Source organism: Brachybacterium fresconis (genome assembly GCF_017876515.1).
GTDB classification, from domain to species: domain Bacteria; phylum Actinomycetota; class Actinomycetes; order Actinomycetales; family Dermabacteraceae; genus Brachybacterium; species Brachybacterium fresconis.
On record NZ_JAGIOC010000001.1, the window covers coordinates 4281898 to 4508982 of the forward strand.

202 protein-coding genes, 1 pseudogene and 1 riboswitch (2 of these 204 cut by a window edge) are annotated in these 227085 nt (G+C 70.6%); of the genes and pseudogenes, 93 read left to right on the top strand and 110 right to left on the bottom strand.

Translation table 11 applies throughout. The features are described from left to right. A protein-coding gene (locus JOF44_RS18980) for an ATP-dependent DNA helicase UvrD2 (protein ID WP_209895130.1) crosses the window boundary here: on the top strand, window positions 1–1805 show its 3' portion. 325 nt of this gene lie to the left of the window's left edge; 1805 of the gene's 2130 nt are visible here — the last part of the coding sequence; its start codon lies beyond the left edge, outside the window; its stop codon occupies window positions 1803–1805. Between the two features lie 329 nt (window positions 1806–2134). Next, window positions 2135–2428, top strand: coding sequence for a WhiB family transcriptional regulator (locus tag JOF44_RS18985; RefSeq protein ID WP_209895132.1), 294 nt, complete (start codon window positions 2135–2137; stop codon window positions 2426–2428). Between the two features lie 259 nt (window positions 2429–2687). Here JOF44_RS18985 and JOF44_RS18990 read toward each other — a convergent pair whose 3' ends face one another. Beyond that, window positions 2688–2846: a DUF5679 domain-containing protein gene (locus tag JOF44_RS18990; protein WP_010551122.1), complete on the bottom strand. Its 159-nt coding sequence runs from the start codon at window positions 2844–2846 to the stop codon at window positions 2688–2690. Window positions 2847–3379: 533 nt separating this feature from the next. Between JOF44_RS18990 and JOF44_RS18995 the strand changes: the two genes are divergently transcribed. After that, on the top strand, window positions 3380–4066 hold the full coding sequence (locus tag JOF44_RS18995; protein ID WP_209895134.1) for a M48 metallopeptidase family protein: 687 nt from the start codon (window positions 3380–3382) through the stop codon (window positions 4064–4066). On the opposite strand, the gene JOF44_RS19000 is transcribed toward JOF44_RS18995, so the two are convergent. Both JOF44_RS19000 and JOF44_RS19005 read right to left on the bottom strand, forming a co-directional pair. After that, a complete protein-coding gene (locus tag JOF44_RS19000; protein WP_245349018.1) occupies window positions 4054–4668 on the bottom strand; it encodes an NUDIX hydrolase in 615 nt (204 codons plus the stop codon). The two genes, JOF44_RS18995 and JOF44_RS19000, sit on opposite strands and share 13 nt — an antisense overlap. Then, entirely contained in the window at window positions 4646–6232 is a 1587-nt protein-coding gene (locus JOF44_RS19005; RefSeq protein ID WP_245349019.1) for a zinc-dependent metalloprotease, read from the bottom strand. Before JOF44_RS19005 ends, JOF44_RS19000 begins: the two co-directional genes overlap by 23 nt. Between JOF44_RS19005 and JOF44_RS19010 the strand changes: the two genes are divergently transcribed. From JOF44_RS19010 to ettA, 3 genes are all read left to right on the top strand, one after another. Next, window positions 6231–7472: a YlbL family protein gene (locus JOF44_RS19010; RefSeq protein ID WP_245349020.1), complete on the top strand. Its 1242-nt coding sequence runs from the start codon at window positions 6231–6233 to the stop codon at window positions 7470–7472. The genes JOF44_RS19005 and JOF44_RS19010 overlap by 2 nt on opposite strands. After that, window positions 7469–8158 carry an HAD family hydrolase gene (locus JOF44_RS19015; RefSeq protein ID WP_209895138.1) on the top strand — a complete coding sequence of 230 codons (690 nt, stop codon included), beginning with the start codon at window positions 7469–7471 and terminating at the stop codon, window positions 8156–8158. The genes JOF44_RS19010 and JOF44_RS19015 overlap by 4 nt, the downstream gene beginning before the upstream one ends. Window positions 8159–8328: 170 nt before the next feature. Next, window positions 8329–10011, top strand: a complete 1683-nt coding sequence (gene ettA / locus JOF44_RS19020) for an energy-dependent translational throttle protein EttA (RefSeq protein WP_209895140.1) — start codon at window positions 8329–8331, stop codon at window positions 10009–10011. Window positions 10012–10094: 83 nt separating this feature from the next. On the opposite strand, the gene JOF44_RS19025 is transcribed toward ettA, so the two are convergent. Next, window positions 10095–11618: a hypothetical protein gene (locus JOF44_RS19025; RefSeq protein ID WP_245349021.1), complete on the bottom strand. Its 1524-nt coding sequence runs from the start codon at window positions 11616–11618 to the stop codon at window positions 10095–10097. 155 nt (window positions 11619–11773) lie between these two features. Here JOF44_RS19025 and glgP point away from each other — a divergent pair, with 155 nt between their 5' ends. Beyond that, window positions 11774–14344, top strand: a complete 2571-nt coding sequence (gene glgP / locus JOF44_RS19030) for an alpha-glucan family phosphorylase (RefSeq protein ID WP_209895144.1) — start codon at window positions 11774–11776, stop codon at window positions 14342–14344. 35 nt (window positions 14345–14379) lie between these two features. Beyond that, complete coding sequence (locus tag JOF44_RS19035) at window positions 14380–15702, top strand: ABC transporter substrate-binding protein (RefSeq protein ID WP_342591852.1); 1323 nt, start codon at window positions 14380–14382, stop codon at window positions 15700–15702. Between the two features lie 83 nt (window positions 15703–15785). Here the strand turns inward: JOF44_RS19035 and JOF44_RS19040 are convergent, their stop codons facing one another. After that, complete coding sequence (locus JOF44_RS19040; RefSeq protein ID WP_209896234.1) at window positions 15786–16721, bottom strand: acyl-CoA thioesterase; 936 nt, start codon at window positions 16719–16721, stop codon at window positions 15786–15788. Window positions 16722–16763: 42 nt separating this feature from the next. Here JOF44_RS19040 and JOF44_RS19045 point away from each other — a divergent pair, with 42 nt between their 5' ends. Next, window positions 16764–17255, top strand: a complete 492-nt coding sequence (locus tag JOF44_RS19045; RefSeq protein ID WP_245349022.1) for an acyl-CoA thioesterase — start codon at window positions 16764–16766, stop codon at window positions 17253–17255. Window positions 17256–17289: 34 nt separating this feature from the next. On the opposite strand, the gene JOF44_RS19050 is transcribed toward JOF44_RS19045, so the two are convergent. Genes JOF44_RS19050 through JOF44_RS19065 form a run of 4 tightly spaced genes read right to left on the bottom strand, consistent with a single transcriptional unit; the run spans window position 17290 to window position 20774 of the window. Then, window positions 17290–17727 (bottom strand): globin, encoded by a 438-nt coding sequence (locus tag JOF44_RS19050; protein WP_209895148.1) that lies wholly within the window; start codon window positions 17725–17727, stop codon window positions 17290–17292. Window positions 17728–17741: 14 nt separating this feature from the next. Beyond that, complete coding sequence (locus JOF44_RS19055; RefSeq protein ID WP_209895150.1) at window positions 17742–18692, bottom strand: mechanosensitive ion channel family protein; 951 nt, start codon at window positions 18690–18692, stop codon at window positions 17742–17744. Then, a complete protein-coding gene (locus JOF44_RS19060; RefSeq protein WP_209895152.1) occupies window positions 18685–19755 on the bottom strand; it encodes a FecCD family ABC transporter permease in 1071 nt (356 codons plus the stop codon). The genes JOF44_RS19055 and JOF44_RS19060 overlap by 8 nt, the downstream gene beginning before the upstream one ends. Further along, entirely contained in the window at window positions 19752–20774 is a 1023-nt protein-coding gene (locus JOF44_RS19065) for a FecCD family ABC transporter permease (protein WP_209895154.1), read from the bottom strand. Before JOF44_RS19065 ends, JOF44_RS19060 begins: the two co-directional genes overlap by 4 nt. A 192-nt stretch (window positions 20775–20966) precedes the next feature. Here JOF44_RS19065 and JOF44_RS19070 point away from each other — a divergent pair, with 192 nt between their 5' ends. Further along, window positions 20967–21971, top strand: coding sequence for an iron-siderophore ABC transporter substrate-binding protein (locus JOF44_RS19070; RefSeq protein WP_209895157.1), 1005 nt, complete (start codon window positions 20967–20969; stop codon window positions 21969–21971). 95 nt (window positions 21972–22066) lie between these two features. Here the strand turns inward: JOF44_RS19070 and pepN are convergent, their stop codons facing one another. Next, the gene (pepN, locus tag JOF44_RS19075) at window positions 22067–24616 is read right to left on the bottom strand and encodes an aminopeptidase N (RefSeq protein WP_209895159.1); all 2550 of its coding nucleotides are present in this window, start codon (window positions 24614–24616) and stop codon (window positions 22067–22069) included. Between the two features lie 104 nt (window positions 24617–24720). Here pepN and JOF44_RS19080 point away from each other — a divergent pair, with 104 nt between their 5' ends. Beyond that, window positions 24721–26493 (top strand): ATP-binding cassette domain-containing protein, encoded by a 1773-nt coding sequence (locus JOF44_RS19080; RefSeq protein WP_209895161.1) that lies wholly within the window; start codon window positions 24721–24723, stop codon window positions 26491–26493. 6 nt (window positions 26494–26499) lie between these two features. On the opposite strand, the gene JOF44_RS19085 is transcribed toward JOF44_RS19080, so the two are convergent. The 3 genes from JOF44_RS19085 to JOF44_RS19095 all read right to left on the bottom strand — a co-directional run bounded on the left by JOF44_RS19085 (window position 26500) and on the right by JOF44_RS19095 (window position 30340). Beyond that, on the bottom strand, window positions 26500–27153 hold the full coding sequence (locus JOF44_RS19085) for a ribonuclease FAU-1 family protein (protein WP_209895163.1): 654 nt from the start codon (window positions 27151–27153) through the stop codon (window positions 26500–26502). 247 nt (window positions 27154–27400) lie between these two features. After that, entirely contained in the window at window positions 27401–28489 is a 1089-nt protein-coding gene (locus JOF44_RS19090) for a fatty acid desaturase family protein (RefSeq protein WP_209895165.1), read from the bottom strand. 63 nt (window positions 28490–28552) lie between these two features. After that, entirely contained in the window at window positions 28553–30340 is a 1788-nt protein-coding gene (locus JOF44_RS19095; protein WP_342591853.1) for a sensor histidine kinase, read from the bottom strand. A gap of 65 nt (window positions 30341–30405) precedes the next feature. On the opposite strand from JOF44_RS19095, the gene JOF44_RS19100 reads away from it, so the two are divergent. Further along, window positions 30406–31086, top strand: coding sequence for a response regulator (locus JOF44_RS19100; RefSeq protein WP_209895168.1), 681 nt, complete (start codon window positions 30406–30408; stop codon window positions 31084–31086). Between the two features lie 58 nt (window positions 31087–31144). On the opposite strand, the gene JOF44_RS19105 is transcribed toward JOF44_RS19100, so the two are convergent. Together JOF44_RS19105 and JOF44_RS19110 are read right to left on the bottom strand one after the other, a co-directional pair. After that, entirely contained in the window at window positions 31145–32980 is a 1836-nt protein-coding gene (locus JOF44_RS19105) for an ABC transporter ATP-binding protein (protein ID WP_209895169.1), read from the bottom strand. Beyond that, window positions 32977–34779, bottom strand: coding sequence for an ABC transporter transmembrane domain-containing protein (locus JOF44_RS19110; protein ID WP_342591854.1), 1803 nt, complete (start codon window positions 34777–34779; stop codon window positions 32977–32979). The genes JOF44_RS19105 and JOF44_RS19110 overlap by 4 nt, the downstream gene beginning before the upstream one ends. Before the next feature lie 113 nt (window positions 34780–34892). On the opposite strand from JOF44_RS19110, the gene JOF44_RS19115 reads away from it, so the two are divergent. From JOF44_RS19115 to JOF44_RS19135, 5 genes are all read left to right on the top strand, one after another. After that, window positions 34893–35513 (top strand): mycothiol-dependent nitroreductase Rv2466c family protein, encoded by a 621-nt coding sequence (locus JOF44_RS19115; protein WP_209895171.1) that lies wholly within the window; start codon window positions 34893–34895, stop codon window positions 35511–35513. A 64-nt stretch (window positions 35514–35577) separates the two neighbouring features. Beyond that, window positions 35578–36060 (top strand): ribose-5-phosphate isomerase, encoded by a 483-nt coding sequence (locus JOF44_RS19120; RefSeq protein ID WP_209895174.1) that lies wholly within the window; start codon window positions 35578–35580, stop codon window positions 36058–36060. After that, window positions 36060–37106 (top strand): Fpg/Nei family DNA glycosylase, encoded by a 1047-nt coding sequence (locus tag JOF44_RS19125; protein WP_209895176.1) that lies wholly within the window; start codon window positions 36060–36062, stop codon window positions 37104–37106. Before JOF44_RS19120 ends, JOF44_RS19125 begins: the two co-directional genes overlap by 1 nt. 12 nt (window positions 37107–37118) lie before the next feature. Then, window positions 37119–38183, top strand: coding sequence for an alpha/beta fold hydrolase (locus JOF44_RS19130; protein ID WP_209895178.1), 1065 nt, complete (start codon window positions 37119–37121; stop codon window positions 38181–38183). Continuing rightward, a complete protein-coding gene (locus tag JOF44_RS19135; protein ID WP_209895180.1) occupies window positions 38176–38685 on the top strand; it encodes a GNAT family N-acetyltransferase in 510 nt (169 codons plus the stop codon). The genes JOF44_RS19130 and JOF44_RS19135 overlap by 8 nt, the downstream gene beginning before the upstream one ends. 22 nt (window positions 38686–38707) lie before the next feature. Here JOF44_RS19135 and JOF44_RS19140 read toward each other — a convergent pair whose 3' ends face one another. The 6 genes from JOF44_RS19140 to JOF44_RS19165 all read right to left on the bottom strand — a co-directional run bounded on the left by JOF44_RS19140 (window position 38708) and on the right by JOF44_RS19165 (window position 45555). Further along, entirely contained in the window at window positions 38708–39139 is a 432-nt protein-coding gene (locus tag JOF44_RS19140; protein ID WP_342591855.1) for an ankyrin repeat domain-containing protein, read from the bottom strand. Between the two features lie 47 nt (window positions 39140–39186). Further along, window positions 39187–41283 carry an ATP-binding cassette domain-containing protein gene (locus JOF44_RS19145; protein ID WP_209895182.1) on the bottom strand — a complete coding sequence of 699 codons (2097 nt, stop codon included), beginning with the start codon at window positions 41281–41283 and terminating at the stop codon, window positions 39187–39189. Next, window positions 41261–41842, bottom strand: a complete 582-nt coding sequence (locus tag JOF44_RS19150; protein ID WP_209895184.1) for an ECF transporter S component — start codon at window positions 41840–41842, stop codon at window positions 41261–41263. Before JOF44_RS19150 ends, JOF44_RS19145 begins: the two co-directional genes overlap by 23 nt. 46 nt (window positions 41843–41888) lie before the next feature. Next, a riboswitch (TPP riboswitch) is annotated at window positions 41889–41996 on the bottom strand. A 22-nt stretch (window positions 41997–42018) separates the two neighbouring features. Continuing rightward, complete coding sequence (locus JOF44_RS19155; RefSeq protein WP_209895186.1) at window positions 42019–42591, bottom strand: hypothetical protein; 573 nt, start codon at window positions 42589–42591, stop codon at window positions 42019–42021. Then, window positions 42588–44609 carry a M13 family metallopeptidase gene (locus JOF44_RS19160; RefSeq protein ID WP_209895188.1) on the bottom strand — a complete coding sequence of 674 codons (2022 nt, stop codon included), beginning with the start codon at window positions 44607–44609 and terminating at the stop codon, window positions 42588–42590. The genes JOF44_RS19155 and JOF44_RS19160 overlap by 4 nt, the downstream gene beginning before the upstream one ends. 61 nt (window positions 44610–44670) lie before the next feature. After that, complete coding sequence (locus tag JOF44_RS19165) at window positions 44671–45555, bottom strand: hypothetical protein (protein ID WP_245349023.1); 885 nt, start codon at window positions 45553–45555, stop codon at window positions 44671–44673. Window positions 45556–45627: 72 nt separating this feature from the next. Here JOF44_RS19165 and JOF44_RS19170 point away from each other — a divergent pair, with 72 nt between their 5' ends. Continuing rightward, window positions 45628–46686: an ADP-ribosylglycohydrolase family protein gene (locus tag JOF44_RS19170; RefSeq protein ID WP_342591856.1), complete on the top strand. Its 1059-nt coding sequence runs from the start codon at window positions 45628–45630 to the stop codon at window positions 46684–46686. A 5-nt stretch (window positions 46687–46691) separates the two neighbouring features. Beyond that, complete coding sequence (locus JOF44_RS19175; RefSeq protein WP_209895190.1) at window positions 46692–47411, top strand: endonuclease/exonuclease/phosphatase family protein; 720 nt, start codon at window positions 46692–46694, stop codon at window positions 47409–47411. 39 nt (window positions 47412–47450) lie between these two features. Here the strand turns inward: JOF44_RS19175 and JOF44_RS19180 are convergent, their stop codons facing one another. Both JOF44_RS19180 and JOF44_RS19185 read right to left on the bottom strand, forming a co-directional pair. Beyond that, window positions 47451–48230, bottom strand: a complete 780-nt coding sequence (locus JOF44_RS19180; protein WP_209895191.1) for a PIG-L family deacetylase — start codon at window positions 48228–48230, stop codon at window positions 47451–47453. Beyond that, window positions 48227–49450 carry a glycosyltransferase gene (locus JOF44_RS19185; RefSeq protein ID WP_209895193.1) on the bottom strand — a complete coding sequence of 408 codons (1224 nt, stop codon included), beginning with the start codon at window positions 49448–49450 and terminating at the stop codon, window positions 48227–48229. The genes JOF44_RS19180 and JOF44_RS19185 overlap by 4 nt, the downstream gene beginning before the upstream one ends. 139 nt (window positions 49451–49589) lie before the next feature. On the opposite strand from JOF44_RS19185, the gene JOF44_RS19190 reads away from it, so the two are divergent. Beyond that, on the top strand, window positions 49590–50189 hold the full coding sequence (locus JOF44_RS19190) for a class I SAM-dependent methyltransferase (protein WP_209895195.1): 600 nt from the start codon (window positions 49590–49592) through the stop codon (window positions 50187–50189). A gap of 58 nt (window positions 50190–50247) precedes the next feature. On the opposite strand, the gene JOF44_RS19195 is transcribed toward JOF44_RS19190, so the two are convergent. The 8 genes from JOF44_RS19195 to JOF44_RS19230 form a co-directional block, all read right to left on the bottom strand. Beyond that, the gene (locus JOF44_RS19195; RefSeq protein WP_209896288.1) at window positions 50248–50937 is read right to left on the bottom strand and encodes an FAD-dependent monooxygenase; all 690 of its coding nucleotides are present in this window, start codon (window positions 50935–50937) and stop codon (window positions 50248–50250) included. Further along, a complete protein-coding gene (locus tag JOF44_RS19200; protein WP_209895197.1) occupies window positions 50921–53242 on the bottom strand; it encodes an HNH endonuclease in 2322 nt (773 codons plus the stop codon). Before JOF44_RS19200 ends, JOF44_RS19195 begins: the two co-directional genes overlap by 17 nt. A gap of 385 nt (window positions 53243–53627) precedes the next feature. After that, on the bottom strand, window positions 53628–54269 hold the full coding sequence (locus JOF44_RS19205) for a response regulator transcription factor (protein ID WP_209895199.1): 642 nt from the start codon (window positions 54267–54269) through the stop codon (window positions 53628–53630). Next, on the bottom strand, window positions 54257–55576 hold the full coding sequence (locus JOF44_RS19210) for a sensor histidine kinase (protein ID WP_209895201.1): 1320 nt from the start codon (window positions 55574–55576) through the stop codon (window positions 54257–54259). Before JOF44_RS19210 ends, JOF44_RS19205 begins: the two co-directional genes overlap by 13 nt. Window positions 55577–55660: 84 nt before the next feature. Then, window positions 55661–56377 (bottom strand): DUF899 family protein, encoded by a 717-nt coding sequence (locus JOF44_RS19215; RefSeq protein ID WP_209895203.1) that lies wholly within the window; start codon window positions 56375–56377, stop codon window positions 55661–55663. Window positions 56378–56419: 42 nt separating this feature from the next. Next, window positions 56420–57082: a GrpB family protein gene (locus JOF44_RS19220; RefSeq protein ID WP_209895205.1), complete on the bottom strand. Its 663-nt coding sequence runs from the start codon at window positions 57080–57082 to the stop codon at window positions 56420–56422. Between the two features lie 70 nt (window positions 57083–57152). Continuing rightward, complete coding sequence (locus JOF44_RS19225) at window positions 57153–57587, bottom strand: SRPBCC family protein (RefSeq protein WP_209895206.1); 435 nt, start codon at window positions 57585–57587, stop codon at window positions 57153–57155. Beyond that, window positions 57584–58576, bottom strand: coding sequence for an NAD-dependent epimerase/dehydratase family protein (locus JOF44_RS19230; protein ID WP_209895208.1), 993 nt, complete (start codon window positions 58574–58576; stop codon window positions 57584–57586). Before JOF44_RS19230 ends, JOF44_RS19225 begins: the two co-directional genes overlap by 4 nt. A 107-nt stretch (window positions 58577–58683) precedes the next feature. On the opposite strand from JOF44_RS19230, the gene JOF44_RS19235 reads away from it, so the two are divergent. Further along, window positions 58684–59508 carry a TetR/AcrR family transcriptional regulator gene (locus JOF44_RS19235; RefSeq protein WP_209895210.1) on the top strand — a complete coding sequence of 275 codons (825 nt, stop codon included), beginning with the start codon at window positions 58684–58686 and terminating at the stop codon, window positions 59506–59508. Here JOF44_RS19235 and JOF44_RS19240 read toward each other — a convergent pair. Next, entirely contained in the window at window positions 59495–59872 is a 378-nt protein-coding gene (locus JOF44_RS19240) for a hypothetical protein (RefSeq protein WP_209895212.1), read from the bottom strand. The two genes, JOF44_RS19235 and JOF44_RS19240, sit on opposite strands and share 14 nt — an antisense overlap. A 128-nt stretch (window positions 59873–60000) precedes the next feature. Between JOF44_RS19240 and JOF44_RS19245 the strand changes: the two genes are divergently transcribed. Further along, window positions 60001–60288 carry an FmdB family zinc ribbon protein gene (locus JOF44_RS19245; RefSeq protein WP_209895214.1) on the top strand — a complete coding sequence of 96 codons (288 nt, stop codon included), beginning with the start codon at window positions 60001–60003 and terminating at the stop codon, window positions 60286–60288. Window positions 60289–60345: 57 nt separating this feature from the next. Next, window positions 60346–61602, top strand: coding sequence for a formamidase (gene fmdA / locus JOF44_RS19250; protein WP_209895216.1), 1257 nt, complete (start codon window positions 60346–60348; stop codon window positions 61600–61602). 16 nt (window positions 61603–61618) lie between these two features. Here fmdA and JOF44_RS19255 read toward each other — a convergent pair whose 3' ends face one another. After that, a complete protein-coding gene (locus JOF44_RS19255; protein ID WP_209895219.1) occupies window positions 61619–62392 on the bottom strand; it encodes a phosphotransferase in 774 nt (257 codons plus the stop codon). A gap of 124 nt (window positions 62393–62516) precedes the next feature. Between JOF44_RS19255 and JOF44_RS19260 the strand changes: the two genes are divergently transcribed. Then, on the top strand, window positions 62517–63293 hold the full coding sequence (locus tag JOF44_RS19260) for a class I SAM-dependent methyltransferase (protein WP_209895221.1): 777 nt from the start codon (window positions 62517–62519) through the stop codon (window positions 63291–63293). A gap of 1 nt (window position 63294) precedes the next feature. Then, window positions 63295–63852, top strand: coding sequence for an AAA family ATPase (locus JOF44_RS19265; protein WP_209895223.1), 558 nt, complete (start codon window positions 63295–63297; stop codon window positions 63850–63852). Between the two features lie 19 nt (window positions 63853–63871). Here JOF44_RS19265 and ilvD read toward each other — a convergent pair whose 3' ends face one another. The 4 genes from ilvD to JOF44_RS19285 form a co-directional block, all read right to left on the bottom strand. Next, window positions 63872–65596, bottom strand: a complete 1725-nt coding sequence (gene ilvD / locus JOF44_RS19270) for a dihydroxy-acid dehydratase (protein ID WP_209895225.1) — start codon at window positions 65594–65596, stop codon at window positions 63872–63874. Window positions 65597–65744: 148 nt separating this feature from the next. Further along, window positions 65745–66365 (bottom strand): DinB family protein, encoded by a 621-nt coding sequence (locus JOF44_RS19275; RefSeq protein WP_209895227.1) that lies wholly within the window; start codon window positions 66363–66365, stop codon window positions 65745–65747. Between the two features lie 151 nt (window positions 66366–66516). Next, entirely contained in the window at window positions 66517–67773 is a 1257-nt protein-coding gene (locus JOF44_RS19280; RefSeq protein ID WP_209895229.1) for an alpha-hydroxy acid oxidase, read from the bottom strand. Window positions 67774–67839: 66 nt separating this feature from the next. Continuing rightward, complete coding sequence (locus tag JOF44_RS19285) at window positions 67840–69534, bottom strand: L-lactate permease (RefSeq protein WP_209895231.1); 1695 nt, start codon at window positions 69532–69534, stop codon at window positions 67840–67842. A gap of 188 nt (window positions 69535–69722) precedes the next feature. On the opposite strand from JOF44_RS19285, the gene JOF44_RS19290 reads away from it, so the two are divergent. Continuing rightward, entirely contained in the window at window positions 69723–70508 is a 786-nt protein-coding gene (locus tag JOF44_RS19290) for a FadR/GntR family transcriptional regulator (protein ID WP_209895233.1), read from the top strand. Between the two features lie 27 nt (window positions 70509–70535). Here the strand turns inward: JOF44_RS19290 and JOF44_RS19295 are convergent, their stop codons facing one another. From JOF44_RS19295 to JOF44_RS19310, 4 genes are all read right to left on the bottom strand, one after another. Further along, the gene (locus JOF44_RS19295; RefSeq protein WP_209895235.1) at window positions 70536–71693 is read right to left on the bottom strand and encodes a bifunctional 2-methylcitrate synthase/citrate synthase; all 1158 of its coding nucleotides are present in this window, start codon (window positions 71691–71693) and stop codon (window positions 70536–70538) included. After that, complete coding sequence (prpB, locus tag JOF44_RS19300) at window positions 71690–72643, bottom strand: methylisocitrate lyase (protein ID WP_209895237.1); 954 nt, start codon at window positions 72641–72643, stop codon at window positions 71690–71692. Before prpB ends, JOF44_RS19295 begins: the two co-directional genes overlap by 4 nt. Further along, window positions 72643–74160, bottom strand: coding sequence for an MmgE/PrpD family protein (locus JOF44_RS19305; protein ID WP_209895239.1), 1518 nt, complete (start codon window positions 74158–74160; stop codon window positions 72643–72645). The genes prpB and JOF44_RS19305 overlap by 1 nt, the downstream gene beginning before the upstream one ends. A 133-nt stretch (window positions 74161–74293) precedes the next feature. Further along, window positions 74294–75133, bottom strand: a complete 840-nt coding sequence (locus JOF44_RS19310; protein ID WP_209895240.1) for a spermidine synthase — start codon at window positions 75131–75133, stop codon at window positions 74294–74296. Window positions 75134–75229: 96 nt separating this feature from the next. Here JOF44_RS19310 and JOF44_RS19315 point away from each other — a divergent pair, with 96 nt between their 5' ends. Then, window positions 75230–75703, top strand: a complete 474-nt coding sequence (locus JOF44_RS19315) for a GNAT family N-acetyltransferase (RefSeq protein WP_209895243.1) — start codon at window positions 75230–75232, stop codon at window positions 75701–75703. A 65-nt stretch (window positions 75704–75768) separates the two neighbouring features. Here JOF44_RS19315 and JOF44_RS19320 read toward each other — a convergent pair whose 3' ends face one another. Beyond that, the gene (locus tag JOF44_RS19320) at window positions 75769–76125 is read right to left on the bottom strand and encodes an HIT domain-containing protein (RefSeq protein ID WP_209895245.1); all 357 of its coding nucleotides are present in this window, start codon (window positions 76123–76125) and stop codon (window positions 75769–75771) included. Between the two features lie 153 nt (window positions 76126–76278). Between JOF44_RS19320 and JOF44_RS19325 the strand changes: the two genes are divergently transcribed. After that, entirely contained in the window at window positions 76279–77709 is a 1431-nt protein-coding gene (locus JOF44_RS19325; protein WP_209895246.1) for a YfcC family protein, read from the top strand. Window positions 77710–77797: 88 nt separating this feature from the next. Here JOF44_RS19325 and JOF44_RS19330 read toward each other — a convergent pair whose 3' ends face one another. After that, window positions 77798–78463, bottom strand: a complete 666-nt coding sequence (locus JOF44_RS19330) for a LysE family translocator (protein WP_301473051.1) — start codon at window positions 78461–78463, stop codon at window positions 77798–77800. A gap of 91 nt (window positions 78464–78554) precedes the next feature. On the opposite strand from JOF44_RS19330, the gene JOF44_RS19335 reads away from it, so the two are divergent. Then, window positions 78555–79253 carry a DNA alkylation repair protein gene (locus JOF44_RS19335; RefSeq protein WP_245349024.1) on the top strand — a complete coding sequence of 233 codons (699 nt, stop codon included), beginning with the start codon at window positions 78555–78557 and terminating at the stop codon, window positions 79251–79253. Window positions 79254–79267: 14 nt separating this feature from the next. Here JOF44_RS19335 and JOF44_RS19340 read toward each other — a convergent pair whose 3' ends face one another. From JOF44_RS19340 to JOF44_RS19350, 3 genes are all read right to left on the bottom strand, one after another. Continuing rightward, window positions 79268–80254, bottom strand: coding sequence for an endonuclease/exonuclease/phosphatase family protein (locus JOF44_RS19340; RefSeq protein ID WP_209895250.1), 987 nt, complete (start codon window positions 80252–80254; stop codon window positions 79268–79270). 10 nt (window positions 80255–80264) lie between these two features. After that, window positions 80265–80666, bottom strand: coding sequence for an MmcQ/YjbR family DNA-binding protein (locus JOF44_RS19345; protein ID WP_209895252.1), 402 nt, complete (start codon window positions 80664–80666; stop codon window positions 80265–80267). A 66-nt stretch (window positions 80667–80732) separates the two neighbouring features. After that, window positions 80733–81422: a TetR/AcrR family transcriptional regulator gene (locus JOF44_RS19350; protein WP_245349025.1), complete on the bottom strand. Its 690-nt coding sequence runs from the start codon at window positions 81420–81422 to the stop codon at window positions 80733–80735. Between the two features lie 125 nt (window positions 81423–81547). Between JOF44_RS19350 and JOF44_RS19355 the strand changes: the two genes are divergently transcribed. After that, the gene (locus JOF44_RS19355) at window positions 81548–82201 is read left to right on the top strand and encodes a hypothetical protein (protein ID WP_209895254.1); all 654 of its coding nucleotides are present in this window, start codon (window positions 81548–81550) and stop codon (window positions 82199–82201) included. Window positions 82202–82268: 67 nt separating this feature from the next. On the opposite strand, the gene JOF44_RS19360 is transcribed toward JOF44_RS19355, so the two are convergent. Then, window positions 82269–82802 (bottom strand): P-loop nucleotide/nucleoside kinase family protein, encoded by a 534-nt coding sequence (locus JOF44_RS19360; RefSeq protein WP_209895255.1) that lies wholly within the window; start codon window positions 82800–82802, stop codon window positions 82269–82271. A gap of 147 nt (window positions 82803–82949) precedes the next feature. Here JOF44_RS19360 and JOF44_RS21205 point away from each other — a divergent pair, with 147 nt between their 5' ends. The 3 genes from JOF44_RS21205 (at window position 82950) to JOF44_RS19370 (ending at window position 84303) form a co-directional block, all read left to right on the top strand. Beyond that, a complete protein-coding gene (locus tag JOF44_RS21205; protein WP_342591857.1) occupies window positions 82950–83231 on the top strand; it encodes a methyltransferase domain-containing protein in 282 nt (93 codons plus the stop codon). Beyond that, window positions 83147–83410 (top strand): hypothetical protein, encoded by a 264-nt coding sequence (locus JOF44_RS20895; RefSeq protein ID WP_245349026.1) that lies wholly within the window; start codon window positions 83147–83149, stop codon window positions 83408–83410. The genes JOF44_RS21205 and JOF44_RS20895 overlap by 85 nt, the downstream gene beginning before the upstream one ends. An 89-nt stretch (window positions 83411–83499) precedes the next feature. After that, window positions 83500–84303, top strand: coding sequence for a GNAT family N-acetyltransferase (locus JOF44_RS19370; protein ID WP_209895257.1), 804 nt, complete (start codon window positions 83500–83502; stop codon window positions 84301–84303). Between the two features lie 456 nt (window positions 84304–84759). Here the strand turns inward: JOF44_RS19370 and JOF44_RS19375 are convergent, their stop codons facing one another. The 12 genes from JOF44_RS19375 to JOF44_RS19430 all read right to left on the bottom strand — a co-directional run bounded on the left by JOF44_RS19375 (window position 84760) and on the right by JOF44_RS19430 (window position 95677). Continuing rightward, a complete protein-coding gene (locus tag JOF44_RS19375) occupies window positions 84760–85446 on the bottom strand; it encodes a hypothetical protein (protein WP_209895259.1) in 687 nt (228 codons plus the stop codon). A 112-nt stretch (window positions 85447–85558) separates the two neighbouring features. Continuing rightward, entirely contained in the window at window positions 85559–86572 is a 1014-nt protein-coding gene (locus JOF44_RS19380) for an IS481 family transposase (RefSeq protein WP_209895261.1), read from the bottom strand. Window positions 86573–86668: 96 nt separating this feature from the next. After that, on the bottom strand, window positions 86669–87199 hold the full coding sequence (locus JOF44_RS19385) for a hypothetical protein (protein WP_209895263.1): 531 nt from the start codon (window positions 87197–87199) through the stop codon (window positions 86669–86671). A 113-nt stretch (window positions 87200–87312) separates the two neighbouring features. Beyond that, on the bottom strand, window positions 87313–87747 hold the full coding sequence (locus JOF44_RS19390; protein ID WP_209895265.1) for a hypothetical protein: 435 nt from the start codon (window positions 87745–87747) through the stop codon (window positions 87313–87315). Between the two features lie 407 nt (window positions 87748–88154). Continuing rightward, the gene (locus JOF44_RS19395) at window positions 88155–89567 is read right to left on the bottom strand and encodes an IS1380 family transposase (RefSeq protein WP_417281547.1); all 1413 of its coding nucleotides are present in this window, start codon (window positions 89565–89567) and stop codon (window positions 88155–88157) included. A 59-nt stretch (window positions 89568–89626) separates the two neighbouring features. Next, the gene (locus JOF44_RS19400; protein WP_209895267.1) at window positions 89627–91627 is read right to left on the bottom strand and encodes a helix-turn-helix domain-containing protein; all 2001 of its coding nucleotides are present in this window, start codon (window positions 91625–91627) and stop codon (window positions 89627–89629) included. After that, window positions 91624–92352, bottom strand: coding sequence for a TnsA-like heteromeric transposase endonuclease subunit (locus tag JOF44_RS19405; protein WP_209895269.1), 729 nt, complete (start codon window positions 92350–92352; stop codon window positions 91624–91626). The genes JOF44_RS19400 and JOF44_RS19405 overlap by 4 nt, the downstream gene beginning before the upstream one ends. 248 nt (window positions 92353–92600) lie before the next feature. Continuing rightward, entirely contained in the window at window positions 92601–93173 is a 573-nt protein-coding gene (locus tag JOF44_RS19410) for a class I SAM-dependent methyltransferase (RefSeq protein WP_342591893.1), read from the bottom strand. Between the two features lie 12 nt (window positions 93174–93185). After that, complete coding sequence (locus tag JOF44_RS19415; RefSeq protein WP_209895273.1) at window positions 93186–93371, bottom strand: hypothetical protein; 186 nt, start codon at window positions 93369–93371, stop codon at window positions 93186–93188. 261 nt (window positions 93372–93632) lie between these two features. Then, the gene (locus JOF44_RS19420) at window positions 93633–94049 is read right to left on the bottom strand and encodes a hypothetical protein (RefSeq protein ID WP_209895275.1); all 417 of its coding nucleotides are present in this window, start codon (window positions 94047–94049) and stop codon (window positions 93633–93635) included. Between the two features lie 140 nt (window positions 94050–94189). Further along, window positions 94190–94621 carry a universal stress protein gene (locus JOF44_RS19425; protein WP_209895277.1) on the bottom strand — a complete coding sequence of 144 codons (432 nt, stop codon included), beginning with the start codon at window positions 94619–94621 and terminating at the stop codon, window positions 94190–94192. A 72-nt stretch (window positions 94622–94693) separates the two neighbouring features. Next, a complete protein-coding gene (locus JOF44_RS19430; RefSeq protein ID WP_342591858.1) occupies window positions 94694–95677 on the bottom strand; it encodes a YeiH family protein in 984 nt (327 codons plus the stop codon). A gap of 129 nt (window positions 95678–95806) precedes the next feature. Between JOF44_RS19430 and JOF44_RS19435 the strand changes: the two genes are divergently transcribed. Beyond that, the gene (locus JOF44_RS19435) at window positions 95807–96709 is read left to right on the top strand and encodes a LysR family transcriptional regulator (protein WP_209895281.1); all 903 of its coding nucleotides are present in this window, start codon (window positions 95807–95809) and stop codon (window positions 96707–96709) included. Between the two features lie 79 nt (window positions 96710–96788). Here the strand turns inward: JOF44_RS19435 and JOF44_RS19440 are convergent, their stop codons facing one another. The 8 genes and pseudogenes from JOF44_RS19440 to JOF44_RS21050 form a co-directional block, all read right to left on the bottom strand. Further along, entirely contained in the window at window positions 96789–97160 is a 372-nt protein-coding gene (locus JOF44_RS19440; RefSeq protein WP_209895282.1) for a hypothetical protein, read from the bottom strand. 73 nt (window positions 97161–97233) lie between these two features. Next, window positions 97234–98399, bottom strand: a protein-coding gene (locus JOF44_RS19445) for an IS3 family transposase (RefSeq protein WP_209895284.1) whose coding sequence is annotated in 2 segments (ribosomal slippage) — window positions 97234–98123 and window positions 98123–98399 — 1167 coding nt in all. Because the reading frame shifts where the segments join, the coding sequence is not laid out codon by codon here. Between the two features lie 569 nt (window positions 98400–98968). Beyond that, window positions 98969–100654: a TniQ family protein gene (locus JOF44_RS19450; RefSeq protein WP_209895286.1), complete on the bottom strand. Its 1686-nt coding sequence runs from the start codon at window positions 100652–100654 to the stop codon at window positions 98969–98971. Between the two features lie 151 nt (window positions 100655–100805). After that, the gene (locus JOF44_RS19455) at window positions 100806–102092 is read right to left on the bottom strand and encodes an ISL3 family transposase (protein WP_209895288.1); all 1287 of its coding nucleotides are present in this window, start codon (window positions 102090–102092) and stop codon (window positions 100806–100808) included. A 303-nt stretch (window positions 102093–102395) separates the two neighbouring features. After that, window positions 102396–103700, bottom strand: coding sequence for a DUF6414 family protein (locus tag JOF44_RS19460; protein WP_209895290.1), 1305 nt, complete (start codon window positions 103698–103700; stop codon window positions 102396–102398). Then, on the bottom strand, window positions 103700–104929 hold the full coding sequence (locus JOF44_RS19465) for an ATP-binding protein (protein WP_209895292.1): 1230 nt from the start codon (window positions 104927–104929) through the stop codon (window positions 103700–103702). The genes JOF44_RS19460 and JOF44_RS19465 overlap by 1 nt, the downstream gene beginning before the upstream one ends. Window positions 104930–104951: 22 nt before the next feature. Then, window positions 104952–105707: a hypothetical protein gene (locus JOF44_RS19470; RefSeq protein ID WP_209895295.1), complete on the bottom strand. Its 756-nt coding sequence runs from the start codon at window positions 105705–105707 to the stop codon at window positions 104952–104954. Between the two features lie 125 nt (window positions 105708–105832). Beyond that, a pseudogene (locus JOF44_RS21050) lies at window positions 105833–107419 on the bottom strand (AAA family ATPase); the annotation flags it as partial. Between the two features lie 365 nt (window positions 107420–107784). Between JOF44_RS21050 and JOF44_RS19480 the strand changes: the two are divergent. The 5 genes from JOF44_RS19480 to JOF44_RS19500 are packed head-to-tail and all read left to right on the top strand — an operon-like array spanning window position 107785 to window position 111834. Further along, entirely contained in the window at window positions 107785–108597 is an 813-nt protein-coding gene (locus JOF44_RS19480) for a zinc-dependent alcohol dehydrogenase (protein ID WP_096146768.1), read from the top strand. Further along, entirely contained in the window at window positions 108598–108981 is a 384-nt protein-coding gene (locus JOF44_RS19485) for a 6-pyruvoyl trahydropterin synthase family protein (protein ID WP_092102483.1), read from the top strand. Next, entirely contained in the window at window positions 108978–109970 is a 993-nt protein-coding gene (locus JOF44_RS20910) for a glycosyltransferase family 4 protein (RefSeq protein ID WP_209895298.1), read from the top strand. The genes JOF44_RS19485 and JOF44_RS20910 overlap by 4 nt, the downstream gene beginning before the upstream one ends. 32 nt (window positions 109971–110002) lie before the next feature. After that, window positions 110003–110965 (top strand): class I SAM-dependent methyltransferase, encoded by a 963-nt coding sequence (locus JOF44_RS19495; protein WP_209895300.1) that lies wholly within the window; start codon window positions 110003–110005, stop codon window positions 110963–110965. Between the two features lie 11 nt (window positions 110966–110976). After that, window positions 110977–111834, top strand: coding sequence for a lysylphosphatidylglycerol synthase domain-containing protein (locus JOF44_RS19500; protein WP_165770801.1), 858 nt, complete (start codon window positions 110977–110979; stop codon window positions 111832–111834). Here the strand turns inward: JOF44_RS19500 and ribA are convergent. Next, a complete protein-coding gene (gene ribA, locus JOF44_RS19505; protein WP_209895307.1) occupies window positions 111764–113203 on the bottom strand; it encodes a GTP cyclohydrolase II RibA in 1440 nt (479 codons plus the stop codon). The genes JOF44_RS19500 and ribA overlap by 71 nt on opposite strands. After that, window positions 113200–114021 (bottom strand): CDP-alcohol phosphatidyltransferase family protein, encoded by an 822-nt coding sequence (locus tag JOF44_RS19510; RefSeq protein WP_209895309.1) that lies wholly within the window; start codon window positions 114019–114021, stop codon window positions 113200–113202. The genes ribA and JOF44_RS19510 overlap by 4 nt, the downstream gene beginning before the upstream one ends. Window positions 114022–114653: 632 nt before the next feature. On the opposite strand from JOF44_RS19510, the gene mobF reads away from it, so the two are divergent. After that, a complete protein-coding gene (mobF, locus tag JOF44_RS19515) occupies window positions 114654–118097 on the top strand; it encodes a MobF family relaxase (RefSeq protein WP_209895311.1) in 3444 nt (1147 codons plus the stop codon). Window positions 118098–118142: 45 nt separating this feature from the next. Here the strand turns inward: mobF and JOF44_RS19520 are convergent, their stop codons facing one another. From JOF44_RS19520 to JOF44_RS19535, 4 genes are read right to left on the bottom strand one after another with little or no spacing between them, the layout of a single operon-like run. After that, entirely contained in the window at window positions 118143–119429 is a 1287-nt protein-coding gene (locus tag JOF44_RS19520; RefSeq protein WP_209895313.1) for an ISL3 family transposase, read from the bottom strand. Between the two features lie 43 nt (window positions 119430–119472). Beyond that, window positions 119473–120552, bottom strand: coding sequence for an AAA family ATPase (locus JOF44_RS19525; protein WP_209895315.1), 1080 nt, complete (start codon window positions 120550–120552; stop codon window positions 119473–119475). Further along, a complete protein-coding gene (locus tag JOF44_RS19530) occupies window positions 120549–122528 on the bottom strand; it encodes a DDE-type integrase/transposase/recombinase (protein ID WP_209895318.1) in 1980 nt (659 codons plus the stop codon). Before JOF44_RS19530 ends, JOF44_RS19525 begins: the two co-directional genes overlap by 4 nt. Next, on the bottom strand, window positions 122525–123262 hold the full coding sequence (locus tag JOF44_RS19535; protein WP_209895320.1) for a TnsA-like heteromeric transposase endonuclease subunit: 738 nt from the start codon (window positions 123260–123262) through the stop codon (window positions 122525–122527). The genes JOF44_RS19530 and JOF44_RS19535 overlap by 4 nt, the downstream gene beginning before the upstream one ends. A 306-nt stretch (window positions 123263–123568) precedes the next feature. On the opposite strand from JOF44_RS19535, the gene dnaK reads away from it, so the two are divergent. The 4 genes from dnaK to JOF44_RS19555 all read left to right on the top strand — a co-directional run bounded on the left by dnaK (window position 123569) and on the right by JOF44_RS19555 (window position 127961). After that, the gene (gene dnaK, locus JOF44_RS19540; RefSeq protein ID WP_209895322.1) at window positions 123569–125443 is read left to right on the top strand and encodes a molecular chaperone DnaK; all 1875 of its coding nucleotides are present in this window, start codon (window positions 123569–123571) and stop codon (window positions 125441–125443) included. After that, window positions 125443–126105: a nucleotide exchange factor GrpE gene (locus tag JOF44_RS19545; RefSeq protein WP_209895324.1), complete on the top strand. Its 663-nt coding sequence runs from the start codon at window positions 125443–125445 to the stop codon at window positions 126103–126105. Before dnaK ends, JOF44_RS19545 begins: the two co-directional genes overlap by 1 nt. Before the next feature lie 238 nt (window positions 126106–126343). Further along, window positions 126344–127384 (top strand): DnaJ C-terminal domain-containing protein, encoded by a 1041-nt coding sequence (locus JOF44_RS19550; protein WP_209895326.1) that lies wholly within the window; start codon window positions 126344–126346, stop codon window positions 127382–127384. Between the two features lie 139 nt (window positions 127385–127523). Then, the gene (locus JOF44_RS19555; protein ID WP_209895327.1) at window positions 127524–127961 is read left to right on the top strand and encodes a heat shock protein transcriptional repressor HspR; all 438 of its coding nucleotides are present in this window, start codon (window positions 127524–127526) and stop codon (window positions 127959–127961) included. Here JOF44_RS19555 and JOF44_RS19560 read toward each other — a convergent pair. The 9 genes from JOF44_RS19560 to JOF44_RS19600 form a co-directional block, all read right to left on the bottom strand. Continuing rightward, window positions 127879–129144 carry a glycosyltransferase gene (locus JOF44_RS19560; RefSeq protein ID WP_245349027.1) on the bottom strand — a complete coding sequence of 422 codons (1266 nt, stop codon included), beginning with the start codon at window positions 129142–129144 and terminating at the stop codon, window positions 127879–127881. The genes JOF44_RS19555 and JOF44_RS19560 overlap by 83 nt on opposite strands. 13 nt (window positions 129145–129157) lie before the next feature. Further along, complete coding sequence (locus JOF44_RS19565) at window positions 129158–129841, bottom strand: TVP38/TMEM64 family protein (protein ID WP_209895329.1); 684 nt, start codon at window positions 129839–129841, stop codon at window positions 129158–129160. After that, on the bottom strand, window positions 129838–131088 hold the full coding sequence (locus JOF44_RS19570) for a glycosyltransferase (RefSeq protein WP_342591860.1): 1251 nt from the start codon (window positions 131086–131088) through the stop codon (window positions 129838–129840). The genes JOF44_RS19565 and JOF44_RS19570 overlap by 4 nt, the downstream gene beginning before the upstream one ends. A 239-nt stretch (window positions 131089–131327) precedes the next feature. Further along, window positions 131328–132602, bottom strand: coding sequence for a carboxylate--amine ligase (locus JOF44_RS19575; RefSeq protein ID WP_209895331.1), 1275 nt, complete (start codon window positions 132600–132602; stop codon window positions 131328–131330). A 22-nt stretch (window positions 132603–132624) separates the two neighbouring features. After that, a complete protein-coding gene (locus tag JOF44_RS19580; RefSeq protein WP_209895333.1) occupies window positions 132625–133893 on the bottom strand; it encodes a carboxylate--amine ligase in 1269 nt (422 codons plus the stop codon). Between the two features lie 80 nt (window positions 133894–133973). After that, on the bottom strand, window positions 133974–135701 hold the full coding sequence (locus JOF44_RS19585; RefSeq protein WP_209895335.1) for a glycoside hydrolase family 13 protein: 1728 nt from the start codon (window positions 135699–135701) through the stop codon (window positions 133974–133976). 154 nt (window positions 135702–135855) lie between these two features. Continuing rightward, entirely contained in the window at window positions 135856–136755 is a 900-nt protein-coding gene (locus tag JOF44_RS19590) for a sugar ABC transporter permease (RefSeq protein WP_209895337.1), read from the bottom strand. 20 nt (window positions 136756–136775) lie between these two features. Next, complete coding sequence (locus JOF44_RS19595) at window positions 136776–138353, bottom strand: ABC transporter permease subunit (RefSeq protein ID WP_209895339.1); 1578 nt, start codon at window positions 138351–138353, stop codon at window positions 136776–136778. Between the two features lie 122 nt (window positions 138354–138475). After that, on the bottom strand, window positions 138476–139750 hold the full coding sequence (locus tag JOF44_RS19600) for a sugar ABC transporter substrate-binding protein (RefSeq protein WP_209895341.1): 1275 nt from the start codon (window positions 139748–139750) through the stop codon (window positions 138476–138478). A 157-nt stretch (window positions 139751–139907) separates the two neighbouring features. Here JOF44_RS19600 and JOF44_RS19605 point away from each other — a divergent pair, with 157 nt between their 5' ends. Then, window positions 139908–140948, top strand: a complete 1041-nt coding sequence (locus tag JOF44_RS19605) for a LacI family DNA-binding transcriptional regulator (protein ID WP_209895343.1) — start codon at window positions 139908–139910, stop codon at window positions 140946–140948. A gap of 28 nt (window positions 140949–140976) precedes the next feature. Continuing rightward, window positions 140977–142053 (top strand): tryptophan--tRNA ligase, encoded by a 1077-nt coding sequence (gene trpS / locus JOF44_RS19610; RefSeq protein WP_209895345.1) that lies wholly within the window; start codon window positions 140977–140979, stop codon window positions 142051–142053. A gap of 150 nt (window positions 142054–142203) precedes the next feature. Here the strand turns inward: trpS and JOF44_RS19615 are convergent, their stop codons facing one another. Continuing rightward, window positions 142204–143751, bottom strand: a complete 1548-nt coding sequence (locus JOF44_RS19615) for a DUF5129 domain-containing protein (RefSeq protein WP_209895346.1) — start codon at window positions 143749–143751, stop codon at window positions 142204–142206. 192 nt (window positions 143752–143943) lie between these two features. On the opposite strand from JOF44_RS19615, the gene cysK reads away from it, so the two are divergent. Beyond that, window positions 143944–144873 carry a cysteine synthase A gene (gene cysK / locus JOF44_RS19620; RefSeq protein ID WP_209895348.1) on the top strand — a complete coding sequence of 310 codons (930 nt, stop codon included), beginning with the start codon at window positions 143944–143946 and terminating at the stop codon, window positions 144871–144873. Between the two features lie 8 nt (window positions 144874–144881). After that, the gene (gene epsC / locus JOF44_RS19625; protein ID WP_209895350.1) at window positions 144882–145481 is read left to right on the top strand and encodes a serine O-acetyltransferase EpsC; all 600 of its coding nucleotides are present in this window, start codon (window positions 144882–144884) and stop codon (window positions 145479–145481) included. A gap of 62 nt (window positions 145482–145543) precedes the next feature. Here the strand turns inward: epsC and JOF44_RS19630 are convergent, their stop codons facing one another. Further along, window positions 145544–146323: an SIR2 family NAD-dependent protein deacylase gene (locus JOF44_RS19630; RefSeq protein WP_209895352.1), complete on the bottom strand. Its 780-nt coding sequence runs from the start codon at window positions 146321–146323 to the stop codon at window positions 145544–145546. Next, window positions 146320–147189 (bottom strand): aldo/keto reductase, encoded by an 870-nt coding sequence (locus JOF44_RS19635; RefSeq protein ID WP_209895354.1) that lies wholly within the window; start codon window positions 147187–147189, stop codon window positions 146320–146322. Before JOF44_RS19635 ends, JOF44_RS19630 begins: the two co-directional genes overlap by 4 nt. A 116-nt stretch (window positions 147190–147305) precedes the next feature. Between JOF44_RS19635 and JOF44_RS19640 the strand changes: the two genes are divergently transcribed. Next, the gene (locus JOF44_RS19640) at window positions 147306–148538 is read left to right on the top strand and encodes an arginine deiminase (protein ID WP_209895355.1); all 1233 of its coding nucleotides are present in this window, start codon (window positions 147306–147308) and stop codon (window positions 148536–148538) included. 119 nt (window positions 148539–148657) lie between these two features. Here JOF44_RS19640 and JOF44_RS19645 read toward each other — a convergent pair whose 3' ends face one another. Beyond that, on the bottom strand, window positions 148658–149251 hold the full coding sequence (locus JOF44_RS19645; protein ID WP_342591861.1) for a GNAT family N-acetyltransferase: 594 nt from the start codon (window positions 149249–149251) through the stop codon (window positions 148658–148660). Between the two features lie 226 nt (window positions 149252–149477). Between JOF44_RS19645 and gcvT the strand changes: the two genes are divergently transcribed. From gcvT to JOF44_RS19685, 8 genes are all read left to right on the top strand, one after another. Then, the gene (gene gcvT, locus JOF44_RS19650; RefSeq protein WP_209895358.1) at window positions 149478–150608 is read left to right on the top strand and encodes a glycine cleavage system aminomethyltransferase GcvT; all 1131 of its coding nucleotides are present in this window, start codon (window positions 149478–149480) and stop codon (window positions 150606–150608) included. Window positions 150609–150673: 65 nt separating this feature from the next. Next, window positions 150674–151045, top strand: a complete 372-nt coding sequence (gcvH, locus tag JOF44_RS19655; protein WP_209895359.1) for a glycine cleavage system protein GcvH — start codon at window positions 150674–150676, stop codon at window positions 151043–151045. A 115-nt stretch (window positions 151046–151160) separates the two neighbouring features. Beyond that, window positions 151161–154103 (top strand): aminomethyl-transferring glycine dehydrogenase, encoded by a 2943-nt coding sequence (gene gcvP / locus JOF44_RS19660; RefSeq protein ID WP_209895361.1) that lies wholly within the window; start codon window positions 151161–151163, stop codon window positions 154101–154103. Between the two features lie 111 nt (window positions 154104–154214). Next, the gene (locus tag JOF44_RS19665) at window positions 154215–155426 is read left to right on the top strand and encodes a cobalamin-independent methionine synthase II family protein (protein WP_209895363.1); all 1212 of its coding nucleotides are present in this window, start codon (window positions 154215–154217) and stop codon (window positions 155424–155426) included. A gap of 173 nt (window positions 155427–155599) precedes the next feature. Next, window positions 155600–156745 (top strand): glycosyltransferase family 4 protein, encoded by a 1146-nt coding sequence (locus tag JOF44_RS19670; RefSeq protein ID WP_209895365.1) that lies wholly within the window; start codon window positions 155600–155602, stop codon window positions 156743–156745. A gap of 260 nt (window positions 156746–157005) precedes the next feature. After that, complete coding sequence (locus tag JOF44_RS19675) at window positions 157006–157752, top strand: gamma-glutamyl-gamma-aminobutyrate hydrolase family protein (RefSeq protein ID WP_209895367.1); 747 nt, start codon at window positions 157006–157008, stop codon at window positions 157750–157752. Between the two features lie 79 nt (window positions 157753–157831). Then, complete coding sequence (locus JOF44_RS19680; RefSeq protein ID WP_209895369.1) at window positions 157832–158071, top strand: hypothetical protein; 240 nt, start codon at window positions 157832–157834, stop codon at window positions 158069–158071. A 143-nt stretch (window positions 158072–158214) separates the two neighbouring features. Next, window positions 158215–159507 carry an MFS transporter gene (locus tag JOF44_RS19685; protein ID WP_209895371.1) on the top strand — a complete coding sequence of 431 codons (1293 nt, stop codon included), beginning with the start codon at window positions 158215–158217 and terminating at the stop codon, window positions 159505–159507. 62 nt (window positions 159508–159569) lie between these two features. Here JOF44_RS19685 and JOF44_RS19690 read toward each other — a convergent pair whose 3' ends face one another. Continuing rightward, window positions 159570–160205 (bottom strand): L-threonylcarbamoyladenylate synthase, encoded by a 636-nt coding sequence (locus JOF44_RS19690; protein WP_209895373.1) that lies wholly within the window; start codon window positions 160203–160205, stop codon window positions 159570–159572. 114 nt (window positions 160206–160319) lie between these two features. Continuing rightward, window positions 160320–160685, bottom strand: coding sequence for a DUF952 domain-containing protein (locus JOF44_RS19695; RefSeq protein WP_209895375.1), 366 nt, complete (start codon window positions 160683–160685; stop codon window positions 160320–160322). Between the two features lie 24 nt (window positions 160686–160709). Between JOF44_RS19695 and JOF44_RS19700 the strand changes: the two genes are divergently transcribed. From JOF44_RS19700 to JOF44_RS19715, 4 genes are read left to right on the top strand one after another with little or no spacing between them, the layout of a single operon-like run. Beyond that, a complete protein-coding gene (locus JOF44_RS19700) occupies window positions 160710–161057 on the top strand; it encodes a GNAT family N-acetyltransferase (RefSeq protein ID WP_209895377.1) in 348 nt (115 codons plus the stop codon). Next, window positions 161057–161563 carry a low molecular weight protein-tyrosine-phosphatase gene (locus JOF44_RS19705; RefSeq protein WP_209895379.1) on the top strand — a complete coding sequence of 169 codons (507 nt, stop codon included), beginning with the start codon at window positions 161057–161059 and terminating at the stop codon, window positions 161561–161563. The genes JOF44_RS19700 and JOF44_RS19705 overlap by 1 nt, the downstream gene beginning before the upstream one ends. Further along, on the top strand, window positions 161560–163020 hold the full coding sequence (locus JOF44_RS19710) for an amidase (RefSeq protein WP_209895381.1): 1461 nt from the start codon (window positions 161560–161562) through the stop codon (window positions 163018–163020). Before JOF44_RS19705 ends, JOF44_RS19710 begins: the two co-directional genes overlap by 4 nt. Next, window positions 163017–163403 carry an RNA-binding S4 domain-containing protein gene (locus JOF44_RS19715; RefSeq protein ID WP_209895383.1) on the top strand — a complete coding sequence of 129 codons (387 nt, stop codon included), beginning with the start codon at window positions 163017–163019 and terminating at the stop codon, window positions 163401–163403. Before JOF44_RS19710 ends, JOF44_RS19715 begins: the two co-directional genes overlap by 4 nt. Before the next feature lie 123 nt (window positions 163404–163526). On the opposite strand, the gene JOF44_RS19720 is transcribed toward JOF44_RS19715, so the two are convergent. Next, a complete protein-coding gene (locus JOF44_RS19720; RefSeq protein WP_209895385.1) occupies window positions 163527–164927 on the bottom strand; it encodes a PrsW family intramembrane metalloprotease in 1401 nt (466 codons plus the stop codon). Between the two features lie 250 nt (window positions 164928–165177). Here JOF44_RS19720 and JOF44_RS19725 point away from each other — a divergent pair, with 250 nt between their 5' ends. Beyond that, a complete protein-coding gene (locus JOF44_RS19725) occupies window positions 165178–167907 on the top strand; it encodes an ATP-dependent Clp protease ATP-binding subunit (protein WP_209895387.1) in 2730 nt (909 codons plus the stop codon). A gap of 59 nt (window positions 167908–167966) precedes the next feature. Here JOF44_RS19725 and JOF44_RS19730 read toward each other — a convergent pair whose 3' ends face one another. The 5 genes from JOF44_RS19730 to JOF44_RS19750 form a co-directional block, all read right to left on the bottom strand. After that, window positions 167967–169115: a hypothetical protein gene (locus JOF44_RS19730; protein ID WP_209895389.1), complete on the bottom strand. Its 1149-nt coding sequence runs from the start codon at window positions 169113–169115 to the stop codon at window positions 167967–167969. 174 nt (window positions 169116–169289) lie between these two features. Further along, a complete protein-coding gene (gene leuS / locus JOF44_RS19735) occupies window positions 169290–172274 on the bottom strand; it encodes a leucine--tRNA ligase (protein WP_209895391.1) in 2985 nt (994 codons plus the stop codon). 268 nt (window positions 172275–172542) lie between these two features. Beyond that, window positions 172543–173955, bottom strand: coding sequence for an extracellular solute-binding protein (locus JOF44_RS19740; protein WP_209895393.1), 1413 nt, complete (start codon window positions 173953–173955; stop codon window positions 172543–172545). Then, window positions 173952–174875, bottom strand: coding sequence for a carbohydrate ABC transporter permease (locus JOF44_RS19745; protein WP_209895395.1), 924 nt, complete (start codon window positions 174873–174875; stop codon window positions 173952–173954). Before JOF44_RS19745 ends, JOF44_RS19740 begins: the two co-directional genes overlap by 4 nt. Window positions 174876–174893: 18 nt before the next feature. Continuing rightward, window positions 174894–175913 (bottom strand): carbohydrate ABC transporter permease, encoded by a 1020-nt coding sequence (locus JOF44_RS19750; RefSeq protein ID WP_209895398.1) that lies wholly within the window; start codon window positions 175911–175913, stop codon window positions 174894–174896. Window positions 175914–176098: 185 nt separating this feature from the next. On the opposite strand from JOF44_RS19750, the gene JOF44_RS19755 reads away from it, so the two are divergent. Then, window positions 176099–177334 carry an ROK family transcriptional regulator gene (locus JOF44_RS19755; RefSeq protein ID WP_342591864.1) on the top strand — a complete coding sequence of 412 codons (1236 nt, stop codon included), beginning with the start codon at window positions 176099–176101 and terminating at the stop codon, window positions 177332–177334. Window positions 177335–177347: 13 nt separating this feature from the next. Here the strand turns inward: JOF44_RS19755 and JOF44_RS21210 are convergent, their stop codons facing one another. After that, the gene (locus JOF44_RS21210; protein WP_209895400.1) at window positions 177348–178274 is read right to left on the bottom strand and encodes an AEC family transporter; all 927 of its coding nucleotides are present in this window, start codon (window positions 178272–178274) and stop codon (window positions 177348–177350) included. A 115-nt stretch (window positions 178275–178389) separates the two neighbouring features. Continuing rightward, a complete protein-coding gene (gene panD, locus JOF44_RS19765) occupies window positions 178390–178815 on the bottom strand; it encodes an aspartate 1-decarboxylase (protein ID WP_209895402.1) in 426 nt (141 codons plus the stop codon). A gap of 70 nt (window positions 178816–178885) precedes the next feature. On the opposite strand from panD, the gene JOF44_RS19770 reads away from it, so the two are divergent. Together JOF44_RS19770 and JOF44_RS19775 are read left to right on the top strand one after the other, a co-directional pair. Further along, window positions 178886–180541, top strand: coding sequence for a DEAD/DEAH box helicase (locus tag JOF44_RS19770; protein WP_209895404.1), 1656 nt, complete (start codon window positions 178886–178888; stop codon window positions 180539–180541). Continuing rightward, complete coding sequence (locus JOF44_RS19775) at window positions 180538–181932, top strand: L-serine ammonia-lyase (protein WP_209895406.1); 1395 nt, start codon at window positions 180538–180540, stop codon at window positions 181930–181932. The genes JOF44_RS19770 and JOF44_RS19775 overlap by 4 nt, the downstream gene beginning before the upstream one ends. Here the strand turns inward: JOF44_RS19775 and JOF44_RS19780 are convergent. Next, the gene (locus JOF44_RS19780; protein WP_342591865.1) at window positions 181913–183034 is read right to left on the bottom strand and encodes an AMP-binding protein; all 1122 of its coding nucleotides are present in this window, start codon (window positions 183032–183034) and stop codon (window positions 181913–181915) included. The genes JOF44_RS19775 and JOF44_RS19780 overlap by 20 nt on opposite strands. Before the next feature lie 359 nt (window positions 183035–183393). Here JOF44_RS19780 and acs point away from each other — a divergent pair, with 359 nt between their 5' ends. Beyond that, window positions 183394–185373 (top strand): acetate--CoA ligase, encoded by a 1980-nt coding sequence (acs, locus tag JOF44_RS19785; RefSeq protein WP_209895408.1) that lies wholly within the window; start codon window positions 183394–183396, stop codon window positions 185371–185373. Between the two features lie 148 nt (window positions 185374–185521). Here acs and JOF44_RS19790 read toward each other — a convergent pair whose 3' ends face one another. Genes JOF44_RS19790 through JOF44_RS19800 form a run of 3 tightly spaced genes read right to left on the bottom strand, consistent with a single transcriptional unit; the run spans window position 185522 to window position 188441 of the window. Next, entirely contained in the window at window positions 185522–186436 is a 915-nt protein-coding gene (locus JOF44_RS19790; protein WP_209895410.1) for a DUF4097 family beta strand repeat-containing protein, read from the bottom strand. Beyond that, entirely contained in the window at window positions 186433–187089 is a 657-nt protein-coding gene (locus JOF44_RS19795) for a response regulator (RefSeq protein WP_209895412.1), read from the bottom strand. Before JOF44_RS19795 ends, JOF44_RS19790 begins: the two co-directional genes overlap by 4 nt. Continuing rightward, complete coding sequence (locus JOF44_RS19800) at window positions 187086–188441, bottom strand: sensor histidine kinase (RefSeq protein WP_209895414.1); 1356 nt, start codon at window positions 188439–188441, stop codon at window positions 187086–187088. Before JOF44_RS19800 ends, JOF44_RS19795 begins: the two co-directional genes overlap by 4 nt. A gap of 159 nt (window positions 188442–188600) precedes the next feature. Between JOF44_RS19800 and JOF44_RS19805 the strand changes: the two genes are divergently transcribed. The 4 genes from JOF44_RS19805 to rlmB all read left to right on the top strand — a co-directional run bounded on the left by JOF44_RS19805 (window position 188601) and on the right by rlmB (window position 192892). Further along, window positions 188601–189791, top strand: coding sequence for a LacI family DNA-binding transcriptional regulator (locus JOF44_RS19805; protein WP_209895416.1), 1191 nt, complete (start codon window positions 188601–188603; stop codon window positions 189789–189791). A gap of 118 nt (window positions 189792–189909) precedes the next feature. Next, window positions 189910–190392, top strand: a complete 483-nt coding sequence (locus JOF44_RS19810; protein ID WP_209895418.1) for a phage holin family protein — start codon at window positions 189910–189912, stop codon at window positions 190390–190392. A gap of 60 nt (window positions 190393–190452) precedes the next feature. After that, window positions 190453–191895 (top strand): cysteine--tRNA ligase, encoded by a 1443-nt coding sequence (cysS, locus tag JOF44_RS19815; protein WP_209895420.1) that lies wholly within the window; start codon window positions 190453–190455, stop codon window positions 191893–191895. A 34-nt stretch (window positions 191896–191929) separates the two neighbouring features. Then, window positions 191930–192892, top strand: coding sequence for a 23S rRNA (guanosine(2251)-2'-O)-methyltransferase RlmB (rlmB, locus tag JOF44_RS19820; RefSeq protein WP_209895422.1), 963 nt, complete (start codon window positions 191930–191932; stop codon window positions 192890–192892). Window positions 192893–192904: 12 nt separating this feature from the next. On the opposite strand, the gene yczE is transcribed toward rlmB, so the two are convergent. The 3 genes from yczE to JOF44_RS19835 form a co-directional block, all read right to left on the bottom strand. Continuing rightward, window positions 192905–193609, bottom strand: a complete 705-nt coding sequence (yczE, locus tag JOF44_RS19825) for a membrane protein YczE (protein WP_209895423.1) — start codon at window positions 193607–193609, stop codon at window positions 192905–192907. 15 nt (window positions 193610–193624) lie between these two features. After that, a complete protein-coding gene (locus tag JOF44_RS19830; RefSeq protein WP_209895424.1) occupies window positions 193625–194866 on the bottom strand; it encodes a DUF4032 domain-containing protein in 1242 nt (413 codons plus the stop codon). 190 nt (window positions 194867–195056) lie between these two features. After that, entirely contained in the window at window positions 195057–196142 is a 1086-nt protein-coding gene (locus tag JOF44_RS19835) for an ABC transporter ATP-binding protein (RefSeq protein WP_209895425.1), read from the bottom strand. 209 nt (window positions 196143–196351) lie between these two features. Between JOF44_RS19835 and JOF44_RS19840 the strand changes: the two genes are divergently transcribed. The 3 genes from JOF44_RS19840 to JOF44_RS19850 all read left to right on the top strand — a co-directional run bounded on the left by JOF44_RS19840 (window position 196352) and on the right by JOF44_RS19850 (window position 199186). Continuing rightward, a complete protein-coding gene (locus JOF44_RS19840) occupies window positions 196352–197035 on the top strand; it encodes a peptide deformylase (RefSeq protein WP_209895426.1) in 684 nt (227 codons plus the stop codon). Between the two features lie 100 nt (window positions 197036–197135). Beyond that, entirely contained in the window at window positions 197136–197876 is a 741-nt protein-coding gene (locus JOF44_RS19845) for a hypothetical protein (protein WP_245349029.1), read from the top strand. 257 nt (window positions 197877–198133) lie between these two features. Beyond that, a complete protein-coding gene (locus tag JOF44_RS19850; protein WP_209889350.1) occupies window positions 198134–199186 on the top strand; it encodes an IS110 family RNA-guided transposase in 1053 nt (350 codons plus the stop codon). A 161-nt stretch (window positions 199187–199347) separates the two neighbouring features. Here the strand turns inward: JOF44_RS19850 and JOF44_RS19855 are convergent, their stop codons facing one another. Next, window positions 199348–199860 (bottom strand): inorganic diphosphatase, encoded by a 513-nt coding sequence (locus JOF44_RS19855; protein WP_209895427.1) that lies wholly within the window; start codon window positions 199858–199860, stop codon window positions 199348–199350. An 82-nt stretch (window positions 199861–199942) separates the two neighbouring features. On the opposite strand from JOF44_RS19855, the gene JOF44_RS19860 reads away from it, so the two are divergent. The 15 genes from JOF44_RS19860 (at window position 199943) to JOF44_RS19930 (ending at window position 214550) form a co-directional block, all read left to right on the top strand. Beyond that, window positions 199943–201352: a D-alanyl-D-alanine carboxypeptidase/D-alanyl-D-alanine-endopeptidase gene (locus JOF44_RS19860; RefSeq protein WP_209895428.1), complete on the top strand. Its 1410-nt coding sequence runs from the start codon at window positions 199943–199945 to the stop codon at window positions 201350–201352. Next, window positions 201352–202446 carry a tRNA lysidine(34) synthetase TilS gene (tilS, locus tag JOF44_RS19865; protein ID WP_209895429.1) on the top strand — a complete coding sequence of 365 codons (1095 nt, stop codon included), beginning with the start codon at window positions 201352–201354 and terminating at the stop codon, window positions 202444–202446. The genes JOF44_RS19860 and tilS overlap by 1 nt, the downstream gene beginning before the upstream one ends. A 45-nt stretch (window positions 202447–202491) precedes the next feature. Then, window positions 202492–203046, top strand: coding sequence for a hypoxanthine phosphoribosyltransferase (hpt, locus tag JOF44_RS19870; RefSeq protein WP_209895430.1), 555 nt, complete (start codon window positions 202492–202494; stop codon window positions 203044–203046). A 1-nt stretch (window position 203047) separates the two neighbouring features. Beyond that, window positions 203048–205246: an ATP-dependent zinc metalloprotease FtsH gene (gene ftsH, locus JOF44_RS19875; RefSeq protein WP_209895431.1), complete on the top strand. Its 2199-nt coding sequence runs from the start codon at window positions 203048–203050 to the stop codon at window positions 205244–205246. A gap of 1 nt (window position 205247) precedes the next feature. Beyond that, entirely contained in the window at window positions 205248–205814 is a 567-nt protein-coding gene (gene folE / locus JOF44_RS19880; RefSeq protein ID WP_209895432.1) for a GTP cyclohydrolase I FolE, read from the top strand. Window positions 205815–205818: 4 nt separating this feature from the next. Further along, window positions 205819–206682: a dihydropteroate synthase gene (gene folP, locus JOF44_RS19885; protein ID WP_342591867.1), complete on the top strand. Its 864-nt coding sequence runs from the start codon at window positions 205819–205821 to the stop codon at window positions 206680–206682. After that, window positions 206679–207626, top strand: coding sequence for a 2-amino-4-hydroxy-6-hydroxymethyldihydropteridine diphosphokinase (folK, locus tag JOF44_RS19890; RefSeq protein WP_342591868.1), 948 nt, complete (start codon window positions 206679–206681; stop codon window positions 207624–207626). The genes folP and folK overlap by 4 nt, the downstream gene beginning before the upstream one ends. After that, a complete protein-coding gene (locus JOF44_RS19895; RefSeq protein WP_209895433.1) occupies window positions 207623–208132 on the top strand; it encodes a DUF3180 domain-containing protein in 510 nt (169 codons plus the stop codon). Before folK ends, JOF44_RS19895 begins: the two co-directional genes overlap by 4 nt. Before the next feature lie 86 nt (window positions 208133–208218). Next, window positions 208219–208788, top strand: coding sequence for a PH domain-containing protein (locus JOF44_RS19900; RefSeq protein ID WP_209895434.1), 570 nt, complete (start codon window positions 208219–208221; stop codon window positions 208786–208788). After that, complete coding sequence (locus JOF44_RS19905) at window positions 208785–210539, top strand: PH domain-containing protein (protein ID WP_209895435.1); 1755 nt, start codon at window positions 208785–208787, stop codon at window positions 210537–210539. Before JOF44_RS19900 ends, JOF44_RS19905 begins: the two co-directional genes overlap by 4 nt. After that, window positions 210536–211435: a Rossmann-like and DUF2520 domain-containing protein gene (locus tag JOF44_RS19910; RefSeq protein WP_209895436.1), complete on the top strand. Its 900-nt coding sequence runs from the start codon at window positions 210536–210538 to the stop codon at window positions 211433–211435. The genes JOF44_RS19905 and JOF44_RS19910 overlap by 4 nt, the downstream gene beginning before the upstream one ends. A 16-nt stretch (window positions 211436–211451) precedes the next feature. Beyond that, a complete protein-coding gene (gene panC, locus JOF44_RS19915; protein WP_209895437.1) occupies window positions 211452–212369 on the top strand; it encodes a pantoate--beta-alanine ligase in 918 nt (305 codons plus the stop codon). Window positions 212370–212412: 43 nt separating this feature from the next. Then, window positions 212413–213921 (top strand): lysine--tRNA ligase, encoded by a 1509-nt coding sequence (gene lysS, locus JOF44_RS19920; RefSeq protein WP_209895439.1) that lies wholly within the window; start codon window positions 212413–212415, stop codon window positions 213919–213921. A gap of 1 nt (window position 213922) precedes the next feature. After that, window positions 213923–214090, top strand: a complete 168-nt coding sequence (locus tag JOF44_RS19925) for a hypothetical protein (RefSeq protein WP_209895441.1) — start codon at window positions 213923–213925, stop codon at window positions 214088–214090. A gap of 130 nt (window positions 214091–214220) precedes the next feature. Beyond that, window positions 214221–214550 (top strand): histone-like nucleoid-structuring protein Lsr2, encoded by a 330-nt coding sequence (locus JOF44_RS19930; protein WP_209895443.1) that lies wholly within the window; start codon window positions 214221–214223, stop codon window positions 214548–214550. 162 nt (window positions 214551–214712) lie between these two features. On the opposite strand, the gene JOF44_RS19935 is transcribed toward JOF44_RS19930, so the two are convergent. From JOF44_RS19935 to JOF44_RS19960, 6 genes are all read right to left on the bottom strand, one after another. Further along, the gene (locus JOF44_RS19935; RefSeq protein ID WP_209895445.1) at window positions 214713–215669 is read right to left on the bottom strand and encodes an aldose 1-epimerase family protein; all 957 of its coding nucleotides are present in this window, start codon (window positions 215667–215669) and stop codon (window positions 214713–214715) included. Next, a complete protein-coding gene (locus JOF44_RS19940) occupies window positions 215666–216475 on the bottom strand; it encodes a LutC/YkgG family protein (protein ID WP_209895447.1) in 810 nt (269 codons plus the stop codon). The genes JOF44_RS19935 and JOF44_RS19940 overlap by 4 nt, the downstream gene beginning before the upstream one ends. Continuing rightward, entirely contained in the window at window positions 216472–218025 is a 1554-nt protein-coding gene (locus JOF44_RS19945; RefSeq protein WP_209895449.1) for a lactate utilization protein B, read from the bottom strand. Before JOF44_RS19945 ends, JOF44_RS19940 begins: the two co-directional genes overlap by 4 nt. A 124-nt stretch (window positions 218026–218149) precedes the next feature. Next, on the bottom strand, window positions 218150–218935 hold the full coding sequence (locus JOF44_RS19950; RefSeq protein ID WP_209895451.1) for a (Fe-S)-binding protein: 786 nt from the start codon (window positions 218933–218935) through the stop codon (window positions 218150–218152). Window positions 218936–219012: 77 nt separating this feature from the next. Next, window positions 219013–220497 (bottom strand): malate:quinone oxidoreductase, encoded by a 1485-nt coding sequence (locus tag JOF44_RS19955; RefSeq protein ID WP_209895453.1) that lies wholly within the window; start codon window positions 220495–220497, stop codon window positions 219013–219015. Window positions 220498–220638: 141 nt separating this feature from the next. Next, window positions 220639–221316: a DUF624 domain-containing protein gene (locus JOF44_RS19960; RefSeq protein ID WP_209895455.1), complete on the bottom strand. Its 678-nt coding sequence runs from the start codon at window positions 221314–221316 to the stop codon at window positions 220639–220641. A 163-nt stretch (window positions 221317–221479) separates the two neighbouring features. Here JOF44_RS19960 and JOF44_RS19965 point away from each other — a divergent pair, with 163 nt between their 5' ends. The 5 genes from JOF44_RS19965 to JOF44_RS19985 all read left to right on the top strand — a co-directional run. Beyond that, window positions 221480–222793: an alpha-L-fucosidase gene (locus JOF44_RS19965; RefSeq protein WP_209895456.1), complete on the top strand. Its 1314-nt coding sequence runs from the start codon at window positions 221480–221482 to the stop codon at window positions 222791–222793. Between the two features lie 191 nt (window positions 222794–222984). After that, complete coding sequence (locus JOF44_RS19970; protein WP_342591871.1) at window positions 222985–224298, top strand: enolase C-terminal domain-like protein; 1314 nt, start codon at window positions 222985–222987, stop codon at window positions 224296–224298. After that, the gene (locus JOF44_RS19975) at window positions 224282–225712 is read left to right on the top strand and encodes an alpha-L-fucosidase (RefSeq protein WP_209895458.1); all 1431 of its coding nucleotides are present in this window, start codon (window positions 224282–224284) and stop codon (window positions 225710–225712) included. Before JOF44_RS19970 ends, JOF44_RS19975 begins: the two co-directional genes overlap by 17 nt. A gap of 4 nt (window positions 225713–225716) precedes the next feature. Next, window positions 225717–226763 carry an aldo/keto reductase gene (locus JOF44_RS19980; RefSeq protein WP_209895460.1) on the top strand — a complete coding sequence of 349 codons (1047 nt, stop codon included), beginning with the start codon at window positions 225717–225719 and terminating at the stop codon, window positions 226761–226763. After that, window positions 226756–227085, top strand: partial view of an amidohydrolase family protein gene (locus tag JOF44_RS19985; RefSeq protein ID WP_209895462.1) — the beginning only. Its footprint extends 540 nt past the window's final position; only the first 330 of its 870 coding nucleotides appear in the window; it begins with the start codon at window positions 226756–226758; its stop codon lies beyond the right edge, outside the window. The genes JOF44_RS19980 and JOF44_RS19985 overlap by 8 nt, the downstream gene beginning before the upstream one ends.

Sequence of the window (227085 nt, forward strand, 5' to 3'; positions counted from 1 at the left end):
ACTTCTGGCCCCGCGTGGTCGGCGGGGCCATGCCCGACATCATGCCGAACAAGTTCCCGGGCGTCGGGGAGGCGTGCCAGCGTCTGCACCTGAGCGTGGACCGTGCGGCGCTGCGCGACATCGTCGCCGAGGTCGACTGGTCGCGGGTGACGATGCTGACCCCGGAGTCCTACCCGGAGGCGGCCGAGAAGGCGCGCCGCCCCGGCGTCGCCGGCTTCGACGCCCGCTCCATCTCCCGCATCCTCACCCAGTACGAGGAGGTCAAGAAGGAGCGCGGCGTCATCGACTTCGAGGACGTGCTGCTGCACCTGGTGGGCTTCCTCACCGAGCGACCCGACGTCGCCCGCGAGGTGCGCGGTCAGTACAAGCACTTCGTCGTCGACGAGTACCAGGACGTCTCCGCCCTCCAGCACTCGTTGCTGCGGCTGTGGCTGGGCACCTCCGACGACGTCTGCGTGGTCGGCGACGCCGCCCAGACCATCTACACCTTCGCCGGCGCCCGCGCCTCCTATCTGCTCGACTTCCGCCAGGAGTTCAAGCGCGCCCGCACCATCCGCCTCGAGCGCAACTACCGCTCCACCCCCCAGATCGTGCGGATGGCCAACACCGTCCTGGACGGCGCCCGCGGCCGCACGAAGGCCAGCCGCCTCACCCTGGTCTCCCAGCGCGAGGACGGGCCCCCGCCGCTGGTGGAGTCCTTCCCCGACGACCCCGCCGAGGCCGACGGCATCGCCGACCGCATCCAGCACCTGGTCGCCGAGGGACGCCCGGCCGCCGAGGTGGCGATCCTGTTCCGCACCAACAGCCAGTCCGAGGCCTTCGAGCAGGCGCTGACCGCCCGGGGGATCGGCTACCTGGTGCGCGGGGGCGACCGCTTCTTCGACCGCCAGGAGGTGCGCCGGGCGATGGTCTCGCTGCGGGCGGCGACCCGCGTCGAGCAGCTCGACCCGGCCCGGGCGGTCCGCGACATCCTCGCCCAGCAGGGCTGGTCCGAGAAGCCGCCGGAGACCACCGGGTCGATCCGGGACCGCTGGGACTCGCTGAACGCCCTGGTGGGACTGGCCGACACGGTCACCTCCCGGCCGGGGGCCACCATGGTCGACCTGGTGCGCGAGCTGGAGGAGCGGGCCGAGGCGCAGTCCGCCCCGGTGGTCGACGGCGTCACCCTCGCCTCCGTGCACGCCGCCAAGGGCCTCGAATGGCCGGTGGTGTTCGTGGCGGGGGCCAGCGACGGCCTGCTGCCGATCTCCATGGCCTCCACCGCCGCCGAGGTCGAGGAGGAGCGACGGCTGCTCTACGTCGCGCTCACCCGCGCCCGGGACCTGCTCACCGTGAGCTGGTCCGCCGCCCGCACCCCGGGCGCCCGGGGGAGCCGGAAGGCCTCCCGCTTCCTCGACGGCGTGCTCGAGCACCCCGACTCCCCGGCGTCCCGACCGGGTGCCGGGCCGCGGCGCACCGGCCGGCGCAGCGCCACCGTGTACGCCGAGTGCCGCCGGTGCGGCCAGGGCCTGGTCTCTCCGCGGGATCAGCGACGAGGGCGCCACGAGGGCTGCCCACCGCTGGCCGACGGGACGTTGATCGAGGCGCTGCGCTCCTGGCGTCGGGAGCGGTCCGCAGTCAACGGCGCCCCCGCCTACGCCGTGCTCACCGACGCCGCTCTCGAAGCGGTCGCTGAACGCGCCCCCCGCACCGAGCAGGAGCTGCTCGCGGTCCCGGGCATCGGCCCCGGCAAGGCTGAGCGGTTCGGCCCGGCCCTGCTCGCCCTCCTCGCCGAGCATCGCCTCGAGCAGCGGACCGAGCCGTGATCTGAGCGGTGAAACCGCAGGTCAAAAAATAGATGTGCGATATGTCGAAGGTGTGTAGACTCATCTCGTCAATCGTCCACGTCGTGGACCGGGCAACCGGGACGCGCGCTTCAGAAAGGGGGTGGCCTCAGTGATCATTATCAACAATCTCGCAGGAGCAGGCCTGCGCCCCCTCGGCGCGCCCTCCCTTCTGCCGCGCGAACGGGGCCACGCCCCCGCGGTGCTCAACCTGAGCTGACGAGGACCACCTCGCTGCTGGTGCGGCACCGCTGCCGCACCTCCGCCCGTACGGGCTCGTCCCCACCGACGATCTTCGAAGCAGCGAGACGATGACTTCTCTACTCACCACTTTCCTCAGCCCCGCCGAGACCGCGGGTCACATGCTCCCCTGCCACGACATCGGCGTGGCCGATCTGTTCTTCTCCGAGCGCCCCGCCGATCTGGAGCAGGCCAAGGCGCTGTGCGCCGACTGCCCCCTGATCCAGGAGTGCCGCCAGGGTGCCCTCGACCGCGAGGAGCCCTGGGGCGTCTGGGGCGGGGCGATCTTCGAGTCCGGCCGCATCATCGCCGTCAAGCGCGGTCGCGGCCGGCCCCGGAAGAACCGCGACCTGGACGCGGCATGAGCAGCGGGTCGAGCCCCGGCTCGACCCGCTGCCCCTGTCCCCGCCCCGGCGCGTGCGCCCCGCCCGCCCCGGCGAGCCCGCTCCGCGAGCTCACGCATCGAGTGCGACGTGCGGCACTCCTCCATCGCCCGGAGGGGTACCGGATGTCGCACTCGTGGCACGCCAGCCGTGAAGAAGGCCCCGAACCGTGTGGTCCGGGGCCTTCTTCACGCTGCGGGACGCAGAGCGTCCGCGGGGAGCAGGTGCGTCGTGGAGCTCGTCAGGCCTTCCCGAGGATCCGGTTCAGCTTGGTGCCGCACTCCGGGCACACGGCCTTCGCCATGCGGCGACCGTTGGAGACGACGACGTTGCCCTCGGCCTCCCGCTTCTCGCGGCACTTGACGCAGTAGAACTCTCCGGCATAGGTCTCGTCGGCCATATCCGCTCCTTGTAGGAATCGACGGTGGTGATCGGTTCCCCGGACGCGCAGCTGCTGCCGCGAGGCCGGGACCGTGCCACTGTAGCGGGGCGCGGCGGCCGTGCCGAATCAGGATCGATGCTCCGCTCGGGCGGCCCGTCGCGCGCTTCGGGAACATGAGGCTCCGTGAGGAGCCGAGGAAGTGCGCACGACGAGCCGACATCGGAGGCCCAGCAGGCGTCGTCAGGCCGTGGAGGGCCGTGGGACCCCGGGGGCGCTCAGCACCACGCGCACCTTCCCCGTGTGCGTCCTGCTAGTTATCCCGGGGTCCCACGTTCTAGGGAAACCTAGCGCCTGCGCACCGGGCCGGTCAAAGGGCGATCGGGGACCGGCTGTGGACAACCCGTCCCTGGGTGTGGACAGGTTCGGGATGCGGGTTCGCACACTGTGGAGGACGGTCCATCACCGCAGGTCACGATGATGTGACGGGGGCGGTGGGGGTCTGGTGCTGTGGATGAAGATTTTTCTGCTCGGATCGTGCCAGGCTGGCTTCCATGACAGATCTGGTCCTCCACGAGAACGTCTCCGGACCCCGGGGCGAGCGGGTGCTGGTGCGGCGGTCCGCCCGTCGGCGTCGCACGGTGTCGATCACCCGGCGCGAGGGAGACCTGGTGATCGCGATCCCCGCCACGTTCAGCGGCCGCCAGGAGCGTGACTGGGTGGGCAGGATGGTCGACCAACTGGTCGCCAAGGAGGCGAAGAACTCACCGCGGCGCCGCAGCGACGGGGCGCTGGAGGAGATGGCGCGCGAGGTCAGCCGGAAGCATCTGGACGGCCGTGCTCGCCCTGCCTCCGTGACCTGGTCCACGCGGCAGAACCAGCGCTGGGGGTCCTGCACACCGGCCGACGGCACGATCCGCCTCTCGCACCAGCTGCAGGACATGCCCGACTACGTGGTGCGTGCGGTGATGATGCACGAGCTGGCCCATCTGCTGGTGCCCGGTCACGGGCCGGAGTTCCAGGCGCTGATGGCCCGCTATCCGCACGCGGAGCAGGCGCAGGGCTTCCTCGACGGCGTCTCCTTCGCGAAGAACCTGCCCAGCGGTGGGATCGACGAGGACCCGGCGGAGCAGGACGACCTGAAGGATCCGCCGGACCCCCCGGATCCGGCGGATCAGGCCGATCGAGCGGGTCAGACGGGTCGAGCGGGGCGGGCGGATCAGCCGGGTCAGGCGCCGTAGCGCGCGAGGTACGGGGCCAGGGCGTCGAGCTTTCCCGGCATGTCGGCCACGGTGCCCTCCGGGAGGGCATCGGTCGAGCGCTGCACGCTCGCCCCGCGGCGAGGCCACGGCACCCACCGCACCTCGGGCGACTCCTCGCTGGCGCGCAGCGGCAGGGTGGAGGCCGGGCCGCCCGCACGCAGCAGGTACTGCACGTCCCAGTGCTCGGAGCACGCCCCGAAGGCGGCATCCAGCTGATGGCGGTGCAGAACGGCGGGGCCTGGTCCGACGCGCTCCAGAGAGGTCAGGCCGATCTCCTCGGCCACCTCCCGGCGGGCGGCGCGTTCGAAGCTGGTCTCGCCCTGCTCGAGATGCCCGCCCGGCTGCACCCAGAAGCGGCCCTTGCGATGCCAGAGCAGGGCGATGTGCTCCGCCGGGTCATCGATCACCACGGCGCTGGCGGTGAGATGCCGCGGCCCGCCGTCGCGGTACAGGACGCCGGGGGAGCGCAGCAGCAGGCCGCGGTAGTCCGCGGCGGCCTCCGGCCCGGACGCGGCGTCGGACGCCGCCTCCAGCTCCCTCAGCGCCGGGTCCGGTCCCTCAGCGAGCACCGGTCCCGCCATCGTCCGGGCCGTCCTTCCGGTCATCGTCGGTGCCGCTGTCGGCGTCGCCCGTGCCGCCTTCCTCAGCGGCCTCGTCCTCGCTGCCGCTGCCGTCGCCCGTGCCGTCGCCCGTGCCGTGGCCGGTCCGATCCTCGGTGCCGGCACCGCTGAGCAGCCGCTCCAGCTCGGCATCGAAGTCCGTGGGGATCTCGACGTCGGCCAGGGCATCGGAGGAATCCTCCGCGGCGCTCTGCGGAGCCTGCGGACGACCGGAGAGGACCTCCGTCGTCGGCAGCAGGTCCGGGTGCTCCCACTTCGCCTCGCGGCCCTGCTCCCCCTCGGTGGCCAGCACGCTGTCCCACCAGGCGAGGGCTTCGCGCACCCGGCGCGGACGCAGCTCGATGCCGACGGTGCGGGCGAGCATCTGCTCGGCCGGCCCGCCGGAGGCGCGGCGACGTCGCAGCACCTCGCGCATCGCCTCGAGCTCGGGGAGCTTGCCCTGCAGCGCCTGCGTGGTGACGTGATCGACCCACGACTCGATCAGCGCCAGGGTCGTGGCCAGCTCCTCGAGGGCGCGCTCCTGCGCGGCCCGCCGGGTGAACACGAACATCTCCTCCGGCCGACGCGCCTGCAGCGCCTCCGGATCCGAGAGGTCCAGGCCGCGCACCATCTCGTCGAGCGCATCGAGATCCAAGGTGATGCCGCGGGCATAGTCCTCGATGGCGGAGAACAGGGCCTTGCCCAGCCACGGGGCGGCGCTGAACAGGGCGGTGTGCGCGAGCTCGCGGGCCGACAGGAAGATGCGGGCGGCACCGGGATCCAGCGAATGGTCGGCGATCAGATCCTCGACGTTGGCGGCGACCAGGGCGGGTTCCCCGTCGCGGCCCAGCGGCAGCGACAGATCCGTGGTGCCGGAGGCCTCGCGCGCCAGCGAACCGATCGCATGCCCGAACTGCACGCCGAACATGGTCCCGCCGATCCGCTCCATCATCGCGGCCGGATCGCCCGCCATGCCCATCGCGTCCTGGTCCATCCCGCTGAGCTCACCCATCTGCGAAGTGATCGCCTCGCCGATGGCGCCGGACATGTACTTCGCGACCGGCTCGACGATCGTCTTCCAGTGCGGCAACGTGCGGTGCAGCCAGGTGCCGCGGCCGAACACGCCCAGCTCCGCGCTCGGCACGTCGATCGCGATCACCGGGTCGAGCCACAGACGCGCCACCTGGGCGGCCTGGCGCAGCTCCTCCACCTGGGCGTTCGTCGGGCCCGGGTCCCCGGGGCTGCCGCTCGGCTCCGGGGCGCCGGGGATGGCCGCGCCGGCGGCCGTGCGGCGGGCGATGTCCTCCGCCATGTCCCAGTTCACGGGGTTGTCGCCCTGGGCGGCGAACATGTTCTGCATCTGCGCGGCCGCAGCGCGCAGCTGCGCCGGGTCCTGCGGCAGGTTCGCCTGCTCGGCGAGCGCGGACAGGTCCAGCCCGTCCAGCGCGCCTTCGGGGAGCGCGTCCCCGAAGGTCTCCTGCAGGAAGCGCTTGAGCGCCTCTTCATCCATGTCACCGGGTCCGCCCGGGATCGGATCTTGGGTCATGGCCACCTCCAGCGGTCCGTGGGTGTTCCAGCGTACCGAGCGCGGCTGGATGGAGGGAGGGCCGGGGCATCTGGGGCACAATGTCGGGGTGATAGACGAGCAGTCCCACCCCACCCGTGCGCGGCGAGCCCGCACGGCGATCCGGCGGACGGTGGACGACGCGCAGCTCGCCCGACCCGGACTCGCGCTGGGCTCCATGGTGCTGCTGTGCCTGATGATCCTGGGCGGCTCGCTGATGCCGGTGCCGTACGTCATCGAACGGCCCGGGCCCGCGATCGACGTGCTCGGTGAGTACGAGGACGAGAAGATCCTGGTGATCGACGGCGCCGAGACCCACCCCACCGACGGCGAGCTCATGATGACCACGGTCTCGGTCGACGGCGGGCCCGGCTACCGGGTCACCCCGGTCGAGGTGGTCGCCTCCTGGTTCGACCGCGGCCAGGCCGTCCTGCCCCGGGAGGCCGTCTTCCCCGCCGGGCAGACCCGCGAGGAGACCGTGCTGACCAACTCCGTGGCGATGAGCACCTCCCAGCAGGGAGCGGTGGCGGTGGCCCTGGATGAGCTCGGCATCGAGTACGAGCCCGTGGTGATGGTCGGCGGCGTCGAGCAGGGCGCTCCGGCCGATGGCGTCCTCGAGGGCGGCGACGTGATCCTGTCCGTGAACGGGTCCGGCGCCGAGACTGTCGACGGCGTCCGGGAGCTGGTGCGCACCACCGCGGAGGGCGAGGACGTGCAGATGCAGGTGCGGCGCGGCGAGGAGGTGCTCGACCTCGAGGTGCCCACCGAACAGGTCGACGGTGCTCCCCGGATGGGGATCGTGCCGACGGCCGGATACGACTTCCCGATGGACGTGCAGATCTCCGTCGGCGAGATCGGCGGCCCCAGCGCCGGCATGATGTTCTCGCTGTCCGTGTACGACGAGCTGACCCCCGGGGCGCTGACCGGCGGCCACCAGATCGCCGGCACCGGGACCATGTCCGCCGACGGCGACGTCGGCCCCATCGGCGGGATCCGCCAGAAGATGGTCGGGGCGCACGAATCCGACGCGGAGTTCTTCCTCGCCCCGAGCGAGAACTGCGACGAGGTCGTCGACTACGAGCCCGAGGGCCTGGACGTGGTCGCCGTATCGGACTTCGAGGACGCCGTCGCGGCGAGCGAGACCATCGCCGACAGCGGCGACACCGAGGGCCTGCCCACCTGCGAAGACATCATGTCCCAGAACGGGGAGGAGACCCGATGAGCAAGCGCCGTTCCCGCCGTACCCCGCCGCGGCCCACCGTGGCCCTCGACTTCGGCGGAGTGCTCAGCGCCGGGCACGATCCGGTCCCGGACATCCGCGAGCTGCTCGGCGGCGAACCCGAGGTCCTCGCCGAGGCCCTGTGGGCGCAGCGGCCCGCCTACGACGCGGGCACGGTCACCGCGGCGGAGTACTGGGGCGCCGTCGCCGCCGCCGTCGGCGTCGACCAGCTCAGCGAGACCGAGGTCGATGAGCTCCAGGAGGCCGACAATCGCTACTTCCTGCGCCTGGATCCCGCCGCCCGCGCCCTGATCCACGACCTCGCCCGCCACCGCGTGCGCCTGGTGCTGCTGTCCAACGCCTCGGTCGCCTTCGGCGAGGCTGTGCGCCGGGCCGACTGGTTCGAGGCCTTCTCCTTCGCCGTGATCTCCGGGGAGGAGCAGATCCTCAAACCCGATGCGGAGATCTACGAGATCCTGCTGAGCGCCCTGGCCCATGAGACCGGGGGAGTGTCGATCCCCTCGGCCGTGCTCTTCTTCGACGACCGCGAGGACAACGTCGCGGCGGCGCGGGCGCTGGGCATCGACGCGCACCTCTGGCCGCGCAACGGCGAGCCGTCCGAGGGCGCGGAGCACGGTGCTGACATCGCCCGCCGGGTGCTCGCCGAGCGGGGCGTCGACCTGGTCTGAGGGCGCCCGGCCCCCACCACGGTGCGACCTGGAGCGCTGCCGCGCCGAACCTGCTGGGGGCCGAGCCCGCCCCGGCGGGGTAGAGTCGGTCACTGCGACACATCCCGTGCAGCGCCGTGCCCCGGCGCGCCGGTGAGAATCCCAGACCCCTCTCCGAACAGGAACACGAGTTGGCAGAGTTCATTTACACGATGTACAAGGCCCGCAAGGCCGTGGGAGACAAGGTCATCCTCGATGACGTCACCATGAGCTTCTACCCGGGCGCGAAGATCGGCATGGTCGGCCCCAACGGCGCCGGCAAGTCGACGATCCTGAAGATCATGGCCGGGCTGGACCAGCCCAGCAACGGCGAGGCCCGCCTCAGCCCCGGCTACAGCGTCGGCATCCTGCTGCAGGAGCCGCCGCTGGATGAGTCCAAGACCGTCCTGGAGAACGTCCAGGAGGGTATGGGCGAGCTCTTCCAGAAGGTCCAGCGCTTCAACGCCATCGGCGAGGAGATGGCCGAACCCGATGCCGACTTCGACGCGCTGATGGCGGAGATGGGCTCGCTCCAGACCGATATCGACGCCGCGAACGGCTGGGATCTCGACTCCCAGCTCGAGCAGGCGATGGACGCCCTGCGCTGCCCGCCCGGGGACGAGATGGTCACCCACCTCTCCGGCGGTGAGAAGCGTCGCGTGGCGCTGTGCAAGCTGCTGCTGGAGAAGCCCGACCTGCTGCTGCTGGACGAGCCCACCAACCACCTCGACGCCGAGAGCGTGCTCTGGCTCGAGCAGCACCTCCAGCAGTACGAGGGCGCCGTCATCGCCGTCACCCACGACCGCTACTTCCTCGACCACGTCGCCGAGTGGATCGCCGAGGTCGACCGTGGTCATCTCATCGGCTACGAGGGCAACTACTCCACCTACCTGGAGAAGAAGGAGGAGCGCCTGGCCGTCCAGGGCAAGAAGGACGTTAAGCTCGCCAAGCGCCTCAAGGAGGAGCTGGAGTGGGTCCGCTCCAACGCCAAGGGCCGCCAGGCGAAGTCCAAGTCGCGCCTGAACCGCTACGAGGAGATGGCCGCCGAGGCCGAGCGCACCCGCAAGCTCGACTTCGAGGAGATCACCATCCCGCCGGGTCCGCGGCTGGGCAACCAGGTCATCGAGGCCGACGACATCCGCAAGGGCTTCGGCGAGCGGATCCTCATCGACGGGCTCTCCTTCTCCCTGCCCCCGAACGGCATCGTCGGCGTCATCGGTCCCAACGGCGTCGGCAAGACCACGCTGTTCAAGACCATCGTCGGCCTCGAGCCGCTCGACGACGGCGAGCTGAAGGTCGGCCAGAGCGTCAAGATCAGCTACGTGGACCAGAACCGCGAGAACATCGACCCGGACAAGAATCTCTGGGAGGTCGTCTCCGACGGCAACGACTTCATCCAGGTCGGCAAGGTCGAGATCCCCTCGCGCGCCTATGTCAGCCAGTTCGGGTTCAAGGGCCCGGACCAGCAGAAGAAGGCCGGGGTGCTCTCCGGTGGTGAGCGCAACCGGCTGAACCTGGCGCTCACCCTCAAGCAGGGCGGCAACCTGCTGCTGCTGGACGAGCCGACCAACGACCTGGACGTCCAGACCCTCGGCTCCCTGGAGAACGCTCTGCTGGAGTTCCCGGGCTGCGCCGTGGTCGTCTCCCACGACCGCTGGTTCCTCGACCGCGTGGCCACGCACATCCTGGCCTACGAGGGGACCGAGGAGGACCCGGCGAACTGGTACTGGTTCGAGGGCAACTTCGAGGCCTACCAGGAGAACAAGGTCTCGCGCCTGGGCGCCGAGGCCGCGCGCCCGCATCGGGTGACCTACCGTCGCCTCACCCGCGACTGAGCAGGCGCGACCCCGAGAACCGCCCCACGACCGTCCATCGGTCGTGGGGCGGTTCTCGTGCGGCGGTGCCCGGACCGACCGGGTCAGCCGGTCGAGTCAGGGGTCGGCAGCTGCGGGGACAGGCTCGCCACGATGCGGGTCGACGGGGTGCCGGACATGTTCTGCGGTGCCATCTCGCGGGTGACGACCAGGGAATCGGCCGTCCCCGGCGAAGAGAAGCGGATCAGGCCGTCCTCGGAGATTTCCAGCACGCCGAGGTCCTCCTGGACCCCGTCCGTGGTGCCCCACAGCTGCAGGACCTCGCCCTCGTAACCGCTGACGCCCTCGGCGCGCACCGCGAGACCGTCCGCCGTGATCACCGCGGACCAATCGCCGTTGTCGCTGCGCCCGGACACGAGCCGGGCGTCGGGTTCGAGGCTGTACTGCGTCCAGGTGCTCGCGAACGTCTCCGTCAGGCTCTGTTCCCGCCGTGCGTCGATCAGGAGCCCGCCGAGGACCAGCGCCGTGACCAGGGCCAGGGCAGCGACCGTGCGGGAGATCCACGGGCGGTGGCCGGCCACCGTCTGCTTCGCGCGCGCCTTCTCGCGACGGCGGCCGCGTCGTGAGCTGCGCACCTCGTCGGCCGCCCGGAAGGCGAAGGCCGGCGCGGGGGCCGGGGAGGGGTCGGCCTCCGGGACGTCGCCGCCCGGGGTGGCGGAGGGGTCAGCGGTGGCCGAGGTGCTGTGCACCGCTCCGGCCACGGCGGGCGGGCCCACCGCCCGGCGTTGGGAGTCCGTGCCCAGGACCGGGGTGGCGTAGCTGCCGCGGTAGGCGGCTTCGGGGCCGGGGCCGGGGCCGGGGCCGGAATCGGAGTCGGGGGCCGGGCGAGGAGCTGCCCCGAAGCCCTCGAGCACCGCCCGGTGCAGATCGTGCGAGGGCCGGACGGCGGTGAGCAGGGTGAGGGAGGCCGCGGCCTCGATGGCGCGGCGATGGATGCCTGCCGTCTCGGAGTCGTCGATGAGGTCGCGCAGGCGACGGCGCTCCGACTCCTCGGCCAGGGCCAGGGCATCCAGGGCGGCGAGGGCACGGAGCTCTGAGGATCCCGTCCCGCCGAGCGGCACCAGCTCATCGAGCATGTGGGCGAGGACCCCGGCTGCCTCCCTGCGGTCGGGACCGGTGATCTCGAACCGTCCCTGGGCGGCGGACTCGACGAGGGCGCGCTGCGCGGGCGGCAGCTCCAGCAGGGCGCGCATCACGTCCATCTCCCGTCGATCGCGAGTGCGGTCCTCGGCGGCATCGGGGGCGACCAGGGAGCGCACGTCCCCGCGGGGACGCGTGGCGACGGCCGCGCGACGAGCCCGGTCCAGCACCGCGGCCTCTCCGGGCAGGGCGCTCGCGGCGAGATCCGCCGCGTCGCGCAGGCAGCCTCGCAGCACGGACACGGTCAGCCGGCCACCTGTCGCCGACGACCCGGTGACGTGCACGGCGAGGCCGTGGATCCGTGGACCGAGCACGTCGACCAGGGCACTCGCCGCCCGGCGATCGGCCGCGGCGCTGCGACGCAGCAGGGTACGGATGGGATCGAGCCGGTATCCGAGGTCGACGGTGTCCTCCTCGGTCACGGGCATCCCCCCGGTTCGTACCTCGCTGCCCATCGGACGCCCTCCCGTGCGTGCTGTGCTGGTCTCGTGGCGCCGCGCCCCCACGCGCCGGGGACCATTGTCGCAGGCGGACGCCGGTGGTGCGGGCCGTCCACCGCGGTGGGTCCGGGTACCGTACTGGCATGAAGCCGACCTCCACGATCACGGTGTCCTCCGTCCTCCCCGGTGCCCTCGAGCCCCTGCGCGAGCTGGCGCTGAACCTGCGATGGACCTGGCGCCGTCAGTGCGTCGACCTGTTCCGCTCGGTGGACCCCGAGGTCTTCGCCGACGTCGGGGAGAACCCCATCGCGATGCTCCCGCGGATCAGCGCCGGGCGCCTGGCGGAGGCCGCGCGCGATGAGTCCTTCCTGGCCCGGATGCGGGACGAGGTCGGCGATCTGCGCACCTATCTCGACTCCGGCCGCTGGTTCCAGCGCACCGTGCCCGAAGGCATGGGAACCGGTGCCGGGACGTCTCCGTCGATCGCTTACTTCTCCATGGAGTTCGGGATCACCCCGACCCTCCCCATCTACTCGGGGGGCCTGGGCATCCTGGCCGGTGACCATCTGAAGTCCGCCTCGGACCTCGGGGTGCCGATGGTCGCGATCGGCCTGCTCTACCAGGACGGATACTTCTCCCAGTCGCTGGACCGCTCCGGCTGGCAGCAGGAGTCCTACCGGCACAACGACCCCGAGCAGCTCCCGGTCCAGCCGCTGCGCGGCGCCGACGGCGAGCAGCTGACCGTCGCGATCACCCTGCCCGGCGGCCGCGAGGTCGACATCGCGATCTGGCGGGCCCAGGTGGGCCGGGTGCCGCTGCTGCTGCTGGACACGAACCTCGCCTCCAACGACGAGGGAGCTCGGCAGATCACCGACCGCCTCTACGGCGGCGACCACGAGCACCGCATCCTCCAGGAGCTCGTCCTCGGCATCGGCGGTGTGCGGGCCGTTCAGGCCCACACGGCGGTCGCCGGCGTCCCCGCCCCGAGCGTCTTCCACCTCAACGAGGGTCACGCCGGCTTCTCCGGGCTCGAGCGGGTGGGGCGGCTGATGCAGGCCGGCTCCTCCTTCGCCGAGGCCGTCGCGGAGGTCCGCGCCGGGACCGTGTTCACCACCCACACCCCGGTGCCCGCCGGCATCGACCGCTTCGAGGCGGACCAGCTGCGGGGATACCTCGACGCGGACGAGTCGGGGCTGTCCCGGCTGATCCCTGCGCTCCCGGTCGAGGCCGCCCTGGCCCTCGGCATCGAGGAGGGCGGGGACGTCTTCAACATGGCCCAGCTCGGCTTCCGCATCGCCCAGCGCTCCAACGGTGTCGCCCGGCTCCACGGCGCCGTCTCCCGCGCGATGTTCCAGGACCTCTACCCGGGCTTCGACGTGCCGGAGGTGCCGATCGGCTCGGTCACCAACGGCGTCCACCGCCGCACGTGGACCTCGCCGGCGATGGACGACCTGGTCACCAAGGCCATGGGCGCCGTGGACGTCTCCGCGCTCAGCGACTGGAGCGCGCTGGCCACCCTCACCGACCACGAGCTCACCGAGACCCGGGACACCCTGCGCGCGGATCTGGTCGAGATGGCCCGCACCCAGGTCAAGGAGTCCTGGCTGCGCCGCGGCGCCGACCAGGCCGAGCTCGCCTGGACCGGGACGATCCTGGACCCGCACGCGCTGACCATCGGCTTCGCCCGACGGGTCTCGACCTACAAGCGGCTCACCCTGATGCTCTCGGATCCCGATCGGCTGCGGCGCATCCTCCAGGACGAGGAGCGCCCCGTCCAGATCGTCATCGCCGGGAAATCCCATCCCGCGGATCGTCCCGGCAAGGAGTTCCTCCAGCAGCTGGTCCGGTTCGCCGACGATCACGGAGTCCGCCACCGCATCGCTTTCCTGCCCGACTACGACATCCGCATGGCCTCCGTGCTGATCGCCGGGGCCGACGTGTGGATGAACAACCCCATCCGCCCCGAGGAGGCCTCCGGCACCTCCGGGATGAAGGCCGTGCTCAACGGCGGCCTCACCTTCTCCGTCTCCGACGGCTGGTGGGACGAGATGAAGGACGACGACGCGGGCTGGACGATCCCCACGGCCGCCGTCGATGACCAGGGCGAGCGCGATCGGCTCGAGGCCGACGCCCTGTACGAGATCCTCGAGAGCCGGATCGTGCCGCTGTTCTACGAGCGCGACGCCCGCGGCATGCAGCGCGGCTGGATGACCAAGGTCCGCTCCTCGCTGGTGACGATCGCCCCCCGGATCACCGCCGCCCGCATGGTCCGCGACTATGTGAGTGATCTCTACCTGCCCGCGGCCCGCGCCGCCGCGGCGTTCACGGCGGAGCCGGCCCTGGCCGGTGCCTTCACCTCCTGGAAGGAGGACGTCCAGGCGGCCTGGCCTGCGGTCTCGGTCTCCTCCATGATGCTGGAGGGCACCGAGGAGGGTCGCGCCGCGACCGGCAGCGAGGTCACCGTGGTGGCCGAGGTGCAGCTGGGTGGTCTGAGCGAGGAGGACGTGCTCGTCGAGGCGGTGGTGGGCCCGCTCGCAGATGATGATGAGATCATCGAGCCTCATCTGATCCCCCTGCAGCGGGAGCAGGACGGCCGCTGGGTCGCCCGGGTCGCGCTGCCGTTCCCCGGCGAGATCGGCTGCACCGTGCGGGTCACCCCGCAGCATCCGGTGCTCGCCCATCGCGCCGAGCTCGGGCTGGTCGCCGCCGCCTGAGCCGCCCGCAGCACCCCGCCCGGAAGGTCCCGCCCGTGCCGACCCGTCGTCAGATCCTGCTGTCCACCGCCGCGATGGGCCTGGCCGGGGCCGGAACCCTCGCCGGGTGCACCCGGGAGAGTCCCGCCGATGCTGCTGCCCCCGGCACCCTGCGGATGCGGGTCTGGGACGATGCGGCGGCCTCCGCCTACGAGGCCTCTCTGGAGGCCTTCACCCGGAAGACCGGGATCGCCGTCGAGGTCGAGGTGATGGTCTGGGACGACTACTGGAAGCAGCTGCCCCTGGACGTCGCCGACGAGGCGCTGCCGGACGTGCTGTGGATGAACACGGCGAACCTCGCCGGCATCCAGGCAGGTGGGCAGCTCCTCGAGCTCGGGGGGATCGTCGGGGACCAGGCCTCGCAGTGGGAGGAGACCGCCACCGATCTCTATCGGATCGATGACGCGCTGTGGGGAGTGCCCCAGATCTGGGACCAGAGCATCCTGCTGGCCCATCACGACCTGGTCGCCGGTGCCGACGGCGACGCCTCGGCGCTCACCTTCGACCCCGGCGCCCCGAGCGATCCGCTGCGGGAGCTCGCCCGGAAGATCACGGTGGACGGCGAGGGCCTCCATCCCGGGGACGAGGGCTTCGACGCCGCGTCCCGGGCCGTCTTCGGTTTCGGCTCCCATCCCGACCGCACGGCGGTGCTGGGCCCCTTCATCGCCGCGCAGGGAGGCACCTGGCAGGACGAGGAGGGCCATTTCGCCTTCGCCTCGTCGGAGGGCGTCAGCGCCGTGCAGTACCTCGCGGATCTCGCCGCCGATCACCTCGCGCCGGCGGGCGCGGAGACGGTGGCCGACGAGCAGCTGTGCCAGAGCCTGTTCCTCGAGGGCAAGCTCGGCCTGCTGCAGACGGGGACCTACGACCTGCACACGGTCCGCGAGGGGATCGCCGACTCCTTCGACTGGAGCGTCCACCCGGTGGTCGCCGGCTCCGAAGGCCCGCGCCCGCTAGTGCACGCGGTCGCGGCGCTCGGGGTCGACCCGGGCGACGAGGACCGCGCGGCCGACATCGAGAAGCTGCTGGCCTGGCTGGGCAGCGCCGACGGGCAGCGACCGCTCGCGGAGAACCTCCTCGGGATCCCCGCCCACCGCGAGCTGCACGGCACCTGGCAGAAGGCCTGGGAGGCCGCGGGCGTGGACGTCTCCGCTCTCGCCACGGTCCCCGACGAGCCCGCGCTGCCGGAGCGGGGCAACCGCTCCGCGGAGGGCACCGGGGCCGCGCTGGCGATCATCGGGCAGATCTTCCAGGGCAAGGAGTCCGCGGAGGAGGCCCTGCCGACGGCGCAGCAGAAGGCCCGCGCAGCGCGGCACTGAGCGGCACTGAGCGGCACTGAGCGGCACTGAGCGGCACTGAGCGGCACTGAGCGGCACTGAGCGGCGGAGCGTCCCCGCCGGGGTCAGCTCTCGCGCTTGACCCGGATCATGCCCTCCTGGGTGACGGTCGCGACCAGGTCACCGGAACGGTCGAACATCTGACCATGGGTGAGACCGCGCCCCCCGGAGGCGGAGGGGGAGCGCTGGACGTACAGCAGCCACTCGTTGGCGTCCACGTGCCGGTGCCACCAGATCGCATGGTCGATCGTGGCCATCCGCAGCCCGGGCGTGATCCAGCTCAGCCCCTGTCGGCGCAGGATCGGCTCGAAGGGCGTGTAGTCGCTGGCGAAGGAGAGGATCGCGTCGTGCAGCAGCGGATCGGCCTGGACCGGGGCGAGGGTGCGCATCCACACCATCTGCGTATCGGCCACCTCGGAGGCCGGATCCGGCTGCAGGTAGATCGGATCGGTGACGTGCCGGATGTCGATCGGACGCTGGGTGGCCCAGTAGCGGGCCACGGGGTGCTCGATCCCCTGGAGCACCTCGGCGGTGGTCGGCAGCCCTTCGGGGTCCGGGGCCTCGGGCGCCCGCTCCTGATGCTCGAGACCGTCCTGCTGCTCCTGGAACGACGCGGTCATCGCCAGGATCGTGCGATCGGCCTCGTCGGCCGAGCGGGACGGCTGGGTGGCCAGCACGCGCCGCACCGAGAAGGAGCCCCCGTCGCGCAGCGCATCGACCTGGAAGCGGATCGGGTGCGCCGGATCGCCGGGAGCGAGGAAATAGGAGTACATCGAGTGGATGCGGCGTCCCTCGGGAACGGTGCGGCCCACCGCGGTGACGGCCTGGCCCATCACCTGCCCGCCGAACACGTGCCCACCCGGCTGCGGGGAGGAGTCCCCCTCGTACGCGGCGACGGTGGCGGGGGTCGCGAAGTCCGCGGAGATCTCGATCTCGCGCAGGTCGAGCAGGTCGATCAGACCGGCCGCGATCTCCGACGGGTCAGGGCTGGAGGGCGTCATGACGTCGATCGTACTGGTCATGGGGGTCTTAGGATGGCCGGCATGGATCATCCGCATCACCTCGACATCGACGTGCCGGTCCGCTGGACCGACCTGGACGCCTACGGGCACGTGAACAACGCCGCCATGGTGCGGCTGCTGGAGGAGGCCCGCATCGGCGCCTTCTGGACGGCCCCCGAGGAGCAGCTCGCCCTCGGCGCCACCGCGCCTGCCGCGGCACTGCCGGGCGGCGGGACCGACTCACCGATCTCCACCGTGATCGCCTCGCAGCGCATCGAGTACGCGCGCTCGATGGGGCACCGCCGGGACGGGGCCGTGGTGCGGCTGTGGATCTCCCGACTCGGGGGAGCCAGCCTGAGCGTGGACTACCTGGTGCTCACCCGCGACGACCCCGCGGGCGAGGCCCCCTACGCCCGGGCCCGCACCGTGGTGGTGATGGTCGAGGCCGCCACCGGCGCCCCGGTGCGGCTGGACGCCGAGACCCGCGAGATCCTGGGCCGCTTCACCGGCGAGGGCCTCAGCTTCCGCGACTGAGGCGTCCGCGCCGGAGACGGTCGGGCGCGGTGGATCAGGTCAGGTGGTCCGGGACGGTCCGTCCGGCCGCCGGGGCCTCGCCGCCGTCGACCGTGTTGACCATCGAGTGCGCCGCCCGGTCCAGGTAGTCGCTCAGGGCTTCGGCGTACATCGGTGCCAGGTCGAGGGAGTCCACGGCGTCCTGCATGTGCTGCAGCCAGGCATCGCGGGCGGCCGGGGAGACCGGGAAGACCGCGTGGCGCATCCGCAGCCGCGGGTGCCCGCGGGTCTCCCCGTAGGTCTTGGGTCCGCCCCAGTACTGCTCCAGGAAGGTGCGCAGACGCTCCTTGGCCCCGGTGAGGTCCTCCTCCGGGTACATGGGGCGCAGCAGCGGGTCCTCGGCGACGCCGTCGTAGAAGCGGTCCACGAGCGTCGCGAAGGTCGCGTGGCCGCCGACGGCCTCGAAGAAGGAGATTTGTTCGCTGGGGGACATCGGATTTCCTCCGGTCAGGACGTCAGGGACTCGCCGAAGCGGGGCAGCGCGAAGGAGATGTCGGTCTCGGCGAAGGCATCGCGGACGCGGCCGCGCAGCTCCCGCTCGAGGCCCCACTGCTCGCCCGGGGAGGTCTGGATGATCACGCGGCGCTGGTAGCGGTTGGCGTCGACGTCCAGCATGCCGCTGATGTCCGCCGGGGACTGGATGATCTCCGACCAGTGGGGGTCCTTCGCGAGGTCGAGGGTGACCGCGTGGAGCGCCTTGGAGACCAGGGTGTCGTCGGCCGAGGCGTCGATGTCCAGGACCACCACGGCGTTGGAGTATCCGCGGGAGTAGTTGCCCACGCGGATGATCTCGCCGTTGCGGACGGTCCACAGCACGCCGTCGATCCCGCGGACCTGCGCCACGCGCAGGTTGATGCCCACCACGGTGCCCTCGGCGTACTCGAGGTCGACGTAGTCGCCGACGGCGACGATGTCCTCGAAGAGCATGACGATGCCGGCGACGACGTCCTTGATGATGGTCTGCGCGCCGATGCCGGCGGCCAGGCCGATCACGCCGAGGGAGGCGATCACCGGGGCGATGTTCACCCCGATCTTGTCGAGGATCATCACCGCGGCCACAGCCCAGATCAGCATGTGCGCCACGTTGCGGGCGACGTTGGAGAGGGTCTCGGCGCGCTGCTCCCGACGGACCTGCGCGGCCTTCTGGGAGCGGGCGTCGCGCTTGACGACGGCACCGGCCACGCTGGAGAGCTTGGTGCCGGATTCGGCCATGGTGCGGAAGAAGCGTCGCAGCAGCCAGCTGGCCACCAGCGTCGCGACGGTGGCGGCCAGCAGGATCACGACGATCATCAGGCCGTCCGTGGTCAGCCAGCGGACCAGGGCCTCCATCAGGCTCAGCGCCTGATCGGTGCCGGGGTCGGCGAGCAGGGTTCCGGGGTCGAAGGAGTCCTCAGGCATGTTCTCGACCATAACGCCCACCGGTGTGCAGTCGCTGGAGAGCGGGGGCCAGCAGGAGGCCGACGAGATACACCCCACCGAGCACGATCGTGACCACCCCGACGGGCAGCGCCGTCGGCAGGACGTGCTGGGCGACCAGGTCGGCCCCGCCCAGCAGCACCGCCCCCGTGGCGGCGCTCGCCCCGAGCGGGATGCCGGTGCCGGCGACCAGGCGTTTGGCCAGCTGCGGCGCCGAGAGCGCGACGAAGGCGATCGGCCCGGACAGCGCGGTCACGGCCGCGACCAGCACCACGGCCAGCAGCAGGATCCGCCGCCGGGTGCGTTCCACGGCGACGCCGTGCACCGCGGCGACGTCGTCGCCGAGCTCGAGCTGGCGCATCAGGGGCACGCAGACCAGCATGGCGGGCACCGCCAGCACCAGCAGGACCAGCACCGGCAGCATCCCTGCCCAGTCGATGAGCGACAGCGTCCCCGCGCCCCACATGCTCGCCGCCATCGCGACCTCTTCCTGGGCCTGCAGCAGGATCCACACGTTGACGGCATGGAGCATCGCCGCGACCGCGATCCCCACGACGATCAGACGGAACCCCTGGACCCCGTCGCGCCGCGCCAGCAGATACACGACCACGGCGGTGCCCAGACCGCCGGCCAGCGCCCCGATCGCGGTGGCGGCGCCGCCGAGCGTCCCGGCCAGCGCCGGCGGGGCCACCAGGGTCAGCAGCAGCACGCCGGTATAGGCGCCGGTGGAGAAGCCGAGCACGTCGGGCGAGCCCAGCGGGTTGCGGGTCAGGGTCTGGAAGATCGCGCCCGAGAGGGCGAGCGCCGCCCCGAACACCACCGCGGCCACGGCGCGCGGCAGCCGCCATTGCAGCACGATGGTGCTGGTGAACTCACCGCGCCCCGCCAGGGCCTGCAGCAGCTGGCCGGGCCCCATCGGGAAGTCGCCGCGGGAGAGGGAGATCAGGGTCAGGGCCACGGCGGCCAGTACCAGGGCGGTGACGACGAGGCGGCCGCGGAGGCGCCGGGTGCGCCGCACGTCGCGGTCGGTGGTGGCGGCGCTCATATCCCGCTCGCCCGTCGCCGGCGCACCAGGATGATCAGCACCGGCGCGCCCAGCAGGGCGCTGATGATGCCCACGGGCACCTCGCCGGGCCACATCACCAGGCGGGCGAGGACGTCGGCCGCCACCATGATCACCGCCGACAGCAGAGCGGCCAGCGGCAGCAGCCGCGTCTGATCGGGGCCGACGATCCAGCGGGCCACGTGCGGGGCCATCAGTCCGAGGAAGACGATCGGACCGGCCAGCGCCGTGGCGGAGCCGGCCAGCAGCGTGATGGCCAGCACCAGGGCGAAGCGGGTGCGCTGGACGTGCGCCCCGAGTGCGGCGGCCATGTCCTCCCCGAGCGTCAGAGCGTTCATGGGCCCGGCGAGCGCCAGCGCGAGCACCACGCCGACGGCGGCCACCGGCAGGGCGGGCAGCGCCGTCTCCCAGCCGCGCTGGGAGAGATCGCCGCTCTCCCAGATCAGCAGGATCGAGTACTCCCGCGGGTTCGACAGCCGCAGGGCGGAGGTGATCCCGGCCAGCACCGCGCCGAGCGCGACCCCGGCCAGGGTGAGGCGCTCGGGGGTGATCACCCCTGCCCCCAGGGTGCCGATGAGGAACACGGCGCCGGTGGCGAGGAACGCTCCCACCAGGCAGGCCGCGACGAACACGGCGGGGGAGGAGGCCCCCAGCAGCACGATCGCCAGCACGACGGCGAAGGCCGCACCCGCATTGACCCCGAGCAGCCCCGGCTCGGCCAGGGGATTGCGGGTCAGGACCTGCATCAGCGCCCCGGCCAGCCCCAGCGCGGCCCCCGCCGCGAGGGCGATCACCGTGCGCGGCAGGCGCAGGGCGATCACCGCCGAGTAGTCCTGCGTCGTGATCGAGAGGGCCTCGGCCCGCTGCTGCGGCCCCTGTCCGGAGCCCGCAGAGGTGGCGGCGTCGAACAGGATGCGGCTGACGGTCGCCGGAGCCACCGGGCGGGAGCCGAGGTAGAGGCTCGCCGCGGTCAGCAGCGCCAGGGCGGCCAGGGCGACCATGATCGCGACCACCGCACGCGGGCGCGGTCGGGCACGCCCGGTGCGCGGGCGGCTCGAGGTCGGCGAGTGACCGGTCACAATCTGCTTCCGACGTGGTGGTGGGCTCTTCTCGCCCCGTGCGAGGTAAGGGTAACCTTGCCTGCGGTCCCTCCGGGACCGGCATGTCCGACCCGCATCCCACGGAGCCCCTCCATGATCTCTCGTCGCAGCCTCCTCGCCGTCCTCGCCGCCGGCTCCACCGCTCTCGCGCTCACCGCGTGCAGCGATCCCGAGGGCGCGGGAACGGGGGGCTCGGACGGGGGCGGGGCGAGCGGCGGCGGTTCCTTCCCGGTCGAGATCGCCACCGCCTTCGGCCCCGTCACGGTCGAGTCCGCGCCCGCTCGGGTCGTCGCCCTGGGCTGGGGGGATGCGGAGACCGCGCTGGCCCTGGGCGTCCAGCCCGTCGGCGCCTCGGACTGGATCGGCTTCGGCGGGGAGGGCGTCGGCCCGTGGGCCGAGGGCCTGTACGACGAGCCGCCGACGATCATCGAGACCCTCGAACCCTCCTACGAGGCGATCGCGGCGCTGCAGCCGGACCTGATCCTGGACGTCAAGAGCTCCGGGGAGCAGGAGCGCTACGACCGGCTCAGCCAGATCGCCCCCACGATCGGGGTGCCCGAGGGTGGGGAGAACTATCTCACCACTCCCGACCAGCAGCTGGAGATGATCGCCCGGGCGCTCGGGGCGAGCGAGGGGGCCGCGGCGCTGCAGCGGGAGATCGACGGTCTGTTCACCCAGGCCGCGTCCGCCCACGGCGCATGGGAGGGGAAGAGCGTCGCCGCCGCGACCCGCACCTCCGAGGGGTGGGGCGCCTACGTCGACGGCACGGAGCGGGTCGAGTTCCTCGAGCGGCTCGGCTTCACCCAGTCCCCGCAGATCGCCGAGCTGGAGGAGTCCGCCTCCGGCTTCTCCGTGGACATCTCCGCCGAGCAGCTCGACCTGCTCGATGCGGACCTCATCGTCGCCTTCCCGATCTTCCTGGAGACCAGCGAGATCACCGAGGACCCGCAGTGGCGGCAGATCCCCGCGGTCGCCGACGGCAGAGCAGTGGTCATCGACGGGGACCTCGCCTCGGCGTACTCGCTGGGCTCGGTGCTGTCGACCAAGTACGCCGTGGAGAAGCTGGTGCCGCTGATCGAGGGCGCGCTCGGCGCCTGACGCCGCACGAGCCCGCAGTTGCACCCGGCAGCGGCCGCGCCCCGGCGGCGCCCCGGCAGGGGGCGCGCCTCGGCAGACGACGCGGCCGCGCCCGGTCAGTCGATATCTGCGGCGCGGACGCGCTCCTGGCGCGCCACGGTGGCGCGCCCCTCGATGATGATGCGGCGCAGACCGAAGGGAGCCTCCTCCGCATCGGCGAGCCAGGCATCGGCGTCGTCCAGCACGCTCTGCCCGCCGTAGGACGAGGGGAAGTAGCCGGCCACCAGGCGATTGGCGATCTCGTTCGACCGCTCGGCCCACACCTGCGAGATCGCCGCGAAGTACCGCTGGCGGTACGGGGCGATCAGCGCGTCGTCCACCACGCGGCGGAAGCCCTGGACCACCGCGGTGATCGATTCGTTGGCCAGGGTGTCCTTCTCCATCGTGCGCCGCCAGGCCTTCGCCTTGGACACCTCGGTGGGCAGGGCGGCCTTCGCGGTCAGGGCGTGCTTGCGCCCGGACTGGGTGTCGTCGGAGGCCAGCTGCTCGTCGATGCCGGCGACGTCGATCCCGCCCAGGACGGCCAGGGAGATCACGAGCTTCCAGCGCAGATCGGTGTCGATCGAGCGCCCGGGAAGCGTCACCGAGCCGCCCAGCAGTCCCTCGATCCTCTGCAGGTGCGCCTCGGTGCGGGCCAGCCGGGCGAACGCCTCGGTCAGCTGCAGCTGGGCGTCGGATCCCGCCGCGGCGGACTCGGCGAGCTCCCAGACCGCGTCGGCCGCGGCCTCGGTGCGCGCCAGGCGCTGGTCCGGATCCGCGTAGGGGCCGGCGACGGTCTCCAGCTGCTGCAGCAGGGCGCGCAGCACCGAGGAGGAGTCCTCCCCGGTGAGGTTGGCCAGCAGCAGCTGCTGATAGCGGCGGCTGGGCAGCTCGCCGTCGCGCACCATGTCCCAGGCCGAGGACCACAGCAGGGTGCGGGCCAGGGAATCGTCGAGGTGGCGCAGATGCTTCATCGCGACGGCGAGCGACTGCTCGTCCAGGCGCACCTTCGTGTAGGTGAGGTCGCCGTCGTTGATCAGCCACAGGTCGGCTCGCGTGCCGGTCAGCGCCGGCACCTCGGTCAGCGCGTCGTCGACGTCGATCTCCACCGACTCGGTGCGCACCAGCTGTCCGCCGCGCAGGGTGAAGCCGCCCACCTGCAGCCGGTGCGGGCGCAGGGTGGGGTGCTCCTGCGGCGCTGTCTGCTCGATGGCGAAGCGGGCCACGGTGCCGTCGGCGTCGCGCTCGATCAGCGGGCGCAGTGTGTTCACGCCGGCGGTTCGCAGCCACTGCTGCGCCCAGGTACCCAGATCGCGGCCGCTGGTGGCCTCGAGCTCGACCAGCAGGTCGCTCAGCTCCGTGTTGGACCAGGCGTGCCGGGCGAAGTAGGCGCGGACCCCGGCGAAGAACTCCTCCCGGCCGACGTAGGCGACCAGCTGGCGCAGCACGGAGGCGCCCTTGGCATAGGTGATGCCGTCGAAGTTCGTCTCGACCGCTTCGAAATCGACCATGTCGGCGACGATCGGGTGCGTCGAGGGCAGCTGATCCTGCTGGTATGCCCACCCCTTCTCCGACAGCGCGAAGGTGGTCCAGGCGTCGCTCCAGCGGGTGACCTCGGCGCTGGCGAGCGTGGAGGCGTACTCGGCGAAGGACTCGTTCAGCCACAGGTCGTCCCACCAGCGCATGGTGACCAGGTCCCCGAACCACATGTGGGCCAGCTCGTGCAGGATCGTCAGGTCGCGGCGCTCACGGATCGCATCGGAGACCTCCGAGCGGAACACGTAGGTCTCCACGTAGGTGATGGCGCCGGGGTTCTCCATCGCGCCCATGTTGTACTCCGGCACGAACACCTGGTCGTACTTGGGGAACGGGAAGTCCCGGTCGAAGGCGTCCTCGTAGAAGTCGATGCCGGTTGCGGTGATGTCGATGACGTTCTGGGCGTCGACGTGCTCGGCCAGCGACGCGCGGGCGAAGACGCCCATGGGGATCGTGCGGCCGTCGCGGGTGGTGATCTCCCCGGTGCCGCCCTGGTAGTTCCCCGCGATCAGCGCGACGAGGTAGGTGGAGATGCGCTCCGTGGGCTCGAAGGCCCAGGTGGCCGTGCCCTCGTCGGCGGCGGTCGGGGCCGGGGTGGGGGCGTTGGAGATGACCCGCCAGTGCTCGGGCGCGGTGACGGTGAGGCGGAAGGTGGCCTTGAGGTCGGGCTGCTCGAAGCAGGCGAACATGCGCCGCGCGTCGGAGACCTCGAACTGGCTGTAGAGGTACACCTCCTCGTCGACCGGGTCGACGAAGCGGTGCAGTCCCTCACCGGTGTTCATGTAGACCCCGTCGGCGAGGATGCGCACGACGTTCTCGCCCTCGACCAGGGCGGGCAGGCGCACCCGGGCGCCGTCGAAGCGGGAGGCGGGGTCGGCGAGCAGCTCGCCGTTGAGCTCGATCTCGCTCACCGCCTTCGCGATGAGGTCGACGAAGGTCTCCTGCGCGGAGCTCGAGGAGAAGCGGATCGTGGTCTCGGTGCGGAACGTCTCCGGGCCCGTCGTGAGGTCCAGACGGATGTCGTAGGAGTCGGTGGTCAGGAACGAGGCGCGGCGTCGCGCTTCGTCGCGAGTGAGATTCTCGGATGCCATGAGCTCCATCCTGCCACCGGAGACGGCCGTGGTCCGACGGGACGCCGGATGCGGTGCTCGGAAAGGACGCGACAGGCAGGTGTCCCCCCCGATAAGGTCCGATCATGCCGACCTCGAGCCGCGAGACTGCCGCGCCGCGCGTCGTCGGCCCCCGCCGGGTGCTGGCCGGCGTGCGCTGGTCACTGGCGCTGGCGGCGCGTCGTGCCCCGGCCTGGTTCCTGCTGACGGTGGTCACCTCCGTCGTGCTCGCGCTGGTTCCCGCCGCGCAGGTGCGGGCGGTCGCGTGGTTGGTCGCCACCTCCGAGCACGACGGGTTCCGGGCCGCACTGATACCGCTGGTACTGCTCACCGCACTGGTCGGGCTCGGACAGGTGATCACCAGCGCCGAGAACCTGATCGGTCAGCGCATCTCCCTGCGTCTGATGCGGGACCTGAACGCGCGCCTCGCCGAGGTCGCGGCGGCGCTGGACCCGCGCCGGGTCACGGACGCCCAGGTCCATGCCCTGCTCGACGGGGCCCGCACCAGCACGTTCCAGCTCTCTCGCAGTCCCGGCGCGGTGATCAGCGCGCTGTCGGCGCTGCTCGCGGCCCTCGCCCTCGGCACGGCGATCTGGCCCTTCTCCCCGCTCGCGGCCGGCCTGGTGGTGCTCGCCCTGGTGCCGAACCTGGTGATCTTCGCCTGGTCGGCCGGTTTCCAGGACGCCCGCTTCGAGGAGGCGGCCACGCACGGCGCCCGGTTCCGGTACCTGCTCGACCAGCTCGTCGGCGGCCGCACCGCCACCGAGCTGGCTGCCCTCGGCGCCGGGCCGCGGATCGCCCGGGACGCCGGCCACGCCCACACCCGGATGTCGCAGATCCAGGATCGGCTCTACGCTCTGCTGCTGCGCGGCGATCTCATCGGAGGGCTGGCCTCCGCCGCGCTGCTCGGCGGGGCGCTGATCGCGGTCCTCGCCGAGGGTGGGGGAGCGGCCGGACTGAGCGCGGGGGTGCTCGGCGTCATCGCCGGGCTGCAGGCGACCCGCGGAGCCGGGTTCGCCGTCGGCGACGTCATCTCCGCCGGTCCCGTGATCGCCCGCTTCCGGCAGGTCCAGGCATTCGAAGAGAGACCGGCGCACCAGCGGGTCGTCTCCGACGTCCGTCGGCTCGAGGTCCGCGACCTCACCGTCAGCTATCCCGGCACCCCGACCCCTGCCCTGCACGAGGCGAGCCTGACGGCGACGCGCGGTGAGATGGTCGCCCTGGTCGGCGTCAACGGCGCCGGGAAGACCACGCTCGTCCACGCCGTGATGGGCATCGTGGACCGCGACGAGGGCCAGGTGCTGCTGGACGGTGCCGAGGCCGATGAGCTGACCACCGCCGAACGGTTCTCCCGTTTCGGTCTGGTGACCCAGGAATTCGGGCGCTATGAGATGACCGTGCGCGAGGCCGTGGCGCTGGGGAGCCCGCGAGAGGACGTGGAGGATGCGGAGATCTGGGCGGCCCTGGCGGCGGCGCGGGCGCGGACGCTGGTCGAGCGCCTTCCCCACGGGCTGGATACCCAGCTCGGTCCCCAGTTCGGCGGCGTCGGGCTCTCCGGCGGGCAGTGGCAGCGCATCGCTCTCGCGCGCATCCATCTGCGGGGCGCGGGGATCCGGATCCTCGACGAGCCGACCTCGGCGATCGACGCGGAGGCCGAGCAGGAGGTCTTCGCCCAGCTGCGGGAGACCGCCGACCAGCACGTGACGATCGTGGTCTCCCACCGGGCCTGGACCCTGCGCGATATGGACCGTATCCACGTGCTCGAGGAGGGGCGGGTCGTCGAGGCGGGGACCTTCGCGGAGCTCATGGCCCCGGGGTCCCGATTCTCAGCGATCTTCGCCGAGCAGCTCACGGGCTGATCCCGCTCACCGCCGCGTGAGGTCCAGGTCCCAGCCGTAGTGCTCGGGCAGGGACGGCAACGGCCACGTGGGGTCCGGGAAGAAGTACTCGTAGCCGGCCGAGAAGGGATAGGTCCACCGATCGATGTGCTGCTCGGCCTCCCGGCCCGCCGCCCGGATCGAGTCGATCTCCTCGGGGGAGAAGTAGCCGGTGCGCTCAGCACCCTCGAGCTCGTCCTCGTCCTTGTAGTGCCAGTCGCGGCGCGGCAGCACCACCAGGTCCAGCACCAGGTCCCGGGTGGCCACTCCCTCCTCGGTGCGCTCGTAGGGCGTCTCGAGGTTGATGTAGTAGCAGCCCAGCGAGCCGTCGTCCTTGTAGAACAGCCACACCGAGTACGGCTTGTCCGGCAGCGCGATCATGAGGATGCCGTTGCCGGTCCACAGCTGCTTGGACTGGATGCGGGGTGCGGTGAACATGCCCTCGTCCCCGGCGCGGCGCAGAGCCGCACCGGAGGCGAGGACGGGCAGCAGCACCTCGGTGCCGGGCGCGATCCAGACCACCACGCCGCGCTCGTCATCCAGCACGACGGTGCCGGGGCGAACGGTGCGGGTGGGGTGCTGCTGCGTGTAGTAGGTCCAGGTCACCTGGTCGCCGGGCGACCAGCGCGGGGTGGAAGACATGGTGGTGATCCCGGCCGGATCGGCCTCCACGGACGCCCCGTACCGTCCGGCCACCGGGCCGGGGCTGCACTGCCCGTGAGGGGGTAGGCGTATGGGGCGACCATACCGCCTCCCCCCTCCTCGCGCTGGCGGCGCGCCGGGCTCCGAGGCGCCGCGGAAGCGCAGCCGATGCGAGCGCCGTGAGGGCCCGGCGCGCCGCCCGGGGCGCCGCGACGGCTCCGGCGTTCAGGGCCTCCGAGCGGACCCCTCAGACGACCGGGGCGCCGCGCAGCTGGGCGGCGAGCGGGCAGTCCATGGGATCCGCATGGCCCAGGCCCACCCGGTTCAGGTACCGGATGATGATCCCGTAGGAGGAGATCAGGTCGGTCTCGGTGTAGGTGATCCCGCGCTCGGCGCAGAACTCCTGCACGATCGGCCGCACCTTGCGCAGGTTCCCCGAGGGCATCCGCGGGAACAGATGGTGCTCGATCTGCAGGTCCAGCCCACCCATCGCCCAGTTCATGAGCCGACCGCCGGTGATATTGCGGCTGGTGAGCACCTGGCGGCGCAGGAAGTCCACCTCGAGGTCCTTCGGGATCAGCGGCATGCCCTTGTGGTTGGGGGCGAAGGACCCGCCCATGTAGATGCCGAAGACCGCCAGCTGCACCGCGAGGAACGCCGCGCCCATGCCGAGGCCGAGGGTGGCGAACACGATCACCGGGAAGCCGATGATGCGGATCAGCACCAGGATCGCCTCGGCGCGGCGGTGCTTGACCCGGCCCTTCGCGAAGACGGCGGCGATCGCCTCGTAGTGCAGCACGAACGCGAACAGGCTCAGCATCGGGACGAACGCCCAGCCCTGGCGCTTGGCCAGCCATCCCATGAAACCGGTGCGACCCTTCACGTCGTCGGGGTCGAAGACCAGCACGCCGCCGGCGATGTCGCCGTCGCGGCCGATGGTGTTGGGGTTGCCGTGGTGCTTGTTGTGCTTGCGGGTCCACCAGGCGATGCTCAGCCCCACCACCAGGTTCCCCACGATGCGCGCGAACCAGTTGTTGCGGCGGCCGGAGGCGAAGATCTGCTGGTGCGCGGCGTCGTGGCCGAGGAATGCGGCCTGGGTGAACAGGATCCCGAACAGGGCGGCAACGGCCAGCTGCCACCAGGTGCTGCCCAGGGTCAGCAGCAGCACGAACGCGCCGACGAAGGCGAGCGCGAGCAGGACGGTGCGCACCATGTAGGTCCGCACGTCGCGGCCCATGAGGCCGGCTGCTTTCACCCGCTTCGAGAGCTCGAAGTAGTCCCTGGTCTGTGCGGCTGCCCTGGGCCGGGCAGGGGGTCGCTCTGCAGTGGTCGTCATGACTAGGACGCTAGGTCGCGCGGATGCGTCGCCACATCACCCCCGGGAGCGAAACCGGACCCCCTACCGGGGTAGGGGGTCGGCGATCGGGATCCGAGCGATGACGGCGAAGCCGCCGTCGGATGTCGGGCCGACCTCGACGGCACCGCCGAGGGCCGTGACCCGCTCCCGGGTGCCCGACAGGCCGAGACCGGAACCCGGGATCGGCTCCTGGGCCGTGGTGGGGGCCGCATTGGTGACGTCGACCAGCAGGGACCCTCCCACCGCGGCGACCCGCACCTCGATCGCGGCGCCGCCCGCGTGGCGCAGGGCGTTGCTCAGCGCCTCCTGCACCACGCGGTAGGCGGTCAGCCCCACCGTGGGCGGCACCTGGACCTCGCTGAGATCAGCGGTGATGACGGCGCCCGAGGCGCGGCTGGTGGCGACGAGCTCCTCGATGTCGGCCAGGGCGGGCATGGGCATCTCGTCGAGGGAGTCGTCGGTGCGCAGGGTCGCCAGCAGCGCCCGCATCTCCCCGAGGGCCTGCCGGGAGGAGGCGGCGATGTCCTCGAACTCCTGTGCGGTGCGGGTGTCCAGATCCGGCAGACGGAACGTCGCGGTGCTGGCCTGCACGGTGATCACGGACATCGAGTGGGCCACGACGTCGTGCAGCTCGCGTGCGATGCGGCTGCGCTCCTCGAGCTCGTAGCGCCGCCGCACCTGATCGGCGCTGAGCGTCTGCGCGCGCTCCACCTGCCCGCTGACCAGCAGCCACTGGTGCACCGTCAGGCCCATCAGCACCACGCCGCCGCTGATCGCGACCAGCACCACGCCGTTGGTCGTGACCGCGCGCAGGGAGTCGTCGGCCCGAGCGGACGGCTCGGCGACCACCAGGGTCACCAGCGTCAGCAGCGCGCCACCGGACCAGGCGGACACCGCCCAGTACCAGCGGTGCAGGACCGCCAGCACCGTGAGGGTCAGGCAGTGGGCGAGCAGCGTGGTGACCGGCCACGGCCAGGGGGCCAGGGCGTGGGCCGGCATCGTCACCAGCATCGTGGCGAGGCCGGCGAGGACGGTCAGCGTCAATCCCGCCCAGGGCCAGCGCACCGCCAGCAGACCGGCGACGGCGGCGGCGATGGACACGGTCATGGCCGGCGCCGGATGCACCTCGTACAGCGAGGTCGTCACGGGCCAGCCCACGACCACCAGCACGAAGCCCACGAAGGCGACGCTCATCCGCACCCAGGCGTTCTCGCGCAGCCGCGCGTCGACCGTCGAGGACACCGTCGGCACGTGGCGGGAGGCGCGCCGCGATCCCGGCACCGCACCGCCCAGCAGCGGCACGGTCACCACCGCGTCCAGCAGCGCGAGCGCACGGACCATGGCGGGCAGGGAGAGGGTCAGCGCCAGGCCGACGACCAGCGCCAGCGACCACTGACCGGGCACCAGCGCATCCTCCGGCGGGAGCAGATGGTCCCAGGACCAGTACGTCAGCCCGCCGAGTCCGAGGCCCGCCCAGGCGAGGGTCACCGCGACCGTGAGCACCCGCACCGGCAGCGCGAGCAGCCCCTCGAAGGCGAGATCGAGCCACCGTCGGGCATCGGCGACCCGGCGCAGCAGGCCGAGGGGGCCGGAGCCGCGGGCCCGGTAGACCGGCTGATTGATCTCGACCCCCCAGCGGCGGAGCCGGGCGCGGTCCAGCCGCGCGCACACCGAGGCCAGGGTGAGCGTCACCGGGAACAGCAGCACCCCCACCCAGGCGACCGCGAGCACCGCCGAGACGGCGGCGAGGGGCAGCAGCACGGCCGAGGCGAGCATCGTCAGACCCAGCCCCGGCAGCAGCAGGGCGAGGTCGCGGCCGAGGCGGCGCACGCTGTGACGGTCAGGGACGAGGAACACTGAGGGAACCTCTCGGGAAGCGGGGATACGGTGACGGCATGGTTCTCCCGCCGCAGGCCGACATCCGCGTGCTGATCGTCGACGACCAGTCGATGATCCGCGGCGGCTTCGAAGCGCTGCTGGACGCCCAGGACGGGATCGACGTGGTCGGCACCGCGGCCGACGGGGCCGGGGTCACGGAGATCGTGCGACGTCTGCGCCCCGACGTGGTGCTCATGGACATCCGCATGCCGCAGGTGGGCGGTCTCGAGGCGACGGAGGCGGTTCTGGCGATGCCCGGCACACCTCCGAGGATCATCATGCTGACCACCTTCGATGCCGATGAGTACGTGTTCGCCGCCCTGCGCGCCGGGGCGAGCGGCTTCCTGCTCAAGGATTCCACACCTCAGGAGCTGATCCAGGCCGTGCGGGTGGTCGCCGGCGGGGACGCGCTGCTGGCCCCGCGGGTGACCCGCGCCCTGATCTCCGACTTCGTCGCCCGTCCCGAGCGGTCACGACGACCCGACGCCTACCTGAGCGCGCTGACCGATCGCGAGCTGGAAGTGCTGCGCCTGGTGGCTCAGGGCCTGGCGAACCGGGAGATCGCCGCAGAGCTGGTGATGGCCGAGCAGACCGTGAAATCCCATGTCTCCCGCATGCTCACCAAGCTGTCGCTGCGCGACCGCACCCAGCTGGTGGTGGCCGCCTACGAATCGGGTCTGGTGCGCGCCGGGCAGTGAGCCGTGGCGAGCTCGCGCTCAGCCGCCCTCAACCGCCCTCAACCGCTTTCAACCGCTTTCAACCGCTCCATGCTTCCCACAGCCGGGCGTAGTCACCGCCGCGGGCCACCAGCTGGTCGTGGGTGCCCTCCTCGACCACGCGACCGTCGGCCATCACCAGGATGCGGTCGGCGATCATCGCCTGCGAGAGCCGATGGGCGACGATGATCGTGGTGCGGCCGCGGGCGACCTCGAGCGCGGCCCGCTCGAGCACGCGGGCGCCGGAGGAGCCCTCGTCGGCGGTGGCCTCGTCGAGGATCAGCACCGCCGGGTCCCGCAGCGCGATGCGGGCGAGCGCCAGCTGCTGGGACTGCTCGGCGGTGAGCCGTTCGCCCTTCTCCCCGACCTCGGTGTCCAGACCGCGCGGGAGGCGCTCGGCCCAGGCCGCGGCGTCGACCCGGCGCAGTGCCGCCCACAGCTGATCGTCGGTGGCCAGGGGCCCGGCCAGGAGCAGGTCCTCGCGCAGGGTGCCGCGGAAGACGTGGACGTCCTGGCTGACGATCGAGGCGTGCGCCCGGATCGCCTCGATGTCCGCCGCCGCGAGGTCGACGTCGCCGTGCAGCACCCGCCCGTGGCGGGGCAGCAGGGTCCCGGCGAGGATCGCGGCGAGCGTCGACTTGCCGGCACCCGAGGCCCCCACCAGGGAGACCACCTCGCCCGCGGCGATGTCCAGGTCCAACGGCTCCAGCACGGTCCGCTCCACGCCGTCCGCGTCGGTGCCGTAGGCGTGGGAGACGCCCGCCAGGCGGATCGAGGCATCTGCGGGACGCCCGTCGCCGGGGGAGGCCGCCGGGTCGATCCAGGTGATCACCCCGACCATGCGGGAGACGCTGGCGACCGCCGACTGCACCTCGTCGAGGTTGAAGATGACCGCCATCATCGGCCAGAACAGGCTGACCAGATAGATGCCCGCCGCGGTGACCACGCCGATCGGCGCGCCGGCCACGTGCACCATCACGAAGCCGAGCACCAGCACCAGCGCCAGCGCCAGGTTCTCGGGGATGTTGATCAGCCCGACGAGGCGACCCACCAGGTACATCACCCGCATGTTCAGCACCGAGGCGGTCTCCGAGAGGACCGCGACGTGCCGGGTCTCGCGCCGCTCGATGCCATAGGCGTGGACGGTGGGGATGCCGTGGATCGCCGACAGCAGGCCCTGGGCGCGCGCCCCCATCGCGATCCGCTCGCGGCGGTACAGGGGCGCCGTGCGGCGCAGGTACCAGACGGTCGCGATCACGTACAGCGGCACCACGGCGCCCACCAGGATCAGCAGCCACGGCGACAGCGTCGCCATCCCGATCATCGTCACCAGGACGTAGAAGCCCATCTGGATCAGCGAGGGCACCAGGTTGTTCACCGCCCGGGCGGCCACGTCCACGTCGTCGGCCACGCGCGAGAGGGCGTCACCGATGCCGGTGCGCTCCATGGTCTGCGCGGGCAGGTCCAGGGCGCGGTCGATGACGTCCTCGCGCATGCCCGCCAGGATCCGCTGGCCGAGGGCGGAGACCATCGACCAGCCGGCCGCGGCGAGCACCGCCTGCACGAGGCCGACGCCCAGGATCTGACCGCCCAGCCGCCACGCGTCCGCGGCGGTGCCGCCGCCGGAGGCCACCACGTCGACCGCCGCTCCGATCAGCCGGGGCAGGATCGCCGCCGCGACCGCACCGCCGATGGTGACCAGCGCGGTCGCCGTCGCGGCGACCCAGTGCTCGCGGAGCTTGCCGGCCATGAAGCGGAGGCTGGGGCCGGCGCCGGCGATGGGCAGCAGCTGGGCGTGCTCGGCGAGCTGGCGCCGAGCGGTGGCGTCCTCGCCGAGGACGTCCTCGAGCGGCCGCTTCCAGTCGAGATCGCTCATCGCTGCACCATCTCCCGGTAGTCGCCGTGCTCCATGAGGTCCAGATGGCTGCCCTCGGCGACGATCCGACTCCCGCGCAGATGCACGACGTGGCCGGCGGCCCGCAGCAGGGCGGGGGAGCGGGTGATCACGAGGGTCGCCCGGTCGGTGCGGCTCCGGGCCGCGACCAGCGCCTCGGCGATGTGCTGCTCGGTCACCGCGTCCACGGCGGTGGTCGGGTCCTGCAGCACCAGCACCGGGGTGTCCGCCGCGACGGCGCGGGCCAGCGCGATGCGCTGCCGCTGGCCGCCGGAGAGGTTGGAGCCTCGATCCAGGATGCGCGAGTCGTAGCCCTCGGGCAGGATCCGCAGCATGTCCTCCGCGCCCGCGGCGCGCAGGGCGGCATCCGCCCAGCCGTCGTCGCTGCCGTCGGTCGCCGTGCCGTCGGGGACCCGGGTGGCCAGCTGCTCGCGCAGGGTGCCGTCGAAGAGATCCACCACGTGCGGCTCGACCAGCAGGTCGGAGCGCAGACCCGCGCGCTCGGCCGGGGAGATCGCGGTCTCGCCCACGCGGGCACCGGCGTCGATCCGCCCGCTGACGGCGTCGACGATAGCATCGCCGTCGCGCACGTCCGAGCAGGCCACAGCGACGAAGGCGCCGTCGGGCACGCTCAGGTCGTAGACGGGCAGGTGCAGGCCGCCGGCCCCGCTCCGACGCTGCTGGGCGGCACCGGCCCCGTCGCCGCGATCATCGCGCGCGGTGGACAGCGCGTCGAGGGTGAGTGCGGGGTCGTCCACCCCGCGCCCGAGGTCGGCGAACAGGTCGCGCACGCGCCGGGCCGAGGTGGACATGCTCGCCCACCACACGGGCATGTTCGCCAGACCCTGCAGCGAGCCCATCACCTGACGGGCGACGCCGACCACGGCGATCAGCGCCCCGATGCCGAGCTCGCCCTGCAGCCCGCGGATCGTCGCGATCAGCACTACGGCGGCGAGCATCGCCCCGGTCACCAGCGTGGTCAGGCCCGAGGAGATGCCGGAGTAGCGGGCGTTGACCAGCGCCGCCTCGAGAGCCACCCGCGAGCGACGGCGGTAGAGGGCGCGGGCCCGGGTCTGCACCCCGAGCCCCTGCAGCACGCGCAGCCCGTGCACCAGGTCGGTGGCGGTGGCGGCGGCCTCGGCGGCCTCGCTCTGCTGGTCGTCGTAGCGCCGGGACAGGGTGGGGGTGATCACCCGGACCACGAGCACCATCACCGCGATGCCGATCCCCATCGCGGCCCCTAGCGAGAGGTCCTGCCACGCCATCCAGACCGTCGCGCCCACGATCACCAGGCCCGAGGGGACCACCCACGGCATCATGTCCAGCACGTCGGAGGCCTTGTCGGCGTCGGAGGTGGCGATCGACAGCACCTCGCCGGCCGGCCTGCGGATCCGGCGCGAGCGGGGGTCGAGCACGGCACCGGTGAGACCGACCCGCAGCCGGTGGCGCTGATACATGCAGGCCTTCTGGCTCTCGACGAAGGTGTAGATCCACAGCAGCATCCCCACCAGGCGCATCCCGATGAGGATCGCCGCACCGATCAGCGTGACCGCGAGGTCCCCGGCGACGATCCCGCGGTCGATGATGATGCCCAGCAGGATCGGCAGGGCCATCTCGGCGGCCTCGGAGACCACCGCCAGGGGCAGCACGATCGCGAGCATCCGCGGGTGACCGCGCAGGATCGAGGCCAGCACCCCGCGGCGCTTCGCGGCGGAGGTGCTGGGCTCGGGGGCAGGGGCGGCTGCCGTGGATTCCTCCACGAGCATCGAGGTGTCGGACACCTGATAGATCCAACCCCGGCGCGAGCTCCGGTGCAACGTGTTTTGCTCCCCGATCCGCACGCGGCGTGCGGGTGAGAGGATGAAGGGACCGATCCCCGAGCCCAGGAGCTGCCATGAGCGCGCGTCCCGTCGAGCTGTTCGTCGACCCCGTCTGCCCCTATGCCTGGATGGCGAGCCGCTGGCTGCTGCACGCCGCGGCCGTCCGCGACATCGCCCCGACCTTCTCGGTGATGTCCCTGTCCGTGCTCAACGAGGGCCGCGAGGTCGACGCGGGCTACCGCCGGATGCTGGACGACTCCTGGGGCCCGGCGCGGCTGGCGATCGCCATCCACCGCCGCGAGGGCGCAGAGGCCTTCTCCCGCTGGTACACCGCGTGGGGCGAGCGCTACCACGTGGGTGATCAGCAGGATGACCGTCGGGCCGTCGCCGTCGCCGCCCTCGAGGCCGTCGAGCTGCCCGCCGAGCTGATCGGGGCCTACGAGCCCGTCGCCGGCGACCACATCGACGAGGCGCTGCGCGCCTCCCATCACGGAGCGATCTCCCGCGTCGGCGAGGACGTCGGAACCCCCGTCATCTCCTTCGGCGAGGGCACCGCGTACTTCGGCCCCGTCGTCTCCCCGGCTCCGCGGGGCGAGGAGGCCGGGCTGCTGCTCGATGCGCTGAGGACCATGTCCGGGATCGACGGCTTCTACGAGCTCAAGCGCACCCGCACCGGCGGCGTCGACTTCCGCTGAGCGCTCGCCGCCGCTCGGTTCCTCCACCCTCCCCGCTCGCCCCACAGAAAGAGACATCCCTGACATGCGCGTGTACATCGGCACCGACCACGCCGGCTTCGAGCTGAAGAACCGCCTGGTCACGGCATTGCAGAACAAGGGCCACGAGGTCACCGACCACGGTGCCCACAACTATGACGCCCTCGACGACTACCCGCCGTTCTGCACCGATGTGGGCGAGGCCGTGGTGGCCTCCCCGGGCTCCTTCGGCGTGGTGATCGGCGGCTCCGGCAACGGCGAGCAGATCGCGGCGAACAAGGTGACGGGCGTGCGCGCCGCCCTGGTGTGGAACGAGGACACCGCTCGCCTCGCCCGCCGGCACAACGACGCCAACGTGATCTCCGTCGGCGCCCGCCAGCACTCCGAGGACGAGCTGGAGAACCTCATCGACCTGTTCCTGGCCGAGCCCTTCACCGGCGAGGAGCGCCACCAGCGCCGAATCGACCTGATGGCGCGATATGAGCAGACCGGCGGCTACGGCGACCCCGCCTCGCCCACCGCGCCGTAATGCCCGAGGGTCATACCGTCCACCGGCTCGCCGCGGCCTTCGAACGCGGCTTCGGCGGACAGCGGGTGGCCACCTCGAGCCCTCAGGGCCGCTTCTCCGACGCCGCCGCGCTGGAGGGGATGGTGCTGCTGGGCGCCGAGGCGGTCGGCAAGCATCTCTTCCTGCAGCTCGCCCCGTCGGCCGACGTCGATCCCGGCTCCCCGGTGGTGCGGCACGTCCACATCCACCTCGGCCTGTACGGCTCCTGGACCTTCGCCGGCGATCCCGGCTTCGCCGAAGCGCATGCGATCGGGGCCCCGCGCCTGCGCGTGGGCGAGACGGAGGAATCCCTGGCGACCGACGAGGCGGTCGGCACCGCGCACTGGCGCCGTCTGGTGCCGCGGCCGACGGTGCGACTGCGGATCGCCGGGCCGTGCGGGCTGGCCGACCTGACCGGGCCCGCCACCTGCGAGGTGCTCGACGCCCCCGGCCGCCAGGCGGTGCTGGACCGGCTGGGCCCGGACCCGCTGCGCCCCGACCCGGACGGGACCGGGCGACGACGCTTCGTCGACCGGGTGCGGCGCTCCCGCACCGCGATCGGCGTGCAGCTGATGAACCAGCAGGTGATCGCCGGGATCGGGAACATCTACCGGGCCGAAGCCCTGTTCCGCGCCCGGCTGGACCCTTTCGTGCCCGGCGTCGACCTCAGCAGGCCCCTGCTGGAGGACCTGTGGGAGGACCTGGTCGCGCTGCTGGCCTACGGCGCCCGCACCGGACGGATCGTGACCACCGAGCCCGAGCACCGCGACCTCGAGGCGCGGATCATCGAGCGCTCCCGCGGCACCCGCCAGAACGGCGACGGGGATGCCGACGTCGTCCCGCGGGAGAAGTCCTTCTACGTCTACCACCGCCAGAGCCTGCCCTGCCGTCTCTGCGGCGCCGCCGTGCGCTCGCAGGACCTGGCCGCCCGCGCCGTGTTCTGGTGCCCCGCCTGCCAGCGGGTGCGCAGCCGACGGGCGAGCTGGACCCGCGAGCACCCCGCCGCCGCCTGGGCGCTGACCCCGTGAGACCGTAGGACGATGCGCACAGAGCCCGAGCCGCCGGCCGCCACCGCCTGCGGCCTGCTCGCCGTCGGCGACGGCCACGAGATCTTCTGGGAGGAGAGCGGCGCCGCCGACGGCGTGCCCGTGGTGTACCTCCATGGCGGCCCCGGCAGCCCGCTGACCCCCGGGTACCGCCGCAGCGTCCCGACGGATCGCAGCCGGCTCCTCGGCCTGTCCCAGCGCGGGGCCGGGCGCTCCGCCCCGTCGGCCGGGAGTCCCGGGGAGGTGGATCTCTCGGCGAACACCACGGCGCACCTGGTCGCCGACCTCGAACGGCTCCGCGAGCACCGGGGGATCGAGGCGTGGATCGTCCAGGGCGTCTCCTGGGGCAGCACCCTGGCACTCGCCTACGCCCAGGCGCATCCCGAGCGGGTGCTCGGTGTGCTGCTGTTCGCCGTGACCAGCACCTCCCGTCGCGAGGTCGACTGGATCACCGAAGGGGTCGGAGCGCTGTATCCCGAGGCCTGGGACGCCTTCGCCCGCCTCGCCGAGGACCACGGCGGCTACGACCGCCACGACCGGTCGCCGGAGCGGCTGCGCCTGGTGGAGTCCTACCGGCGGATGATCACCTCCGGAGATCGGGACCTGGAGGACGCCGCCGTACGGGTCTGGATGACCTGGGAGGACGCGCACATCGGCATCGGCGGCGGAGGCCCCTCCGGCCCGCACGCCGGAGCCGCAGGAGACCCGGTCACGGAGTACGAGCGGGGCGTCGCCCGACTGGTCACCCACTACTGGGCCCACGACGGCTTCGTCGCCGACTGGGCCGCGCCGTGGGGCGCCGCGCCCGGCAGCGGGCTGCTCGGCGGGATGGATCGCCTCGCCGGGATCCCCGGGGCCCTGATCCACGGTCGGCGCGACGTCTCCGGGCCGGCGCTGACCGCCTGGGAGCTGCATCGAGCCTGGCCGGGCAGCGAGCTGATGATCATCGAGGACGAGGGCCACGGCGGCCCGGCCATGGTCGAGGAATGGCGGAGATCGCTGGCGCGGATGGTCGACGCGGCCACCGCGTCCGATCGGTACCCTGACCCTCATGCCTGAGCCCGTGACCGACTCCGACGAGGTGCTGCGACGCGCCCCCGTCGCCGAGATCGACCCCCGCACCCTGTACCTGCTCGCCAAGCTCCGCCAGGACGTCTTCGCGCTCGAGCAGGGCGCCACCGACCCGGATCTGGACGGGCGCGACCTCGACCCGACCACCACGCTGGTGTGGTTCGAGGTGCCCGGCGCGGAGGCCACGGCCGCGGGTCTTCAGCGCGAACCCGCCGCCCACACGCGGGTGCTGCGCGAGGCCGACGGCACCGTGCGCATCGGCCGGGTCGCCGTGCGCGCGGCGGACCGCCGACGGGGCCTGGGCGGGCGCGTGATGCGGGCGAGCATCGATCTGGCCCGCGCGCTCGATGAGCAGGCGGAGATCCACGTCGACGCCCAGGCCTACCTCGAGCAGTGGTACCAGGGGCTCGGCTTCGAGACGGTGGGCGCGCCGTTCGACGAGGCCGGGATCGAGCACGTGCCGATGCTGCTGCGCCCCGGGCGAGGCTGAGCGACCCTCCGGCGCCGGATCCTCAGCCCTCGGCGGGCGGCGTCTGCTCGAGCAGGGCGATGATCTCCGTACGCTCGAAGTACCGCGCGGTCTCCAGGGCGCTCGGGGTCCCCCGGTGCGGGTCGGCGCCCGCGGCGAGCAGGGTGCGGGCGACCTCCACGGTGCCCTTGAAGGCGACCCCCGCCAGCGGGGACTGCCCGCGGTCATTGGCCAGGTCCACGTCACCGCCGCGGGCGGCGAGCTCGCGCACCAGCTCCGAGTGCCCGTGATAGGCGGCGAGCATGAGCGCCGAGTTGCCGCCGCCGTCGCGCAGATTCACCGGGGCGCCCTGGTCGACGAGCGACAGCAGGGTCGCCGCATCGCCGCTGCGAGCCGCCTCGAGCATCGTGGTCGCCAGCGCGATGACGGCCTCGTCCTCGGCGGCGGTGGGCTGGGGCTGGGTGTCCTCGTTCACCGCTCCAGGCTACGGCGTCCCGGAGCGCCGTGCACTCGTGGGACACCTCACCCCACCAGTGCTTCCGCCACGGCGGGCCACACCAGCAGCACCAGGGCGAGCAGCGCCCCCAGCACGTCGGCGCGCCCGAACTCGCTGGGCTCGGCCCAGGTGCGGTCCGTGGCGCCGGAGAAGCCGCGGGCGTCCATGGCCAGGGCCTGCTGCTCGGCGCCGCGCAGGGTGTCGACCAGGAGGGCCAGGGTCGCGCTCGCCAGCAGCTGCGGCGAGCGGGCCGAGCCCAGGCCGCGCTGGATCCGGGTGCGGGTGATGATCTCCCACTGCCGGCCCAGATGCCCCACCCGCACCAGGGCGAGGACCCCGGCGGCGACGGGGCGCGCCGGCAGATGCAGCCGTCCGCCGAGGGCATCCCCGAGGGGCGTCGGAGCCACGCTGCCCAGGGCCAGCACCCCGGGGGCGACGAAGACGCCGATCCGGGCCGCCTCCTTCAGCCCCAGCAGCCAGGCCTGACCGGACAGCGCCGGGGCCTCGCCCAGCAGCGCCGTGGTCCAGGCGAGAGAGGCGGCCGACAGCGCGATCGGCACCAGGCGCAGCAGGCCGCCGCGCAGCGAGCGGACGGCGAGCGGACCGAGCAGCACCAGCGGCACCAGCGCGAGCAGTCCGCCCTGCCAGGTCTGGACGGCGAAGGATCCGATCGCTGCGAGGATCCCGATCAGGCACAGCGTCAGCGGGTTCAGGGCGTCGGCCGGGATCCGGCGGCGCGGGCGGGACCGAGGCACCGCCTCGGGGTCGGGCGCCGCCAGGTCGAACCGGTCTCCGGCGCGGGCGATCAGGGACGGATCGTGGGAGGCGGCCAGCACCGCGCAGCCGCGGGCGGCGGCGTCCTCGAGCAGACCCAGGACGGCCTCGCGCCGGCGGGCATCGAGGCCGACGGTGGGCTCGTCGAGCACCAGCAGATCGGGCTTCTGGGCCAGCGCGGCGGCGATCGCGACACGTCGCTGCTCGCCGCCGGAGAGACGGTGGGGGTTGGCGCGGGCGAGGTGGACGAGATCGGCGCGTTCGAGCAGCTGATCGGCCAGTTGCTCGTCGTCGGCCCAGGGGGAGGCGCGCAGCTCCTCGGCCACGGTGGCGGCGACGAAGGAGTGCTCGGGATCCTGCGGCACGGTCGCGAGGCGGGAGGGGGCAGGACGCTGCGCGGTGCCGAGGGCGGGCGGGCCTGCCGCGGTCAGCACGCGCAGCAGCGTGGTCTTGCCGGCCCCGCTGGGACCGGTCAGGACGCCCAGGGATCCCGCACGGACCGTGAGGTCGACAGGGCGCGTGAGCCCCCGTGCAGGGACCGTGACGCCGTGCAGCGCCGCGACCACGGCGGCCTCCGGGGCGACCATCCGCGGCGCGGGGCCGTCCGCGGCGTCCTGGCCCTCCAGCATCCCCGCCGCCACCAGGGCGTTCCGGTGCTCGGTCAGGGCGGTGGCGGCGTCGACGTCCAGCAGGATGCGGGCCTGCGGACCCAGCACGACGAGCCGGTCGACGTGGGGCAGCCACGGCTCGATCCGGTGCTCGGCGAGCACCAGGGTGCGATCCCCGGCGGCGGTGAGGATCGCCGAGCGCACCTGCTCGGCCGTCGCCGCGTCGAGCATGCTCGTCGGCTCGTCCAGCAGCAGCACGTCCGGCCTCAGCGCGAGAGCTCCGGCCAGGGCGATGCGCTGCTGCTGGCCGCCGCTGGTCTCGAGCGGGGCCCGCTCGAGGTCGAGCTCCACCCGCGCCGCCGGCAGGGCATCGGCCACTCGCTGCCCGATCGCGGGACGGGACAGGGCCGCGTTCTCGGGACCGAAGGCGACATCCCGCCGGATCGTCGCCGCGACCAGGGCGTCGGCGGGATTCTGCAGCAGCAGGCCACGCTCCCCGGGCCGATCGGGCGGGCCCGGAACCCCTGTGCCCTGGCCGGTCTCCGGGTCGAGCAGGCCGGCCAGGGCCCGCAGCACGGTCGACTTCCCGCTGCCGCTGGCGCCCGCCAGCAGCACCCGCTCGCCGGCCGGGATCGCCAGGTCCAGCCCGGCGATCGTCGGCTCGGCGCGGGTGAGGGGGCGCCAGGTGAGGCCGGAGAGCGCGAGCTCCCCGGTCGTCTCAGGCCTCGGTGGCGCGGACATGCTCACGTCCCGCCGGCAGCGAGTCGACGGCACCGGTGGCCGCCAGCGCGCGGGAGGCGGCCCAGCCCAGGCCCCCGGCCAGCACAGCACCGGAGAGGAGGAAGAACGCCAGCATCGTCAGCGAGTACGGCCAGCTCATCTCCGGGTAGTAGGCGATCTTCTCCCACCCCCATTCCAGCAGGGCGGAGGCCATGCCGCCGAGGACCGCGACGGGCAGGGTGAAACGGCGGTAGCGGGTCAGCAGGAAGACCAGCTCGACCCCGCCGCCCTGCATCAGCCCGGAGACGGCGGTGCCCCAGCCCCATTGGCTGCCCAGCAGCATCGAGACGACCGCGGCGATCATCTCGGCGAGCAGGGCGGCACCCGGCTTGCGGACGATCAGGGCCGCCAGCACGGCCGGCAGGAACCAGATCCCGGCGAGCAGGCCCTCGGCGGGCTTGAACGCCGCCGTCAGCGGCCCGATCAGGGTGTACAGCTGCCCGTAGCCCAGGAACGCGACCCCGAAGGCCGCTCCGATCAGCACGGTGACCAGCAGGTCGAGAGTGCGAAAGCGTGTCATCACGTCTCCTTCCACGAGCGGAAGGGGCGCGGGACGCCGTCGGCGCCTCGCGGAAATCCCGACTCCCTACGCCGGTGCGAGCCGGATCAGGTTCGAGGGTCTGCGCTGGAACGCGCACTCTCAGCACCCTGGTGGTGCTCCCCTGTCAGTCGATGACCGTGAGCCAGTCTAGCCCCTCAGCGCCGCGAACGGATCGCCTGGTCGATCGCCTCGGCCGTGCCCTCGACGTCCTCGGGGGACAGCAGGTAGTTCGTGCCGGAGCGGCCGATGATCTCCACCATGGTGCCGGCGCGGGTGACCATCATCCGGTGCGGCTGCTGGGTCTGTCCGGTGGTGAAGATCTTGCGATCGCCGACGGGCGTCAGCTCGGCGCGGGTCGAGGAGGTCGCCTTGCCACGGCGCCAGCCGTAGCCGCCGAGGGTCACGCCCACCGTGTTCGCCGCCAGCGTGCGGTACTGCACGGTGCGGAAGTCCTCCACGGGCCAGCTGGCCCGCGGCAGGAAGCCGCCGAGGCTCACGGTCACCCCGCGCTCGTCGACCAGGAAGCGGGAGTGCTGGCCCATCCAGGTCCACAGCGTCAGCAGGGCGAACAGGCCCGCGATCACCGCGGCGGCCAGCACCGAGCTGCGGCTGGCCATCAGCAGGGTGACGATCACGCCGGCCAGTGCGGTCAGGCCGATGCGGGTCCACCCGACCCCGGACGGACGGGTGGTGCCGACATAGAAGGGGGCGTCCGGCCGCCCGCTCACCAGATCGTCACGCGCTGCTCGGGGGCGCGGTACATCCCGTCGCCCTCGCGCACGTCGAAGGCCAGATGGAACGCCTCGAGATTCGAGACCACCGTGTTGCAGCGGAACTCCATCGGCGCATGCGGGTCCACGGCGAGGCGGCGGATCGCCTCCTGGGGACGGTTCTTGCCGCGCCACACCGTCGCCCAGGACAGGAACACCCGCTGCAGCCCGGTGAAGCCGTCCAGGACGGCGTCGACCTCGCGCGCCGAGCGGCTGCCGCGGTAGGCCGCCAGCGCGATCGAGAGCCCGCCGAGGTCACCGATGTTCTCACCGATGGTGAGGGCGCCGTTGACGCGGTGGACGTCGTCGAGCTCGCGGGGGGAGAGCTCGGAGTACTGGGCGATGAGGGTCGCGGCACGGGCGTCGAAGGCCTCGCGGTCCTCGTCGGTCCACCAGGAGGCGAGGTTGCCGTCCCCGTCGTACTTGGAGCCCTGGTCGTCGAAGCCGTGGCCGACCTCGTGTCCGATGACCGCCCCGATGCCGCCGAAGTTCACGGCGTCCTCGGCCTCGGCGTCGAAGAACGGCGGCTGGAGGATCGCGGCGGGGAAGACGATCTCGTTGGCGCCGGGGTTGTAGTAGGCGTTGACCGTCTGCGGGGTCATGTGCCATTCGGTCTCGTCGATCGGACCGCCCACCTTGGCGTACTCGAAGTCGGCGTCGAAGCGGCGGGAGGCCCGCACCGTGGCGACCAGGTCGCCGGGAACGATCTCGAGGCCGTCGTAGGTGCGCCAGCGCTCGGGATAGCCGATCTTCGCGGTGAACTTCTCGAGCTTGGCCAGCGCCTTCTCGCGGGTGGCCGGGGTCATCCACGGAAGCGAGGTGATCGAGTCGCGGTAGGCGTCCATCAGTGCGTCGACCAGGACGGTCATGCGCTCCTTGTGGGCCGGCGGGAAATGGAGGGCGACGTACTCGCGGCCGACGGCGAAGCCCACGGCGCCCTCGACGAAGGCGACCGCGCGCTTCCAGCGCTCCCGCAGCTCCTCGGCGCCGGAGAGCACCCTGCCGGAGAAGGCGAAGTCCTCCTCGACCAGATCCGCATGCAGGTACGGGGCGTAGGCGCCGACGGTGTGCAGCGCCAGCCAGGTGCGCAGCACGGCGAGGTCCTCGCCGGCCAGCAGCTCGGCGGCGGCGGAGACGAACTCGGGCTGGCCGATCGAGACCACCTCGACGGCGGCGGCCGGTGCCCCGGAGCCCTCGAGATAGGCGTCCCAGCAGAATTCTGGGGCGAGCTCGCGGCGCTGGGCGTCGTCCATCGGGTTGTAGGACTTCTCGCGGTCGCGCAGGCGGACCACGTCGACGTGGCAGGCGGCCAGGCGGGTCTCGAAGTCCATCACCGCACGGGCGAGGTCCTCGGCCTCCCCGGCGAGCAGACCCTCCCGGCCCGGCAGGTGGGCGATGCGCGCGAGTTCGGCGAGGTGAGCCGTGTAGGCCTCCCGGATCTCGGCGTAGTGCTCCTCGCGGTAGTAGGACTCATCGGGCAGGCCGAGACCGCCCTGGTGGAGCTTCACCTGGTAGCTGGAGGAGTCGTGGTCGTCGGTCCAGACGTAGGCCAGCAGCGCGCTGGTCCCCGAGTCGGGCGCGGCCATGGTGCGGGTGAGGGCCGGCAGGTCCGCGCTCCCGGTCACGGTGGCCAGGAGGTCCTCGAGCGGGGCGATCCCGGCGCGCTCGATCGACTCGGTGTCCATGAACATGCGGTACAGGGCGCCGACGCGACCGTGGTCGGTGGTGGGGGCGACGGCGGGTTCCGCGGCGTCGACCTCCTCGGCCGCGTCCTCGATGATCTCCCGCACCCGTTGCTCGGAGAGGTCCCGCAGCTGGTGGAAGGCTCCGTCGCTCGACCGGTCCGCCGGGATCTCGTGGGCGGCGAGCCAGCGGCCGTTGACGTGGCCGAAGAGGTCGTCCTGGAGGCGGACATCGGGATCGACCTCGGTCAGCGCGAGGCCGGAGCGGGCGGTGGAGGTGGGGGCAGCGGTCATCATCGGCTCCTGCGGGATCGTGGGGTGGGAAGAGTCAGGCGGGTCAGCGGTGCTGCGCGGGTCAGAGCCCGATCAGCCCGAGCGAGGCGAGGGCCAGGGTCAGCAGTCCGATCCCCAGCGGGGCGTAGGCCCAGGGGGTCCGCGAGCGCTCTGCGGGGGCGCGGCGCTGCAGCACGAGCGTGGACAGGCCGGAGCCGATGGACAGCACCGCGGTCCCGATCACCAGGACCGGGGAGAGGATCACCAGGACGGTCGCCCCGACCTGGAAGGTGAGGGTGCCCACGATGTCCAGCAGGCGCATCAGCACGGCACCGCGGGCACCGACGCGCTCGGCCAGCAGCGTGGCCACGGCGTCCTGGGACCACTCCGAGGGACGAGCGATCCGGCGCCGGGTGGAGACGGTCTGCGCGGTCGCCAGGGCCAGCCACACCAGGGCGGCCCCGGCACCGACCCACACGCCGAGCTCGGCGCGGATGTCGGCGGGCCACAGCAGCAGCGCCAGCAGCACCGCAGCGACGCGCAGCACCTCCTCCAGGGCGCTGCGCACGGCGACCAGCCCCGGGTTCACCGCCAGCTGCTTGCGCGTGCGGGCGACGAACATGCTGGTCGCCACGAGGGCGACGAGATGCGCGGCGCCCAGACCGACGCCCAGCATCAGCACCAGGGGACTGGTGGGAGCCAGCGGCAGGATCGCCAGCAGCAGGACCACGCCGAGGACGGGCAGGACGAGCGTGAGGACCGACAGGCCCTTGACCAGGTCCTGGACCAGGTCCGCCCCCGTCGGCGGATGATCGTGGTCGCTGTGGTCGTGCGGGTCTCCGTCGTGCGGGCCCCCGCCGTGGGGGTCGTTCTGGCCGTGGGGGTCGTTCTCGGGCGCGGCACCCGCCGGGACGTCGGGGGGGACGTCGGCAGGCTGGTCCGTGGACCTGCCGGGGATCTCGGTCATGGGGCTCCTTCGAAGTCCCTTCCAGGGTACTGGGGTCAGGGAGCGCAGACGCCGGTGTGGAACGATGATCACGTGAGCACACATGCGGCGATGACGACGGATACCGGGCTGACCCCTGAGCAGCGCAGGCGCGCGGCCGGATCGGTGGTCGCGGCGGCGACCGGTGATGCGCTCGGTGCTCCCTACGAGTTCCAGGCCCCCGTGGTCGCATCCGAGGACATCGACATGATCGGCGGCGGGGTCCTCGGCTGGCAGGTCGGGGAGTGGACCGACGACACCTCCATGGCGATCGTGGTGCTGGAGGCCGCGATCTCCACGTCCAACCGCCATGACCTGCGGATGGAGTCCGCGCAGGACCAGATCGCCCGGGAGTGGTACTCCTGGTCGCTGGGCACCCCGGACATCGGAACGCTCACCTCGCTGGTGATCCGCCACGCCTCGGAGCTCGCGCGCGAGAGCGGCCACTACGCCCCGCGGGCGGCCGATTTCCGGGCGGCGGCGATCGCCGCGCACGAGGAGCTCCCGGCCAACGCCGGCAACGGCTCGCTCATGCGCACCCACGCGGCCGTGCTGCCCTACCTGGTGTCCTCGGACGACGACGCGGCCGAGGGCATCGACGTGGTGTGCCGTCTGACACATGTGCACCCCGACACCACCGAGGCCTGCCTGCTGTGGGGCTTCGCGGTGCGCCACGCGATCCTCACCGGCGAGATCGATGTGCGCTGCGGCCTGTCGCGGCTGTCCGAGGACCGCCGCGCGCTGTGGACCGAGCGGATCGTGGAGGCAGAGACCGCGACCCCCGCGCAGTTCCGCCGCAACGGGTGGGTGGTCGGCGCCTTCCAGGCCGCCTGGGCCGCGGTGGCGGGCGTCTGCCCGATCCCGGACGAGAAGTTCGCCCAGCGTGACACGCTGGTGGCCGCCCTCGAGGCCGCGGCCCGCGCCGGATACGACACCGACACCGTCGCCTGCATCACCGGCTCCCTGATCGGCGCCGTGCTCGGCCCCAAGGCCGTGCCGCCGGAATGGCGGCGGGTGCTGTTCGGCTGGCCGGGCTACGAGGTGGAGGAGCTGTGGGGACTGGTGGACCGGCTGCTCGACCCGATGGCGGCCGTCGAGGACGAGGGGCGCTGAACACGATGAGCGAACGGGAGCCCTGGTCGCTGCGGATCATCGCCTGGAACCTGTGGGAGCTGCGGGGCGACCTGCACGCCCTCGTCGAGACGCTCCAGGATCTCCGACCCGACATCGTCCTGGTGCAGGAGGCGCCCCGCTTCGTGCTGCCGACGACGCGACTGTCCTGGCTGGCCCGGCAGATCGACCGGCGGGTGCTCCTCGGCGGCCTCGGCGGGCGCGGACTGGCGATCCTCGCCACCGACGACGTCGCCGCGCAGGTGATCCGGCGGGGACTGCAGCCGGTGCCGCAGCGGATCACGGATCTGGACTCGACCTACCCGCGCGGGATCGCCGCGGTGCGGCTCTCGATCCCCGGCGGCGGCGCGGTGATGGTCTCCTCGACCCACCTGGCGCTGCAGGAGGAGAACCGGCTGACCCACGCGGCGCAGCTGGCCGAGCTCGTCGAGGGCGCGGGAGCGCCGGCGATCGTCGGCGGGGACCTGAACGAGACGGCCGACGGGGCGGCCCGTCAGGCGCTCGAGCCGCTGCTGAGCGACCCGGCCGCGCAGACCGAGCACACCTTCCCGGCGGCGGATCCGGGACGACGCATCGACGCCGTGCTGACCACGACGGGGGTGCAGGTGCGGGCCGCGCACGCGGTCACCTCGACGACGCGGGTGCCGACCGAGCGCCTGGCGGGGGCGTCGGACCACCTGCCGACCCTGCTGGACGTCACGCTCTGAGGGACGCCCGGTTCCGAGAGACCTCGGACTCGACGGGCCTCAGGCGCCGACGCGCAGCCCCGTCCGCAGCGCCACGACGTCGTCCTGCCCGCCGACGTGGCGGATCCGGATCCCTTCCGCATCGGTGCCCAGGACGGTCAACTGCGTGCGATACGAGTCCACCGCGGCGCGCACGGCCTCGCCGGTGGCGGGGTGCTCGCGCCAGCTGAAGCCGCCCGAGGTCGAGATCGACCCCTGGGGGGCGCTGGAGACCTCGAGCCGGACGGTGGCGGTGCGGGCGCAGGCCGCGGCGGTGACGTGATGGGCCCGGACATGGTCGGGGTGACCGTAGGTGCCCTCGTCGTCGTAGCCGATCACGACGTCGGGGCGCACGTGGTCGATCAGTGCGACCAGGTCGTCGATCGCGTCCTCGAGCGGTCGGTGGGTGAAGCTGTCGGATCCGGCGCTCGGGGAGGGGCCGGCGAGGCCCTCGCGGATCCACTCCATGCCGGAGTCGCGGTAGCGGCGGGGCGAGGCGCCGGGCGCGAGGGCGGGCGCGGTGCCGAGCAGGTGGCGCGCGGCGATGCCGAGGTGCGCGCCGGCGGCGTCGACCTCGCGCTCGCGGATCAGGTCCAGCGGGCGGTCCTCGTCGGCGGCGATGGCACCGGGGACGACCTCGCCCTCCTCGCCGCGGGTGGCGGTGACCAGCTCGATCCGGATGCCGGCGGCGCTGAGCGAGGCGAGCAGCGCGCCGGTGGAGAGGGATTCGTCGTCGGGGTGGGCGTGGACGACCAGCACCGTGGCGGCGTCCTCGAGCAGCTGCCAGGGGTCGTGGCTCACGGGCGAGCTCCTTCGTGGGACTCGAGAACACGGGTGTACAGCGCTGCCAGGGACTGCGCGGCGGACTCCCAGGTGCGGGTGGCGGCAAAGGCACGGGCGGAGCGCACCGCGGCGTCGTACTGCGCGGCATCGCCGAGCAGGGACTGCACCGCCTCGGCCCAGACGTCGGGATCGCGGCTGGTCAGCACCACGCCATGGTCCGGATCGACGGCCTCCTGCACCCCGCCTGCACAGCGCCAGGCCACGACGGGCGTGCCGCTGGCCTGCGCCTCGAGGGCCACCAGGCCGAAGGTCTCGGACCAGCTGGTCAGCACCAGCACCCCGGCGCAGCGCATCGCCTCGGCGAGCTCGTCCCGTCCCAGCGATCCGACGAACTCGACCCGATCGGCGACCTCGAGCTCCTCGGTGCGGTCCCGCATCTCGGCGAGATACTCGGTGAAGTCCTGCGAGACGCCGCCGGCGAGGACCAGGCGCGCCTCGAGGGCGGGGTCGAGGTGGGCGAGGACCTCCAGGGCGAGGTCAGGGGCCTTCAGCGGCTGCAGCCGTGCGGTGAACAGGAGGGTCGGTCGCTGCCGCCGGGCGCCGACGTCGGTGCAGGGGCGGAAGCGGTCCACGTCCACCCCGGGACGCACCACGCTGAGCCGGTCGCCGGGGACGCCGTAGCGCTCGGCGACCGTGGCGGCCTCCGCCTCGGAGACGGCGACGATCAGATCGGAGCCGGTGGCGACGAACTGCTCGCCGGGGATGCGACCGGAGGACTCCGCGGGCTCTCCGGCATGGAGGCCCTCGGCGCCGTCGGGGGCAGCGACGGAGTGGAAGGACTGCAGGTGGGGCAGGTGCAGTTCGCGGGCGACGGGGAGCGCGGCGACGCCGCTGAACCAGTGGTGGGAGTGGATGAGATCATAGGAACCCGCGGCCAGGAGCGGATGCAGCGCCTGCCGGAACGGAGCGATGGCCTGCTCCATGTCGCTCTTGGCGAGCGGCCGGGGCGGACCGGCGTCGACGTGATGGAGGCGGAGCCGCTCGGCGACCTCGACGACGGCGGGGGAGTCGGGATCGCGGCGCCGGGTGAACAGATCCACCTCATGGCCCAGCCGGGTCAGCGCCAGGGACTGCTCCAGGACCACGACGTTCATGCCGCCGGCATCGGCGCCGCCGGGCTCCTCGACGGGCGAGGTGTGCAGGGAGATCGCGGCGATGCGCAGAGCGTCGGCAGGCATGCCCTCCATCCTAGGCGGGTGGTCCCCGGGGCGGGTATCCGGCCGCCAGGAGGTCGGATGTTCGCCCGTGACGAAAATGAAGGCGTCCTGGATCACGGGAAGTTGAAAAGGTGCACGGGTGTCATAGAGCCTGACTTGCATGGATACGGCGGAGAAGGTGGATTGGGCAACGTTGAACGCCCATGCGGCGGGCCGCCCTGCCCGCCGTCTCGTGGGGAAGGCGATCGCGGCCGCCGGTGGTGATCGCCACCCGGGTGTGGTCCTGGACGTCGGCGCTGGTGCCGGTGCCGATTCCCTGCAGTTCGCGCGACGCGGCTGGACCGTGCACGCCTACGACAGCGACGACACCCTGGCCGCCCGCCTCGTCGAGAACGAGCGGATGCCCGGTGCGGTGCAGTTCCACCACGTCGACATCGCCGAGGTCGAGGAATTCCCGGCGGCGCAGATCGTGTACTCGACCTACACGCTGGGACTGCTCGGGCCGGACGCCTTGCGTGACACCTGGACGAAGCTGGTCGCCGCCCTGCCGCGCGGCGGGGTGATGGCCGTGGACCTGTTCGGCACCAATGACACCTGGGCCGAGCGAGCGGACGTGGCGACGCTCCCGCTCCATGAGATCGACGAGATGTTCCGGGGCTTCCAGGTCATCGACCGCACGGTGCGGGACGAGGACGGCCGCTTCCTGGCGGACAAGAAGCACTGGCACGTGATCACGACCCTGGCGCGCAAGCTGCGCTGACGGGTCCGGGCGGACGCGGATTCCTCGCGCGACGGCGCAGGCGAGGGAGTCTTCTTCCTCAGAGGGGGCCGAGGCTCGCGATCCGGCGGAGCGCACGATCTCGCAGGCCCGCCCGCGACTGCATCATCGCCATCTGCAGCATGACCGCCGAGCCGAGCCGCCACGCCTGATCCACGGCGGCACGTCGCAGGGCGTAGTCGCGCAATGCGGCGGGGATGCTGCTGCGCTCCCGCAGGGCGGCCGCGAGCGCGTCGGCGTCCTCCAGAGCTGTGTTCGCCCCGTGTCCGAGATTGGGCGCCATCGCGTGGGCGGCGTCGCCGAGCAGAGCGACGTTCTGTCGCACCGGCGCGATCGCAGGGACGGTGTGGATGCCGTGGACGAGGGTGGTCTCCGGTCGGATCGCATCCAGGAGAGTCTCGATCGGTGCTCGGCGGCCGCCGACGACATCGCGCAGGTGGGCGAGATCCTCCGCCACCGAGGGGGTGCGATGCTCCGGGAGGCAGGCGAACCAGTTCGTGCCGGCCGGAGCTGTACCGGTCCGGGTGGCTCCGGCCAACGGCGTGATGCCCACCAGCCAGCCGCCGCCCCACGTCTCGGCCACTTCGGGTGGATCGATGTCGGCGGTCCCGCGCAGCACGGTCACCCCGTGGCTGCGCGCTGCCGCCCCGGGCCAGCCGGAGCGGCGCACGAGGGAGTGCGTGCCATCGGCTCCGAGCAGGAGATCCGCCTCGTCACGCAGCGGGCGCACGTCCTCGATCCGTCGTCGAGTGATCCGAACCGTGTCGGGCACTGCCGCCTGGAGGATCCGCACCAGATCGGAGCGGGCCACGAGCAGAGCGTCCCCGGCGGGGACCGTGAGGAGAACGCGCGAATCCGCGCCGATGAGAGAGCCCTGTCGCGGGGAGGCCGAGACCTCCTGCACCGCTTCCAGCACCCCGAGTCGACTCAGCACCCGCTGGGCGGAGCCGAACATCCCCAGGGATGTCTCCACGGCGGGGACGTCGAAGTTCTCGTCGATCAGCTCGACGTCGTGCCCGTCGTGGGCGAGGGCGATCGAGGCCGCGAGTCCGGCCACGCCCGCGCCCAGGACGCGGATCCTCCTGCGCTGCGTCATGGGACGTGATGCCTTCCTCGTCGGGAATGGTCGGAGGACGTGATGCCGTCGGTGATCCCGTCGGTGGTTCCGGCGATGATCCCGGCCCGTCCGACCCTACTGCCGGGTCCGGAGCCCCGGGTGTCTGCCCGGAGTCGTCGGGATCAGGTGAGCCGTCGGGATCGGCAGGGTCCTGGGGCTCGTCTCCGGGGACCGTGGAGCCGGGGTCCGGCTCCTGGGGGTCCGGGCCGTGCCGGGCAGCACCCGTCAGTGCCGAACCCAGCAGGCGCGGGGTGGCGGAGATGCCCTGTGCACCGTGGGGACTGGTCCAGGCCCAGCCATGTGACGGCGAGGAGCCGGCGGTTCCCGACTTGTTCTCGTCCGTGGTGGCCCAGACCGTGCCGCGCTGGGCGGTGTCGTGCTGGGCGGTGTCGTCCCTTCCGGGCCCGACCCCGGCCGTCGTCGGCCCGGCCGAGTCGAGATCGCCCGGGCCCAGCGGTGTGAGCACCCAGAGGCCGAGCTCCTTGAGCAGATTGCAGCGCACGCACAGGCCCTGGCCGTTGTCGAAGCTGGTCGGGCCGCCGCGGTGGTGAGGCGTCACATGGTCGATCTGTCGGATGGTCGCATTGCACCAGGGGGTGCGGCAGGTGGCGTCGCGCCAGCGGATCATCCGGGCGAGGCCGGCAGGGAAGGCTCGTGCCCGGGACTCCATGCCGACCAGCTCGCCGGTGCTGGGCCGCATGTACAGCCTCCGGTAGAACGCCGACACCATCTCGTCGGGATGGGGCTCCTCGGGGTAGGCCTCCTCGGACCCGGCCAGGTATCCCGGCGGGGTGCCCCGCAAGGTGTCGGTGACGATGTGGGCGGGCAGTGCGCCGTACCCCTCGAGCCGGGCGCATTCGGTGTCGTCGCCGCGTCCCAGCAGAGCCGTGTCGGAGATGACGATGCCGACGTCGAGGCCGGGTGTGGTGCGCGGACGCTTCGGCGCGCTCTCGTACGGCGCCCTGCCCTCCCGTGCGTCACCGTCCGGTGCACTGTCCTCCGGTGCATCGGCCTCCGGCGCGCCGCTGTGCAGGGCGGCGTCCACGAGCAGATCCGCCTCCAGAGCCGGGACGGACTCCTTCGCCCCGGCCGCCCGCAGGGACTCGGCTCGGCGGTGGAGGGTCTTCATCATCCCGGCCGCATCGATCCCGCGCAGCACGGCACTGACCTGGGCCATGCCGTCGGCCAGCGGCGTCATCGTCACGTGCCGGGAACGGGCGGCGCGCTCGGCCCGCTCGCGGGACCTCCCGGGCTCGAACTCCTGGATCAGCATCTGCACCTCGGAGCGCAGCTTCCGCTCTCCGGCGCCCGCCAGCGCCAGCGGGTTCGCGCCGACCAGCTCATCGATGCGGGCGATGGTGTCCGGGTCCGCCGCGGACAGAGCGCGGGACAGCGTCGACGCCTTCCGCTGCGGCATGCGCCCCGATAAGAGCGCGGCATGGACGTCCGGCATCTGATTCACGAGACGCCGGGCGGAGGCGAGGGAGAAGGAGGAGGACGCGGGGGAGATGCGGCGGGCATGTCCGATCTCGTGGGCGGCGCCCTTGCCCTGCTCCGGTCTGCGCATGCTCCGGGCCTCATCGTCCTCCCTGATCCGTCGTTCGGCACGGACCTGCCAGATGGCATCGATCGCTGCCACGGACGACGTCAGCTGTTCCAGACCGCCCAGGACGGCCAGTGATTCCTCGGCCGTTCCCGCAGCGGTGCTCGGCAGCGGGTCCCGCACCGAACTCGTCATCGTGAAGGCCTGCAGCGTGACGGCCAGGATCTCGGCGAGCGCGACCCGCGCCTCGGGGCTGCCGTCGAACGCGGCGAGCCGGTCGGTGACCGCGGTCAGCGGGTCGTGACCGCCCGAGGAGGCGGTGCCGGTGACCGGCTCCTCCTCGTCGGGGCGATCCCCGCTGCGCGTCGTGTCCATGCATCTCAGTGTACGTGTGTTCGAAATCAGACGAAAGGTCTCCGGAGAAACCTGGGATAACTCCGACAATGTGGATGAGATGGTGGACAAGGTGGGTGTGTGGAGGAAGGTCGACCGGCGTGCGCCGACGTGAGGACCAGCCCTCCCATGGGGCGCACGGCACGACGGAAATTCCCTCTCACCTGTGTGTGCGCGATCGGGTGCCCACGATGTCCGCAGGGTTCCCGCGTGCGCTCGCCCGCCTCCTCGTGGGGTCATTCAGAATGACGCATGTCAAGCGGTCGATGCGTATTGTGGAAAGCCGACGATGGGGGAGGGAAACGGGACGATGGGCGGCGACGACGAGAATGTCCGGCGCCCCACCTGTCTCGGCGTCCCGTCGGTCTCAGCGCCCCAGCAGCGTCAGCACCGCCGTCACCCGGCGGTGGACGCTCGCATCCTCGCTGAGCCCCAGCTTCGCGAACAGGCGCTGGGTGTGCTTCTCCACCGCGCCGCCGCTGATGAACAGCCGCTGCGAGATCCCGGTGTTGGTCAGGCCCTCGCCCATCAGCTCCAGCACCTCCCGCTCGCGCGGGGTCAGCTCGTCCAGCGGGGTCCGACGCCGCGAGGCGATCACCTGGCCGACCACGTCGGGGTCGATGGCCACCCCGCCGTCGGCCACCCGCTGGACCGACTCCAGGAACGCCTGGATGTCGAACACGCGGTCCTTCAGCAGGTAGCCCGTCGAGCGCTCGCCGGATTCGATGAGCTCGGTCGCATAGCCGACGACGACGTACTGGCTCAGCAGCACGATCGGGGCCTCGGGCCAGGAGCGGCGGATCTCCTGGGCGGCCCGCAGGCCCTCGTCGGTGTGGCTCGGCGGCATGCGGATGTCGGAGACCACGAGGTCGGGGCGCAGCTCCAGGGCGCGCACCACCAGCTCGGTGCCGGAAGCCGCCGTGCCGGCCACGGTGTGACCGGCGTCCTCGAACAGGAGTCGCAGGCCCTCCCGCAGCAGGGCGGAGTCATCAGCGATCAGGACCCGCACGGGATCACCGCCTCCACTCGGGTGCCTTCCCCCGCAGGGGAGTGCACGGCCAGTCGCCCCTCCAGGGAGGCGACGCGCCCGGCGAGACCGGCGAGCCCGCCGCCGGTGCGCATCTCGGCGCCGCCGCGCCCGTCGTCCTGGATCCTCACCCGGGCATCATCCCCGATCCGGACGACCTCGACCTGTACCGACTCGGCCCGGGCGTGCTTGGCGGCATTGGTCAGGGACTCCGAGACCACGTAGTAGATGCCGATCTCGACGTGCTCGGGCAGGTCCAGGTCCGCACTCTGCACGGTGGTGGGGACGGGGGAGATCGCGGCCAGCTCCGTCAGCGCCGCGGCCAGCCCGCGGTCGACGAGGATCGGCGGCGCGATCCCTCGCGAGAGCCGACGCAGATCATCGAGGGTCAGCCCGAGCTGCTCCCGGGTCTCGCGCAGCACGGTCTGGGCCTTCTCCGGGTCGTTCGCGGCCAGCGCCTCGACCCGCGCGAGATCCATCGAGGCCCGCACCAGGCGCTGCTGCGGTCCGTCGTGCAGGTCCCGCTCGAGCCGGCGCAGCGCCGTGGACTCCGCGCTGCGGCCCGCAGCGCGGGACTCCTGGGTGCGCCGCAGGCGCTGCTGGTCCTCGTAGCGGGAGCTGAGCAGCCCGCGGGCGACGCCCCGGTGCAGCGCCGACAGGCCCCGCACCAGCGGTCCGACCGTCAGCAGGAAGAACAGCCCGCCGGCGACCTGCAGCCCGATGTCGACGATCATCGCGAACGAGCCGCTGAAGCCCAGCAGCTCGCCCAGCCCGTTCATCTCGGCCTCCGGCAGCACCTGCGCGAGGATCACGGAGGCCAACGGTCCGCCGACGGTCCCGATCGCCCCGGCGGTCCAGGCGACGGTCAGGGGGAACGTGATCAGCACCAGCAGGAAGTTCACCAGCACCCACAGAGCATCGAGCCAGCGCTGCGGATCGGTCAGAGGTACGAGCAGGCGCCGCATCCAGCCGGCTCCCTCCGGAGCGCGTTTCGCGCCCGGCGTCGGCAGCGTGCCACCGAGGAGCACGGGCTGGAGGGCGCGCTCGGCGGCGGCGAAGCCGCGGGCGACGAGGACGCCGACCACCAGGATCGGCAGCCCGACCCAGACGACGACCGTGGAGACCCCGGCGGTGAGAAGGGCGAGAGTCAGGGAGAAGCCGACGACGCCGAGCAGCAGCGCGATCAGCCCATAGGCGAGGAAACGGCCGATCCGAGCGGCCCAGCGGCCGACGGACCAGCGCTGTGAGGTGGAGATCGGTGCCGTCTCGGGCATGGTCATCGTGGTCATGTCCCCTACTGTGGCGCGATCTGCTCGTCGGCCCCATCCTGCCACCGGGCCGGGCGCTGTCGGGCTGGCCCGACAATGCGCCTCCTACCCGTAGGTCGGGTACTGCGGCCACCCCTCGGGGGAGTCCTCCCAATCCTGCTGGCGCCCGTAGACGGTGCGGTCCATGATCTGGGCGACGGGCAGGATCGCCTCCGTGCCGCGCGCCGTCGTGGCATAGGTGAGGAACACGCGTCCCTCGTGCAGCAGATAGTACGAGTAACCGGGGATCGGGCCCGAGTGTCCGCCGTCCTCGCTGCGGAGGGTCCAGCCCCAGTCGTCGTGGTAGCTGGTCCCGCCCGAGGAGACCCAGGTGTGCGGCCAGCCGCGGTGCAGGCGCCAGGCGCGGAGCTTCTCGATCGGGGCCTGGGAGATCATGGCGAAGGCGATGCCCTCCTCCTCCAGACGGCCACCCTGGGTGGGCAGATTGTCGACCGCCCAGGTGCAGCTGGGGCAGCCTTCCTCCCAGTCAGGGCCGAACATGACGTTCTGGACCAGCAGCAGGTAGTCCTCGCCGAACAGCTCCGAGAGTCGGACGGGGCCGTCCTCACCGGTGAACTCGTAGTCGGGCACCTCCACCATCGGCAGTCGCCTGCGGGCGGCCGCCGCGCGATCGCCGGCGCGGGTGACCTCCTTGTCGAGGACGATCTGCTGGGCGAGGGCGTGCTCGAAATCCTCCCGATCGACGACCGGTGGTGCGGCGACGGGCTGCTGGCTCTTGGGGGAGAGGGGTCGGTCCGGGGTCTGCGGCGTCACATCGGACATGGCGGCTTCCTTCGTCGGGGCGGCTCGGCCTGGTCGGCAACGCTATCCCTGCGGGGAGCGGAGCACCAGGGGTCCGTCGGGCCATGCCGGGTGGGACGAGGGCTCGACGGCGAACACTCGCGTGTAGATATCGTCGATGACCTCGTTCTTGGCGAGGTTGTAGTCCACCGGACTCTCGGCGGTGCTCGCGGCGAGGCCCCGTTTTGCGCGCGCATACAGATCGCGGTCCGCCGGGTGCGTCCGCAGCCAGTCGCGGAACAGCAGGTGCCGCAGGGGCTCGGGAGCATCGGTCGGAAAGACGTGCACGTTGGCGGCGCCACCTGGCGTGATGAACATGCGGTGCCCGTTCCACCAGGGCTCCCGGATGACCAGCGTCGCCCCGACCTGTTCGAGAGCGGGCACGTAGGTCTCCTCGCCATCCGTGTCCTGAACGTGCACGTCGACGTCGATGATCGGTTTCGCGGGCAGTCCGACCACGGACGTGGAGCCGACATGCTCGATCCGGCGGGCGACCGCGCCGAGCGCGTCCTCGAGGCGCACGCGCAGCTGCTCGAAGCGGGCGGGCCACGTCGGATCGGGGTCGACGATCTCGATCGGCGTGGTCGGCGGCCAGTCGTCCCGGACGAAGGCAGCGCGTCCGACGCCGTCCTCGTCGACGTGGCGGCGGGTGAGCTCGGCGGGGTAGTCGGGGTGGGGGAGCATCATCGGGGCCTCCTCGGCGGGCGAGCAAAGCTCTTCAGCATAGAGGCGGAGTCGCGGCCGCACCACCGATTTCTCAGCCCTCCTCGCACCGCTCCTTCAGCGTGGCGAGATCCTCGGCGACGGCCGCCGCGTCCTCGGCGAACTCCGACTCGCTCATGGTGCCGCGTCGCAGGGTGAACACCACCTCGCAGCGCCCCTCCTCCAGCTCCATCACCCGCACCGGGTTCAGCACCGACTCACCCGTGGGGAGGGTGACGGTGTGGTCGAGCACCCCATAGGGGTTCTCCGGGACGAAGCTGACCAGCACACGCCCCATCGGCGAGTTCATCGACCACTGCGACACCTCCCGCTGGACCTCGCTGCCGGCCAGCCCCGCGGCCCAGCGGGGAAGATTCCGCGGGTCGGCCGCGTAGTCGTACACCTCGCGCCAAGGGCGCTCGATGACGACGTCGAGGTGGCGGGAGGTGCCGCTGCCGGCGGCCCCCGGGGCGTTCGCGGTCTCACTCATGACTGGACGCTAACAGGCGCGGCCTCCGATCCACGCGGCGCGTCCTCGTCCCGGGTGGAGCGCGCCTGCTCGACGGTCTGGTGCACCGCGTCCTCCCAGCTGGTCGGCTCCAGCCCTTCCTCGAGGGTGAGGATCCCCGGCCGCAGCACGCTCGGCCGGTACCAGAGTCCGGAGATCCCCGCGAGCTCCCGGGCGAAGGTGTTCACGCCCGCCAGGGCGCGCAGCGCGACCTGGGGGATCTGCCACGGCCGACGGGGCTTCCTCCCGGTCAGCGCGAAGACCTCCGCGAGCAGAGCGGTCTGCGGTCGGGCCGGGGCCGACGGCGCATGGAGCACGACGTCGCCGGCACCGCCGGTCAGACGCTCGGCGTGACGGGCCGCATGGAGCATCGCCGCGGCGAGGTCCGGGATGTGCGTCAGCGTGTGCGGCGCCGTCGGATCGCCGAAGATGATCGGCCGGGACCCGGCGACGATCCGCTCGATGATCATGGCGCTGGCGACCGCGGCGCCGGTGCCCACGGCGGTGGGGCCGACGAGGTCCGAGGCGACCACGCTCACGGTGCGCGCCGGATGCGCCCGGCGCTGGGCGAGCAGATCGACGCGCACCTCGCCCTTCGCGTCCCGCGGCGACGGCCCGGCGCCCTCGACGAGATCGGAGGCCTCGCCCTGGAAGGCGTACATCGACTCGGGGAAGACGACGGGAAGCCCGCGCTCCGCGGCCGCGTCGAGCACCGCCTTCTCCCGCGGGGGCAGCTCGCGCCGCCAGACCCGGGCGTCGTAGACCGCGTGGAAGCTCGCGTGGATCGCCTCGGCTCCCTCGAACGCCTCGGCGAGCACGTGCGGATCGAGGAGGTCGCCGGTGACGCGGCGGATGCCCGGGGAGGGCTCTCGCGGCGAGCGGCGCAGCACGGTGACGGTATCGCCGTCGGCGAGGGCGCGGTCGATGATGGCGCGCCCGATCTGTCCTTCTCCGATGACCAGATGATGCATGATGACCTCCACAATAATGAGAGCAGTGCTCTCGGTTGTGGGAACAGTGAACACCGCTCTCGGCCCCACGTCAAGAGCAGTGCTCTCGGTTGTGGGAGAATGGGGTCATGAACACCTCGCAGACGACGACGGAGCAGAAGCCCTCGACCCCACGGACCTCGCGCGCTCTGGCACGTGAGCGCACCCTGGATCGCATCGTCGAGCTCGGGAACGCCCAGCTCGCCGAGTGCGGCGCGGCGGAGCTCAGCGTCCGCGAGATCGCCCGGGGGCTGGGGATGGTCTCCTCGGCGATCTACCGCTACGTGAGCTGCCGCGAAGAGCTGCTCACCCTGCTGATCGTCGATGCCTACGGCGATCTCGCCGACACCGTGGACGAGGCGGTCGAGCAGGCGGGCCGCGATCCGCGGACGCGCTTCCTCGCGCTGGCGCGGGCGATGGTGGCCTGGGCGATCGCGCACCCCGAGCGCTGGACCCTCCTGTACGGCACGCCTGTGAGCGACTACGACGCCCCGGCCGAGGCCACCAACGCCGACGGCACCCGGGTGATGGCCGCCGTGCTCGCCATCGCGGCCGACGCGGCGGGCGTGGCGGGCGCGGCGGGCGCCGCGGGATCTGTGGGCTCGGACGGCTCGGCCGAGTCGGTCGGAGCGGATGGCTCGGACGGATCGGACGGAGCGGCGGAATCCGCCGGAGGGCGCCCCGCCGTGCAGGTCACCCCGGAGGTGCAGTCCCTGCTGGAGACCCACCTCGCCGAATTCGCCGTGCAGGCCGACGCCGTCGTCGCCCTGCGCGCCGTGACCGCCTGGAGCAGTCTCGTGGGGGTCGTCAGCGCCCACGTGTTCGGACAGCTCGGGGCCGACGCCGTCGCGGTCGGCGAGCAGATGCTCGACAGTCAGGTGGAGATGCTCGCGGAGCTCGTCATCGGGAGCTGAACCGCTCCGCCTCGTCGCGGTCTCCGCGGCCCCCCTGGTTCTCGCGGCACCGTCGGCCGCCGCGCTCCCAAGCGGCCAGGGCGATGTGTGCCGCGGACGACAGGGACCTCGGTTCGCGCAGCCGTGCCCCGTCGGCCTCCGGGGAGACGACCACCCAGCGGGCCCGTCCTCGCCGGCGCATCCGCCCGATCTCGATCGCCCGTCCCGCGGGCAGCGGGAGGAGCAGGGCGCCGCTCGGCCCGAACTCAATCACGGTGGCGAGCTCGGGTCGCAGGTCCAGCAGGTGGGCGCGGATCTGTTCCCGCTCGTCCGGGATGGCGCCGCCGCCCGGCGGGTGTGCGAGGACCGATCCTCTCGTGGTCATGCGACGACCCTAGGGAGGGGGTCCGACACGCGAACGGCACCCCGGGTCCCGTCGGCGCGCGCTGGCTCTTTCCGAGGGCGGATCCTACGATGGCGGCAGTATGTGAACTGAGTCACCAGGAGGTCGGCGTGCCGCTGTACGAATTCCGCTGCGAGAACTCCCATCTGCACGAGCTGATGATGCCGCTGGCCGCCGCGGACCGCAGCGCGGCCTGCCCCGAGTGCGGATCATCGGCCTCGCGGCTGATCAGCTCGCCCGCTCTCTCCCGCCTCGGGTCGCAGCGCGCCCGGCTGATCGAGAGCACTGCATCGAGCGCGCAGGCCCCGACCGTCGTCGACCATGTGCCCGGTGCCGGGTCCGCCCGTCCTGCCCGCACCACGCACGACCCGCGCCACGCGCGCCTGCCGCGCCCCTGAGGCCGGCCCCGGACCTGACGGCGCCGCCCTCGGCCCGTCGCTGTGGAAGGAGAGATCATGCCCGAGAACGTCTTCCCGCTGGATTCCACCACCCCCTTCACCGAGCAGAAGATCCTGGGACACAACCGGTGGCACCCCGACATCCCGCCCGCGGTGAGCGTGCGCCCGGGGGACACCTTCCGCGTCGACTGCCGCGAGTGGTTCGACGGCTACATCAAGGACGACGACTCCGCCGAGGACATCGCGACCGCGCCCCTGCACACGGTGCACACCCTCTCCGGGCCGTTCCGCATCGAGGGGGCGAAGCCCGGGGACCTGCTGGTCGTCGACATCCTCGACGTCGGACCCATCCCGCAGGAGGACTCCGGGCCGCTGGCCGGGCAGGGCTGGGGCTACACCGGCATCTTCGCCAAGCGCAACGGCGGCAGCTTCCTGACCGACGAGTTCCCCGACGCCTACAAGGCGGTGTGGGACTTCCACGGCGACCGCGCGACCTCCCGGCACGTCCCCGGGGTGGAGTTCACCGGGATGATCCACCCGGGACTGATGGGCACCGCGCCGTCGCCCGAGCTGCTGAAGCGCTGGAACGACCGCGAGGCCGCGCTGATCGCGACCGACCCGGACCGCGTCCCCGCCCTCGCCCTGCCTCCGGAGCCCGACGGCGCGATCCTCGGCGCGGTGGGCGATGCCGACCACGCTCGGGTAGCAGGGGAAGGTGCCCGCACCGCCCCGCCGCGGGAGAACGGCGGCAACCAGGACATCAAGAACCTCACCAAGGGCACCCGGATCTTCTATCCCGTGTTCGTCGACGGCGCGAACTTCTCCGTCGGGGACCTGCACTTCTCCCAGGGCGACGGCGAGATCACCTTCTGCGGCGGCATCGAGATGGGCGGCTTCCTCGATCTCCACGTCGACGTCATCGACGGCGGCATGGAGAAGTACGGCGTCAGCGAGAACGCGATCTTCATGCCCGGCAACACGGCGCCGCAGCACAGCCAGTGGCTGTCCTTCTCCGGCACCTCGGTCACCCTCGACGGCGAGCAGCGCTACCTCGACTCGCATCTGGCCTACCAGCGGGCGTGCCTGCACGCGATCGAGTACCTGTCGATGTTCGGCTGGTCGAAGGAGCAGGCCTACCTGCTGCTCGGCGCGGCCCCGATCGAGGGCAGGTTCTCCGGCGTCGTGGACATCCCCAACGCCTGCGCGACGGTGTACCTGCCGCTGGACATCTTCGACATCGACATCCGCCCCGGGACGGGCGAGGTCCCGCAGATCGATCCCGGGATCGGGGCGCCCCGCGCGAGCGTGGGCTGAGACCACGGGCGGCGGGCTACGGAGCGACGGAGCCGCTCAGCGCCCGGGCCCACATCGCCTCGTGCGCGGCGACGAAGCCGGCCGCCCTGCGCCAGTGCTCACCGTGACCCTCGACGAACATCGACCCCCACGGCTCGCGGCCGGTGGCGTGCGAGGTCCGCAGCAGTTCATGCATCGCCTCGGTGCGCTCGACCATCGCGCGGGGGAGCCTTGCGCGGAGTTCGGCATCGGCCCCGTAGCCGTCCACGAGGGCCGCGAGACTCGCTGCAGACTCCTCGGGCGCGGCGGAGGCGTCGTTCACCGTGAAGGCCTGCGCCGAGCAGGCGAGGTCCCACAGCCGGGTGCTCGGGGACGCCCCGTCCCAGTCGATGAACATCCAGCGCTCGCCGAGGAGCAGGTTCCACGGGGTGAGGTCCCCGTGGCAGAGAAGATCCGCCGTCCCGTCAGGCACTGGGAGCAGTGGTTCCCACGGCGCCGGGGCCGACGGCACGAAGCCCTCGCAGGCATCGTGGATCGAGCGGATCAGCTGCCCGACGCGCCCGAGCTCGGCGAGCGACAGGGGAGGGGAGTGCAGGGCGAGGCTTCCGGGCACGAACTCCAGGATCTGGCGCCCCCGCTCGTCGCGCCCCCGCGGTTCGGGCACGTCGACCCCCGCTGCGGCCACAGTGCGCATGAGCTCGTGGACGGCGGGGGTCGTCGGCTCCCAGGGTTTGCGCACGGTGTCGCCGAGGCGCACGACGCCGGCGGTGGCGTTGCCGCCCTCGAGCGGCTGCTCGCAGTGCTCGGTCATCGCCCTACTGTAGGGCCACGTATCCCGATGGACAGGCCGGAAGGACACGACCGATGACGTCGCACCCCATCCCGAGCTCTCCCGGGCGCTGACGCCGGGGGCCCGGGTGGCTACTGTGACGGGTATGGGCACCAGAGCGACGGACGGCAGCGCGGGAGATGCGGACTACGGCACGATCGGCGCCTCGTATGCGGGGTACCGACGGCCGGACCCCCGGATCGCCGCGGTGATCACGAAAGCGCTCGGGGACTCCCGCACGGTGCTGAACCTCGGAGCGGGCGCCGGATCCTACGAACCGGCCGACCGAGAGGTGACGGCGGTCGAGCCCTCGGCCCAGATGCGCTCACAGCGCCCGGAGCACCTGCCGCGCGCCGTCGACGCGACCGCGGAGCAGCTTCCCTTCGCCGATGGCACCTTCGACGCCGCGATGACCACCTTCAGCGTCCACCAGTGGCGCGATCCCGAGGCCGGACTGCGCGAGATGCGCCGGGTGACCCGGGGTCCGGTCGTGATCCTGACCTGCGACCCGACGCTCGTGGACCAGTTCTGGCTCACCGATTACGCCCCCGAGGTGACCGCCACCGAGGCCCGCCGCTACCCGAGCCTCGAGACCCTCGCGGGCGCTCTGGGCGGGCGGACCCGCAGCACGGGCGTCCCGATCCCGCTGGACTGCACCGACGGTTTCCACGAGGCGTACTACGGCCGGCCCGAGAAGCTGCTGGATGCACAGGCGCGGCTCGCGTGCTCGGCCTGGAGCTTCGTGGCCGACGAGGTCCGTGAGCGATTCGTCCGGGAGCTGGCCTCAGACCTCGACAGCGGCGCCTGGGACGAGAAGCACGGCCAGCTGCGCACCCGCCCCGAGTACACCGGCTCGCTCGTCCTCGTGGTCTCGGAGCCCTGAGATGGATCGGCGGCCGTCGGCCCCGACCCTGATGCTGCTCAACGGTGCCCCCGGCAGCGGGAAATCCACGCTGGCCGCGTTGCTCGCAGCGGAGCGTCCGCTCGCCCTGGCGCTGGACATCGACTCGATCAAGCACTCCCTCGGCGGGTGGGACCAGGACCTGCAGACGTCCGGTCTGCAGGCTCGGCGCCTCGCCGTCGTCATGATCCGCCGGCACCTCGCCGACGGGCACGACGTCGTCCTCGGCCAGTATCTTGCGCGCACCCCGTTCCTCGAGGAGCTCGAGCAGCTCGCCGCGGACTGCGGGGCGAGGTTCGTCGAGGTGGCGCTGATGCTCGACGAGCGGAGCCTCGCCCGCCGTCTCCGCGGACGACTCGCAGCGCCCGACCGCGCCGAACAGGCGGCCAACGACCGGTTCGTCGACCCCGAGGACGCTCCGCAGCTGGTCGCCTCGATCGAGCGGGTGCTCACGCAGCGCCCGCGGGCGCTGCGGGTCGACGCGGCGGGGAGCACGGAGGAGACGCTCTCGCTGGTGGACGCGCTGCTCGGATCCGACTGAGCTCGATGGCGCCGCTGGATCAGTCCCCGAGGACCGCGCCGCGGGAGGCGGACTTCACGAGCTTGACGTACTTGCCCAGCACGCCCTTGGTGAACTTCGGGGGCAGCGGGGTCCAGCCCTCACGCCGCGCGGCCAGCTCCTCCTCGTCGACCAGCAGGTCCAGGGTGCCGGAGCTCACGTCGAGCCGGATCCGGTCGCCGTCGCGCACGAAGGCGATCGGGCCGCCGTCGACCGCCTCGGGGGCGATGTGGCCGACGCACAGCCCGGTGGTGCCGCCGGAGAAGCGGCCGTCGGTCATCAGCAGCACGTCCTTGCCCAGTCCCGCGCCCTTGATCGCGCCGGTGATGGAGAGCATCTCGCGCATGCCGGGGCCGCCCTTGGGGCCTTCGTAGCGGATCACGACCACGTCGCCGTGGGTGATGGTGCCGTCGTTGAGCGCATCCATCGCGTGCTGCTCGCGCTCGAACACGCGGGCGGTGCCCTCGAAGACGTCCTCCTCGAAGCCGGCGGACTTCACCACCGCCCCGTCAGGGGCCAGGGACCCGTGCAGGATCGTGATCCCGCCGGTCGGGGCGATCGGCGCGGTGGCCGGCCGCAGCACCGACCCGTCGGCCGGGCGCGGCGCGAGCACCTCGAGGTTCTCGGCGATCGTGCGGCCGGTGACGGTCAGGCAGTCCCCGTCCAGCAGCCCCTCGTCCAGCAGCGTCTTCATGACCACCTGGATGCCGCCGACGTGGTCGACGTCGTTCATGACGTACCGGCCGTAGGGCTTGAGATCGGCGAGGTGGGGGACCTTCGCGCCGATGCGTGCGAAGTCGTCGAGGGTGAGGTCGACGTCGGCCTCGTGGGCGATGGCCAGCAGGTGGAGGACGGCATTGGTGGAGCCGCCGAAGGCCTGGACGACGGCGATCGCGTTCTCGAAGGCCGCCTTGGTCATGATGTCTCTGGTGGTGTGGCCGCGGCGCAGCATCCCGACGACCTCCTCGCCGGCCCGGCGGGCGTCGGCGTCGCGGCGGCGGTCGGCCGACGGGGGAGTGGCCGATCCCGGGACCGACATCCCCATGGCCTCCGCAACGGTCGACATGGTGTTGGCGGTGAAGTAGCCGCCGCAGGCGCCCTCGCCCGGACAGATGGAGCGCTCGATGCGCCCGACGTCCTCGCGGCTCATCAGCCCGCGGGCGCAGGCGCCGACGGCCTCGAAGCCGTCGATCAGTGTGACGTCCTTCTCCGAGCCGTCGGTGAGCGTGACCCGGCCCGGCATGATCGTGCCGGCGTAGACGAACACGCTGGCCAGGTCCAGGCGGGCGGCGGCCATGAGCATGCCGGGCAGCGACTTGTCGCAGCCGGCCAGCAGCACCGACCCGTCGAGCCGCTCGGCCTGCATGACGGTCTCGACGCTGTCGGCGATCACATCGCGGGAGACCAGCGAGTAGTGCATGCCGTCATGGCCCATCGAGATGCCGTCGGAGACCGAGATCGTCCCGAACTGCAACGGGTAGCCGCCGCCGGAATGGACACCGTCCTTGGCCGCCTGGGCCAGCCGGTCCAGCGAGAGGTTGCACGGGGTGATCTCGTTCCACGAGCTGGCGATCCCGATCTGGGGCTTGCCCCAGTCGCCGTCGCCCATGCCCACCGCGCGCAGCATGCCGCGGGAGGCGGTGGCCGCGAGGCCGTCGGTGACCTGACGGCTGCGGGGCTTGATGTCGGGTCCGGAAGCGGGGGCGGAAGCGTCGTCGGTGGTCATGGCACGACCCTAGTCCTCGATCTTGAGTGCGGGGAAGGGACTCGCGCGCAGGGAACAACGCGCAGGGAGCGGGGAAGGGACCAGCGGACCGCAGCGCCGTGCGGCGGCGTGCCGTGCGAGGTCCGGCGGCTCAGGCTCCGTCGGCGACTCAGGCTCGGTCGGCGATCGCGCGCAGGCCGGCGCTGTGCTCCGCCCACTGCTGCTGCGTCAGCTGCGGAAGATTGCTGGCGTCTGCTCTCATCCCGATGGAGCCGTCGAGCCCTTCGCGGATGATGTCGGCGTGCCCCGCGTGACGAGCCGTCTCCGCGAGGAGGTGGACCAGGAGGGTATGCAGCGTGGGCCGACGCCGCGCCTCGTGCCACCAGGGGACGTGGCCCGTGGCAGACAGCGGCAGCGAGAAGATGGCGGCATCGCCGTGCGCCCAGGCTCGTCGGTAGCCGTCCACGATGTCCGCGGACGATTCGTCGGCGTGGACCCACAGGTCCGCGAGCGCCCCCTCAGGATCCAGGTCCGAGGCGGAGTCCTGCGCGGCCTCGTCGGCTTCCCACGGCCATGGGTCGTCCAGGGAGCGGTCGAGGCATTCGCCGAGGTAGCCCAGCTCGGTCCAGGTCAGGTGTTTGACCAGCCCCAGCAACGACGTGCCGGTCGGTGTGGCGGGCCATCGCAGCTGTCGCTCGTCCAGCCCCTCGAGCTTGAACAGCATCACGTCCCGCTGCTCCTGCAGGTAGCGGTGCAGGGTCGCCCGTTCGGCCTCGTCGTCGTCGCTCATCTCGTGAGCGTAGTGACGCGGCTGCGGGGTCCGCGAGCGAATATCCGGGGCGCCGGGCCCGGGGCGCTGCGGCCCCGGTCAGAGCGCCGGTGTCGGTCGGCCCGGACGGTGCTCGCGCCGAGCCCGGGCCGGCCGATGGGATCCTGTCCGCTCAGCTGCGGTGCGCGGGACCCTCCTGGTGCAGGCTCGTGAAGCGGCTGAGCTGGGTGACGTGCTCCGGCGTGAGGTCCTTCAGGGTCGGGACCTGCAGCAGCTTCATGGTCCGCTCCACCTGCTCCGAGAGGATCTCGATCGCCCGATCGACCCCGTCCTGGCCGCCGGCCATCAGCCCGTAGAGGTACGCGCGACCGATCAGGGTGAAGTCGGCGCCCAGGGCGATCGCCGCGACGATGTCGGCCCCGTTGCGGATGCCGGTGTCGACGATGAGCTCGACGTCCTGGCCCACTTCGCGCGCCACCTCCGGCAGCAGCTGGAAGGGCACCGGGGCCCGGTCGAGCTGGCGCCCGCCGTGATTGGACAGCGCGATCGCGTCGACCCCGAGGTCGGCGAGCTTCTTCGCGTCCTCGACGGTCTGGACGCCCTTGACGGCGAACTTCCCGGGCCACATCGCGCGGATCTCGGCGAGGTCCTCGAAGTCGATCGTGGGGTCCATCGCCGAATCCAGCAGCTCGCCGACGGTGCCGCCGGTCTCGGTCAGCGAGGCGAACTCGAGCTTCGCAGTGGTCAGGAAGTCCCACCACCACCAGGGCCTCGGGATGGCGTTGAGCACGGTGCTGGGCGTGAGCTGCGGCGGGATCGAGAAGCCGTTGCGGGTGTCGCGCAGGCGGGCCCCGGCCACCGGGGCGTCGACGGTGAAGAACAGCGTGTCGTAGCCGGCCTTCGCCGCACGCTCCACCAGGGCATAGGAGGTCTCGCGCTCCTTCATGACATAGAGCTGGAACCAGTTGCGCCCCAGCGGGTTGGCGTCCCGTACGTGCTCGATCGAGGTGGTGCCCAGCGTCGAGAGGGTGAAGGGGATCCCGGCGGCCCCGGCGGCACCGGCACCCGCGACCTCACCCTCGGTCTGCATCAGCCGGGTGAAGCCGGTCGGGGCGATCCCGAAGGGCTGGGCGGAGCTGGCTCCGAGGATCTGCGTGGTGGTGTCGACCTGGGAGACGTCATGGAGGATCGAGGGGTGGAACTCGATGTCCTCGAAGGCCTCGATCGACCGGGCCATCGAGATCTCTCCCTCGGCGGCGCCGTCGGTGTAGTCGAAGGCTGCCGCGGGGGTTCGGCGCTTCGCGATCGACCGCAGGTCCTCGATGGTCAGCGCCGAGGCGAGACGGCGACGCTTCGGATCGAGGTCGATCTTCTTGAACTTCATGAGCTCGAGGAGCTCGGCGGGCTGGGGGATCTGTCGCTTGACCATGGAATTCTCCTTCGTGGTGAGGACCTGATGGATCGTGGGTGGGCAGGGTGGGCGCGGGCGCTCGGGTCAGAGCGTGGGGATCATCCAGGACAGCACGGTGGACTGCAGGCCGACGAGGAGGCACAGCGCCGCGAGCATGCCGAGGCTCCACCAGATCACCTTGCGGAAGATGGCCGACTCCTGACCGAGCAGCCCGACCGCGGTGGCCGCGATCGTGAGGTTCTGCGGACTGATCATCTTGCCGACCACGCCGCCGGAGGTGTTCGCCGCCACCAGCAGGGCGGGATTCAGCCCGGCCTCCTCGCCCGCCGTCTGCTGCAGCGTCGCGAACAGGGCGTTCGCACTGGTGTCGGAGCCGGTCACCGCTGTGCCCAGCCAGCCGAGGATCGGGGAGAGGAAGGCGAAGGCCGCGCCGGTCCCGGCGATCCAGGTGCCGATGGTGATGGTCTGCCCCGACAGGTTCATGACGTAGGCCAGGGCCAGGACCGCGGCGACGGTGAGGATCGAGTAGCGGAGCTTGACGAGCTGGGTGAGGTAGACGCTCGCCGCGTCCCGCAGCGACATCCGGTACACGATCGCGACGATGATGCCGGTGATCAGCAGCAGGGTGCCGGGGGAGGACAGCCACTGGAAGGAGTAGACGGTGCTGCCGGCGAGCTCGCCCTCCGCGGTGAAGACGTTGCCGTCGAGACCGGGCCAGGGGATCTTGACGTCGGTGGCGGCGAGGAAGGAGCTCAGAGGCGGCACCAGCTTGGAGGCCGAGAAGATCACGATCACCAGCAGGTAGGGGAACAGGGCCATGAACACGCGACCGGGGGTGAGGCGGACATCGGTGCGCGGGGGCGTGGCGACGGCGACGGCTCCGGCGTCCGCGGCGGAGGAGTCCGTGTTCTCGGCGCTCTCCCGCTCACGCTCGCGGCCCATGTTCTCCAGGGCGTCCCGGCCGCCGACGGGCTTCCAGAACTGCAGCATGATCACGGCGGCGGCGAGGCCGGCCAGCGAGGCGATGATGTCGGTGAGCTCGACGGAGATGAAGTTCGAGGAGACGAACTGGCTGATCCCGAAGACGACGCCGACCACGAGGGCCAGCGGCCACAGCTGCTTCACGCCGCGCTTCCCGTCGACCAGGAAGACCAGGAACAGCGGGACGACGGCGGCGAAGAACGGGGTCTGGTGTCCGATGATGGCGCCGATGTGCTCGTAGGGGATCCCCGTGAGGTTGCCGGCGGTGATGATCGGGATGGCGATGGCGCCGAAGGCCACGGGCGCCGTGTTGGCGATCAGCACGACGGTCGCGGCGCGCATCGCGGTGAAGCCGATGGCCATGAGCATCACGCCGGTGATCGCCACCGGCGCCCCGAAGCCGGCGAGCGCCTCGAGCAGGCCGCCGAAGCAGAAGGCGATGATGATCGCCTGCACGCGCGGGTCGTCCGAGATCCGGTCGATCACCCGGCGCAGGTCCTCGAAGCGGCCGCTGCGGACGGTCAGCTCATACAGCCAGATCGCGTTCAGCACGATCCACATGATGGGGAACAGGCCGAAGGCGAGACCTTCGGTGGCCGAGAGGCCGACGAGACCCACGGGCATGCCGTAGGCGAGTGCGGCGACCAGCATCGAGACGACCAGGGCGGCCAGGCCCGCCCAGTGCGCCTTCCAGCGCAGCACGCCCAGGGTGACGAAGATGGTCACCAGGGGCAGGAGGGCGACGAGCGAGGACCACAGCAGGCTGCCGGCCAGCGGTGCGAGTTCAGGGGTGTACATGGGGACCTCCGACACACATCAGCTGCGGTGCGTGCACTGCATCGCCGTCGATGTCGTGCCTCGTGAGTCGGTGAGGACAGGGGTGGAAGACCATATAGTGGTCTGACCACAGAACCGATAGTAGGGGGTCGGGGCGCGGCGGGCAAGACCCTATCGATCGCGACGGGTCGTTGTGCTAGAACGGGGCGATGGTCGACAACACGGACAGTGATGAGGTCGGACCGCAGGGGACGCGATCTCCCGGGGCGGACGCGACCTGGCGCCCGGTGACGCGCGCCAGCACGCATGAGCTGGTCATCGAGGCGATCGAGGACCAGATCATGACCGGCGCGCTCGTCGTCGGCGACCTGCTGCCTCCGGAGCGCGAGCTCGCCTCTCGGTTGAGCGTCAGCCGCGCCGGGGTGCGCGAGGCGATCCGGGTCCTGGAGGGCCATGGCGTGCTGCGCTCCGACGTCGGCTCTGGACGAGGAGCCGGCACCTTCGTCGCCTCCCTGCCCAGTGCCGCGCTGGCGAGGTTCCTCCGCCTCCATGTCGCCCTGGCGAACTTCCGCATCCAGGAGGTCGTCGAGGCGCGCATCATCCTCGAGCAGGCCAGCGCGTCGCTGGCGGCCGAACGGGCCAATGCCGACGCGTTGGCGGAGCTGGAGCGGCTGGTGGCCATCATGGACGAGCCGGGCGTGAGCCGCGAGGAGTTCAACGACGCCGACACCGCATTCCACGTCGCCATCGCCGAAGCCGGCGGCAACACCCTGTTCTCCGACATGACCGGCGCGATCCGCGCCTCCCTGCGCGCACCCATCCTGGAGGCCTTCACCAAGGTCACCGACTGGGACGCGATGGCGAGCATGCTGCGCAGCCAGCACCACGGCATCCTCGAGGCGATCGCGCAGGGACAGGGCGCGCGGGCCGGGGAGCTGACCGCCACGCACATCCGCGAAGCGGCCGCCGCGCTTCCGGAGCTGCCCGAGGCGTAGCGCCGGCAGCCCCTCCTCCGGTGGCTCTCAGGCCCCCGGGACCGACCGTTCGTCGGGCCCGTCGTACTGCGACAGCGGGCGGATCAGGGCGTTGTCGGCGCGCTGCTCCATGATGTGCGCACTCCAGCCCGTGATGCGGGCGGCGATGAACAGCGGGGTGAACATCTCGGTGTCGAAGCCCATCAGGTGATAGGTGGGCCCGGCCGGGTAGTCGAGATTCGGCTTGATGCCCTTGGCCTCGTCCATCGACTGCTCCAGGCCGTTGTACAGGCCCAGGATCTCGGGACGGTCGAAGTATTCGATCATGCCGTCCATCGCGTCCTTCATGGTCGGCACGCGGGAGTCGCCGTGCTTGTAGACGCGGTGGCCGAAGCCCATCACCTTCTTCTTCTGGGCCAGGGCGTCGTCCATCCAGGCCTTCGCGCGCGCCTTGGCCTCGTCCTCGCTCTCCTCGGGGCGGATGCCGATCTCGTCGAAGGTGTGCATCACGGCTTCGTTCGCCCCGCCGTGCAGGGAGCCCTTCAGTGCGCCGATCGCGCCGGTGACGGCGGAGTGCAGGTCCGCCTGGGTCGAGGTGATCACCCGGGCGGTGAAGGTGGAGGCGTTGAAGGAGTGCTCGGCGTACAGCACCATCGAGACGCGGAAGGCCTCGACCACCTCGTCGGCCGCCTCCTCGCCGAAGGTCATCCACAGGAAGTTGCGGGAGTAGTCGAGGTCCTCGCGCGGGGCGATCGGCTCGGTGGGGCCGCCGGCGCGTCGGCGGCGCTGCTCGTAGGCGACCACCGCCGGCAGCTGGGCGAACAGGCGCCGGGCCTTGCTCAGCTCGGCCTCCGGCGAGGAGTCCTCCGCGGAAGGGTCCCGTGCCCCGAGCAGCGAGACGGCCGTGCGCACGGAGTCCATCGGGTGGCAGGTGGTCGGCAGCGAGTCCATCGCCGCCTTGACCGTCGGGTCCAGCGCCCGGTCGGAGCGCTCCTGGGCGACGGCCGTCTCCAGCTCCTGGTGGCTCGGCAGCTCGCCGGTCAGCAGCAGGTGCGCCACCGCCTCGACGGGCTGGGTGGCGGCCAGCTCGGGGACCGGGTAGCCGCGGTAGAGCAGGGAGTTGGTCTCCGGATTGACCTTGGAGATGGCGGTGACGTCGGCGACGACCCCGTTCAGTCCCTTGTGGATCTCGCTGGTCTCGGTCATGAGTTCCTCCTGGGATCGACGGCGGTGCCGGACGGGGTGTCGGTGCGGTGGGCGGCGGGCACCTCGAAGTCGAAGACCGAGGTGTCGAAGCGGGCGTACCCCTCATAGTCCACCAGCTCGTAGAGCCGGGCGCGAGTGAGCATCTCATCGACCCGGGGGGCCTGGGTACCCTCCGAAAGGATCGTCTCCAGCACCCGCTCGGCCGCGCCCATCGCGCTGCGCAGCAGCGTGACCGGGTAGATCACCATCGCCACACCCGCCTCGGCCAGCTGGGCGCGGGTCAGCAGCTCGGACTTGCCGAATTCGGTCATGTTCGCCAGCACCGGCACGTCCAGCGCCTGGCAGACCTGCTCGAACTCGCCCAGGTCCGCGAGCGCCTCGGGGAAGATCGCGTCCGCCCCGGCGTCGACCAGGGCCTTCATCCGGTCGATCGCCGCGTCGAGCCCGGAGGTGGCGCGCAGGTCGGTGCGGGCCATGACCAGGAAGTCCGCATCGCGGCGCCCGTCGGCCGCGGCGCGGATCCGCTGGGTGGCGGTGTCCAGATCGACCATGGTCTTGCCGTCGAGGTGGCCGCAGCGCTTGGGGTTGACCTGGTCCTCGATGTGGCAGCCGGCGAGCCCGGCGTCCTCGAGCTCCTGGATCGTGCGGGCGACGTTCATCGGTTCGCCGAAGCCGGTGTCCGCGTCGATCAGGCAGGGCAGGTCGGTGGCCCGCGCGATCTGCGCGCCGCGGGCGGCGACCTCGCTGAGGGTGGTCAGGCCGACGTCGGGCAGCCCCAGCTCGTTCGCGATCACCGCCCCGGAGATGTAGACGCCGGGGAAGGACTTCTCCTCGATGAGCTTCGCCGACAGCGGGGTGAAGGCGCCCGGGAAGGGCTGGGCGGCGCCGGGGGTGAGCAGAGCGCGCAGATCCTGACGCTTCTGCGGGGGAGTGCGCGGGGAGTGCAGCATCAGAACAGTCCCTTCGGTCCGGCGGTGGGATCGACGACGCCGGCGGCGGCGCGGAGGTTCAGTGCTCCCAGCTCCCCGGTGGGGAGGTCGGCGAGGTGTGCGGCGGTCTCCAGGAAGCGGTCGATCTCGACCTCGTCCACGAGCCCTGCGGCGAGCGAGCGGAACTTGTCCTCGTACTGCTGCCGGGCGAAGGGGCGGGCGCCTTGGGGGTGGGCATCGGCCACGGCGATCTCGTCCTCGATCACCGTGCCGTCCTTCAAGGTGATGGTGATGGCGCCGCCGAAGGCCTTCTCGGTCAGGTCCGGCGAGTGGTAGCGGCGCGTCCACTCCGGGTCCTCCGCGGTGGTGATCGTGTGCCACAGCGCCACCGTGTCGGCACGGCCCGCCCGCTCAGGGGCGTAGGAGCGCTCGTGGTGCCAGGTGCCGTCCTGCAGGGCGACGGCGACGATGTAGGGGATCGAATGGTCCAGCGTCTCCCGCGATGCGGTCGGGTCGTACTTCTGCGGGTCGTTCGCGCCGGAGCCGATGACGACGTGGGTGTGGTGCGAGGTGCGGATCAGGATCGAGTCGACCTGCTCGGGATCGGCGGCCTCGGGGTGCTCGGTGTGCAGCCTGCGGGCCAGGTCGATCCACGCCTGGGCCTGGTACTCGGCCGAGTGCTCCTTGGTGTAGGTCTCCAGGATGGCGCGCTTGGCCTCGCCGATCTCCGGCAGCGGCACGGTGTAGTGGGCGTCGGGGCCGTCCAGCAGCCGGGCGATCACGCCGTCCTCGCCCTCGTAGATCGGCACCGGAGAGGTCTGCCCGCGCATCGCCCGGTCCACGGCCTCGATCGCCATCTTCCCGGCGAAGGCGGGGGCGTGGGCCTTCCAGGTGGAGATCTCGCCCTTGCGGGACTGGCGGGTGGCCGTGGTGGTGTGCAGCGCCTGCCCGATGGCCTGGAAGATCGTCTCTGCGTCCAGCCCCAGCAGGGTGCCGATGCCGGCGGCGGCCGACGGGCCCAGGTGGGCGACGTGGTCGATCTTGTGCTGGTGCAGCGAGATCGCGCGCACCAGATCGACCTGCAGCTCGTAGCCGGTGGCGATGCCGCGGATCAGGTCCGCTCCGGAGCGGCCGGTGTGCTCGCCGACGGCGAGGATCGGCGGGATGTTGTCCCCGGGGTGGGAGTACTCGGCGGCCAGAAAGGTGTCGTGGAAGTCGAGCTCGCGCACGGCCACGCCGTTGGCCCAGGCCGCCCATTCGGGAGAGGTCTTCTGCCCGATCCCGGTGAGGGACGCCCCGGAGCCGCCGGTGGAGACCGGGTGGCTGAGCGCCTGGGCGCGGGCCGAGACGATGGGGGAACGGTTCAGGGAGGCGACCGCCACCGAGGCGTTGTCGATGATCCGATTGATGATCATCTCCTGGACCGCGGGCTGGACGGCGACCGGGTCGGTGGCCACCTCGGCCATCGCCCAGGCGAGCTGGTCGGTGCGGGCCAGGTCGTCCCCGGACGGGTGGACGCGGACGTCGAGCTCTCTCATGCAGGTCTCCTTCGATGACGAGGCGTTCGCGGTGTGCCACCGGGTGGGCCCGGCCCGGCCGCATCGGTCGCTCACGCGTATCCGGCCAGGGTATCGGGGACGGGAGATCCGCCGGTGCGCGAGGGCGCCCCGATCATCGCAACGGCTTCCGACCGATCTCCTCGAACGCCTCGAGCGTCTCGGCGGGGTCCAGCACCGCGGCCGGATGCGGACCCTCCCGCTTCCACGCCGCGCGCCACGCCTCGACCCCGGGGGAGGACAGAGCGCCACCGGCCAGCAGCACCATGTTCCCGTCGGCCGGGCGGGTCAGCAGCGAGGCGTGGGTCAGCGTCCACACTCCCGTGAGGCCCTCCGCCGCGGAGGCGTCCTCCAGCTCGCGGACCTGCCGGGTGAGGAATCGCTGCCCTGCGTCGTCGCCGACGTTGATCAGCAGCAGCCCGTCGGCCTCCAGGTGGCCCAGCGCCTCACGGTAGAAGTCCTGGGTGGCCAGGTGCGCGGGGGAGGCCTCGCCGGAGAACACGTCGAGCACGATCGCATCGAACCGTCGGGAGCCCATCGCGGCGAGCTCCTCGCGGGCATCGCCGATCACCACCTCGAGATCGGTCCCGGCCGGCAGCGGCAGCGCCGTGGTGACCAGTGTGGGCAGCTCCCGCTCGATCTCGATCACCAGCTGGGCCGAGCCGGGCCGCGTGGCCTGCACGTAGCGGGCCAGGGTGAGCGCCCCGGCGCCCAGGTGCGCGATCCGGATCGGCCGGCCTCGCGGCCACACCTCGTCCAGGACGTTCGCCATCCGTCGCAGGTACTCGTGGGCGATGTGCGTGGGGTCGGCGAGATCCACATGCGACTGCTCGACGCCTCCGATCTGCAGCACCCACCCGCCGACGACCTCGTCCTGGACGATCCAGGCACTCTGGTCGCAGCGGCGCAGCTGCGCGCTGCGGGGGGCTCTGCCGGGGGAGGGGGTAGGGGGCATGGAGGCATTGTCGTCGACGATGCGGAGCCAGGGGCGGCGGGCCCAGCAGCGGGATCGCGAGGATGCCGACCGGCGACGTGCGGGATACTCCCGTCCATGGACACTCTCGAGATCGCCGACCGCAGCTTCCGCGTGACCCGGGCTCGTGCGAGCGACGTCCCGGTGCTGGTCGCGCTGCTGGCCGACGACGTGCTGGGGCGGGGCCGCGAGAGTGATGTGCTGGAGCCCTATCTCGGGGCGTTCGAGCAGATCGACGCCGACCCCCACCAGCTCCTGGTCGCCGTGCGGGACGAGGCCGAGCAGATCGTCGCCACCGTGCAGCTCACGCTGCTTCCGGGTCTGTCCCGCGGCGGTGCCACCCGGCTGCAGATCGAGGCGGTGCGCGTCGGCGCCTCGGCGCGCGGGACCGGCCTGGGCAGCGCCCTTCTGGCGTGGGCGCACGACTGGGGCCGCGAGCACGGGGCGGTCCTCGCGCAGCTGACCACCGACGGGTCGCGGACGGATGCTCATCGTTTCTACGAGCGGCTCGGCTACGAGCCCAGCCACGTGGGGTTCAAGCGGCCGCTGTGAGCGGAGCAGCCCGGCTGATCCCGCGTGCGGGGCCCGGTCGGCACTCGCTCCGTCGGCCGACCCGGTCAGCGCCGGGGACCGGAGTGGATGTGCACGTGCAGGTGCTTCGAGTCCTGATAATCGCCGAGATTCGTGAGCACCGCGGCGGCGCCGTGCTTGCACTCCACCTCCGCCGCCACCTGCTGGATCACGCGGATCAGGGCGCGGAGATCGGCCTCGTCCTCGCGCCCGGCCGCGGTGAGCGAGGCGATGTGCCGCCGCGGCACCACCACGAGATGGACCTGCCAGAACGGGCGCGTGTGGTGGAAGGCGAGCACCCGCTCGTCGAGATGGACCACCTCGAGCGCCCCCGGGTCCGGGATCGCGACGTCGCAGTAGAAGTCGGTGCCGGAGTAGGCCGGGGGCGGCGTCGAGGGGGTCATGCTCCCAGTATCCCGGTCGGGGGCGGGGGAGGTCCGAACAGACCTCCCACGGCACCGCTGCTTGTGTGAGCATATAGGAGAGCTTATGGGTGGGATGGGGGCCTCTCCTCGAGAGATCCCGCGCCCGCCGACCCCGACCCCGACCGGAGGACCATGTCCACCCCCGCTGCCGACGCGCCCGCGACCGATGAGACCGCGCCGAGGGACCGCTTCCCGCACGTCTACGTCATCCTCGTCCTGTTCGCCCTGCTCGCCGCGGTGGCGAGCTGGATCGTCCCGGCGGGCATGTATGAACGCATCCCCGGCCCGAACGACCGTGAGGTGGTCGACCCCGACAGCTTCTCCTTCATCGAGCAGTCGCCCGTCACGGCCCTGGAGCTGCTCACGGCGATCCCGCGCGGGCTGGTCGATGCCGGGGCGATCGTCTTCTTCGTCTTCACCATCGGCGGCATGTTCGAGGTGGTGCGGCGCACCGGCCTGATCGACGTCGCGCTCGCCGCCATCGCGCGCCTCTTCGCCGGCCGCGGGGTCGCCGTCATCCCCGTGCTGATGATCATCTTCTCCCTGATCGCGAGCTTCATCGGGGTCCCGGAGCTGTCGCTGGTCTACATCCCGGCGATCCTCCCGCTGATCCTCAGCCTCGGGTACGACCGGGTGGTGGCGGCCGCCGTCGCCCTGCTCGGCACCGGGGCCGGCTTCGCCGCCGGCTTCCTGAACCCGATCAACACGGGGCTCGGCCAGCAGATCGCCGGGCTCGAGCCGTTCTCCGGCATCGGCCTGCGCATCGCGCTGTACATCGCCTACCTCGCCACCGCGATCGGCTACATCATCTGGTACGCGAGGCGGGTCGCCGCCGACCCGACCCGCTCCGTCCTGCACGGCCACGCGGACACCACGGTGCGTGAGCGGGACAAGCTCGACCTCGACGCGATCCCGAGCTTCACCGGCCGCCAGAAGGCCGCCGGGATCGCCCTGCTGCTGCTCGCGGCGCTGCTGGTGTGGGGCATCATCACCCAGGGCTGGTTCTTCCCCGAATTCGCGGGCATGTTCATCCTGATCGCCATCGTCGTCGGGCTGGTCGCGGGGATGAGGACCAAGGACATGGCCGAGGCCTTCGATCAGGGGCTGCGCGACGTCCTCGCCGGGGCGATCATCGTCGGCGTCGCCCGCGGCGTCGCGATCGTCCTCGAGGACGGCAACATCCTCGACACCATCGTGTTCGGACTCGGAGAATCGGTCGGCTTCCTGCCGCCGGTGCTCTTCGTGGTCGGGATGTTCCTGGTCCAGGCCGTGTTCAACCTGATCGTCCCCTCCGGCTCCGGACAGGCCCTGGTGACCCTACCGGTGCTGGCGCCGCTGTCCGACCTGCTGGGCGTGACTCGCCAGAGCGCCGTGCTCGCCTACCAGACCGGCGACGGCATGACGAACCTGATCTACCCCACGTCCGGCTACTTCATGGCCGCGCTCGCCGTGGGTCGCGTGCCGTGGAACCGCTGGGTGCGCTTCTACGCGCCGCTGCTGGGGATCTGGGTGCTGATCTCGATCGGATTCCTGGTGTTCGCGCAGCTGACCGGGTGGAGCTGAGGGCGACGGAGCCTCCGGGATCCGAGTGCCCCTGTGACGAGCTCCGTCATCCGGGACGAGATCGGGGCGGACGGGACGGGCAGATGCGTCACGGCCGGGTGCCGGAGACCGCCACGGAGGCGCCGACGCCGATGATCGCCAGTCCGCCCGCTCGTCCGATGGCCGCCATCCGCCGCGGTGAGGAGCCGAGCCAGGTCCGGGCCTTCCCGGCCGCCAGCGCCCATGTCGTGTCGGTCATCAGCCCGATGAGGATGGGGACGATCCCCAGCAGCAGGATCTGCCGGGTTGCGCCGCCGGCTGCGGGATCGACGAACTGAGGGACCAGCGCCGTGAAGAGGATCAGGGCCTTCGGATTGGTGGCGCCGACGATCACGCCGGTGCGGGCCGCCGCCCACGGGGTCTCGGTCGTCCGCGTCGTGGAGCCGTCGGCCTCGCCCGCTCCGTCGCCCTGCGTCGCCGGGACGGGACGAGCGCTGCGGAAGGTCCTGACGCCCAGCCACAGCAGATAGAGGATCCCGGCCCACTTGATGACCTGGAACAGCAGCTCGGAGCGCTCGAGCAGCGGGCCCAGACCGAGGGCGACGGCGAGTCCGACGAGGTAGCAGCCGATCGCGTTGCCGATCACGCTCGCCAGGGCCGCCGGACGTCCTCGACTGAGCGCTCGGCCCACCACGAACATCACGCTGGGGCCGGGGACCGCGATCAGCAGCACGCAGGCCAGGGCGAGCGCTCCGGCGTGGGACAGGGTGATCACCGTCAGGAGTGTAGTGGTGGGCATCCCGGTGCAGGCATCGCGGCTGACGCACCGTAATCTGGGCCCACGACCACGCAGGCGAGGAGGCGACATGATGCAGGTGGGGACGGGCAGTTCCGCTCTCGAGGCGGAGGTGGACGAGGTGCGGGCAGAGCTGGCCGAACTCGCGGACCCGAGGATCCTCGCGGTCAACGCCAAGCGCGGCGACGACCACGCCGTGAACCTGACCGCGCTCCGCGCGATCGCGAAGCGCCTGGGGAAGCGGCCCGATCTCGCCCGGGAGCTCTGGGCCACCGGTGCGAGCGCCGAGAAGCTGGTGGCGATCCTGGCCTCGAAGCCCGCGCAGCACGGGCCCGGCGAGCTCGACGCCATGCTGCGCGAAGCCGGTACCCCGAAGGTGCACGACTGGCTGGTGAGCAACCTCGTGATGAAGAGCCGCCACCGTGAGCAGCTGCGTCTCGCCTGGCTCGCCGACGCCGATCCCGTCGTCGCGAGCGCCGGCTGGGCCCTGACCAGCGACCGGGTGGTCAAGAAGCCAGAGGGGATCGACCAGCCCGCTCTGCTGGACGTGATCGAGGCCGAGATGCCCGGCGCGCCCGAGCGCCTGCAGTGGGCGATGAACACCTGCCTGGCCCAGATCGGGATCACGAATCCCGCACTGCGGGAGCGGGCCCGGGGCATCGGCGAGCGGCTCGGGGTGCTCCGGGACTACCCGACGCCCCCGAACTGCACCTCACCGTTCGTGCCGACCTGGATCGACGAGATGGTGGCTCGCGCCGACGGGCGCTGAGCTGCGCGGTCCCCTCAGCGGGGAGAGGCGACCTCGACGATCAGCGCCGTGTGATCGCTGCCGTCGACGGTCTCGTACTGGGGCGCGCCGCCGAGCACGCCGGCGCCGACCAGGGCGTGATCGATGCGGGCGAAGGGCGGGATCCACGTGCCCGTCGGCCAGGTGGGATGCCACTGCGGGCCGCCGGTGCCCGCGCTCGGGCGGGCGAGATCGTCCAGCGCGCTGTCCGCGGTGAGCTCACGCATCGTGTGATGCTGCGCGATCGCGTTGAAATCCCCGACCAGCAGCAGGTTCTCCTCGTGGAACGGCTCGGCGAGACGGTCGATGGCGGCGGCGTCCTCGGTCCAGGCGTCGGCACCCATCTGCGGGGGCGCGGAGTGGATCACCCCGATGTGCCACAGCTCGCCGTCGATCGTGGTGGTCGCGATCAGATTCTCGAAACGGGTGCTCTCGGCCCGGGCGGCGAGCTCGACCGGGGTGCGGGACAGGACCATCGAGCCGCTCGCGGAGGTCTCGCTCGTCCCCACCTGGTGCGGGAACTCCTCGAGCAGACCGGCGGCCGTGAGCTCCTGCTCGAAGCTCGGGGTGTACTCCTGGAAGGCGAGCGCATCCACGTCGGGGGTGATGAGCTGCGCGATCTCCTCGACGTCGGCCCGGCCGTACTGGAGGTTCAAGGAGAGCACCGTGAGGGTGCTGTCGACGGCGACGGGTGTGTCCGACACCGCCGTGCGGGGGAGCAGCGGCCAAGCGAAGAGAGCTGTCGAGGCGACCAGGAGGGCGGCCCCGAGCAGACGCCACCGGGCGCGCAGCACCAGGATCAGCCCGAGGCAGGAGATCAGGACGGGGATCCACAGCAGCGGGATGACGGAGGCCGCGGCGATGACGACGGGGTGCCAGGTGTGCAGCGAGGTGAACACTCGCAGGATCAGCAGTGCCGATGCCGCGAGCGTCCCCGGCACCAGCAGGCCCCACCCCAGGACCGATACCCCCGTACGGATCATGCGGGGGAGTCTACGGGGCTGGTGAATCGCGGGGACGGCTGACGAACGAGGCCGGGTCCACCGGGCGCTTCGCCCGCGGCAGACGCTCGACGACGAGCAGGTAGGACTCGGTGACGAGCTCCCGGATCATCTCCTCGTCCAGGTCCCCGCCCGGCTCGAGCGTGATCCAGTGCCGCTTGTTCATGTGATAGCCCGGAGTGATGTCCGGGTGCGCCTGTCGCAGCGCCTCGGAGTCACGCGGATCCGCCTTGAGAACCACGATCGGTCTCCCGCGGACTTCGGTGAGCAGGAGGAACATCCTGCCCACGACCTTGAACACCCCGTACTCCGGGCCGAAGGGATGGGTCATCTCCGCTGCCGGGAGCTCCTCGGCGCGGATGCCGGCCGTCTCCTGCAGGGTCTCGCCGTCCATGTCGTCCTCTCGGGGTATCGGCCGCGGATGTTCTGGGGTCCTCGTGTCCCTGTGCGCGCGGCGGGTTCACGGCGGGGACGATGCGCCGCGCCCGTCGGAGGTCGTCGCTGCGCCCGTCGAGAGCACGGCGTCGGCCGCAGCGTACAGCGACTCGGACTCGACCTGGACGAGCGAGTCCTCGGCAGGCAGAGCCCGCTCCAGCGCGAGGCCGTTCAGCACGGTGCCCAGGAAGCGCGCGCGGCGCGGAATGTCCTGCTCGGGCACGGAGACCTCCTCGGCCAGCACCCGCAGCCACCCCTCCATCCGCCGCTGCCCGTCCCGCTGCGTCGCGAGATAGGCCTCGCGGACGGGCTCTGTGTGCTCTGCCGCGATGAAGGAGCCGGTCATCTGAAGGATCGACTCGCGTGCCCGAGGTCCTGTGCCTCCCATGTCCAGCACCTCCCGCAGGCTGCGGACCAGCCGGTCCCGCGCGGGGACCGTGGTGTCGCTGATGCTGCTCTCGGGCATCACCCAGTCGAAGATCCGGCGCATCACCTCGTCCCGCAGGCCCTGCTGGGTGGGGAAGTGGTGTCGCAGGGAGCCCGAGCTCACCTCGGCCCGGGCGGCGACCGCGCGCACGCTCAGCCGTGCGGCGACCCCGTCCTCGCCGATGATCGCGGCGGCCGCCGCGAGGATCCGCTCGCGGGTGGGCATCTCCTGCTGGTGGTTCTCCTGCTGGTCGACGAGTCGCTTGTCGCCTGTCCGTGGCTCGTTCATCCGCTCCTCGTTCATCCATACCCCGACTTTCCTCCGATACAGCGTACTAGAACGGCGTGCTAGCGTGCAGACTGCTCGACCAGCACAGTGTGTTGGTTCGACGTCCGAGTGCCGAGGAGGCCCCGATGTTCCAGCAGTGGCGTCGCCGTCGTGCGGTGAAGCGCATCGAGCCCGGTGATGGCAGTTCCCTACGGCGGTTCCGCTGGTGGCAGCTGCTCGGCCGGTCCATGTTCCATCGTGATCTTCCCGTTCCCGTCGAGGGTCCTGTGCGGTACACCGTGGATGTACGGCAGTGGAAGACCGACGAGAACGGGTACGTGAAGGTGCATCTCTATCGCGACGGGCTCCAGCACGCCGTCGCGCGGGCTCCGGCGCTGTTCCCCGTCGAACGCGGCACGATCGAGGTGGCCGCCAGCAGCTTCGGGCTGAAGCGCTGCCACTACGTCGCCGACGACGGCACGGAGCACCAGCTCACCCCTGATCCTTGGTCCGCGGAAGGCCGCCGAGCCCGCTTCGAGGAGCGCCGGCCCGTGCTGAGCCGCGTGGTGGGCGCCGTCTCGATCGTGGCCCTGCTGGTGGGCGTGGTGCTTCTGCTCCAGGAGATCGCCGTGCCGATCCTGCAGATTCCGCCGATCGCGGAGCGGATCGGGACCGTCGAGCCTCTGATCCGCCTGCCGCTGTGGCTGACCATCACCCTCGCCCTCGCGGCCGCGCTCGCCAGCACGGAGCGGGCTCTGCGTCTGCGCTACCACTGGCTGCTCGATGCGGCCGGGAACTGACCGGGCTCCCACTCCTCGCCGCTCAGCGACCTCTGTGTCCGGTCACGTCGAGAAGGGCTGTGGCCGCTCACGCGGGATCTGCACATCGACCGGAGGCGAGCTCCCGGGCGACTGCTCTGACGCATTCCGGATCATCCGTGCTTCTCGCATCGACGACGATCGCGTCCTCGCCGGTGGGAGGCTCGAAGCTCGCGGCATGCTCGTGAAGCACGGCGTCGGTGACGTCGGCGCGCCCCTGCGATTCTCTGTTCGCACGGACACGTCCGCGCTGCAGGTCGAGGGTGATCTGCACCCAGATGAGCGCGAAGGGCGCGCCCGCGGCCTGCGCCGTGGTGCGCCAGGCGTCCCGAACGAAGCGGGGCGAGCCGGTGTCATCGATGACGACATGATGACCGGCCTCGAGGAATGCGCGTGCCCGCTCATGAGCTATCCGATTCGTCCTCGCCCATTCCTCCGACGGGATGCCCTGTCCGCCATCCAGGCCACGCTCCGCATTGATGAGATCGAGGCTCATCAGGTGCGCCGGCAGCTCCCGGGCAAGGCGCGCTGCCAGCGTGCTCTTGCCGGAGAAGGACAGACCGCACATCAGCGTCAGTGCCATGTCCTGACAGTACTGCCCGTGAGTCCCGGATACGGTGACGTCCCGGCGATTCCACACCCCAGGTCGGAGAGTGACGAGCATGTCCGACGACGACGCTCTTGCGCGGGCCTGCTAGGCGGCGGACGAGACGAACTTCCTCAACGCCTGGTGCGAGCGACCGGCGATGGTCGACCTCGCCGGGGACGTCGAGGGCGACGCGTCCTGGACGCCCGGTGCGGAGCGGGGCCCCTGACCGCCGCTCTGCGCGAGAAGGGCGCGATCGTGAGCGGCTTCGACCTCAGTCCCAGCATGATCGACCTGGCGCGTGAGCGTCTGGGCGTAGACGCGGATCTGCCGGTGGCTGCTTGGTCACCTACCCGGGGCACGATTACTTCGCCGTCACCCGGTATTCCGAAGAGTCCGAGTTCGACGGGCAGAGCGCGGTCCTGACCTCCTGGCATCGTCCGCTGCATGCCGTGATTGATGCGTTCCTCGGGGCCGGTCTTCGGATCGCGGTCGTGAGCGAGCCACCGTGGTCGCCCGACACTCCTGCCGAGCTGCTCCCGACCGACATGGGCGCGTGCACCGCGTTCGTGTGCTTCCTCTTCGTCGCCCTCGACGCTCCCTGATCCGCATCCTCATCCCACCCGGCTCCCGAGCGCCTCGACGCCCACAAAATGCATTGCCAGAGCCTGGTGGCCGGAACAGCATGGTGCCGATGACGAAACCCGCGCAGTACCTCACCGCCTACGACGAACAGCTGCGCACGGACGCGGAGGCCCCGAGCGCGACCGGCGTGAGGCGGCTCGGCCCGCTGCATCTGGTGACGTTCGCGGGCGGCCGGGGCTTCATCACCTACCGCGACCTCGCTGAACTGGACGCGCAGGCGATCCGCGATCTCGTCGCCAGTGCGCTGGAGCACTATCAGGCGGATCCGAGCATCACGCGCGTGGAATGGAAGACCCGAGGCCACGACCTCGCCCCCGGTCTGCACGAGGCACTGATCGCTCACGGTTTCGAGCGCGGTGAGACCGAATCGATCATGATCGGCCCGCTCGAAGCACTCTGCCAGGACGTCGACGGGCCCGAGGGGGTCACGATACGACGCGTGACCTCCGAGGCCGAGGTCCGCGCCATGAGCGCGATGGTCGACGAAGCATTCGGCGTCGACCCGGACCCGAGCAGCGGCGATGCGCTCCTGGCGCGACCGGCGCTGGGCGACGGCATGGAGCTCTGGGTCGCGGAGACCGAGGGCCGCATGGTCTGCGGCGGCCGACTGGAGCCGGTCACCGGGACGGACTTCGTCGGCATCTGGGGTGGAGCCACGCTGAAGGCGTACCGGGGCCGGGGCATCTATCGAGCGCTCACGGCCGCGAGGGCTCGCTCCGCTCTGCGCCAGGGCAAGTCGCTCGTCCACAGCGACTCGACCGAGTTCTCCCGACCGATCCTCGAGCGCGCCGGAATGATCAAGGTATCGACCACCACGCCGTACACCTGCCGCCCCGTGCGTGAATCGGCATGAGCCGGCCTCGGCGCGTTAGCACCCGCTCAGCGCCGCTCATCGACGAGCCGACTGCTGATCCGGCGCTGCTGAGGACACGTGCCGCCGCCGGCCTGCCGGAGACCGGGCGCTTTCGTCCGAAGGCCGGCTGGGTCAGCCGCGCGTGGGTCGGCGACGATTCCACGAAGCCGCGGTCGCCGAGTTGCTCGCCGGAAGCGAGGTCCCGCACGCCCGGTGCATCGCCCACGTCCCCCATCGTTGCCAACTGACTGATCGATGAGACTGCTGCCAACTTGCCGAGAACATCCAACAACGTTGTAGGTTCTCGCGCGATCTGTCAGAAGTGCGGTGCTGTGACCTGCGGTGTGACGAGACCGGTACGCGGCTGGATTCTCACGAAGTGTCGGATTCCTCAGAATTTCGTCGAGGCAATCGTGGCAGCCAGAAGCGACGGGCAAGGACACCGGGACCTCTATTTCACGGGCGAGTAATGGTTCGCTGAACCAGCTCGAGCGCGTCTATGGCGTCCGCAGTCGTGACGAAAATTTTGCCTTCGGTGACATCGTCGGAGCCCTCTTCCGTCAGTGACCAAGTCACCTGCACCCCCTGGGCTCGCGGGTCCCGCGCAACAACGACGAGCTCGTCATGGTCGATCGACCATGCCTTCTGCGGTCGGAAAGAGTCGGGGGATAGCTCAATCTCGACGTCTTCCCCGACATTGCGCCAATGGACCTCGCGCTCGCGGCTGATCAGAGGGAGCTCTTCGAACTCATCCGTCAGGGCGGTCGCGAACCCTTGAGTAGGGACGATGCTCTTAACCACCATTCCAAACGTCAAGCCATCCACCTCGCGCCAGTCTGCTGCCTCGCAACCTTGGAAGACCATTGTGAGCCGGGGCTGGGACACGTACCTGTCGCAGACTACGGAGAGCAACGTCGCGGGTAGAGCTGCACCGAGCAGGCGTGTCTTGCCGGTCGCCACTCTGTCGGACCTTCCGCTCCGCCAGAGGTCGAGGCGGGCCTCTTGCTGTTCTGTGGAGAGCGACTCGGGTCCTGCGTGGAACTGCAAGGATGCGGGAAGCCGCGGCGCTGCCGAATCCTTTGTTGGAGAATCCAGAAACGTCTGCTCCTCGTGGTCGTAAAGCATCTCCATGAGCTCGTCCATCCGCTCGACGCGAGAGACGGGGCCCGGAGCCCCGAGCTCGACATTCACCGGCGACCGCCCCGACCCCCGTGCGATGAGCGCCATGAGCTCGGCGGCCTTCGCCGGGCGTGTGCTAGATGTAGTTGGTCATGACGTTGTCGACGCCCGTGTGGAGGCGTGAGGCCGGGGGCTGGTCGCCGCAGGCGGTGTGGGGCCGATGGTAGTTGTAGTGATGGACCCAGACCGCGATCGCTTCGCGCCGCTCGGCCTCGGAGGCGTAGGGACGGGCGTAGAGGCACTCGTCGGCGAGGATCCTCTGGTAGCGCTCGATCTTGCCGTTGTGCCGGGGTGTGTAGACCCTGGTCCGCTGGTGCCTGCTGATGAACGCGCAGGTCGAGCGGCTAAACGCCGAGGCGGTGTAGTTCGGGCCGTTGTCGGTGACCAGGCGCGTGATCCGCGTGATGCCGTGCTCGGCGAAGAACACCCTCGCGCGGTGGAAGAACCCGATCGTCGTGGTGGCCTTCTCGTCCTCGAGCGGTTCGGTGTAGGACAGGCGGGAGAAGCCGTCTTCGATGGAGTGGAGGTAGGTGTAGCCGACCTTCTCCTGCTTGCGTGCACGCTTGCCGGCGAGGACCTGCTCGCTGCCGCGCCCGTGGACCCGCCAACCCCCGCCGTCGGGGATCTGTCCGACCTTCTTGACGTCCATGTGGACCATGTGTCCTGGGTAGCGGGCAGTGATCTTTCCTGGTGAGCGCAGGTTCTCGCCGTCGGGGGTAATGTCGCGCAGGCGGTTGAGCCCGAGGCGGTCCAGCCACCGGGTCACTGTGCGCACGGCGCAGGCGAACCCGTGCGCGTCGGCGAGCTCGCGGGCGATCCGGCGCGCGGACCACTTGTGCTTGCGTCGCCAGTGCTCGACCTTCTCCAGCACCCAGACCGGCAGCCGTGACGGGCGGTTCGCCGGCGCGCTGGAGTGGTCCTTGAGGCCGGCATCGCCGTGCTCGCGGTAGCGGGCGACCCATTTCGACAGGGTCGTCCGCGCAATGCGGAACTCGGAGGCGACATGGGCGATCGGGCGGCCGGAGTCGATGACCTGATCGACTGCTCGCTGTCTTCCGACCGGGGTCAGTGGCGCATTACGGTGGTGCATGGAACGGGTCTCCTCCTGCTCGACGTTTGGCTTCAGCACCACCCATCGTGCAGCCCAGGGGCCCGTTCCTTCATCCCCTACGCGGCGTCCACAACGTCATGACCCGCAACAGCTAGAGCCATCGCGTATGTACACCGCCCCGTCTCGAAGGTTGTTCTTCTCCTTGGTCCTGCGGTCTTTGGCCTCGCTCTGGTAGCTGGTCCAACACGGAAAGACTGGCTGCCCTGCCGTCGGCGGAGGTGCGAGGACGAAGAGTACCTCGCGGTCGTTCTGGTCGGCGGGGAGACGCTCAAACATGAACTGCGGGAAGCCCTGGCCCAGATATTTCTCGATCCGATCACGAAGCTGATGGGGCTCTGTACCCGCGGGGACGCCTGGAACGGCATCCTTCTGCGCGCCAATCACCAGTACCGCATAGCCGCCGAAGTTGCGGGCAGCATCCTGCGGCTTTCGGTTTGAGACGCCGAGTAGGAACTTCGCAACTTTCGAGAAACCCTCGGGCTTCGTCAGATCCAGGGGCCCCTTGATCTCAAGAAAGTCCGTCTCCGCAGCGTCGCCGTTCTCGCAGATGCTAGTAAGAATCTGCCTCCGAGCGTCCTCGCCGAAAGGCGGAAGTTGGGTGTCCATGGGGCATGCTCCTGGATTCGTTGCGGGGATAATATGCCTGGACAGGGCAGGTCGGGCAGGACTGATGCACGTTCAGGTGAGTCGGGGTTAGGACGCCAGAGGGACGTTCTGGGTCATGATGGTCTCGTACTCGAAGGGCGGTGATCTCCCGTGCGGAGCGGCCAGTGTTCCTCGTGAACGTATGGGACGGCGACGACCTGCACGGCATCGTCGTAGACGATGCGGCCGGGGCGCTCGGTGCGGAGCTCGACCCAGGGCACCTCGTACTTGTTGAGGAGGACGGTGTAGCGACGGGCCATCTGCAAGAGGGCCAAGGCGTCGTCCTTGAACCAGGACCGTGCGCCGGGGTTGACCGTCGTGCTGTAGCACTCTGCGGCGACGGTGCTCGGATCGGTGTAGGCGCGGTTGCCATGGGCGTTCTGGCGACGTACCCACTCAGCGTCGTCTTCAGTGAGCAGACCGGAGTCGCGAAGGCCGTTCGTCATCGCGAAGATTCCAGGGTAAGTACCGCGGCTGTTCGGTACCGCACTCTGGAATCGCAGGAACATCGGTCCAGACTAGACGGAGCGGCGCGAGCTTTTGGCCGGGGCGCGCCCTACGGCGCCACAGCGATCTCTTTGCGCATACCTTGGGAGCGAGATGAGGGCGTGCGAACGTCGCTATCGTCCGTCACGTCATAGCGAGGAGGCCCTCGAGTGGAAGCTGTCGAACGACCCAAGGTGGTGTGTCTTTGCGGCTCGCTGCGCTTCGAGAATCTGTTTCGGTCGGAGCGACGGCGACTAACCTCGAAATTTCATGACGCCCGTGAGTGGGGTGGGCCGGCGTCGTTGCCGGTGTTCAGCTGCTGATTCTGGCATCTGGGTGTGACGATCTGTCGCAGTGTCCGTTGCGGGCGGTCGGGTTCCACGCCCGAGGTCGTGCAGCTGGAGATCGTAGGGACGGCTGAGTCGTCTGGTCAGGTCTGGGCGACGGCGGTGCGGAGCCGGTTGACGCCGGTCAGGACGGTGGAGGCTTCCGGGGCGTGCCGGGCGAGGTGGAGGACCTTGTGTCGGCAGCGCCGCACGAGCGTCGCGGGGATCTCGAACAACCGCGCGCGGAGTCGTTTGGGCTCCCATCTCCTTGCGTCGCCGCTGGTGAAGGCGATGGTCTGCATCCAGGCGACAAGCTCAGAGGCGAGCTGGACGATCTGGCACCAGATCTGGTTCTGCGCGAATCCCTGCAGCGGGAACTTCTCAAGGCCCATGTCCTTCGCGTTGCGAATCCGGTCCTCGCAGCGCGCGCGGCGACGGTGACGCAGCTCGAGAACGGGGAGCTGTCCGCGGCTGGTGTTGGTCGCGAACGCGGTGATCCGCATCCCGTCGTGGTCAGTGATTCGCAGCTGTGCCCCGGGGTGCGGTCGTTCTTTCCGCACGATGACGCGCATCCCGTCGGGCCAGCCTGCGAGGTCCAGCAGCCCGGTGAGGTCTGCGACCCAGGCCCCGTCTCGAATCCCGTCATCGTCGCTGTCATAGGCCGGCGTCCACGCGTCTGCTTCGTCAACTCGTTTCAGCAGGTCAGGAGTATGTGCGGGGAGGGTGAACCCGACCGAGTAGGCCAGACGCCGCGTGGTCAGCCACTGGATGTAGTCCTTGGTGCCGCCGGCTCCGTCGGTGCGGATCAGGATCTTCTTCGACCCCCGCCCGCCCCGGCCCAGCAGGGCTGGCGGGAGCTGGGCGAGAGCCTCGCGCGTGACGGCGATGTGATCGGCGGCGGTGTTCGATCCCGCGTTGCCCGGGCGCAGGGCGATGGCGAGGGGTTCCCCGGTGCCGGCCTGTCCGTGATCGAGGAACGCGCATAGAGGGTGATAGCCGAACCCGCGTTTGAACGTCGGTGAGGCCTGCTCCTTCTCACTGTGAACGTTGATCAGTGTGGCATCAAGGTCGATGACCAGCGGGTTCTTCGCGCTGACCCCGTGGCCAGGGGCGTGGTCACCGGCCATGGTCCAGGCTCGTTCGCGCGCGGCACGGCGAGCCCTCGAGATCGCCTCGACCACCGCCGGGGCGTCCTGGGCCAAGGTAGTGAGTGTGCGGGAGATCGTCGGCGCAGAGGCGACGGACCCGAACAGTCCCGGCTCGCACCGCAGCAGGTCAGTGTCGCGGGCGACTTCCCCGCCGATCGCGAGAGTCATCGCGAGGTCCAGCAGGACTTTCGCGGCGTGATGCTCGGCCAGCGGTTTCGTCCAGGGACCCAGCGCTTCGCGCAGCGAAGCGGCCAGGCCAGTGGCATGGAGCGTGTCGGTCAGCAGCACCGCACCCGCCTGCGAGACCGCCGGGACCTCAGCGATGTCCACGCGCGGACGGGGGTAGAAGAACAAGGTAGGCTGGGACACCTGAAAGGTGCTCCTTCCGGTGGATCGATACGAGCTTCAACACCCCGTATCATTCCAGGTCAGGAGCACCTTTCTCCATGCCGTCCGCCGGTCGGGACCACGCCCCCATGAAATCCCGAGGCTAGTAGATCGATCACCCCGGGCATCGAGGCTGCCTCGCGTGGCATCTGCTCGTCGCGGGACGTAGCGTCCTCGCGGGCACGGGTGGCACTCAGTCGCCGCGCCAGCGACTTCCCACGCCGGGTGGTAACGGCGTCCTGGCTCCAGGCATCCAAGAGGTCTTGGACGGCCTGCCTCGGGTCCACGTGGCGCTGGGATTGCAGAGCCAGGCGCTTGGTGTACTCCGCTGCTTCTTGGGAGAACGGTTGGTCCAGCGCGGGGGCGTGCTCCCACTCCAGCGGCTCGAAGCCCTTGGTGTCGGGGTCCTGGAACCAGACCCGGCGCACATCATGGTGATCGACGAAGATCGGCCACTTGCCTGCATGGGCGCCCTGATGCGGCGACTTGTGGTTTCGATGCAGGTTCAGCGCGGGACCGTCGTAGCGGCGCCCGTTGATCTCGACGCCGTAGTGCTGGACCGTGCGCCAGGCGACGTCGAGGAAGGAGAAGGCCAGATCCACAGAGCTTGACAGCAGAAGGCCGCCGGACTTGGCCAGGCCGATCTCGAACATCTCCCCGGGCGAGAACTCCGCGCCCGGCACCTCTGGAACACACAGTCCCTGGTGCGCGGTCTGGTGGTGGACCTGACCGACCCATTCGCGGATGATCTGCTCGAGTTCCGTGACGTAGTAGAAAGCCTGGTCCTCGATGTCCTGGCCGCGGTTGTAGACATCGGGGCCCTTGTAGCCGGGCAGATGTTGAAGCAGGCCCTCGCGCAGCGTCTTGAAGAACCGCTCGATGGTGGGCTTGTCGGTAGGTTTGTGCGGGATCGCCGGCTGGATCGTGATCCCCAGCCGGGCACAAGCCGAGGTCACGTGGGCGGAGAGGTAGACCTTGCCGTGGTCGACCACGATCGCCTCGGGTAGGCATGCTGGCAAGCCGCCCGCTCGCTCCTGTGAGATCCCATCAGGTTCCTCCGTGCCGATCAGCACGTTACGCGGGACCTCATGGAAGGGCCACGCGCCGTCATCGTCGCCGTCCGGCTGCGGAGTCACGCACTGGTAGAGCACGTTCGCCACGTCCGCAGCTGTCGTCGAAACCGGGGTCAGGCGTAGGCCGAGGATGCAGCGGGTGAACAGGTCCTGGGCCACGGTGAGCTCGACCGGTACCCATCTCAGCGTCACTGGCTCCATCGCGAATACATCCAGCGGCGTCGTATCCAGCACCACGTACTCACCCGGCCGCGTGGCCCGCAGCCGCCCGTACGGACCTTGAGGACGACCAGCGACCGAGCGGCGCTGCTTCGCGCTGCCGAACGCGTGCCGCCCCTTTGAGAGCGCCTTCAGGCGCCGATACGCCGTCGTGTGGGGTGGGCAGATCACCGCGCCCGAGCCGTGCTCATCCTCGACGCGGTGACGGATCCGGTCGAGCACGACGTTCATCGTCGGCGTGGAAGCCCCGGTGTATTCATCAAGCACCGCGAGACAGGCCGCGTCCCATCGCGGATCCACTCCCGGAGAGCGCAGCCCCAGCAATCGACTGTCGGCCAGGCCCGCGATACCGGCCTCCCGGTAGCTCGTGAGCCAGCGCTGGACGGTGCGTTTGGACACACTCAGCTCTGTTGCGGCCGCAGCGAGCCGGTCAGCGCGCTCCGTGGCCAGCCGGGCGTCCGGGTTCTCGATCGCTAGAAGCGCCTCGGCGCGGCGTTCGAGCTGTGTACGTTGCTGCTGGGTGAGGCTTGAGAGCACGACATTGCCCAGCTCCAGGCCGGCATCCCGGTCCGGCTGGGCGGTGGACTCTTCGGTGACGACCCGAGCGGAAGCGGCCAGGTGATTGAGCAGGACTCGCCTCATTGTCGAGCCACTGCTCACAGTCGCGGTGCGCGCGCTGAGATCAACGATCTGCCACAGCTCGCCTTCGAACCACACCCGGCTCCCCACGTTCATCTCGATCACGCTCATGACGCCTCCCGGATCCCGGTGATCTGGGTCGCGAGGCCGAGGGGCACGCTGAGGTCGACGGTCCAATGTCCCGTCCACAGCAAAGTCATCGCCGCGGCCATCTGCGCCGGGCGGGGACCTTGCCCCAGAGCCGCGCCCAGTGTCATCTCGACCTTGCCCACTGCCCGGAGTCGGGCAAGGTCGTCAGGGTCCACGTGCCCCGGCCGTCGGCCGAGTGCAAGCGTCCGAATGTTCGCCAAGCGGACCGGATCGGCGCCCGACCACACCTGATAGCGCCACCCCCGCGTCTCGCACACGCGCGCGGTCCAGTCGAAGACGCTGGCCACCTTCGGGCGTCGGGCAAGAACGCGAGGTTTGACATCGACCATCTCAAGGCTGTGATCGGCCAGCGTGAGCAGGAGATCCGGGGCATGCCGCCGGATCACTGCACCATCGTGGCCCCGCAGCCACATGGGCTGTGCCGCGATCCAGGTCACTGTCGGGTCGAAGTCGGCCAGCCACAGTCGATCCAGTTCCAGGCGGCTCTCGTAGGCCACGTGTCCGCCGGTGGTCGCCGACCAGAACATTCCGGAGTAGTGCCGCTGCCCCGCGTAAGAGCCCACGCGCCGCACCGGTCGGGCGGTGCTCAAAGACGTCGCCACCGCATCGCGGACAGACGTCGTCACCTCGCGACCGTCGTCGGCGACGTAGCGAAGTTCGGTGTCCAGCAAGGTGGACCGCGCCATGGATCAAGGGTGCGCCGCGCGACACGTAAATGGGACGCGCGACACGCGTGTGCCAACTAAGTGGAACAGCGACAGATCAAACGGAAACCTACACAGTTGTAGGTTCTCGCGCGATCTGTCACAAGCGCAGCGCACTGACCTGCGATGCGACAGCCGGGCACGTGCGCAGATTCTCGCTAAGTTGTCAGATTCCTCGAGCTGGCCACGGCGGGCGCAGTTGCTTGTCCTCCAGGTCGGCGGATGCCTGTTCAGTCCGGCCGGATTCGACGGGTGAGGTATAGGTCGGTGCGATACGGGATCGCGATCTCTTCCTGCGCTTCGATAAGCGCCGCTACTTCGTCGAGGACGACTTGCCTCTCTGTCTCCTCGAGGTTCGCGATCCAGCTCCACGACGCCACCCGCGCGAGAAGATCGCGCGGGCTCATGATCTGCGTGTGGCTGAATTCAGTGTGCTCGAGGTCTTCGAACTCGTGCGAGTGCTCGAACTCGTCGCGCCACCTGCCCTGGCCGCTGGGGTATTCGCCAGCTTCCGCTTTGTGGTGGGCAACGACCCGCTGGAAGTCACGGAGCCATTGCGTGGTCTCGATCGTCCACGTCGAGGTGTTCCACAGCATTGCGAGCCCGCCACCAGGCCGAAGGACGCGGGCGATCTCCGTGAGAGCCACAGAGGGGTCGAACCAATGAAATGTTTCTCCGACGACGACCGCGTCCACCTCGCCATCGCGGAGCGGGATCACCTCCGCGACTCCGTCCAAGACGTCGACGTCCGGAAGGTCGGCAGCGATCCTCGCTCGCATCGCTGGCGCCGGTTCGACCGCGATCGTGCGACCTACTCACGTGCGCACCAGGGCGGACAGCTGTCCTGTGCCGGCGGCAAGATCCAGCACGGTGCTCTCGTCATTGAGCCCGAAAGTCGATGTGAAGTGGTCGATTGCCTCACCGGGATAGCTCGGACGGCCCTGTGCGTACGCGTCTGCTGTCCCTGCGAACCCCGACATGGCACGTGGATCAACGCTCATGTCGGGACTGTACCTGCCCGAGGGTGGGGACAACCTCGCTTCGAGACGCCCGCTCCACCGGTGAGGACCCGGCGGCTTCTAGGCACCGCAAACGGTCGGTGGTGGGTCGAGTCGAGCACCCTTTACGTTTGACAGCGTCAGGGTGTCGAGTACCCGTGAGCTGGTCGTACGAGAGGTGCCTATCCATCCACACTAGCCGCGTACGAGACCTCGGCCTGTGCCGTAAACGGTCGGCTTCGATGCGGAGGCGAGTGGTGGGCGCTACAGACTGCGATGCGGCGCGCGGAGTGGCCAGTGCTCCTCGTGAACGAATGGGACCGCGACGACTTGCACGGCATCGTCGTAGACGATTCGGCCGGGGCGCTCGGTGCGGAGCTCGACCCAGGGCACCTCGTACCTGTCGAGGAGGACGGTGTAGCGACGGGCCATCTGTAGGAGGGACAAGGCGTCGTCCTTGAACCCGGACCGTGCGCCGGGGTTGACCGTCGTGCTGTAGCACTCTGCGGCGACAGTGCTCGGATCGGTGTAGGCGCGGTTGCCATGGGCGTTATGGCGACGTACCCACTCAGCGTCGTCGTCAGTGAGTAAACCGGAGTCGCGCAGGCCGTTCGTCATCGCGAAGATTCCGGGGTAGGCACCGCGGCTGTTCGGTACCGCACTCTGGAATCGCAGGAACATTGATCCAGGCTAGACGGAGCGGCGCGAGCCTTTGGCCGGGGGAGGAGGACGCGATCTCTGCGTCCTGACGCATAAGGTCCAAGGGGCCGCAGCGAGCCACGCTGCGGCCCCTTGAGGCTAGGCGACTGACAGCGAGGATCTCACTGCGCACGCACGGTCAGCACGGGGCAATGGGCGTGGGTGATGCACTCCAGGCTGACCGACCCGAGGATCAGCGCCGCGAACTCACCGTGACCCCGGGTGCCGAGCACGAGCAGCTGGGCGTGCTCGGAGGCAGCGATCAGCGCGGGAGCCGGGCGACCGTGGGTGAGGCGGCGTGTGGCGGTGACCGGGCAGCCACCGGGGAACGCCCGCTCGATCGCTGCCTCCTGCTGCTGTGCGGCTTCGGTCCGGAAGATCTCGGCGTCACCGGCGATGGTCCCGGTGTAGAAGTCCGGGGCCTTCCAGCAGGTGATGGTGAGCAGCTCGGCCTGCAGCGTTGCGGCGTACTCGGCGGCCTTGCGCAGCGCCACTATGGACGAATCGGAGCCGTCCACAGCGGCGATCACGGGGGCAGGTGGGGTAGAGATCATAGGAGTGTCCTTGCGTCTGTCGTGGCGGTCTGGTGGGGGTCGGGGCGGTGCTCCGGACTGAGCGCGGTGTTCTCAGGCGAGGAGGCTGCTGATCTGGACGCCGGCGAGGGCGATCCCGGCGACCAGGACCGTCGAGGCGGAGGCCAGGATGAACGGTCGGGCCCCGACGTGCACCAGGTTGCGGATCTTCACTCCGCAGCCGAGGCCGAACATCGCCGCGGACAGCAGCGCCGTCTGCAGCAGGTGGCCGACGTCGAGCACGACGGTGGGCAGGGGGAGGGTGGAGCGCAGGATGACCATGAGCAGGAAGCCGATGATGAATACGGGCACCAGCGGCGGCTTCTTGCCGTCGGCCGAGGAATGCCCGAGGCGGCGCTGGCGGAGGCTGAGGATCGCGACGACCGGGGCCAGCATGAGCACGCGGGCGAGCTTCACGATGACCGCGAGTCCCAGTGCGCCGCTGCCGATGATGCCGCCGGCGGCGACCACCTGGGCGATCTCATGGATCGAACCGCCCGCCCACATGCCGCTCATCTCGGGGGTCAGGCCGAGCATCTGGCTGGCGAAGGGGATGAGTGGGATCATCAGCGTCCCGAAGATCACCACCAGCGCGACCGCGGTGACCACGTCCTCCTCGTCGGATTCGGTGACCCCTTCGACGCCGGCGACCGCGGCGGCCCCGCAGATCGAGAAACCGCAGGCGATGAGCAGCGCCTGCCCGGAGCGCATCTTCAGCAGCCGGCCCATCGCGACCGTGCCGAGCAGGCCGCCGCCGACGATGCACACGATGACCACGAGCATCGGCGCGCCAAGCGAGAGGATGTCGGAGATCACCAGCTGCAGGCCGAGGAAGACGATGCCCAGGCGCAGCAGCTTCTTGGAGGCCAGCGTGATCCCGGGGGCGGTCGATTCGGGCAGTCGGACCACGTTCGTCAGCGCGATCCCGGCGACGATCGCGACGATGAGCGGACTCACGCCAGGCAGGAAGACGTTGACGGTCATCGCGATGAGGACCGCGCCGAAGCAGAGCAGGAGGCCGGGGAAGTACTTCTGCACCCTCCCGATGCGAACGGGCGCGGCAGTGGAAGGTGGGGCAGGTGTGCGCTGGAGCATGCGAACAGTCTGACAGCGCCCACACCGCGGGCGACAGTTGCCAATCATCATGCCGGGGCATACGGTTTCGATATGGGAGTGCCGAAGGGCTGGTGGCCGAACCTCCGCACCCTCGCGCTGTTCGTCGCGGTGGTGGAGGAGGGCAGCGTCGGCGCCGGGGCGCGCCGGGTGGGCATGGCGCAGTCAAATGCGAGCCGGGCCGTGGCGGAGCTCGAGGAGTCCATCGGGCTCGCCCTGCTCGAACGACGCCCCGCAGGAGCGGTGCCCACGCCGCCCGGTCGTGCGCTCGTCGGGCACGCGCGTGAGGTGCTCGAGTCGGTAGACGGATTGCGGGACTGGGCGATCCAGACCGGCGACGCGCCGCCCACGCGGCTGCAGGTGGGGGCCAGCATGACGATCGCGGAAACCCTGCTGCCCGCGTGGCTCGCGGCCGTTCGTGCGCGGGTGCCGGGTGCGCGGATCGACGTCTCGGTGCTGAACTCGGCTCAGGTCATCGACGAGGTGCAACAGGGCCGCCTGCAACTCGGCTTCGTCGAGACGCCGCACGTGCCCGTTCGGCTGCACGTGCGGGTGGTGCAGGAGGACGAGCTGCTCGTCGCCATCGGCCCGCACCATGAGTGGGCCTCGCGCACGGGCCAGATCTCTCTGCGCGAGCTGGCCGCGACGCCGTTGGTGGTGCGGGAGCCGGGCTCGGGGACCCGGGAGGCGCTGCAGGAGCTGCTCGCCGATCACGTGCCTGTCGAGCCGGCGCAGGTGCTCAGCAGCAATGCCGCGGTGCGGGTTGCGGTGGCGGCGGGGGTGGGCCCGGCGGTGCTGAGCGAGCTGGCCCTGCGTGATCATCTCGCGCGGGGGCATCTGTTGCGTGTGCCTTTCGAAGGTCGCGGCATCACGCGGCCATTGACCGCGGTGTGGTCCGGGCCGCGCCGGCTGACGGGTCTCGCCGGGGAGCTGGTCGCGGTCGCCGCCGCGACCTGAGCGGGCAGCGAGGGCGTACGGCAGCCACGGCACGCTCCGTGCGTTGTGATGTGCCCTGGCGGCGCTGGCTTCCCGCCGGTCAGTTGCACAGGCGATCGACGAGCGGAAGTGCGTACTGCCAGTCATCGCCATCCGGATCGGTGAGGCTCGCATCCTCAAGCCACGTCGCGTCGGCTTCCGGATGAGGACCAATCAAGCCGACGCTCCCTAGCCCGAAGGAGTAGCACGCCGCGGCGATGTCGCCCGTCTCGTAGTAGGCATACGCTTCAGCGCCCTCCGCGGGGAGCCGCGCGCCCTCCTGAAAGTAGGTCCACCGCACAGTGTCACCCCACGTGATCGCCACAAACTGATCGGAACTGTCTGTCGCGGGAAAGCCCGGAACATCCACTTCTCCTTCGATGGAGCGATCCAGAAAACCGAAGCCATCGCTCCCGGCGAGGTAGGCACCCATACAGACGCCGGGACTGGTGCACTATCAGGTGACAGTTTGACCTGACCTATGGCCTGGTTTCCACTCTTGGTCGCTAGCTTCCGGTGGTGGTGAGTGCCCGCGGGGTGCGGGCGAGGTCGTAGTCGTGGGGTGTCGCGTACTCGAGTGAGGAGTGCCGGCGACGACGGTTGTAGAACACCTCGATGTACTCGAAGATCGCGTTCGCGAGTTCGATCCGGGTCTTCCACTTCTTCCGGTTCAGCAGCTCGATCTGCATGCTCGACCAGAACGATTCCATCATCGCATTGTCCAGGCCGTCTCCCACGGTCCCGAACGAGGGCAGCAGGCCCGCGGAGCGGATCTTCTGAGTGAAGACCCAGGAGGTGAACTGGACTCCGTGGTCTGCGTGCACGATCCCTCCAGGATCTGGCTGGCGTGCTCGAATGGCCATGTCCAGGGCGTTGACGACCAGGGTGGAGTCCTGTTTGGAGTCGATAGCCCAGCCGATGATCTTGCGGCTACAAGCATCCAGCACGGCGGCGCAGTAGACCTTGCCTTCGCGGGTGGGATGCTCGGTGATGTCCGTGACCCACAGCTCGTTCAGCGCGAGACGGTGGAACTTGCGGTTGACCAGGTCGTCTGCGGTGGCGACCCCCTTGAGGCGCTTGATTCTGGCTGGGCCTGGAAGGCCACCGATTCCGGCGCGGGTCATGAGGACCCAGACGAGTCGGCTCGAGCAGGGAATGTTCATGCCCATGGTGAGCTCTGCGTGGATCCGGCGGTAGCCGTAGGTGCCGCGGGAGGCGATGTGGATCTCGCGGATCAGTCCAGTCAGCCAGCGTCGGCGGAGCTCGGTGGCGCTGGTGGGACGCTTTCGGTACCGGTAGTAGCCCTGGCGAGAGACGCCCAGAAGGCGGCAGCAGGTGTGCACTGGAGCTCCGGCGTCGACGAGTCGGTCGATCACCGGGTGCGCCCTTTTGGGGCGACTCCTCCCTCCTCGTCGAGCCACGTCGCGGCCCGGCGGAGGATCGCGATCTCCTGCTCGAGTTGCCGGACGCGGCCGCGCGCCGCGCGGAGCTCGGCAGACTCGCGACTGCTTCGTCCCGGCCGACGGCCGTGGTCGATGTCGTCCTGTCGGAGCCAGGTGTGGAGGGTGACCTCGTGGATGCCCAGGTCCTGCGCGGTCTGCTTGACCTGTCGGCCTTCGCGGACCAGAGCGATGGCCCGGGCACGGAACTCTGGAGGGTACGGGCGGGGCATGCGATGAGCCTTCCATGAAGACCATCGGCTAGCGACGTCAACTGGAAACCGATCCATAGGTCAGGTCAGTTAAAGATTGGCCATCATGTCGCAGCTAGGATTCCAGACTGTCTTGTACTCGATGGGGCGATTTGCTCAGGTGAGGTCGTCGACGTCGGTGGGGCGTGCGATAGGTCGATCGTCGAATCAGGGGATCGAGGTGGGGTCGGGATGTTGTCGGGACCCGCGAGGTGCCAGCGCTCCAGGGTCTGCGCGAAGTCGTGGTGGAGGAAAGAATGGCGAGCACCCGTGGCCAAAGGTGCATCGCCTCTGAACGTTGAATGTCTGCAACGTGCAGTCGGTCGAAGGAGCTGAATCACGCCTTGAACGTCGTGGAGCCACTGCTCTCCATCGATCTCTCGGTACGGGTAGCCGTGCTCCGCAACACGTTCCCTTACCCAGCCCAGGTTCGGGAGGATCCCGAGGTCGGCCGATTGAAGGGCGATTCGTCGCAGGACCTCCAACTCCGACTGTTGCCGGGACGTGGACTGTTCTGGGAGCTTCGGGGAGTGGGATCCCGTGCCTGGTAGTCAAGGGGGCCGCCACTCCAGCGGCCCGTGATCGGGCTGCCCAGTCAGGTGATGTAGTTCTGCGGCTGCGCGCTCGATCAGGCCGGTGACCAGTGCGGCCTCATATCTGCTCAAAGGGGCCGGGGTCTCGGAGGACGGGTCGGTGCCGTAGTCGGGGTGGTAGCGGGCGTCGCCTCCCGTGTAGGTCTGCCAGAGCAGCACCGCCAGCTGATTACGGTCGACCGTGATCCCGGGCGTCGCGTCGATCTCGATACCCTGTACGGCCTGCTCGATGAGTGCCGGCTCGGCGGCCCAGCGCCGTGCGGAATAGTCGATCGGTGGAGGGGAATCGGCGAGTCTGGTCGCGAGGTTCTCGAGTACTTTCAGGAGTGCCTGCCAAGTGCCGTTACGGCGCATCCGGGTGACCAGTGCGCCGGGGGTCGTGGCGAAGCTGGCGGGAAGTCCCAGGTCGAGAGCGATCAAGGACCAGGGTCGGGTGCTGCCGATCTTGGCGAGCAACATCGCGGACGCGGCGCGGGCGGGAATGTCGTCGTCCTGGATCCAGGGTGTGAGGGTCCCGGGCCAGAGAACCTGTGGAATCATCTCCAGCGGGACTTGTCCGGGCCAAGACTGGATCTCCTCTGTCTGACACCGGGGGATTGATTCGGGATAGCGGGGCATGGAGGAGGCGAGGCGGAAGGTCAGTTGCGTCGTCGGCGACAACACGTCCTCCAGAGACCGCAGGCGAACGGCTGCCAGCAGGGGATTGTGCGGCCGGCGCCGTGCTCTCGTGTCGGTCACGATCGGTGTGTGCCGGCCGTTGGGATCGAGCAGGCCGTGACGGTCCGCGATGTCTGCTGCGGCGTGGGCCGTCGGCTGATTGAGGACCTCGAAGGCCAGCCGCGCCGACGACGACAGGCGATCGTGCCCAGTGGCATCAGGCGTGAGGACCTGCGTGAGGTCCGAGTCCTCGTCGATCAGCTCGAGGATCGCATCCAGATGATCGCGAGCAGTCACGCCGAACCCCGCGACGTCCACCGGTTCCAGAGAATGCGCAGCGGCAGCCTCAGCGGAAGTGTGCAGCCTGTCCAACGCGTCAGCCTCCAGGGCGCCCAGCGGGGCGGTAGGCGCCTGACGAAGGTCGTAGCCGCAGCGGTTCCGGCGTCGTCGCGACGGCGGCTGCTCGCCGGCTAGTTGAGGGCAGATCCAGGGCGGAGTCGCTGCGGTCATCCAGAGCGATCTGCTGAACGGCACGGCGCCGCACTCAGGACATCGCACGAGCAGCTGTACTTCGTGGGTTGGGCAGGCAGCGGGCGTGCGCCGGCGCCATGACCGGAGCCAAGCTCCTCCGCTCTCGGCCAGGCACTGCGGACAGAACCTGATGGTCGCCGCCGGTAGCCGGCCGATCCGATAGTTCACCGCATACCGCTCGAGCTCAACCTCGAGTGCCTCATTGCGCGACAACGCTTCATCGTAGGAGTAGGGCTGAGTGCCGAGAGCTGCTGCGAGGGCGTCCGCATGCTGGCGGAGGTAGGTCTCCAGCCGGGGGACGGATGCGTTGACCTGGGGCAGGCCGAGCGCCGCCAGCGTGGCGGCGGGGGTTATGCCGTAGCGGTTGGCCACCCGCCACAGCCACGAGACTGGAAGCTCGTCCGGCAATGGGGCGACCATGATCGGCCATCGGCTGATGTCGTAGCCGCCAGCCATACCCCGCAAGGGCGTTGCCGTGGTCCGGCGCCGATCAGACCGGGAGGTCGGCGAGGCGTTGGGCTGCATTATCCGTCAGTGCCGCAGTGACCACTGCGGGGGTAATGGGCTCTTCGCGGTTCGTGGTGAATGACCCTGTTGGGGCGGGTATTCACGCTACGGTTTTCGCGGCGCTGGCCAGCAGGATACGGGTCCGGTAGTTCTCCGCGTTTCGGAAGCCGCGGCCGGTGCGTTTGATGTTCTTGATGCCGGTGTTCGCGGCCTCGACTCGGGCGGTGGTCGCGCCGGTGACGATGAGGACCTCGATCGCGTCCCACCAGGTCACGATGGTGTCGTAGAGCTTGGTCGCCTCGGGCATATTCGCGATCTGGGAGAAGTAGCCCATCCGCATCCGTTCGTCCCAGGCCTGGGCGAGGGTGTCGGTATCCAGGAGGCGGCGGAGCTGCTCTTTGATGCCCCAAGCGGCGGAGAGCTCGTCGGTGGGATCATCGGTGCGGAACACCGTCTCCAACCGCTCCCAGGCACGCGGGCTCAGGGTGTCAGCGCCGCGCAGCAACAGCATCCGGTGCGCCCAAGCCGGGTCATCCTTCCGGCCCCGACGACCGCGATGAGTGCGAGCCAGGCGCTGACGGACGGTGGTGACCATGTCATTTCCGAGCTTCACGAGGTGGAACTTGTCAACCGAGACCGCAGCACGGGGCAGGTAGGTCCGCAGTGCCTTGCGGAACGCGGCCGACGGGTCGATCGCAACGATCTCGATCCGCTCCTGCCAGGCGTCCGAACGCTGGGCCAGCCAGTCCCCGACGGCGGTGGAGTCCCGGCCGTCGACGACGCCGAGGACCTGCCCGGTGGTCAGGTCGACCAGGGTCGTCATCCATGGCTCGAACCGTCTCCAGGCACCTTCATCGGTGCGGAACCAGCGCACCGAACGGTAGCGGTGCTCATCGATGCCCAGGCGCGTCACGGGCACGTCCTCGGCGGTGGGCAGGACCACTGCGGCAGCGGCCAGCGCTGCCTGGACCAGCCACCACGAGACGCCATGGGCCCGGGCCACTTCTGAGGCTGCCCGACCCGAGGTGATCACTGCGGAGACGATCTGGTTTCGCAGCCGGATCGTCGATCGCGCGCGGTGGGGGACCTGATCGGTGGCTTCCCAGAACGTGCGCCGGGCGCAGGCCGGCTCGAGACAGAACCAGCGCCGCTTGGCCCACACCACCTCCACAGCCCCGGCCACGGGCACGTCCCGGACGTGCTGGGACCGGCGGGAGTGGACCTTGGTCGCGAGCACCCCGCAGGACGGACATCCGGGCGGGACGGTCGAGGCGATCACCACTCGACGGCCTCCGTCGGGCAGGTCGATCGCGTCGACGACGTGGTAGTCGGGCAGGTTGAAGATCGTGCTCGCAGCATCTCGCTGCGAACCAGTATTCTCGTGCACAGGCTCGTGGTCCTCTGAGGTGTGGATGTCTTGACAACACCCATCACAGCAGGACCACGGGCCGTTCTACGCCAGCGACGCGACGCTCTCCTTCACCACGAGCCGCGAAGAGCCCCTGTAGCGGTTCTCGGGGCACTCACCTGCTGGCGCGCAAGGCAATCTGTGTCGACGGTCATCAGATGTCAGGTATCCATATCTGATCTCGCCCCACTCGTCAGTCAAGTCCTAAGTGGACACGCGCTGAGCGTAAGGGATTACAGCGCGCGTGGAAGATGAAGATGGCGTGTCCGCCTGGTTGGTTGCTCACCAGTACAGTGCGACGAACCCGACTTCGAGCTGAACTGGTGGCGCGTAAGGTTCGGGCTGTTGAAGAGGAGCCGTAGAGGTGTTCGGCGCGGACGTGGGGAGTCGATTGATCCAGTCATTTCTGATTGTCAGCAGTAGGTCTCGGTTGACGTTCTCGCCTGCTACAGCCTGGGCGACAGGTTCAAAGGCGCGACGCCGCTCCTCAATGGTCGTTGCAGAAGCGAGTGCCGGAATGGTAGTTTCGACGGCCCTATTGACCGAAGCGGCATCAGGGCTTGCGCCCGAGGCCGCTTGGAGCGCAGCGGCGAAGTTGTTTAGTTGAAACTGAGCGGTGGCCCCTGCCTCGGGAGTCTCGATCAGCTGGGTGTTGCCGAGGTTAAGCTGTTGTAGTGGGAGCACTACCTCATCACGGAGATCAGGTGACAGGGATTCGAGGAGGTCCGCGATTTTGATCGGGGACCATGGTGAAGTGAGCGTAGGTCCTTCGGCCCGGGCGTAGACGGTGAAGGTGGAAGCTGAGAACAGTGTCCGACGGAGGTCGCGCCAGAAGGAGTTGGCTTCAGCGAAGCCGACCAGTTCGAGAGGTCTTGCGCCTCCCTGCACTTCGTTGCCTAGAAGCTCTGTTGCGATTGCGACCTGCTCACCGGCCACCTCGATGACGCTGTGGCTCGTGGCTACCCCCCGCATGGGAACGAGTCCAACGAGAAGCTCCTTAAGTACCTCGATCATTGGTGCGACCTCACGAACGTCCGCAGCCGAGACGCCAAACAGGTCCTCTCGACCGTTCATGAGATCGAGGAATGTGGTACCCACCGTGATCATCTTGAAGAACTGATCGGCTTCTACCTTAATGTCCATCTCCACGATGTCGCCGCGGTGGATGTTGCCCAGGGGGACGGCCAGTTTCGCCTTCTTTAAACGTGGAAGTGCATTTTCAAGATCGCGGTACGAGTGGATCGGCTTGCGAAGCCTACGCTTGATCCCCGAGATGTCGTGAAGGAGAACCCCGACGTCGCGTCGCCAGAGGTCCCGGAACGTGCTTTGGATGACCGCACGTCGGACAACTTCGTTGGTCGAGCTCCGCGATGTGCCAAGGCGTGACTCCACGCTGGCACCGGCCTTCGCCGCGCCGAGGGTCCCTCCTAAACTGTGGTCTTCTGTACGCGAGAGGGTATCGGTGACGGCGTCCTTAATCTCGCCTTGAAGGCCGGCGAGAAGGCTGACAACACTCACTTCGTCCAGATAGATGAACTCGCGGTGGCGGTCACGGATTTCATTGCGCTTGCGGTTCCAGATAGCCATCACTCTGCCTTCACTTGGGTTCTTCGGTCGCGGTCAACCGCCTCAACACCGATGAGGATGTCTTCCCAAGCGATGGATTTCCTATGGTCGAGGGTCGCGGCAAGACCGGCCTCGGTCCAGATCGCAGCGAGGTCGGCCGCTGTCCAGCCGTCCGTGAGTTGGGCCAGCGCTGACAGGTCTGGCGCCTCTCGGAATGTCACCTTGCGACTCGATGCCGTGAGAATCTGAACTCTGTCATCCTCGGACGGCAAGGAGAAGACGAGCTTGTGCCCCAGTCGTCCAGGGCGCAGGAGCGCGTCATCAAGCGCTCCGGGAAGGTTTGTCGTCGCAATGATGAGCACTCGGTCGTACGCCACGAAGCCGTCAAGGAGCGACAGGAACTGTCCAACGAGCCGGTTGGTTGCCTCGTGGTTGTGTTCGCCCCGTTGCGTGTACAAGCTATCGATCTCGTCGAAGAAGAGAATCGCGGGACCGTTGACTTGCGCATGCTCGAAGATTTCGCGGAGCCGACGCTCAGTCTGGCCGACGAATTTGTCGACAATCATAGGCCCGCCGACGTTGTAGAAAGAAGCATCGAGCTTGGCAGCGAGAGCCCGAGCAAGGAATGTTTTTCCCGTGCCAGAGGGGCCGCTGAAGAGCATGCCTTTGATCGGGTTTACTCCCATCGTCCGCAATGGATCGTCGGGCGAAAGCGCCACGGTCGCGAGGTCGAGAGTGCGGCGGACGAGCGTCGTGTTGCCGCCGAAATCCTCGAGGGACGTGGTGTTATCTTCTTTTCGGACGACGAGGGACTCCGGGTCGAAGTCATCGTCGCGGAGGATGCTGAGGTCGTCAATGGGTTCGTCTGCAATCACGGCGATCGGTTGGCCATCTGGTCCGAGCCGAACCGTTTGCCCCTTCTTGAAGGGATCGTCGGCTCGCTGCCGGAAGCTATAGGTAGAGCCAGCTGACTTCACGACGATATCGGTGTTCCCAGCCCACACGACGGTTCCAGTGCGATCACCAGCCGGCCATGACTCAGCGGGGAGTTGCTCGACCCGACCGTCCGCAAGCAGGAAGACGTCTCCGGGCTGCAAACCAGCCAGGCCCGAGCCGTTGGCGCGGGCCGTGTTGCCGTTCCGCAACTCAAGCAAGACTGAGCCATCGACATTGGTTAGGACCCGGAACAGTTGCCCTTCGATGATGTCGGGCTCTTCATCCTCAAACTCACCTGGCAGCAGAGTCGTCATCTGAAGTCTCTCGTGCGGATCGTCACGCCTGAGCCTCGCAGTTCGGCAGCGCTCGGACAGGCAACGCATCATCGGGGAGCGCAGAAGCCCCGATAACTCGCCAATCTTCACCGAGTACGCCGTGGAAGCCACACAAACAGACGATGGAAACCCAGCGTTTGATGGAGTCGGCAACTTCCGCGCGCAGTTCGCGTTCGAATGGCGCGAAGCCCGCGCCCTCCGTCGTTCGCTGGTGATGGGCGGCGAGAGAAGATGAGCTGGCGATGGCCGCCCGCTCTGCCTCGTCCCACATCTCGCTCGATGATCGCGAGCTAACCTCTTTGCCAGCCACCTGGTCGAGATGGTGGTAGCGGCCCGCGTCTGCGTAGTTTCTCAGGGTGCGCACCACCGCCGCCCAGACGGGGTCGTTGTCTAGGGTGCAAATCCAGCTGCGCAGCATCTGTTTCCGCTCCCAGTCGCCAGACTCGACTGCCTCGCGGAGTTCGGAGCGTAACCGCTCGTCCATCTCATCCAAGGCATGGCCCCAGCCCTCACGGGTGAAGCCCATTTTCGTTGGCCAGCCTTCTCCTCTGGAGACGGCTGCGGTGCCAAGCGCGAGCTTCATGAGTCGTTCGACACCGATCGAGTAAGTCGCTAGGACAGCATCGAGGTCACGTTCGAGGGCTCCGTCTTGCCGCAGGAGGCGATCGGCGGACGCGAGTACGCTCCGGGCGGAATTCACCTCGGGCAGCAGCCCACTGAGCCACTGCTGGCTGGTAAACGCTGACCCCTCGTGCATGTCTCAAGGATATCGACAGCAACAGGGCTGACGAGATAGACCGCGCCGTCGAGCGACGGCGGAGTAGGCTGGAAGCGCGCACACGCGCACGAACACAGGTGAGTGTGTTTGGGGCACCTCGGCTAGCCGAGGTCGACGTGCTCGGCCACATAGGGCGCCGGGAGAATGATCGAGCCGCCGAACCGACGTCCAGTGGGGCGGACCGTGATTGAGCCGTCGTCGCGGACGTCTTTGATGGTCCAGGTGTCGCCGTTGCGCACCCAGTCCTTGGCGTTGCGCAGTCGCCGGTCGTTGCGGCGGGTGATGATCGTGTCCCCCACCCCGGCAGTGGTGCCGTCGTTCAGTTCGACCTCCCGACCAGGCTTCAACGTGCCATCGAGAATCAGATCGGCACGAGCACGCTGGTTGAGGACGCTCACGTCGTCGCGGGTCTCAGCGATCAGCACCGACACCAAGCCTTCGTTCCGGTCGGCACGCCACGCGGTGTAGGCGGCGTCGGTCATTGCCTCGGCCTCGCCTTCGTGGATGCGGTGGTGGTCGAGGTAGGTGTCGATCACCTGCGTGCGCCCGTGCCGCAGGGCGAGGGAGGCGGTCTTCTCCCACTCGTGGGTGAAGCGGTGCACGTCGACCAGTTCGGGCGCCTCGTTCCGATCTCCGACGAGGAGCCCGAAGGCGCCGCCGGCATCCACGGATTGGAGCTGGCCGTAGTCGCCGACCAGCAGCGCCTTCGCCCCGACTCGTTCGGCCAGGTGGGTGATCCGGTCCAACGAGAGGGTTCCGGCGAGGGAGGCTTCGTCGATGATGACGAGCTGACCGGCCTCGAAGTCGGTGCCGTGGATGAGGTGGTTCTGCCACCACTTCGCGGTGTTCTCGCATCTGATCCCGAGGTCGTCAGCGAGCACCTGCGCCGCGACAGCGGACGGCGCCAACCCGACCACGGAGCCACTGCCGTGTTCCTTCTCCCACGCCCGTCGCAGGGCCGACATTGCCGTCGTCTTGCCCAGGCCGCCGGGACCGACGATCGTGACGAGCCTGGCAGAGGAAAGGAGACCGGTGACCTGTTCGAGGTCGTCGTCGCGTCCGAGCAGGCTCGTCGCCGCATACCGCACACCGGAGCGGACCGGTTCGTCCATGGCGAGGAGTTCCTGGTGGACGGCCTGCAGTGCGGGTCCCGAACTCGAACCGAGGTCCTCGGCCAGGCGAGTCTGCACGTCGGCGTAGGCCTGGAGAGCTGCAGGCGTCCCCTTCGCACCGGCGAGGGCACGGAGGAATTCGGCGGTGAGCTTCTCGTCGAAGGGGTTGGCCTCATGGAGTCGGGTGAGTTCGGGCAGAGCTTCACGGTGCCGGCCCTGCTTCGCCGTCGCCACAGCGATGACGCGAACGGCACGGGAATCCTCGCCGAGATCGATGGCAGTGCGAGCCAGCTCCAGCGCTCGGGGGATGTCCCCGACGGTCAGGGCAGCCTCGGCGTCCGTGGTCAGGATGTCGAGAGCCCAGAGGTCGATGTCCGCAGTCTGCAGTGCCAATCGGTAGCCGGTCGTGGTGCGTTCGATGGCCTCGGCGGTGGTCTGGGTTCGGGTCCGGGAGACGAGGACCTGCAGTGCCTTGCTCGGGTGTTCGGGCGGATCATCGGCCCAGATGGCGTCGATGAGGGCCTCGGCGGACAGGCCCCGGGGACCTGCCTCGGCGAGGGTGCGCAGCAGCGTCCGCATGCGCTCGCCCGGGATGGGGCGCGAACGCCAGGAGACGGTGCTCAGAAGTTTCAGCCGAGGATCCACGAGTCCCAGTCTACGAAAGCTTGAGTGAATCGGTGATCTGTGGGCGCTGTCGAACGCCCCTACCCGAGCTTCCTACCCGAGCTCACCTGCGCTGTTAGGATGCTCGTATGGCTTGGCAGTACTGGACCGATGCCCACCGACAGGGATGTTGGAGGGAGGTGATGACTCCTCATGCAGGTACCGACGCGGGTACCGGTGGGGAGCAGATGATGCGGGTGCGCACGACCGCCTCGGCGGTGTCGAAGGGGACTGAAACCCTCGTCCATACCGGCCGAGTGCCACCACGAGTCGCGGAGCTCATGGCCGCCCCGCATCAACTGGGTGATTTCCCCCATCCCGTCTCCTACGGGTATCTCGCCGTCGGCATCGTCGATGAAGGCCCGGCCGCATGGATCGGAACGCGCGTCTTCGGACTGCTGCCCCACCACAGCCATCACCTGGTGGTTCCGGACGATGTCCATCCGATACCCGAGGGCATCTCCGACCATCGGGCGCTGCTGGCCGGAGCCGCTGAAACCGGGCTCAACATCCTGTGGCAGTCACCCCCGCACTACGGGGACCGAGTGGCGATCATCGGTGGGGGCATGATCGGTGCCGCCACCGCTCTGTTGGCCTCGCATCTTCCGCTCGAGCGCCTCGAAATCATCGAGACCAACCCTGACCGACGTGCCCTCCTGACCAGCCTGGGCCTGACTGCGCTCGCTCCCGAGGACGCCGGTGATGACTGCGATATCGTCATCCATACCTCCGGGAGCGAAGCCGGGCTGGCCCGTGCCCTCGAGATCGCCGGCGATGACGGGACCGTCGTCGAAGCCTCGTGGTACGGGGACACGGAGCCCCAGGTGGCACTCGGTGCCGATTTCCACGCCCGACGCCTCTCGATCGTCGCCAGCCAAGTGGGCCAGGTCCCGGCCGGACACCGCGCGCGGAGGACCCGCAGCGAGAGACTGGGTGCCGCACTGAGCGCACTCCACGACGACCGCTTCGACGCCCTCATCACCGGAACTTCGGGGTGGCAGGACCTGCCATGGCTGATGGACGAACTCAGCAGCGACACTGCGCTCGCGACAGCCACCCTGTGCCATGTGCTCGACTACGAAGAAGGATCCTGAATGTTCAGCCTCAGCGTCAACGACCACGTTATGATCGCCCACAGTCTGCCGCACGAATTCTTCGGGCCCGCGCAGGCTCTCCACGGTGCCACCCTCGCCGTCGAGGTGACGTTCACCCGGGAGGAACTCGACGAACATCGTGTCGTCCTTGACATCGGTGAGGCTCTGGCGCTGCTCGACGAGGCCCTGACACCGCTGCGGTACACGAACCTCGATGAGCATCCCGATTTCGCGGGCCGTCTGTCGACGAGCGAGGCGATCGCCGAATACATCGGCACCGACCTCTCCACTTCTCTCGCAGACCGTCCCGAGATCGGGATCACGGTCCATCTGCGCGAGAACCCGCGCGCTGCGGTGTCCTATACCGTTGCGAATCGGCCGTGACCTACACCCTCATCGAACCGGACCTCGGCCGCACCAGCGGGGGACTGCGCTTCAACTCCGAACTCGCCGCCGCGGCCGAGGGGCGGATCGAGCGCATCACCGGGCCTGGGACCTGGCCCGAGCCCTCGGACGAGGACGTGGCCAGGTTGCGCCAGCTGGTTGCACGATGTCAGGAAGCCGGCGATGCTGCGGCTGGGCGCGACCGCCCGGTCCTCATCGACGGGCTCATCGGATGCAGCCTCCCCACACCCCTGCAGGGTCCGATCGTGATGCTCCAGCATTCGCTGGCACAGACACCTGCCGCTGCCCGTCGTGAAGCCGACTGTCTGCGGTCCGCATCCGCTGTGGTGACGACGAGTGCATTCGCCGCCGCCGAGGTGGCCCGGAAGTACGGCATCACCGCCGAGGTGGCCCTGCCCGGAACGCATCCACGTCCCGTGACGCAGCCCGGTTCGCCAGCCCACCTCATCTGCCTCGCAGCGATGGAGGACAACAAGAACCAGCTGTTCCTCGCACACGTCTTCCAGGAACTGAGACGACGCGGCATCACCGATTGGCGTTGCACCCTCGCCGGGCCCATCACCGACATCGACTATGCCGCGGACGTGTGTGATGCACTGGGTGGACTGAGTTCGGTGGATTGTGTGGGCGAACTCGACGGTGCCGCCGTCGATGAGCTCTACCGGCACGCGGACCTGCTTCTCCTGCCTTCGAAGGCCGAGACCTTCGGGATGGTCGTGCGCGAGGCCGCCGCCGCAGCTATTCCTTCGCTCGTGAGCGCGGGCACCGGGGCACAGGAAGCCCTGGTTGCCGGGCACGTACTGGAACTGGACGTCCCCACATGGGCAGATGCCCTGGAACGGTGGATGAGACACGCGACCTACCGAACCGAACTCGCAGCCACGGCGCTCGAAGCTAGGGAATCCTCTGTGCACGGGTGGGACGAGACGGCGCGCACCATGCTCTCCGTCTTGGAGAGCGTCTCATGAACGCCGCAGAACCGGACTGGCTGGATCTGCGGGTGCCCTTCGATGATGCTGCACGACAGTATGCACTTCCGCTCCTTGACAAGGCGGCCCGCGCGCTGAGCCTCGACACGGAACGACAAGTCGGCACAGAACGACAAGTAGGCACAGAACGACCGCTGGTCGTCATCGACCTCGGCGCCGGAACCGGCAACTCCATGCGCTTCTTCGACCGCTGCCTCGCTCAACGACTGCCGGAGCGTCCTCTGCACTGGGTGCTCGTCGATGCCGATGAGTCCGCACTCGAGATCGCGGCCGACAGATTTGGTACAACGGTGCGCACGGTCGCGGCCCCGATCTCCTCCCTGCCGGCCATCGCTGCCGAAGTGCTGGGTGAGGTGGCCACGGAGGTGGGCACAGCCAGCCTGACGGAGGTGGGCACAGCCAAGCCAAGGGGCGAGCGACGAACAGCAGCCGCCGCGTCGCCAGATTCGTGTGATCTCCTCATCACCGGCAGTGCCCTGCTCGACGTGCTCACACGCGAGGACTTGGCGACCATCGTCGAGACGCTGCATCGCTTCTCCGGGGTCGGGCTGTTCCTGCTCAGCATCTCCGGGCAGTGGCGTCTGACCCCCTCACATCCAGATGACGGTGTCCTCGACGAGGCATTCGCCCACCACCAGCTCCGCGAATCACGCCTGGGCACCCACGCAGCGACGGTGCTGGAGACGACGGCGCGCAACACAGGTGCACAAGTGGAGACATCCGCCAGCCCCTGGCACCTCGAAGCACCACGGGACTCGGAGTTCCTCACCCGATTCCTCACCGAACGCGTCGATGCCGCCATCGAGGAGGAACCCCGTCTGCAGGCGAGGGGCCGGGCATGGTTGGAAGACCGGTGGGCCCAGTCTGGGCTCACCGTCGTCGTCGACCACACCGATGTGCTCATCGACGCCACGGTCCAACACGACACGAGGACAGCTCAGCTCGGCACGAGGAGAGGCGAACCGAAGCGATGAGGAGGCTGTGGGTGCGACGGGCGCTCATGCTGCTCATCACCATCGGCTTGCTCGTCCTCACCGTGCGCATCGTCGGGGTCCAGGCTCTGCTCGAAGGCGGACAGGTAGTCACGCCGATGACGGTCCTCGCGGCGCTGGTCCTTGGTCTGCTCGCCACGACCGCCCAAGCCATGCGGTTCTCTCTGCTGCTGAAGCAGACCGGAACACAGGTGACTCGGCGCCGAGCCCTTGCCGACTGCTACTCGGCCGGTCTGCTCAACACCCTCCTGCCCGGTGGACTGAGCGGAGACCTGGCTCGTGTCGCCGCCTACCGCAATACCGGGCCACGCCGGTGGCTGTCTCCGCTGACCGTCGTCGGTGCCGAACGGCTGAGCGCAACCACGCTGCTCTTCATCACGGCCACGCTCGCTCTCATCCCCGTGGCCCCGGCCTTCGCCTGGATCGCCGCAGCGGTCGCCGTGGTCACCGGGGTTCTCTCAATTGTGGGCATGCGGGGGATGAGAGCAGCAACCATCGGGCTCGTGTGGCTGATGGCGGCGGTGACCATCGGATCCTTCCTCGCCCTCTACCTCATCGCGATGCTCGCCCTCGGAGGTCCCGTCATCCCGGCGCTCGCCGTCGTCGGCTTGGCAGCGATGAGCATCCCGCTTGGCGTCGGCGGCTGGGGAGTGCGCGAGGTCAGCGTGAGCATCCTTGCCGGCAGTCTCGCGAGCTCGGTCGAATGGGCGGTCACCACATCGGCGGGCTACGGTCTCCTGGCCGCTATCTCAACGTTGCCGGGCGCGATCACCCTCATGCTCAGGCTGTGGAGGCGTCACCAGGAGAGCGATCAGCATTCTCCGTCGACCCGCCGCTCGCCGACTTGCTGAGCAGGTATTCGGTGCACATGTCCTCACCGAACCGGTAGCGGCGGAACGGGCGACGCAGCGCTTCAGCCATGACCTCAGTGCCCTCGAAGCGGATGCCTGGGACCCCATTGCCGATGAGTACGGGCGCCGAGGTGAGGAACAGTCGGTCGAGCACGCCGGCTGAGAGGAACGATGACACCGTCCGTCCGCCGCCCTCGACCAGGATCGATCCCGAGACATGCTCGCGAATGAGCGAGATGATGGTGGCGGGAGAGATCTCACTGTCCGCCGTCGCTGGCAGCCGAACCATATGGACGTGGTCGCCGATGTCCTTTGGGGGGACAACCTCGGCGCCGGTGAGCCACAGCGTGGGAGCCTCGGGCGAGGTGAGGACGGTCGCTGTGGCGGGGATCCGACCGTGGGGGTCGAGGATGACGCGGACGGGATTCTTCCCGGGGACGGCGCGCACCGTCAGTTGGGGATCGTCGGCCACGACCGTGCCGCAGCCGACGAGGACGGCACCGACAGACGCCCGGATCCGATGGAGATGGGCGCGGTCGATCTGCCCGGAGACGAACTGTGCGTCACCATTGGACGTCGCGATGAAGCCGTCCTCGCTCTGGGCCAGCTGTGCGACGACCTCGTCGCCACCGGCGATCGTGTCGTAGACGGCCAGCGTGTCCTCTTCGCCGACTGTGCTGATTGTGCCGACTGTGCTCGCGGTGTCCCCGGTGCCCTCGGTGTTCGCCTCCGTGGTGTCGACGTGTGGGTGCTCGGCAGGGGCGATATGGTCCATAAGGCGGCGTTTGGCCTCGAGGTATCCTGCGTTCTCCGGCCGGTCCGGCACCTGGAGGCTGAGGCGGTCGGCCACCGTGATGCCCATGCCCTCAAGGGCGGTGACCTTGCTCGGGTTCGAGGACAGCAGAGTGATTCGCGGGCAGTCGAGATCGTTGAGGATCGCTGCCGCCGCTGTGTAGTCGCGTGCATCATCGGGCAGGTCGAGAGCACGGTTCGCGGCGACGGTGTCGAGACCGGCGTCCTGGAGGGCGTAGGCGCGCAGCTTGTTCTCAAGTCCGATCCCGCGGCCCTCATGCCCGCGCAGATAGATGAGAATACCGGTGCCGGCGTGAGCAATGGCGGCGAGCGAAGCCGAGAGCTGGTCACCGCAGTCACAGCGATGCGAGCCGAGGGCATCGCCGGTAAGACATTCGCTGTGGACTCGCACGAGGGGAGCATCCACAGCAGCCGGGTCGCCGATCGACATCACTGCGTGGGCCGTTCCATCGTGAGTGTAGGTGCGGAGCGTGAAGAGCCCGTGGACGGTGGGCAGCTTGCTCGGAGGCCCGCCGACCAGGACGGTTGAGTCCGTGCTTCTGTGCAAGGCAGTCATGGTCCAAGTCTACGTACAGGCAGGCGTTCTGAGTCTTCTGCATTCCCCGAAACAGCTTCTGCCTTCTGCGAAGCAGGCTGGAGCCGGGCGAAGTCATCTGCATATCTGTTGGAACCGCCCGGAATCTGGGGTCCGGCATGCCGCTCGAGCCACAGGATGTCGCGGCCGAAGGAGAAGATGAGCGCAGCGAGGGCGATCACTGCGCTCATGATGCCGAGACTCGGATTTGCCAGAGCCACTGGTGACCCAGCGATGAGGAGGAGGATTCCTTGGCTTGCCGCGATCGTTTTGCGCAGGACCGACGGCGGCAGCTGCTGCTGTCTCCAGGCGGGCCGCAGCAGAGCTGCCCCGCGGAAGAGATAGTAGAAGGTGCCTGGCAGAACAACCCACCATCCCCAGATGGGGACGAGTGCGACGGAGAGGACGAGCACAACGAGAGCATCGACGGATTCGTCGAAGTCGGCCCCCGCCGAGGTGGCCCTGGTTCGCCGTGCCACGTAGCCGTCGCAGGCGTCGAGGATGAGCGCCAGCCCACCGACGACGATCGCCGTCCACGAGAAGCCATCATCGCGGATGATGAGGGCGGTGAAGACCATGATGAGTCCGAGCCGTACGGTTGTCACGTCGTCGGCCGGCCGCCACCTCTCGGCGCGGAACAGACTCCGGCCGGCGCCGAGGCCGAAGAGGGCGAGCATGATGAGAACCGTTGACCACTGCGGCTGGAGCACCGCAGAGATCAGAGTGGCAGCGCCGAGCAGGGCCAGCGGCGTGAGGAGTCGGAGGCCGGGTGACTTTCCGGATGAGTGGGAAGTGCGCATGCTTCCGTTCTACCACAGTTGACGAGGTTGTCAGTCGACGACAGCCCAGCCTGTGGCTATCACCGTCATACCTGTGACTATCACTGTCATGAAGCAATAGGATGCGAAGGTATCTTTCTGCCGATCGAATCGAGGTGTGCACGTGAGTGTGGCACTCCAGCTCCAGGACCAGCTCGTCGCTTGGCGACGGGACTTCCACCAGTTCGCCGAGCCGGGATGGACGGAATTCCGGACCACCTCGGCGATCATCACAGTCCTGCGTGATCTGGGCTGGGACACGGTCTACGGACCCGAACTCCACGACGCCGATGCTCGCTTGGGTGTGCCCGGGGCAGACGTACTCGGTGCCGAACGCGAACGTGCAGTGTCGCAGGGAGCCGATCCGGAGCTTGTCGAGGCGATGGGCGACGGTTTCACCGGTGTTCTGGGCGTGCTCGAAACCGGACGCCCCGGGCCGGTCGTGTGCTTCCGCTTCGACATCGACTCGAACGACCTGGTCGAACTCGCCGATGACAGCCACCGCCCCTTTCTCGAGGGATTCACCTCGGTCAACGAGGGCGCCATGCACGTATGCCACGGCGGGGCCGTGGTGCACACCTCCCTCATGAGACGACTCATGAGAGGAGGCCCAGATGAAGGGCGGCGTGATCCTGTTCCGCGGCAGCGGTGCTGCCGCGCGCCGCTATGTCGAGGCCGACCGCTCCCGCGCCGACGAGTACTATCTTGGCGCGGACAACGCCGTCGCCGAGTACGCGGTGCTCGACGCCCACGGCGAGGTCACGGTTACCCATTCCCTGACCGCCGAGGAGTATGAGGGGTGGGTGGACTGGACAGACCCGATCGCGGGCGAGTTGATGGGCACCCCACGCAAGCCCGGCGAGGGGTCGAAGGGGTCGCCGTTGTTTGCGGAGATGACGATCAACGCGCCCAAGAGCTTGTCGGTTGCCGCCGCCCTCCACCCCGAAGTCTCCGCCGCTCTCGATCAGGCTCAGCAGGACGCTCTGGCGGAGATTCGGCGGTGGCTCGGCCAGCACTCCGTCACGAGAGTCGGGCCGCGCGACGCGCGAGAAGTCATCCCTATCGAGCAGATGCAGGTCGTCGGCATCCGGCACAGGACATCGCGGGCGGGCGATCCTCACCGGCATATCCATATGCAGATCGGTACTCGGGTGTGGGCGGCTGGGAAATGGCGGGCGCTCGATACTGCGGCGTTGTTCAAGCAGCAGGGCGCGATCCGCGCCCTCGGCACCGCGGTCATCGCCGCACACCCGCACCTCACACAGACCCTCGCGGAGCATGGCCTGACCCTCGATCCCGTCTCCGGTGAGGTGGCGGAGTTGCAGCCGTTCAATGGGGTGATGTCGAAGCGGTCGGCGCAGATCAGGCGCAACCTTGACCGTCTCGAAGCCGAATGGGAAGCGGCGCATCCCGGCGAAGTGCTCGGCCCGGTGATGACGGCCAGGTTGCAGGGCATCGCCTGGACGCACCAGCGGCCCGGGAAGAAGCCCGCTGATCTGAAGAACGAGCAGTGGTGGGTGCAGGAACTCACCGACGCCGGATACGACCCCGCTGCACCTCGACGCAGCACCGTGCAGCGCCCGGTGCGGGTGGATGATCTTGCGGTGCAGGAGGTTGCATCGCGGGCGCTGGATCGCTGCGCCGCCGCATCATCGGCATGGACGACACACACGGTGCAGGAGCATGTCACCCGCATCACCACCGAACACGGCGTGCAAGCAACCCCCGCTGAGTTGCGCGAGTTCATCGCGATAGCGACCGACCTTGCGGTCGCGGATTGCTTCTCCGTGCTCCTGCCGGAGGCCGCAACGCCGGAGCATGTCGCGCACCTGACCAGCCTCACCGTGGTCGCCGCCGAGACCGCGCTCCGCGACCGCCTGGCCGCGGCTGTGCCGGAGCATCCGGACGTGATCGAGGCTGCGCTCAGGGCGGGGCTGGATGAGGGGCAGACGGTGGCTGCGGCGGCGGTGGCATCGGCCGATCCGTTGGTGATCGTGGAGGGCGCTGCGGGGAGCGGGAAGACGACGATGCTGCGCACCGCCATCGACGTCGCCGCCGAGCACGGGCGTGCGTCGCGGGTGGTTGCACCCACGCTACGCGCGGCGCAGGTCGCACACGAAGAACTCGGCGTTCCCGCCACGAGTGTTGCAGCGCTCGTGCACGCGCACGGATGGCGCTGGAACTCCGATGGCCTTTGGGTGCGCCTCGCACCCGGCGACACCGACCCCGACACCGGGAGCACCTTCACCGGCCCCGCTCGCGATGCTGTGCTGTCGTGGGGTGAGCGGGTGATTGTGGACGAGGCCGGGATGCTCGACCAAGACACCGCCCAAGCACTCCTCACAATCACCGCCGAGGCAGGCGCAACCATCGCGTTCGTCGGCGACCGCGCACAACTCCCCGCCGTCGGCCGGGGCGGGGTGCTCGACATGGCCGCGCAGATCAGGGGCCGCACCTACGACATGACCGAACTCCACCGGTTCACTGACGCAGAGTACGCGGCACTCACGTTGACGATGCGCGACCGGGAGAACCCCGGCGAAGTGTTCGACCGACTCACCGCCATGGGGCTCGTGATACTGCACGCTGATGATGAGCGGGTTCGCGAGCACATCACCGACAACGCCCACCAGGGCGAGGCGATCACCGTGGCGACCAACCATGAAGCCACCGCGTTGAACGAGCGCATCCGCGCCGGACGTGTCGAGGCGGGCGAGGTTGACGACATTGTGACGGCGACCGGCAGCGACGGGCTGAGCATCGGAGCGGGTGACCTCATCCAGACCCGCCGCAACGACAGCGATGTGGGGGTGGCGAACCGGCAGCAGTGGATCGTCCAACACGTCGAGAACGACGGCACCGTCTATGCCCGTGAGGTCGGCACCGGGCGCAAGAACCCCCGCACCGTCACCCTACCTGCCGAGTATGTGGGTGAGCACGCGCACCTGTCCTACGCCGCAACTGCCTACGGCGTCCAAGGCGCAACCGTGGATGGTTCGCACACGATGCTGTCGGAGGCGACGAGCGCGGCAGGGGTCTACGTCGGCATGACCCGAGGCCGTCAGACCAACCGGCTCCACCTCGTTGCCGAGGACATGGCCGACGCCAGGGCGCAGTTCATCGAGGCGATGGAACGCGACCCCGCAGACCAGGGCCTCGACCACGCCATCCGCGCCGCGAGAGAGGCGGTGCGCGGATTCGTCACAGACGGCCCCGTGAGACTGGTCACCGAAGAACTCGCCCGCCTCAACCACGAAGCCGAACGAGCGGAGCGGGCAGCGGAACGGTGGGAGCAGATCGCCGCCAGGTTCGGCGCTCAACGTTCGACCCATCGAGCCGAAGACAACTGGAGCGCTGGTGTGCTCCGCAAGGCCGAAGACGCCGCCGAGCAGGTGCGTGCTGAGGTCACCCAGCCACTGACGGTGCAGGCTGAGCGCGATGGTGCCGCGTACCTCGATGCGGTCGTAGACGAGGCCGCCGCCCGTCGTCGCCTCGCTACCGTAGGTAGGTTCGGCAGACGCAAAGCCCGTACCGAGCACCAGGCCGCGACCGAGCGCACCCGGACGTTGCGCGGGCAGGTCAGAACCGAGTGGGGCACCACACCGGCGAACCCTGATCGTCTCCCAGAATGGGCAAGCAAGGTCGCCGCGAACCGCGCCGAGGCAGACCCCCGCGTGGCTGAGGCCGCGGAGACCGTCGATGCCGCCACCGCCGACCGCGAAACGATGCGGAAGCGGCACCGGCAGGAACGCACGGCGTTGCTCGTCAGCGAGTACGGGATCGACCACGCCCGCCGCGCTCAGTTCGGTATGAGCACGATCAGCCCGCAACGCAACGTTCAAGACGCCCGCGCGAGAGCCGCCCTGGCCCGGGCTGAGGCCAACGAACTGCGCATGCTGCCCGTGAACGCCGCCGCCCGACAGATTGAGACGAAACGCGCCGAGCGGGAGAACCAGCGACAGCAGGTGCTGGAGCGACAGCGGCAGATCAGTGACCCTATCGAGCACGACCGTCACCGCAGCGGGGCACGCCGGGACGGGCCAACACGCGGCCTGTAGCGGCTCTTCGCGGTTCGTGGTGAATGACCCTGTTGGGGCGGGTATTCACGCTACGGTTTTCGCGGCGCTGGCCAGCAGGATACGGGTCCGGTAGTTCTCCGCGTTTCGGAAGCCGCGGCCGGTGCGTTTGATGTTCTTGATGCCGGTGTTCGCGGCCTCGACTCGGGCGGTGGTCGCGCCGGTGACGATGAGGACCTCGATCGCGTCCCACCAGGTCACGATGGTGTCGTAGAGCTTGGTCGCCTCGGGCATATTCGCGATCTGGGAGAAGTAGCCCATCCGCATCCGTTCGTCCCAGGCCTGGGCGAGGGTGTCGGTATCCAGGAGGCGGCGGAGCTGCTCTTTGATGCCCCAAGCGGCGGAGAGCTCGTCGGTGGGATCATCGGTGCGGAACACCGTCTCCAACCGCTCCCAGGCACGCGGGCTCAGGGTGTCAGCGCCGCGCAGCAACAGCATCCGGTGCGCCCAAGCCGGGTCATCCTTCCGGCCCCGACGACCGCGATGAGTGCGAGCCAGGCGCTGACGGACGGTGGTGACCATGTCATTTCCGAGCTTCACGAGGTGGAACTTGTCAACCGAGACCGCAGCACGGGGCAGGTAGGTCCGCAGTGCCTTGCGGAACGCGGCCGACGGGTCGATCGCAACGATCTCGATCCGCTCCCGCCAGGCGTCCGAACGCTGGGCCAGCCAGTCCCCGACGGCGGTGGAGTCCCGGCCGTCGACGACGCCGAGGACCTGCCCGGTGGTCAGGTCGACCAGGGTCGTCATCCATGGCTCGAACCGTCTCCAGGCACCTTCATCGGTGCGGAACCAGCGCACCGAACGGTAGCGGTGCTCATCGATGCCCAGGCGCGTCACGGGCACGTCCTCGGCGGTGGGCAGGACCACTGCGGCAGCGGCCAGCGCTGCCTGGACCAGCCACCACGAGACGCCATGGGCCCGGGCCACTTCTGAGGCTGCCCGACCCGAGGTGATCACTGCGGAGACGATCTGGTTTCGCAGCCGGATCGTCGATCGCGCGCGGTGGGGGACCTGATCGGTGGCTTCCCAGAACGTGCGCCGGGCGCAGGCCGGCTCGAGACAGAACCAGCGCCGCTTGGCCCACACCACCTCCACAGCCCCGGCCACGGGCACGTCCCGGACGTGCTGGGACCGGCGGGAGTGGACCTTGGTCGCGAGCACCCCGCAGGACGGACATCCGGGCGGGACGGTCGAGGCGATCACCACTCGACGGCCTCCGTCGGGCAGGTCGATCGCGTCGACGACGTGGTAGTCGGGCAGGTTGAAGATCGTGCTCGCAGCATCTCGCTGCGAACCAGTATTCTCGTGCACAGGCTCGTGGTCCTCTGAGGTGTGGATGTCTTGACAACACCCATCACAGCAGGACCACGGGCCGTTCTACGCCAGCGACGCGACGCTCTCCTTCACCACGAGCCGCGAAGAGCCGGGTAATGGCCTCGACGCCGGTGGTGATCGCAAGGTAGGCGGCGCGGTCGATCAGGTTCATCAACGACGCGATCCGCCCCTGTGTGCGCCGATGCAACTCCCGCGCCTGACTGGTCAGCATGCCGGGCTCTGCGTCGGCGAGAATCAGATGCCGCTCCAATGTCACCAGAAGATCCGTCCACGCTCGGGCGCTGTGACCGTCGCCGAAACTGAATGGCGCGACGGGGCACCGCGTGGTGCGCCGACTCGTCTGCGCATACGCCGCGTCCTCCCCCAGAAGGCCCTCGTCGAAGAACTTCTTCGCTTCCAGGTTCACCCCCACGAACAGGAACGTTGCCGGCAGCACGTTGGCCAGTCCCTTGAGGTGGTTGGAGACTTCCAGCCCGTTCCGATGCCGGAAGTCCACGAAGTGCAGATCATCGATGACTATCAGCTTCGTCTCGCAGGTGGTCACACAGTCCATGGCCAAGGACGTCAGCTGGGTGCGGGTCGACCTCGAGGCCGCGGGATGACCGTAGAACTTCAGCAGCTGTTGGTTCAGGCCCTTCAGCGTCACCCCCGCGTTCAGGGGCACGAAAGCCACAGGCAGTCGCTGGCTGCCGTCCGCCGTTTCGGGGGAGTGGCGACGGTACTCGCGGCGGTGGACTTCCCGCGCGAACCGCGTCGCGATCGTGGTCTTGCCCAGCCCTGGCTCGGCATCGATCACCGCCGCTCCTCGCAGCTTGTCGCCATCGCGCCGATTCGAGGCCATGACCTGGTCCAGCACATCGAATGCCCGGGATAGCTGCTGCGTCTTGATCGTCGCCGGGTTCGCGTTCCACACGCACCGCGCCTCGTTGTAGTCCGCCAATGCGTCCGCGTGCAGCGCGCGCATCTCCGCGCGGTTAAGCACCTCGAACTGCGGCCGGGTGCCTGCGTTGACGAACGCATCCCAGCCCTCCTTACGCGATAGCTGGTAGGGCACCGTGTCGTACCGGTGCAGCCACTGCGCCCACGGATTCTCGCTCACTCGTCGAACACCTCCAGCCCGTCCGCATCCGGGTGCTGCGCGTAGTACTGCTCAAACACATCGAGATCGTCAGCGACCTGAGCCTGTGCCCGGCGACGCTCGAGATGGGCGGACAGGTCGATCACCGCCGGCACGTCACCGGCAGCCGGCGCGGCGTTGTCCCTGGCTGGTTGTGCGGCAAGGCGGCGGGCGAGATTCTTCTCGCGGCGGCCGGTGACTGCCCCCTTGCTGTATCGTGCCAACAGGTCATCGAGCGCGGCCCCGGCATCGACGTGCCGGTTGGTCTGCTGGCTGAGCTTTCGGGTGAAGGTGGCGGCTTCGGCGCTGAGCGGTGCGTCTAGGCCGGGCGCGTGCTCCCACTCCAGGTCGTGCCAGGTCCGGGTGTCGGGGTCCTGGAAGTAGACGGTGCGCACGTCGTCGCGGTCGACCATGATCGGCCACTTGCCCGCATGCGCGCCTCCATGGGGTGATCGGGCTCCGCGGTGGAGGTTGAGAGCCAGCCCATCGTAGCGGCGCCCGTCGATCTCGACGCCGTAGTGCTGGATCGACCGCCAGGCGACGTCCAGGAACTCCATCCGCAAATCATCGCTGGCCGGGAGCCGCAGCACCCCGGCGGTGGCCATGCCGCGAGCGAACATCTCCGCCGGCGACAGCTCCACCCACGGCAGCAGCGGGTCACACAGACCCCGGTGCGGGGTGTGGTGGTAGATCCGCACCCATTCGCGGAGGATCGCTTCGAGCTCGGGCACGTAGTAGAACGCCTGGCCCTCGATGTTCTTGCCGCGGGAGTAGATGTCCGGACCCTTGTAAGCGGCCAGGTGCTCGAGCAGCTGCTGACGCAAGGTGCGGAAGAACCGCTCGATCGCGGGCTTGTCCGTCGGCTTATGAGGGATCGCGGGCTGGATGTTGATCCCCAGCCGCTGGCACACCGCTCGAGTGCGCAGGGAGAGATAAACCTTGCCATGATCGACCACGATCGTGTCCGGCAACGCGCCACTCTCCTGCGCCAACAGGGTCTCCGGCACCCCGACGTACGGCGCCGGGACGTCTTCATCACTCGGCGGGCCCCAGGCCTGCGGGGTGACCACCTGGAACAACACTGCCGCGACGTCTTGCGCGGTGGTCGAGATCGGGCGGAGGATCAAGCCGAGAATGCACCGCGAGTACAAGTCCATCGCCACCGTCAGCTCGGTATTGATCCACCGGCCCGTGACCGGTTCCATCGCGAACACGTCCAGCGGGGTGGTGTCGAGAACGACGTACTGGCCCGGCCGATCCGCTCGCATCCGACCCAGCACACCCCCAGGGCGTTCCGCCACCGAGCGCCTCTGCTTCGCCGCCCCGAACGTGTACCGACCCTTGTCCAACTCACGCAAGCGTTCATAGGCGACGGATTGCGACGGGACCGGAGCTCCGGGGTTCTGCTCCAGGTAGAGCGCGTTCGTCCTGCGAAGTACGGTGCGCATCGTGGGGTTCGATCGGTCCGTGTAGGAGTCGAGCACTTCGCGGCAGGTCTGGTCCCATTCCGGGGCGACCGCGCGGTGGGAAGGCTGGAGCAAGCGCGAATCGACCAGGCCGGCCAGACCTCGCTCGACATACCGGGTCGCGCGGCGCCGAGCGGAGCGCGGCGAGATCTTCAGCTTCACAGCCGCCTGCTCGTAGCGCTGCTCAAGCGGCACGTCGCTGAGGGCCAGCACGAGCTGGTTGTAGATCTCGGCTTCGACCTCGATGCGAGCTCGTTGAGCACTCGTCAGGCCGGCGAGGATGACCGCATCAAGCTCGGCATGCGGGCCTCCCTCGTGCGGGGGGTCGTCCAACGGTCGAGCCGCGCCCACCAGAGCGGGCGCATGGACGCGCAAGAACCGATCGACGGAGCGCAACAAGACGGTGGACCCATCGAGCTGTACGACTGTCCAGGCCGCGCCCTCGTACCAGAGCCGCGCACCCACCGACGTATCCAAGCTCTCCGTGCTCACGCCAGCACCCCGGCGGTGCGTCGGAGGAGCGTCTCGGCGTTCACGGGTTGACGGAGATCGAACGTGAACTCGCCAACCCACACGAGAGCGAAGACCGCCACTCGCCACAAGCTCTCTTCGTAGCTCACGGGCCTGAGGGCAAGCATCTTGCCCAGCGTGCTTTCGGCCTCGTCCAACCTTGCCCGCGCTTCTGCCAGGTACTCATCAGGCAATCGGTCGGGGCGTCGACCGACCGCCAGCAGCTTGAGATTACGCAGGACCGTGGGGTTGCCGCCGCTGAAGATCTCGTAACGCCATCCCTTGCTGCGGCACAACGCGCGCGTCCAGTCGAACTGGGCTCGGACTCGTGGCTTCTCGAGGAACGCTGCGGGCTTTACGTCGACGAGGGTGACCGTCCGATCCGAGTGGACAAGCAGCAGATCAGGCACGTGCGCACGCCGACTGTCACCGTCGCGCCCCGTGATCTGGAATGGCTGCGTACAGATTCCCTCGACGCTCGGGTCGTGGTCCGCCAGCCACAGTCTGTCAAGCTCCAGCAAGCTCTCGTAGACCAGCGTCCGATCGTTGGTCGCGGCCCAGAACAGGCCCGGGTAGCTCCGTTGGCCTCGGTAGGTCGGTGGCACCCGGATGGGCAAGCCCTCGACGATCAGATCGGCACGTGCTTCCTCCCACGTCGTCGCGACCTCGTCGCCGGCGACGGTGCAGTACCGGAGGAACACCTCGCGTCCGCCCACAAGATCATCCTGCCCGTCTGACAGGTGAGCCGGAAATCTGACACGCGCTGGCCAAGAAACCCGGAAATGGCCAACTTGTCCCGGAACCTACAACAGTGATCCGCCCCACGTCGGCTCGTGCCTGGAATACTCGCAGCCCCGCCAAAGTTGAGTGTGGTGTACTCAAGTTCAGTGCACGTCGGCTTGACAGGCCTGGAGCGAGGTTCTCTACTTGAGTGCGTACAGCTCAAGTCTTGCCGTCGGCCTCCGGGTCGGCGCATCGCAGGAAGACCATGCGGCGCATCCGTCGCAGAAAGGCAGGCACCCATGTCCCGTGTCGTCGGAATCGACCTCGGTACCACCAACTCCGCCGTCTCCGTCCTCGAGGGCGGCCAGCCCACGGTGATCGCCAACGCCGAGGGCTCCCGCACCACCCCGTCGGTCGTCGCCTTCTCCAAGCAGGGTGAGGTCCTGGTCGGTGAGGTCGCCAAGCGTCAGGCCGTCACCAACGTCGATCGCACCATCGCCTCCGTCAAGCGCCACATGGGCACGGAGTGGAGCACGGAGATCGACGACAAGAAGTACACCGCGCAGGAGATCTCCGCCCGCGTGCTCGGCAAGCTCAAGAAGGACGCCGAGTCCTACCTGGGCGAGGACGTGACCGACGCGGTCGTCACCGTCCCCGCGTACTTCTCCGACTCCGAGCGTCAGGCCACGAAGGATGCCGGCACCATCGCCGGCCTCAACGTCCTGCGCATCATCAACGAGCCCACCGCCGCGGCTCTCGCCTACGGCCTGGAGAAGGGCAAGGACGACGAGCAGATCCTGGTCTTCGACCTCGGCGGCGGCACCTTCGACGTCTCCCTGCTCGAGGTGGGCAAGGACGACGAGGGTTCGACCATCCAGGTCCAGGCCACCGCGGGCGACAACCGCCTGGGCGGCGACGACTGGGACCAGAAGGTCGTCGACTGGCTGATCTCCCAGGTCAAGAACAAGGAGGGCGTGGACCTCTCCAAGGACAAGATCGCGCTGCAGCGCCTCAAGGAGGCCGCCGAGCAGGCCAAGAAGGAGCTGAGCTCCTCCACCTCCACCTCCATCTCGCTGCAGTACCTGTCGATGACGGAGAACGGTCCGCTGCACCTGGACGAGAAGCTCTCCCGCGCCCAGTTCGAGGACATGACCTCGGACCTGCTCGAGCGCACCAAGTCCCCGTTCCACCAGGTGATCAAGGATGCCGGGATCAAGGTCTCCGACATCGACCACGTGGTGCTCGTCGGCGGCTCCACCCGCATGCCGGCCGTCACCGAGGCCGTCAAGAACCTCACCGACGGCAAGGAGCCCAACAAGTCGGTCAACCCCGACGAGGTCGTCGCCGTCGGCGCCGCCCTGCAGGCCGCCGTCATCAAGGGCGAGCGCAAGGATGTCCTGCTCATGGACGTCACCCCGCTGTCCCTCGGCATCGAGACCAAGGGCGGCGTGATGACCAAGCTCATCGAGCGCAACGCGGCCATCCCGACCAAGACCTCCGAGGTCTTCTCCACGGCCGAGGACAACCAGCCCTCCGTGGCGATCCAGGTGTTCCAGGGCGAGCGTCAGTTCACCCGGGACAACAAGATGCTCGGCACCTTCGAGCTGACCGGCATCGCCCCGGCGCCCCGCGGGATCCCGCAGGTCGAGGTCACCTTCGACATCGACTCCAACGGCATCGTGCACGTGACCGCGAAGGACCGCGGCACCGGCAACGAGCAGTCCATCCAGATCACCGGCGGCTCCGCCCTGTCCGACGAGGACATCGACCGCATGGTGAAGGACGCCGAGGCCCACGCCGCCGAGGACGAGGAGCGTCGCAAGAACGCCGACACCCGCAACTCCGTCGAGCAGCTCGTTTACCAGGGCGAGAAGCTGCTCAAGGACAACGAGGACAAGATCGCCGACGCCGACAAGACCAAGGCCGAGGACGCCATCAAGGAGGCCAAGGACGAGCTGGCCAAGGAGGACGCCTCCACGGAGGACCTCGAGGCCAAGAGCGAAAGCCTGAACGAGGCCCTGCAGGCCGTCGGCACCGCGATCTACTCGCAGGCCGAGGGTGCTGAGGGCGCCGAGGGCGCCGAGGGTGCTGCCGAGAGCGGCGCCGAGGCATCGTCCGACGATGATGACGTGGTCGACGCGGAGGTCGTGGACGAGGACGAGGAGAAGAAGTGATGACCGAGGACCGGAGCACCCCCGACGACGCTGAGCGCCCGGAGGGCGAGCCGAGGTTCTCCTTCACCGACAAGCGGAAGGTGAACCCGGAGGACGGCAGCATCCGTCCCGACGGGGACACCCAGGCCGATCCGGCACAGCCGGTGGATCCGATCGACGCCGAGGCCGCGACGCTCTACGAGCAGGCGGCCGAGGGCGGGCAGGAGTCCGCCCCGGCCGATGCCGGGTACGTCGCCGAGCTGGAGGGCAAGGTCGCCGAGCTCTCCGAGGAGCTCAAGCGCGAGCAGGCCGAGTACGTCAACTCGCGCCGACGCATCGAGGCCCAGGCCGAAGCGGGCAAGGAGGCGGCCGTCGGCCGTGTCCTGACCTCGCTGATCGGGGTCCTGGACGATGTGGAGGCGGGGCGCCAGCACGGTGACATCGCCGAGGGCACCCCCTTACACGCGATCGCCCAGAAGCTCGAGGACACCCTCGCCACCCACGGGCTGACGCGCTTCGGCGCGGTCGGGGAGGAGTTCGACCCGACCATCCACGAGGCCCTCATGCACGAGGACGCCGAGGATGTCGAGACCGCGACCATCTCGCTGGTGATCCAGCCGGGATACTCGATGAACGACCGGGTGCTGCGCCCGGCGCGCGTCGGGACCCGTGGTCCCGCCTGATCGACGTGCTGTGAGCTTGCGAACGGCAGGAGATCAGGCAGATGATCCCGCCTGATCGACGTGCTGTGAGCTTGCGAGCGGCAGGAGATCAGGCAGACGAGCCCGCCTGATCGGCTCAGCCTGACGGATCCACCTCACGGCGGTGCGGGGCCTGCCGGCCGATGACCGGTCGGCAGGCCCCGCACCCGTTCCACCCCGCACCCCACGAAGTACCTGACGCTCTCGGAAGGAGACGCACATGTCCTCCCAGGACTGGCTCGACAAGGACTTCTACGCGGTCCTCGGCGTCTCGAAGGACGCGAGCGCGCAGGAGATCAAGAAGGCCTACCGCTCCCAGGCCCGGAAGTACCACCCCGATCACCATCCCGGGGACGCCAAGGCCGAGGAGAAGTTCAAGGAGATCGGCGAGGCCTACTCGGTGCTCAATGATCCCGAGCAGCGCGAGCAGTACGACGCGATCCGCGCCATGGGCTCCGGCGGCGCACGCTTCTCCGCAGGCCAGGGCGGGCCCGGAGGAGCCGGCTTCGAGGACGTCTTCTCCTCCATGTTCGGCGGCGGCCAGGGCGGCGGCTTCCCCGGTGCCGGAGGACCCGGCGCCGGCGGCGCGCGCACGGCCGGAGGTGCAGGCAATCCGGACCTCGACGACATCCTGCGCATGTTCGGCCAGGGCGGCGGTGCATCCGGCTTCAGCGGCGGGGGAGGGTTCCCCGGCAGCGCCGGCGGCGCCCCCGCGAAGGGTGCCGACCTCTCCGCCCGCACCCGCATCAGCTTCCGCGACGCGGCGCTGGGCACCGAGATCCGGCTCAGCGTCGACGGCCGCTCGCTGACCACCCGCATCCCCGCCGGCGTGCACGACGGGCAGAAGATCCGCCTGCGCGGCAAGGGCCGGCCCGGACCCGGCGGCGCCCCCGCCGGAGACCTGCTGCTGACCCTCGACGTCGACGAGCATCCCGTCTTCCACAGCGAGGGCACGAACCTGCACCTGACCCTGCCGGTCTCCTTCGACGAGGCCGTGCTCGGCACCAAGGTCTCCGTGCCCCTGCTCGACGGCGGCTCCGTGACCCTCAAGATCCCGGCCGGCACCCCGTCGGGCCGCACCCTGCGGGTGCGCGGCAAGGGCATCGCCACGAAGAAGACCACCGGCGACCTCATGGTCACCGTGGAGATCGCCGTCCCCACCCATGTCGAGGGGGCCGCCAAGAAGGCGGTCGAGGACCTGCGCGAGGCCCTGGCCGACGAGGACCCGCGCGCCGGGCTCGCCGAGGCCGCCGCGCGCTGACCGTCCTCGGGACCGCGGTCGGATCGGCGGCCGCGTCCCCGATGCCCTGCTCGCGCCGCACGGCGTGGGACAGTGGAGGCCACGGCATCGGCATCGGCCGTGATGGGACGACCGTCCCGCAGGAAGGAGGATCACCGACATGGCAGCCCAGCACCGCATCGACGAGCGGGCCCCCGTGTTCGTGATCTCCGTGGCGGCCGAGCTCTCCGGCATGCACCCCCAGACCCTGCGCCAGTACGACCGGCTCGGGCTGGTCTCCCCGCAGCGCACCCTCGGCCGCGGGCGGCGCTACAGCGCCCGCGACGTGGCCAAGCTCCGCGAGGTCCAGCGCCTCTCCCAGGAGCAGGGCATCAACCTCGCCGGCATCAAGCGGATCCTCGAGCTGCAGGACGAGGTCACCGACCTCGTCGATCAGCTCGAGAGCGTCCAGGAATCCCTCGACTCCCTCACCCCGGCCCAGCGGCGCGTGTTCGCCGCGGACCGGGACGGGGAGATCAGCGCCCTGCGCCGGGGGCAGCGCCCCCAGCGGCGCGAGTCGGGAGCGCTCGTGCTGTGGCGTCCCCCGCGTCGCCGCTGACCAAGCGCCGGCGCCGGTGCGGGCGCGCGCCGGTGACGTCGTAGATCTGCTGCAGGTCGCGGGCGACCTGGCCGAGGTCGACCTCCTCGGCCGCCGTTCGGCCCGCCGCGGTGAGATCAGCCAGCCGGCCTCCCAGCAGCTCCGACAGATGCACGGCGACGTCGCCGGCGAATTCCGGGCCGTCCCCGGCGACCTGGTGCGTGAGCACCCCGTCGGGCATCCGCTCGCGATACAGCGGGATCGCCCGCACCAGCGCGGGGATCTCGCAGGCCAGCGCCTCCCACAGCACGATCCCCTCGGTCTCCTCCTTGCTCAGGAAGCAGAAGGCGTCGGCGCCGCAGTAGGACTCGCGCAGCGTCTCCGCACTGACGTACCCGGGGAACAGAGCATTGGCGGGGGCGGTGGCCAGGGCGCGGCGCACGTCGGCCGTCAGCAGACGCTCATCGGTGGTGCCGTACCAGATGAAGGTCACCCCGGGCAGGCGCCGGGCGACCTCCACCCAGTCCAGGATCCCCTTGCGCACCAGATGCATCCCCACGCTGATCACGATCGTCGCGTCGTCCGCGAGGCCGAGGGAGGCCCGCAGCCGCTCCCGCGCGCTCGGATCGGGACGGAAGAACGTGGTGTCCACGCCGTTGGAGAGCACGTGCACCGGGGCGGTCAGGCCGTACTTCGGAGCCGAGATCAGCGCCCGGGAGTACTCGCTGGGGGTGACCACGGCGTCGCCGCGGCGGTACAGATGCGCGATCCAGCGGCGAAAGAGCGGGGCCACGGCATTGGCGCCGGGGAACGAGTCGCGGAAGTCGTCCTCCGTGGAGTGCGCCCACATCAGCACCGGTCGCCGCCACAGGTGCGCCCACCGGGCGATCAGGGGCGTGTCGGGGAACGGGGTGTTCAGGTGCACCACGTCGAAGGGACGCAGCGGATTGGTGACCACCTGGTGGCCGAGGGAGCGCACCGCCATCTCCTGGTGGCGCATGGCGGCGCCGATGCCGGATTGGCCGGCCAGCCCCGCCAGCCCGCGGGGCATCAGCACCCGCAGCGGCTGATCGGAACGGACGTCGCCCCGGGGTTGACGGCCGGGCAGCGCGGAGCGCACGGCGCGCAGGGCCGTGCGCACGCGATGCGCGGCGCGGTCCCCGGTGCGGCGGGGGCGCCGCACGGCACGGGTCCTCATGTACATGGCAGGTCTCCGTTCACCAGGGCAGGAAGCGCAGGACGACGGTGCTGACGCCGAGGCCGTAGGCGATCATGGCCCACGGCTTGCACAGCAGGATGATCGCCACGTAGGTGCGCCAGCGCATGCGGGTGGTCCCCGCGATGTAGCACAGCAGGTCATCGGGAGCGATGGGCAGCGCGATCGCGAGCGCGAAGGCCCGGGTGAAGTTCGCGTGCCGGGTCCAGCCCAGGAACTTCTCGACGGTCCGGGCCGGGAAGATCCGCTCGATCAGAGCGAGACCGACGTGGCGGGCGATGAGGAAGTTCAGCATCGAGCCCGCGCTGACGGCGAGATAGTTGTACACCGTCCCCTCGACTGCTCCGAACAGCACGGGGCCGGCGATCACCAGCAGGCCGCCGGGCACGATGGGGAACACCACCGAGGCGGCGGAGACGACGAGGAAGACCACCGGGCCCCAGGCGCCGAGCGAGTCGATGAACGCCTGGAGGTTCTCCAGCGACTGCAGCACCCCGGTCTGCAGCCCCACCACCACCAGAGCGATGCTCACGGCGAGGCCGACCAGCGGTGCCAGGCGTGCGGCGAGGCGCAGCGGATCCCGCCGGGCGCCGGGGGCCGCGGCCGCGGGTCGGGCGACCCGGACGGGGGCCGCGGTGCGGGGCGATGCGGTGACCACGGGGACGGAGTCCGTCACGGTGCTCATGCGGCCACCGCCTGCGGGGCGATGATCAGCGGGCTCCGGCGACGCTGCACCTGCTGGTACACCTCGAGCACAGCCTGGCCGAACTCCTGCGCACCGCAGGTGGCCCGGGCGTGCTCGACCGCGGCGCGGGACATCTCCCGGCGCAGCGCACCATCGTCCAGCAGCTCATCGAGCCGGCTCGAGAACTCCGCGGCGGTCTCGTACTGCCATCCCGTGCGTCCGGCGATCACGACGCTGTCCAGCGACGGATCCCGACGGCACAGCAGCGGAAGACCGCTGGCCTGGGCCTCGATGAACGTCAGCCCCTGGGTCTCGCTGCGCGAGGCGCTGACGAAGGCGTCCCCGATGCGATACCAGCGCTGGACCTCGGCCGGATCGACCACTCCGGTGAAGCGGACCCGGTCCGCGATCCCCAGGGCGGCGGCGCGGGCTTCGAGCTCGGCGCGGTAGGGCCCTTCGCCGACCAGCACCAGCACGGTGTCCTCGCGTCCGGTCCCGGCCACCAGGTCCAGCACCTCGTCGAGGTTCTTCTCCTTGGCCAGGCGGCTCACGGAGACCAGCACCTTCTGCCCGGCGGTGATGCCGAGGTCTTCGCGCAGGGCGCTGACATCGCTCTGCTCGGCCACGGTGCGGGCGGGACGGAATCGATGCAGGTCCAGGCCGGTGGGGACCACGTGGACCGGCCGGTGCACGCCATAGCCGCCCAGCAGTCGTGCCACCTTCGCCGTCGGGGCGATGACGGCGTCGGTCCCCGCCAGCACGCCGCGCGAGAAGGTCGCCACGACCTTCCGGCCGACGGTGCGGCTGGGGGAGTAGTAGTGCGTGTAGTCCTCGTAGATGGTGTGATACGTGTGCACCAGCGGCACCCCGAGGGACTTCGCGATGCGGCGGGCCCACATGTGGGTGGAGAGCTCGCAGTGGGAGTGGACGACGTCCGGTCCCCAATGCAGGATCTCGCGCAGCACCCGACGTCCGGCCGGCATCCCGAGGCGTGCCCGGTCGTAGAACAGTCCGGCCGAGACGGAGCCGATCCGGTAGACGCCCTCCTCGCTGCGGGTGCGCATCCCCGGTGACAGGGTCAGCACGCGGACGTCGCAGCCGAGCGCGAGCAGCTCCCGACGCAGCGTCGCCACCGAGGCGACGACGCCGTTGACGACGGGCTCCCACCAGTCGGTGGTCAGCAGCACCCGCAGCGGGCGCTGCGCGGTGCCGGTTCGGTCGGCGGGGCGCATCCTGGTCAGTTCCACCCCTGCAGACTCGCACCCGCCGGCGCCGGTGGCGTCCCCCGAGCGGATGAACGGGGTCAGACTCTGGTCTGATCCTCGCTCTGTGCGCTCCGTGCGGCATGTCGTCGACCTCATGGTTCGAGACTACGGTCGCAGGTCGTGGCCGACGACGGGGCGCGCCCGACACGTCGCGGGGTGTTCCCCCCTGGTGTTTCTTCCCGTCACCTGGTAACGGGCTGTGAACGCGTCGGAGGCCGGCCTCAGAAGCCGTCGGCGGAAGGACGCGGGTAGTGCTGGAGGAACTTCTTGACCTGATTGGCCTGCGCGGCGAGCACGTAGGCGCGGCGCTTGATCCCCTCGACGGAGTAGGCCAGCGGGTGCACGGTGCGGCGAGAACCGATCGCCCGCACCCTGGTACGCAGGTCCGGATCGACGAGATACCGACGCAGCAGCAGCCACGGCACGATCGAGTACAGGATCTCCTCGTGCGGGACCAGCCGCGTCAGCGCACGGTCCTCGACGAGATCGGCGACCACGGGCTCGGCGACGTTCGCCCCGGCCGCCGTCATGTAGTAGTTGTTGCGGCCGATGCGGGGATTGACCTCGAAGAACTTCGCCACTCCGTCGCGCGGGTCGATCTTCACGTCGAAGTTCGCGTACCCGCGATATCCGGTGTGCTTCAGGAAGCGCACCGACTGCTCGAAGACCTCGGGCAGGTCGGTGGTGAACATGGCGGCGGGGTTCCCGAGCGCGCCGGGGGTGTGCTCCTCCAGCAGCACCTGCGCCCCGCCCAGCAGGGTCACCTCTGCGCGGGTGTCGACATAGGCGGTCACCGACAGCATCGCGGTGTCGTCCCCCGGGATCATCTCCTGGAGCACGAAGCGGTCGCGGTATCCGGCCGTCGTCAGCCGCTGGACCAGGTCCAGCAGCTGGGGGCGATCCGCGATCTCGAAGACCTTGCGCTTGCCGGGGAAGGAGATCGCGTTGTACGCGGAGGACCGGGAGGCCTTCGCCACCAGCGGCCAGCCCAGGTCCAGCTCCGGGACCTCCGGGGCGGTGCCGTCCGTGAAATCGAGGACGACGGTGCGCGGGGTGGACACGTCGATCTCGGCGCACACCGCGGAGAAGGTCGCCTTGTCGGCGACGGCGTCCAGCACGTCATCGTCCAGCAGCGGCAGGTGGAAGTACGCGCTGAGCCGCTCTCGGTGCGTGGCCAGCAGGGCGACCAGGAAATCGGCGTTGGCCAGCAGCACCGGGCGCGCGCCGCCGGGCCGGGAGGCCTTGTCGTTGCCGACCTTCACCAGCGCCTCGATCATCTCCTCCTCGCTCGCGGCCATGCCGAGCTCGATGGTGCGCAGGATCGAGGAGTCGGCGACGGGCCCGGCGACCTCGCGGGTGACGACCGTGGCGGTGGTGCCGTACTTCTCGTGGAAGGCGCGGGCGAGGGCGTAGATCCCGATGTCCCCGCCGAGCAGCACCAGGTCGACCCCCGGGGTGGGGGCGGCGGCGACGGGGCGGGCGGGGGTGTCGGGCATCAGGGGAGGGTCCTTCCCGGGATCAGAAGCCGGTGTCGGTGGGGCGGGGGTAGACGGCGCGATACTTGCGCACGAAGTTCAGTCCGGAGACGACGGAGTAGGCGCGCATCCACCAGCCCTCCGGACGGTACCGGAACGGATTGCGCAGCCCGGTGCGCGCCATGCGGCGGACCTTCTCGCGCAGGCCGGGATCGCGCAGGTAGCGCAGCACCAGGCGCACCGGGAGGATCGAGTAGAGGATCTCGCGGGTGACGACGACCCGGTGGATGTCCTGGTCGTGGACGCGATCGGCGACGACGTGGCGGGCCACGCTCTCCCCGGCCGCGGTCACGTAGTAGTTGTTGCGGCCGATGCGCGGGTTGATCTCGAAGAAGCACTCGGCGCCGGTGCGCGGGTCGATCTTCACGTCGAAGTTCGCGAAGCCGACGTAGTCCACGGCGTCCAGGAAGCGCTCCGCGGCTGCGGTCAGGCTCGGGTGCTCGCCGGTGATCATGGCGGCGGGGCGGCCCAGGGCCTCGGGGGTGTGCTCGCCCAGGAGCACCTGGGCGGCGCACAGCAGGGTGACCTTCCCGCGGGATGAGCGGTAGGCGGTGATGGAGCGCTGGGCGGTGTCATCGCCCGGGATCAGCTCCTGGAACAGGAATCGTCCGGAGAAACCGGCCTCGCGCAGACGGCGGACCAGGTCGAGATGCTCCTCGGGGCTCTCGAGGAAGAAGACCTTGCGCTTGCCGGGGAAGTCGACGTGGTGGTACTCGGCGGTGTTCGCGGCCTTGCCGACCACCGGATAGGACCAGGGCAGCTCACGGGTCCCGTTCCAGTCCGCCTCACCGGCCCGGGCGAAGTCGACGATGACGGTGGGCACCGTGCCGATGCCGAGCTCCTCGCAGATCTGTGCGAACTCCGCCTTGTCGGCCAGGCGGGACAGGAGCTCGCCGCCGACCTGCGCGAGCAGGTAGTGCTCCTCGAGCTCGGGGCGGAAGCGGTCGATGAACTCGATCAGGGAGTCGGCGTTGGTCAGCAGCAGGGCCGGGCGCCCGGCGGGCCGCACGGCGGCCAGGTCCAGCAGCGCGTCGCGCATCCGCTCGTCGGTGGCGTCGGCCCCGAGCACCAGCTGATCGCTGGTGACCGTGTGCTCGTTCATCGCCACAGGCACCCGCACCACCGTGGTGCACCGCATGCCGTACTGGCGGTGGAAGGCGATGGTGAGGTTCAGCGAGTTCAGTCCGGCCCCGAGCACGACGACGTCGAACCCTGGATCGACGGGTGTGACCGGTGAGGAGGGCGAGCGCATGACCGCGATCCTAGCGGCGCCGGCCCGCCGGGCCGTGGAGACCCTCGGGGCTCCGCGGTCCGGCGTGACCGGTCCGACTCTCAGGAGGCCTGCTCGGGGGCGGGCCCTCGGGTCGACAGCCACACCGCCGCGTCGGCCGGGATCGTGCCCGGCCGGCCGGGAGCGGAGGCGACCAGCAGCTCGGCCGCCGCGAGGTCCGCGGAGCCTGCGCCTCGGGGCAGATCGACCGCGGCGTCAGTGGTGTTGACCAGCACGGTGACATCCCCGCGGTCGACGCCGAGCACGCCGGGAGGCAGATCCTCGAGGAACTCGACGCCGCCGTCGGGGCGGCCGAGGCCGAGCTCGCTGCGCAGGTGCAGTGCGGTGCGGTACATCTCGAGCGTCGAGCCCGCGACGCCGTCCTGGGCGTCGACGGCCAGCTCGCCGAAGACCTCCGGCTGCGGCAGCCAGCTCTTCCCGGTGGGCGAGAAGCCGAAGGCCGGAGCGTCCCGGCGCCAGGGCAGCGGCACCCGGCAGCCGTCGCGCCCGGGCACGCCCGCGCGCAGGTGCGAGGGGTCCTCGCGCAGCTCGTCGGGGATCTCGCGGACCTCCGGCAGGCCCAGCTCCTCGCCCTGGTAGAGGTAGGCGGCACCGGGCAGGGACAGCATGAGCACGGTGGCGGCGCGCGCCCGGCGCAGTCCCAGCTCCGCATCGGGCACCTCGTCCCGGCGCAGCCCCTCGCCGAAGCGGTGGTCGGGGGCGAACCCGTACCGGGAGGCGTGGCGGATCACGTCATGGTTGGAGAGCACCCAGGTGGTGGGCGAGCCCACGGCATCGGCCAGCTCCAGCGGCTTCTCGATCGCGGCGCGCATCGTCGCAACGCCCCAGCGGGCCTGGAGGAACCCGAAGTTGAAGGACTGGTGGGCCTTGTCCTCCCCGATGTACAGCGGGAGACGGTGCTCGGGGATCCATGCCTCCAGCACCAGCATGCGGTCGCCCTCGTAGGAGTCCAGGATCGGCCGCCACCGACGGTAGATGTCCAGCACGCCGTCGTTGTCGAAGTAGATCGGCACCTCGCCCTCGGGGATGTCGATGAGGCCCTCGGCGTTCACGGAGGCATCCGGCAGACCGTCGGGCTTGACCATCCCGTGGGCGACGTCCACGCGGAAGCCGTCGGCGCCGCGGTCCAGCCAGAAGCGCAGCACGTCCTCGAACAGCTGGTGGACACGGGGGTCGTTCCAGTTCCAATCGGGCTGGGTGGTGTCGAAGATGTGCAGGTACCACGGGCCGGGGGTGCCGTCCGCCTCGGTGATCCGGGTCCAGGCGGGCCCGTGGAAGATCGAGGTCCAGTTGTTCGGGGGCAGCTCGCCCTCCTCGCCGGTGCCCTCGGCGAAGACGTACAGGTCGCGCTCGGGGGAGCCGGGCTCGGCGGCCAGGGCCTGCTGGAACAGCTCGTGCTGATCGGAGGAGTGGTTCGGGACGATGTCGACGATCACCCTCAGGCCCAGCTCGTGGGCGCGGGCGATGAGCTCGTCCGCGTCGGTCAGGGTGCCGAAGCGCGGATCGACGTCCGTGTAGTCGGCGACGTCGTAGCCGCCGTCGTGCTGCGGGGAGGTGTAGAACGGCGAGAGCCAGATCGCGTCGACGCCGAGGTCGCGCAGGTAGGGCAGGCGTGCGGTGACGCCGGGAAGGTCGCCCATGCCGTCACCGTCGGAATCGGCGAAGGAGCGGGGGTAGACCTGGTAGACGACGGCGTCGCGCCACCACTGCTGGGTCGGGACGCTCGCCTGGTCGGAGGTCAGCGAAGCGGTGAGGGGCGAAGTGGTCATGGGGGTCCTTCCGGGAGCGCGGGGTGGTGCGGGCGCCGCCTGCTGCCGGCCCGCGTCGGCGGGTCGGGAGGGATCGGCGAGGTTCCGAGAGTGGGGTGCGTGATGCGGGTCATCGTCGTGCGGGTGCTGACTGACCGCCGGGGCAGGACGTCGATCAGCCCTTCACGGCACCGGCGGTCGAACCGCCGACGATGTACCGCTGCAGGAACTGATAGAGCACGATCACCGGGATCATGACCATCACCGATCCCGCGGCGAAGACTCCCAGGTTGTTCGAGCGGTCGGAGGAGAACATCCCGTACATGCCCACGGCAAGAGTCTTCTTCGAATCGTCGGTGAGGAAGATCGAGCCGATCAGGAACTCGCTCATGGAGCCGACCAGCGCCAGCAGCAGCGTCGTGGCCAGGATCGGGGTCATGGACGGCACCAGGATCTTGCAGAATGTCTGCCAGTGGGTCGCCCCGTCGATGATCGCGGCCTCGTCCAGCGACTTCGGGATCGTGTCGAAGAAGCCCTTGAGCAGCCACACCTGGCCGAAGGCGCCGCCCATGAGCACCGCGATGTACCCGGCCAGGGTGTTCAGGCCGAGCATCGGCACCGCGTCGCCGAGACCGGCGATCATCGTGTACACCGCGATCATCGAGAGGATGGCGGGGAACATCATGATCAGCAGGACCGCGAGCATGCCGCCGCGTCGGCCGCGGAAGCGCAGGCGGCTGAAGGCGTAGGCGGCCAGCAGCGAGAGGAAGACCTGGCCGGTGGCGACGACGCCGCACACGATGATCGTGTTGAGGTACCAGCGCAGGAAGTTCGCCCGCTCGCCGCTGAGCATCGCGGCGTAGTGCTCGAGGGTGACTCCTTCCGTGGGGAGCAGGCCGGCGGCGGCGATCGAACCGCTCTCGTTCAGCGACGCCGAGATCACGAACATGATCGGGAAGATGGCGAAGGCGATCGCCAGCACGCCGACGACGTGGCGCCAGCCGAGTTCGGCGAACCAGCGGCTGAAGGGCATGCGGTGCTTCTCGCCGCGCTGCGGAGCTGTGGTGGAGCTCATGGTGGACCCCTTCCGCGGGCTCAGTTGACGTCCTCGAGGACGTTGGTGAATCGGAACTGGATGGCGGCCAGGACACCGGTGAGGACGAACAGGCACACCGAGACCGCGGAGGCGAAGCCGAAGTCGGCTCCGGAGCCGCCGAAGGCGATGCGGTAGACCATCGAGATCAGGATGTCCGTGGCACCGCGGCCGGAGCCGTCAGGGAACGGGCCGCCCTCGGTGAGCAGCTCGATCGCGTTGAAGTTGTTGAAGTTGAAGGCGAAGGACGCGACCAGCAGTGGTGCCACGGCCACCAGCAGCAGCGGCAGCACGATCTTCCTGGTGGCCTGCAGGGGCGAGGCGCCGTCCATCCGGGCGGCCTCCGTCAGCTCGTCCGGGATCGCCTGCAGCGCGCCGGTGGAGACGATGAACATGTAGGGGAAGCCCATCCACAGATTCGTCAGCAGCACCGCGACCTTCGCGAGGTTCGGATCCCCGAACCAGTCCAGGTCCAGGCCGAGCATCTCGTTGATCAGACCGAAGTCGCGGTTGTAGAAGTTCGACCACACCAGCAGCGAGATGAAGCCGGGGATCGCGTACGGCATGATCAGCACGGAACGGTAGAACCGGCGACCCTTCAGACGCTGATCGTTGAGGACCACGGCGAGGGTGAAGCCCAGGGCGAAGGTCAGCAGCACGGAGCCGGCCGCGAACACCAGGGTCCACACGAAAGCCGAGAAGAACTGCCCGGCGACGGCTGAGTTGGTCAGCAGCCGCTCGTAGTTGGACAGTCCCACGCTCTGCAGCCAGCCCTGCGAGAACGCCCGCTCGCCCGAGGAGTCCACGAAGTATCGGGAGTCCCCGATCTCGCCGACGGTGTACTCCTCGCCGGTCGAGGTGTCCGTGATGGTGTCGGTCGCTTCGTCGTACTGCAGGACGGTGGTGCCGACGAAGGCCTGGTTCACGCCGAGGGGGCGGACGGCCGAGGACTCGTCGACCGGGACCGCGAGCTCCATCAGCTCGTCGTAGATCGTGTTCACCTGGCCGGCGTCGAGCACGGTGAGGCCCTGGACCTCGGTGACCCGGCCGTCGGCCACGGTGACGTCGCCGGGGGCGACCTCCTCCAGCGGCGTCTCGGCGTCACCGTGGTGGACCGTGCCGTCGGTGGGATCGACCAGGTAGAGCTCGAACGGCCCCTCGATGGGGGAGCCGGAGGTCGCCACCGTCATCGTGTACCTCGGCGAGTCGGCCGTCTGCTGGACGGAGCTGGCGACGATCGAGCCGACCGCCTGCTCCTTGGTCCCGCGGGTGCCGTCGCCGTAGTTCGTGAACGAGTACCCGATCGTCAGCACGATCGGGAGGATCAGGAACACGGACAGGAAGAAGGTGCCGGGGAAGAGGTACTTCCCCGGCACGAAGTGCTTCGTGGAGTACAGGACGAAGATGCCGACGGCGGAGAGCACCAGCACAGCCAGCCACATCCAGGACTGCTGGGCGATCAGCACCGGCGCGATGAAGACCGTCACCGCGAGGGTGATGCCGAGCACCGCGATGCGGGTGACCACGGCCGGGACCGAGGTGGACCGGGCTCGGTGCGCGGGGGCGTGCGTCGAGGTCATGAGACGACTCAGCCTTTCGAGGAGCAGGAGGGGAGCCGGAGGCGGCAGGCTCCGGGGCGAGCAGGGCAACGATCCGTCGCACCGGCCGCAGGAGCAGCGGGGCGACGGATCGTTCGGGCGGATCAGCCGATCGCGGCGGCGATCTCCTCGCCCGCGGACTCCATGGTCGGGTGCGGGTCCGCACCGCCGACGATGTTGGCCTGGGCGATGCCCAGCGGCTCCCAGATCGCGGACATCGCCGGGATGGCGGGCATCGGATCGGCGGTTTCGGCGGCCTCGGCGAAGATCATCAGGTGCTCGTCCGAGGTCGCGATCTCCTCACGGAGCTGGAGGTTCACCGGGGGCAGCGGGTTGGCCTCGTACATGGCCTGGGCGACGTCGGGGGAGGTGGCGACATCGGTCATGAACTGCTGGGCGAAGCCGGCGTTGGCCGCATTCGAGGCCACATAGAAGGAGTTCACGCCGGCGAACGGCGCCGCCGGCTCCATGCCCTCGAAGCCGGGGACCGGGGAGACGGTGAAGTCGATGCCCGAGTCGCGCACGTCGGCCAGGGCCCACGGGCCGGAGATCAGGTACGCGGCCTTGCCCTCGGCGAACAGGGAGATCGAGTTGTCGCCGGTGATGGAGTTCTTCAGCACGCCCTGCTCCCCGAGCTCGGAGATCTTGTCCGCCGCAGCGAGCGAGCCCTCCTTGCCGACACCCAGGTCGGAGGGGTCGAGGTTGCCCTCGGAGTCCTTGCCGAACAGGTAGCCGCCGGCCGAGGTGTAGATCGGCTGCATGTGGTACGGGTCCCCGGACTCGCCGATCGGGAGCGAGAGGATGTTCTCGGCTCCGCCGGCCTCGCCGGCGGAGATGAGCTCCTCGAGGGTGCCGGGCTCCGCGACGTCGGTGAGCTCGTTGTTGGCGAACAGCGCGAGGGTCTCCACCGCGTAGGGCACTCCGTAGGTCTGGCTGTCGTAGGTGATGGCGTCGATGCCGACCGGGGCGATGGTGTCCGCCACGTCGGAGGGCAGCTGCACGGGCGAGATCGCGCCGTTCTGCACCAGGTTGCCGATCCAGTCATGAGCGCCCATGGTGACGTCCGGACCGTTGCCGGCCTGGTTCGCGGTGATGAAGTTGGCCTGCAGCTCGTCACCGGGGACGACCTCGACGACGACCTCGATGCCGTTCTCCTCGCCCCAGGTCTTCGCGGAGGGCTCCAGCGCGGGAGCCTTCTCCTCGTCGGCCCAGATGACCAGGCGCCCGGCCGAGGCGCCGCCGCCCGCACCGCCGCCGTCGGAGGGATCGCTGCCGGTGCCACCACCGGTGTCCGAGTTCGAGCCGCCGCAGGCGGCGAGCAGCGTGGTCCCGGCGGCGAGGCCACCGAGGGCGAGGAAGCTCTTTCGACGAATCTGCACGTCTTCTCCTTTGAATCGTGGAGCGGCCGCCTCCCGTGGCGGTGCTCGATGGCGCAACACTAGAACACGGAGCCTCTTCCGTGCAAGAATACGCAAGAACTTGCAGATATCGATTCGGCCACGGGCGACGACGCACGAGGTCTGGAAGGATGAGGCCATGGCTCGACTCATCGACATCGCCCACGCCGCCGGGGTCAGCGAGGCGACGGTCTCCCGCGTGCTCAACGGGAAGGTCGGCGTCAACGAGGCGACCCGCGTGTCCGTGCTGGACGTCGCGCGGCGGCTGGGGAGGGATGTGGGGCCGGAGGCGGTCGGCTCGGGCCCGCTGGTCGGCGTGCTGGTGCCGGACCTGGACAACCAGGTCTTCGCCGCCTGGGCCGAGCGCATCGAGGCCGAGCTCTTCGAGCGCGGCGCCGCCACCCTGGTGGCGATGCGGGCCCGCACGGTGGAGCGCGAGAGAGAGATCTTGCACCGGTTCTTGCATTGCGGGGTCGAGGCGATCATCGTCGTCTCCGGCCACCACGCCCAGCATCGCGGCCCCGTCGAGCACTACCGCGAGGTCATCGCCGGGGGCACCCCGCTGGTGCTCGTCAACGGCGTGCGGGACGACCTCGATGCGGCCTTCCTCTCCACGGATGACGAGCATGCGATGCGACTGACCCTCACCCACCTCCAGGACCTCGGCCATCGTCGGATCGGTCTCGCGGTGGGCGATGAGCACACCTGGCCGGTGCGCGAGAAGCTCGCGGTGTTCGACGAGGTCGCCGCCACCCATCCCGCCGGGGCCTGGCCCACCGCCTTCACCGACTTCTCCTACGCGGGCGGGTACGAGGCCGCCCGCGACCTGGTCTCCCGTGAGGTGACCGCCATCGTGTGCGGCTCGGACGTGATGGCCGCGGGCGCGCTGGAAGCCATCCGCGCCCTGGGTCTGCGCGTGCCCGAGGACGTGTCCGTGGTCGGTTACGACGACGTGTTCTGGGCGGCGGTGACGAACCCGCCGCTGACCACGGTGCGGCAGGCCGTGCCCTCGTTGGCCCGCGCCGCCGTGCGCACCGCGCTCAGCGGCGGTCAGGACTCCCGTCGGCCGCCGCGCACGGAGGTCGTGGTGCGCCCGCAGCTGATCGTGCGAGGCTCGACCGCGGCCGCCCCGGGGACCTCGGCCCCGGGCCCGGCTGCCCTGGACGCCGCGGACGGATGAGGGCCGCCGGGCCCGTTAGCATGGACGGGTGAGCGAACCGATCATCTCCCGCAGCAGCTACGACACCGCCAAGACCCGCAGCGACGAGCTCTGGGCGAGGATCGCCTCCGACCCCTCGGGCCTGCGGATGCTGACCGGCGACCGTCCCACCGGGGCGCTGCACATCGGGCACTACTTCGGCTCGCTGGCCAACCGGGTCCGGCTCCAGGACGCCGGCATCGAGACCTGGGTGCTGGTGGCCGACTACCAGGTGATCACCGACCGCGACGTGATCGGTGACATCCACGGGTCGGTGCGCGAGCTGCTGACCGATCACCTCGCCATCGGGCTGGACCCCGAGCGCTCCACCTTCTTCGCCCATTCGGCGGTGCCGGCACTGAACCAGCTGATGCTGCCGTTCCTCTCGCTGGTCACCCAGCCCGAGCTGGAGCGCAATCCCACGGTGAAGGCGGAGCTCGCCGCCGCGGGGAAGTCCGCCATGGGCGGGCTGCTGCTGACCTACCCCGTCCATCAGGCGGCGGACATCCTGTTCTGCGGCGGCAATGTGGTGCCCGTGGGCCGGGACCAGCTGCCCCACATCGAGCAGACCCGCGTCATCGCGCGCCGCTTCAACGAGCGCTACGCGGGTGGCGAGCAGGTCTTCACCGAGCCGGACGCGCTGCTGTCCGAGGCACCGACCATCCTCGGGCTGGACGGTGACCACAAGATGAGCAAGTCCCGGGGCAACACCGTGATGCTGCGGATGGACGAGGCGGAGACCGCCAAGAAGATCAAGAAGGCCAAGACCGACTCCGAGCGGGTGATCACCTACGACCCGGACGGCCGCCCGGAGGTCGCGAACCTGCTGACCATCGCCGCGCAGTGCACCGGCCGCTCTCCCGAGCAGATCGCCGAGGAGATCGGCGACAAGGGCTCCGGCACGCTGAAGGTGATGACCGCCGAGGTGCTCAACGAGCATCTGGCGCCGATCCGGGCACGTCGCCGGGAGCTCGAGCAGGACCCCGGCTACCTGTTCTCCGTGCTCCGGGCGGGCAACGAGCGGGCCAACGAGGTCGCCGAGGCCACCCTCGCGCGGGTGCGCGAAGTGATGGGGATGGTCTACTGAGCCACCGCGCGAGGTCCGACGCCGATTGACCGTTCCGACCTCGTCTGACCGTTCCGTCGCCGTCTGACCGTTCCGACGTCGTCTGACCGTTCCGACGTCGCCTGACGGCGGGGAGCGACGGGCGGCGAGGAGCGACCGGCGCCGGAGAGCTCAGAGGCGGCTCGAGCTGCCGGCCTCCGAGAACCCGTCGGCGGCGGGGGAGTCGCCGGCGGTGCGCGAGGCCCCGGTGCCCGCGGACCGGCGGTGGCTCTCCAGCGCCGACGCGGACCGTGAGGTCCAGCTCGAGTACCACAGCAGCGGACTGAGGGTCCAGAACACGTCCCCGACCTGCGACGCATCGCGCTCCAGCGCGTGCCGACGGCCGCGCACCGAGCGGTATCCGCGCTCCTGGACGTCTCCCGCGGATCGCCGCAGCACCTCGCGTTCCTCCTCGTCCGCCGCGAGGCGGTCGATGCGTCCCTCCTGGAGGCGGGCGACGGCGGCCGAGAGCTCCCGGGTCAGGGTGTCGAGGCGTTCGAGGGCGGAGTCGGGGTCGATCCGCTCCGCCTCCAGATCGGCCGTCAGGGTGTCGAGCTCGACGGCGATGTCCCCGCCCAGCTCCCGCACGTCGGCCGAGGCGGCCGCCTCCTGCTCGGACCGGTCGGACTCCTCGGGCAGGGCGCTGCCCAGAGCGCTGAGCGAATCGCGCAGCGGCCGCAGCTCGCGCTCCCAGGCCGTGCGCCAGACCCCCTCCCGGCGCAGCAGGTCGCTGGTGGCGAGCAGATCGTCGTCGGCCTCGTCGAGGTGGCGCACGGCGGTCCCGAAGCTGCGTGCCAGCGATCGCTCCGATCCGGTCAGACCCCAGGTCCAGCTCCGCTCCCGGGGCGCCGGGAGGCGCTCGTGCAGCTGCTCGGCCGCCTCCAGGCGTCGTCGGAAGTCCTCCTGGGCGGCCAGGGCCGCCCGAGCGTAGGGGGAGGACGACGGCAGGGTCCGGGCCGCCTCCTCGGTGCGGGCGCGCCCCTGCTGCACCTCGCGGTAGCGGGGCAGCGCCGCCTCCACCCGGCGACGAGCGGTGCGCCGGCCGACCAGGGCGGCGGCTGCCAGGATCACCAGGGCGACGACGACGATCGCGGCGGCCGCTCCGAGGGCCGGGTGCTGCCACCACGAGCGGTCCAGCAGTCCGCCGTACTTCTGCGTGCCGGCCTCGAGGGCGTCAGCCCATCGTCCGTCCTCCGCATCCGGCTCCATCGCGTCCCGGACCGCCTCGGTGCCGCTCTCGTCGAGCGCCACCTCGCCACCGGCGAAGGTGCCGAAGAGCTCGTGCGCGGGGTCCAGGGCGAGGATCACGGTGCCCTCGGCGACCTGCTCGCCGTCCTCGGACAGCAGCTCCGGGTCGGCGTCGCGCGCATGGGTCACCACGGCATCGTTCAGGGCGGTGGCCTCGGCGGGGTCCGAGCCGTACTCGGTGACGTCGAGCACCACGACCGCCAGATCCACCTCCGTGCGGAAGTCCGTCTCCTTCAGGCGGGCCTGCAGCAGCTCGGGGTCCACCTCGCCGGTGGTGTCGGTGACGCTCACCGAGTGCGGTGGGGCGGCCTGGGCCGGCTGGGGCGCCAGGAGCAGCGACATCACCAGCGCCAGGGTCAGGACGAGCATCACGCCGGCCCGCCGGAGGAATCGGCGGGGCGGCAGCGGGCTGGTCACGGTCGGGGACGACATACCCCGAGACTAGGGCGGAGGTGGCCCGATGCCCGGGCGACCTTCGTCGAGAAGTCCTCGGCGTGTCGTCGGATCGACCCGCGATCCGCCCGGTGCTCTCCGCCTGGACGCCCGAGCGACCGGGGCGGTTATGATGATTCCAAGCGCACCTTTGGGTCACGTCCCGAGTGGCCCGTTCATCGAGGAGGAAGCATGCCTGTCTACGAGAACGTCTCCGAACTGGTCGGACGAACCCCGCTGGTCAAGCTCAACCACCTGGGCGATGACGTCCGGGCCACCGTGCTCGCGAAGCTCGAGTTCTACAACCCCGCCAACTCCGTCAAGGACCGCATCGGCGTGTCCATGATCGACGCCGCGGAGAAGTCCGGCCAGCTGCAGCCGGGAGGCACGATCGTCGAGGCCACGAGCGGCAACACCGGCATCGCCCTGGCCATGATCGGCAGCTCGCGCGGGTACAAGGTCGTCCTGGCGATGCCGTCGTCGATGTCGAAGGAGCGTCGCATGCTGCTGCGCGCCTTCGGTGCCGAGCTGGTCCTGACCGAGCCCTCCGGGGGCATGAAGGGCGCGGTCGAGAAGGCCGAGGAGATCGCCGCCGAGACCGGCGCGGTCCAGGTCAAGCAGTTCGACAACCCCGCCAACGCCGAGATCCACCGCCGCACGACCGCCGAGGAGATCTGGAGCGACACCGAGGGCGACGTCGACGCCGTGGTCTCCGGCATCGGCACCGGCGGCACGATCACCGGTGTCGGCCAGGTGCTCAAGGAGCGCAAGCCCGCGGTGAAGATCATCGCCGTCGAGCCCGAGGAATCCGCGATCCTCAGCGGCGGTGCCGCCGGACCGCACAAGATCCAGGGCCTGGGCGCGAACTTCGTGCCGACCGTGCTGGACACCGAGATCTACGACGAGGTCGTCGACATCGACGCCGAGACATCGATGGAGCGCGCCCGGACCGTGGCACGCACCGAGGGCCTGCTGGTGGGCATCTCCTCGGGTGCCGCGATCGAGGCCGCTGCCCGCGTCGGCGCCCGGGAAGAATACGCCGGCAAGACCATCGTGGTGGTGCTGCCGGACTTCGGCGAGCGCTACCTCTCGACCCCGCTGTTCGCCGAGTACGCGGACTGAGTGCGACCATGGTCGGCTCTCTGACCGGCGGCCTCGCCGACCGGGTGCTGGGTACCGTCGCGACGCTCCGGGAGGACGTCGCGGCGGCGCGGCGGCGCGACCCCGCCGCCACGGACGATCTCGCGCTGCTGCTGACGTCCCCGGGACTGCATGCGATCTGGACCCACCGCCTCGCCCACCGGCTCTGGTCGCGCGGGGCGAGGCTCCCGGCCCTGGTCATCGCGCAGGGGGCCCGCTCGATCACGGGGGTCGAGATCCATCCCGGCGCCACCATCGGGCGGCGCTTCTTCATCGACCACGGGATGGGTGTGGTGATCGGCGAGACCTCCGAGGTCGGTGACGACGTCATGCTCTACCACGGCGTCACCCTCGGGGGCCGCTCCATGGAGCGCGCCAAGCGCCACCCCACGGTCGGGGACGGCTCGACCATCGGGGCGGGGGCGCGCGTGATCGGCCCCGTCGTCATCGGGCACGGGGCCCAGATCGGTGCCAACGCGGTGGTCGTGGGGGACGTCCCGGCGCTGGCCACCGCCGTCGGCGTGCCGGCGAAGGTGCGCACCGAGGCCGCGCATCCCGAGGAGCAGATGGACCCCGCGATCTGGATCTGAGGGCGGGGCCGCGAGCGCGGACCCCGCTCGCACGCGCCAGGAGCAGGAACGACGCGAAAGTCTCAGAAGGGATCGAGGAACGAGGTCCCGCCCACGCGGTGCAGACCGCGCTCCCAGTCCGGGAGCACCTCGTGGGCGTCCTCGGCGATCACGTGGTCGAAGACCGCCCGCATCGAGGGGTCGGGCGGCGGAGCGGTGTCCACCAGCACGGTCGTGGCCCCGTGGGCCTTGGCCACCGGGGCCAGCTGCGCCGCGGGGAACACCGTCCCGCTGGTGCCCACGGCGACGAACAGGTCCGCCCGCCGGGCCAGGCGCATGCCGAGCTCGAGGGCATCCGGCGGCAGCATCTCGTCGAACAGCACCACGGCCGGCCGGGTCGGAGCACCGCAGACGGGGCAGGTCGCGGGCACCCCATGATCCTCCGGGCGGGACCCCGAGCCGGGTCGCAGCCGGCCCCGCCAGGGGCATTCCGGGTCCAGACAGCGCGCGTGCAGGGCGCTGCCGTGCAGCTCGGCGACGACCTCGCTGCCCGCCGCCTGGTGCAGCCCGTCGATGTTCTGCGTGATCACCGGGGCACCCAGGCGCGCGATCGCACGGTGGCCCGGCGTGGGTCCGTGCTCCGTCGCGATCCGCGCCATCCGGCCCCAGACGCTCCACAGCTGGGGCAGCGTGTCCGGCAGCAGCTCGGCATGCATCGCCTGCTCGGTCTCCGGTTCCAGGGCCCACAGCCCGTCGGGGCCGCGGAAGGTCCCCAGCCCCGTGCGGGCGCTGATCCCCGACCCCGTGAGGAAGACGATCTCCTCGTGCTGCGGGCCCGGGACGAAGCGCCCCGGCGTCGTCACCACTCCTCGTGCTCGCGCGAATCCCAGGCCGCGTCCTCGCCGAGATCGAGCGTGGCCAGCAGCTCCCGATCGGCATCGTCCAGGCGCACGTGCTCCAGGGTCGCGTTGTCGCGCTGGCGCCGCGGGTCCGAGGACTTCGGGATCACCACGATGCCCTGGTCGACGGCCCAGCGCAGCGAGATCTGCGAGGTGGTGGCCCCGTGCTTCTCGGCGAGCTTGCGCAGGGCGAACTGGGCATCCAGGCCGTCGCGGCCGGCGAGCGGGCCCCACGCCTCGGTGAGGATCCCGTGCTCGCGGTGGAAGGAGACCGCCTCACCGCGCTGCAGGGCAGGGGAGAGCTGGATCTGGTTCACCTCGGGCCACACGCCCGTCGCGTCGACCAGCTCTGTCAGCTGCTCGGGGCGGAAGTTGGAGACCCCGATGTGCAGGGCCTTCCCCTCCTCCTTCAGGTCGATCAGGGTCCGCCAGGTCTCCAGGGCGAGTCCGCGCGAGGGGTTGGGCCAATGGATCAGCACCAGGGCGGCGCGGGGGAGCCCGAGGCGGCGCAGCGACTCGAGGAATCCGGTGCGGGTGGCCTCGCGGCCCTGGTCGCCTCCGGCGATCTTGGTGGTCACGAGCACGTCATCGGGGTCGACGCCGCTGACCCGCACGGCCTCGCCGACGGCGGCCTCGTTGCCGTACTGCGCCGCCGTGTCCAGCAGGCGGTAGCCCGATCCCAGCGCCGCGGCGATCCCGTCGACCGCGCCGCGGCCCTTCATGCTGGAGGTCCCGAAGCCGATCAGCGGGAACGAGGTGCCGTCGGCCAGGGTGGTGGTGGGGATCGACAGCGTGGGGGTCGACAGCGGGGTGTTCGACGGGGTGGTCATGGAAGCCTCCTGCAGGGGACGGGAGCGGACACCACCAGCGTAGTCATCCCCGCCGGGCAGGGGCGGGAACGTCTGTTACCGTGCGGACACCCGACGTCTCGATGAGGAGATTTCCCATGCCCGTTGCGCCCATCGCGCCCTCCGGAGTGCCTGACGAGATCTCCCCGCTGCGCCGGGTGATCGTCCACCGCCCCGGCCCCGAGCTCGAACGCCTCACCCCGGACTCCCGCGAGGAGTTCCTCTTCGACGAGGTGCTCTGGAGGGGTCGCGCCGAGGCGCAGCACGAGGAGTTCTCCGCCCTGCTGCAGGCCGAGGGCGTCGAGGTGCTCGAGCTGACGGATCTGCTCACCGATGTCCTGGAGATCCCCGACCTGCGTGCGCGCCTGCTGGCGCGGGCGCTGGATCCGGCGGTGCTCGGGGACATCGCCGTGCAGGACCTCACCGAGGCGCTGGAGGAGATGCCCTCGGCCCGGCTGGTCGAGGTGATGATCGCGGGGATCACGGTGGCGGAGCTGCGGGGGCTGGGCGTCAGCCCGCGCTCGATCGCGCTGCAGCGGGTGCCCGAGGAGCATCTCGTGCTGGATCCGCTGCCCAACCATCTGTTCACCCGCGACCCCTCGGCCTGGATCGGTGACACGGTCTCGGTCAGCCCGATGCGCCACGGCGCCCGACGCCGCGAGAGCCTGCACCTGGAGGCGATCTACCGCCACCATCCGTCCTTCGACGGGGCCGCCGGCCCGCGGCGTCTGCTGGGTCGGGACGGGGCCGGTGCCGCGACCGTCGAGGGCGGGGACGTGATGATGCTGTCGCCGCAGGTGGTCGCCGTCGGCATCTCGGAGCGCACCAGCGCGGTCGGGGTCGAACGGCTCGCCGCGGACCTGCTCGAGCACGGCCCGGTCCAGCGGGTGATCGCGATCGCCCTGCCGCATCGACGCTCCATGATGCACCTGGACACCGTCACCACCGTCGTCGACCAGGAGTCGATGCTGCGCTACGGACCGCTGGGCATGCTGGAGACCTTCGAGATCGAGCGCCCGGGGGAGAGGCTGGTCTCGCGCGCCCGCGCGGCGGACGAGATGGACGACGTGCTCGCCCGGGGTCTCGGGGTCGAGAGCCTGCGCGTGCTCAGCGCCGGACTGGATCCGTACACCGCGGCGCGCGAGCAGTGGGACGACGGGTGCAACGTCCTCGCGATCGCCCCGGGCCGGGTGGTCGCCTACGAGCGGGCGGCGGCGACCAATGATTATCTGCGGGCCCAGGGGGTCGAGGTGCTGGAGTTCGCCGGGGACGAGCTCGGGCGCGGGCGCGGCGGGCCGCGCTGCATGAGCTGCCCCGTCTCCCGCGGCTGAGGGACCGCGCAGGAGATCCGGGGCCGACGCACGACTCCGGGGCCGATCATCCCCGCGCGAGGCTCTGCGCCGGGGAGGCCGCATGGCGGAGAGGCCCCGCGCGGTGTCGGGGACGATCCTCAGCGACGCGTGGGTGGCGGCGGATCCGCCGCCGTCTGCAGCGTCTGCGCCTGCTGCGGCAGCGGTTCGGTCAGCGAGCGCTCGAGCAGCAGCTGCTGGGTGCCGAACTCCTCCAGGCCCTTGCGGACGGTGAAGCCGAGCTTGCGCAGCAGGGTGACGCTGCGCTTGTTGCGGGTCTGGCTGATCGCGATCACGTGCTCGTCCTCCAGCTCGGTGCGCGCCCACGACAGCAGGGCGATGCACGATTCGGCGGCGAAGCCCTGCCCGGTCCACTCCGGCAGCAGCGCATAGGACAGCTCCAGCTCGCCGCGGTCGTAGTCCAGCGTGATCGAGCCGATCATGGTGTCGTCCTCGGCCAGGGCCAGAGCCCAGCGACCCCAGCTCAGCCCCAGCGGGGAGAGCTCGAGAGCCTGCCGCGAGGCGTAGTCCACCGACCCGCCGAGGTACTCGCGGGTGACGGGATCGGTCATCAGGCGGATCATCGTCGCGCGGTCCTCATCGCCCGGCGGTCGGATCACCAGCCGGGGGCTTCGAATCCGCACCGGCCAGTCGCTCGTGCCTTCCTTTGTCACGGCCCCACCGTACAAGGTCACTGCCCGTGCACCCCGGCACTTCCGCCCTGTTGCCGACCTGCTGCCACCCGGGTGCGCTCCGGTTGCCGACGGTTTCCCCACCACGGCACCCGAGCGCCTCGCACGGCGGGCCCGGACGGTATGGTGAGCCCTGCGGCACACCGACGTGCCGTGAACTGCCGGCTCACGGGAACGTGCCGCGGATGCCGAGGGGCGAGGATCCCGCCCCGTGACGAGAAGGAGCACCATGGAGCAGGCCCTGCGCAGCACGGCGCTGGAAGCGGTCCACGAGTCGCTCGGCGCGACCTTCACAGATTTCGCGGGCTGGCGGATGCCGGTGCGCTACGGCTCGGACCTCGCCGAGCACGCCGCGGTCCGCGAGCGTGCGGGGCTGTTCGACCTCAGCCACATGGGCGAGGTCCACCTGCGGGGCCCGCAGGCGGGGGAGGCCCTCGACCACGCGCTGGCCGGGAAGCTGTCCGCGATGTCCGTCGGCCGCGCGAAGTACTCGCTGCTGCTGACCGAGGACGGCGGCGTGATCGACGACGTCATCACCTACCGCCTGGCCGACGACCACTTCGTGACGGTCGCCAACGCCTCCAATGCGGCCGTCGACGCCCAGGAGCTCATCGCCCGCGCCGCCGGCTTCGACGTCGAGGTCGACGACGCCTCGGACCGCACCGCGCTGATCGCCGTCCAGGGGCCCCGCAGCGAGGAGATCCTGCTGCGGGCCCTGACCACGGGCGGGAGCGGCGTCGAGGGCATCGGCGCCGAGGACCTCACCGCGATGAAGAACTACCGCTTCGCCGCCGGGACCTACCGCGGCCAGGAGCTCCTCGTCGCCCGCACGGGATACACCGGGGAGGACGGCTTCGAGCTGTACATCCCCAGCGATCTCGCCGTCGCCCTGTGGGAGCAGGTCACCGCTGCCGGCGGCGAGGACCTCACCCCCTGCGGGCTCGCCTGCCGCGACACCCTCCGGCTCGAGGCCGGGATGCCGCTGTACGGCAACGAGCTCTCCCGCGAGCTGTACCCCGCGCAGTCGGGGATGGGACGCGTGGTCGCCCTGAAGTCCAAGGGGGACTTCGTCGGCCGAGCGGGCATCGAGGCGGCGGACCTGACCGATCGTCCCGTCCTGGTGGGCCTGGTCGCCGAGGGACGTCGCGCCGCCCGCGCCGGCTCCGAGGTGCGGGACGGGCAGGGCCGCGCGGTCGGGGCGATCACCTCCGGCGCGCTGTCCCCGACGCTCGGTCATCCCATCGCCATGGCCTTCGTGTCCTCGCACGTCGCCGACGAGGGCACCGAGCTCGTCGCCGACGTCCGCGGCAAGGACCTGCCCGTCCGGGTGGTCGCTCTGCCGTTCTACCGGCACGGCTGACCCTCCGACCTCCCTGCTCGACCCCTCGTATGATCCCCGATTCCCCTCCAGGAAGGACCATCCTCATGACCGCAGAGCTCCTCTACAGCAAGGACCACGAGTGGGTCCGCGTCGTCTCCGACGGTGTCGCCGTGATCGGCGTGACCGATTATGCCGCCGAGCAGCTCGGCGACGTGGTCTATGTCGACCTGCCCGAGTCCGGTGACGAGATCTCCGCCGGCTCCGAGATGGGCGAGATCGAGTCCACCAAGTCGGTCTCGGATCTGTTCTCCCCGATCTCCGGCACCGTCTCCGAGATCAACCAGGCGGTCGTCGACTCCCCGGAGCTGGTCAACTCCTCCCCGTTCGACGACGGATGGCTGCTCACCGTCAGCTTCGACGCGCTGCCCGAGGACCTGCTCGGCGCCGAGGACTACAAGGCCTTCACCGCATCCTGAGACCGAGCCGTCCGGAGGCGGCCGCCCCGAGGAATCCAGGAGCGGCCGCCTCCGCCACGGCGCATGCACCCACCGAGAACCGCGAGACCAGGGGCACTGCTGAACCATGACCGACATGACCGATCCATCCGTGCTCGAGCACGACTCCTTCGTCCGCCGCCACGTCGGCACCGATCACGAGGCCCAGCGCCACATGCTCGAGGTCCTCGGCCACGAGACCCTGGACCAGATGCTGAAGGCGGCGGTGCCCAGCACGATCCTGCTGGAGAACGACGGCGCCGAGGCCGCCTCGGTGGTGCCCCAGGGGGCCACGGAGCCTGCCGCGCTGCAGGAGCTGCGGGAGCTGGCGGACCGCAACACGGTGCGCCGCTCCCTGATCGGCATGGGGTATCACGGCACCCACACCCCCGCGGTGATCCAGCGCAATGTGCTGGAGAACCCCGCCTGGTACACCGCCTACACCCCGTACCAGCCCGAGATCTCCCAGGGCCGCCTCGAGGCGCTGCTGACCTTCCAGACCATGATCTGCGACCTCACCGGGATGGACGTCTCCAACGCCTCCACCCTCGACGAGGCCACGTCCGCCGCCGAGGCGCTGATGCTGGCTCGGCGCACCGCCAAGCGCAACGGCACCGTGTTCTACGTGGACTCGGACGCCCTGCCCGCGACCAAGGCCGTCCTGCGCGGCCGGACCGATGGGCTCGGCATCGAGCTGCGCGAGCGGGACTTCGCCGCCGACGGCGCCCCCGAGGGCCAGTACTTCGGCGCGCTCATCCAGTACCCCGGGGCCTCCGGCCGCGTGTGGGACCCCAGCGAGGTGATCGCCGAGGTCAGGTCCACCAGGGCCGTCGCGATCGTCTCGGCGGACCTTCTGGCCCTGACGATGCTGTCCTCCCCGGGATCCCTCGGCGCCGACGTCACCGTCGGATCCTCCCAGCGCTTCGGCATCCCCATGGGCTTCGGCGGCCCGCACGCCGGGTTCGTCGCGGTGCGCAAGGGTCTCGAGCGCCAGCTGCCGGGGCGACTCGTCGGGGTCTCGGTCGACGCCGACGGCAATCCAGCCTACCGGCTGTCGCTGCAGACCCGCGAGCAGCACATCCGCCGGGAGAAGGCCACCAGCTCGATCACCACCGCCCAGGTGCTGCTGGCCGTCATGGCCGCGATGTACGCCGTCTACCACGGCCCCGAGGGCCTGACCCGGATCGGGCGCCTCGTCGCCGACCGCACGGCGACCCTCGCCGACCACCTCGTCGTCAGCGGGTTCGAGCTGACCGCCGAGGCCTTCTTCGACACCCTCGAGGTCCGGGCCACGGGCCGGGCCCAGGACATCGCCGCGAAGGCGGCCGAGGCCGGGTACCTGGTCCACACCGTCGGCGACGACCTCGTCCACCTCTCGCTCGACGAGACCGTGACCGACGACGACCTGCGGGCGATCGCGGCCGTCTTCGACGGATTCGCGCCGGACCCCGGTCATGAGCTCGCGGACGTGGGCTCGGGCACGGACTGGGGAACCCTGGTGCGCCAGGACGCGTTCCTGACCCACCCGGTGTTCTCCTCCTTCCGCTCCGAGACCGCGATGATGCGCTACCTGCGCCGCCTGTCGGACCGCGATTTCGCCCTGGACCGCGGGATGATCCCGCTGGGCTCGTGCACGATGAAGCTGAACGCCGCCACCGAGATGGCCGGCATCACCTGGGCCTCCTTCAACGCCGTCCACCCCCTCGCACCGCGCGAGGACGTCGAGGGCTACCTGGAGATGATCACCCAGCTGGAGACCTGGCTGGCCGACCTCACCGGATACGACACGGTCTCCCTGCAGCCCAACGCCGGCTCCCAGGGGGAGATCGCGGGCCTGCTCGCGATCCGCGCCTATCACGCCTCCCGCGGCGAGAGCGGACGCGAGGTGTGCCTGGTGCCGAGCTCGGCGCACGGCACCAACGCCGCCTCCGCCGTGATCGCCGGACTGCGCGTGGTGGTCGTCGACTCCGATGCGAGCGGCAACATCGACCTCGACGACCTGAAGCAGAAGATCAAGGACCACGGCGACGAGCTCGCCGCCATCATGATCACCTACCCCTCCACGCACGGCGTGTACGAACAGGAGGTGCGCACCGTCTGCGAGCTGGTCCACGACGCCGGCGGGCAGGTCTACGTCGACGGCGCGAACCTCAACGCCCTGCTGCAGGTGGCCCGTCCCGGCGAGTTCGGCGGGGACGTCTCCCACCTGAACCTGCACAAGACGTTCTGCATCCCCCACGGCGGCGGCGGGCCCGGCGTCGGCCCCGTCGCGGCCAAGGCGCATCTGGCGCCGTACCTGCCGGGTCACCCGGGCATCCAGCAGGCTGAGCACCCGGTCACGGGGCAGGGCGCGCAGCCCCACGGCGGCAGCCCGGTCTCGCAGGCCCCCTACGGGTCGGCGTCGATCCTGCCGATCTCCTGGACGTACATCCGGCTGATGGGACCCGAGGGGCTGCGGCACGCCACCGCCGCCGCGGTGCTCGCGGCCAACTACATGGCCCATCGCCTCTCGGAGTCCTTCGAGATCCTCTACACCGGGGAGAACGGCCTGGTCGCCCACGAGTGCATCGTGGACCTGCGCCCCTTCACGGCCCGCACCGGGGTCACCGTCGACGATGTCGCCAAGCGGCTGATCGACTACGGGTTCCACGCCCCGACCATGTCCTTCCCGGTGGCCGGGACCTTCATGGTCGAGCCGACGGAGTCCGAGGACCTCGCCGAGATCGACCGTTTCGTCGAGGCGATGCTCATGATCGCCAAGGAGGCCGAGGAGATCGTCTCCGGCACCTGGGCGAAGGACGACAACCCGCTGGTGAACGCCCCGCACACGGCCGCAGCGATCGCCACGGGGGAGTGGACCCATCCCTACTCGCGGGAGGTCGCCGTCTACCCCGGCAGCTGGACCGCGCCCGAGGACCTCTCGACGCACGACAGCGCGCAGATGCGGATCCAGTCCAAGTACTGGCCGCCGGTGCGTCGCGTCGACCAGGCCTACGGCGACCGGAACCTGGTGCCGACCTGGCCGCGCGAGACGGACTGAGGTTCCCGCGGCGCAGCGGGCACGGTGCGGCGGGAGCGACCTCTCGGCGGCTCGTGAACAGCTGTGACGCCCGGTTTCCGGCCGGGGCGCCCGGGCCATACCCTCGTGAGCATGACCGAGATCCTCACCACCCATGCCGGTTCCCTGCCTCGCAGCGAGGAGCTGATCGCTGCCAACGCCGCGCGCCCCGTCGGCGCGGACGGACTGACCCCCGCCCCGACCGACGAGTTCCGCGAGGTGCTGCGCCAGGCGGTCACGGACGTCGTCGCCCGCCAGCGCGAGATCGGCATCGCGATCCCCAACGACGGCGAGTACGGACACCTGATGGGCTCGGCCGTGAACTACGGCTCCTGGTGGTCCTACATCTTCGACCGCGTCAGCGGCCTCGAGCTGACCGGCAGCGACCACTTCTCCAGCGAGCCGGTGCGCTCCGGCCCGGGCGACGTGCGCCTGACGACCTTCCCCGACCGGCGCGACTGGACGATCTTCGCCGACGCCTATCAGGACCCCACCTCGGGCATCACCGTCGGCGGCCAGGCCACCTTCCCGGCGGCGACCGGCGAGATCTCCTACTCGGACACCGGCCGCGAGCTGGGCGCCCAGGACGTGGCCAACGTCCGCGCGGCACTCGAGGCGGCCGGCTACGACCGCGGCTTCCTCAACGCCCTCTCCCCGGGCTCGGGCAGCCGCATCGTCGATGACCACTACGGCGACGAGGACGCGTTCCTCGACGCCTGGGTGGAGGTGATGCGCCCGGAGTACGAGGCCATCGCCGCCGCCGGGCTCACCGTGCAGATCGACGACCCGTCGATCGCCGAGAACTGGGACCAGATCAATCCGGAGCCGAGCGTCGAGGACTACCTCGCCTTCACCCGCAAGCGGGTCGAGGCGGTCAATCGGGCCCTGGTGAACGTCCCCACCGAGCAGACCCGCTTCCACCTGTGCTGGGGCTCCTGGCACGGCCCCCACACCACCGACATCGAGTTCCGCCACATCGCTCCGCTGCTGCTCGAGATCGACGCGAGGTACTACAGCTTCGAGGCCGCCAACGTGCGCCACGAGCACGAATGGACCGTGTGGGAGGACCTCGAGCTGCCCCAGGACAAGGTCCTCGTGCCCGGCATCGTCTCCCATGCGACCAACGTGGTCGAGCACCCCGAGCTGGTCGCCCAGCGCCTGGAGCGCTTCGCGCGCCTGGTGGGCCCCGAGCGGGTCATCGGCTCCACCGACTGCGGTCTGGGCGGACGCATCCACCCGCAGATCGCCTGGGCGAAGCTCGATTCCCTGGTCAGGGGCGCCGAGATCGCGTCCGGGCGGGTCTGAGCGCCGGGGCGCAGCGCCCGCCTCGTCCCGCCCGGGCACGCTCGCCGGCCCGCGGCAGAGCGTGCGCACGGTGGGGGAGCGGCCGGCCGGGCGACGGAGAGTTCACCTCGGCGTCGCCGAGATGTCATGCGGGCGTGGACCCGATTCTGCTCAGGCGGAGGAGTATCGAGGGCGTGAGGATCCTCATCGTTGCCGAATCGTTCCTGCCGCACATCAACGGAGTCACCAACTCGGTGCTCCGCATCGTCGATCACTTCGCCGCCACCGGTGATGAGGTCGCGATCATCGCCCCGCAATGGCCGGGGGCCGAGACCTCGCTGCGCACCTCCTGCGGGCGCACGATCGAGGTGCACCGCGTCCCGTCGGCCCCGCTGCCGGGCTACTCGGCGGTGCGGATCGCCGCGGTCGGCGCCACCTCACTGCGCCGCCGGATCGAGGAGTTCGGGCCCGACGTCGTCCACCTGGCATCGCCCACCGTCCTCGGCGGGAGGGCGATGGTGGCCGCGCAGAAGGCGGGGGTCCCGACCGTCGCCGTGTACCAGACCGACATCCCCGGCTACACCGCGCGCTACGGGATGCCGTTCCTCGCCCGGGCGTCCTGGCGGGCGGTGCGCGAGGTCCACAACCGCGCCACGCTCACCCTCGCCCCCTCCACCACCACCCGGGACGAGCTGATCGAGCACGGCATCGAGCGGGTGGACCTGTGGCGCCGCGGCGTGGACACCTCCTTGTTCTCCCCTGCGCTGCACAGCGCGCCGCTGCGTGCGCAGTACGCGGAGCCCGGCGAGAAGCTCGTGGTGTACATGGGGCGCCTCGCGGCCGAGAAGCAGGTCGCCGATCTGCAGGTCATCCACGACATGCCGGGGGTGCGCCTGCTGATCGTCGGCGACGGCCCCGAACGGGAGGCGCTGCGCCGCCGGATGCCCCGGGCCCGCTTCGCCGGCTTCCGTTCGGGAACCGACCTCGCCGCCCACCTCGCCAGCGCCGACCTCTTCATCCACCCCGGCGAGCTCGAGACCTTCGGCCAGACCATCCAGGAGGCCATGGCCTCCGGCCTGCCCGTGATCGCTCCCCGCCGCGGCGGCCCCGTCGATCTCGTCTCGCCCAGTCGCACCGGGTGGCTGTACACCCCGGGGATGCTCGATGAGCTCCAGGAACAGGCCGCCGACCTGCTGTTCGACGACGCCAAGCGGCGCGCCTTCGGTCGGGCCGCACAGGAGAGCGTGCACAAGCGCACCTGGCCGGTGCTCGCCGAGCAGCTGCGCGGCTACTACCTCTCCGCCCTCGAGAGCCATCGAGGCCTGCTCGGCGCTCGCTGAGCAATCGCGGGTTCGCGGCGTCCGCTCCGCCCGTCGCGGGCTCCGAGGTCGTCGGCCGCCGCTCCGCGCGACCGGGTTGCCGGTGCGCCATCGGCCGACCCATGCGTAGCGGGCTCCCGGTGCGCCATCGGCCGACCCGCCCGTCGCGGGCTCCCGGTTCACAATCGGCCACACAGCTCGCCGCGGCCCCTGCCCGCACGATGGACTGTGTCCTGTCGCCGTTCCCGGCGGCACGGATTCCCGCGGAAAGGACCACCATCATGGCGCAGCGCACCACCCGTCGCCCGCTCATCGGAGTGACCGCAGGGACCCGCGCCATGATGACCGGCGCCTGGGCGGGCCATGACGCCGTGGTGGTCACCGAGCACTACGTGCGGGCGATCCGTGCGGCCGGCGCCCGGCCCGTCATCCTCGCCCCGCAGGACGAGTGGACCGACGAGGAGGTCTCCGAGCTCGACGGACTCGTCCTCACCGGCGGCACCGACCTGGACTCCACGACCTGGGGCGAGGACGCCCTGGCGACCGACATGACCCCGGACCCGGAGCGCGACGCTTTCGAGACGGCGCTGTACCGTGCCGCCCGCCGCGCCGACGTCCCGGTGCTCGGCATCTGCCGCGGCCTGCAGATCATCGTCATCGCCGAAGGCGGCGCACTGCACCGCCATCTCCCGACGGACCTCCCGGCGCATCCCACCACGGGGGAGCGGCCCACCGCGGTGGAGGCCGCCATCGACGCCGACAGCGACCTCGCCCTCGCCCTCGGCACCCGCGCCGAGGTCACCGCTTTCCACCACCAGGGCATCGCCGCCGTCGCCGGGGACCTGCGGGTCGTCGCCCGCCACGAGAGCTCCCTGCCGCTGGCCGTCGAAGCCGCAGCGGGCTCCAGCGTGCTCGCCGTGCAATGGCATCCCGAGATCGACGGGGCCGACGGCGCCGCCGTCTTCGAGAGCCTGCTCACCGCGATCCGCCACCGCGCCGAGTCGGCACCGGCCCCCTCGCTGGTCTAGAATGGGCCCGGACGTCCGCGCCCTCGGACCCCGGTCCGCTGCGGGCGGAACGATCAGGTGACACGGAGGAAGAGCCAGCATGAGCAACGAGCAGGTCACGCGCACCGTCGAGACCACGCAGCGTGATGAGGAGAACCAGACCTCGCACGGCAACAACGTGGTGCTCAGCATCGTGCTGTTCGCCGTGGTGTTCGGCCTCTTCGCCGGTGGCCTCTACGTGATGAGCCTGTTCACGGCCGTGACCTTCGTCGTCGGGCTGGGGATGTGCCTGCTCTCGCTGTTCCTGACCTTCGACCTGGTGCCGCGCTTCCTGTCCTGATCCGTCCCTCGGCATTCTTCGTGCCCGGTCGCCCTCTGGCGGCCGGGCACGTCTCGTCGTGGGGCCGCGCAGCGGTGCCGCCGCGGGCAGGCCGGGTCGCAGATCATTGGAATTCGCGGCCCGGTGCCGGACAATAGGGCCTCGTGAACGTTCACTCGACCGGTGCCCCGCCGACTGCTCCTGTCGCCGCCGACGCGCGCTTCGCCCGGCGGGCGATCTCCCTGCTGTTCTTCCTCAACGGCGCCTCCTTCTGCGCGATCATGCCGCGCTATCCCGAGCTGGTCGAGAGCATCGGGCTGTCCAACACCGCCTTCGGCCTCGCCATCGGCATCGGCCCGGTCGGCGGACTGCTGGCGGGGCTGGGTGCAGCGCGGCTGATGGGTCGGTTCGGCTCCGCCCGCGTCGCCGTCCTCGCACAGATCGTCGCCTCGACCACGCACCTGGCCGTGTACGTCTCCGGGTCCTGGCTGTGGCTCGCGGCGGCGCTCGTGCTGGCCATGGCCGCCGATTCCATCACCGACATCTCGATGAACGCGCACGGCATGCGGGTCGAGCGCCGCTACCGCCGTTCGATCATGAACAGCTACCACGGCTGGTGGTCGCTCGGCGCGGTCGCCGGCGGCCTGATCGGATCGACGTTCGCGCAGATCGGCGTCCCCCTGTGGGTCCAGGGCGTGATCGGGCTGGTCGTCTTCGGCGTCCTCGCGGCGGGATCGCTGCGCTTCATGCTGCCCGGGCACGACGCCACCGAGCGCACCCCCGCGACCGCAGGGCCGTCGGCCGGCTCCGGGGCCGAGGTGCCCGCCGAGGTCGCCCCCAGCGGGGTGAGGATCGCAGGGATGAGCCTGCGTGCGCTGGGTCTGATCTCGGCGCTGGGCATGGTGCTGGTGTTCGCCGGCTCCACCGAGGACGCCGGCAACACCTGGGGCGCGCTGTTCATGACCTCCACCTTCGGGGCGACCCCGTTCTTCGCCGGCATGGCCTTCGTCGCCCTCCAGGGTGCCCAGACCATCGGACGCTTCACCGGGGACGCCGTCGTGGACCGGATCGGAGACCGCGCCACCGCCCGTCTGGGGGCCCTGGTCGGCGCGCTCGGCATGAGCATCGCCATGCTGGTGCCCCACCCGGTCACCGCGCTGATCGGCTTCGCCGCCGCTGGCTGGGGCGTGGCCACCCTGTTCCCCTCCGCCTTCCGCGCGGCCGACGACATGCCGGGCGTCCCGCCGGGGGTGGGGATCACCGTGGTGGGCTGGTTCGCACGCCTGGGATTCTTCGTCACCCCACCGATCGTGGGGGCGCTCGGCGATGCGTTCACCCTGCGCTACGCGCTGTGGATCGTGCCGCTGTACATGCTGGGCATCCTGGTCTTCTCCGGGGTGCTCGAGACCGGTCGGCGGCGGAGCGCACCGGTGAGCGGGGACGACCGGCCCGCGTGAGGCATCGGCTCGTCCGCGTCGACGGTCCGGGGCGCGACCGGCGGAGCACGTCGGGCGGCGGGTCAGAAGCGGGTGATGTCCCCGGCTCCCTCGCGGGCGATCTCGAGCTCACCGGTGGAGAGGTCCACGACCGTGGTCGGCTCGATGCCCACCTCCCCGGAATCGATGATCACGTCGACCTGCTCGCCGAGCAGGTCCTGGACCACCCAGCCCTCCGACGGCGGGTCCTCCTGACCCGGCAGCAGCAGCGTCGAGGAGACGATCGGCTCGCCGAGCGCCTCGACCAGTGCGTGCGCGACCCGGTGGTCGGGGATGCGCACGCCGACGGTGTGCTTCTTGGGGTGCGCCATCCGCCGCGGCACCTCCTTGGTGGCCGGCAGGATGAAGGTGTACGGACCCGGGGTGGCGTTCTTGACCAGGCGGAATGTCGGGTTCGAGACGATCACGAACTGGCCCAGCTGGGCGAAGTCCGCGCACACCAAGGTGAAGTGGTGGTTCTTGTCGACCTGGCGGATGCGACGGATCCGCTCGAGTCCCTCGGTGGCGCCCAGGGAGCAGCCCAGGGCGTAGCAGGAGTCCGTCGGGTACGCGATCAGGCCGCCGTCACGGAGCACGGCGACGGCTTGGTCGACGAGACGCGGCTGCGGGTCGACCGGATGGATGTCGAGGTAGCGGGCACGCCGTGAGGATCTGGCCATGCCCGATGCTACGTCGCCGGATGCGGGGGCGCCACGGGGGTCTCCGCCGCTGCGGTCCCTGTCGCTCGGTGGCCGTCGCTCGGTGGTCGCCGTCGCCGGGGCGGTCCTCGTCGCTCAGGCGACGACGACGAACTCGCGGCCGATCCACTTGGTGCGGCGCAGCCGCAGCACCGCGGTGACCGGGAGCGGTCCCTTGATGTGCGGATAGCCGCGCCCCGCGCCGTCGTCATCGGCCTCGATGTCCACCGCGACACCGGCGGCCTCGACGCGGGCGACGTCGATCTCGAGGATCACGAGGTCCGCCGGCCGTTCGGGGTACACGCGCTTGGCGACCATCGAGACCTGCTCGGGCCAGGAGGCGTGGATGTAGCCGACTTCGGACAGATCGCGGCCCCGGGTGGCCCGGGTGTAGGAGCCCGTCCGGACGGCCGCCTCCCAGGCGGACAGTTCGGTGATGTGCCAGATCAGAGGCGCAGGCATGACCGGCAGTGTACCGTGACCGGCATGGATGAGACCTCCGCCGGGCCGGGCGCGGTGCGCCTGGTCCACGATGACGACCGCGACCGCTACGAAGCCCTCGAGGACACCGAGACGGTCGGTGTCCTCTACTACGGCGACGAGGCGCCGGAGTCCGGGACCGGCACCGTGCGCGACCTCCGCTCGACCGTGGTGGCGCCGGAGCGCTCCGGCCGCGGCATCGGCTCCGCCCTGGTGCGCTTCGCCCTGGACGACGCCCGCGGGCGCGGCTACCGGGTCCGCGCCACCTGCTGGTTCGCCCGCGGCATCCTCTCCGGTCCCGAGTACGCCGACCTGCGCGAGGAATCCGCCGACGACGAAGGGGGCCGGGCCTGATGACGTACCGCATCCTGACCGTGTGCACCGGCAACATCTGCCGCTCCCCGATGGCCGAGTACGCGCTGCGCGACGCCCTGGAGCAGGCCGGGCTCGGCGAGCAGGTCGAGGTGGCCTCCGTCGGGACCACGCGCGAGGAGGTCGGCAACCCGATCGACCCCCGGGCCGGAGCGCTGCTGCGCTCCCACGGCCTCGACCCCTCCGCACACCGCGCCCGCCAGATGAGCTCTCGCGACCTCGGCGACGCCGATCTCGTCCTGGCCCTGGACCACGACCACGTCCGCCCCCTGCACCGCGCCGGCGGGCGGGAGATCATCGACCGCCTCCACATGGTGCGCGACTTCGCCCCCGGTCCGGTCGAGGACACCGGTATCCGTGACCCCTGGTGGGGCGACGAGAGCAACTTCGAGCTCGCCTGGGAGCAGATCACCGAGGCCGCGCCCGGGATCGTCGGGCACGTCCGCACCGCCCTTCAGCGCGCGGGACGATCCGGGGGACGTCCGTGACCGGGCCGACGATCCCCGGGGCCCGCGGTGCGCTGGAGACCGCCGCCGCGCTGCGCAGCGGCGAGCTCGACGCCCTCGAGCTCGCCGAGCAGACCCTGGAGGCCGCCCGCACCGCCGGCGGAGAGGTCGGAGCCTTCGCCCACCTCCTGCCCGACCTCTCCGTCCGGCAGGCCCGCCACGCCGCCGAGACCCTCGCCGCGGGCCGCCGCGCCGGGGAGCTCGAGGAGCTCGCCGCCCGCCACCCCCTGCTGGGCGTGCCGCTGCCGATCAAGGACCTCACCCAGATCGCCGGGCAGCCCTTCGAGGCCGGATCCCTCGCCCTGCGGGGAAACATCGCCGAGGTCACCGACGGAGTGGCCCAGCGGATCCTCGACGCCGGCACCGTGACGATCGGCAAGACCACCACCCCCGAGTTCGGCATGCCCTGCTACACCGAACCGGCGACCGGGTCCCCGGCCCGCACCCCCTGGGACCTGCGTCGCACCGCCGGCGGGTCCAGCGGAGGCGCCGGTGCGGCGGTCGCCCGCGGCATCGTGCCGATCGCGCACGGCTCCGACGGGGGAGGGTCCGTGCGGATCCCCGCCGCCTGCTGCGGAGTGCTCGGCCTGAAGCCCTCCCGCGGACTCATCTCGCCGGGCCCGTACTCCACCGAGGGGATGGGGCTGGGCACCGACGGAGTCCTCGCGCGCAGCGTGCGCGATGTCGCGGCAGGCCTCGACCTGCTCGCCGGCGGGCGACCCGGGGACTTCATGCCCCTGCCGCGCCGCACCGCCAGCTACCTCGATGCCGTCGAGGAGCCGCCGGGCCCGCTGCGGATCGCCGTGCTCGACGAGCCGCTCGCGGCCGAGACCGCCGTGCACCCTGCCGCGCTGCGCGGACTGGATCGCGCCGTGGGGACGCTGCGCGGCCTCGGCCACCGCATCAGCCGGATCCCCGCGCCGTTCACCGCCGAGGACTGGACGGCCTTCATGCCGCTGTGGACCGTCGGGGCCGCCACCATCGCGCTGAGCGAGTCGCAGGAGACCCAGCTGCTCGAGCTCACCCGGTGGCTGCGCGAGCGCGGCCGCACCTACAGCGGCGTCGACCTCGCCGCCGCCCTGGCCGGGGTCCAGACCCTGGCCCGCCGGACCGCGGAGGCCTTCGCCGACTACGACGTGGTGCTCACCCCGGCCCTGTCCGGCCCGCCGGCTCTCCCCGAGGACCTGCAGCTGAGCGAGGGCGCGGCCGACTTCGACGCCCAGCGGGCGTTCACCCCCTGGACCAGCAGCTGGAACATGACCGGCGATGCCGCGCTGGCGGTGCCGATCCACCGCGAGGAGGTCGACGGGACCGAGCTGCCCTTCGGCGTGCAGCTGGGCGCGACCCGCCGCGGAGCCGAGACGCTGCTGCTGCAGCTGGCCGCCCAGCTGGAGGCGCACGACCCGTGGCCGCTGGTGCGCGCGCCCGGGGCCGCATGACCGAGGCGCAGTCCGTCCGTCTCGACATGTGGCTGTGGAGCGCACGGCTGATGCCCACCCGCTCCGCGGCCACCACGGCCTGCCGCGCAGGCCACGTGCGGCGCAACGGGGCCCCGACCAAGGCCGCTCAGCGGGTCGTCGTCGGCGATGAGCTGCGCCTGCGCTCGCCCGGCCGCGAACGGATCTACGTGATCACCCGGATCCTCACCACCCGCGTCGGGTACCCGATCGCGCGCGCGGCGTACGAGGACCACAGCCCCGAGCCGCCGCCGCAGCTGGCCGCCGCCCCGCCCCGCCGCGAGCCCGGCACCGGCAGACCCACCAAGCGCGAACGTCGGGCCCTGGACCGCCTGCGGGGCCGGGACGAGGATCAGCGGCGCTGAGGTGCCCTGGCGCCCTGGTGCCCTGGTGTGCCGGTGCGGACGAGGGCGCGCCGGCCGCATAGCGAAGGGTCGGCCCCGGGGATCGAGATCCCGGAGCCGACCTGCACGGCCGACGCACCTGCGTCAGGCGGTGTGGGAGAGCAGCTCCTGCCGGTTGCTGGTCAGCCGTCCCAGCAGGTGCGTCTCCGTGGCGACGACCTTCGGGTTCGCGCCGTCGGCCAGCAGTCGTTGGCGGATGGAGGCGAGGTCCGCGCTCTCGCGGATGAACCTCTTCATCACGGGCTTCGCGCCGAGCTGATCGGCCCAGCGCTTGCCCTCGCGCCGGCCCTTCCAGGTCGCGAGCATGTCGACCTCCTCATGGGTGAGCCAGCCCTGGTTGGCGTAATCGCCCAGGCGCACCCGGGTCAGACGCGACTCGTCCCAGATCAGTGCGACGATCACCCCCATCCACAGCAGCGACAGGCCCGCTTCGAGGATGTACATCACCACCAGGAACAGCCCGCTGCCTCCGCCGAGGGTGGCACCGAGGTTCCACAGCGCATGCAGCAGCATGCCGGGGATCAGCGCCGGGATGAACACGAGGAAGCCCATCGCCGTGCCCCACTTGCGGGCCACGAAGCCGACGATGATGCCGGTCGCCGAGACGTAGATGGTGTGACCGAAGATGTTCAGCACGCCGCGCATGCCGAACGAGAGCAGCACACCCCAGCCGCCGGCGAGCTCGAGCCCGCGGGTGTAGTAGATGATGTTCTCGGTGAAGGCGAATCCGCCGCCGATCAGGGCGCCGTAGATCAACCCGTCCAACGGCCCGTTGAAGTACCGCCGGGCCAGCACCATCAGCAGCAGCAGGCCGAGGCCCTTGGTGGTCTCCTCGACCAGCGGCGCGCTGATCACCGGGCCGACGAAGGCGACTGCCGCCTCGCTCTGGGTGATCCACCAGGTGAGGTTGGAGTTGAAGGTGTTGATCCAGAAGCTGATGAACGCGGAGATCGCCGCCCCCCAGAACACGGCGATGATCAGCAGCGGGAAGGGCTGCGGGTCCCAACGATCCGCCAGGAACATCACCAGGGCGATCACCAGCAGGGAGATCAGGGCGATGAACGCCGTGACCGGCCACCAGATGGGGTTCGCGCTGGACCCGGAGACGAACCGCAGGAAGAAGAAGCCCAGCACCAGCAGCAGGGCGATGCCCAGGACCACGGCCGCGATCCAGACCAGGATGCTCACCGTCGGCAGCCGGGTGCCGTGCTGGGCGACCTCCTGGACCCGCCGCATCTGGGTGGACCAGGCCGACTGCGGCTGCGCCTGCGCCGGCCGCTGGATCTGCGCCGGGGCGTGGCGCGCCGCGGTGAGACCCGAGGTGGGCCGCACCGAGGTGTCGTAGGCCCGTGGATTGCCGTAGTCGACGTAGCGGGGCTGGGACTGGAAGGACGGAGAGCCCTCGGCGGAGGTCGGTGCACCGGGGCGCGGCCGGCCGTTGGGCATGAACTGCCCGCCCGGCGGCTGGTACGGGGGCTGGGACATGGAGGCCTCTGTTCGGAGACGGGGACGGGAGGAGACCCCAGCGCGCGCCTCCGTCTGTCTTCCCCCATACGGGACGGCTCCGGGTTCCCTGCGATGCTACAGGGGCCGGCCCTCGTCGACGCCGGGGACGGACCGGATCGCGCGCCGGATATGGACGACCGTCGGCCGCGATCAGGATTGAGCGGAATAGACTCAACCCAGGGGTCGTTATCGTCAGTGACACCTCGTCCGGACCCAGAGAAGGAGCATCGTGGAGTTCCAGTTCACCACCCGCTCGCAGGAAGCCGTGACCGCAGCTGCGGAGAAGGCCGTCCAGCTCGGGAACCCCCAGATCAGCTCCCTGCACCTGCTGTGGGTGCTGGCGACGCAGGCCGACGGGATCGGCCGCGCCGTGCTCGCCGAGGTCGGCGCGGACCCCCGGGGCCTCGCCACCCGCGCTGAGCAGGCGGTCCACGCCCTCCCGCAGGTCAGCGGGTCGGGGTCGAACTCGGCCCCCACCTTCGTCGGCACCGGCTTCGACGCGCTGGAGGCGGCACGGCGCGAGGCCGACTCCCAGCACCGCACCTACCTGTCCACCGAGCACCTGATGATCGGCATCGCACTCGGGAAGGATGAGGCCGCGCGCCTGCTGGCCGACGTCGGGGCGACGCCGGCCTCCCTCCGCGATGCCGTGGCCCGACTGACTCCAGGAGATGAGCGCATGACCCAGATGGATTCCCAGAACCCCGAAGGCACGTTCCAGAGCCTCGAGAAGTTCGGCGTCGACCTCACCGAGCAGGCCCAGGAGGGTCGGCTGGACCCGGTGATCGGCCGCGACGCCGAGATCCGCCGCGTGGTGCAGGTGCTCAGCCGCCGCACCAAGAACAACCCCGTGCTGATCGGCGAGCCCGGCGTGGGCAAGACCGCCGTCGTCGAGGGCCTCGCCCAGCGCATCGTCACCGGGGACGTCCCCGACTCGCTGCGCGGCAAGCGTCTGATCGCGCTGGATCTGCCCTCGATGGTCGCGGGCTCGAAGTACCGCGGCGAGTTCGAGGAGCGCATGAAGGCGGTGCTCGACGAGATCCGCACCAGCAACGGGCAGATCATCACCTTCATCGACGAACTCCATACGGTGGTCGGCGCCGGCGGTACCGGAGACGGCTCGATGGACGCCGGCAACATGCTCAAGCCCATGCTCGCCCGCGGCGAGCTGCGGATGGTCGGTGCCACCACGCTGGACGAGTATCGCGAGAACATCGAGAAGGACCCGGCGCTGGAGCGGCGCTTCCAGCAGGTGCTGGTCGGCGAACCCAGCGTCGAGGATTCCATCACGATCCTGCGCGGCCTGAAGGACAAGTACGAGGCCCACCACAAGGTCTCCATCACCGATGCCGCCCTGGTGGCCGCCGCGACGCTCTCGGACCGCTACATCTCGGGCCGTCAGCTGCCGGACAAGGCCATCGACCTCGTCGACGAGGCCGCATCCCGTCAGCGCATGGAGCTGGACTCCTCGCCCGAGCAGCTGGACATCCTGCGCCGTCAGGTGGACCGGCTGAAGATGGAGGAGCTCGCGCTGACCGGCAGCGAGGACGCCGGCAGCATCGCCCAGCTCGAGTCCGTCCGCTCCCAGCTCGCCGATCGCACCGAGCAGATGACGACCCTGTCGGCCCGCTGGGAGCGCGAGAAGGCCGGGCTGAACCTCGTCGGCGACCTCAAGGCCCAGCTCGAGAAGCTGCGTATGCAGGCCGACCGCGCCCAGCGCGAGGGCGACCTGACGGCGGCATCCAAGATCCTCTACGGCGACATCCCTGAGCTGAAGATGCAGCTGGTGGACGCCGAGGAGAAGGAGGCCGCCGGCGGCCTCGAGGGTGATCGGCCGCTGGTCTCCGACCATGTCGGGGCCGACGACATCGCCGACGTCGTGGGAAGCTGGACCGGCATCCCCGCCGGCCGCCTGCTGCAGGGCGAGAGCGAGAAGCTGCTCGAGATGGAGGACCTCATCGGCCACCGGCTGATCGGCCAGCAGCGCGCGGTCGCCGAGGTCTCCGATGCCGTGCGCCGCTCCCGCGCCGGCATCGCCGACCCGAACCGCCCCACCGGGTCCTTCCTGTTCCTGGGGCCGACGGGCGTGGGCAAGACCGAGCTCGCCAAGGCGCTGGCCGACTTCCTCTTCGACGACGAGCGCTCCATGATCCGCCTCGACATGTCCGAGTACGGGGAGAAGCACACGGTCTCGAGGCTGGTCGGGGCACCCCCGGGGTACGTCGGGTACGACGAGGGCGGCCAGCTCACCGAGGCCGTGCGGCGTCGCCCCTACTCGGTGGTGCTGCTCGACGAGATCGAGAAGGCCCACCCCGATGTGTTCGACGTGCTGCTGCAGGTGCTCGACGACGGTCGGCTCACCGACGGTCAGGGCCGCACCGTGGACTTCCGCAATTCGATCCTGATCCTCACCTCGAACCTCGGCGCGCACGTGCTGCAGGATGCGACCCTCGGGCAGTCCGAGAAGCATGAGCGGGTGATGCAGGTGGTGCGGGCGTCGTTCAAGCCCGAGTTCCTCAACCGGCTGGACGACGTGGTGATGTTCGATGCGCTCTCGCGCGAGCAGCTCGCACGGATCGTCACCCTGCAGGTCGCCGAGGTCGCGAAGCGCCTCGAGGATCGGCGCATCCGCCTGGAGGTCGAGGAGTCGGCCACCCGATGGCTCGCCGCAGAGGGCTTCGACCCGCTGTACGGGGCGCGTCCGCTGAAGCGTCTGGTGCAGAAGGAGATCGGCGACGGGCTGGCGCGGCTGATCCTGAAGGGCGAGGTCCACGACGGCCAGACGGTCGAGGTCCGCGCCGATGGGACCGAGCCCCATCTGGTGCTCGTGGTCGGCGACGGCGAGGACGCGCCGGCGCCGGGCGACGGGGAACCGGCGGCAGGAGACGATGCGTCCACGGCGGACGAGCCGACGGCGGGCAGGCCGGCGCCGGGCGTGGGGGAGGACCGCACGTCCTGACCGATGGTCCCGGGGGAGCCGGCCCGCGCCGTCGACTCCGCTCCGTCGGCCCGCACCGCTCACCCCTGCGGATCCCACGGCATCGGCAGGTAGCGGCGGCGGGCGTCGTACCACCGCTCGGCATCCGTCATGCGATCCGCGGACTCCTCGAGGGAGAAGCTCAGCGCATCGGAACGCGCACCGGCCGCGCGGAGCGTCTCCGCGGCGTCCGGGCTGATCGGCTCCACGGCGTCGGCGGTGTGCTCGGCGACGTCCCCCGCCGCCGCCGGGAGGTCAGGCAGCGAGACATCGACGGCCACGTCGGCGAGAATGCCCTGGTGCCGGTAGGCCCCTCGTTCGCCGGCACGCAGCGCACCGGTCAGGTCCCCGTCTCCCACGGCCTCGGCCACCTCGGTGGTGGTCTGGTCGACGTTGCCCAGGAGTCGATCGGCCCCGTGCGTGACCTCGTGGAGCACGGAATTCTCCCCGAGCACCAGGGAGGAGACGTCGTGGGGGACGCGCGCTGCGTCGACCACCGGGACGAACTCCTCATGGCCGCTGTCCACCAGGGCGGATTCGGCCCGGTCCAGCCCGTCGCCGACGGCATCGTGCGCGTCCATGGCCCCCTGCGCGAGCGCCGAGTACGTGGTGGTCTTCATCAGCAGCCGCCGCCAGTCCTCGCCGTGGGCGAGCGACTCCTCGGTGAGGCCGAACGCCTCCCCTTCGGGGAGCGGACGGCTCGGATCGATCGGATCCTGGCGCTGGAAGGGGCCACCGATCCAGGGGCCGGGCTTCCCCATCCCCTCCGGCCACGGGAAAGCCGGCATCTCGTCAGCATCGATCGGGGCGCGGAATCCGATCGGGGGACCGCCCCCGAGGCCGGGAGGCCGCACCGGGCCGCGAGGGAGGTGATCCGGCCACTCGGCGCGCACCGCCGCGAACGGGTCGACGGCGAGACCGCGCCCGCCCCGAGAGGCGCGGGTCTGCTGGCCGGATTCCTCGTGCAGCTGCTGTGAGCGGTCGCGGAGGATCCCGCACAGGTCGCTCGCCTCCGAGGTCACGACGGCGGTCCGCTCCCGATGCGCCGTCGCATCCGGGCCCGTCCACGCGACGGACGCGGAGGTGCCGCGCAGCAGCTCGATCAGCCGTCGCAGTCGCTCGACCCCCTCGACGATCCGCTCGGCCAGCTCGTCCATGTCCTCGGTGTCGCATCCCCAGATGATGTCCATGGCGAGACCGTAGCCAGCACGGACACCCGCTCACGGCGCAGGCTGCTCGATTGTGGACAGGGAGCTTTGTGGAGGAAGGGGCCGGGGACGACGACGGAGCGTCCCGGGACGACGACGGAGCGGCCCCCGGGACCACCGTGGTCCCGGGGCCGCTCGACAGGGTCCGGTGCGAGCTCAGACCACGATGTTCACGATCTTCGGGGCCCGCACGATGACCTTGCGGATGCTCTGGCCCTCGAGCAGCTCCTGGACCCGCTCCTCGGCCATGACCCGCGCCTCCAGGTCGCTCTCGGAGATCTCCGGGTCCACCTCGATCCGGTGGCGCACCTTCCCCTTGACCTGGATGACGCAGGTGACGGCGTCGGCCTTGACGAGCTCGGGATCGGCGACCGGGTAGGCGACGCGCGAGATGGAGCCCTCGTGCCCCAACCGCGACCACAGCTCCTCGGCCAGGTGCGGGGCCATCGGCGAGACCATCAGCACCAGTGGCTCGACGGCCTCGCGCGGGGAGGATCCGAGCTTGGTCAGATGGTTGACCAGCTCGATCAGCTTCGCGATCGCCGTGTTGACGTGCATCTGGGACATGTCCCGGTCGACGCCCTCGATCGTGCGGTGCGTGGCCTGCTTCGTGGCCAGATCCGCAGGCTCGTCGGAGACGACCAGCTCGCCGGTCTCCTCGTCGACGACAAGGCGCCACAGCCGCTGCAGGAACCGCTGGGAGCCGACCACGGCCCGGGTCTCCCAGGGCCGCGAGAGGTCCAGCGGGCCCATCGACATCTCGTACACCCGCAGGGTGTCCGCGCCGAACTCCTCGTACATGTCGTCCGGGGCGACAGCGTTCTTCAGCGACTTGCCCATCTTCCCGTACTCCTGGGTGACGGGCTGTCCCTGGTAGGTGTACGTGCCGTCGTCCTCGGCCACGACCTCTTCCGCCGGGACATAGACGCCGCGGGAGTCGGTATAGGCGTAGGCCTGGATGTACCCCTGATTGAACAGGCGGTGGTACGGCTCCTGGCTGGAGACCACGCCGCGATCGAACAGCACCTTGTGCCAGAAGCGTGCGTACAGCAGATGCAGCACCGCGTGCTCCTGCCCGCCGACGTAGAGGTCCACACCGCCGACGCCCCCGTCCTCGCGCGGGCCCAGCCAGTACTGCTCGTTCTCGGCCCGCACCAGGACGTCGTCCTCGGTGGGGTCGATGTAGCGCAGGTGATACCAGGACGAACCCGCCCACTGCGGCATCGTGTTCGTCTCGCGCAGGTACGTCTTCGGCCCCTCGCCCAGGTCCAGCTCGACCTCGGCCCACTCGGTCGCCCGCGACAGCGGGGTCTGCGGCACGGAGTCGGCGTCCATCGGGTCGAAGGTCTTGGGGGAGAAGTCCGCGACCTCCGGCAGATCCAGCGGCAGCATCGACTCCGGCAGCGCGATCGGCACCTCAGGGCGCTCGGGATCGTAGACGATCGGGAACGGCTCACCCCAGTAGCGCTGGCGGGAGAACAGCCAATCCCGCAGGCGGTACGTGGTCCGGGCCCGGCCGAAGCCCTTCTCCTGCGCATACCGAGTGGCGCGATCCTTCGCCTCGTCCGGGTCCAGACCGTTCAGATCCAGCTCGGCGCCGGCGGAGTTGATCTTCTCGCCGTCCCCGGTCCAGGCGCCGCCGTCGAAGTCGTCCGGCGGGCGCACGGTGCGGATCACGGGCAGCTCGAACGTCGTCGCGAACTCGAAGTCACGTGGGTCCTCGGCCGGGACCGCCATGATGGCGCCGGTGCCGTACCCGGTCAGCACGTAGTCCGCGGTGAACACCGGCAGCTCGCGGCCGTCCATCGGGTTCTTCGCGAACAGGCCGGTGAACACCCCGGTCTTCTCGCGCCCCTCGGCCGTGCGCTCCTCCTCGCCCAGGGAGGCGGCGCGCACCCCGTAGGCCTCGACGGCCTCGTGCGGGGTCGCCGCACCGCCCGTCCACGCCGCGAGGGTGCCCTCGGGCCACTGCGACGGCAGGGCCGAGGGGTCCGACAGCAGCGCATGCTCCGGGGACAGCACGCAGAAGGTCGCCCCGAACAGGGTGTCCGCGCGGGTGGTGAAGACGTCGAAGCTCGCCGGCCCCGCGCCCGCCGTGCCCGGAGCATCCTGCGCGGCATCTGCCGGCCCGGTGCCCTCCAGCCCGAGGACGTCGAAGGTGATCTGCGCGCCGTGGCTGCGGCCGATCCAGTTGCGCTGCATCGTGCGGATCGACTCCGGCCAGTCCACCCGCTCCAGATCGTCGATCAGTCGGTCGCCGTAGGCGGTGATGCGCATGTTCCACTGGCGCAGGCGGCTGCGGAAGACGGGGAAGTTGCCGCGTTCGGAGCGCCCGTCGGCGGTGACCTCCTCGTTGGCCAGCACGGTGCCCAGGCCGGGGCACCAGTTCACCGGGGTCTCGGAGATGTAGGCCAGGCGGAAGGAATGGGCCAGCTCCTCGATCTCCGTCGCGGAGGCCCCGGGAACGTCCGCGGCCGAGCGGGCTGACCAGGCCTCGGGGAGCTCGACGCTCTGGCGCTCGGCCAAGGCGAAGGGGTCGACCCGGCCGGTGCGCAGCTCCTCGCGCAGTTCGGCGATCGGACGAGCGCGACCGGTGATGCCATCGGCGTTCGGCGCCTCGGGGTCGTACCAGGAGTCGAAGATCTGCAGGAAGATCCACTGGGTCCACTTCACGAACTGCGGATCCGTGGTCGCCAGCGAACGCCGCGGATCGTGCGAGAGGCCCAGGCGGTGCAGCTGGCGGCGCATGGTCGCCACGTTGGCCTCGGTGGTGGTGCGCGGGTGGGTCCCGGTCTGGACCGCGTACTGCTCGGCGGGCAGGCCGAAGGCGTCGTACCCCATCGTGTACAGCACGTTCTTGCCCAGCATGCGCTGGTGGCGGGCGACCACGTCGGTCGCGATGTAGCCCAGCGGGTGGCCCACGTGCAGCCCCGCCCCCGAGGGGTAGGGGAACATGTCCATGATGTACATCTTCTCAGGCGGCGTCGCGGAAGCGGCCTGCTCGAGCGACTCGGCCGAGCCGCGCAGCGCACCGACCGGGTTGTCGGCGTAGAAGGTGCCGTCCTCGTCCCAGCGCTGCTGCCAGCGGCGTTCGATCTCGTCCGCCACCGCGGCGGTGTAACGGTGCGGGGCCTCGCTCATGGGTGAATCGTCCTCCGAAGGATCAGTGCGGCGGATGCCGCCAGGCGTCTCGTGACATGAAAAAACCCTCGCGCATGCGAGGGGAGCCGCACCGGTGCCCACACGTGCGCACCGCAGGCGCTTCAGGAGCGCAGGGTCGGCGCAGGCCTTGTCCGATGCGGCTGCGTAAGCAGCAGCCGTCCAGTCACGTCCGCATCCTACCGCGCCCCCGGTGCGGCCCGAAGGAGGGCCGGCCGGGAGCGCGGGGTCAGGGCGGGGCGTCGGGCGCTCAGGCGCCGGGAACGTCCTCGACGGGGAAGTGCGGATCCGGCTCACCGAAGCCCTCGGGGAGCGTGACCGGACAGAACTGCTGCATCGTGGGGTCCACGTACTGCTGGGCCTCCGTGACCAGGTTCTCGGGGGTGTCCGAGGCCTGGTTGAGGCTGCCCTGCATGGTCATCATGGCGTCCCACAGCTTCGTCCCGACCGGCAGCGGGGGACGGGACTTGGCCACGCCCAGCAGCTCCACGAAGAACTTGATGTCCCGATCCCAGCCCTTGGGATCCTCGATGGTCTCGATGTTGGTGGGGATACGGCTGATCTGCGGCATGAGGATCTTCTGGCCCTCGTAGCCCGCGTAGAACGTGAAGAAGTCCCAGGCGGCCTTGGACATGCTCGCGCCCTTCGGCATCGTCAGGGCGAAGCCGCCCGCCCAGGTGAAGGGCTCGTCGCCCTCCTCCGGCACCGGAAGGTGGGTGACCGTGTACTCCATGTCGGGCTTGTAGTCCGCCTGGGACTGGACGCCCCAGGGCCCGGTGATCTGGAACAGCTGCCGGTCCGAGAAGAAGGAGGTCTGCGTCGGCGGGGCGTTCGGCGGCTGGTAGGTCGCCTTGAAGGCGTCCAGCCGGGCGAAGTCCAATCGCTCGATCCAGCCGGCGTACATCTCGGCCACGGCCAGCATCTCCGGGGAGTCCAGCAGCGTATGGCAGGTCTCGTTGGAGAAGAACGTGACGCCGTTGGCCATCGCCCACATCAGCAGAGAGGCCTGGTCGTCCCAGGGGATCCAGGTCACCTTCTCGTAGGTGCCGCTGTCGTCCTGCACGTTGAACGCGTCGTTGATCTCCCAGAGCTGTTCGTAGGACATCGGCCCGTTGGCCGGGTCCAGCAGGGATCGGTCGATGCCGGCCTCGTCGGCCAGCCCCAGGTTCACGTACATCCCGCGGGTGTCGGTGTCCATCGGCAGCCCGTAGTACTGACCGTCGTAGTACAGCTCGTCGGTGGCGAACTTGACCCATCCGGCCATGAACTCCTCGACGCTGACGTCCTCGTGCTCCTCGATGAGGCCGTCGATGGGTTCGAGCAGACCGAGGGAGGCGAACTGTGCGCCGTTGAACCGGTCCATGAAGTAGATGTCCGGGCCGGTGCGGCCGCGGACTGCCGTGATCACGCTGGAGGCATCGCCCTGGCCGTTGGAGGGCACCTGCGAGACCTCGATCTTGACATCGGGGTTCTGCTCGGAGAAGGCCTCGATGACCTGCATCTCCTTCTCCTGGTCCGAGGCCCAGATGCCCCAGACGCGCACCGTGTTCGGGTCACGGTTCTCGCCGACGGGACGGTTGGTGCAGCCGACGATCGAGCCGCCGGCGAAGGTGACGCTGGCGCCGGCGCCGAGGGCGCGCAGCAGGGTTCGACGATCGATCACTTGAAACCTCCGAGGGTGATGCCGCTGACGAAGTAGCGCTGGAAGATGAAGAACAGGATCACCAGGGGGAGCAGCACGAGGAACGAGGCCGCCATGAGCAGGTTGAACTGGACGTCCTGGGAGTTCACGGAGCGGAAGACCTCCATACCGATGGACAGCGTCTGCTTGTCCTCGTCCTGCAGGTAGATCAGGGGTCCCATGAAGTCGTTCCACGTGCCGACCGCCGCGAAGATCGCGATCACCGTGACGGCGGGGCGGGCGGTCGGGAACACGATGCGCCAGGCGATGGACCATTCGCTGGCCCCGTCGACCCGGGCGGCGTCGAGCATGTCGCGTGGGGTCTGCAGCATGAACTGGCGCAGCAGGAAGGTGAAGAACCCGCCCGCGAACAGCGCCGGGGCGATCAGCGGGACCCAGGTGTTGACGAACCCGAGGCCCGCCCACATGTCGAACATCGGGATCAGGGTCACCGGGAACGGCAGGAACAGGGTGGCCAGCACGATGAAGAACACCTTGTTGCGACCGGGCCATTCGATGCAGGCGAAGCCGTACGCCACGATGAAGTTCGAGATCACGCTGAACACAACCACGCTGATCGTGATGATCGCGCTGTTGCGGAAGAAGGTCCAGAACGGCATCACGGTGACCGCGTCCGAGAAGTTCTCCCAGCGCAGCTCCGTCGGGAACAGCGTGGGCGGGAACTGGGCGAGCTCCTCCGGCGTCTTCAGCGCGGAGATGATCATCCAGTACACGGGCAGGGAGAACAGGACCAGGACCACGAGCATGACCAGGCGTGAGATCCACGCGCTGACCGCTGTGGGACGCGAGCCGTCGGCATTGCGCCCGTAGTTGGAGCGGGACTTCAGCTTCGGCGCATTGCCGAGATTCTTCGTCCCGGAGTCGAGTGTATTGAGAGCCATGGTTTCTACCTCAGTTCCTCAGCCGGCCGACACGTCGTAGTTCACGAACCGGCGCGAGAGCCAGTAGATGAGTCCGGCCAGCAGCATGCCGAACAGGAACAGCAGCACTGCCAGAGCCGAGGCGAAGCCGAGCTGCCCGTAGGAGAAGGCGTTGCGCCAGAGGTACAGCATGTAGAACAGGGTCGAGTTGTCCGGACCGCCGTCGGTCATGATGAACGCCTCGGTGAACACCATCATGGCGCCGGAGACTCCCGTGATCAGGTTGAACAGGATCGTGGGAGTCAGCAGCGGGACGGTGATCGCGAAGAACTGACGGAAACGGCTCGCGCCGTCGATCCGGGCGGCCTCGTAGAGGGTCTCCGGGATGTTCCGCAGGCCGGCGAGATAGATCAGGGCCGCATTGCCGGCGCCGAGCTGGGCCATCACGATCATGACGATCTTCGCGTAGCGGGGATCGCCCAGCAGGTTCGTGGCCGGCATCCCGAACAGTCCCAGGAACTGGTTGACGATGCCGTACTGGGGATTGACGAACACGATGAAGATGAACGACAGCGCGAACATCGGGATCAGCGAGGGCAGGTACAGCAGCGTCCGGTAGAGCGCGACCTCGCGGACGTTGCGGTTCATCGCCAGGGCCAGCAGCAGTGCCACCACGAGCCCGATCGGGACCGCGAGGAGCATGTAGTAGACGGTGTTGCCCACTGCGGTATGCAGCAGCGGATCGACGAAGGCCGCGATGTAGTTCTGGAACCCGATGAACGTCGGGGACTGCATGCCCGAGTACTGGGTCAGGCTGATCACGAAGGAGTAGACCAGCGGGTAGACCACGAAGACCGCGACCCCGATGATCCAGGGCGAGATGAACAGCAGGCCCACCCGGAGGTTGCGCTTCTCCCGCCCGGTGAGCTTCCGCTTGCCCGATCTCCCTCCCGTCGTGCCGTCACGGGCCCCTGGCCCGCTGCGCGCAGTGAGGTCAGCGGCGGAGCCGGATGTTCCGGTTCGGGGGGTGTCCGCCGCGACGGCGTTGCTGGCGCTCATCGCTCTCCCTTCGGGTACGTACCGCGCCGCCCTCGGTGCGGTGAAGCGGGAGCAGTAGGCGTCGGTGCCTCGCGGATCCGTGGGGAGAAGGGGCCGCGTCGTCCCGTGTGAGGTAGGTTACTCACACCGATGGACATATGCAATAACCGCTTAAGCACTCGCGTCGGCGGTCGGAGGGAGGCCCCGTGCGCGGCTCATCGATGACGGACATCGGCGCGTTCAACGAGAAGCTCGTCCTGCAGACGATCCGCAGCGCCCCGGACGGGATCGGTCAGGCGGAGGTGGTCCGGCGCAGCCAGCTCTCCCGCCAGGCGGTCTCGCTGATCGCCCGGCGCCTGCTGGCCGACGGGCTGGTGGAGCAGGCGGGCACGCGGATCTCCGGGCCCGGCAAGCCGCACACGCTGCTACGGGTGGTCGCCGACGCCCGGCTCGCCATCGGCGTGCATCTGGACCCGGCGCACATCGCCGTGGTGATCTGCGATCTCGCAGCGCGCCCGGTGGCTCGCACGACGCTCGCGCCGCCGACGGAGGATCCGCGCGCGGATCTCGAACGGGTCGCCGGGGCGATCGCGGAGCTGAGCCGCTCGCTGGGGGCGAGCGGACCGGTGCCGGGGGAGGGGGAGGCAGTGCTGTCGACCCATCGTCGCCTGCTGGGGATCGGGATCGCGGCCCCGGCGGGACTCGACGCCGACGCCGGGATCCTGCGCAATCCCCCGTGGATCCCGGGGTGGCGGGACGTGCCGGTGGTCGATGCGCTCAGCGCCGTCACCGGATTGCCCGCGACGCTGGACAAGGACACCAACGCCGCGCTGACCGGGGAGATCTGGACGCGGCACCTCGATGCCGCGCAGACGATCCTGTACCTGTACGTCGGGCACGGGGTGGGATCGGCGGTCAGCGGAGGAGGCCGGGTCCACCGCGGCGGCAGCACCCAGGCGGGGGAGATCGGCCACCTGCCCATCGGCCGGGCCGATCGGATCTGCAGCTGCGGCCGTCACGGGTGCCAGAGCCTGTACACCGATGCGCACGTCCTGGTCGCCGCCGCCCGCGAGGCAGGGATCGCGATGTCGGGGAAGGTGGGGACGACGGCGGCGCTCCACGCCCTTGCGACCGCCGCGGCGGACGGCTCCGAGGCGGCGCGGGCGATCATCGGCTCCCATGCGAGTGCGCTCGGAGAGGCGATTCTGATCCTGGCCGGGGTGCATGATCCGCAGCGGATCATCATCGGCGGGCCCACCTGGCCCGCACTGCGCGACGTCGGCGAGGCGGAGGTGCGCCGGGTGCTCGGGGACTGGCTGGAAGACACCGCGGGCGTGCTGGAGTCCTCACATCTGGGCGATGACGTCGGGGCCATCGGCGCGGCGAGCCTCTTCCTCGAGCAGGAGCTCGCGCCCGGCACCGGGGCGCCGGTGGGGACGTAGCACGAGGTGGGCCTCAGACCCCCAGCACTCCGGAGATCAGCAGCAGCACCACCACGGTCCCGATGGTGGTGATCAGCACCGTGTCGCGGGCGAGGTTCTCCGCGGCACGGTACCGGGCCGCCGCCACATAGACGTTCTGGGCGGTGGGCAGGGCCGCCATCACCACCACCTCGTACAGAGAGTGCCCCGTCAGCCCGAACAGCAGACCCACCCCGAGGGCGATCAGCGGCATCGCCAGCAGCTTCGCGCTCGCCGCCAGAGCGATCAGACCGCGGTACCCGTCGTCCTTCGCCAGCGGCCGGGAGCCGTGCAGGGACAGTCCGTAGGCCAGCAGCATCGCGGGGATCGCCATGTCGGCCAGCGAGCGCACGGGTTCCAGGGCAACCTCGGGGATCTGCACCCCGATCACCGTGAGGACGAGCCCGACGGCCGCGGCCACGATGGTCGGGTTCGCGCCGATGGTGCGGGCCACCCCGGCCAGGCCCATCGACTCCTCCTCGGTGCTCTGATGCAGGATGAACAGGTACAGGGGGTTGTACAGGGCCATCTGGAACAGGATCACGGGCAGCGCGTGGGAGATGTCCCCCAGCACGTAGGCGGCGATGGGGAAGCCCATGTTCGCGGCGTTGACGACGGAGCCGCTGATCGCGGCGATCAGCAGCTCGGTGCCGCGACGCCCCGTGAACACGCGCAGCACGAGCATCAGCAGGCCACCGGTGGCGAGGCCCGAGACGGCGGCCACCGCCATGGGGATCGAGAGCACCTCGCCGATGTCGGACCCCAGCAGTCCGATGAGCACCAGGGCGGGGGAAGCGATGAAGAACGTCGCCCGGTTCAGGACGTACCGACCGTGCGGGCCGAGGACGCCGACGCGGCCGGCCACCCAGCCCACGGCGATGAGCGCCCAGACGATGAAGAAGCCGGATAGGACCCCGGTCACGGCAGGCGGCTGGGACGAGGACGTATCACGGGCGGGATCCTATCCGCCGCGCGGGAAAGGGGCTTCCGATGTCCATGGGTTGCCGGGCAGGGGCCCGACGGGCGGGGCGTGGGCCTCAGCGGATCCCGCCGGAGGTGCGCCCGCAGAACTGATCGGGCATGCCCGGCACCGGTTCGGCGCCGTCGGCCCCGAGCGCGACGATGCGATTGCTCTCGTCGACGTGGACCACGCGGGGGCGATGGGTGGAGATCTCGCTCTCGTCCAGCTGCCCGTAGGCCATGATGATCACGAGGTCGCCGGGGGCGACCAGGTGCGCCGCGGCACCGTTGATCCCGATGACGCCGCTTCCGCGCGTCCCCTCGATCACATAGGTGACCAGGCGCTGACCATTGGTGATGTCGACGATCGAGACCTGTTCGTTCTCGACCAGCCCTGCGGCCTCCGTGAGTTCGGGGTCGATCGTCACCGAGCCCACGTAATGCAGGTCCGCCTGCGTGACCGTGGCCCGGTGGATCTTCGAAGTCATGAGAGTGCGCAACATCGTCCTGCCATTCTCCCACGTCCTGCATATGAGCGATGATGGGCGGGTCCGCATCGTCAGGAGGATCACCATGCCCAAGGCCCGTCGCCGCTCCGCCCACAGCTCGGAGCGGTTCGAGGACATGGCACTGCCCGATGAGCTGCTCGGCGTCCTCGCCGAGCAGGGGCTCGCACGTGCCTTCGACATCCAGTCCGCGATCCTGCCCGACGCGCTCGCCGGACGCGATGTGCTGGCCCGCGCCGAGACCGGATCCGGCAAGACCCTCGCCTTCACGCTCGCGATGACCTCGCGCTTCCGGGGGCGCAAGGTGCACCGCAAGCGCCCCCTCGGCGTCGTGCTGGTGCCCACGCGCGAGCTCGCCGTCCAGGTCGTCGACACCATCCACCCCTTCGCCCGCGCGGTCGGGATCAGGGCACAGCTGGTCTCCGGCGGCATGAACATCGAGAAGCAGGCCGATGCCGTCGCCCGCGGCGTGGAGATCATCGTCGCCACCCCGGGCCGTCTGATCGATCTGGCCGAGCGCGGCGCCCTGCAGCTGGACCTGGTGGAGACCACCGTCATCGACGAGGCCGATCACATGGCCGATCTCGGGTTCCTGCCCGATGTGCGCGACATCCTGGCCGCCATCCCGATGGGGACGCAGAAGATGCTCTTCTCGGCCACCCTCGACGGGCAGGTCGAGGAGATCGTCGACGCCTTCCTGGTCGACCCCGTCAGCCACGAGACCACCCCCGTCGCCGCGGCGGTGACCTCGATGGACCACCACGTGCTCGCCATCGAGCCCTCCGCGAAGCGGGAGGTCACGGCGCAGCTGGCCGCGCGGGAGGGACGCACCCTGCTGTTCACCCGGACCCAGCTCGGGGCCGAACGGGTCGCCCAGGAGCTGGTGGAGGTCGGGGTGCCGGCGGCGGCCCTGCACGGGAACAAGCAGCAGGGACTGCGCACGAACGTGCTCGCCGGGTTCCGGCAGGGCGCCTTCCCGGTGCTGGTCGCGACCGACGTCGCCGCCCGCGGCCTGCACATCGACGACATCGGCATGGTCATCCACGTCGACCCCTCGGACGACGTCAAGGAGTACGTCCACCGCTCCGGCCGCACGGCCCGCGCGGGCGCCGCCGGCGTCGTGGTCACCCTCGCCCTGCCGCATCAGGTCTCCCGGACCCGCCGCGTCGTCGGCGAGGCCGGGGTCGAGGCCGGCTGGGCCGACGTCGCCGCGGCCGAGGAGCCGGCGCTCGATGAGCTCGGCGGCCGCGCCCCGGCGGGGGAGCCCGCCGAGGACCCGACCCTGGTGAAGTACAAGGGCGCTCCGCGCAAGCTGGACCTCACCCGCCGCGGCGGGGCGGATGCGCGCCGCGCCGACGAGCGCCGCGCCAACGAGGAGCGCAGGGCCTCCTGGGAGGAGGCTTCCGAGCCCGATCCCCGGGGCGCGCGCCCCGGGCGCGGTGGGGCGGGGCCCCGCCGTGGCGGGCCGAGCGGCGGCGGGGCCGGGTCCGGGAAAACTCGTTCCGGCAAGAGCGCCGCCGCACGGTCCGGTGCCGGCCCGCGCGGCGACGGCAAGGCCCCGGGCGGCAAGCGCGACGCAGGCGGCAAGGGCGGCAAGGGCGGCGCAGGCGGCCGGCCGGCCGCCGGCGGGCGGGGATCCGGCGGTGGCCGTGGCGCCGCCGGCGGTCGCCGCGGTGGTTCCGCCCCGCCGGGACGCGGCGGACGCCGAGGAGGTTCCCGATGAGCATCAGCACCTTCGACATGTTCAAGATCGGCATCGGCCCCTCCAGCTCGCACACCGTCGGCCCGATGCGCGCCGCCGCGCAGTTCGCCCGCGAGGTCCTCGAGGACGAGCGGTCCGGACCGCAGGTCGCCGATGTCGCGGTGCACCTGTACGGCTCCCTCGCCGCCACCGGCGAGGGGCACGGCACCCTGGACGCCGTGGTGATGGGGCTCGAGGGCGCCGACCCCGAGGACGTCGACCCGATCGCCGGGCGCGAGCGGGTGGCACGGATCGAGGCCGACGGCGGGCTGCTGCTCAGCGGGACGCTCGAGGTGGGTCTGCGCCCCTCGACGATCGCCCTGCACCCGCTCACCGTCCTGCCCCAGCACTCCAACGGCATGACCTTCGTGGCCCTGGACGTCCACGGCGAGGAGGTGCTGCGTCGGACGATGTTCTCCGTCGGCGGCGGCTTCGTGGTCGACGAGGCCGACATGGACCAGTCCATCGCCGAGGTCGCGGCCGAGGGCCAGGGTCAGGCCGTCTTCACCACCGGTGACGAGCTGCTGCGGGTGTGCGAGGACCGCGGCATCTCCGTCTCCGAGGCGATGCTGCTGCGGGAGCGGCAATGGCGCAGCGACGAGGAGATCCGCGTCGCCGCCCTCGCGATCTGGCACACCATGAGCGACTGCATCGACCGCGGCATCCGCACCCCCGGGGTGCTGCCCGGCGGCCTGGAGGTCAAGCGCCGGGCGTCCTCCTGGCACGACGCGCTGAGCGCCGAGGACCCGGTCCGCCTGCCCATGAACGCCTTCGAATGGGTCTCGCTGGCGGCGCTGGCCGTCAACGAGGAGAACGCCGCCGGCGGTCGGGTCGTCACCGCGCCCACCAACGGGGCGGCGGGCATCGTCCCCGCGGTGCTCCACTTCGCCACCACCTACATCGAGGGCGTCGATCCCGACGAGATCGCGGTGCGCTTCCTGCTGACGGCCGGGGCGATCGGGTCGCTGTACAAGGAGCACGCCTCGATCTCCGGCGCGGAGGTCGGCTGCCAGGGCGAGGTCGGCTCGGCCTGCTCGATGGCCGCGGCCGCGCTGTGCGAGGCGATGGGCGGCAAGCCGGCACAGGTGGAGAACGCCGCCGAGATCGCGATGGAGCACAACCTGGGCCTGACCTGCGATCCGGTGGGCGGTCTGGTCCAGGTGCCGTGCATCGAGCGCAATGCCATGGCTGCGGTCAAGGCGATCACCGCGGCCCGCTTCGCGCTGCGCGGGACCGGGGAGCACTTCGTCTCCCTGGACACGGTCATCGAGACCATGCGCCAGACCGGCGCCGACATGAGCGAGCGCTACAAGGAGACCGCGATGGGCGGGCTCGCCGTCACCGCGGTCCCGGTCAGCGTCCCGGACTGCTGAGACGCACCTCGCCCGGCACCGAGTCCGCGCCGAGCTGATCGCGCACCAGGGCGCGCAGCTCCTCCGGGCCCGGAGCGAGGCCGCTCGGCATCCCGGGTGCGAGGGTCACCTCGGCGATCGTGCGGGAGCCCGCCCGCTCCCCGGGGACCATCCGCAGCTGCACGGCGGCGATGCCGCGCTGGGCCCGCAGCAGCCGGGCCACGGCAGCGGGATCGGGGAGCATCCCGCCCGGGGAGGCGGCCCCGTCCGCCCGATCGGTCACCCGGACCGTTCCGTCGGGCTCGATCCGGCCCTGGTCGATGATCAGCGTGCGGCCCCGGGTGAACGGGGTCCGGGCCCGCAGCAGCCCGTCCTGTGCCCGCAGGCGGACGCCGCGCAGCGGTCTGCCGTCGACGGTCAGGGGCCCGGTCGCGGTGGTGCCGTAGACGTCGTGGACCCGCCCGGCGAAGTGCCGGGCGAGGTCCGCCCGCAAGGACTCGGGGAGCTGGTCCGTGCCGGAGATGATGCGGGGGATCCGCAGCGGTCGGCGGCCCCCGAACTCCCGGTCCGCGTGCAGGAGGTCCTCCAGGTGCACGGGCACCCCGGTCAGCAGCGCCGGGGGTGCGCGGTGCAGCAGGGCGATCCGCCGGGCCGCCGACAGGTGGGAGAGGTCCACCAGCGGCGCCCCCAGCGCGAGCGCCCCGAGGGCCACCAGCAGACCGTGCAGGTGCACGCCCGGAGCGGCGCTGGCCAGCCGTCGGCCGGGCCGCAGCCCGATGCGTCGCGCGAGATCCGCCAGGGTGGCGAGCTGGGTGGCCGTCAGCGATCCGCGATGCAGCGTGCTGGCCCCGCCGACGGCATCAGGGGTGCGCACGTCGAGGGTCCCGTCGCCGGACAGCGCTGTGAGCAGCACCTGCCGCAGCGCGGCGTCGGGGGCCAGGGCGCGCAGACCCCGGGAGGGGGTGTGGCGTGCGGCGCGATCGGGACGGTGCGCGAGGAGGTGGACCTGGTCGAGCAGCTCCGCCGCCGTCAGCTCCCCGAAACGGTCGGTGAGCACCACGCGCCCGGGGCGCAGCGCGACCCGGGCCCGCAGGGCGGTGGAGGTCCGCAGCAGAGGGATCACAGCGACCGTCCCCCGCTCACCAGGAGCCGCGGCGGTACGCGCCGGGATGGAGCGAGGCGTCGCGCACCCCGAGCTCGTCGGCGGCGCGCTGGGGCCGGCCCGGCTCGCGCAGGGCGGTGGCGGGTTCTGGGACCATGACTCCTCACGGTAGCGCCCCGACCAGCGCGGGCGCGGGACCGACCACGACGGGGACAGCGGGCACGACGGGACATCGGGGTGCACCGCCACGTCTCCCGATCCGCCGGTGATCTCCGGGAAGGGCGAGCGATGGACGATGCGCGTGACGTGCGTCTCCTGCGATACGGTGAGGGAGTCCGCAACGCCCTGGTGGATCCGGGGCCCACCCAGCAGGAGTAGTGATGTCCGACGACGCCGCACCCGGGATCGAGAATCTCTCGCAGGAGACCCGCACGTTCTCCCCATCCTCCGAATTCGTCCAGAACGCGGTCGCTCGCCCCTCGCTCTACGAGGAGGCCGAGCGCGACCGGCTGGCCTTCTGGCGAGCGCGGGCGAGCCTGCTGAGCTGGAAGACCCCCTTCACCGAGACCCTCGACTGGTCGGATGCCCCCTTCGCCCGCTGGTTCGCCGACGGCACCCTGAACGCCGCCTACAACTGCGTGGACCGACACGTCGAGTCCGGGCACGGCGAGCAGGTCGCCCTGTTCGCCGAGTACGAGGACGGCTCCGACGCGACGTTCACCTACGGCGACGTCAAGGACGAGATCAGCAAGATGGCGAACGTCCTGACCGATCTCGGGGTCAAGACCGGCGACCGGGTCGCCATCTACATGCCGATGGTCCCCGAGACCGTGTTCGCGATGCTGGCCTGCGCCCGTCTCGGCGCCCCGCATTCGGTGGTCTTCGGCGGCTTCAGCGCCGACGCGCTGCGCTCGCGGATCGAGGACGCCGAGGCCCGCGTGGTCATCACGGCCGACGGCCAGAACCGCAAGGGCAAGCAGCTGCCGCTGAAGAACGCGGTCGACGAGGCGCTCGCCGGAGGCGGCGACAGCGTCGAGAAGGTCCTCGTGGTCCGCCGCACCGGCGGCGAGGTCGACTGGACCGAGGGTCGCGACGTCTGGTGGCACGAGGCCCGCGAGAGCGCCTCGAGCGAGCACGAGCCCGTGTGGGTCGAGGCCGAGCACCCCCTGTACATCCTCTACACCTCCGGCACGACGGGGAAGCCCAAGGGCATCATCCACACCACCGGCGGGTACCTCACCCAGGCCGCGTACACCCATCGTGACGTCTTCGACCTCAAGCCCTCCAGCGACGTGTACTGGTGCACCGCGGACGTCGGCTGGGTCACCGGGCACACCTACGTCGTGTACGGCCCGATGGCCAACCGCACCACCCAGGTGATCTACGAGGGCACCCCGGACACCCCGCATCAGGGCCGGTGGTGGGAGATCATCGAGAAGTACAAGGTCACCCAGTTCTACTCCTCGCCCACGGCGATCCGCACCGCGATGAAGTGGGGCGAGGAGATCCCGGCGAAGTACGACCTGTCCTCCCTGCGTCTGCTCGGCAGCGTCGGCGAGGCCATCAACCCCGAGGCCTGGATGTGGTACCGCCGGGTGATCGGCGGGGACCGCTGCCCGATCGTGGACACCTGGTGGCAGACCGAGACCGGCGCGATCATGATCTCGCCGCTGCCCGGCATCACCGCGACCAAGCCCGGTTCCGCACAGGTCGCGCTGCCCGGCATCGGCGCCGACGTGGTGGGCGATGACGGTCGGCCGGTCGAGAACGGTCAGGGCGGCTACCTGGTGCTCGACGAGCCGTGGCCGAGCATGCTCCGCGGCATCTGGGGCGATCCCGAGCGCTTCAAGGAGACCTACTGGTCCCGCTTCCAGGGCCTCTACTTCGCCGGGGACGGCGCCAAGCGCGACGAGGACGGCGACATCTGGCTGCTGGGCCGCGTGGACGACGTCATGAACGTCTCCGGACACCGGCTGTCGACCATGGAGATCGAATCCGCCCTGGTCAGCAATGACTGGGTGGCCGAGGCCGCGGTCGTCGGCGCGAACGACGAGACCACCGGCCAGGCGCCGGTCGCCTTCGTCATCCTCCGCACCGGCAACGAGGCGGAGATCGCCGAGGCCGGCGGCGAGGAGAAGGTCCCCGAGCTCCTGCGCGCCCACGTGGGCAAGGAGATCGGTCCGATCGCCAAGCCCCGGAAGGTCCTCCTGGTCACGGAGCTGCCCAAGACCCGCTCCGGCAAGATCATGCGCCGGCTGCTGCGGGACGTCGCCGAGAACCGTCAGGTGGGGGACACCCAGACCCTCGCGGACGCCTCGGTCATGGACCTGATCCAGGACGGCATGAACGCGAAGAGCTGAGCGGCTGAAGCCGTTCCGCAGGAGCCGAGCGGCGGGAGCTGAGCCGTGCTCGCCGCGGATCAGCCGCAGGGGGCGGGGTCCCGGTCCACGGACCGGGACCCCGCCCCCTCGTCGTCGTCCGGAGGGCGGGCCCGCGACCGACGACGGATCAGCGGGTGATGAGCAGGTCGCCGAGCTCGGAGGTCACGGTGAGGGTGCCGACCGCGGGACCGGGAGCCCCGGTCACATCGGGCTCGACCTGCGTCTCGCCGAGCTCGGTGCGGGCCTCGACCTCCCAGCGGCCGGCACCGGGGAGCGAGACCTCGACCTGCCCGAGCTCCGCGTCGATCCGCACGTCGGCCTCCGCGTCCGGGGGCAGGCGCATCTCGACGTTGCCGACGGAGGCGACCACGTCCACGGATGCCGGTGCCGGCCCGCCCAGCTCGAGCTGCACGTCGCCCACATCGGCCCGGACCGTCACGGAGTCCGCGACGGTGACCTCGTCGAGCTGCACGTCGCCGACGGAGGAGGTCAGGTCGAGCGTGGCGAACTCGCCGTCGGCCCGGATGTCGCCGACATCCGCCGTGAGGTCGAGGGCGAGACGATGACCCTGCGGGACCAGCACCAGCACGTCATGGTGCTCGTCCTGCCAGGGCACCGGCCCGTACCCGTCGGACTGGCGGACGTCCAGCACGGGGGCGGCGGCTCCGCCGTGCCGGGTGATGTCCGCCCGCACCGTCGTGCCCGGAGCCGGCAACGAGGTCGCACCGTCCTCGACCAGGGCGAGGGTGACCGCCGTGACCTCGGGGGAGGCCACCACGTGCACGTCCCCGACGCCGGTGCTCAGCGTCAGCGCGTCCGGGGTGCCGAGCTCCATGGTGGCGGGGACGTCGTCGTAGCCGCGTCCGAGCCACCAGCCCGAGACGGAGGCGGCCCCCAGCGCGAGCAGGATCAGCACCAGCACGGCCGCGCCGAGCAGGGTGATCAGGGTGCGCCAGCCGCGATCACCCTGCGGGGAAGGGGCGAGCCGACGGCCCGGCACCTCGACGGTGCCGCGACGGGGTGAGGGATGCGTGGTGGTCATGATCTGTCCTCGGATTCCAGAAAGCGCAGCACGGCCATGACTCGACGGTTCTCCCCGTCCACGGGAGGGAGGTCGAGCTTGGTCAGCAGCGAGGAGATGTGCTTCTCGACGCTGCCGGGGGAGACGAACAGGGTGTCGGCGATCGCCTGGTTGGAGCGTCCCTGGGCCATCAGCGAGAGCACCTCCCGCTCCCGCGGGGTCAGGCCCTCGAGGGTGCGACGACGTCGGGAGCGCACGAAGATCTGCTGGACCACCTCGGGATCCAGCCAGGTGCCGCCGGCCCCGACGTCGCCGAGCACGGCCAGGAAGTCGTCGACGTCGGCGACGCGGTCCTTGAGCACGTAGCCCAGACCGTGCGAGGAATCGGCGATCAGATCCGTCGCGTAGCGCTCCTCGACGTACTGCGAGAGCACCAGCAGCGCCACCTGCGGATCCTGCTGTCGGATCAGCATCGCCGCACGCACTCCCTCGTCGGTGAAGGTCGGGGGCATCCGCACGTCGATCACCGCGAGATCGGGCCGGTGGTGGGAGACGGCGCTGAGCAGGGCGGTGGCGTCACCGACGGCGGCGACCACCTCGTGGCCGGCCTCGGTGAGCAGCCGCTCCACCCCGGCGCGGAGAAGCACGGCGTCATCGGCGATCACGATCCTCATCGCTGAACCTCCTGGGGGTCGGTGCCGGCGGGCGCCGCGGGGGAACCGGGTGCGGCGGATCGGACGGTCGCTGCTGCGCCCGTCCCGGGTGCCAGCGGGATCACGGCCACCAGGGTCGTGCCGCCGTCGGCGGGGCTGGTGACGTCGAGGCGTCCGCCGGTCGCCCGGACGCGGTCGGTGAGGCCGGCCAGCCCGGTGGACAGCCCGTCACGATGGACTCGGGCTCCGCCGCGGCCGTCGTCCTCGACGCGGACCCGCAGCGCTTCGGGGGTCTGGGTGACGGTCACCGAGGCGGAGTCCGCCGCGGAGTGCTTGGCGATGTTGGTCAGGGCCTCGGAGACCACGAAGTAGGCGACGGCCTCCCGCTCCCGGTCCAGGCGCGCCCGGTCCCCGGGGTCGAGATCGACCTGCAGATCGACGGGGATCGAGGAGCGGGCGGCGAGCGCGGACAGCGCGGCGTCCAGCCCGCGGTCGGTGAGCACGGCAGGGTGGATGCCGCGGGCCAGCTGACGCAGATCCGTCATCACCCCCTTGGCCTCGAGATGGGCCTGGCCGACCAGATCGCTCGCCCGGTCAGGGTCGGCATGGATCGTGTTCTTCGCCATCCCGAGGGTCATGGCGAGGTTCACCAGGCGGGGCTGGACACCGTCATGGAGATCGCGTTCGATGCGCAGCCGCTCCTGGGCGGAGGCATCGACGGCGCCCTGTCGACGCTCGACGAGCTCGGCGACCTGCTCGCGCAGGTCGTCCTCGGATCCGGAGATCAGCATGCGGGCCAGGCCCCGGTCGGCGAGAGCGCCGAGGACCAGCGCGAGGACGGCCAGCACCGCAGAGGTCGTGGCGAGCAGACCGAGCATCCACCGCCCGAGGGTGAGCGAGCCCAGCGTCACCGGACCGTGCCGCAGGGCGATGTCCCCGGCCGTCCAGCCCAGCCACAGCAGCGCCAGGACGAGGACGAAGAACGCCCCGGCCACGAGCATCGCCAGGTGATGGTGCAGCGTCCCGCGCCAGAACGCGCCGGTGCCGAGCTCGAGCCAGCGGTCGTGGATCCAGCCCCCGACCCCGGTCCGGAGGGAACGGCGGCGGGCGGGAAGGATCACCCCGATCCCGTGCACGGCCACCGCCCGGCGGCGCTCGATCCGCACCGCGCCCTGCATCACCAGGAGCCAGGGGACCAGCAGGAACAGGCCCGAGCCCAGGGCCGGCAGGGACCCCAGCCCACCCAGCAGCAGGGTGAGACTGATCCAGAACCAGGAGCAGAACAGCAGGCCTCCGAGCAGCACGGAGGCGAGCGCCGCAGCGGTCAGCCGGGGGCGTCGGGGCGCCGGCGGAGGCGCAGTGGTCTCGTTCATGACCTCGAGCCTAGGCGGGCCGGTGTCCGCTGCCCACGGGGGCCTCCCGCCTTCCGAGCGGGGGAAAACCCCCGGTCCCGGCGGTCCCGGCGCGGCGGGAGCGGACCGAACCCTGTCGAGGTGTCACGGCGGGTGGGAGAAATGCGGTTCAATGGGGTCATGAGCAGTGACGCCAGCGCCTCCTCCGACGGCACCATCGACCCCGCCCCCGACTCCCGAACGCCCCGCGGCGACGAGGGCGAGAGCGGCCAGGTCGTCGAGAACGTCGATCACACGGGCTCCGAGCTCGACGACGCGGGCCAGCAGCGCGGCACGCTGCGCGACGTCGCCGATTCCCTCGGCATCTCCAGCGCCGTCGCCCTGCGTGCGCTGCGCGGTGCCGAGGAGATCAAGCCCCGCATGGCCACCCGCGTGCAGGAGGCGGCCGAACGCCTCCGGTTCCCGCTCGAGGAGCTCAGCGAGGAGACCGACCATCGCGGCGTCGTCGCGGTCCTGGTCAACACCATGCGCAACACGTGGATCTCGGACCTGGTCCGTGCGATCCGGATCGAGCTGACCGCGACCGGTCGGTCGGCGGTGGTCGTTCCCACCCGCCGCCGCGTGCCCGAGCACCCCGTCGCGGCGGACACCGAAGCGATCGAGTCGCTGGTCCAGCTCGGCGTCGACGGCTTCCTGATGATCTCGGACCTCGCCGACATGGACAGCGTGCTCGAGGCGACCGGGGACCGGCCCTTCGTCGGCATCGGCTGCTCGAGGTCCTTCAGCGGCAGCTTCGACACCGTGCGCATCGATGACGAGGTCGGCCAGGGACTGCTGGTCGATCACCTGGTCGGCCTCGGCCACCGCGAGATCGCCCACGTCGGCGGGGTCGGAGCGGCCGTCGCCCGCGAGCGCGCCGACGCCTTCCGCAAGGCGATGGCCCGCCACGGCCTCGAGGACCAGGCCCGCATCGAGCCCGGCGACTTCACCGAGCAGGTCGGGCAGACCGCCGGCTCGATGCTGCTGCGCGGCAGCCGCGTCCCCACGGCCGTCACCTGCGCGAACGATGTCACCGCCGTCGGCCTCCTCTCGGCTGCGCGGGAGGCGGGATTCTCCGTCCCCGAGGAGCTGGCCGTCGCCGGGTATGGCAACACCTCCCTGGCCTCCTCGGGCATCTCCCAGATCACCAGCGTCGACCCCAACTCCGACCGCCTGGGCGCGCTGGCCGCGCAGTTCCTCGTCGAGCGCGTCTCCGGGCTCGAGGCCCCGCCGCGGGACGTCGCGGTCGCCCCCTCCGTCGTGGTGCGGCGCTCCAGCTCGGCCGGGCCGCGCCCCGAGGCGACCAAGCGCAAGCGCATCTCGGTGGACTGACCACCGGCAGATCCATCACCGGCTGACCCACCACCGGCTGACCGACCACCGCCCGGCGGACCCCCGGATCCGTCACCCGGTGACCCGTGACCCCGACCCCCTGCGATAGGCTCCGACCATGATCAACACCACGAACGATCCGAGCACGCCGCCCACCCAGCGGTCCATCGGTGAACTCGTCCAGTCCATCCGGGACGAGCTCCTCGGTGTCGTCCACCACGAGATCGACATCGCGAAGAAGGAGCTCATCGCGCTCGCGATCAAGGTGGGCATCATCGCCGCCTGCGCCGCGGTGCTGCTGTTCCTCCTGCTCTCGGCCTGGGTGATGCTGCTGTTCGCCGCCGCCACCGGCCTGGAGGCCCTCGGCCTGCCGTACTGGGCGGCGTTCCTGATCGTCGCCGGCGTGTTCATCGTGATCGCCGCGATCGCGGGGCTGGTCGCCTTCCTCGTCTCCAAGAAGATCAAGGGACCCGAGACCACGATCGAGACCGCACAGACCGCGGTCGACGCCGTCCAGGGCAAGCGGCGCGCGAACGCCGTCTCCTACGACGACACCTTCGAGGAGCTCTACGGCAAGAAGGTCAGCGCGCGCGTCGAGTGAGCAGCGCCCGCGACGAGTGAGGGGCCATCCGGTCCCGGCCAGGGCAGTACCCTGGTGCACGTGACTCTCCACCTGCACGACACCGCCACCCGCACGACGCCGCCGCTGAACCCGGTGCGCGAGGGGGCGGTGTCGTTGTATGTGTGCGGCCCTACCACGCAGGGGGCCCCGCACCTCGGCCACCTGCGCACCTTCCTCGCCTTCGACGTGCTGGTGCGCTGGTTGGAGCGCGGCGGCCGCGAGGTCACCCACATCCGCAACGTCACCGACATCGACGACAAGATCCTGGAGAGGTCCGCCGAGGCGGGCTCCGCGTGGTGGGCGTGGTCGCTGCGCTTCGAGCGGGAGTTCCAGGACGTCCTGGACCAGGTCGGGAACCGTCGGCCCACCTACGAGCCCCGCGCCACCGGGCACGTGCCCGAGATGATCGAGCTGATGCAGCGGCTCATCGAGCGCGGCCACGCCTACGCGGACGGCAACGGCTCGGTGTACTTCGACGTCTCCTCGCTCCCCACCTACGGCGCGCTGACCCGGCAGAGCCTCGAGGCCATGCAGGACGCCGGCGAGGTGCCGGAGCCGGGCAAGCGGGACCGCCGTGACTTCGCGCTGTGGAAGGCCGCGAAGCCGACCGAGCCGGAGACCGCCTCCTGGGACACGCCCTACGGGCGCGGCCGCCCGGGCTGGCATCTGGAATGCTCGGCCATGAGCCGCAAGTACCTCGGCGAGACCTTCGACATCCACGCCGGCGGTCTCGACCTGCGCTTCCCGCACCACGAGAACGAACAGGCGCAGTCCCACGCCGCCGGGTACGGCTTCGCCCGGCGCTGGATGCACGCCGGGGTGCTCACCGTCGACGGACTGAAGATGGGCAAGAGCCTCGACAACTTCGTCACCGCGGCCCGCGCCCTGGCCGAGCACCCGACCCCGGCCGTGCGGCTCGCCCTGGTCAGCGGGCATTACCGAGCCACCGTCGAGTACAACGCGACGGCGATGCGAGAGGCCGAAGTGGTCTGGGAGCGCTTCTCCGCCACCGCCCACCGCGCGGCCGAGCATCTCGCGGGCGAGCGGCTGACGGCGCCGGATGCCGACCTCACCGGTGTGGAGCTGCCGGCGGACTTCATCGCGGCCCTGGACGACGATCTCGCGGTGCCCGAGGCGCTCGCGGTGATCCACCATGAGCAGGCCGCGCTGAACTCGCTGCTGGCCGAGGGCGGCGATCACGCGGCCGTGGCCGGAGGGCTCGGACGGCTGCGCGCCATGCTCGACGTGCTGGGCCTGGATCCGCTCTCGGCGCAGTGGGCGGGCGCCGCGGACACGGGCGGAGCCGACCACGCGGCGCTGGACGCGCTGATCCGCGCCCAGCTCAGCGCGCGGGCAGCAGCCCGCGCGGAGAAGGACTGGGGCCGGGCCGACGCCCTGCGCGATGCGCTGAGCGAGGCCGGGATCCGTATCGAGGACGGCCCGGACGGCGCCCGCTGGAGCCTCGAGCAGCCCGCACGATGATGACGATGACCGATACGACCGAGGAGTCGACCTGATGGCAGGCAACAGCTCGCGCCGCGGCGCGATGCGCAAGGGCAAGAAGGGGGCGTCCGTCGGATCCGGCGGAGTGCGCCGCCGCGCCCTCGAGGGCAAGGGGCCGACGCCCCGGGCCGAGGACCGCCCCGCGCACAAGAAGTACACCGGGGGCTCCGGCGCCCCCGCCCGTCGTGGCGGATCCGGCGGCAAGGGCGGCAGGAAGTCTCCCGGAACCGACCAGGTGGCCGGACGCAATGCGGTGCTGGAGGCGCTGCGCGAGCAGGTCCCGGCCACGAAGCTGACCGTCATGGTCCGCCTCGACGCCGATGAACGGGTGGGCGAGATCATGCGCCTGGCCACGGCTCAGAACCTGGCGGTCGCCGAGGCCTCCCGCACCGACCTGGACCGGATGACCGACCACGCCGTGCACCAGGGCGTGGCTCTGACCATGCCCCCGTACGAGTACGCGGAGGTCGACGACCTCCTGAAGATCGCCGCCGACGCCTTCGAGCCGCCGTTGCTGGTCGCCCTGGACGGCATCACCGATCCGCGCAACCTCGGCGCGGTCCTGCGCAGCGCCGATGCCTTCGGGGTGCACGGCGTGATCCTGCCCGAGCGGCGCAGCGTCTCGATGACCGCGAGCGTGTGGAAGGTCGCGGCCGGGGCCGCCGGCCGGGTCCGCGTCGCCCAGGTCACCAACCTCAATCGCACCCTGACCTCGCTCAAGGAGAAGGGCGTGTTCGTCCTCGGTCTGGATGCGGACGGCGACGTCACCACCCGCGGCCTCGACCTCGGCACGCAGCCGACCGCGCTCGTGGTGGGCGCGGAGGGCAAGGGGCTGTCCCGCCTGGCGCGCGAGATCAGCGACCAGGTGGTCTCGGTCCCGATGACCGGCCCCGCCGAGTCGCTGAACGCCTCGGTCGCGGCGGCCATCGCGCTGTACGAGATCTCGGGGGTCCGCGCCGAGCACGGTCGTGCCTGAGCGCCGCTGCGCTCAGGCCGGATCGGGTGGCGGGGTCTCGTCGAGCTCTGCTGCCGACGCCCCGCCGGCCGGGGTGAGGACGGGCAGGACCACGTGCGGCAGCGCCAGCTGGATCACCGGTCCCAGACCGAGGGCATACAGCACCGTCCCCACGCCCATCGGACCGCCGAGCGCCCAGCCGGCGGCCAGCACCAGCACCTCCAGTGCGATCCGCACCGGTCCGACGGGTCGGCCCAGCACGCGCCCCAGCCCGGTCATCAGCCCGTCGCGCGCCCCGGGACCGAGCTGCGCCCCGATGTACACCGCAGCGCTGACGCCGTTGACGGCCACCCCGGCGACCATCAGCACGACGGCCGGCAGCGGACCTGTCGCCGGCGGCAGCAGGGCCATCCCGAGATCGATGCTCAGTCCCACCCAGATCGCGTTGGCGAAGGTGCCGATGCCCGGCTGCTCCCGCAGCGGGATCCACGCCAGGAGCACCACGAAGCTCACCGTGATGCTGAGCGTGCCCACGCTCAGACCCGCGCGCTCGGCCAGCGCCGCGTGCAGCACGTCCCAGGGTGCGCCGCCCAGGCCCGAGCGCAGCAGCATCGCCAGCGACAGGCCGAAACCGGTCAGGCCGATCATCATCTGGAGCAGACGCAGCGGCAGTCGGTCCACGCGCAGCTGATCGCGGAGGGAGAGGTTCGCCAGCAGCGGGGAGGAGGGCTCGGCCATGTCGGGGTCGGACCCTCAGCTCTCAGTGATCGGCAACGCCGACGTCTCGGTCGTGACCAGGGACTTCTCATCCGGGCGGTGGATGAGGACGTTCAGGATGTAGTGCCGCACGGTGTCATCGAGGCTGGCGTCGGTCCCGGCCTGCTCGGACAGGAACCACTTGTGTTCGAGCACCTCGTGATAGAACTCCGGCGGCTCGAGCTTGGAGCGCATCGACCTCGGGATCGCGCGGACCACAGGCTCGTACTGGTTCTGCAGCCACTCATGGGCGACGAACTCCTCGTCCTCGGCCTGCTGCTCCGTGGAGGCACGGAACTGGTCGAGGTCGTTGAGCAGCCGACGGGCCTGGTTCTCCTGGGCGTCGATCCCCGTCAGGCGCATCAGCCGACGGGCGTGGTGGCCGGCGTCGACCACCTTCGGGCGGATCGAGAGCGTGGTGCCGTCGAGGTCGGTGGTGATCTCGAGCTCTCCCACGTCGAAGCCCAGGCGGTTGAGCTTCTCGATGCGCTCGGAGACGCGCCAGCGCTCGTCGGCCGAGAACAGCTCGCGCTCGGTCAGAGCGGCCCACAGGCTCTCGTACCGCTCGATCAGGTCGTCGCCGACCGCGATCGGATCGGCCTCCGGGTCGAACATCTCCCCGGCCTGCAGATCCATCAGCTCGCCGATGATGTTGGTGCGGGCGAGGTCGAGATCGTACCGGCGCTGGCCCTCCGTGAGCGTCTCGTACAGGCTGCCGGTCTCGACGTCGACGATGTAGGCGGCGAATGCGCCGGCATCCCGGCGGAACAGCGTGTTCGACAGCGAGACGTCGCCCCAGTAGAAGCCCTCGAGATGGAGGTGGACCAGCAGCACGGCCAGGGCATCGAGCAGCCGTTGCGCGGTGTCCTCGCGCGAGACCTGGCTGAACACCGCCCGGTAGGGCAGGGAGAACTGCAGATGACGGGTGATGAGCATCGCGTCCAGCGGTTCCCCGCTCGGCGTGGTGCGGCCGGAGACCACGGCGAAGGGCGCCACCGAGGGCACGCCGATGCGCCCCAGCAGGCGCAGCATCTCGTACTCGCGCCGGGCGAGATCATGGTTGATCTCCTTCAGCGCGAGGACGCGCCCGGAGACGCGCACGAAGCGCACCACATGGCGGGAGATGCCGCGGGGGAGAGCGGCGAGGATGTCCTCGGGCCAATCCTCGAGCGGCTGGTCCCACGGCAGGTCCAGCAGCGCCGGATCGGCCCGTGACGCGGTGATCTCCAGAGGTGCCATTGCTCCATTCTCTCCCGAACCGTGGCGGCGTGCCCACCTGTGGGCTCTTTTTCACCGGATGACACCACGAACCTCACGCCGATCACCGATGCGAGCGCGGACGACGACCGGGCGCAGGTGACGTCGGGCATGACGACGACGACGGGCGCCCGGCCGCAGCCGAGCGCCCGTCGCGCGATGCGGGGGAGGGTCAGTCGCCCAGCCGCAGTCCGTTCTTCGCATCGAAGAGGTGCACATGGCCCTCCGCGGGGCGGAAGTAGACCGTCTCGCCCTTGGCCGGGGGACGACGGGCGTCGACTCGCGCGATGAAGGGCTTGCCCGTCTCGTCCGAGCCGGCACGACGGCCGTAGACGAAGGCGTCGGCGCCGAGCTCCTCGACGAGGTCGATCTCCACGGCGATGCCCTGCTCATCGCTGACGAGCTCGAGGTCCTCGGGACGCACGCCGACCGTGACCGAGTTCTGGTCGGTGCCGGAGAGGGTGGCGCGGTCCACGGGCAGCACGGCGCCGCCGAACTCCACGCCCTGCTCGGTGAGCTTCGTGTCGAACAGGTTCATCGCCGGGGAGCCGATGAATCCGGCCACGAACACGTTGTTCGGGTGGTCGTACATCCGACGCGGGGTGTCGATCTGCTGGAGCACGCCGCGGTCGAGCACCGCCACGCGGTCTCCCATCGTCATGGCCTCCGTCTGGTCGTGGGTCACGTAGACGGTGGTGACGCCCAGACGGCGCTGCAGGGACGCGATCTGGGTACGGGTGGCCACGCGGAGCTTGGCGTCGAGGTTCGACAGCGGCTCATCCATGAGGAACACCTGGGGCGAGCGGACGATCGCACGGCCCATGGCGACACGCTGACGCTGACCACCGGAGAGCGCCTTCGGCTTGCGGTCGAGGTACTCGGTCAGGTCGAGGATCTCGGCGGCGTCCTCGACGCGCTTGCGGATCTCGGCCTTCGGGTTGCCGGCGATCTTCAGGGCGAAGCCCATGTTGTCGGCCACCGTCATGTGCGGGTACAGCGCGTAGTTCTGGAACACCATCGCGATGTCACGGTCCTTCGGCGGGACGTCGGTGACGTCACGATCGCCGATGAGGATGCGGCCGGCGTCGATCTCCTCGAGGCCGGCGAGCATGCGCAGCGACGTCGACTTGCCGCAACCGGAGGGGCCGACGAGGACGAGGAACTCGCTGTCGCCGATCTCGATGTTGAGGTTGTCGACGGCCGGGCGCTCCTGGCCCGGGTAGACGCGCGAGGCGTTGTCGAACGTGACAGTTGCCATGGTGGTACTCCTTCACCGGCAGGTACGTGCCGGACGGTCCGTTGTGAAGTGATGATCACCGGTCTCGGTCGCTCTCGCGAGGAGGCGCTTCCTTGCACCGGCCAGAGGAAGTGTATCCCAGGTCTCATCCGGATGGCGAGCGCTGTCCGAGCGGCGGGTCGGGGTCGTCCGCGGTGGGCAGAGCGGCACGGCTGCGGGATACTGGGGGAGTGGACACCCCTGAGCTGACCCGGAAGATCCTCGACCGCCGCGAGAAGCCGACCGACCCGCTGCGGATCGTGCAGGCCGGCCACCCCGCGCTGCGCCGTCGCGCCGTCACCGCCCGGGCGAAGCTCGGGCCCGCGCTGCTGCTCGAGCTGGTCGAGGCGATGACGATCACGATGCGGGCCGCCCCGGGCGTGGGCCTCGCCGCTCCGCAGATCGGGCTGCCCGTGTCCTTGTACGTGGTCGAGGACCGCGTCGCGGGCGAGCCCGGCGAGGACGAGGAGGATGATCTGCTCGAGCGTCGGAGCCTTCCGCTGCGCGCCCTGCTCGATCCGGAGGTCGAGCTGCTGGGCGGCGAGCGCGTCTATGCCTGGGAGGGCTGCCTGTCCGTCAGCGGCTGGCAGTCGATCGTCCCCCGCGCCCGACGGGTGCGGCTGCGGACGAGCGAGCTGCTGGCCGACGGGACCCTGCGGGAGGTCGACGAGGAGCACGTGGGGTGGACCGCGCGCATCCTCCAGCACGAGACCGACCACCTGGCCGGGACGCTGTGCCATGACCTGATGGTGCCGCGCTCCTTCATCGACGCCGGGTACGGCGTCCACTACGCCGACCTCTCCGAGGCCGTGCGCCGCCTCGGACTGCGCGGCGAGGTCGCGGGGCTCGGGCCCGGCGAGGTCATCGCCCGGTGAGGTCCGCGCCGCGCGGTGGTCTGCGCCACGTGGGGCCCGCGACCGCCCAGGCCCACGCGATAGCTTGGGCCCGATCACGACCACGAACAGGACGGAGCCGATGGTGAGCACGAGCGACCCGAACAATCCGGGAATCGAGCAGGAGGACGGCGGCGATTTCCGCGAGCAGATCGACGAGCGCTGGCTCGACGTGGTCGACGCCGCGCTGAAGGTCCAGACGCCGCTGGCCCACAGCTACGTCGAGCGATTGCGCGCCAAGCATCCCGAGGCGACGCAGCGCCAGCTGCTGCAGAAGGTCACCGGTCGCTTCACGCTGCTGATGACCGCCACCGGCGCCGGCATCGGGGGAGTGGCCGCCCTGCCCGGGCTCGGCACCGCCGCGGCCCTGGGGCTGACCGTCGGGGAGGGCGTCTCCTTCGCGGAGGCCTGCGCGTTCCTGACCCTGTCCGTCGCGGACCTCTACGACGTGGACATGTCGGATGAGCCCACGCGTCGCCTGGTGTTGATGGGTGTGCTCAGCGGCGATCGCGGTGCCGAGATCATCGCCCGCGCCATGGGCAAGCAGGGACTGCAGTGGAACGCGGTCCTCGGTGGGGGCGGCGGATTCCTGCCCGGCCTGGTCAGCAAGCAGATCTCCCGGTACGTGCGCCGTCGAGTCATCGCCCGCACCGGCAAGCTGTGGCTCATGCGTCTGCTGCCCTTCGGCATCGGTGCCGTGATCGGCGGGCTCGGGGCCCGGTCGGTCTCGCGCTCCGTGGTCGAGGCGATGCTGGAGATCTTCTCCCAGGCCCCCACCCTCGACGGGGAGCTCGCGGACGATCGGCCCTCGCTGGAGGGCTGACTGTGAGGATGGCGTTATCGGCCTCGTGCTGATGGGGTGTGTTCGACGGCACCGTGCGTGACCCGTGGGCTGACTGGCTTCGTGCCTTTGCGCGGACTTGTCCGTTCGGTGTCGTCGGACCCGGCCCGGTCGGAGCTGACTGGCCTGATCAGGAGCTTGACCGCGGGCGTAGCCGCGCCCGCGTGTCCCGTCACAGTCCTGCCGTGACTCCTCCCGGACCGGACCCATTTCGTCCGCTCCGGAGCTAGGAGGAACGCATGACCAGTCTGACCGATATCGCAGAGATCGTCATCGGGGTCGACACCCACGTCGATACCCACACCGCCGCCATCGTCGAGACCGCCACCGGTGGAGTACTCGCCGAGATCACGGTGCCCACCACCCCGGCCGGCTACCAGGAACTGGTAGAAGTGGCCGAGGAACACTCACCCCTGCGGGTGTGGGCCATCGAGGGCACCGGCGGCCACGGCGCCGGCCTGACCCACCTGCTGGAGCGTGGGGACGAGGTCGTATTCGAGCTCGACCGCCCCCAGCGGGCCAAGCGCCGCAATGGCGCGAAGTCCGATCCGCTGGACGCGGTGCGCGCCGCCCGTGAAGCGATGGCACGCCCGCATCGCGGGACCCCGCGCACCGGTCCGCAGCGGCAGGCTCTGTCGGTGCTACTGGCAGCTCGCCGCTCCGCGGTCGACGCGTCGACCACTGCACAGCGGCAGCTGTTCAGCCTCGCCATCGCCGCTCCCGAGCGCCTGCGTGCCAAGCTGCGCGACCGGAAGCTGCCCGAGATGGTCGAGATCGCTTCCCGGTTCCGCATCCATACCTCGTGGGATGCGGAGACCGCCACCACCGCCAGGGTGCTGCGCGATCTGGCCCGCCGCGCCCAGGTGCTGCAGGCCGAGTCCAACGAGCACGAGAAGCAGATCCGGGCGATCGTGCGGTCCTGGCGTGCCGATCTGCTCGCTGAGAAGGGCGTCGGGCCGATCGTCGCGGCGACGGTGCTTTGCGCGTGGTCCCACCCTGGTCGCGTGCGTGACGAGGCCGCGTTCGCGATGCTCGCCGGCGTCGCCCCGTTGCCGGCCAACAGCGGCAAGACCACCACCAGATACCGGCTGAACCGGTACGGCGATCGGCAGCTCAACCGCGCCCTGCACACGATCGTGCTCTCACGCCAGCGCTACGACCAGCGCACTAAGGACTACACCGCCCGCCGCACTTGCGAAGGAAAGACCCCGCGAGAGATCAAACGTTGCCTGAAGCGATACATCGTCCGAGACCTCTACCGACTCCTCGAGAACCCACCGCTACCCGCTTGACACACCATAGGAGCGTCCGGACCGGAACGAGCAGAGGGCCGACCCCGCGGGGCCGGCCCTCCGCTGGCGCCGAGCTCTGCGAAGCTGTTGCTTCTGGCGATCTTGGCCACGGGAACGCAGAGCTCGGCGGAGGTGGGCCGCCGGGGCCGGAGTGCGAGGGGTCAGGCGTCCTGGGTGAAGTCGTTGGCGTGCTCGGTGCCGACGGCGCGGCGATAGGACTCGTTGATCTCCGCCTCGGCGTCGCTGCGGCCTTCCCAGTGGGCACCCTCGACGCTCTTGCCCGGCTCGAGATCCTTGTAGACCTCGAAGAAGTGCTGGATCTCCAGGCGATGGAACTCGGAGACGTCGGTGAGCTCCTGGCGACGCACCTGGCGGCGGTCCCCGACCGGCACCGCGATGATCTTGTCGTCGCCGCCGGCCTCGTCGCGCATGCGGAACATGCCGAGCGCCCGGCAGCGGATCAGGCACCCCGGGAACGTCGGCTCCTCGAGCAGGACCAGACAGTCCAGCGGGTCGCCGTCCTCACCGAGGGTGCCCTCGATGAACCCGTAGTCGTCCGGGTAGCGCGTGGCGGTGAACAGCATCCGATCGAGCCTGATGCGCCCGTTGTGGTGGTCCACCTCGTACTTGTTCCGGTTCCCGCGAGGGATCTCGATGGTCACGTCGAATTCCACGACAGCCGCTCCGTTGCTCCGGCCCTGTGGGCTCTGTTTCCAGTGGGCACTGGTTCTGACTCGGACACCTTATCGTGAGGTCATGGCGAGACGGACATCCGAGCGGATCTGGCGCACCACGGCGATGGTGCTGTGCGCCGCCGTGCCCGCCAGCTTCTACCTCCTCGGAGACCTCACCGACGCCTTCCCGGGCGTGCTCACCCTGGAATCCTCCTCCGAGGCGCCCGGCGCCGGGCCGGGAGCGCAGGCGGAGGACTGGGAGCGGGTCGACGCCCCCGCCCCGGGCCCGGCGGTCGCCCCGTCGACGGATCCTGAACTGGCCGACGACCTGGAAGGACGCATGTCGGCCCAGGCCGCCCTGCCGGTGGTGGAGGGGAACCTCGCCTTCAGCGTGGTCGACGCCGACACCGGCGCGGTGCTCGCTTCTCGGGATGCCGAGACCGCCCGCACACCGGCCTCCACCCTCAAGCTCCTGACCGCCGCCGCCGTGCTGCGGCTCTACACCGGGGACGAGGTGCTCATCACCCGGGCCACCGTCCAGGACGGGCTCATCACCCTGCAGGGCGGCGGTGACATGACTCTCAGCACCCAGCAGCTGGAGGACCTCGCGGCCCAGGCCGCGGATCTCGCGAAGGAGCAGGGCACCACCAGCGTCTCGCTGGCCCTGGACGACTCCTTCCTCGTGGGCGGCTCGAACCCGGCCTGGGGCGACAACGGCCCGGCCGGCGGCTGGGTGACGCCGACGGCCTCGCTCGCCGTCGAGGAAGGATGGCTCGACGGCGAGCAGTACGGCCCCAAGTCCACCGACCCCGCCGGCGACGCCGCGGAGCTGTTCGCCCGGCTGCTGGACGACCAGGGCCTGACCGTCCAGGGCGAGGTCACCGCCGGTCAGGCCCCGGCCGAGGCACCGAGCGTCGAGGTGCACTCCGAGCCGCTGGAGCAGATCGTGCGCCACACCCTGCTGATCTCCGATAACACCACCGCCGAGCTGCTCGCCCACCTGGTGGCCGACGCCCGGGGCGAGGAGACCACGCCCCGGGGAGCGGCCGCCGCGGTCGAGGGGGAGATCCGCGACCTCGCCGCCGAGCTGGGCCTGGACCCGCAGATGCTCGAGGGCCTCGACATCCGCGACGGCTCCGGCCTCTCCCGGGACGACCGGGTCCCGCCCGCGCTGCTGGCCGCCGTGCTCGGCGAGGTCGCCTCCGGGGACGCTCCGGTGCTGCAGCAGATCCTCTTCGACATCCCGATCGCCGGGCTGTCCGGCACCCTGGTCGACCGCTTCGACGAGACCGACACCCGGGACGCACGCGGCCTGGTGCGCGGCAAGACGGGCTATCTCGGCGGCTCCGCCACCCTGGCCGGCGTCGTCGTCCTGTCGGACGGGCGCACGGCCGGCTACTCCATCGTGGTGCACGGCTTCGACGGGGTCGATGCCGTCGCCGCCCGCGCCGCGGTCGACGAGGTCGCCGCCGAGATGGTGGAGGCGTCCTGATGGCCGGGCCCCCTCCCGTCGTCGCGCGCGCCCGCACCGCCGTGCGCGTCGCCGTCACCGCCCGGCTCGAGGAGCTGGCCGATCACACCGCCGCCGGTCAGCTCGCCCCGCGCCTGCTGGTCGGTCTCAGCGGCGGCGCCGATTCCCTCGCCCTGCTCGCGACGACCGCCTGGATCGGGTCCCGGATGGGCCTGGAGACCGAGGCGGCGATCGTCGACCACGGCCTCCAGGAGGGCTCGGACCAGGTCGCCGAGCGCGCCCGCAGCCAGGCCGAACGGCTGGGGGTGGCCGCGCACGTGCTGCGGGTGAGCGTCGAGACCACCGCCGCCGGAGGACTCGAGAACGCCGCCCGCCGCGCACGCCACGACGCCCTGGACCACCTGCTCGCCGACCGCGACGGACTCGCCCTGCTCATGGCCCATACCCTCGACGACCAGGCGGAACAGGTGCTCATGGGTCTGGCTCGGGGCGCGGGTCCCCGCGCCCTGGCCGGCATCCCCCGCTCCCGCGGCCCCCTGCTGCGACCCTTCCTGGGCAGCGGACGTGACGAGACCACGGCGCTGCGCCGCGCCGACACCGAGGAGATCTGCCGCCTGCACGATCTGGAGTGGTGGCAGGACCCGATGAACGCGGACACGACGATGCTGCGCGCCCGGGTGCGGCACCAGGCGCTGCCGCTGCTGCGGGAGATGCTCGGCGAACAGCTCGACGAGAACCTCGCGCGCACCGCCGACCTGCTCCGACCCGACGTCGACCACCTCGACGGCGAGGCCCGCGATCTGCTCGACGCCCTGCGCCGGGACGGGGGCGAGGCCCGCGAGGAGGGAGATCTGCTCCTGCTCGACGTGCACGCGCTCGCGGCCGCTCCCGCGCCGCTGCGCACCCGCGTCCTGCGCGATGGCTCACGTTCCGCCGAGAGCGCAGCGCGGGCCGCCGGCGCCCCCGGCGCGGCGAAGTCCCTGCTGCGCAGACAGGTGCTCGCCCTCGACGCCCTGGTCGTCACATGGCACGGTCAGGCACCTGTACCCGTTCCGGGTAGGATCGAAGTCGCTCGTCGCGACGGCCTGCTGGTGTGGCGCCGCACAGATACGTGAGACGCGGCGACCGCACTCCCAACACGTCCCCTGGAGGAGATCCGCGTGCCCCAGACGCACCCCCACCCTGATGTCGAACGGGTCCTGCTGGACGAACAGCAGATCCGTGATCGGCTCGCCGAGCTCGGAGAGAGGATCACCGCGGACTACGCGGACGAACCGCCGATCCTCGTGGGCGTGCTCAAGGGTGCCGTGATGGTGATGGCGGACCTCGCCCGCCAGGTCGACCTGAAGGTCGAGATGGACTGGATGGCCGTCTCCTCCTACGGCTCGGGCACCAAGTCCTCCGGCGTCGTGCGGATCCTCAAGGACCTCTCCGCCGACATCACCGATCGCAACGTGCTCATCGTCGAGGACATCATCGACTCCGGCCTCACCCTGAAGTGGCTGCTGTCCAACCTCCGCTCGCGCGGACCCCGCAACGTCGAGATCGCCACCCTGCTCCGCAAGCCGGACGCCGCACGGGTCGAGATCGACGTCAAGTACGTCGGCTTCGAGATCCCGAACGAGTTCGTCATCGGCTACGGACTCGACTACGCGGAGAACTACCGGAACCTTCCCTACGTGGGCGTCCTCGAGCGCTCCATCTACGAGGACTGATATGGCGGACTCCTCCACCAAGAACAAGAACAAGTCCAAGAAGCGTCGCCCGCTCGCCGGGGTCGCGATCTGGATCCTGGTCGCCCTCCTGCTGGGCATGGCCCTCTTCTCCCTGTTCGGGCGCGACGGCTACCAGCAGATCGACACCGAACAGGGTCTCGAGCTGCTCGACGGCGGCACCGTCGAGCAGGCCAAGATCATCGACGGCAACCAGCAGCGGGTGGACCTGGTCCTCAGCGAGGACTTCGTCGACGGCGACGAGAACAAGGGCACCCAGGTGCGGTTCTCCTACGTCGACGCCCGCGGCGACGCCATCGTGCAGGCAGTCACCGACGCCGCCCCCGAGAAGGGCTACACCGACGAGATCGCCACCAGCTCCTGGTGGTCGACGCTGCTGCTGTCGTTCCTGCCGCTGCTGATCTTCATCGGCCTGTTCTGGTTCCTGATCATGAACGCCCAGGGCGGCGGCGGCAAGGCCATGCAGTTCGGCAAATCCAAGGCCAAGCTGTTCAACAAGGAGGCCCCCAAGGTCACCTTCGCCGACGTCGCCGGCGCCGAGGAGGCGGTCGAGGAGCTCGACGAGATCAAGCAGTTCCTCGTCGAACCCGGTCGGTACCAGGCCGTCGGCGCCAAGATCCCCAAGGGCGTGCTGCTGTACGGCCCGCCGGGCACCGGCAAGACGCTGCTGGCCCGCGCCGTCGCCGGCGAGGCCAACGTGCCCTTCTACTCGATCTCCGGCTCGGACTTCGTGGAGATGTTCGTCGGCGTGGGCGCCTCCCGCGTGCGCGACCTGTTCTCCACCGCGAAGGAGAACGCCCCGGCGATCATCTTCGTCGACGAGATCGACGCCGTCGGCCGCCACCGCGGTGCCGGCATGGGCGGTGGCCACGACGAGCGCGAGCAGACGCTGAACCAGATGCTGGTGGAGATGGACGGGTTCGAGGAGAACCAGAACGTCATCCTCATCGCCGCCACCAACCGTGTGGACATCCTGGACCCTGCGCTGCTGCGCCCGGGCCGCTTCGACCGCCAGATCGGGGTCGAGGCCCCGGATCTCAAGGGCCGCCTGCACATCCTCGGCGTCCACGCCAAGGGCAAGCCGCTGGCGCACGACGTCGATCTCGAGGCCGTCGCCAAGCGCACCATCGGGATGTCCGGCGCGGACCTCGCCAACGTGCTCAACGAGGCGGCGCTGCTGACCGCCCGCAGCGGCAACCAGATCATCGACGACCGTGCCCTGGACGAGGCCGTGGACCGCGTGTCCATGGGCCCGCAGCGCTATTCGAAGGTGATGACCGAGCGCGAGCGCCAGATGACGGCGTACCACGAGGGCGGCCACGCCCTGGTCGCCGCGGCCATGAACAACTCCGCGCCCGTCACCAAGGTGACGATCCTGCCGCGCGGCCGCGCGGGCGGCTACACGATGGTGGTGCCCACGCAGGATCGCAACTACCAGTCGCGCAACGAGCTGCTGGACCGTCTCGCCTACGCGATGGGCGGGTACGCCGTGGAGGAGTCGATCTTCCACGACGTCACCACCGGACCCAGCTCCGACCTGCAGAACGCCACCAAGATCGCGCGCACCATGGTCATGCAGCTGGGCATGAGCGAGGCCGTCGGCCAGGTCGCGCTCTCCGGCGAGCAGGACGAGGTGTTCGTCGGCATGCAGCAGGGGCAGGCCCCCCGCTTCAGCGCGGAGACCGCGAGCATCATCGACCAGGAGGTCCGGGAGCTGCTGGACACCGCTCTGGACGAGGCCTGGTCCGTGATCGTCGAGAACCGTCACGTGCTCGACCGTCTGGTTCAGGAGCTGCTGGAGAAGGAGACGCTGAACGAGCACGAGCTCGGGGCGATCTTCTCCGACGTCACCAAGCGGCCGCCGCGCGAGGTCTGGGTCTCCAGCGAGGACCGCCCCTCGCTGGCGGCGCCGCAGGCCGGCTCGACCACCACGGCCACCGGCACCGAGGAGCACGATGCGGGCGAGCCCCTGCAGCCCAACCCGCCGGAGCTCCCGCACCCCGGCGGCGACCGGCCGGAGATCCCGGGCGCTCCCCACGGCGACGGCCCCGAGGGGCCCGGCCCCTACGGTCCCTACGGACCGGGATACGGTCGCACGGACACCTCCCGCGGCGACGAGGGATACGGCGAGGGGTCCGGGCGCGAGCCCGGCACCGGGAACGACGAGGGAACAGGACGCTGACATGGCCGTCGACCACGCCCGCGTCGAGGCAGCGGTCCGGGAGATCCTCGCCGGCATCGGCGAGGATCCGGACCGGGACGGTCTGCTGGAGACGCCCGCGCGGGTCGCCCGCATGTACTCCGAGGTCTTCGAGGGGTTGGACCAGGACCCGCACCAGCCCCTGTCGACCACCTTCGACATCGACCACCAGGAGCTGGTGCTGGTCCGCGACATCGGCTTCCACTCGATGTGCGAGCACCACCTGCTGCCGTTCGTCGGCGTCGCCCACGTGGGATACATCCCCGACGGCGGCGCGGTGACCGGACTGAGCAAGCTCGCCCGCCTGGTGAACGTCTACGCGCGCCGTCCGCAGGTCCAGGAGCGCCTGACCTCCCAGATCGCCGACGCGCTGATGGTCGAGCTCGGGGCGGGCGGCGCCATCGTCGTGATCGAGGCCGAGCACATGTGCATGTCGATGCGCGGCGTGCGCGCCGAGGGCGCCCGCACCGTCACCAGCGCGGTGCGGGGCATGCTGCGCGAGAACTCGAGCACCCGGGCCGAGGCCATGAGCCTCATCAACAGGGGCTGACGACGTGAGCACCGCGGCGCCGCGCCCCCGTCCGGACGGACTCCCCGAGCGACTCCGGGGGGACGACACCCTGGTGATGGGCGTCCTGAACGTCACCCCCGACTCGTTCTCCGACGGCGGGGAGCACTTCGCGACGTCCGACGCGATCGCGCACGGCCGCCTGCTGACCGCCCAGGGGGCGGCGATCGTCGACGTCGGGGGCGAGTCCACCCGCCCGGGGGCGCCCCGGGTCGACGAGGACGAGGAGCTGCGCCGGATCCTGCCCGTGATCGATGCCCTGGCGGCCGAGGACATCGTGGTCAGCGTCGACACCATGCGCTCGTCCGTCGCGGCCGCGAGCGTGGCCGCCGGCGCCCTCATCGTCAACGACGTCTCCGCCGGACGTGCCGACGTGGACATGGGCGCCGAGGCGGCCCGCCTGCGCACGCGCTCCGGCACCCCGCCCGTGTTCATCGCCATGCACTGGCGCGGGCACAGCGACGTCATGAACGAGCTGGCGGTCTACGACGATGCGCCGCGCGAGGCCGCCACCGAGCTCGAGGACCGTCTGACCGCCCTGCGCGAGGCCGGGGTGGAGGACCGCTTCCTGGTGGCCGATCCCGGCCTCGGGTTCTCCAAGACCGGCGAGCAGAACTGGGACGTGCTGGCCGACTGGGCAGGGATCGCCTCCCACCAGCTGCCGATCCTCATCGGTGCCTCCCGCAAACGCTTCGTCAGCTCCCTGGGCGTCGACCGCGACGCCGCCACCGCCGCCATCAGCGCCTACAGCGCCGAGCACGGCGCCTGGGCCGTCCGGGTCCACGAGGTCCCCTCCTCGCTCGCCGCCGTGCGCGTCGGGGACCGTCTGCGTCGGAGCCTGCGCCGATGACCGCCGACGGACCGATGACCGCCGACGGACGGCCCGGCCCCGCCCGCCCCGGGCCCGAGCACGGGCGGCTCGACCGCATCGAGGTCACCGGGATCCGGGCCTGGGGACACCACGGCGTGCTCGCCGCGGAGAAGGAGCTCGGCCAGCAGTTCGTCGTCGACGTGACTCTGCATCTCTGGACCGCCCCGGCCGGACGCACCGATGCCCTCTCACGCACCGTCGACTACGCCGAGGTCGCCGCCGCGGTGGCCGAGGAGATCGGCGGCGGCCCCCACGATCTGGTGGAGACCCTCGCCGAGTCGATCGCGACGCGGATCCTCACCGGCACCGGCCACCCGCTGGTGCGCCGCGTCGGGGTGCGCGTGCACAAGCCCGCGGCCCCCGTCGGACGCCCCGTCGGGGACGTCGCGATCACCATCGAGCGGGACGCCGCGCCGATTCCGGCCGTGCTCGCCCTCGGCACCAATCTCGGGGACCGCGAGTCGCACCTGGTCGGTGCCCTCGAGCTGCTCGCGGACACCGACGGCATCGAGATCGCATGGACCGGGCCCGTGCTGGAGACCGCCCCCGTGGGCGGCCCCGACGGGCAGGGCACCTATCTCAACTCGGCGCTCGGCGTCCTCACCACGCTGGGGCCCTTCGAGCTGCTCGAGGCCGCCCACCGCGCCGAACGCGCCGCTCGTCGCGAGCGCCTGATGCGCTGGGGGCCGCGCACCCTGGACGTCGACGTCATCACCTACGGCGAGCTCCGCAGCGACGACGAGGAGCTGACGCTCCCGCACCCGCGCGCGCACCAGCGCGCCTTCGTCCTCGGGCCCTGGCATGCTGCCCGACCGAGCGCGGAGCTGCCGGGCCACGGCCCCGTGGCCGCTCTGCTCGCGGCCGCCGCGGACCGCGATGGTCTGGTCCCCGGCCCTGCCCTGACGGGGTTCGACCGCTCGTGAAGCCGCTGAACATCCCGCTCCTGGCGCTGATCGTCGTGGTCGGCGCCGGTTTCGGAGCGCAGATGCTGGAGACCCTCGCCGCCCGCGGCCACTCGCTGCCGATCGCCGGCTGGCTGACCACGGTGGTGCTGCTGGTGCTGGTGGGGGTGCTGCTGGCCTATGGCCTCCCGCTGCGCCGCTACATGCTCGAGAGCGAGGAGCGCCGCCTGCAGCCGAGCCTCGCCCCGCGCCGGTACCAGATCGATCTGCCCACCGCCTTCCGCACCGTGCTGCTCGCGCGAGCCTGCGCCTACACCGGCGCCGTCGTCGGCGGCATCTTCACCGGGCAGGTGCTGTACCTGCTTCTGACCGGAACCGGTGACCTGGTGGGGGCGACGCTGCCCACCGGCTCCGCCGCGATCTCCGGGATCGTGCTCGGGGTGCTCGGCGTGCTCGTCGAGCGCTGGGGCCGCCTGCCCCCGGAGGACGGCGAGAGTCCGACCGAGAGCGCCGGCGTCGGCCGCTGAACCCCGCGGCGGGACCGACCTTCGACGGAGGACGTGCCCACCGGGGTCGGAGCATCCCCGGACGGCGAGGTGACACGATGGTGCCCATGAGCACCATCCCCGACCCCGTCGAGCGACCTGCCCAGCCGGTGCACCTCGCTCCCGCGGGAGACCCGATGAGCGACGACCCCGAGGGCCTCCTCGGCGCCGACGCGCTGCGCCCGGTCTCTCCGCTCCTGGTCCGCGCCCGCTACGTGGCGAGCATCGCCGCCTACGTGATCTGGGTGCTCATGATCGCCGGCGCGATCGTCGCCGCAGCGCTGACCGGTCTGTGGTGGCTCGCCCTGATCGCCCTGCTGCCCCTGATCATCCTGCTCCAGAGCCTCCTGCTCACCCCGCGCCGGGTCCGGGCCATCGGCTACCTGGACGCCGAGGAGGACCTCACGATCGCCAGCGGCATCATGTTCCGCGCCGTGCACACCTTCCCCTACGGCCGCGTGCAGTCCGTGAAGATCGACGAGGGCCCGGTGGACCGCCGCTACGGGCTCGCGAAGCTCTCGGTCAGCACCGCGGCGGGCGGTTCGACCGTGGTGCTGCCCGGCCTGCCCCGGCAGGAGGCCGAACGCCTGCGCGCGATGGTGACCGACCGCGGCATCGAGATCATGGCCGCCCTGTGAGCACGCCCGAGCAGCATCCGGGCTCCGCCCCGCCGGGCCCCGCTCCCGCAGACTCCGACCCGTCGGGCGCCGCCGCGCCGGACGCCGCCCCGTCGGATCCTGCCGCGCCGCCGACTCCCCGCCGCCGCACCCACCCGATCACGCCGCTGGTGACCGGTTGGAAGATCGTCGTCGGCATCGTCGCGGTGATCTCCGCCCAGAACATCGCCCGGTTGGTCGAGGACTTCACCGTGACCCGCGCGCTGATCGGCGCCGGCGTGCTGGTCGCGGCGATCGTCGTCGCCATCGCGCTGTCCGGCATCAGCTGGTGGTTCATGACCTATGCGGTCGACGACGACGGGGTCTCCCTGCACACCGGAATGATCAGCAAGTCCCGTCAGTACGCTCCCCGCGCCCGGATCGAGTCCGTCTCCGTCGAGCGCCCGCTGCTGGCGCGGGTGCTCGGACTGGCCAAGGTGCGGGTCGAGCTCGCCGGCGGCGGCGAGTCCTACCTCGACATCGAGTACATCCGCTCCGCCGACGCCGAGCGGCTGCGGCGCCGGATCCTCGGCATCGCCGCCCTCCCGGGGCCGGCCGCCGAGGGGGCGCCCCCCTCCCCCGGGGGAGCCGGTGCCGGGTCGGAGGCGGAGACCGGCAGCGGGGACGGGCAGCCGCTGGAGGAGCAGGCAGAGCGTGCCGGGACCGGCACGCTCGAGAACGTGCTCTATGACGGCGTGACCGACGGCGAGCTGATCGCGAAGATCCCCACGGGCCGTCTGGTGCGCTCGCTGCTGCGGGATCTCGGGTTCCTCCTCGGCACGATCATGAGCATCGTCGGCGTCGGCGTCGCGATCTCCCTCGCCCTCTGGCAGGACGGCTTCTCCTTCGCGGTGATCATCGCCCTGCTGCCCACGGCGATCACGATCCCGAAGTACGTCTTCGGACGGATCGAGTCCGGCTGGGGCTTCGTCTCCCGCCACACCGATCGCGGCCTGCGGATGCGCCGCGGCCTCGCGAACACCCGTACCGACAACATCGCCTCGGGGCGCATCCAGCGCTTCGTGCTGCGTCGGCCGCTGCTGTGGCGCGGTCCCGCCTGGACCGCCGTGTCCGTGACCGTCTCCGGGATCGACGACGCCGGGGAGAACGGCGCCGAGAACGTCCTGCCCGTCGGCACCCCGGACGAGCTGGGGGCCACGCTCGGCCACCTCGCGGTCCCGCTGGGGACGAGCGACGACCTCGAGACGCTCGAGCACCTGCTCACGGCGCGGGCACGCGATATCGAGGGGCTGCGCACCCCGGTGCGGCCGTTCTGGATCGCCCGTCGCACCGAGGTCACCGTGCTGCTGCCAGGAGCGCTGATCCACCGCAGCGGACTGCTGGCCAGGACGGTCGCGATCATCCCGCGCGAGCGCGTCCAGGGGCTCACGCTCGAGGACGACCCGTTCGGCCGCCGGCTCGGGGTGCTCGACCTGGCTGTGGGCGTCGCAGGGGACACCGATGAGCGCCTCACGGGGCTCGCCCGCGAGGACGCCCGCGCCCTGCACGCGGTCCTGGCCCGCGACGCCCGCACGCTGCGACGCTACCGGGACCGCGAGCAGTGGCCCCAGCCCGCGCTGGGACGCCGAGCGCCCGGCGTCGCCGAGGTCGCCGCCATCGACCGCGGCGACAGCGGCGAGGGAGACGAGACCGCCGCGTTCCGGACGGTCGCGGTGGATGCCGCCGCCACCGCTGCTGATGAGCCCACGGATGCACCTCGGGAGGATCGATGAGTACGCCCCGACTCGGCATCGGGGTGATCGGCGCCGGTCGCGTGGGCTCCGTCCTCGGTGCCGCCCTGCGCGCCGAGGGACACGCCATCACCGGTGCCTACGCCGTCTCGGACGCCTCCCGCGAACGCGCCGAGGACCTGCTGCCGGGTGTTCCGCTGCTGGACGTGCCGGCGATCGTCGAACGCAGCGAGATGCTGCTGCTGGCCGTCCCCGACGACCAGCTGGGCCCGCTCGCCGCCGGCATCGCCGCCACCGGCCTGTCCCCGGGAGGACAGCTGGTCGTGCACACCTCCGGCCGTTACGGGACCCAGGTGCTCGACCCCTTGGCCCGGGCAGGCAGCGCCACCCTCGCCCTCCACCCCGCCATGACGTTCACCGGGACCCGCGCGGACCTGTCCCGGCTGATCGGCTGCCCGATGGCGATCACCGGTTCACCCACCTTCCTCCCGGTCGCCGGCGCCCTCGTCGTCGAGCTCGGGGGCGAGGCCGTGGTGCTGGCCGAGGGCGATCGTCCGCTCTACCACGCCTCCCTCGCCCACGCCGCGAACCACCTCGTGGTCCTCGTCGACCAGGCCCGCGAGGCCCTGGCGCGACTCGGGATCGAGGACCCCGGGGCGTACCTGCGCCCTTTGCTGGAGGCCGCCCTCGACGAGTCCCTGCGGCACGGATCGCGGGCGCTCACCGGCCCCGTGATGCGCGGGGACGCCGGGACCGTGACCGCACACCTCGACGCCCTCGACGACCTCGATGCGACCGGGATCGATGGGCGCCGCGGCGACACCAGCGACACCTACCGCGCTCTCGCGCGGGCCGCCCTGACCCGTGCGAGACTCCCGGAGGAGACCCGGGCGCAGATCCGGGAGCTGCTCGAGGACCCGCCGACGGAGGACGCATGACCCAGGACGAGGACGCATGATCCAGGACCACGATCAGGACCAGGGCCCCGGGTCCGATCGGCTCGCGCATGCCCGGAGCGCGCGGGGCGAGCGCCCGACCACCACGCTGATCACCACGAAGGCGGAGCTGCGCGCCGCTCGGGCGGCGCTGGGCGGCACCGTCGCCGCGGTGTTCACCATGGGGGCCCTCCACGGCGGGCACCTGGCCCTGGTCCGGCGCGCCCGGGAGATCGCCGACCACGTGATCCTCACCGACTTCGTCAATCCGCTCCAGTTCGGGCCGGGGGAGGACTACGCGGCGTATCCGCGACCTCTCGCAGAGGACCTCGCCCTCGTCGACGGCCTGGTGGACCTCGTCTTCGCCCCGAGCGTCGAGGAGATGTACCCGGTGCTGCCCCCGACGGTCTCGGTGTCCGCGGGCCGGGCCGGCAGGGTGCTCGAGGGAGCGGCCCGCCCGGGCCATTTCGACGGCGTGGTCACCGTCGTCGCGAAGCTGCTGCACCTGACGGCCCCGGATGTCACCGTGTTCGGCCGCAAGGACGCCCAACAGCTGGCGATCATCGGGCGCCTGACCGCCGACCTCGACCTGCCGGTGCGCATCGAACCGGTCGAGATCCAGCGCGAGCCGACGGGCCTGGCCCGTTCCAGCCGCAACGTCTACCTCACCGCAGCGGGCCGGGAGCAGGCGCTGGCCCTGTCCCGCACGATCGCGGCCGCACAGGCCGCAGCGCCATCGGTCGCGGCGATCCGTGCGGCGTTGGAGCGGGCACTGGCCCGCGCCGAGATCGACTGGGCCTACGCCCTGGCTCTGGACCCCGCGACCCTCGAGGAGATCGCCGAGGACCACCGCGGCGAGGTGCTCGTGACCCTCGCCGGACGGGTCGAGGGCACCCGCCTGCTCGACGCCGCTGTGGTGGAGGCGACAGCACCCTGAGCCGGCGGGCTCTCCGGCGGGCAGTGATGCGACAATGGAGACCATGAACGAGAACGCGCCTGCCTCCGACCCGACGGACACCTCCGACCAGGTCGCGGTCCGCAAGTCCAAGCGGGAGCGACTGCTGGAGCGCGGGGAGGAGGCCTACCCGGTCTCGGTCCCGGTGACGACGACGATCGCCGCGGTGCGCGAGGGATACGGACACCTCGAGGCCGGTCAGGAGACGGACGACCTCGTCGGCGTCGCCGGGCGCGTGGTGTTCCTGCGCAGCACCGGCAAGCTCGCCTTCGTCACGGTCCAGGACGGCGAGGGCCGACGCCTGCAGATCATGGCCTCCCTCGCGGTGCTCGGGGAGCAGCGTCTGGCCGATCTGAAGGCCGACGTCGACCTCGGCGACCACGTCTTCTTCCACGGCAGGGTGGGAGCCTCCCGCCGCGGCGAGCTGAGCGTGTTCGCCGATGCCTGGCAGATGGCCGCCAAGGCCGTCCGCCCGCTGCCGGTCCTGCACGCGGAGCTGTCCGAGGAATCGCAGGTCCGCCACCGCTACGTCGACCTCATCGTGCGCCAGCAGGCACGGGACACCGTGCGTCAGCGCGCCGAGGTGATGCACTCCCTGCGCACCTCTTTCCACGACCGCGATTTCGTCGAGGTCGAGACGCCGATGCTGCAGGTGATCCCCTCGGGTGCCGCGGCACGTCCCTTCGTGACCCACATGAATGCCTTCGACCTGGACCTCTTCCTGCGGATCGCCCCTGAACTGTTCCTGAAGCGCGCGGCCGTCGGCGGTCTCGAGCGCGTCTTCGAGATCAACCGGAACTTCCGCAACGAGGGTGCTGATTCCACCCATTCCCCCGAGTTCGCGATGCTCGAGGCGTATCAGGCGTACGGAGATTACGACACGATCGGGGACCTGACCCGCATCCTCGTCCAAGAGGCGGCCGAGCGCGCCACCGGCTCCCAGGTGGTGACGCTGGCGGATGGCAGCGAATACGACTTCTCCGGACAATGGGCGAACATCACCGTCTATGGTTCCCTCTCCGAGTCGCTCGGTGAGGAGATCACCCCCGAGAGCGCCCCGCAGCATCTGCGTGAGATCGCCCGTTCGCTGGGTCTGGATCTCGATCACCCCAGGTTCGGTCACGGCAAGCTCGTCGAGGAGCTGTTCGAGAACCGCGTGGGCGATCACCTCTACGAGCCGACGTTCGTGCGGGACTTCCCCGTCGAGACCAGCCCGCTGGTGCGCGAGCACCGCTCGACCCCGGGCGTGGTCGAGAAGTGGGACCTATACGTGCGCGGTTTCGAACTGGGCACCGGGTACTCCGAGCTCGTCGACCCCGTCATCCAGCGTGAGCGCTTCGCCCAGCAGGCGGCTCTGGCCGCCCAGGGCGATGACGAGGCGATGCGCCTGGACGAGGACTTCCTCGAGGCCATGGAGTATGCGCTGCCGCCGACGGGTGGCATGGGCATGGGCCTGGACCGCCTGCTCATGGCGTTGACCGGGTTGGGGATCCGCGAGACGATCCTGTTCCCCCTCGTGAAGCCGGAGGCCTGAGATGGACAGCGGATTCTGGTACGAAGCAGGTTCTCTGCTCCCGTCGATCGGGGTGGGCCTGTTGTTCTGGTTCGTGATGCGTGCCATTCTGCGCTCCGATCGACGGGAACGCGAGGCCCAGCGTCAGGCCGATCAAGATTACCGGGAACTGCACGACTCGGATGAATAGCGTCACCGTGCTTCCACATTCCTGAGGTTCGGATTGATATCTGACCGTTACTCGTTGATACTGGATCACGCCGACGGCGCCGCACGGCTTCGTCGGCCCTGAATACCCACATCAGCGAGGGAGAACCCCTATGGCACGGAAGACTTACGTGGAGCTCGTCGACGATCTCGACGGCGGTACTGCCGCGGAGACCGTGAGCTTCGCCGTCGACGGCGTCGCCTATGAGATCGATCTGTCCGAGGACAATGCCCGCAAGCTCCGCGAGGAGCTCGACGGCTGGGTCGCGAAGGCCCGCCGCGTCGGCGGCCGCCGCAGCCGTGGCACGGGATCGCGCGGAGGCAGCTCGAACGACTCCGCGCGGATCCGCGAGTGGGCCCGCTCGGCCGGCTACGAGGTCCCCGACCGCGGGCGCATCTCGGGCACGATCCGCAAGGCTTACGAGGAGGCGCACGCGAACTGATCGCGTCCCCCTCATCCGGGGATCCATCCCCGATCGTCCGAGAGCCCGTCGCCGATGCCGGTGACGGGCTCTCGTCGTGTTCGAGGTGTCCGGGGTGTCCGAGGTGTCCGGGGTGTCCGGCCGGCGGTGGCGGCTGAGCCGCCGGTCAGCGTGGGGCAGCGGTCACCAGCCCCGGATCGACCAGCCGGCGCTGCTCTCTGCGCCGGGTGCCAGGGACACCACGTCGATCCCGCTGCGGAACGCATCGGGCGGGCAGGTCATCGGTTCGACGGCGAGGCCGAGACGATCGTTCTCCGGCTCCGGACGATCTCCGGTGTGCACCTGCAGCCAGCCGCATTCCTGCCCGGCGCTGAGCGCCACCCCGGTGCCGCCGGGGGCGGTCACCGTGACCGACAGCCGACCGGCCTCGTCCCGGCCCAGATCGGTGAAGGCATGATCGATGAACGTCTCACCGATCACCCGGGGCTCGCGGAAGTCGAAGGCGCTGCCGGGGGCGATGGGCTCGGTGCCCGTCGGCAGCAGGCGATCCTCGGTGACGGTGAGCACCGTCCCCGCAGTGACCTGCAGGGACCACGTGTCCAGAGCCTCCGGTCCCGCCACCAGGTACGGGTGCGGGCACACGCCGTACGGGGCGTCCTGGCCGCCGAGGTTGCGGGCGGTGACCGTGGTGGTGAGCCCCTCGTGGGGATCCAGGGCGTGCTGGACGGTCAGCAGCAGGTGGAAGGGGTACCCGGGGGAGGGGAACAGCTCGGTGCGCAGCACGATCGCGTCCTCGGCGACCGTGACCGGGGTGAAGGACTGGAAGGAGACCAGCCCGTGCAGGGCGTTCCCGCGCTCGGGCTCGTTCAGCGCCGTCCGGATCTGCTGCCCGCCCCAGGTGTAGGCGCCGTCACCGATCCGGTTCGGCCACGGCGCGACGACCGCGCCGCGGTAGAACTGCATCGGCCCCTGCTCGGGATTGCGCACGAGCAGGTCCCGTCCGCCGACGGTGAGGGACTCGAGGATCGCGCCGACCGAGGAGACCTCCGCCCGGTAGGTCCCGGCGCCGAGGGTGTACAGGTCTCCGCGGTCCCGGACGTCGGCGACGCCCGTCCCCTGGGTGCTCTCGCTGGGGCTCATGCTGTCCTCTCCTGGTGCTGGTCGTGCTGGTCGTGCTGGTCGTGCTGGTCTTGGTGGTCGTGCTGGTCGTGCTGTGGGGTCGAGGGCTCCGGCGGGTCCTCGGGCTCGTCGGCGGGTTCGAGGAGAACCACCTCGAGCCGTCGCGGACCGTGCACCCCCTCGACACGGCTGAGCTCGATGTCGCTGGTGGCGCTCGGCCCGGAGATCATGGTCCAGGGAGCGCCCGGGTCGGTGTCCATGCGCTCGATGGCCTTGGGGACGCCGAGGACCACCTGCTCGGCGTCGACCACCACCACATGGCGGTCGGGCACCAGCGAGATCGCCCGTCGGCCCCCGAGCTCGTCGCCGCGCAGGACGATCGTGCCGGTCGCGGCGATGGCGGTGTGGCAGCCGGTCAGGACCGCGTCGATTGCATCGAGCTGCCGGGGCCCGGCCGTGCCGTCGTCCCGCGTCACCGGGAGCTCCAGCCCGTCCGTCCACGACGTGGGGACCCCGGGCGATGCGATGACGCTGCGGGCGTCGCCGAGCGCCTCGGCGACGGCCGCAGGAAGCTCGGCGGCCGTGGTGCGGTGGACGACGGCGGTGTAGTCCTCCAGACGTCGCACCAGCACGTCGCGCATCTTCGCCGGATCCGTCGTGACCTCCGGCTTGCCATCGGCGCGCTGATAGGTGCGGGGGACGTCCTCCGCCTCGGTGACCTGGTCGCGGCGCGGCGCCGCCAGCGCCGTGCGCACCCGGGCCAGGATCTCGTCCTTCGCGCTCAGCCCGGGGGTGCGGGCGGGACGCTGGTCGTCCCAGTCGTTCATGCCTGCTCCTCGCCCCGCGGGCCGTCCCCGCCGGCGTCGTGGGAGCGGTCCTTCTCCCGGGCGTCCCACCAGCTGCGGAACGAGGGCCCCGGCTTGGGCAGATCCCGGTGGTCGGTCCACCCCGGCACCAGGGGGACGATCCCCGGCAGCTTGCCGATGTTCGCACCGGGCAGGAGCTTGGTCAGCGGACCGGCCGAGCGCACGGCCTTGTCGTAGGCGGCCGGGGAGGACATCAGCGAGCTCGCCCCCTTCATGGTGATGTCCCATCTGCTGCGGAACTGTCCGCGGGTGTCGCGGCGCCCGTCGACGTCCTCGGCGCGCAGGTGCACCAGGATCTTGGGGATGTCGATCTTGACCGGGCACACGTCGTAGCAGGCACCGCAGAGGCTCGAGGCGTAGGGCAGCGACGTGCTGGGATCGTCCGGGCCGTTCATCCCCGTCATCTGCGGCGAGAGGATGGCGCCGATGGGGCCGGGGTAGGTCGATCCGTAGGCGTGCCCGCCCGTCCGGGCATAGACGGGGCACACGTTCAGGCAGGCGGAGCAGCGGATGCAGTGCAGGGCGCTGCGCCCCTCGGGGTCCTCCAGCACCGCGCTGCGCCCGTTGTCCAGCAGCACCAGATGGAACTCCTCGGGACCGTCCCCCTCGGTCACCCCTGTGAACAAGGTGGTGTAGGGGTTCATCCGCTCCCCGGTCGAGGAGCGCGGCAGCAGCTGCAGGAACACCTCGAGATCCTCGAAGGTGGGCACGATCTTCTCGATCCCCACCACGGAGATGAGGGTCTTGGGCAGGGTGAGGCACATACGGCCGTTGCCCTCGGACTCCACGACCACCATCGTGCCGGTCTCGGCGACGGCGAAGTTCGCCCCGGAGATCGCGACCGAGCCCGGCATGTCCAGGAACTTCTCGCGCAGGAAGCGTCGGGAGGCCTCGGCGAGCTCGCCCGGGTCGTCGGTGATCGACTCATCCAGATCGGGCATCGCCGCGAGGAAGATCTCCCGGATCTCGGCGCGGTTGCGGTGGATCGCCGGGACCAGGATGTGGCTGGGGGTGTCGTCGGCCAGCTGCACGATGAGCTCGGCGAGATCGGATTCCACGGCGCGGATGCCGGCGTGGGCGAGAGTCTCGTTCAGGCCGATCTCCTGGGTGGCCATCGACTTGACCTTGAGCACCTCCTCGGCGCCGCGCTCGAGGGCGAGGCGAGCGACGATCTCCCCGGCCTCCTCGGCGTCGCGGGCCCAGTGCACCACGCCCCCGGCTGCGGTCACCGACTCCTCGAGTTGCTCGAGCAGCTCCGGGAGGTGATCGGTGACCTGCCACTTCAGGGCGCTTCCGGCGTTGCGCAGCTTCTGCCAGTCGCGCACCTCGCGCACCGCCGAGGCGCGTTTGGACTGGATGGTGGCGGTGGCCGTGCGGAGGTTCTCCCGCTGCGTCGCATCGCCCAGCTCGTCCCGTGCCGCCTCGGGGAAGGAGCGCGTCCCGAGCAGGTTCGAGGACGGCGAGGCGTGCTGAGGACGCACGGACGGGATGCCGAGATCGATCGTGTTCATGCGGTCGTCTCCTCCCGCTCGGTCCTCGCAGTTCGTCGACCGACGGTGACTTCTGCGGTGTCGTGGCCATGGAGCGCTGTGGCAACGACACTGCAGAACTCGGTCAGAGAAACGGGGCTGATGCTCATGAGGCCTTCCCCAGGATGGTCTCGGACGGGACGAAGGGATCCTCCCGGGTGGAGGCGAGGATCTGCGCGAGGTGGATGGCGCGCGGCGCAGCATCGGTGCGGCGCAGCTTGCCGCCGATGTTCATCAGGCAGGAGGCGTCGCCGGCGACCACGTACTCGGCGCCGGAGGCGACGACGTTCGCGGCCTTGTCGGTGACCATCGCATCCGAGGTGGCATCGTTCTTGACCGAGAAGGTGCCGCCGAATCCGCAGCAGGTGTCCGACTCCTCCAGCCGCTTCATCTCGAGCCCCTCGACCGCACCCAGCAGCTTCAGCGGTCGCGGACCGACCTTGAGCACTCGCATCGAATGGCAGGTGGGGTGGTAGGTGACGCTGTGGGGGAAGTAGGCACCGACGTCGGACACCTTCAGCACGTCCACCAGCAGCTCGGAGAGCTCGTAGGTCTTCGCCGAGACCGCCGCGGCCCGCTGCTCGAGCTCCTCATCGCCTTCGTGTCGCGCCACCAGCTGGTGCTGATCTCGCACGCAGCCCGCGCAGGAGCCCGAGGGCATCACGATCGCGTCGACCGAGTCCAGTGAGGGCTCGAAGGTGTCCACGAAGCTGCGCACCACCGGTGCCGCCTCCGTGTAGTAGCCGGTGTTGGTGTGCATCTGCCCGCAGCAGGTCTGGCGCTTGTCGAACACGACCTCATGGCCCAGCCGCTCCAGCACGGTCACGGTGGCCCGGGCGACGTCCGGGGCCATCACGTCCACCAAGCACGTGGTCATCAGCGAGATGCGCATCCGACGTCCTACTTCCTGGGGTGTTCCTGCGGTCGTCCCGAGCGCCGGGAGGGTGGCCTCCCGGCGCTCCGGGCGGATCAGCGGTGCTCGAGGCCCAGTGCCCCGGCGGTTTCGGCGAGGCTGCGGTGCGCGGCATCGGGATCGTCCGAGAGATGCGTGCCCCAGCTCGGCACCATCTGGGCGATGCCGGGGCGCCATCCCTCGATGCGGTCGGGGAACATGCGCTCGAGGAGGTTCAGCATGATGCTGGTCGCGGTCGAGGCACCGGGGGAGGCGCCCAGCATGCCCCCGATCGACCCGTCGGCCGCGGTGATCACCTGGGTGCCGAACTGGAGCACTCCGTGCTTGTCGGCGTCGGGGGCTATCACCTGGACGCGCTGACCCGCGGTGACCTCCTCCCAGTCCTCCATCTGCGCCGAGGGCATGTACTCCAGCAGCGCCTCGAAGCGCTGGCGGCGCGTCGCGGCGAGCTGGGAGCCCAGGTAGACCATGAGGTCGAGGTTGGGCGGGGCGACGGCCATCATCTGCGTGATGTTGGAGGGCTTCACCGAGGCGAACAGGTCCATGTAGCTGCCGGACTTGAGGAACTTCGGGGACCAGCCGGCGTAGGGGCCGAACATCAGCGAGCGGCGGCCCTCGACGTACCGGGTGTCGAGGTGGGGGACGCTCATCGGCGGAGCGCCGACGTCGGCCTTGCCGTAGACCTTCGCGTCGTGGCGGGCGATCACGTCCTCGTCGGTGCAGCGCAGCCACTGGCCGGAGATCGGGAACCCGCCGAAGCCGCGGATCTCCTCGATGCCGGACTTCTGCAGCAGCGGCAGGGCCGCGCCGCCGGCGCCGACGAAGACGAAGGGGGCGCGGATGACGCGGGTCGAGTCGTCGGTGGTGTCACGGACCATGACGCCCCAGTCGCTGCCCATCCGGCGCAGATCGATGACCTCGCTGCCGGTCGAGACCGTGGTGCCCACGCGGCCGGCGTGCTGCAGCAGCTGATGGGTCAGCGCGCCGAAGTCGACGTCGGTGCCGTCGGGGGAGCGGGTCGCCCCGATGGTCTCGGTGACGGGCCGCGACTCGGTCACCAGCGGGGCCCACTCGGTCAGCTGGGCATGCTCGGAGGTGAACTCCATCCGGTCGAACAGCGGGTTCGCCGTCAGCGCCTCGTGCCGACGACGCAGGTAGTCCACGTTCTCGATGCCGTGCACGAAGCTCATGTGCGGCACCGGGTGGATGAAGGTGGAGGGGTCGCCGATCTTGTCGTTCTCGACCAGGTGCGCCCAGAACTGGCGCGAGACCTGGAACTGCTCGTTGATGGTGATCGCCTTGGCGGGGCTCACCGACCCGTCGACGTCCTGCGGCGTGTAGTTCAGCTCGCACAGGGCGCTGTGGCCGGTGCCGGCGTTGTTCCATCCTTGGCTGGATTCCCGGCCGAGATCATCCAGCTTCTCGAGCACCACCACGTTCCAGTCGGGTTCGAGTTCGGTGAGCATCGCGGCCAGGGTGGCGCTCGCGACCCCGCCGCCGATCAGCACCGCATCCGCACGGGTCACATCCAGGTCTGCCATGTCTCTCCGTTCCAGCTGTCTCGGGCGCGCCCGAGGGGTGGGGCGCGATCCTCGCGCGGCCCCGGGCGGTCGTGCCGTCCAGGGTATCCCGTGTCCCGCGCCCGGTTCTGTCAGGTGCTGCGCTGATGCTCCGCCGCGGTGTCAGACCGTCACGGAGCGGGAGCGGTCGAGGTCTTCGAGCAGAATCTCCGTGCGGATGCCCAGGAGGGTCCGGGCCCCGTCGATGGCGGTCGCGGCCCCGACGAGCAGGGCGAGGGGCCACAGGAACGAGCACAGCGCGATCCAGGCGGCGAGCCCCAGGACCAGGGCGATGAAGCGCATCGGCAGGGCCCCGGGCAGCAGGAGCGCCAGCCGCCAGGCGACCAGGACGTCCTGGCGCCGCACCCGGGGCACGACCGTCAGCACGGCCACACTGAGGGTGGACCACGCCGCGCTCACCACGGCCAGACCGGCCAGCACCATGGTCATCAGCGAGTTCGAGGTGCCTCCGCCGATGACGATCCAGAGCATCGAGGCCGAGCCGAGCTGCACGATCATCAGCGGGAGCATCCGGACGTTGGCGCTCACGAGGTGGGAGCGGAAGCTCGCCCACATCGTCGGTGCCACCTTGACCTTGGCGCCGTGACGGGCGGCGATGAAGACGTCCGCCGCGGCGACCGCGGCCGGAGCCGAACCGAGGACCACCAGGCCGAGCAGGCTCAGCAGCATCCCGAGGAGATTGACCCGCAGCACCAGGTAGACGCGTTCGACGGCTTCGTTCGCGTGCATCACCCAGGCAGGGACCTGCGCGGGTCCCGTCGGCGTTCCGATTCGGCTCATGCGCCCAGGGTATCGGCCGGTCGGTGATGCGGGGCACAGGTGATCCATAAAGAACCGATGTGTTCGCGGGAAGCAGTCGACTCGTTGTGAGGTGTCCCAGGTGGCTCAGGAACGCCTCCAGGAGTGTTGCCTCAAAGGCCCGATCTTTGATGTCATGCTTCCCATGACACACCGATCGCGCGATGTCGCGCCGTCCGCTGCCGACCTGCTCACCCCCACCCCCGCACAGCTCCGCTGGCAACGAGGCGGACTCGGGGTCTTCTTCCACGTCGGGGTCAACACCTTCGCCGGCAAGGAATGGAGCGACGGCACCCTGCCGCCGGAGATCTTCGACCCGACGGACCTCGACGCGGACGAGTGGGTGTCCATGGCCCGGGACCTCGGCGCGACATACGTGGTGCTGACCGCCAAACATCATGACGGCTTCTGCCTGTGGCCCACCGCCACCACGGAGTACTCCGTCGCCTCCTCTCCATGGAAGGACGGGAAGGGCGACGTCGTCACCGAGGTGGCGGATGCCTGCCGTCGTCACGGGATTCAGCTGGGCCTGTACCTCTCGCCCTGGGACCGCAACGCCCCGCAGTACGAGGACCCCGCCGCGTACGACGAGTTCTATCTCGCCCAGCTGCGGGAGCTGTGCACGAACTACGGCGAGCTGTACGAGCTGTGGTTCGACGGCGCCGGCTCCGCCGGGCGCGAGTACGCCTGGGATCGGATCGGCGCGGTGATCGAGGAGCTGCAGCCCCAGGCCATGGTGTTCAACATGGGCCCGGCGACGATCCGGTGGATCGGCAACGAGGACGGCTTGGCGGCCGATCCGGTGCAGTACGTGACCGACCAGGCGGATCTGAACAACTACGACGACGACGTGGTCACCAGCGCGCAGGCCCGGTACCTGCCGCCGGAGTGCGACGTCTCCCTGCGCAAGGGCTGGTTCTGGCAGGAGGGGGAGGAGCCGAAGTCCCTCCCGCACCTGCTGGCCATCCATGACCGCTCGATCGGCCTGGGGGCGGGTCTGCTGCTGAACGTCCCGCCGGACCGCCGCGGCCGCATCGATCCGGCCGACTCCGCCCGGGTCCAGGAGCTCGGCGAGGCGCTGCGAGCCCGCTTCGGGGATCCGCGTGCGGGTCGGCTCGAGAGCGAGGACGACGCGGTGGAGGACGACGCGGTGCACGTCGATCTGGACGGCGAGGCGATCTTCGACCACATCGAGCTCGCCGAGCGACTCGAGGAGGGCCAGCACGTGAGGTCCCATCGAGTCCTGCTCGAGGACGGCGGGGAGCTCGCCGCCGGCGGCACCATCGGCGTGCGCCGGATCCACCGCCTGCCCGAGCCGGTCCGCGCCTCCGCGCTCCGCGTCGAGCTGGTCGGGGACGGCGCGGCTCTCGAGGCCGCCTGCGTGCACGACGCCACCGGAGCGCCGGTGCCGGACCTCGCCGGCGCCTACCGCGCCCCCACTGAGGTGCCGGAAAGCTGAGGTCCGCTGGGCAAGAGCGCCACCAGACGACGTAGAGATCCGATCTGTGCTTCCGGGATGACGGGCGGCGAGCAGAGAACTGCCTGATCGATCCGCGAACATCCTTGCTTGCAAGACGATCGCTTCGTACTATCGACGCAGACATCGGAGGATTCAGGGCTCAGGCGCCCGCAGCATGATTCGAGGAAACCGTGCCCACCATCACTGAACTGCGCGTGAGCGACGTCCGCTTCCCGACCTCCCGGGACTTGGACGGCTCCGACGCGATGAACCCCGATCCCGACTATTCGGCCGCCTACGTCGAGCTGCTCACCAGCGACGGCGAGGCCGGCAACGCCCTGGTGTTCACCATCGGGCGCGGCAACGACGTGCAGTGCGCGGCCATCGCGGCGCTGGCCGATCACGTCACCGGCCGCGACGTGGACGAGCTGCTCTCCCATCTCGGCGACTTCTCCCGGGAGCTCGTCGGCGACTCGCAGCTGCGCTGGCTGGGCCCGGAGAAGGGCGTCATGCACATGGCGATCGGAGCCGTGGTCAACGCCGCTTGGGACCTGCGGGCCCGTCGCGAGGACAAGCCCCTGTGGCTGCTGCTGGCCGAGCTGTCCCCGGAGGAGATCGTCGACCTCGTCGACTTCCGCTATCTCTCCGACGTCCTCACCCGCGATCAGGCCCTGACGATGCTGCGTCGCGCCGAGGTGGGCAAGGCCCAGCGGATCGAGACCCTCCGTGCTCACGGGGTGCCCGCCTACACCACCACGCCCGGCTGGCTCGGATACAGCGACGAGAAGCTCCTGCGGCTCCTGCGCGAGGCGCGGGAGGAGGGCTTTGCGATGGTCAAGCTCAAGGTCGGCGCCGACGTCGAGGACGATGTGCGCCGGATGCGGATCGCCCGTGCGGAGATGGGGGAGGGCTTCCCCATCGCCGCCGACGCCAATCAGCGCTGGGACGTGGCGGACGCGATCGCCTGGCTCGAACGCCTCGCCCCGTACGATCCGGCCTGGATCGAGGAGCCGACCAGTCCTGACGACGTGCTCGCCCATGCCGCGATCCGGCGGGCCGTCGCGCCGCTGCCGGTGGCGACCGGGGAGCAGATGGCCAGCCGCATCATCGCCAAGCAGCTGCTGCAGGCCGGAGCGGTCGACGTCCTCCAGCTCGATGCCGCACGGGTGGGAGGGGTCAACGAGAACGTGGCGATCCTCCTGCTGGCCGCGGCGTTCGACGTTCCCGTGTGCCCGCACGCCGGAGGAGTCGGCCTCTGCGAGCTGGTCCAGCACTACGCCTTCTTCGACGCGGCCGCCGTCGCGGGGGACCGGGAGGACCGCTTCATCGAGTACGTCCACCATCTGCACGAGCACTTCGAGGACCCGGTGGTCATCGACGACGGCGCCTACCGCGCCCCCGCCCGGCCCGGCTCCAGCGCCCGCATGCACGCCGAGTCGATCGCGCCGCACCTGTTCCCCGACGGCGCCGTGTGGAAGGATCTCGCCCGTGCCGACGCCGTCTGAACCGGGTCCCGCCGCGACCTCGACCGCCCCGGATCGTCATGCCTCGTCCGCGAGCACGGACCCTCATGCGTCCTCCGCGGTCCCGGGGCGCCATGCCTCGTCCGAGGTCCCGGACCCCCATGCCTGGTTCGACGCGGCCCGCTTCGGATTGTTCGTCCACTTCGGGCTCTACGCGCTGCCGGCCCGTCACGAATGGTCCATGAGCTACGAGCGGCGCGAGGTGAAGGACTATCGCCGCTACGCCGAGTTCTTCGACCCCGACCGCTTCGACGCGGCTGATCTCGCCCGTCGGGCCCGCAGGGCGGGAATGCGCTACGCAGTGCTGACCACCAAGCACCACGAGGGATTCTGTCTGTTCGAGACCGCGCACACCGACTACAGCGCTCCGGTGGCCTGCGGGCGCGACCTGGTGCGCGAATTCGTCGACGCGATGCGCGCCGAGGGGCTGCGCGTCGGGTTCTACCACTCGTTGCTCGATTGGTCCCATCCGGATTTCACGATCGATCAGAACCATCCGCAGCGTGACCGCGAGGACGTCGCCGCACTGAATTCCGGGCGCGACATGGCCCGGTATCGCGCCTACCTCCACGCCCAGGTGCGCGAGCTCCTGACCGGCTACGGCACGATCGACTACCTGTTCTTCGACTTCACCGACCCCGGCCCCGACGGGAAGCGGCCCGAGGACTGGGATGCGGAGGGTCTGCTGGCGATGGTGCGGCAGCTGCAGCCGAGCTGCGTGGTCAACGACCGCCTGGGCATCCCCGGCGACCTCGTCACCCCGGAGCAGTACCAGCCCCGGGACCCGATGACCGGGCCCGACGGCGCCCCGGTGCGCTGGGAGGCCTGCCAGACGACCAACGGCTCCTGGGGCTACCACCGCGACAACCACGACCACAAGAGCGCTGATCTGCTGGTGCGGATGCTGGTCGGCTCGGTCGCCGCGGGCGGCAATCTGCTGCTGAACATCGGTCCCGACGGCCGCGGCGCCGTCGCCCCGCCGGACGCGGAGATCCTCGCGGCGATCGGCGGATGGATGGACCTGCACGCCGCATCGATCCATGGGGCGGGGTCGGCCGACGGGCTCGACGCCCCGCCCGGCACGCTGCTGACCCGCCGCGGCGACCGGCTCTATGTCCATCTGACCACCTGGCCGATGCAGCATGTGCACCTGCGCGGCCTGGCGGGACGGGTGCTCTTCGCCCGCCTCCTGCACGACGGGTCCGAGGTGGAGGTGGCCACCGTGGATCCGGATCAGCACGCCCAGAACACGACCATGGGCGGCCTCGAGTCCGATGTCGCCACCCTGACCCTGCCGATCCGGAGGCCGGACGTGCTGCTGCCCGTCGTCGAGCTGGTGCTCACCGACGCCGCGGCCGACGGCGGGGACCCTTCGACCCCTTCCGGGACAGAGTGACGTGATGACGCACCCTGCCTCCCAGGACGACTCCTCCTCGCAGCCCTCGCAGGGTGAGCCCTCGCAGGCTCCGTCCGGTCCCGTGCGGTCGCCGACCGCGCACGGTCGCCGTCGTCGACCCGGGCCGACGCGGCTGCCCGCTCTCGGCTTCGGCGCCGCCCAGCTCGGCAACCTCTACCGGGTCACCACCGACGAGGAGGCGCGCGGGGCCGTCGGCGCCGCCTGGGACGGCGGCGTCCGCCTGTTCGACACGGCACCGCACTACGGGATCGGCACCAGCGAACGCCGGCTCGGCGCCCTGCTGGCCTCTTACCCCCGCGAGGAATACCTGCTCTCGACCAAGGTGGGGCGCCTGCTGGTGCCCGGCCCGGGCGACGGGGACGACATGGCCCACGGGTTCGCGGTCCCGGACTCCCATCGGCGCGTGTGGGACATGAGCGGGGCCGGGATCCGCCGCAGCCACGTCGAGTCGCTGGAACGACTGGGGCTGGACCGGGTCGACGTGCTCTACCTCCACGACCCCGAGGAGGGGCCCACCGAGCAGGCCTTCGCCGAGGCGCTGCCGACCCTCGCCGCGATGCGGGAGGAGGGGCTGATCAGCCACGTCGGCGTCGGATCCAAGGACGTCGATGTGCTGCTGCGCGCCGTGCGCACCGGGTTGGTCGATGTGATCATGCTGTCCGGGCGCTACACCCTGCTCGAGCAGCCCGCCGCCGCGGAGCTGCTGCCGGCCTGCCTCGAGCACGGGGTGGAGGTGGTCGCGGTCTCCGTGTTCAACTCCGGGATCCTCTCCCGGCCCGAGGTGCCCGACGACGCGAAGTACGAGTACGGCACCGCGCCGGTCGACCTCCTGCAGCGGGCCCGGCATCTCGCCGCGCTCGCCGCCGAGCACGGGGTCCAGCTGCCGGATCTCGCCGTCCGGTACCCGCTGCGCCACGAGGCGGTCTCCTCGGTGGTGCTCGGCATGCGCACCGCGGACCAGGTGCGCCAGAACCTGGAGCGGTTCGCCCGCACGATTCCCGAGGAGCTCTGGGAGCAGATCGATGCCTGAGGGGATCACCGATGCCCATCTGCACCTGTGGGACCTCGGCGGAGGCGGCTACCGCTGGCTCGCCGGGGCCGCGGAGGCCCTGCGACGCGATGCCCGCTGGGAGGAGGTCGCGCCCCAGCACGCCGCGCTCGGCGTCCGGCGTGTGGTCCTGGTGCAGGCCGACGACACCCTCGCCGACACCGCCGCGATGCAGCGGGCCGCGGCCCGGATCGAGGCCGACCCCGGCCCCGTGCAGCGGGCCGATGTGGTCGCCTGGCTGCCGCTGGCCGATCCCGCCCGCACCGCGGAGCTGCTGGAGGATGCCACGGCGATGCAGCACGTC

What these genes read in the sequence shown, in the direction of transcription:
- JOF44_RS18985 (WP_209895132.1), top strand. Translation starts at nt 2,135, where the DNA reads ATGACTTCTCTACTCACCACTTTCCTCAGCCCCGCCGAGACCGCGGGT.
- JOF44_RS18990 (WP_010551122.1), bottom strand. Translation starts at nt 2,846, where the DNA reads ATGGCCGACGAGACCTATGCCGGAGAGTTCTACTGCGTCAAGTGCCGC.
- JOF44_RS18995 (WP_209895134.1), top strand. Translation starts at nt 3,380, where the DNA reads ATGACAGATCTGGTCCTCCACGAGAACGTCTCCGGACCCCGGGGCGAG.
- JOF44_RS19000 (WP_245349018.1), bottom strand. Translation starts at nt 4,668, where the DNA reads ATGGCGGGACCGGTGCTCGCTGAGGGACCGGACCCGGCGCTGAGGGAG.
- JOF44_RS19010 (WP_245349020.1), top strand. Translation starts at nt 6,231, where the DNA reads ATGGCCACCTCCAGCGGTCCGTGGGTGTTCCAGCGTACCGAGCGCGGC.
- JOF44_RS19005 (WP_245349019.1), bottom strand. Translation starts at nt 6,232, where the DNA reads ATGACCCAAGATCCGATCCCGGGCGGACCCGGTGACATGGATGAAGAG.
- JOF44_RS19015 (WP_209895138.1), top strand. Translation starts at nt 7,469, where the DNA reads ATGAGCAAGCGCCGTTCCCGCCGTACCCCGCCGCGGCCCACCGTGGCC.
- JOF44_RS19025 (WP_245349021.1), bottom strand. Translation starts at nt 11,618, where the DNA reads ATGCCCGTGACCGAGGAGGACACCGTCGACCTCGGATACCGGCTCGAT.
- glgP (WP_209895144.1), top strand. Translation starts at nt 11,774, where the DNA reads ATGAAGCCGACCTCCACGATCACGGTGTCCTCCGTCCTCCCCGGTGCC.
- JOF44_RS19040 (WP_209896234.1), bottom strand. Translation starts at nt 16,721, where the DNA reads ATGACGCCCTCCAGCCCTGACCCGTCGGAGATCGCGGCCGGTCTGATC.
- JOF44_RS19045 (WP_245349022.1), top strand. Translation starts at nt 16,764, where the DNA reads ATGGATCATCCGCATCACCTCGACATCGACGTGCCGGTCCGCTGGACC.
- JOF44_RS19050 (WP_209895148.1), bottom strand. Translation starts at nt 17,727, where the DNA reads ATGTCCCCCAGCGAACAAATCTCCTTCTTCGAGGCCGTCGGCGGCCAC.
- JOF44_RS19055 (WP_209895150.1), bottom strand. Translation starts at nt 18,692, where the DNA reads ATGCCTGAGGACTCCTTCGACCCCGGAACCCTGCTCGCCGACCCCGGC.
- JOF44_RS19060 (WP_209895152.1), bottom strand. Translation starts at nt 19,755, where the DNA reads ATGAGCGCCGCCACCACCGACCGCGACGTGCGGCGCACCCGGCGCCTC.
- JOF44_RS19065 (WP_209895154.1), bottom strand. Translation starts at nt 20,774, where the DNA reads ATGGTCGCCCTGGCCGCCCTGGCGCTGCTGACCGCGGCGAGCCTCTAC.
- JOF44_RS19070 (WP_209895157.1), top strand. Translation starts at nt 20,967, where the DNA reads ATGATCTCTCGTCGCAGCCTCCTCGCCGTCCTCGCCGCCGGCTCCACC.
- pepN (WP_209895159.1), bottom strand. Translation starts at nt 24,616, where the DNA reads ATGGCATCCGAGAATCTCACTCGCGACGAAGCGCGACGCCGCGCCTCG.
- JOF44_RS19080 (WP_209895161.1), top strand. Translation starts at nt 24,721, where the DNA reads ATGCCGACCTCGAGCCGCGAGACTGCCGCGCCGCGCGTCGTCGGCCCC.
- JOF44_RS19085 (WP_209895163.1), bottom strand. Translation starts at nt 27,153, where the DNA reads ATGTCTTCCACCCCGCGCTGGTCGCCCGGCGACCAGGTGACCTGGACC.
- JOF44_RS19090 (WP_209895165.1), bottom strand. Translation starts at nt 28,489, where the DNA reads ATGACGACCACTGCAGAGCGACCCCCTGCCCGGCCCAGGGCAGCCGCA.
- JOF44_RS19100 (WP_209895168.1), top strand. Translation starts at nt 30,406, where the DNA reads ATGGTTCTCCCGCCGCAGGCCGACATCCGCGTGCTGATCGTCGACGAC.
- JOF44_RS19105 (WP_209895169.1), bottom strand. Translation starts at nt 32,980, where the DNA reads ATGAGCGATCTCGACTGGAAGCGGCCGCTCGAGGACGTCCTCGGCGAG.
- JOF44_RS19115 (WP_209895171.1), top strand. Translation starts at nt 34,893, where the DNA reads ATGAGCGCGCGTCCCGTCGAGCTGTTCGTCGACCCCGTCTGCCCCTAT.
- JOF44_RS19120 (WP_209895174.1), top strand. Translation starts at nt 35,578, where the DNA reads ATGCGCGTGTACATCGGCACCGACCACGCCGGCTTCGAGCTGAAGAAC.
- JOF44_RS19125 (WP_209895176.1), top strand. Translation starts at nt 36,060, where the DNA reads ATGCCCGAGGGTCATACCGTCCACCGGCTCGCCGCGGCCTTCGAACGC.
- JOF44_RS19130 (WP_209895178.1), top strand. Translation starts at nt 37,119, where the DNA reads ATGCGCACAGAGCCCGAGCCGCCGGCCGCCACCGCCTGCGGCCTGCTC.
- JOF44_RS19135 (WP_209895180.1), top strand. Translation starts at nt 38,176, where the DNA reads ATGCCTGAGCCCGTGACCGACTCCGACGAGGTGCTGCGACGCGCCCCC.
- JOF44_RS19145 (WP_209895182.1), bottom strand. Translation starts at nt 41,283, where the DNA reads ATGTCCGCGCCACCGAGGCCTGAGACGACCGGGGAGCTCGCGCTCTCC.
- JOF44_RS19150 (WP_209895184.1), bottom strand. Translation starts at nt 41,842, where the DNA reads ATGACACGCTTTCGCACTCTCGACCTGCTGGTCACCGTGCTGATCGGA.
- JOF44_RS19160 (WP_209895188.1), bottom strand. Translation starts at nt 44,609, where the DNA reads ATGACCGCTGCCCCCACCTCCACCGCCCGCTCCGGCCTCGCGCTGACC.
- JOF44_RS19165 (WP_245349023.1), bottom strand. Translation starts at nt 45,555, where the DNA reads ATGACCGAGATCCCCGGCAGGTCCACGGACCAGCCTGCCGACGTCCCC.
- JOF44_RS19175 (WP_209895190.1), top strand. Translation starts at nt 46,692, where the DNA reads ATGAGCGAACGGGAGCCCTGGTCGCTGCGGATCATCGCCTGGAACCTG.
- JOF44_RS19185 (WP_209895193.1), bottom strand. Translation starts at nt 49,450, where the DNA reads ATGCCTGCCGACGCTCTGCGCATCGCCGCGATCTCCCTGCACACCTCG.
- JOF44_RS19190 (WP_209895195.1), top strand. Translation starts at nt 49,590, where the DNA reads ATGGATACGGCGGAGAAGGTGGATTGGGCAACGTTGAACGCCCATGCG.
- JOF44_RS19200 (WP_209895197.1), bottom strand. Translation starts at nt 53,242, where the DNA reads ATGGACACGACGCGCAGCGGGGATCGCCCCGACGAGGAGGAGCCGGTC.
- JOF44_RS19210 (WP_209895201.1), bottom strand. Translation starts at nt 55,576, where the DNA reads ATGACCACGATGACCATGCCCGAGACGGCACCGATCTCCACCTCACAG.
- JOF44_RS19215 (WP_209895203.1), bottom strand. Translation starts at nt 56,377, where the DNA reads ATGTCCGATGTGACGCCGCAGACCCCGGACCGACCCCTCTCCCCCAAG.
- JOF44_RS19220 (WP_209895205.1), bottom strand. Translation starts at nt 57,082, where the DNA reads ATGATGCTCCCCCACCCCGACTACCCCGCCGAGCTCACCCGCCGCCAC.
- JOF44_RS19225 (WP_209895206.1), bottom strand. Translation starts at nt 57,587, where the DNA reads ATGAGTGAGACCGCGAACGCCCCGGGGGCCGCCGGCAGCGGCACCTCC.
- JOF44_RS19230 (WP_209895208.1), bottom strand. Translation starts at nt 58,576, where the DNA reads ATGCATCATCTGGTCATCGGAGAAGGACAGATCGGGCGCGCCATCATC.
- JOF44_RS19235 (WP_209895210.1), top strand. Translation starts at nt 58,684, where the DNA reads ATGAACACCTCGCAGACGACGACGGAGCAGAAGCCCTCGACCCCACGG.
- JOF44_RS19240 (WP_209895212.1), bottom strand. Translation starts at nt 59,872, where the DNA reads ATGACCACGAGAGGATCGGTCCTCGCACACCCGCCGGGCGGCGGCGCC.
- fmdA (WP_209895216.1), top strand. Translation starts at nt 60,346, where the DNA reads ATGCCCGAGAACGTCTTCCCGCTGGATTCCACCACCCCCTTCACCGAG.
- JOF44_RS19255 (WP_209895219.1), bottom strand. Translation starts at nt 62,392, where the DNA reads ATGACCGAGCACTGCGAGCAGCCGCTCGAGGGCGGCAACGCCACCGCC.
- JOF44_RS19260 (WP_209895221.1), top strand. Translation starts at nt 62,517, where the DNA reads ATGGGCACCAGAGCGACGGACGGCAGCGCGGGAGATGCGGACTACGGC.
- JOF44_RS19265 (WP_209895223.1), top strand. Translation starts at nt 63,295, where the DNA reads ATGGATCGGCGGCCGTCGGCCCCGACCCTGATGCTGCTCAACGGTGCC.
- ilvD (WP_209895225.1), bottom strand. Translation starts at nt 65,596, where the DNA reads ATGACCACCGACGACGCTTCCGCCCCCGCTTCCGGACCCGACATCAAG.
- JOF44_RS19275 (WP_209895227.1), bottom strand. Translation starts at nt 66,365, where the DNA reads ATGAGCGACGACGACGAGGCCGAACGGGCGACCCTGCACCGCTACCTG.
- JOF44_RS19280 (WP_209895229.1), bottom strand. Translation starts at nt 67,773, where the DNA reads ATGGTCAAGCGACAGATCCCCCAGCCCGCCGAGCTCCTCGAGCTCATG.
- JOF44_RS19285 (WP_209895231.1), bottom strand. Translation starts at nt 69,534, where the DNA reads ATGTACACCCCTGAACTCGCACCGCTGGCCGGCAGCCTGCTGTGGTCC.
- JOF44_RS19290 (WP_209895233.1), top strand. Translation starts at nt 69,723, where the DNA reads ATGGTCGACAACACGGACAGTGATGAGGTCGGACCGCAGGGGACGCGA.
- JOF44_RS19295 (WP_209895235.1), bottom strand. Translation starts at nt 71,693, where the DNA reads ATGACCGAGACCAGCGAGATCCACAAGGGACTGAACGGGGTCGTCGCC.
- prpB (WP_209895237.1), bottom strand. Translation starts at nt 72,643, where the DNA reads ATGCTGCACTCCCCGCGCACTCCCCCGCAGAAGCGTCAGGATCTGCGC.
- JOF44_RS19305 (WP_209895239.1), bottom strand. Translation starts at nt 74,160, where the DNA reads ATGAGAGAGCTCGACGTCCGCGTCCACCCGTCCGGGGACGACCTGGCC.
- JOF44_RS19310 (WP_209895240.1), bottom strand. Translation starts at nt 75,133, where the DNA reads ATGCCCCCTACCCCCTCCCCCGGCAGAGCCCCCCGCAGCGCGCAGCTG.
- JOF44_RS19315 (WP_209895243.1), top strand. Translation starts at nt 75,230, where the DNA reads ATGGACACTCTCGAGATCGCCGACCGCAGCTTCCGCGTGACCCGGGCT.
- JOF44_RS19320 (WP_209895245.1), bottom strand. Translation starts at nt 76,125, where the DNA reads ATGACCCCCTCGACGCCGCCCCCGGCCTACTCCGGCACCGACTTCTAC.
- JOF44_RS19325 (WP_209895246.1), top strand. Translation starts at nt 76,279, where the DNA reads ATGTCCACCCCCGCTGCCGACGCGCCCGCGACCGATGAGACCGCGCCG.
- JOF44_RS19335 (WP_245349024.1), top strand. Translation starts at nt 78,555, where the DNA reads ATGATGCAGGTGGGGACGGGCAGTTCCGCTCTCGAGGCGGAGGTGGAC.
- JOF44_RS19340 (WP_209895250.1), bottom strand. Translation starts at nt 80,254, where the DNA reads ATGATCCGTACGGGGGTATCGGTCCTGGGGTGGGGCCTGCTGGTGCCG.
- JOF44_RS19345 (WP_209895252.1), bottom strand. Translation starts at nt 80,666, where the DNA reads ATGGACGGCGAGACCCTGCAGGAGACGGCCGGCATCCGCGCCGAGGAG.
- JOF44_RS19350 (WP_245349025.1), bottom strand. Translation starts at nt 81,422, where the DNA reads ATGAACGAGCCACGGACAGGCGACAAGCGACTCGTCGACCAGCAGGAG.
- JOF44_RS19355 (WP_209895254.1), top strand. Translation starts at nt 81,548, where the DNA reads ATGTTCCAGCAGTGGCGTCGCCGTCGTGCGGTGAAGCGCATCGAGCCC.
- JOF44_RS19360 (WP_209895255.1), bottom strand. Translation starts at nt 82,802, where the DNA reads ATGGCACTGACGCTGATGTGCGGTCTGTCCTTCTCCGGCAAGAGCACG.
- JOF44_RS19370 (WP_209895257.1), top strand. Translation starts at nt 83,500, where the DNA reads ATGACGAAACCCGCGCAGTACCTCACCGCCTACGACGAACAGCTGCGC.
- JOF44_RS19375 (WP_209895259.1), bottom strand. Translation starts at nt 85,446, where the DNA reads ATGGACGAGCTCATGGAGATGCTTTACGACCACGAGGAGCAGACGTTT.
- JOF44_RS19380 (WP_209895261.1), bottom strand. Translation starts at nt 86,572, where the DNA reads ATGCACCACCGTAATGCGCCACTGACCCCGGTCGGAAGACAGCGAGCA.
- JOF44_RS19385 (WP_209895263.1), bottom strand. Translation starts at nt 87,199, where the DNA reads ATGGACACCCAACTTCCGCCTTTCGGCGAGGACGCTCGGAGGCAGATT.
- JOF44_RS19390 (WP_209895265.1), bottom strand. Translation starts at nt 87,747, where the DNA reads ATGTTCCTGCGATTCCAGAGTGCGGTACCGAACAGCCGCGGTACTTAC.
- JOF44_RS19400 (WP_209895267.1), bottom strand. Translation starts at nt 91,627, where the DNA reads ATGAGCGTGATCGAGATGAACGTGGGGAGCCGGGTGTGGTTCGAAGGC.
- JOF44_RS19405 (WP_209895269.1), bottom strand. Translation starts at nt 92,352, where the DNA reads ATGGCGCGGTCCACCTTGCTGGACACCGAACTTCGCTACGTCGCCGAC.
- JOF44_RS19415 (WP_209895273.1), bottom strand. Translation starts at nt 93,371, where the DNA reads ATGAGCGTTGATCCACGTGCCATGTCGGGGTTCGCAGGGACAGCAGAC.
- JOF44_RS19420 (WP_209895275.1), bottom strand. Translation starts at nt 94,049, where the DNA reads ATGTTCCTGCGATTCCAGAGTGCGGTACCGAACAGCCGCGGTGCCTAC.
- JOF44_RS19425 (WP_209895277.1), bottom strand. Translation starts at nt 94,621, where the DNA reads ATGATCTCTACCCCACCTGCCCCCGTGATCGCCGCTGTGGACGGCTCC.
- JOF44_RS19435 (WP_209895281.1), top strand. Translation starts at nt 95,807, where the DNA reads ATGGGAGTGCCGAAGGGCTGGTGGCCGAACCTCCGCACCCTCGCGCTG.
- JOF44_RS19440 (WP_209895282.1), bottom strand. Translation starts at nt 97,160, where the DNA reads ATGGGTGCCTACCTCGCCGGGAGCGATGGCTTCGGTTTTCTGGATCGC.
- JOF44_RS19450 (WP_209895286.1), bottom strand. Translation starts at nt 100,654, where the DNA reads ATGGCTGGCGGCTACGACATCAGCCGATGGCCGATCATGGTCGCCCCA.
- JOF44_RS19460 (WP_209895290.1), bottom strand. Translation starts at nt 103,700, where the DNA reads ATGGCTATCTGGAACCGCAAGCGCAATGAAATCCGTGACCGCCACCGC.
- JOF44_RS19465 (WP_209895292.1), bottom strand. Translation starts at nt 104,929, where the DNA reads ATGACGACTCTGCTGCCAGGTGAGTTTGAGGATGAAGAGCCCGACATC.
- JOF44_RS19470 (WP_209895295.1), bottom strand. Translation starts at nt 105,707, where the DNA reads ATGCACGAGGGGTCAGCGTTTACCAGCCAGCAGTGGCTCAGTGGGCTG.
- JOF44_RS19480 (WP_096146768.1), top strand. Translation starts at nt 107,785, where the DNA reads ATGGCCGCCCCGCATCAACTGGGTGATTTCCCCCATCCCGTCTCCTAC.
- JOF44_RS19485 (WP_092102483.1), top strand. Translation starts at nt 108,598, where the DNA reads ATGTTCAGCCTCAGCGTCAACGACCACGTTATGATCGCCCACAGTCTG.
- ribA (WP_209895307.1), bottom strand. Translation starts at nt 113,203, where the DNA reads ATGACTGCCTTGCACAGAAGCACGGACTCAACCGTCCTGGTCGGCGGG.
- JOF44_RS19510 (WP_209895309.1), bottom strand. Translation starts at nt 114,021, where the DNA reads ATGCGCACTTCCCACTCATCCGGAAAGTCACCCGGCCTCCGACTCCTC.
- mobF (WP_209895311.1), top strand. Translation starts at nt 114,654, where the DNA reads ATGAAGGGCGGCGTGATCCTGTTCCGCGGCAGCGGTGCTGCCGCGCGC.
- dnaK (WP_209895322.1), top strand. Translation starts at nt 123,569, where the DNA reads ATGTCCCGTGTCGTCGGAATCGACCTCGGTACCACCAACTCCGCCGTC.
- JOF44_RS19545 (WP_209895324.1), top strand. Translation starts at nt 125,443, where the DNA reads ATGACCGAGGACCGGAGCACCCCCGACGACGCTGAGCGCCCGGAGGGC.
- JOF44_RS19550 (WP_209895326.1), top strand. Translation starts at nt 126,344, where the DNA reads ATGTCCTCCCAGGACTGGCTCGACAAGGACTTCTACGCGGTCCTCGGC.
- JOF44_RS19555 (WP_209895327.1), top strand. Translation starts at nt 127,524, where the DNA reads ATGGCAGCCCAGCACCGCATCGACGAGCGGGCCCCCGTGTTCGTGATC.
- JOF44_RS19560 (WP_245349027.1), bottom strand. Translation starts at nt 129,144, where the DNA reads ATGTACATGAGGACCCGTGCCGTGCGGCGCCCCCGCCGCACCGGGGAC.
- JOF44_RS19565 (WP_209895329.1), bottom strand. Translation starts at nt 129,841, where the DNA reads ATGAGCACCGTGACGGACTCCGTCCCCGTGGTCACCGCATCGCCCCGC.
- JOF44_RS19575 (WP_209895331.1), bottom strand. Translation starts at nt 132,602, where the DNA reads ATGCCCGACACCCCCGCCCGCCCCGTCGCCGCCGCCCCCACCCCGGGG.
- JOF44_RS19580 (WP_209895333.1), bottom strand. Translation starts at nt 133,893, where the DNA reads ATGCGCTCGCCCTCCTCACCGGTCACACCCGTCGATCCAGGGTTCGAC.
- JOF44_RS19585 (WP_209895335.1), bottom strand. Translation starts at nt 135,701, where the DNA reads ATGACCACTTCGCCCCTCACCGCTTCGCTGACCTCCGACCAGGCGAGC.
- JOF44_RS19590 (WP_209895337.1), bottom strand. Translation starts at nt 136,755, where the DNA reads ATGAGCTCCACCACAGCTCCGCAGCGCGGCGAGAAGCACCGCATGCCC.
- JOF44_RS19595 (WP_209895339.1), bottom strand. Translation starts at nt 138,353, where the DNA reads ATGACCTCGACGCACGCCCCCGCGCACCGAGCCCGGTCCACCTCGGTC.
- JOF44_RS19605 (WP_209895343.1), top strand. Translation starts at nt 139,908, where the DNA reads ATGGCTCGACTCATCGACATCGCCCACGCCGCCGGGGTCAGCGAGGCG.
- JOF44_RS19615 (WP_209895346.1), bottom strand. Translation starts at nt 143,751, where the DNA reads ATGTCGTCCCCGACCGTGACCAGCCCGCTGCCGCCCCGCCGATTCCTC.
- cysK (WP_209895348.1), top strand. Translation starts at nt 143,944, where the DNA reads ATGCCTGTCTACGAGAACGTCTCCGAACTGGTCGGACGAACCCCGCTG.
- epsC (WP_209895350.1), top strand. Translation starts at nt 144,882, where the DNA reads ATGGTCGGCTCTCTGACCGGCGGCCTCGCCGACCGGGTGCTGGGTACC.
- JOF44_RS19635 (WP_209895354.1), bottom strand. Translation starts at nt 147,189, where the DNA reads ATGACCACCCCGTCGAACACCCCGCTGTCGACCCCCACGCTGTCGATC.
- JOF44_RS19640 (WP_209895355.1), top strand. Translation starts at nt 147,306, where the DNA reads ATGCCCGTTGCGCCCATCGCGCCCTCCGGAGTGCCTGACGAGATCTCC.
- gcvT (WP_209895358.1), top strand. Translation starts at nt 149,478, where the DNA reads ATGGAGCAGGCCCTGCGCAGCACGGCGCTGGAAGCGGTCCACGAGTCG.
- gcvH (WP_209895359.1), top strand. Translation starts at nt 150,674, where the DNA reads ATGACCGCAGAGCTCCTCTACAGCAAGGACCACGAGTGGGTCCGCGTC.
- gcvP (WP_209895361.1), top strand. Translation starts at nt 151,161, where the DNA reads ATGACCGATCCATCCGTGCTCGAGCACGACTCCTTCGTCCGCCGCCAC.
- JOF44_RS19665 (WP_209895363.1), top strand. Translation starts at nt 154,215, where the DNA reads ATGACCGAGATCCTCACCACCCATGCCGGTTCCCTGCCTCGCAGCGAG.
- JOF44_RS19675 (WP_209895367.1), top strand. Translation starts at nt 157,006, where the DNA reads ATGGCGCAGCGCACCACCCGTCGCCCGCTCATCGGAGTGACCGCAGGG.
- JOF44_RS19680 (WP_209895369.1), top strand. Translation starts at nt 157,832, where the DNA reads ATGAGCAACGAGCAGGTCACGCGCACCGTCGAGACCACGCAGCGTGAT.
- JOF44_RS19690 (WP_209895373.1), bottom strand. Translation starts at nt 160,205, where the DNA reads ATGGCCAGATCCTCACGGCGTGCCCGCTACCTCGACATCCATCCGGTC.
- JOF44_RS19695 (WP_209895375.1), bottom strand. Translation starts at nt 160,685, where the DNA reads ATGCCTGCGCCTCTGATCTGGCACATCACCGAACTGTCCGCCTGGGAG.
- JOF44_RS19700 (WP_209895377.1), top strand. Translation starts at nt 160,710, where the DNA reads ATGGATGAGACCTCCGCCGGGCCGGGCGCGGTGCGCCTGGTCCACGAT.
- JOF44_RS19705 (WP_209895379.1), top strand. Translation starts at nt 161,057, where the DNA reads ATGACGTACCGCATCCTGACCGTGTGCACCGGCAACATCTGCCGCTCC.
- JOF44_RS19715 (WP_209895383.1), top strand. Translation starts at nt 163,017, where the DNA reads ATGACCGAGGCGCAGTCCGTCCGTCTCGACATGTGGCTGTGGAGCGCA.
- JOF44_RS19720 (WP_209895385.1), bottom strand. Translation starts at nt 164,927, where the DNA reads ATGTCCCAGCCCCCGTACCAGCCGCCGGGCGGGCAGTTCATGCCCAAC.
- JOF44_RS19730 (WP_209895389.1), bottom strand. Translation starts at nt 169,115, where the DNA reads ATGGACATCATCTGGGGATGCGACACCGAGGACATGGACGAGCTGGCC.
- leuS (WP_209895391.1), bottom strand. Translation starts at nt 172,274, where the DNA reads ATGAGCGAGGCCCCGCACCGTTACACCGCCGCGGTGGCGGACGAGATC.
- JOF44_RS19745 (WP_209895395.1), bottom strand. Translation starts at nt 174,875, where the DNA reads ATGGCTCTCAATACACTCGACTCCGGGACGAAGAATCTCGGCAATGCG.
- JOF44_RS19750 (WP_209895398.1), bottom strand. Translation starts at nt 175,913, where the DNA reads ATGAGCGCCAGCAACGCCGTCGCGGCGGACACCCCCCGAACCGGAACA.
- panD (WP_209895402.1), bottom strand. Translation starts at nt 178,815, where the DNA reads ATGTTGCGCACTCTCATGACTTCGAAGATCCACCGGGCCACGGTCACG.
- JOF44_RS19770 (WP_209895404.1), top strand. Translation starts at nt 178,886, where the DNA reads ATGCCCAAGGCCCGTCGCCGCTCCGCCCACAGCTCGGAGCGGTTCGAG.
- JOF44_RS19775 (WP_209895406.1), top strand. Translation starts at nt 180,538, where the DNA reads ATGAGCATCAGCACCTTCGACATGTTCAAGATCGGCATCGGCCCCTCC.
- acs (WP_209895408.1), top strand. Translation starts at nt 183,394, where the DNA reads ATGTCCGACGACGCCGCACCCGGGATCGAGAATCTCTCGCAGGAGACC.
- JOF44_RS19790 (WP_209895410.1), bottom strand. Translation starts at nt 186,436, where the DNA reads ATGACCACCACGCATCCCTCACCCCGTCGCGGCACCGTCGAGGTGCCG.
- JOF44_RS19795 (WP_209895412.1), bottom strand. Translation starts at nt 187,089, where the DNA reads ATGAGGATCGTGATCGCCGATGACGCCGTGCTTCTCCGCGCCGGGGTG.
- JOF44_RS19800 (WP_209895414.1), bottom strand. Translation starts at nt 188,441, where the DNA reads ATGAACGAGACCACTGCGCCTCCGCCGGCGCCCCGACGCCCCCGGCTG.
- JOF44_RS19805 (WP_209895416.1), top strand. Translation starts at nt 188,601, where the DNA reads ATGAGCAGTGACGCCAGCGCCTCCTCCGACGGCACCATCGACCCCGCC.
- JOF44_RS19810 (WP_209895418.1), top strand. Translation starts at nt 189,910, where the DNA reads ATGATCAACACCACGAACGATCCGAGCACGCCGCCCACCCAGCGGTCC.
- rlmB (WP_209895422.1), top strand. Translation starts at nt 191,930, where the DNA reads ATGGCAGGCAACAGCTCGCGCCGCGGCGCGATGCGCAAGGGCAAGAAG.
- yczE (WP_209895423.1), bottom strand. Translation starts at nt 193,609, where the DNA reads ATGGCCGAGCCCTCCTCCCCGCTGCTGGCGAACCTCTCCCTCCGCGAT.
- JOF44_RS19830 (WP_209895424.1), bottom strand. Translation starts at nt 194,866, where the DNA reads ATGGCACCTCTGGAGATCACCGCGTCACGGGCCGATCCGGCGCTGCTG.
- JOF44_RS19835 (WP_209895425.1), bottom strand. Translation starts at nt 196,142, where the DNA reads ATGGCAACTGTCACGTTCGACAACGCCTCGCGCGTCTACCCGGGCCAG.
- JOF44_RS19845 (WP_245349029.1), top strand. Translation starts at nt 197,136, where the DNA reads ATGGTGAGCACGAGCGACCCGAACAATCCGGGAATCGAGCAGGAGGAC.
- JOF44_RS19850 (WP_209889350.1), top strand. Translation starts at nt 198,134, where the DNA reads ATGACCAGTCTGACCGATATCGCAGAGATCGTCATCGGGGTCGACACC.
- JOF44_RS19860 (WP_209895428.1), top strand. Translation starts at nt 199,943, where the DNA reads ATGGCGAGACGGACATCCGAGCGGATCTGGCGCACCACGGCGATGGTG.
- tilS (WP_209895429.1), top strand. Translation starts at nt 201,352, where the DNA reads ATGGCCGGGCCCCCTCCCGTCGTCGCGCGCGCCCGCACCGCCGTGCGC.
- ftsH (WP_209895431.1), top strand. Translation starts at nt 203,048, where the DNA reads ATGGCGGACTCCTCCACCAAGAACAAGAACAAGTCCAAGAAGCGTCGC.
- folE (WP_209895432.1), top strand. Translation starts at nt 205,248, where the DNA reads ATGGCCGTCGACCACGCCCGCGTCGAGGCAGCGGTCCGGGAGATCCTC.
- folK (WP_342591868.1), top strand. Translation starts at nt 206,679, where the DNA reads ATGACCGCCGACGGACCGATGACCGCCGACGGACGGCCCGGCCCCGCC.
- JOF44_RS19900 (WP_209895434.1), top strand. Translation starts at nt 208,219, where the DNA reads ATGAGCACCATCCCCGACCCCGTCGAGCGACCTGCCCAGCCGGTGCAC.
- JOF44_RS19910 (WP_209895436.1), top strand. Translation starts at nt 210,536, where the DNA reads ATGAGTACGCCCCGACTCGGCATCGGGGTGATCGGCGCCGGTCGCGTG.
- panC (WP_209895437.1), top strand. Translation starts at nt 211,452, where the DNA reads ATGATCCAGGACCACGATCAGGACCAGGGCCCCGGGTCCGATCGGCTC.
- lysS (WP_209895439.1), top strand. Translation starts at nt 212,413, where the DNA reads ATGAACGAGAACGCGCCTGCCTCCGACCCGACGGACACCTCCGACCAG.
- JOF44_RS19925 (WP_209895441.1), top strand. Translation starts at nt 213,923, where the DNA reads ATGGACAGCGGATTCTGGTACGAAGCAGGTTCTCTGCTCCCGTCGATC.
- JOF44_RS19930 (WP_209895443.1), top strand. Translation starts at nt 214,221, where the DNA reads ATGGCACGGAAGACTTACGTGGAGCTCGTCGACGATCTCGACGGCGGT.
- JOF44_RS19935 (WP_209895445.1), bottom strand. Translation starts at nt 215,669, where the DNA reads ATGAGCCCCAGCGAGAGCACCCAGGGGACGGGCGTCGCCGACGTCCGG.
- JOF44_RS19940 (WP_209895447.1), bottom strand. Translation starts at nt 216,475, where the DNA reads ATGAACGACTGGGACGACCAGCGTCCCGCCCGCACCCCCGGGCTGAGC.
- JOF44_RS19945 (WP_209895449.1), bottom strand. Translation starts at nt 218,025, where the DNA reads ATGAACACGATCGATCTCGGCATCCCGTCCGTGCGTCCTCAGCACGCC.
- JOF44_RS19950 (WP_209895451.1), bottom strand. Translation starts at nt 218,935, where the DNA reads ATGCGCATCTCGCTGATGACCACGTGCTTGGTGGACGTGATGGCCCCG.
- JOF44_RS19955 (WP_209895453.1), bottom strand. Translation starts at nt 220,497, where the DNA reads ATGGCAGACCTGGATGTGACCCGTGCGGATGCGGTGCTGATCGGCGGC.
- JOF44_RS19960 (WP_209895455.1), bottom strand. Translation starts at nt 221,316, where the DNA reads ATGAGCCGAATCGGAACGCCGACGGGACCCGCGCAGGTCCCTGCCTGG.
- JOF44_RS19965 (WP_209895456.1), top strand. Translation starts at nt 221,480, where the DNA reads ATGACACACCGATCGCGCGATGTCGCGCCGTCCGCTGCCGACCTGCTC.
- JOF44_RS19980 (WP_209895460.1), top strand. Translation starts at nt 225,717, where the DNA reads ATGACGCACCCTGCCTCCCAGGACGACTCCTCCTCGCAGCCCTCGCAG.